Consider the following 230,686-nt stretch of genomic DNA (forward strand, 5'->3'; position numbering starts at 1 on the left):
ATTTCAAGAGAAGAAAAAACATTTAGCAATTGTTGTTGATGAGTATGGAGGAACTAGTGGTATTGTTACACTTGAAGATGTAATTGAAGAAATAGTTGGTGATATTAATGATGAGTTTGATGATGAAGATTTATCATATTCTAAGTTAGATGAAAACAATTATATTTTTGATGGAAAAATAACAATTAGAGATTTTTGTAAAGTTTTAGGAGATGATGACGAAGAAAAATTTGAGGAAGAAAAAGGTGAGAGTGAAACTTTAGCTGGATTTATTTTAGAAGTTTCAGGAAAGTTTCCAAAAAAAGGAGAGAAAATAAACTTTAGTAATTATACGTTTACTATTGAAGCGTTAGATAAAAAACGTATAAAACAAGTTAAAGCAACACGAAATGCGTAAAACAATTTTGCTTTTAGTAGCAATTATAATGATAAGTTGTGGAGAAGAAACTACACCAAAACCTAAAGCATATTTAAGTTTAGAATATCCAGAGTTGGGGTATAATAAGTTGAACATGGGCAAGCCTTATTATTTTGATGTAGCTAAAAGCGCAACAATAAAAGATTTACCTAAAAATTGGTTAAAAATTCAGTATCCAAAACTTAAAGCATCTGTTGATATAACCTATAGACCAATAGATAATAATTTAAAAGAGTTGTTAGTAGAGGCTGAAAAGTTAGTGCTAGAACATACAGTGAAAGCTGATCATATTTCATGGAGAGATTTTTCTAATAAAGAGAATAAAGTATATGGGAAAATGTGTGAAATAGCAGGGAATGCTGCATCACAAATTCAGTTTCATGTAACTGATAGCACCAAGCATTTTATGAAAGGGTCTTTGTTTTTCTATATAAAACCCAATTATGATTCTATTTTACCAGCTGTAGAACATATTAAAAAAGATATGGTTCGTATGATGGAAAGTCTTCAGTGGGAGAATTAAATAGAAGATTATTTCAATGAAAAAATATATACTTATTATTTTACTAGCTCTTTTTTATAATTGTAAGAACAAACTATGTTATGAAGAGAGATCTATTAATGAAATGAAAGAATTGTTTTTAAAAGATAATTTGAATTATGGTTTTTATCAATCATTAATAGAATATAAGTTATCTAATGAAGAATTAGAGATGTCAATTAAGTTGATTAAAAAAGCATTTAGAGAGTATAATAATAACTTAAAGATAAAAGGATATAAGCGAGAGGCGTTACCGAATTTTAAAAAATACAGTTATATTCTTTCTTCGTGTCTTGATGAAAAAAGGAATAAGCTAGTCTTTATTAATGGTTATTTGACAAATGGAAGTTGCCCAGATTTGGGTTCATTAAAGGAATGGTATGAAGTCTTTGATGGTGGGAATTCAATGATTCAATTTAGAATGAATTTATCTGAAAAAAGCGTATCGTATATTATGCCCAATGGAGAAGCTTAATTGTTAAATTCACTGTCTACTTTGCAACCATAAATAAAATTGTAAACCAAATAAAATTGCTCCAGCTAATAGGTGAGTTGCTTGTGTTCCTAAAGGAAATTCAGCATAATACATTAAAATACCTGTAATGGTTTCTAAAAAGATTAGAAAAACAATCCAGTTCACTAAATTATAACCTAAGTTTTTAATTTGGTTTAGATAAAACATTCCTAAGTTAACTAATACAATAGCTATAGTGAAAGATCTGTGAAAGTAAAATTTGAAATTAGGCTCCATTAAACTATACTCTTTATTGTCAAATCCAAATAACTTTACTTGTTCATCGATAAACTGTCTTACTTGTGTTCCCATAGCAATTTGTATCAATGAAAAAACTACTGAAGCTATTAAAAGTTTATTAAATAAGGAGTTGTATTTTGGAGTATCTTCTGAATTTACTTTTGCTTGGTTTTTCCCTGAAACTATAAATAAGAGCCATAATAATAAAGCAACAATAATTAACCCGGCAACCATATGAATAGTAATAACTGTTGGTTTTAAATTTGTGTCAACCACAGTTTTTCCTAGCCAAGCTTCAAATAACATTAAAAAGAAAGCTCCAAAGGCTACTAAAGGAATTGTTTTATTTTCTCTCCAGAATTTACTTGCTCCAACTATTAAAAATAAAAAGACAAAGCCAGATAAAACTGATGCTAATCGGTTTATGTATTCTGTCCAGGTATGATATTTATTAAATTTAGCATACGAGTGTTTGGTGTATTTTTCCCAATTATTAGTATTAAATTCATTAGTAGTTTTTATATTGTTTTCGGCAACAAATAGCATATCATCTTTAACAATAATCATCCCTTTGTTATAATCTGTATTAGGTTGCCAGGTAATTTGTTCTTCAGAAGTTGGTGGAATGTAATATCCAAAACATTTTGGCCAATCAGGGCATCCCATTCCAGATCCAGTCATACGAACAACAGAACCAGCTAAAAAAATTAAATAAACAGAAATTAATGAAATTTTTACTATAAGAGGAAAATGTTTTTTCATCCAAAAAAGTTTTTACAAAGATACAAAAAAGCATAAAAAAAGCTCTCAATTGAGAGCTTTAGAATTTATGGTTGAAATTGTAATTATAGCTTTTTAGTTAAACTATTTTACTTTTAAAGAGTATTTGATTGTTTCGTGAAAAAACGTTTGTCTTACTTTTTAAATTTTAAAGCTTCAGAACGTCCTTTTTTGAAAATTTTGTTGCTAGCATGAGTTCCTTTACGCAACTCTTTTTGTTCTTCAAATGGTAGTTGAATTATTTCCTGGCACTTAGAAGAACATGTATTCTCCATTTTTTCAGCACAATCATCACATTGAATAAATAATAAATGACAACCTTCGTTGGCGCAATTAGTGTGTGTATCACAAGATTTTCCACATTGATGACAGTTTGAAATTACATCATCAGTAATTTTTTCTGCCCTTCTATGATCAAAAACAAAATTCTTTCCTAAAAACTTGTTTTCTATGCCTTCTGATTTTACTTGACGAGTGTATTCTATGATACCTCCTTCTAATTGAAAAACATTTTTAAATCCTTTGTGTTTATAGTAGGCAGATGCTTTTTCACAACGAATTCCACCTGTACAATACATTAAAAGATTTTTATCTTCTTTATGGTCTTTTAAGTCTTCTTCAATAATATCTAAAGAATCTCTAAAAGTATCAACATCAGGTGTTACAGCTCCTTCAAAATGACCAATTTCACTTTCATAATGATTACGCATATCTACACAAACGGTGTTAGGGTTTGCTAACATATCATTAAATTCTTTAGCGCTTAAATGAACACCTTTATTAGTAACATCAAATGTATTATCATTTAATCCGTCAGCAACAATCTTATTACGGACTTTAACTTTTAATTTTAAAAATGATTTATTGTCTTGTTCCACAGCTACGTTTAAACGTATATCTTTTAGAAAAGAAATGGCATCTAATTGATTTTTTAATTCAATCATTCTGTCAGAAGAAACAGAAATTTGAGCATTAATACCTTCGTTAGATACATAGGTTCTTCCTAGTACATCTAATTCATTCCATTCTAGGAATAATTTATCTCTAAATAATTGTGGGTTTTCTATCTTATGATATTGATAGAATGAAATAGTTAAACGGTCTTTTCCCGCTTCGTCAATTAGTGCAGCGCGTTCTATCGCACTTAACTTGTTGTACAGTTGCATGCTATACTTTTTAGTTAAACAAAATATATTGTGATTCTTTATAAAATCATGGCAAAGATACTGCTTTTTTGAACTTTGTTGTTTAAAATATGGCTTTTTGATCTTAATTTGATAATAATTAAACGTGGCTATAAAAAAACCTAAATTTAATATACAACTAATAGTTATTTTTTAAACCTTTGTAACTATTATATAAACAGTTATAACACACTATAAAATTAAAAAACAATGAGAGTAGCAGTTGTTGGAGCTACCGGAATGGTAGGTAATGTAATGTTACAAGTATTAGCAGAACGAAACTTTCCAGTAACAGAGTTGATTCCTGTTGCGTCTGAACGTTCAGTAGGTAAATTATTACCTTACAATGGAAAAGAGTATTCAGTAGTAAATTTAGCTACAGCTGTAGAAATGAAGCCAGATGTTGCTTTATTTTCAGCTGGGGGAGAAACCTCTTTAGAGTGGGCTCCAAAATTTGCTGAAGTTGGAACGACGGTTATCGATAATTCATCAGCATGGAGAATGGATCCGACTAAGAAATTAGTGGTGCCTGAAATTAATGGTGATGTATTAACGAAAGAAGATAAAATTATAGCAAACCCAAACTGTTCTACAATTCAATTGGTAATGGCATTAGGCCCATTGCATAAAGAGTATAGAATGAAGCGTGTTGTAATTTCAACGTATCAATCAGTTTCAGGAACAGGAGTAAAAGCTGTTCAGCAATTAGATAATGAAGAAGCTGGAGTTGAAGGAGAAATGGCTTATCCACACCCAATAGGAAGAAACGCTTTACCTCATTGTGATATTTTTTTAGAAAACGGATATACTAAAGAAGAGATGAAGTTGGTAAAGGAACCAAAAAAGATTTTACGTGATGATTCTTTTTCTATTACTGCTACAGCGGTTAGAATTCCTACAGCTGGGGGGCATTCAGAATCTGTAAATATTCAATTTGAAAATGATTTTGATTTGACTAAAGTACGTGAGATTTTGGCAGGAACTGAAGGAGTTATAGTTCAAGATAATGTAAAAGAAAATGTTTATCCAATGCCTATTAACGCTCATAATAAAGATGAAGTTTTTGTAGGTAGAATTAGAAGAGATGAATCTCAATCAAATACATTAAATATGTGGATAGTTTCTGATAATTTACGTAAAGGAGCTGCTACTAATACAATTCAAATAGCTGAGTATTTGGTTAAAAACAGCATATTAAAAAATAAAGTTTTGGCGTAAACTTTTATTTTTAACAAAAATGAAAACCTTAGGCATTAGCTTAGGGTTTTTTATTTGATGTATTTTTGTTTTATGGATAAAAAAGAAATTATAAATAGTACAATAACTTTTGTAAAAGAAACGCTTAAAGGAGCAGAAGGAGGACATGATTTTTTTCATGTTGAAAGGGTTTATAAAAATGCTTTACTAATTGCTGAAAAAGAAGATGTAGATGAATTTGTAGTAGCTTTAGGTGCTTTATTACATGATATAGCTGATAGTAAATTTCATGATGGAGATGAGACAGTAGGACCGAAAAAAGCACGATTCTTTTTAGAAACTAAAAAGGTTAATGATGATATTATAGTACATGTAGAAAATATAATTACCAATATTTCATATAAAGGAGGTAATTTTAAGCAACAATTTAAATCTGCTGAACTTGATGTTATTCAAGATGCTGATCGGTTAGATGCAATAGGTGCTATAGGAATTGCTCGTTGTTTTAATTATGGAGGGTTTAAGAATAGAGAGATTTATAATCCTAGTATACTTCCTAATTTATCTATGACTAAAGAAGAGTATAAGAACTCTAAAGCACCAACAATAAATCATTTTTATGAAAAGCTTTTATTGTTAAAAGATAAAATGAATACCAATACGGGAAGAAAAATAGCTCAAGAAAGGCATGATTTTATGGAAGTGTTTTTGAAACAGTTTTTTATTGAATGGGCATAAGTATTATTTATATCCAATGTAAATTATATGTTAATAAAAAATAAATTTTATGTTAATTGTGTGTTTTAAAAAAATAGTGTATGTTTGAAACATCGATCCCCGATAAAATTTTTTTCCCTTAAGTTAAGAAACAGCATTTAGATTTTTTTCAGATGCTGTTTTTTTTATATAGTAAATACTCATTAGCCTAAATATGCTGTTTATTTAAAGAACATCTCTAGTACTACATATTTTATTGCAGCTATTATTGCTGCAATAATAAAAACGTAAAGTTGATTTTTATTGTGTAATTGATTTTTGAACATTATCGAAAAATATTTTGTAAAACGATTAAAACAAAACTTACAGTTACCAATATTATTTTTGTTATTACTACTATCATAATTTTTTTATTTATTGAATAATCCCTTTTTTAATAATTACAGTTTTTGAGTTTTTACCATTTATGAAGTCGAATTCTAATAAATCAACTTGATTAAAGTTGTCAATTTTATTATTTAATATTTGTTGAATTCTTTCAACTTCTTTTTTTAAAGATAAAAACTCACAATCAATTAATTCATATTCTCCTTTCTCAGTACTTAAACCGTTTTTTCCATATTGAATACCTGTAGCATATAGAACTTGGTTTATTTCTTTACAATTACAATTTTCTTTTAATGCCTTAAGTATGCTTTTAGATTTATCAATTGAATGTAATGAAGAACTAACAGTGTAACCAAATAAACCTCCTAGTATTAAAAATATAAAAAGTATAAATATTGTTTTTGGTGTTTTTTTCATCATTATTAGAATTAATCTTGTGTTTAATTTCTTGTACAAAGATTTGATTTAAAAATGTGTATTACAAGTTAATGAAGCCTGTTTTTAGAAAAATAGGGAACATAGTATGGTTATAACTGATTGTTTTTCAGTGTATTGTGTTCTATTTGTGGAAATGTTTTTTAAGAAGATAACTAAACCCTAATTTTATAAATTTAGGGTGAAAACTCATAGTTTTTGTTTTTATAAAGTATTATTTTATGAAATGGAATTCAGTTTTTTAATATAAACTGAAGGAAGTAATCCTGTTCTTCTTTTAAAATATTTAGTAAAAGAATCTGTACTTTTATATCCAATTTCTTCTGAGATAGATTGAATAGAATAAGCTCTAAATTGTTTGTTTTCTTTTAACTTTAATACAGCATGATTAATTCTTAAATCATTAATGTATGTGTTGAAATTTTTTTGATAATGCGCGTTTATTACTTTAGATAAATATGAAGTATTAGTTTTTATTTTTTTAGCTACATTATATGAATTACAATCCTGTTTCAAAAAATAATTGTGTTCTTCTAGTTTTTTTAAGCCAGATAAAATTTCTTGATAAGTTTCAGGGTTTATATCTAAAGTATTTTTTTCTTCTATTGTTTTATCTTTAGTGTCAATAATCTTTTGCTGTTCTTCTAACTGTTGTATTTTATTTATTAGCTCATTAAAAGAAGCTGAGTCCTTTTTGTTTTTTTTAGAAGTTTTAAATAAAAATAAGAGTAATAAGGCAATTATTAATGCACCGCTTATTGCTAAATAAGAAATGTTTTTTTGTTGAACTTTTTTTTCTGATGCTAAATTTTCTATTTCTTTATTATGGAAAGAGGTAAGAATCTCCCTTCTTTCTTTGTCTAAAATAGATTGATTTAGTACATACTTTTCGTAGTAGTTATTTGATTTTTCTATATTCCCAGAAAGCTTGTATATTTTGGCTAAGGCTTTGTAGTCTTCAACCAAATTAAACTCTTTAGTTTTGGTTTTCATTATATCAATACCTTTATGCATAACAGCAATTGCTGAGTCGTATTGAAAAATCTTAGTGTATGCTTCAGATAAATCTTTGTAATAGTAGGTAATGCCTGAATTTATATCATATTCATCAGATATTTTCTTTAGTTTTAAAAACTGAGTAAGAGCTTCATTGTGCTTTTTTTCTTCTAAAAGTATACGCCCAATTTGCGATTGAAAGTTAATGCGAACCAGACCATTGATGGTATCTAAGCCTTTTTCAATACCCTTTTTTATAGAAAGCTTTGCAGAATCTAATTGGTTTAGTTTTAGATAAGTATTACTAATAGATATTAAAGTTAAAGAAGAATTAAATCGTTTGTTAGCAGTATCTATTTTAGTTGTTTCGTTCAGAAATTTGTACCCTCTTTTATATTCTTTTAAAGCATCTTTGTAGTTGTTAGCTTTAAATTTTACTCCACCAATAAGTATTGGTATGACGGCTTTGTAAAATTCTAAATTTTCTTTTTCTGCAATACTTTCACTTTTATAAAAATAATCTAAAGCTAATGTAGTGTTTCCTATTGCAGAATAATTATTTCCTAATTGTGCTAAAACTTCTATTGGAGCTATTTTAGCTTTATTTAGTAAGTCTTTTTCTTTAAAGTTTAAGTTGTTATTTTTTAAAAGAGCAAGTTCTTTTTTAAAGAAAACAATAGAAGAATGGTTTTCACTTATAAACTGACTTCTCCTTCCAATGGTGTGTAAAAATTGTATTATTCTAAAAGTATCTTTGTTTTTTTCTGCTAAAAACAGCATTTTTTTCATAAAAGAAATACTCTTCCTTATTTCAGTACTGTTTTGTAAAGAATCTGAAAGTTGTATAAGTTCTTTTTTATAAATGCTATCTTTAAATTCCTGTGCAGAAATTGTAACTGCACAGAAAAATAAAAAATATAATATTATTACCTTTAGGTACTTCATAAATTAAGCTCCTGGGAAATTAGGTTTTCTTTTTTCTAAAAAAGCAGTTGTTCCTTCTTTAAAATCTTCAGTACCAAAACAATTTCCAAATTCAGATATTTCTGATTCAAATCCATTAATTCCATCTTTAAAATTATCATTAACAGCTTTGATAGCTGCACTAATTGCTACTGATGAGTTTCTCATAATTTTACTAGCTAATTTTTCAGCTAGAGGAAGTAATTCTTCTGTGGTTGTTATGTGGTTTACAAGGCCACAATCTTTAGCTTCATTAGCATCAATCATTCCTGCTGTCATAATTAACTCCATAGCTTTACCTTTTCCAACTAACTGTGGTAAACGCTGTGTACCTCCATATCCTGGAATTACGCCTAAAGAAACTTCAGGAAGTCCCATTTTAGCATTGTCAGAAGCAATTCTGAAATGGCATGACATAGCTAATTCTAACCCACCACCTAGGGCAAAACCATTTACAGCAGCTATAACTGGAGTTGATAAGTTTTCAACAAAATCAAATAACATTTCTTGCCCTTTTTTTGCTAAACTCCCTCCTTCTTCAACTGAAAAATGAGCAAACTCAGAAATATCAGCACCAGCAACAAAAGCTTTTTCTCCACTACCAGTAATTATGATAACTTTAGTAGATGAATCGTCTTCTAATGTTTCAAAAGCGTCATGAAGTTCTTCAATTGTCTTTTTGTTTAAAGCATTTAATTTTTTAGGACGATTAATAGTTATAGTTGCTAGTCCGTTACTTTGTTCAATTAAAATATTTTCAAAATTCATGTTATAGTAAGTTATGTTATATAAAGCTTCTTTATTAGTTATCCATTAAGTTTTTGGTAAAATCACAGTAAAAACTGTTCCTATACCTTCAGTTGATGAAAAACTAATAGAGCCATCGTAAGTTTCAATAATTTTTTTAATCATAGGTAATCCTAGTCCCATCCCACTTGTTTTGGTAGTGAATTTTGGTTCAAAAATAAGATCTTTATTTTTTTCTATAATACCTTTACCGTTGTCTGAAACAGTGATTTTTACATTGTTGTTTTCTGATGCTACTTTTACTTCAATTTTAGGAGGTGTACCATCCTTTTTCATGGCTTGAGTAGCATTTTTAACTAAATTAGTTACAATACGTATTAATTGTGTTTTATCTAAGTTAGCCATTAAGTTTGATTCTTCAGCGATATAAATAATGTAGTTTTCGGTGAAAATATCTAATGCATGTTTTACAACATCAATAACATCTAATTTTTCTCGACGTTGTGTAGGCATTTTTGCAAAGTCAGAAAAAGCAGAAGCAATAGAGCTCATAACATCTATTTGTTGAATAAGTGTTTGACTGTATTCTGTAAGTTTTTCCTTTATATTTGGTGCCTCAGGATTGAATTTTCTTTCAAAACTTTGAACAGATAAGCGCATTGGAGTTAATGGGTTTTTAATTTCATGAGCAACCTGTTTTGCCATTTCTTTCCAGGCTTGTTCACGTTCACTTTGTGCTAGCTTTACTGCACTTTCTTCTAATTGATCAATCATATTGTTGTATGATTCAACAAGTGAATTTATTTCTGAACTAGCAGCTTCTAAAGTGATTTTTTCGTTACGTTTATTTAAACGAGTTTCTTTAATTTTTTGTGATATAGTTTGAATAGATCTAGTAATGTAACTTGAAAGAAAATAAGCTAATATTATGGCTAAAATAAACATGAATAAATACACGAATAAAAGCCTTGACATAAACTCACGCAATTCCTTTTTTTGATCTTCGTTATCTTGTGCAATTTGTAATTGAAGAATACCAATCCGTTTATATCTTGAATCGTTTATGTATGTATAAGATGATTGATAAGTTACTTCTTTTTCTTTTTTTCCCGGAGGCACAACCCTGTGTTCAGAATTTAAAGCAAGTTGCATTAATATCTCTTTTGAAAGGGCTATTTCTTTAGCTTTGTCAAAACTATATGGAATGGATGACTTTAATAGTTTTCCACTCATATCATACATTGAAATAGTAAGTTTGTGTATTGTTGCTATTTCATAAATTTTATTTTGAAAAATTTTTGAAAGATTATTTGTAGTAACTCCGTATGTGGTTGTATTTAGTTCTATTTCAATGTTTTGCTTGGTTGCTTCTTCTTTTCTTCCAAAACGTTGAGTGTTGTATTCTTTTGTTTGCTCGTCATATTGTAAAATAGTAACAGAAACAATTAATATTGATGCCAATAATATTAATAATATCATTGATAAAAATATTCGAATACGTAGTGATATGTTATTTAGAATTATCAATTTTTAAGAGCTATTTTTTTAGATTTCATATATAATATATCATCAGAATCACCGTCATTATCCCAATCGTAAATAACTTTTCCATCAAACCCTTCAGAGGTCTGTGTAATATGATACCAAGCTTTTACTTGTTTTCCTAAATAAGGATATTCAACATACAAACTATCATTTCTAGTTTTCCATATACCGCCAGTTTCACCAGTTTTTTTACCATCAGCAAGTTTAAACCATGCGGTAAAAGTTCCATCTTTTTTATAATTAGATTGAGCTTTACCAGAATTAGGTTTACTAAAATCATCTTCAAATACACTAGTGCTATCTGTTTTATTAACAGTTGGCATTTCAATTTTAATATATGAAGTTTCCCAATTACCAATCATATAAGTTGATAAAGATTTTTTTTTCTCTTTGCACGCTAAAGCTAATAGCATTATCATGATAAAGGAAATGACTATTTTAATTTTTTTCATTATGCTTTAATTTTTTCTTCTTTTGTATGTAAAAGGCGCGTTAGTTTAATGGATAAATCTAATAAAATTATTTTAGCATTTCCATTACGCTCAATATGATATTGAGCATCGCTTACTTCTTTTTCTATAGTTAAGATATTCCCACTATGAATGAAAGGTGAAAATTTAGATAAATCAAAACTAGGAGAGGTTGTTTCTAAGAAAACTAAATCAGGAGTACCATAGTTTAATAACAGTGCTTGTCTGAAAAATTGTAAGCAGTATTGTAAAAATTGTTTCTGGGTTTCTCTACCAGATCCTGCAATTGCTTCTGACCAACCAATTAAATCTTGTATTACAGCTGCATTTCCTTTAGCTCTAAAGGCACTACGAATCCAAGTAATAAACCATTCTTCGAAGATGGTATCGTTTGAGTTATTGTGTAATAAATGAACAGCCTTGTTATAGTTTCCTTCAGATTGATGTGCTAATTTTAAAGCTTCATTCTCTTGAATACCTTCTCTTTGAATTAAACTTTTTACAAGATCAGCATTACCTAAAATAGGAAAATGTAAAGCTTGACATCTTGATTTTATAGTGTTAATTATTTGGCCTTCATCTTCTGTTACTAATAGAAAAATAGTTTTATTTGGAGGTTCTTCAATTAACTTTAATAACTTATTTGATGCAGCAATATTCATTTTTTCTGCCATCCAAATTATCATTACTTTAAAACCTCCTTCATATGATTTTAATTGTAATTTTTTTACAACATCTTCAGCCTCATCAACACCGATTTGACCTTGCTTATTTTCTACACCAATATGTTGTAACCAATTAAATAAACTTCCATAAGGTTGTTCTTTAATAAAAGACCTCCATTCTTCTAAAAATAAATTACTTACTGGGTGCCTTTTTACAGAGTCAGTTGTAGTTACTGGAAAAGCAAAATGTAAGTCAGGGTGTTGAAGTTTATTACATTTTATTGTACATGCTTCTTTATTTTCAGAAAAACTACATAGTAAATGTTGTGCATAGGCAATAGCCATTGGCAAGGTGCCACAGCCTTCTTTGCCTATGAATAATTGAGCATGTGGTATTCTTCCATTTTCAGCAGATTTTTTTAAATGATTTTTTATGTGCTCTTGTCCAATAATTTCCTCGAAAGTCATATTACAAATATACTATTTCACCAAGAGTGAACAATAAGTATTTTGTAAATAGAATTAATACGATCAATAAGTAGTTTAGAATCGTTCTATTTAGTATATTTGCAAGCTAACACAAACTTTTTTTGAGCACAATAGCATCGTTAAAAATCGGGGAAAAAGGCATTATATCTGAAAGCTGTTTAGATAGAATACCTTTAAAATTATTAGAAATGGGATGTTTGCCTGGAACTGAGGTTGAATTATTACAAATTGCCCCGTTTAAAGACCCTATGTATATATGTGTTAATGGTAGTCATTTAGCGATACGTAAAGAAACCGCTTGTCAAATAGTAGTAACTAAAATTTAAGGATGAGCAATAAGATTAAAGTATCATTAATTGGAAATCCAAATACAGGAAAAACATCTTTATTTAATCAACTAACCGGGTTAAATCAAAAAGTAGGAAATTATCCTGGAGTAACAGTTGATAAAAAACAAGGAACGTGTAAGTTACCAGAAGGTAAAACAGCAGTTATAACTGATTTGCCAGGTACTTATAGTATAAATCCGACTTCAATAGATGAAAGTATTGTACTTAAAACATTAATGAGTACAAATGAAGAAGATATTCCTGATGTAATTGTTGTTGTTGCTGATGTAGAAAATTTAAAAAGAAATTTACTGCTTTTTTCCCAAATTCAAGACTTAGAAATTCCAACTGTATTGGCAATAAACATGGCCGATCAAATGGAAAAGAAAGGGATTTTAATTGATATTAAAGCTTTAGAAAAAGAATTACAAACAAAAGTAGTGTTGATTTCTGCTAGAAATAAGAAAGGAATCGATGTGCTTAAGAAAGAAATAATTAGTTCAAGTAAGTCAACTTATTCTTCAAACTTTGCTCAAATTTATTCTAAAATTGACATAGAATATTTTGAAAATTTTAAAAGAATAAGCAATCGTTTTTCAGTGTATGAATTATGGTTAATGCTTACAAAAAATCAAACTTCACTTTTAACGGCTGAAGAAAAAAAGGAGTTACTTTTTTTAAAGAATGATATTTCAAAAGAAAAAAAATATCAGCATAAAGAAACTATCTATCGTTACCAACTAATAAATGAAGTTTTAAAAAAAACATACAGCGTAGATAAATCAAAAGCTAAGGATTTAAGAAGTAAATTAGATGCCATTTTTACCCATAAAATCTTTGGGTACATTATTTTCTTTGGACTCCTATTATTAATATTTCAATCGATTTTTGATTGGGCTTCTACTCCAATGGATTTTATTGATGGTTTATTTGCTGATATCACTGATAAGGCAAAAGATATATTTCCGAAAGGAAAACTTACTGATTTGTTAACCGAAGGAATTATTCCCGGAATAGGAGGTGTAGTTATATTTATACCACAAATTGCTATTTTATTTTTGTTTATAGCTGTTTTAGAAGAAACAGGATACATGAGTAGGGTAGTGTTTTTAATGGATAAAATAATGCGTCGTTTTGGAATGAGCGGAAAGAGTGTTATTCCATTAATATCAGGAACAGCATGTGCTATACCAGCTATTATGGCTACTCGAACTATATCAAGTTGGAAAGAACGATTAATAACCATTTTAGTAACTCCTTTTACTACTTGCTCAGCTAGATTACCAGTATACGCTATTTTAATTGCTTTGGTAATTCCTGATACTAAAGTTTTTGGTTTTTTAAGTTTACAAGGATTAACCTTATTAAGTTTATATTTTTTAGGTTTTGTAGCTGCTATTATAGCAGCATACATACTGCATAAAAGTTTAAAAATAAAAAGTAATACGTTTTTTGTTGTTGAAATGCCTAACTATAAATTACCCTCTTTAAAAAATGTTTTTTTAGATGTTTTGGAGAAAACAAAGGCGTTTGTTTTTGGAGCAGGAAAAATAATCTTAGCTATTTCAATTGTTTTATGGTTCTTAGCATCACACGGTCCATCTTCTTATGAAAATGTTGAGAAAGTGATTACTGAAAAGAATGTAGAGATGAAGCTTTCAGATAAAGAGCTACATCAAAAAATAGCTTCAGCAAAATTAGAGAGTTCTTATATAGGTATTATGGGTAAAACTATTGAGCCAATAGTAAAACCTCTAGGGTATGACTGGAAAATAGGTATTGGTTTAATCGCTTCTTTTGCTGCACGAGAAGTGTTTATTGGTACGTTGGCTACTATTTATAGTGTAGAAAATAATGATGAAGATATTACAACTATTAAGCAAAAAATGGAATCTGAATTAAATCCAGACACAGGTAAAAAAAGGTTTGATTTTGCTACAGGTATGTCTTTACTTTTATTTTATGCGTTTGCTATGCAATGTATGGCTACACTGGCTATTGTTAAACGTGAAACAAAAAGTTGGAAATGGCCTATAATACAATTGGTTGGTATGGGAGTTTTGGCCTATGTAGTAGCATTAATATCTTATCAAACTTTAAGCTAATGCAAGAAATTATAACATATAGTATTGTTGTTTTAGCAGTTGTTTTTCTAGTTAGAAAATTCTTTTTTAAAACTAAAAAAGATACTAATTGTAACAAAGGGTGTAACTGCGGATAGTTTTTATTTTTTTTTTGAACTTTTCAAGTATTAAATTAAAAACAAAAAACTCAATTCTTGTTTGTTTTCAAAACTAATAATGAGTATTAATTATTAGCTACAATATTAAAAACATACATTGATACCTGTAAAATGTTGTGAGTTGGGAGTTTTAAAAAAAACTATGTAGTTTTCTACGAAAAAAATCAAAAAATATGGATAGAGTCATATTGTAATTAGTTGTAAGATAAATTACAGTAAATATAACTTTTGGTAAATGGGAGAAAAATAAATTTACAAAATGAGTAGAGGTACAGTCATTTTTAGAATATTATTAATTATTGGTATTATTTACAATGGAAGTAAGTTATATATGATTCAAGAGTCAATAAAGAATAATAAAAAAGTAAAAAAAAGGGTTCTTAAAAAATATTGTCACTCTAATAGAGGTAGTAAATTAATAATAAACCATAAAGGAGAAAATTATACTATCGAAGTGTCAAGTAAAAAATGTAGAGATATAACAATAGGTAGTGTTATCAATCTCTATTATATAAAGAGTTTCAATAGCTATTACGTTCCCTTTCGTAATGATGAATTGATTTTGGTGATATTATTTAGCTTGCTTCTTTTATTTTCGTTTTATAAATTATTTTTTGATTTTTTTCGTAGAAAATTTAACTTATGAAATATATTAAGGTTTTAATTTTAGGATTATTTTCTTTCACGTTGTTTGCTCAAGATTTACCTACTAATAAGAGAATTTTCGTTCAAAAGTTCATGAAAGACATGAAGCAAATGGAAAGTCTTAATAAGTACGTAAAAAATAGTTCTGATTATACAATAGACTTTTTTAATGTAAGTAAGTATAAAATAGTTTCTATAGTAAAAAACAAAGCGGTTGTAGATATTGATACTGGAAAAGGGAAGTATTGTATTCGAATATATTTGACGCTTATTGAAGACAAAAAATCAAAAATAATCCTCCTTAAAGGGTATAAAAATGAAGATATAGATTTTTTAGACCCATGGTATAAAATTGAAAGAATATGTCCTTAGAACACTGTCCTATCTCTCGCTAGTTTGTAACTAGTGGTGTATATGGTAAGCAGTGAGAGTAACAAAATATAAATTGCTGTTTTACCTTGTTGTTGCTACTTACTAGAACATTATAAATAATTTAAATGTCATTGCTATTGAGGAATGAAAGAAGCACTCTGTAAATCAATTATCAGATTACTTTATTTCACTAGGTTTCATTTGTAATGACGATTTTTTAAGAATTCTGCTTTTGTATATCATTTTCAAGTGTTAAATGATAAATCAAAAAACCTATCAAATTAATGATAGGCTTTTTAATATATATAGTAGAAAACTTACATTTTCATTAACCAAGAACGCACATCAACCTCTTGTTTAATAATGGCTCCTAGTTCTTCTATTTTAACACGTTTCTGTTCCATAGTATCTCTATGACGTATAGTAACCATATTATCTTCTAAAGTATCATGATCAACTGTAATACAGAAAGGTGTACCAGCAGCATCTTGACGACGGTAACGACGCCCAACAGCATCTTTTTCATCATAAGCTACATTGAAGTCCCATTTTAAATCTTCAACAATTTTACGAGCCACTTCTGGTAATCCATCTTTTTTAACTAAAGGCAAAATAGCAGCTTTTGTAGGAGCTAAAACTGCAGGTAATTTTAAAACAGTTCTTGTAGTTCCATTTTCTAATTCTTCTTCTTGTAAAGAATTTGAAAAAACAGCTAAAAACATTCTATCCAATCCAATAGAAGTTTCAACTACATATGGCACATAGTTTTTGTTTTCTTCAGGGTCAAAGTATTGTAATTTTTTACCAGAATGCTCTTCATGTGCTTTTAAATCAAAATCAGTACGTGAGTGAATACCTTCTAACTCTTTAAAACCAAAAGGGAATTTAAATTCAATATCAGCAGCAGCATCAGCATAATGAGCTAATTTTTCATGATCGTGAAAACGGTAGTTATCTTTGTTTATACCTAATGATAAGTGCCATTTTAAACGGTTTTCTTTCCATTGTTCATACCATTCTTTTTGAGTTCCAGGTTTTACAAAAAATTGCATTTCCATTTGCTCAAATTCACGCATTCTAAATATAAACTGACGAGCTACAATTTCATTACGAAAAGCTTTACCAGTTTGTGCTATTCCAAAAGGTATTTTCATACGTCCAGTTTTTTGAACATTTAAAAAGTTAACAAAAATACCTTGTGCTGTTTCAGGGCGTAAATATAAATTCATGGCACTTTCAGCAGAAGCACCTAATTTGGTTCCAAACATTAAATTAAATTGTTTAACATCTGTCCAATTTTTACTTCCTGTTAAAGGGTCAGCAATTTCTAACTCTTCAATTAAAGTTTTTACGTCGGCTAAATCTTCATTTTCTAATGATTTACCTAACCTACTTAAAATGGTATTAATTTTTTCTTGATATCCTAAAACGCGTCCGTTAGTTGTAACGAATTCTTCTTTATTAAAAGAGTCGCCAAATCGTTTTTCAGCTTTTTTAACCTCTTTTTCAATTTTGTTTTCAATTTTAGCACAATAGTCTTCAATTAAAACATCTGCTCTATAACGCTTTTTACTGTCTTTGTTATCAATTAAAGGGTCATTAAAAGCATCTACGTGGCCGGAAGCTTTCCATGTGGTTGGGTGCATTAATATAGAGGCATCTATACCAACAATATTTTCATGCATTTGTACCATTGCTTTCCACCAATAGTCGCGAATATTTTTCTTTAATTCTACTCCATTTTGGGCGTAGTCATACACAGCACTTAATCCGTCATAAATTTCAGATGATTGAAAAATATAACCATATTCTTTAGCGTGTGATATTACCTTTTTAAATTGATCTTCTTGTTTTGCCATACTGCAAAAATATAATAAGCTTTTAAACTATTGTTAATTACATAAAAAAAAGTGAAGATTTTTTAATCTTCACTTCATTTTTTCATTTTTAAAGATTTTTATCTAAGACTTACGACTGAGTTACCAGAATATTCACCATCAACAAAAGCGCTAATAGTATACTTCCCTTTATTAATATCATCTCTATTTACCAATACAAATGATACTAAGCTAAGTTTGTCATTGTTATAGTTAACAGTAACAGAATCACTATACATAATTCTTGCTCCATTGTTTAAACGTGCTTTACCTTTAGGTGTAATTACTTTTTTGTCTTTATCAATTATTTGAATATAAACCATCTTTTTACCTGATTTTGTAACTTCATTTTCAAGTAAATCAAAATTTATTCTAAAAGCATCAGTTCTACTAGACCTTGAAGTAGAAGTTAGTTTTCCACTACTTCTTTCTTTCATAGCAATGGCTTTTAAAGGACTTATGTCAATTTTTGAAGCAACTGCTACTTTTTCTTCTAGTTTTTTATATTTTTCAGTTAATTCAGTATTAATTGTTTCTTTTTGACTAAGAATTTCGTTTGTTATAACGTTTTCTTGTGCTAATACTTCATTTGCTGTATTAAGAGAATCGATTTTAATAAATAACCTTCTGTTTTCTCTTTCAAGGCTACTTATTTTACTTCTATAGCGTCTTATTAAGTTGTAGTTATCTCCTTTTAAGTTTGCTACAGAATCTCTTAAATCTTTCATTTTTTGTATTTCTACACGTAACCTTTTAGAAAGACTTTTTTTTCTGATAACCACATCAGTGTAATCTTTAATCATCTCATCTAAATTGTTTTTTAAATCAGCTTTTTCTTCTGTAAAAACATTTTGTAAATGTTTTAGATCACTAGATTTTTTGAAAGAATTTAGAGTTAAAAATAGAATTAAGATTAATAAAACGATTAAAGCGATATTTTTAATGGTTCTTGAATTCATGTTAAGGGGGATTTAAAAGTTTATTTTAGTTTAATAGTTGATTTTTTTATAAATATCTTATTTACATATATGTTTACTTTATAGATTCCTTTTTCTAATTTATCTTTATTAACTTTAATAAATGACATTACAGATAACTTTTTATTATAGTAATCAGCACTTATAAAGTCGCTAAAAATAATTCTTTTACCATTTTTTAGTTTTACTTTTCCTTTTATAGCAACTATTTCATTTTTAGGGTTAATTAATTGTATGTGAATTGGTTTAGATCCCTTGTCAATTATTTTATTTTCAAGTAAATCAAATTGTATTTTAAAACCACAAGCTTTCCACGATCTATAAGTAGTAGTCATTTTTCCACTACTTCTCTTTTTCATGGCATCAATAACTACTTTTTCAACTTCTAAAACTTCTGCTGAAGCTACTTTTTTTGTTAAAATTCTATTACTTCTAGAGAGTCTTGAATTTAAATGTTCTTTTTTTGTTAAAACACCTTTAACACTGTCATTTTCAGTGAATAGCTCCTTGTTTATAGAGTTTAAAGAGTCTAATTTACCTAATAGTTTTTTATTTTCCTCTTCTAAAGTAGTAATTCTTTTTCTGTAAAATCTTAATAAACTATAATTGGATGTTTTTAAGTTTTTAATAGTATCTTTAAGTAGTACTACTTTTAGTAATTCTTTATTAAGATTTAAAGTGTAGTTGTCATTTCTGTCAATAGCGCTTTGATAGTCTTTAATAACATTATCTAGTTCTCCCTCTAACTCTTGTTTTTCAGAGTCAAAGGCGCCTTTAAGTTGCGAGAAATCTCTAGCATTTTGATATGCTAAAAAACCTATTGCAATTATTAAAAAAAGCAAAAAGGCGATTAAACCTTTGTTTTTAAAATTTTTTACAGCCATCACTAAGGGGAAATTATGATGAACAATATAACGTGTTCTGCGCTAAAATACTATTTTTTAGCACATTTGTATACAAAAGCAGGAGGAAAATTTAAAGTTTCGAAACTTAAAGTAATGTTTTTTCCAAAAACATCTTTAAGTTTTTTGTAGTAAGAAAGGCTATATTGATATTGAATAAATAATCCGTTTTTATTTAAAGTAGTATAACTTTTTTGTAAAATAGTATTAGATATTTTTTTAGGAATAATTGTTAAGGGTAAGCTAGAAATGATATAACTAGCATCATTAAATCCTAATTTTTTAAGTAGTTCGTCAATTTTTTCGGCAGATTCTTTTAATACAATTAATTGTGGGTGATTTATTTTTTTTAATTCATTATAAAAAGCATCATTTATTTCAAAACAAATTAAAGTAGTATGAGGTTGTATTTTTTGTAATATATTTTTAGTAATTGCTCCATTACCAGAACCTAGTTCAACAATAACATCTGCTTTTTCAAAATTTATTGTAGTTGTCATTCTGTTTGCTAAATATTTAGAACTTGGAACTACAGTACCAGAAGTTTTATAATTTTTTACGGCCTCTTTAAAAAACTTGAATTTTCTCCCCAAAATAAAGTGTTATAATTTTTTGTATCTTTCTCTTAAAAACTTGCCAGTAAAGATGCAATTTTTAAAAGATATATTCTATTTATTTTTTCCTAATTTATGTATAAATTGTTCAACAAACTTATTAAAAACAGAATTGTTTTTATGTACAAGTTGTAAACATAGCTTACCAATTATAAATAATAACGAGGTAACACAACAAATGTTACAAGCTATTTTTTATGGTAGAGTTCCTATAAACAGCATACACTCTTTTTTATATTATAATAAAGAGGGTATTACACAAAAAATAATACATGAACTAAAATATAAAAATCAAGAAAACATTGGCGTTTTTTTAGGAAGTTGGTTTGCCTATGAATTAAAAAAGAAAAACATTTTTTCTAATGTTGATTATATAATTCCTGTGCCTTTACATATTTCAAAAGAAAAGCAAAGAGGGTATAACCAAGTTACAAAATTTGCTAAAACGTTAAGTACTGATTTAGAAATTACTTATATTCCAAACAAACTTTTACGTACATCAAAAGCTAAAACACAAACATTACATCAGCGGTTTGAGCGTTTTTCTAAAAATAATACTAAATTTCAATTGAACGACCTTGAGATTTTTAAAAATAAACATGTATTATTAGTAGATGATGTTGTTACTACTGGTGCTACACTGGAAGCATGTTGTAATGAATTGTTAAAAACAGCGCATATAAGTATTAGTATTTGTACCATTGCATATACTGAAAAAGGATAAACATTCGTTTATGTTATTTTACTACTTTTGATGTTGAATTAAAAACTTATTTTGTGAAGCAAATAATTAAAGTTTACATTCTTTTACTAGTTATTTTCATAACAAGTTGTGCCCGTAAAGGAAGGCCTGAAGGAGGCCCTAAAGATGAAGATGCACCAATAATGGTTACTGCTAATCCACCCTATGAAAGTATAGAGTTTAAGGAAGATAACATACGTATTTACTTTGATGAGTATATTGTTTTAAAAGAATTAACAAAACAATTAGTGGTTTCACCACCTTTAAAAAATCCTCCATTAATAACTCCTCAGGGTACTCCAAGTAAATATATAAATATTAAAATTTTAGATACTTTAAAAGCTAATACTACGTATACATTTAATTTTGGTAATGCAGTTCAAGATAATAATGAGAATAATAAACTAGAAAGTTTTAAATATGTTTTGTCTACTGGAAAATATATCGATTCATTAAAAATTAAAGGAAATATATCAGATGCTTTTAAGAAGAAAACAGCAAATAGTATAGGTGTTTTATTATATAAAATTGATAGTAGCTTTAACGATTCAATTATTTACAAGAGAAAACCCGACTATGTTACTAGTACCCTAGATTCTACTAATTTTAACTTTTCAAATATTAAAAAAGGGAAATATTTGTTATTGGCTTTAAAAGAACCAAATAATGATTATATTTTTAATGCTAAGACTGATAAAATTGGTTTTTTGAAAGATACAATCATGTTACCTAGAGATAGTATTATTAAAAAAGATATCAGGATTTTTAAAGAAAAACAACCTTTTAAATTTAAAAGAGGAAAAGAGCTTTTTAAAGGAAAAATTCAATTTGGTTTTAATGGTAAAAGAAAAAACCTAAAAGTATCATTACTATCAAAAGTGCCAGCTAATTTTAAGTCTTATTTTCAATATGAAAAGGAGAAAGATACGCTGTTATATTGGCATACTCCATTAAAAAAAGACTCTTTAAATTTTATTGTTAGTAATAAAGATTTTGTTGATACAATTACTGTTCGTTTAAGAAAAAAGAAAATTGATTCGTTACTAATTAATTCGAATGTAAGTGGAATTTTACATTTAAACGATACATTATTTTTAGAAGGGAATAATCCTATTGTAGCTATTGATACATCAAAAGTTTCTTTTGTAGATAAAGACACTATTAATGTACCTTATCAGTTAAAAAGAATGGACATTAATAAATTAGCTTTAATATTTAAGAAAAAACCTAAAATGGATTACGATTTTAGTGTTTTACCTGCTGGGTTTAAAGATATATATGAAACAAAAAATGATTCATTAAATTATCAATTTAGTACAAAAGAAGTAGAGGACTATGGTAGTATAATTTTAGATATTCAAAATAAGACTAAGAAGAACGTTATTATTCAATTGTTGATAAAGAATAAGGTTATAAAAACGCGATATATTAAAGATTCTAAAAAATTAACTTTTAACTTATTAGAGCCTAAAAAATATACTGTAAAAGCAATTATTGATGATAACAATAATAATAAATGGGATACTGGTAACTTCTTAAAAAGAATTCACCCTGAACGTATTATTTATTTTCCTAAGGAATTTAAGTTAAGAGCCAATTGGATACAGAATGAAAGTTTTGTAATAGAATAAAAAAAACACGCTAAATAAAGCGTGTTTTTTATTTTATTAAAAATGTGTAATTCTTATTTTTTATTTGTTTTTGCCCAATTATCACGTAATCCAACAATTTTATTGAACACTAAATTTTCAGGTGTAGAATCATCATCTACATTAAAATACCCTAGGCGTTGAAATTGAAAACGATCTCCAATTTTTGAAGTTTGTAAACTAGGTTCAACAAAAGCGGTTATTTTTTCTAAAGAATTTGGATTGATAAACTCCATAAAATCTTTGTCTTTGTGAGAGTCTGGTGCTTCATCAGAGAATAATCTATCATATGCTCTAACTTCAGCTTTTACAGCATGTTTTATAGAAACCCAATGCAATGTTCCTTTCACTTTACGTTTGCTCTCTTCAGTACCACTACCAGATTTTGTTAACGGATCATAGGTACAGTGAATAACTGTAATATTTCCGTTTTCATCTTTTTCACAACTAGTAGCTGTAATAAAATAAGCATTTTTTAAGCGTACTTCTTTACCAAGCTTTAATCTGAAAAACTTCTTGTTAGCCTCTTCTCTAAAGTCTTCACGTTCTATATAAATTTCTCTAGAAAAAGGAACTATTCTTGTTCCTGAGTTTTCATCTTCAGGATTGTTTTCTGCAATTAGAATTTCTTCTTTATCCTCAGGGTAGTTATCAATTATTACTTTTACAGGATCTAAAACCCCCATCACTCTATTGGCAGTTTTGTTTAAATCTTCACGTATTTTAAATTCAAGTAAAGCAACATCAATAATGTTTTCACGTTTAGATACTCCAACAGTTTCAATAAAATTACGAATAGCAGCTGGCGTGTATCCTCTTCGGCGTAAACCAGAAATAGTAGGCATACGAGGGTCATCCCATCCGTTTACTACACCTTCTTCAACTAGTTTTAATAACTTTCGCTTACTCATAATAGTATAGCTTAAGTTTAAACGAGAAAACTCTCTTTGTTTAGGAGGGTTTGGGTATGCTGATTTACTATATTCATACACATTATCACGAAACCAATTATATAATTCTCTATGAGGTTTAAATTCTAAAGAACATAATGAATGTGAAACTTGTTCTATATAGTCACTTTCTCCATGTGTCCAATCGTACATAGGATAAATAACCCAATCATTTCCTGTTCTGTGATGCGCTTTCTTTAGAATACGATACATTAATGGATCTCTCATTAACATATTAGGAGAAGTCATATCAATTTTTGCACGTAAAACATGTGTGCCTTCTTCAAACTCTCCATTTTTCATTCGGTTGAATAAATCTAAATTCTCTTCAACACTTCTATTTCTATATGGGCTAGCAACTCCATGCTCTGTAGGAGTTCCTTTTTGTGTACGCATTTCTTCAGAAGATTGAGAATCTATATATGCTTTTCCATCTTTAATTAATTGAACAGCCCAATCATATAATTGTTGAAAATAGTCAGATGAGTATAATTCATTTTCCCATTGATATCCTAGCCAAGTTACATCCTTTTTTATGGCATCAACATACTCTTGTTCTTCTTTTGCTGGATTTGTATCATCAAAACGAAGATTCACAGGAGCATCATATTTTTCACCTAAACCAAAGCTAATTCCAATAGCTTTTGTATGTCCAATATGTAAATATCCATTTGGTTCTGGAGGAAAACGAAAACGTAAATTTTCTTTAGGCATTCCATTAGCCAAATCTTCTTCAATTATTTGTTCAATAAAGTTTAATGATTTCTTTTCTTCTGACATTTTCTCTAAAATTGAAGTGCAAAATTACGTAAAAATGTTGAGGTGATTTATATTTCATTAAAAACCTTAATTTAATGCACTTTACCTTTTATAAGTACCATCAGGTAGAACTGTTGGAAATTTGTAAACTGGATTTGTTAATAAGGTATAAATAGTATTGTCAGTAGTTTTTACTTTTTCTTTTGTGTTTAATTTCCATTCATGTTGAATAGCATTTAATCTGTTTTTTTGCGCTCCTAAAATTGATGTCATCGCCCAATAAATGTATTCGGTAGATTGACAATCGTAAGTACATGTAGTATCGTCATAGGTATACCAAGCATTCGTAGGATAATTATTTGGAATACTATTAAATTTGCCTCCTCTAGCTATATCCATAGCATTACTTAATGATGTTCCTGAGTTTTCTCCAAAAATTGTAGGATACGCTTTAGCATAGCCAGCATGAGTTATAATATGCCAAACCTCTTCGATTGAAGCATCAAACCTTCCTGTATACCCGTTGGTGTGCCATTCAGGAATTGTTTCGTCATTACCTAAATCTTGACCAAGCCTTCCATTTGGTTGGTTTGAAGGCATGTCATTTTGAGTTTTCCATAAAAAAAGAAACGCTTTATTTTCTTTCATTTTATCTACTACAAGTTTGTTGTCAATTATACCATCTTCATTATTATCTAAATATTGTGCCATTAAATTTGCTGCATGTAATAGTTTTTTATCTTCAACTTTCGGAGCTGCATAAATATCGATGCCAAATACAACTACTTTTCTATTGAAACTAGCAAGTTCTGAATCATCATTTTTAATGATTTTAAAATTAGGGTCATTTCCTGCCGAAATTTTGGTATTTAATGTTGAGTTTATGTTATTTCTTGAGCAAGCTATAACACTGATTAAAGTTATTATGTATAGTGCGTTTTTCATTATTTAAAGTTTTTTTATTTTATTCTTTTGCCTAATATATGTTTATAAGATGCAGATAATTTCATGGGAACATTTTTTTTAACCATAAAATTTAATGCTTTTTTTTGGTGTGCATTTAATTTGCTACTATGACCTGCAAAGTTGATTGCCCAAATTTGATGGATATATTCATTTACTGCCGTTACTTTATCATAATTACCATTTTCAGCAGCATTTTGTTCTGAAATATCATATGTTTTTGCTAAAATATCATCATCCATATATTTTCTTAAAGTACCTCCTTCGGTAAATTTAAACTCGCTGTCTGTTCTACTAAAAGCTTCAGTAATTGTATGGAATGTTTCTTCCCAAAGAGCATTAAAAATTTCAGGTCGCCAAGTGGAAGAGTTTAGTTTAGTAAACTCCCAGCCTTTACCGTTATAGTTTTTAACATATGGCCAGTTGTCTGTCTGCATACTCATTCCGTATAACCCTTTCCCTTCAACTAGGTTTGCTGCTGATATTTTATCAACCATAGTTAAAGGACCAGATATGAAAACTAGTTTTTGAGCTAACCATTTGTTTAATTCCTTTTTATCATCATCAACTAAACCGTCATTATTTTGATCTAAGAAATTACTAAATAAACGAACGCTATGCTCAAAAATATCTTTACCAGTTGTTCCTGGTGTTGTTTCGTTTGATGTTGGTTTAACTGCACTAGCTACTATGAAAAAACCATTAATATTATGTACATAATCTGCATTAGCTTTTAAATATGATTCTAACGAAGTTGAATTGCTATTAACCTGATTGTTATCTGAGCAAGAGATACAAAAGAATAGTAGTGAAAAAGTAATAATTTTATTAACTGTGATAATCATAACTTCTAATTTTATATGTTTTTTGGTTTAACTACAAAACTATCACCAAAAGTGTATTAGAAGTATTAGTATGAGTCCGAATAACTCTTATTCGGACATTTTTACATTGTTTTGGTATTGTTTTGGGGTTATTCCTTCTAGGTTTTTAAAAGCAGAATAAAAAGTTGATTTAGAGGAGAAACCAGCTTCTTCTGCTAAACCCAAAATTGAAAGTTGTTTAGCTTTAGGTGATAAAAGAAGCTTTTTAAATTCATTCACTCTAAATTGATTTATAAAATTGTAAAAGTTTTTATTTGTGTGGGTATTAATAAGTTTTGATAATTCTTTTTCTCTAATATCTAATTTTTCAGACAATGTTTTTAATGTGAGATTAGAAGTTAAAAAAAGCTTATCCATTTCAATTTTATCATAGATTATACTAAAAGATTCTTTTGAATATGTTTTTTCTAAAGAGGCTTTGTCATTAATAAATAGAGAGAACTTAAATAAATCAGATTGAGTAAAACCATTATAGCCTATCCAGTAAATCATAATAAAGGTTAAAATGGTTGATAAAAAAGCAAAGTATTGGGTAAGTTTTATACTTTTTAACTCGATAATATCTTCTAAAACCCAAAGAACATGAAAGGTGAAAAATATGTATACTATGGCTTTAAGCCATACAAATGTTTTATTTTCTATGTTAGAGTAAAAATCACCAATTCTATTTTGATTTTTCTTAAGAATTATTGTAATATTAATTAAGAGCAGAATATTAAATAAATATTCAAAATATTTTGTGGCTATATTTTCTACAGGAACAAAGTTTAAAATAAATCCGGGGATGAATAATAAATAGCAATAAGGTTTAATCTTCTCATTTAAGGTTTGTATAGTATATAATAGTAAAAAAGGGATTGTAAATAATGATGATTGAATGTTATTGTAATTTTCAAGTTCATTAACTGATTGACTAAAAGAACCAAATATTTCAATAGTTAATGACCAGAGAAATAAACCTAAAAAAATATTGGCTTTTTTATTGTTTGATTTTGAAGTTATAAAAAGTAAACCAAGCATAAAAGCTGTAGATATTGAAAGAATATCTAAAATACTGTAGAATGAAAAGTCTATTGTTATTTGATTCATATGTATAAAAATACATTCAAATAATTAAAAAAGTCAAAAACTTATGCAAGTTTTTGACTTTAAAAAACATCACTCTTTAATAAAGAGGGATAAGGGAGTTTTTATTGCTGGTTCATTTCTATATTAATAGTAACAGTAACATCTTTACCAATTGGAGACATTCCTTTACCTAAATTAAACTCTTCTCTTTTAATAGTTGAGGTTAATTTTAATCCAGCTTTGTTTTTTCCACTTCGTGCTTTAATAATACCATTTAATTTTCCTTTAAAAGTAATTTCTTTAGCAATTCCATTAATAGTAATGGTACCACTAGTTTCGAAGTTTCCATTATTTAAATCCTTAAAAGAACTACTATTAAATGTAATTGTAGGATTTTTTTTAACATTAAAAAAATCAGGAGATTTTAAATGGTTATCTCTACCTTCTTGATTTGTATTTATGCTGGCAGCGTTTATTGATACTTTAAAAACTGGTTTTTCAAATTTTTCATTTGTTTCAGCATCGATGTCAAAACTATTAAAATTACCAGTAACTTCAGAAATCATAAAATGAGATACTGAAAAAGTTATTGAAGAGTGTGCTTTGTCAACTTTCCATGTGTTTTGTGCGCTAACTACATTTATAGAAAATATTAGAATAAGTGTAATAAATATTTTTTTCATCATAATTACTATTAAATTTATACTTTTAGCAAAAGTAACTTGGTGCTAGTGGCACTGAGTTATGAAAAAAAGCGTTTTTCTTATTAATTTAACCCCCTTTTTTTAATGAAGCTAAACAATCAAATACCTCTTCATAATATTAAAGATGAGTTCACTATAAATATTGAACCTATTTCACATAAAAACACCTATGATTATAATGTTGTTCATAGGCATAATTATTATGAAATTATGTTTTTTGTTAAAGGAGGAGGCTACCAATTGATTGATTTTGATAAAGTTCCAATAGTAGATAATAGTTGTTATTTAATTAAACCAAGGCAAGTACATTTAGTAAAAAGAGAAGAGGAGGCTGATGGTTTTTTAATTCAGTTTTTTAATACCTCTATTTTTTCAGAAGAAGTTAGTTCATTATTAACACTTCAATACCATTCAGATATTAAAGTGATCTTTGAAAACGATAAGTTATTAATAAATAAAGGTATTTCCTTTTTAAATCTTATAAGGAATATTACAAAAGAAGAAAGTGTTTTTCTGAAACAAAAATCTATTCACTTATTATCTACGTTACTTTATGAATTAGAAGAATGCACAATTAAAAAAGGAAAGTTTAAAAATACAAATGATCGTTCTTTAATTAAGTTTACTGAATTGGTAAATCTAAATTTGAATACCAAAACGGTTAATGAATATGCTGAGAAATTAAATATTACGTCTAAAAAATTAACTGATATTGTGAAAAATAAATATGGTATTACACCTTTAAAGTTTATTCATAATGCAGTTCTTTTAGAAATAAAAAGAGATTTAATGTTTAAAGACACTAACCTTAAAGAGATTTCTTATAATTATAATTTTGATAGTCCTTCAAATTTTAGCTTGTTTGTTAAAAAGAACACAGGGTTATCTCCAACTGATCTTCAAAAGGAATTATTAAAAGAATAAAAAAGACGAAGAAATTGAATATTCTTCGCCTTTTTTATTCTTTTTTAATTTCAAAAGTTATTTAGTTTGAAATACGTTGTTTTCTTGATTTATATCAGCCATTAACTTTGATGGATCAATTTCAACTGATTTAATATTTTTTGATGTAGAAAAACTGTAAGTTGGGTGAGCAAATGTCCAGTCTTCAAGAGTTTTTGCCGAAGTTGGTTTTTTACCTCTCATCATACGTAATGGAATATTGAATGATTCTTTAGTTCCATCTGTATAAGTAACGGTAACATCAATAGGCATCGGCATTTGTCCAATACGTTCTAAAGTAATTTCTTTACCAGTAACAGATTTAATTCCATAATCTATAGTGTGAGTAGTTTGTGTCCATTCATTCAAATACCAATCTAATTGAATTCCAGATACTTTTTCGGCAGTTCTTTTAATATCATTTGGTGTTGGATGTTTAAAAGAAAAATCAGTAAAATACTTTTTTAAAGTTTTAGCCACATTTTCTTCTCCAATAATGTATTGAAGTTGTGTTAAAAAGATATTTCCTTTAGAATAGCTTCCCATGCTATAAGCCATGTTGGTATGGTATCTGTCAGCATGAGTTGATAAAGGTTCTTCTGCATTGTTGTTTACAACATAGTTATAATGCCTGTATGAACCTGATTGAGGATTTTCTCTTCCTTGTTCTAAAATTTCATTGGTAGCTTTGTTTGAAATGTGAGTTGTAAATCCTTCGTCCATCCATGGGTGCTTACTTTCATTGGTTGCTAGTAAAAATTGAAACCAAGTATGTGCTAATTCATGGGCTGTAACACCAAATAAACTACCCCATTTACGTTTACCAGTAATTAAAGTACACATAGCATATTCCATTCCGCCATCACCACCTTGAATTACTGAGTACTGTTTGTATGGATATGCTCCTATATGTTTGCTAAAGTAATTCATTAGTTCAGCAGTTTTAGGTTGTAATTTTTTCCAGTTTTCTTGATAAAAAGCGGATAAGTTTTTTTTGTATAAGAAATGTAAATCAATACCATTTTTCATAGTATACGTATCATGAATATACTCAGGGTCAGCAGCCCAAGTAAAATCGTGTACATTAGGAGCTTTAAATTTCCAAGTTAATTTTTTTCCTGAAGGAATGTTTAGTTCTTCTTTTTTGTTTTCGTAACCATGACCTACTTCTTGAGGGTTTTGAATATAACCAGTACCTCCAACAACATAATTTTTGTCAATATGAAGAGTTACATCAAAGTCACCCCATACACCATGGAATTCACGACCTAAATATGGAGGCGTATGCCATCCTTCAAAATCATATTCAGCCATTTTAGGATACCATTGTGTCATTGATAAAGCAACCCCTTCTTTGTTACCTCTTCCAGTACGACGAATTTGTTTAGGAACTTGAGCGTTAAAAACCATATCAAAAGTTACACTTTCACCTGGTTGAATAGGTTGGTTTAAGGTAACCTCTAAAATAGTACCCACAGTTTCATGTTTTACTGCAGATCCATTTTGTTTTAATGTATTAACTTTAATATACCCAATTTCAGAAGGAGACAATTTGCTAATTCTGTCGTTAACTCTTTTATCTGGATCTTTAATGTTTCTAGAACGAACATCCATTTGAGAATTTGGCTGGAATGCATTAAAGTATAAATGATAAAATACTTTGTTTAATACATCAGGAGAGTTATTGGTGTATACTAATTTTTGTATTCCTTTGTATTGATATGTTTTAACATTCATATCAATATCCATTGTGTAGTTTACACGTTGTTGCCAATATGTGCTACTGCTTGTTTTAGTTGTTTGAGGAGTTGAAATTGTTTGTTGTTGGTTGGTTGATGCGCAAGCTAACATCGATATTAATGAAACCCCTAAAAATAATTTTTTCATTCTATTTAATTATTTATAAAAAAAGAGCATTTTTTAAAATGCTCTTTTCAAATATACTTATTTTCTGGTAATTATTTTCTTCCATTTACCATTCTGTCTGCCATTCTTAAAGCATTATATGCATTAACTACACGACCTGATACAGATAAGCTTGAAAAAGGAACTAATTCTCCTTTTGGATTTGTTCTAGATTTTGAACCTGGTTTTGTAACCGTTAAGTCAATTTTAGTACCTGAGTTCATTAAAATATGTTTTACCTGACTAGCAGATAATTGCGGGTAGTATGAACGAACTAAAGCAGCTACTCCAGCCGCACAAGGAGCAGCCATTGAGGTTCCGCTTATTTTTTGATATGTATTATCTGGGAAAGTAGAGTGTATGTTATAACCTGGAGCAAAAATATCTACATTTATTTTACCATAGTTAGAAAAACTAGCTGGTAAGTTTTCATCATAATTTGCTGTCATAGCCCCAATAGTTAATACATTGTCGGAAATTTCATTTACTAAATCTGGAGCATCATTAGGGAATGTTTTTTTGATGTCAATGTTTGCCCCATCATTACCAGCAGCGTTTACGATTAACACATCTTTTTTGGCAGCATATTTTAAAGCATCATATACCCATTCTTTATTTGGAGAAAACGCTTTACCAAAACTAGTGTTAATTACTTTAGCACCATTATCAACAGCATAACGAATACCTAAAGCAACATCTTTATCATACTCATCACCATCCGATACTGAACGTACTGCCATAATTTTAACATTATTAGCAACACCATTCATACCTTTACCATTGTTTCTAGTAGCTCCTATAATTCCAGACACATGTGAACCATGTGCTTCATCTTTTTTAGAATGACCTGTGTTTCCATCACCCGAACCTGGTTTGTCGTTAATGTCATATGCATTATCACCAACAACAGTTCTGTAGTCTGTTTTTAAATTATCTCCGTTGATTGTCTTTTTACCACTTTCTATACTTTTAATGAAGTACTCAACACCTCTTTTTAATTCGTCTTTAGCAGTTTTTAAATTAGGTAAACCAAAACCAAATACTTGTTTTGAAATCTCTACATATTGTTTTAAATTATTATCATTTAAAGCGAAAATTTCCTCTTTACTGTAGTTGTCTCTCCCAAAATGCTTTTTAAATGCTTCGTCAGCATTTTTTACACCTTGTAATAATTGTTCATATCTAGTTTTATTTTGGATTAATTTTTCTTGTGCTTTTTTAGCTTCATTAACTTTGTTTTCTTGATATGCTTTTACTTCTGCTAATGTTGCTGCATCTGCAACTGAAGGTTTCATTAAAATACGTTCATATTCTAAATGTTCTTTATATGATTTTCCTAAGAAATTCCATCCATTAATATCATCTACATATCCATTTTTGTCATCATCAATTCCGTTACCCGCAATTTCTTTTTTATTCACCCATGCTACATCTTTTAAATCTTCATGTTTTAAATCTGTACCACTGTCAACAACACCAACAATAACTTCAATACTTTTTTTTCCTTGTAAAAATGTATACGCTTTGTCAACACTCATTCCAGGAATACTATCAGTAGCTAAATCTAAATGTTGCCAATTGTCTTTTTGGAAATCTGTTAAAGGGGCCTTTTTAGCAGGAATGTTAATAACTGTATTAATTCCTGTTGGCACAGCCATTTTGCTTACCGATGAACAACCTACTAAGGTTGTAATTGCCATTGCCGAATAAAGAATAGGCTTTAAAACTCTCATAATATTTATTTCTTATTTAAAGAAAGTAAATTTATGGTTTAAATATGATTTTATACTTTTATATTTTATGAATTTGCATAAAATTAACACTTTTTGTTTTTTATTATTATTACATTTAACCGAAGAAAATATATTAAATATGGAAAATTTTAAAAAATTTGCTCTTAATATGAGTCAATTAAAAGTTGTTAACGGGGGAGAAGTTCCTAGTAATTATGAGTTAAAATCTGGTAATTATGGTTATGAAAGCGATTTAGAACATAAACTTAATACTTCAAGAATTGTCTGGAGTAGAATTTGTAAATGTAACCACTAATTATTACGAAATTCATAAAAAGAAGGGGAGTTTTGACTCCTCCTTTTTATAAACCAAAAATGTCTATAAATTTATAAGTTTCTTTTAAACGAACTCCTTTTTCTGTATGTTGTACAGTACAAAGTTCATTATGAGCATCATGCTCTAAAAACAAATAAAAATCTTTATCTGCTGCTTCGTTTAAAAACACTTGTTTTTCTTTTATTGTAAGTAATGGTCTAGTATCATAACCCATTACATAAGGAAGTGGTATATGTCCAACTGTAGGAAGTAAATCAGCCATAAAAACAATGGTTTTTCCTTGATACATTATTTTAGGAAGCATTTGTTTTTCTGTATGTCCATCAACAAAAACAACATCAAATCCTACTTGATCTTTCGTGTTTCTATGAACAAAATTTAACTGTCCGTTTTTTTCAATTGGCAATATATTTTCTTTTAAGAAGGAAGCTTTTTCTCTTGGGTTGGGCTCAGTAGCCCATTGCCAATGACGATCATTACTCCAAACTTTAGCATTTTTAAAAGCAGGCATATATCCTGTTCTGTCTTTGTTCCATTGAATAACACCACCACAATGATCAAAATGTAAGTGCGTTAAAAAAACATCCGTAATATCATCTCTATGAAATCCATATTTAGCTAATGAAGAGTCTAAAGAGAAGTCTCCAAATAGATAATAGTAACCAAAAAATTTATCTGATTGTTTGTTTCCAAGTCCAGTGTCAATAAGTGTAAGTCTATCTCCATCCTCAATAAGCATACAACGCAAACTCATATCAATCATGTTTTTGCTGTCAGCAGGATTGGTTTTTTGCCAAATGGATTTAGGAACAACACCAAACATGGCTCCACCATCTAGTTTAAAATTTCCTGTTTCTATAGGATATATTCGCATAACTACAAAGATGCAGAATTTTAACTATATTTTTTGTTAATAAAAACAAAAAAAACTTAGTTGCATTTAATGTTTTGAATTAGAAAGAGAAGTCGTTGTAAATATGTTTTAATTTTGATTATTCTCTTTTTATGAATTCGTAAAATGAAAAAAGGTAGCAATTTAATATTGCTACCTTTAGTATATTTATATGTAACTTTTAAAAGTTGTTACAATATTGAGATTTAATTATTGATTGTCCAAGAAATGTAATATAATTTACCAATTCTCCCAGATCCTGGTGCAACTAAATATTCTTTTCCAAAGATATTAGTACCACCAATTTTAAATTTAGATTTTAACGAAGGAATTCTATAGTTTAATTGAGCGTCAAGAACAGTTCTAGCTTCTACATCTCCTTTAGCAAAAGGTGAAACCCATTTATGACTATCTAACCATCTACCGTTAATGTTAAATCCAAAGTTTTTGAAAAGTTTATCATTACCTAACTGAACTTTTACTGTATGTTTTGGAGTATTGAAATTAGGTTCAAATGAACCAAAATCAGCATCTTCGAAAGAGTAATCAATAAAGTTATAGTTTACTCCGAAGTCATAATTTCTAAAGAACTTAGTATGCATTCCTAATCCGAAACCGTATGATTTTACTTGTGATTTACTATTTGTAATTAAGTAAAACTCACGAACGTGTCCTTGGTTTAAAGCTAAATTAGCATCAGCATCTAATTGACCAGTTGCAATCACTGTTCCATAGTTTGGAACAACTACATCTTGAAAAAACACAAAATCATCATGTTGACTATAGAAACCATTAACATCAATATCTAAATTAGTGTTGTTATTTAAACGTAGTATGCTTCTATATCCAAGTTCAAAAGTTTTAACAACTTCAGCTTGAATTTCTTTATAATCAGATTTAATTAAGCTTCCGTTCGCATTTATAAAGTTTGTGTCATAAACAGATCTTGTTAATAAAGCATTGTTTATAATATCACTACCAGTTGTTTCAGTAATAACAGTACCAAAACCAGGGAAGAAATTCTCATTTCTATATTGAATTCTTCTTAAGTTGTCAGCTGTAGAACCAACATTAGTTTTAACACCTGTGTTTAAAAATAAATATTGTTCTTGTATCGTAGGATTACGGAAACCAGTTTGAAATGATGCTCTTAAGATATGATCTTTATCTTGACCTAAAGAGTAATTCACTGCAAAACGAGGAGAAACATTTCCTTTAAAATTTTCTGATTTATCATAACGAAGAGAAGCAGTTAATTTTAACCTTTCATCCATTAATTTCTTTTGAACTTGGGTGTATACACCATATTCTTGAACGCTTATTGCTTCATCTTTATCATTAAAAATAGTTCCTTTAGATTCAGGGTTGTATTCTCTAAATGATCCACCAACTTGAACATCAGCCCAATCGTTTAATAAACTTCTAAAGTTATAGTTACCTTCTAAATGTTGATAAGAACTTTTGTCATATATAGCACTACCACCTTCTTCAGTTATTAAAGTAGTTGTTATTTTATTAAAAGCACTATTAAAAGCAGTCGTGCCAGGCTGTAATCTGTTTCTGTCAGCATAATTTCTTGAAGCTTCAACAGTTTGATTATTAAGGTATCTTTGAATGAAATAATCATTGATATATGATCCAAATGGAGTAGATGCTTCAGTAAGGTATATACCTGTTCTGGTTAAATCATAACTATTTCCTGCATCATTTCTTGTGTAATATCCTCTTACATAAAAATTATCTCCTTTAACTTCTAATTTTGATTGTCCTATATAGTAATTACGTTGTGCAAATCTACTAGTTCCTTGGAAAAGATTGTCTCCCATACCTAGTCTAGTTGCTAACTGAATTTCTAATGATTCATCTTTAAAAGGTCTGTAGTGTAAAGAACCTGAAAATTTTAAATTTTTAGATTTATAGCTATTTAATAAATCTTTTTCAGCATACCCAGTTCTTCTAAGAAGAAGATCTGCTGGTATCGTTGGACTTCCAGGTCTAACAGATTGTAAAAATGCATTAAAATTAGATAAACCATAAAATAATTCATCACCATAAGTATTAACTCCATCATAGTTTGGAGTTGAGTTAAGTGATCCATCAATTAGTTTGTTTGTATCTACTTCTCTATTTCTAGTGTCATTAGCATGCCATTCTTCAGCTTCAAAATATGAGAAGTTAACTTTTGCTGCAAACGCTTCGCTAAACTTGTAACCCATTCTTACTGCAACATCATAAAATGTATTGTTTCCTGCAGCTTCTTGACTCATTACCCCGCTTTTAAGAAGTATGTTGATACCTGTAAAATCAAAAGGGCTTTTAGTATTTAAAAGCATAATACCATTATATGCATTTGCTCCATATAAAGCAGAAGCCGCACCAGGTAAAATTTCAACGCTTTTTATATCTAATTCAGATACACCAGATAAGTTACCCGCACTAAAATTTAATGCAGGAGCAGCTGTATCCATTCCATCTACTAATTGAACAAAACGAGAGTTGCTAAAATCAGCAAAACCTCTTGTGTTAATAGATTTAAAACCGTAACTACCTTCTCTTGAGCTAATTCCTTTTAAGTTTGTTAAACCATCATAAAAAGAATTTGAAGTGTTCTTTCTTATATCATTAAGACCAAATCTTTCAATAGTTACTGGTGATTCTATAATTCTTTCCGGAACTCTAGAAGCAGAAATAACTACTTGATCTAATAATAAATTTTCTTTAAGAATTACGTTTACCTCTTGATCTAATGAAGTAATTTCTATTGTTTCAGTTCTGTAGCCAAAAGAAGAAACAATTATCGTTTGAGGTAATTTGTTACTAATAGTAATAGAAAACTCTCCATCTTCATTAGATAATGCATAGTTTTTACCATTTGTAATTTTAGCATTGTAAAACGGCTCTAAATACTCATCGTAAACGACTCCATTAATTTTTACTTGCGCATAGCTAACCATAACGCATAAAGTAAAAACAATCATTGCTAACTGTTTTTTAAACATTTTTTTTAATTTTAATTATAATATAAAAGTGATTGGGAATTATTCTTCTAAAGAAAAGTTAATAGGGAAGCCGTATTTAACAGATACCTTTTCTCCTTCTCTTCTTGCAGGTTTAAAACGTGAAAGTTTGGTTACAACTCTTTTAGCTTCTTCATTTAGGATTTCTCCATTTTTAGGCCCTAGAGTTTTTATATTTCTTACATATCCATTTTTGTCAATAATAAAACGAACCCAAACTTCACCTTGAATTTGATCTCTTACAGCCTCACTAGGATATCTAAAATACTTTTGAATATGTTTAATCATTTCTGTGTTAAAACAATTCATTCTATCTTCTTTTTTTACACTATTACAAGTGTCAAAAGAAGGTATTTTATCAACAGCAGTAAATCTTGAAGCTTTCCTAACTTCTTCTTTAGATAACTTTTCTTTTAAGCTTTCGATATTGTTTTTTAAACTAACTGATTTAGTTTTTATTTTTTCATTTTGAATACTAGGAGTAGTTTCAATTTTACTAACACCAGCTGTGTTTAATGTTCCAAGACTAGAAGCTGCACGCTTTTTTATAGGTTCTCTTTTCTTTAGAAAACGTCTTCTTGCTGAAACTTTAACTGTAATTTGTCTAGTTTTTTTGTCTTTCGAATTTTTAGATGGCTTAATAGTACATTTTGTGATACTATTTAAATCTAATGATTCATCTTCTGGAGATGCGCAGACCTCTTGAGCTGTAGTACTAAAAACTGAAATCATTACTAATACTACGAGTAAAAGTGTTTTTTTCATAAAAGGGGAGTTCAAAAATTAATAACCTTAAAATTGTAATATACTTGTTAGTAGCTTGTTAGTTAGTTAGCTGTTTTTAGCGGGTGCAAATTTATGAAAAAAAATTAAATCAAGTTATTTTTTTAACTTTATTTCACTATTTGTATAAAGTCTAAATAGATAAAGTGTTGTTTATGTTGGTTTTACAATAGGGTGTTATAGGTTTTATTATGAGTTTTTATTCTCTTGTTCACTAATTAAACAGAAAAGAGTCTAGTTTTTTTAATTAAAAAAACTAGACTCTTTTCTGTTTAATATTATATTATATTCAATAACTTTAATCTAGTGAATTATCAAGGTTAAAGCTTATAGGAAATGTATATGTAACATTGATATCTTTATTATTTTGTTTACCAGGAATAAATTTAGGTAATAATGAAACTACTCTAATGGCTTCTTTTTCTAAAGAGTCGCTGTCTTTAGGTCCAGTAGTAATAATATTCTTTATTGTTCCTTTGTTTGTAATTACAAAGCTTATCCAAATATCACCAGTAATTTTTTTTCTAATTGCGTCTTCTGGGTACACAATGTTTTGAACTAAGTGTTTTTGCATTTCATGATTAAAACAATCAACAATACTTAAAGAACTATCTGAACAAGATTGGAATTGTGGTATTTGATCAACAGTGTCAAAAGATATTTTTCTACGTGAATTTTCCTCTTCTATTGCATTGTTTATTTTAGCTATTCTACTTTTTAAGTCATTTATTTTTAATTGATTGTTGCTGTTTTCTGCTTTGATGTTGATATTAGCTGCGCGTAATTGGTTGGCAGTATGAACTTCTTTATTTTCAAATAGACGTCTTTTATGTCTACTTCTATTAGATACAACAATAACTTTAGATGCTTTTTTTGAACCATCTATTTTGTTAGTGCCAGTAACTATGCACTTTGTTATATTAGAAATTTCATTAATGGATTCTACATCAGATTTTGAAGTACACACTTCTTGAGAAAATGCTACTTGAAAACCGAGTAGGGCTAGTAATAATAGGGTTAGTTTTCTCATACGTTTATAATTAAATCCTATAAATTTTGCTTACTAAAAAAATAGATTTAGTGTATAGTCACTAATTCTAAAAGGGGGTATTTTAGTTTGCTAATTATTAGTTAGGAAGTTTTTTAATAATTATATGTTTGTATTTGAAAAACTAAAAAATTACTTTTTTGATGTTCTTTTTTTTGTGAAGGTGTTAAATTTATGAGCGTTTTCATTTTTAGGGGGCTTAAAATGTTAATATTATATTAAAATAATAATTTAAAGATATAGAAAAATAATTAAAAAAACTAATTTCAGGTGTTTTATGTTAATAATATGATGTTGAGTTAAAAGAAAAAAACTACTCTAAGTATAAGAAATCGTTATACGGAAAGCGTTCAATATGAATCTTTTTAACTTCATTATATGTTTTCTCTTTAAATTCTTCTAAATTACTTTTATTGAGTGCTGAAATAAAAATACTTTCTTTCTGTAAATCATTCATCCAAGTTTTTTTCCAATCCTCAAGAGTATAATGCGCTTTAGTTTTTTCTGTAATTAAATCATCATCATCTATTGTTTCATGTGTATAAGCATCAATTTTATTAAAAACCATAACAGCAGGTTTGTCTGCGCTGTCAATTTCATCTAAAATTTGATTAACAGAAGAAATATGATCTTCAAAATTTGGATGTGATATATCAACAACATGTAATAATAAATCAGCTTCTCTAACTTCGTCAAGAGTAGATTTAAACGACTCTACTAATTGCGTAGGTAACTTTCTTATAAAACCAACGGTGTCAGTCATTAAAAAAGGAATGTTTTTTATTACTACTTTTCTAACAGTTGTATCAAGTGTTGCAAATAATTTATTTTCAGCAAAAACATCGCTTTTACTGATAACATTCATTAAAGTTGATTTTCCAACGTTGGTATAACCAACTAGAGCTACACGAACCATTTTACCTCTGTTTTTTCGTTGAACGGCCATTTGTTTATCAATGGTGGTCAATTTCTTTTTTAAAAGGGTAATTTTATCTCTAATTATACGACGATCTGTTTCTATTTCAGTTTCACCAGGACCGCGCATTCCAATACCACCTTTTTGTTTGTCAAGGTGAGTCCACATTTTTGTTAGCCTAGGTAAAAGGTATTGATATTGAGCTAGTTCTACTTGAGTTTTTGCGGAGCTGGTTTGTGCCCTGTTTGCAAAGATGTCTAAAATTAAATTTGTTCTATCCAATATTTTACAATCAAGAATCTTTTCTATATTTCTTAATTGCGCAGGAGAAAGTTCATCATCAAAAATAGCAGTACCAATATTATGAGTTTCTATGTATGCTTTTACATCATCTAATTTTCCAGTACCTAAAAATGTTTTAGGATTTGGTTTTTCTAGTTTTTGAACAAAACGTTTTACTGTAACACCACCAGCAGTAGATGTTAAAAATTCTAATTCATCTAAATATTCTTCAGATTGTTTATCATTTTGCTGTTGGGTTATAATACCAATTAAAACCGCTTTTTCAGATATGGCCTTACGTGTTTCTATCATAGAGTGCAAAAGTACGAATTTCTTATCTTTACACGATGTTTGCTTTAGTTGATTGTAATAATTTTTATGCTTCTTGTGAGCGGGTGTTTAATCCGAATTTACTTCAGAAGCCTGTGGTTGTGTTAAGTAACAATGACGGGTGCGTTATTTCACGCAGTGATGAGGCTAAAAAGTTTATTCCTATGGGAGCACCGGCTTTTAAATTTAAAAGGGAATTTAAAAGTTATAATGTTACTGTTTTGTCTTCAAATTATCCTTTGTATGGAGATATGAGTGAACGTGTAATGAATATTTTATCCAATTTTACGCCAGATATTGAGGTATATTCAATTGATGAAGCTTTTTTAGAGTTTAAAGGTTTTGATAAAGTTAATTTTAATGATTATGGGACAAAAATAAAACAACGAATTTCAATGTGGACAGGAATCCCTACCTGTGTTGGTATTGCTCCTACTAAAGCTTTGAGTAAAGTGGCTAATAAAATAGCAAGAAGTTTTCCAGAAGAAACAGAAGGTGTTTATGTTATAGATTCTGAAGAGAAAAGGATGAAGGCTTTAAAATGGATGCCTATAGAAAAAGTTTGGGGAATAGGTTATCGTCTTCAAAAAAGGCTAAAAGAGAAAGGTTGTTTTAAGGCATTAGATTTTGCAGAATTAGATAGTGAATGGGTGCGAAAAAATTTTTCTATAACTGAGTGGAAGTTACAACAAGATTTAAGAGGTAAATCTGTTTTGAAATTAGAGGATGTGTTAAATAAAAAGGCTATTGCTACTACAAGAAGTTTTGAATATACCTTTTCTGATTTGGCCAATATAAAAGAGCGTATTGCTACTTTTGCAATGTCTTGTTCTGAAAAATTACGAAAGCAAAATTCATGTTGTCATATGGTTATTGTATCTTTAAGTAGTAATAAACATGAAAAAGAAAATGAAAGATATCGGGCTAGTAAGTCAATTGTTTTTTCGCATCCAACAAATTCATCTTTAATAATTAGCAAAGAGGCTGTTAACGCTGTTGAGACAATTTTTAAAAAAGGTGTAAATTATAAAAGAGCTGGCGTTATAGTTACAGGTCTAGTACCAGATGAAAATTTTCAATTAAACTTTTTTGAAATGGAGAACCCAAAACATAAACCTTTAATGAAGGTAATAGATACTGTAAATAGAAAGTTTAAATCAGATGCAATAAAATTAGCTAGTCAAGATTTAAAACGTACTTGGAAAATGCGTCAAGAACATTTGTCTCCAAAGTTTACAACGAATATTAATCAAATTATTAAAGTAAAATAATATGAAAGCATCTAAAGCATTAACTTTTTTTTCTATTAAAGACTTGAAAAATGAGGGTTCAGTGTACATAGATATAGGGATTTCTGCAGGATTTCCTTCGCCCGCTGATGATTTTAAAGAGACTCGTATTTCTTTAGATGAAGAATTAATTAAGAACAAAGAAGCAACTTTTTTTGCGAGAGTTAGTGGTCAATCTATGATAGGGGCAGGATTAGATGATAATGACTTATTGGTTATTGATAGAAGTATTGAACCAACAAATAACAAAATAGCAGTATGTTTTTTAGATGGTGAATTTACTGTTAAACGATTAAGAGTTGAGGGAGTCAATGTATGGCTACAACCAGAGAACCCTGACTATCCTGTTATTAAAATAACAAAGGAAAATAATTTTGTTATATGGGGTGTGGTAACTAGCGTTATAAAAAAAGTATAAAAAAACCTCGACTTTGCGAGGTTTTAATTATACACAACTTTCATTAATTAACTTCTAACGATCTTTAAAGGCATTTTATATATTTGTACTGATTTTTTTATGTTTTTATACACTCTTTTGTAATTTAGTTTACTTTTAATGTAAGCACAAACTTCTGGACTAGCACAATCTACGTCTAAAATAACTACTTCACCTTTTTTGTTTACTAAGAAATCTATAGTAGTTTTAACATCTTTCTCAATAGTAAAATCTACTTTTCCTAATAATTTTACAATGTTGGTTCTGATTTCTTCTTTTACTGGATTTTCATTAATTGCAAATGCTGAGACATTCATCAAAGCAACAAATACTAATAAAACAAATTTTCTCATCTTTCTTGGTTTTTATAAATAGAGGGTTAAATATTCTGTTTATTTTATGTTGTAAAAATACTGTGTATTAGTTGTTTATAGTTTGTTTTTTGTGTTATGTAAAAATGTTTTTTATGTTATTTAATACTCTTTATAGTGTTGCGTAACAATTACTTAACATTGAGTTATGCTTGTTTTTTATTTACATTTATAGTTAATAATTAAATTGTTGTTGTATAGTTTTATTGATTTGATATTTTTTTAAAAAAAATTAATAAAAATTTTTCAATACTTTGTGTTATCACAATGTTTAATTGTAATATTTACTTTGTAAATTAGATGAAATTTTTTTGATTAAATGTCTAGAAATAAACGAAAAAACACTCTTACAGTTGCTTTTTATAATGTTGAAAATTTATTTGATACCATTGATAATCCATTAACAATGGATAATGACTTTACTCCAAAAGGAAAGAAGAAATGGAATAAAAATAGATATAGACATAAAATAAAAAAAATTAGCTCAATATTACCTCTTTTAGGTGCTCAAGAATCAAAGTATGCTCCAGCTATAATTGGTTTAGTAGAAGTTGAAAATGCTAAAGTGTTGAAAGATTTAATAAGGCATAAAAATCTTATAAATCATAATTATAGTTATATACATTACAATTCACCTGATGAAAGAGGTATTGATGTTGCAATGCTATATAAGAATGACTTATTTACTGTTTTATCATCAAAAACGCATCCATTACATTTAAGCGGTACTGATGGGAATCATGATTACACCAGGGATTTACTAGTGGTTAAAGGAGTTTTAAACGGTGATTTAGTGCATGTTTTAGTTAATCATTGGCCGTCAAGGAGAGATGGAGAGGATAAAACTCAACATAAAAGAATTAAGGCAGCAAAGTTAGTTCATGAAGTTATAGAAGAAATAAAGAGTGAAGAAAAAGTTGAATCTAAGTTTATTATTATGGGAGATTTTAATGATGATCCATCAAGTGAGAGTGTTAAAAAACATCTTGTAACTAATGAATTTTACAACCCTATGTATACTATGCATAAAAAAAATAATGGAACTTCAACTTTTTATAACGAATGGCACTTATTTGATCAGATAATTATATCAAATAATTTTGATAATGATGAAAGTAGCTTAATTTTTTCGAAGGCTAAAATTTTCAAGAAACCTTGGATGAGAATTTATAAAGGTAAATTTAAAGGTAGTCCCTTTAGAACATATATTGGCCCATGGTATGAAGGTGGTTTTTCAGATCATTTTCCTGTGTATTTAACTTTCAATAAAAAAAGTCTCAGAAAATAGAATTCTGAGACTTTTAATTATTTTTTTAATGAAAGTGAACTACTCTACAGTAACCGACTTTGCTAAATTTCTAGGTTGATCTACATTCTTATCTAACATTACTGCTATGTGATAAGACAGTAATTGAAATGGAATAGTGGTTAGTAAAGGAGTAAATGCTTCTTCAGTATCTGGAATCTCGATAACATGATCAGCAATCTCTTTAACTGTTACATCACCTTCAGTGACAATAGCTACAATTTTACCGCTTCTAGATTTTATTTCTTGAATATTACTAACTACTTTTTCGTAGTGTCCTTTACTTGTTGCTATAACAAAAACAGGCATATTTTCATCAATTAAAGCAATAGGTCCATGTTTCATCTCAGCAGCAGGGTAACCTTCAGCATGAATGTAAGAAATCTCTTTTAACTTTAAAGCACCTTCTAAAGCAACAGGGAAATTAAACCCTCTACCTAGGTATAAACAGTTTTTAGCATCTTTATATACAGACGCAATTTCTTTGACAACAGGATCAATTTCTAAAAGTTTTTCAACTTGAGATGGGATTTGTTGTAGTGTTTGTAAGTAATTGTTAACAGCAGAAGTAGATAATGTTCCTTTTGCTTTTGCTAATTTTAATGAAATTAAAGAAAGCACAGTGATTTGAGTAGTGAATGCTTTTGTTGAAGCAACACCTATTTCTGGCCCTGCGTGTGTATACGCACCAGCATGAGTTTCTCTAGCAATTGATGAACCTACAACATTACATACACCAAAAACAAAAGCACCTTTTGCTTTTGCTAATTTTATAGCGGCTAAAGTGTCAGCAGTTTCTCCTGATTGTGAAATTGCAATAACCACATCTTTTGGAGTAATTATAGGGTTTCTGTATCTAAATTCTGAAGCATATTCAACTTCTACAGGTATTCTAGCCATATCTTCAAAAAGATATTCACCTACTAATCCAGCATGCCATGAAGTACCACAAGCTATAATAATAATTCTATCAGCGTTTAAGAACTTAGAAATATTATCATCAATACCAGCCATACGAATTACACCTTCATTCGCTAACATTCTACCTCTATAAGTATCTGTTATTGCTTTTGGTTGCTCGTAAATTTCTTTAAGCATGAAGTGGTCATAGCCACCTTTTTCTATTTGCTCTAAGTTTAATTGAAGTTCTTGTATATCGGTATCAACTTCTTTATCGTTGTCAATTTTACGAACTTTAATACCTTTATCTTTTTTGATAATAGCTAATTCACCATCTTCTAGGTAAATAGCGTTTTTGGTGTATTCAATAAATGGAGAAGCATCAGAAGCAACAAAAAACTCTTCATTATCTTTCCCAACACCAATCGCTATTGGGCTTCCTAGTCTTGCAACAATTAATTCGTTTGGTTTTGTTTTATCGAAAACAGCAATAGCATAAGCTCCAATAACACTTGTTAATGCTACTTGAACCGCTTTTCCTAATTTACAACCTTCATTTTTTTTAACTTCTTCAATTAAGTTAACTAAAACTTCAGTATCAGTATCGCTTTGAAAGCTATATCCACGAGAGATTAATTCTTTTTTAATAGTATCATAGTTTTCAATAATACCATTATGAACGATAACTAAATTTCCAGATTGAGAAAAATGAGGGTGAGAATTTGTATTATTAGGAACTCCGTGAGTTGCCCAACGAGTGTGTCCAATTCCTATTTTTCCTTCTTTTTTAGAGTCATCATTATTGGTAATTACTTCTAAGTCTGAAACTTTACCTTTGGTTTTTGATAAATGCATTTTCTCTCCATCATACATCATAATTCCAGCACTATCATACCCTCTGTATTCTAGTCTTTTTAAACCATTAATTACTATCGGATAAGCATCTCTATAGCCTATGTAACCTGTTATACCACACATATCAATTCTTTATTTTTTTTCTGAATATGAAATTTTTAAAACTGCTCTTTTTGTTCCGTTAGCAGCTTCGTTTTCATCTAAAATGGTAACCCCTCTAGGGTTCCAATTGTAAGACTCAACATTAAGATCTATCGCTCTATTTTTAAGAGAAGCATCAGTGGGGTTGTTGTAAACTTTTAAAACAAGAGGTGCGAAATCAGTAGAAGTTTTGTCAAATAAACTAGCTACATAATCGGTAATTCTAAAAGTGTATCTTTCTGGTTTATCATCAGATAAAATTAAGTTACCACCATAGGTGTTAGACTCTTTATATGTATCTGAAATTTGTGTTGGAGTTATGCCTCCACTTCCATTATCTTTATTAAGATAAAGGTGTAGTTTTTGAGGTAAAATATTTTTATCAGTATTAACAGTTTGGTTTATATAAAAAGATAAAACAGCATCGTTAACTAATAAGCCATATTGATCATTAGCAAGGTCTTTAATGTTTGATAATTCTTCTAAATCTAAATAACCATCACCATTATTGTCTTTTGCTTCATGTTTCAAAATTGTATTGTTAGGGTCATTAAGTTTTAATTTACCTAAATTAACGCCTAAAACTTTAACATTAGCCATAGAACCAGTAGTTCCTTGAATAACAAAATTATTAGAAGGAATGCTATTAGTTGCAGCAGACATTTTGTATTTAGAATTACGAACACCAGCTAAAGGAAAAGAAAATTTGGTTGGAACAGTGTCTTTGTATACAGAATTTGTTATTCCTTCTTTCTTTTCAAAACGAGTAATTGTGTAATAAAATTCTAAACTTGCTGACTCACTAGTTCCTAATAAACTTAATGGAACCATTGACCCGTTACTACCTTCTACTTTTGCATAGATGCCTCTAAAGTATTCGTTTAAAGCTTGTGATGAAGAAAACTCACTATCGTTAAATTTGTCCCAAAAAAGTTCTTTCATTCTGTTCATTTTTAAAGGAACTGTTATGAAAGGAGCTTTGTTACTTAATTTTATAGTGTCTTTAAATGTAACACCAGTACTAGTAGATCGTGTAAATACATACATAGTATCTCTAGTATTTGGTTTAAAACTAAAATTAGGGTCTTCATTTAGGACTTCATCTTCTATATAGGTATGATTAGATAAAAAAGAATTGTTTTTTGACGGGTTTGTTGGATCAAATGTATTTAAAAATGTACCATTTTTGATAATTTTTAAGCTTGTAGCTATAGTTGGATCTCCAAGAACAGAATCTAAATGAAATTTAGGCTTTCCGTCACTTTCTTTCCCTTTACTTGTAGCTCTATATGGTAACTTTAATATTACTTTGTCTAAAATAAAAACTGAATCTATATCACCATCTTTTGCTACAGGATTAGTATCTAGTGTTTTAAGGTCGGTTACAAAACCTAACTGACTAATGAATGATGATTCTACAGTTTTATAATCTTTACTGTTATAAACCCCTAGCCAATACTCAGAAACAGCTGTATTAATGTTGTCTGCTCTAATAGCAGATGGATTACCATTTGAATCAACTTCTAAATCTACTGGAGTAATTTCTAACTCCAGGTCAATTTGATTTGTATTAAATTTTGTGTTTTTAACAATACCAGTACCAATATCATTAAGATCTTTTTCGCACGAGATAATAGAAGCTAAACAAAGTAAGCTTACACCTAAAATACCAATTTTTCTAACCATTCTTATTCGCTTAATTCTAAAACGTTTTCTTTATAAAATTCTAAATATGCTTCTGTTAAATTTTCTTCAGATTGAAATTCTAAAACTTTTGTATCATTGTTTCCAATAAAGTCTTCAATTTCACTAGGTAATGTTTCACTACCTTTTACTATTGCATCTGAATTTTCAATAGCACTTTTTAGTATGTTAATATGGTTAGGTGTTTCAAATACGGTTGTTTTGTCTTTATTAATTTTGTCAAAACAAACTTTTTTTGCAAGTTCGTTATTTAGTTCACCTTTAAAACCATTATTATAAAGCGAAGTTACAATCTTACTTTCAGTAAATAATGGTTCTTCTTTATAAAATTCTCTTAAATATAATGGTAGTAAGGAAGCCATCCATCCATGAACATGAATAATGTCTGGTGCCCAATTTAATTTTTTTACAGTTTCAATAACGCCTTTGGCGAAAAAGATCATACGCTCATCATTATCATTGAATAATTGATCATCTTCATCAGAGTAAACGGCTTTACGCTTGAAGTATTCATCATTATCAATAAAGTAAACTTGCATTCGTTCTTTAGGAATAGAAGCCACTTTTATAATTAATGGCATATCCATGTCGTTAATGATTAAGTTCATACCAGATAAACGAATAACTTCATGTAATTGATGTCTTCGTTCATTGATTACCCCAAAACGAGGCATAAAAATACGTGTTTGAACCCCCTTAGAATGTGCTTGTTTTGCAACGTTAAATGCAGTTGACGATAATTCTGTTTCTGGTAAATATGGTATCACCTCAGATGAAACATATAATATTCTCTTATCCTTCATTAAATCGAACTCTTTGTATGAGGATGCAAAAATACGAATTTTTATGCTAAAATGATGTTAAATTGCTAATTTTGCATGCATTTCAATGAATAGGCAATGAATATATTTAACACAAAATTAGAATTAAAAGCGTTTTTAGCTGAACAAAAAGAAAGGGCTAAGTCAATTGGATTTGTGCCTACAATGGGTGCTTTACACCAAGGACATTTATCACTTGTTAAAAGAGCGAAAGAAAAAAACGACATAGCTGTGGTAAGTATTTTTGTAAATCCAACTCAGTTTGATAGCAATGAAGATTTAAAAAAATACCCACAAACATTAGAGAACGACAAGGAATTACTTGAGAGTGTAGCCTGTGATGTTTTATTTGTGCCTTCAGTGGAAGAGATTTATGATAACAATATAAGCTCTGAGAAATTCAATTTTGACGGTTTGGAACATGAAATGGAAGGTAAATTTCGAGAAGGTCATTTTGACGGTGTGGGAACCATAGTAAAAGCTCTTCTTGAAATAGTAATGCCAAATACAGCTTATTTTGGAAAAAAAGATTTTCAACAACTACAAATAGTTAAAAAACTTGCAGAAAAATATGATCTTCCTGTAAAGATAAAAGGAAGACCTATTTATAGAGAAGATGATGGTTTAGCCATGAGTTCTAGAAACGCAAGGTTAACTAAAGAACATCGAGAAATAGCTCCCTTTATATACAAGACTTTAAAGAAAGCAAAGAAAAAATTTGGAGCAAAAAATATTGAAGAGTTAACAAAGTGGGTGAAAAAGCAATTTAAAAAAGAGCCTTTATTAGAGTTAGAATATTTCGCTATTGCTGACGAAAATACGTTGCAAACTCCGAAAAATATCGAAGCGAAAAAGAAATACAGAGCGTTTATAGCTGTTTTTGCTGGAGATATTCGTTTGATTGATAATGTTGGACTAAAATAAATTCATTAGAAAACAAATCGTTAATCATTAAAAACAACTATTTTTGTAGTATGTTAGTACAAGTAGTAAAATCTAAAATCCACCGTGTAAAAGTTACAGGTGCTGATTTAAATTATATAGGAAGCATAACCATTGATGAAGATTTAATGGATGCTGCAGGTATTATAGAAGGAGAACGTGTTCAGATTGTTAATAATAATAATGGTGAACGTTTGGAAACTTATGCAATACCAGGGCCAAGAAAAAGTGGTGAAATTACTCTAAATGGTGCAGCTGCAAGAAAAGTTGCTAAAGGAGATGTGTTAATTTTAATTGTGTATGGTTTTTTAGAGTTAGAAGAAGCTAAAAAATTCAAACCACAATTAGTTTTTCCAAATGAAGAAACTAATTTACTTAATTAGAAGTGGGTTTAAAAAAGATATTAAAAGTTATAATACCTCTCATTTTGGGAGGTTTTTTAGTTTGGTATTCATTATCTAAAGTATCTATAGATACTTTATTGGAGTATTTTAAAAGTGCAAATTATTGGTGGATAGCTTTAGGGTTGTTTTTTGGAATACTAAGCCATTTATCTAGAGCGTATAGGTGGAAGTTTTTGCTAGAGCCAATGGGGTATAAACCTGATTTTGGTAATAGTACCATGGCGGTTTTGGTTGCTTATTTAGTGAATTACGCAGTGCCAAGAGCAGGAGAAGTTTCTAGAGCTGCAGTGATGGCAAACTATGAAAAAATACCATTTGAGAAAGGTTTTGGAACTATTGTAGCTGAGAGGATAGCTGATCTAATAATGATGTTATTAATTATTTGCATTACTTTGTTTGTTCAGTTTGATTTTATTTATGAATTACTCACAAAGAATTTTTCACCAGTAAAAATTGTAATACTACTTAGTGTTTTAATAATAGGTTTTCTAATTTTTTCACAGTTTGTTAAAAAAGCAAATTCAGGAATTGGTTTAAAAATCAAGAATTTTGTTACTGGTTTGGTTGAAGGGGCTACTAGTATTTTTAAAATGAAAAATAAGTGGGCATTTATTTTTCATACTGTTTTTATTTGGGCAATGTATGTGGCTATGTTTTGGGCTACGATTCCTGCAATAGAAAGTTTAAATGTTCCGTTTGGAGCTATACTGATTGGTTTTATAGCAGGAGGATTTAGTATTGCTGCTACCAATGGAGGTGTAGGTTTATATCCTATAGCTGTAGCAGGTGCTTTTGCTTTATTTGGTATTCCTGAAGAGCCAGCAAATGCTTTTGGTTGGATTATGTGGACTGCTCAAACTGCTATGATTATTGTTTTTGGTGGATTGGCATTTTTACTATTGCCGATTTATAATAAAAACAAATAGTTTTCTTTTCTTTGTAGGTAAATCTTACAACTAGAATGGCCAAAACCAAAACTACTTTTTTCTGTCAAAATTGTGGAACCCAACATGCTCAATGGGTGGGACAATGCAATACTTGTAAACAATGGAATACAATTGTAGAAGAAGTACTGCAAAAAGAAGAGAAAAGAAGTTGGAAGACAACTGATAACACTCAAAGAAGGGTGTCAAAGCCATTACGAGTTGAAGAAATACAGTTGAATCCTGAAGAGCGCTTTGGTACTAAAAATAAAGAGCTAGATACAGTTTTAGGTGGTGGATTGGTAAAAGGTGCAGTTGTGTTATTAGGAGGTGAACCAGGAATTGGTAAATCTACTTTGTTATTACAAATTGCGTTACAAATCCCACAGAAAGTTTTGTATGTATCTGGTGAAGAAAGTCAATCGCAAATAAAAATGCGAGCAGAACGATTAGATATGAAAAACTCTAACTGTTTAATTCTTACAGAAACCAAAACTCAACAGATTTTTAAAAATATCGAAGAAGTACAACCCGATGTTTTGGTAATAGATTCTATTCAAACATTACATACAAATTCTATTGAAGCTTCTCCAGGAAGTATTTCACAAATACGAGAAACATCAGCAGAGTTAATTAAATTTGCTAAAGAAACTGCTACTCCAGTTTTATTGATTGGTCATATAAATAAAGAAGGGCATATAGCTGGGCCAAAGATTCTTGAACATATGGTAGATGTGGTATTGCAATTTGAAGGTGATAGGAATCATACTTATAGGATTTTACGTTCGCAAAAAAACCGTTTCGGGTCTACAGCTGAATTAGGAATTTATGAAATGTTATCTACTGGGTTGAGAGAAGTTTCAAATCCTTCAGAAATATTAATTTCAAAAAAAGATGCTGATTTAAGTGGAACAGCAATAGCTTCTACATTAGAAGGTGTTCGTCCACTTATGATAGAAATTCAAGCATTGGTGAGTACGGCTGTTTATGGAACGCCACAACGTTCTACAACAGGATATAATTTAAAGCGCTTAAATATGATTTTGGCAGTATTAGAAAAACGAGCTGGCTTTAAATTGGGAGCTAAAGATGTGTTTTTAAATATAACTGGTGGAATTCAAGTAGATGACCCGGCAATTGATTTGGCAGTAGTTGCGGCAATTTTATCATCAAATCAAGATTTAGCTATTAATCCGAACGTTTGTTTTGCGGCTGAAGTTGGTTTGGCTGGAGAAATTAGACCAGTATCTAAAATTGATCAACGTATTATAGAGGCAGAAAAATTAGGATATAAAACTTTTGTTGCTTCAAAATATAATAAAATCACTTTAAAAAATCATAATATTAAGCTTGTTTTAGTAGGGAAGATTGAAGAGGCTTTTGCAACATTGTTTGCTTAGTTATTTTCTATTAAACAGTAAGTTCAATTAATTTAGTTCTGTACGCAGATAGTAGTTTAGATTTAGAAATAAAACCAATATATTTTTTGTTTTTGATAACGGGTAAATTCCATGCGCCGCTTTCTTTAAATTTCTGCATTACTTTTTCAATACTATCATCATGAAAAATAATAGCTGGAGCACTTTTCATAAGTACTTGAATTGTTAGCGTGTCATACATTTCTTGTTCAAACATTAACGGACGAATATCGTCTAATAAAACAATACCTAAAAAACGATGTTCATTGTCTAAAACAGGAAAAATGTTTCTTGATGATTTTGCAACGGCTTCTTTTAGCATTTTCCCTAGTGTCATTTCTGGGTGAATTATTTTAAAATTTTTTTCAATTAATTTATCAATACGCATCATCATCATCACATTCTTATCTTTATTATGCGTAATAAGTTCCCCTCTTTTTGCTAGTTCTATTGTGTATATTGAGTTTGAAACGAAGTATTTTGTTAAGGCGAAAGATATAGCAACTACAAGCATTAAAGGGACAAAAAGATCGTAACCACCAGTAATTTCTGCAATTAAAAAAATAGCAGTTAAAGGAGCATGTAGTACGCCTGCCATTAGGCCGCTCATTCCAATTAATGTAAAGTTACTTTCAGAAACTTGACCACCTAACTCATTTATAATTTTAGCAAATACATTACCTAGTGCACTCCCCATTACTAAGGTAGGTATAAAAATTCCTCCTACTCCACCAGCAGCAAAAGTAGTGGTCATTGCAATAGCTTTAAAGACTGTTATTAAAAGTAAAAAAAGAACAACTATCCAAACGTTGTTAAAATCAATCTCATAAGGAAGGTCGTTAAGTGCTTCTTGAGCATTGTGTTCTAATAAGCTATTAATTATATTATAACCTTCACCGTACAAAGGTGGTATTAAATATAACATAAAACCAATAGCAAAAGCACCAATAATCAATTTGTGAAAATCACTTTTGAAGTGGTTAAAAAAACGAGTGATTTTAAAATAAATTTTAGAAAAATATACAGATGCGATACCAGTTCCTAAGCCTAATAAAATGTAGAAAAATAGATCGTTAATTAAAAAGTCGTCTTGAAGTTTAAAACCGAGTAAAACATCTTTTCCTAAGAAAAAATAAGAAACAATAACTCCAGAAACTGAAGCTAATAAAAGAGGGATGAGAGATGCAAAAGCTAAATCTAAACTAAAAATTTCAACAGCAAAAATAATAGCAGCAACTGGGGCTTTAAACATAGATGATACTGCTCCAGCTGTTGCACATCCAATTAGTAACATTCTAGTTTTGGTGTTCATATGAAACAGCTGTGCTATTCCAGATCCTAGCGCTGCTCCAGTGCTTACAGAAGGGCCTTGCAAACCAACAGATCCACCGAAGCCAACAGTTATTGGTGCTGTAATAAGTGAAGCGTATATTTTATATTGTTCAATAATTCCGCTACGTTTGGAAATAGCATGCAAAGTTGTTGAGATACCATGACCAATTTCCTTTTTAATAATTTTATTTTTAATATAGTAAACTAAGAATAATCCTATAATTGGAAAGATAAAATACAAAGAATAATGAATATCTTTTATAAACTTTCCTTCTAAAATATATTGGAAAAAGTAGGTTAAGTTTTTTAGAATTAGTGTGCCAATTCCAGCCAAAAAACCAACTAAAATACTTAAAACATAAATAAACTGACGTTCAGAAATGTTTTTGTACCTCCAAATAAGTATTTTTTTAAATAACGTTTTAGTATTAGGCATAGTTAATTTAAATCGAGTTGCTTTTTTCTAAAATATCACTTCCTAAATACTTGTTGTTTTTATTGTAATACCAAGCTCTATTTTTAGGCATTTTAATATCGTTAATAATCTCTTCTTCTGACAATAATATATACTCACCACTATCTTTAGTGTTTTTAAAAAACTGATAAACTTCCATGGAATACGTTGTAGGATTAAAATAGAAATACCAAGTATCTTTGCCAACGTCTTTTTCATAAGTAACCTTTAAAACGATATAGTCTTGTCCTTTAAAATTTTTTCGCGTTGTTTTATTGTGAATTATAGTTCCTTTATCTTTTAGTTTCATAGGAAGACCATATAAGTAGGTGTAATAATTTTTATAAAGATTAGCTCGTTTACAGCTTAGATTGTGTTCTTTTTTTGTTTTTTCTGAGAGGTTGATTTTCTTGTTAAATTCGATTTTACAAATACCTTTGTTGATAGAATACTCTGTAGTATTTTTATTTTTAAAAGCTTTTAAATAAAAATAATCAGACGGTAGGTCAATTGTAATTTCACTATTTCGAATTGGAGAATTAGGAGTAACCATATTCACCCATAATGTGCCCTTAAATGTTTTCCATTTATTATTTGGATCATGATATTGAATAGATTTCTCTAGTAATTCGAGTCCAGTTAATTCTTGGGAGAAAGATAAAATTGATAAAAGTAAAGCAAGAAGTGTGATTGCGTTTTTCATAGATTAAAAGTAACAAATATTCCCTAATTTTTTTATAAGTATATTGCTGAATCATTTTTTTTAACCTTAATAGAGCTATAAAACACAAGTAAATTACTTCAAATGACTGTACAAGATATTATAAACTTACTTAGTAATAAATCTAATATAATTATTAATTACTACGTTACATTACTTATTATTTCTTTATGTGGATTGCTGTTTGTTAAGGCACAGGATTTTAAAGCTCCGATCAATTATTTATACACAATTTTAATATATGCAGCTGTAATACCAGGATTGTTATCGATAATTTTAGTGGTTTATAATTTTTTCTTCTTAGGCCAAAACTTGATAACTCTTCAAGTGGTAACTTATTATTTGCCAATTATAGCTATGATTGTATTGTTATTAATCATAAAAAAAACAATCCCGTTACAACGAATACCTGGTTTTAGTAGATTGTCAGGGTTATTTATTATGATTTTCATAGCATTTATTGTTACCTATTTTATTCAACGAATTTTTATAGGTATCTTTTTTATTGGGAGCTTTATACACTTGATAGGTATTTTTATAGTGCTTCTTATTGTGTTAAAAATAGGTTGGAGTAGGTTTGTTAAGTAATAACAATGCCTTTGTATACCTTATAATTCGTTATTTTTTTTAAATTTGTTAAAATTTGATTATTTATGCTAAAAAATTTAAAATCACTATTTATAGTAGATGATTCATCAGATGAAAAGAAAGAGCCTGAAAATAAAGAAGGAAAAGAGACTGTTGTAAAAAAGACAGAACAACCTGCAAAAAATAAAACTACTGTAAATGTACCTCCTACAAGTAAGGGAGCCGTTGATAATGCTATTATTGATAAGTTACTACAAGCTATAGAGAAAAATAATTTAGAAGGATTTGACTATTTGGAGTTTAAAAAAGCATTAAAGGCTTTAGAAAAAATCCCAATGGATGAAGCAACAAAATACAGATCAACTTATGCAACTGCATCAACAATGGGAGTTACATTAAGTAAGTTAATCGATTCAACAAAACATTATATTAGTGTTTTAGATAATGAAAACAACTCTTTTACAAAAGCTTTTGAAGGACAGTTAACCACTAAGGTTGGAGACAAAGAAAAAGAGATTGTTCAATTTGATGCTATAATTAAAGAAAAATCACAAAAAATAAAACAACTTACTGAAGAAATAACAAAACATCAGGCACAAATTTCTGAATTAAGAAAGGTTGTTGATGAGAGTAAAGCGAAAATAGATAAGACTAAAAATGATTTTAAGCTTTCTTATCACCATCTAAGAACACAATTAGAGCAAGATGTAGAAAAAATGAAACAATATTTAAAGTAATATGGAAAATTTAAAACCAAAATCTTTTTGGGAAAGACCTGAAGGAAAAACAGGAATGTTATTTACAGGTTTATTAGGAGCAGGAGCTTTATACGGGTTGTATAAAGTACTTCCATATTTAATAACTATTGTTGAAAATACTTTGTATTTAGGAGTTTTATTAGCTGTTTTGGGAGCTGTTATTTACATGATCTTAGATCCTAAAATGAGAAACTTGATTTTCTATATGTATAAATCATTTATGCGTTGGATAACTGGTATATTTATTCAGATTGATCCAATTGGTATTTTAAAAAGTTATGTAGACGATTTAAAAAGCAATTTGAAAAAAATGAATAAACAAATTGCTGTTTTAAAAGGACAGATGAGACGTTTACAACAAATTATTAACGAAAATAAGAAAAGTATAAATAGTAATTTAAAACTTGCAAACGCAGCTAAGCAGAAAGACAAGAAAGGAATAATGATTTTGAAGTCTAGAAAAGCAGGTCGTTTAAAAGAATCTAATTTACGATTGGATGAACTCTATAGAAAATTAGAAATTTTATATAGAGTATTAACCAAAATGTATGAAAATTCTGAAATTTTAGTAGAAGATATTGAAGATCAGGTAACTGTTAAGGAACAAGAAAGAAAAGCAATACGAGCAAGCCATTCAGCTATGAAATCAGCTATGGATATTATTGCTGGAAATTCTGATAAAAAAGAAATGTTCGATAGAGCTTTGGAAGCAATTGCAGATGATGTAAGTATGAAAATTGGTGAAATGGAGCGTTTTATGGAAATGTCAAATAATTTCATGGATTCTATTGATTTACAGAACGGTATTTTTGAAGAAGAAGGACTGGAATTATTAGAAAAATGGGAAAAAGAAGGAGTTTCTTTAATATTAGGAAACCAAAAAGATATATTGGTAAATGATAGTCATAGTGTAGATTTAGATGCACCAATATTAAAAAATAATAGAGGAAATCAAGATAATCAATATTCAGATTTATTCAACTTTTAACAACAAATCAAATTATAAATTATGGCAGGAAAAAGACTAACTCCATTTTCAAAAATACTTATTGTTTTAGCAATAATTGGAGGGGTGTATTACCTATTAAATAAATTACGTGACCCTAAAGTAAAGCAAAAAATAAATGAAGTTACTTCAACATCTAGTTCTAAATCAAAAGATGGATACAAAGATGTTATTAATGTAGGTGTAGTAACTTGGGGTGGTTATGCAGGTGGACAATATTTTAATGAAGGATTTGAAGCAAATACGAACTCTAGATTTTACAAGGACTATGGCTTTAAAGTAAACTTTAAGGTAATTGATGATTTTGATGCTTCAAGAGATGCATTTAAAAATGGAGATATTGATTTAATGTGGGCAACAATTGATGCTTTTCCTACTGAAGTTGAAGGATTATCACAATACCAACCACAAGTAGTTTTTCAAGCAGACTGGAGTCGTGGTGGTGATGCAATTGTTGCAAGAAGAGGAATTAGTAAGGTTAGTGATTTAAAAGGTAAGAAAATTGCAGTAGCACCTATGACGCCTTCTCATTCGTTTTTAATTTGGTTATTAGAAGCTGGAGATATTAAAACAAGTCAGGTGAAAATTGTAGAGGTACCAAGTGCTATTGATGCTGCAGACGCTTTTAAAAGTGGAACAGTTGATGCAGCAGTAGTTTGGAGTCCAGATGATGCTGATTGTGTTAGTAAAGTTGCTGGAGCACGTGTGTTAGAAAGTACTAAAAATGCAACACATATTATTGCTGATGTATTTGTTTCTAAGAAAAATTTTATTGAAAAAAATAAAGAACAACTTCGTGATTTATATGAAGGTTGGATGATTGGAGCTTCTGAACTTAATAATTCAGATGCGAATAAAAGAAAAGCAGCGAAAATTTTAGCTGAAGGTTTATCACAACCTGAAGATTTTTGTTATGATGCAATTAATAATGTGCGTTTAGCAACTCATGGAGATAATGAAAACTTTTTTGGTATGAATCAAAATTATAATGGTGTTACTGGAGAAGATTTATACAACAAAATGAAAGTGAAGTATAATAACTTAGGATATAATACTTCAGGAGCAAAAAGCTGGAGGTTGTTATCTACAAGAGATTTAGTGTCTAAAACAAAATCATTAACAGGAGCCAATCATACTTCTGAAAAACAAAAAGAGTTTACTGCGGCAAGTGAAACCGTAGCTAAAAAAGAATCACTTTCTTCTAAAAAAGTAAGTATCACTTTTAGAACTGGAGAATATCAGTTAAGTGATAATGCAAAGCAATTAATAGATGTTCAATTTACCCCAATTGCAAGAGCGTTTGCCAATGCTCGTATTAGAATTGAAGGGAATACTGATAATGTAGGAGGAAGGTCTTCTAATATTGCGCTTTCTAAAAGAAGAGCTAATTCTGTTGCTCAGTATTTAATAAGTGAGCATAACATGCCTAAAAACAGATTTATTATTGTTGGTAACGGACCTGATAAGCCTATTGCTGGATGTGAAAGGAATCAAAACGCAAATTGTAAGGCAAAGAATAGAAGAACGGACTTTGAATTAGTAGTAGACTAATGAGTACTGATTTTAAAAAATTATTTGAGTTACGTGGAGAACTAGACTCAAAACAAAAAATTACGCTTACCATTTTGGGAAGCGTAATTCTTGTTTTAATATGGTTCTTAATGGCAGAAGTTTTATCAAATTCTGTTATCACACAAAATGGATCCATAAACGTTTCAACGTTAAAGCAAGAAAATAAACTGTATTATGAAAATGATTCTATATTAGTTGCTAGTTATGATAAATTAGAACTTTTAAATAAAGAAGAATTAGAGCAATATGGATTGATAAAAAATAAGGTATACCCATTGTTACCTTCTCCTATAAAAGTAATTAAAGCATTTCCTGAATTAAATAGAGATGATGATGTAATTGGAAATACATTCTTTTCTATAAAATTAAATATTTTTGGTTATTTATTAGCAATAGTTGTAGCTATTCCTATTGGTTTTTTATTAGGGTTAGTACCTTTGTTTAGAGGCTTATTTAGTAAAATTATAGACTCGTATCGTTTTATTCCATTAACAGCTGTAACCGGTATTTTTATTATGTGGTTAGGTTTAGGAAGTCAGATGAAAGTGTCGTTTTTAGCCTTTGGTATAGTTGTATATTTAATTCCGGTAGTTGTTCAACGAATAGATGAGGTTCAAAAAGTATATTTAAATACGGTGTTTACTTTAGGAGCTTCGCCTTGGCAAACAATAAAAACGGTTTACATTCCTTATGTACTTTCTAAATTAATTGATGATATTAGAGTGTTAACGGCTATTTCTTGGACCTACATTACTATTGTTGAAATGTTAAATAAAGGTGGTGGAATTGGTGAGTTAATATGGACAGCGAAAAGACAAAGTAGAATAGATAAAGCTTTTGCTATTCTAATAATTATTGTAGTTATTGGAGTATTACAAGATAAGATTTTTGTAATGATTGATAAAGTATTATTTCCGTTTAAGCATGTAAATAAAGGTAACAAACATTAGCTATGGCATTAGAATTTATAGATAATCCTACTACAGGAAATATTATTGAGTTACGCAACATACATCAATCGTATAATAATGGAAAAACTCAAATAATTGAAAATTTAGATTTATTAATTGAAGACAAACCCATGCAGGGGCAATTTGGTGTAATTTTAGGAATGTCAGGTTGTGGAAAATCTACATTGCTTAGGTATATAGCCGGTTTGCAAGAGCCTACTTCTGGTTCTGTATTAGTAAAAGGAAAACCTGTAAGTAAAGAAAATAGGGTAAGTATGGTGTTTCAACAATACTCTTCTTTACCATGGATGACGGTGCTAGACAATGTGGGTTTAGGATTGCAGTTTCAAGGAGTTTCTAAAAAAGAAAGAGATGAACGTGCAATGGAAATGATTCAACTAGTAGGTTTAGATGGGCATCAAAAAAAGTATGCTCAGTATCCAAACTTATCTGGCGGACAATTACAACGTGTAGCAATTGCTAGAAGTTTAATGTCGAATCCAGAAATTTTACTAATGGATGAACCTTTTGGGGCATTAGATGTGAAAACACGTTTACAAATGCAAGATTTATTAATTGGTATTTGGGAGAAATTTAGTCCAACTATTTTGTTTGTAACACATGATATTCAAGAAGCAGTGTATTTAGCAGATGATATTTATATAATGAAGCATGCGCCTTCAAATTTTGTAAAACATATAAATGTTGATCTACCTTTTAATAGAACTAGAGAAACGAAAAGATTAGCACATTTTGATGAGTTAGTACATCAGGTTGAAGATGCTATGATGCAAATTGATGCAGGAAATTAGAAAAACAAATAATTGGTAAATGCTATGTACAATACAAAACACTATAAAATAGTTGATCGTTTTTTTTTACAATTAAATGAAATTGTTCAACCGTTTTTTTTTAAAGGAAAAACAGTAAATCCAATTAAAATAGTAAGTTTATCGAATGTTTTTTCTTCATTAAAATTAAAAGAAGAAGATTTATTGTTGTTATACTCTACAAAAAAAGATCAAAGTCAGCTAGATTTTATTGTAACATCAAAAAAAATACATACTAAAAACTTGGTGTTGCCATTAACAATAAACTCTTTAGATCATACTGCATTTAGTTTTTTTCCTAAAGAGCATATAGCCTATTTAAAAAAGTTAATAGAAAATCTTCATTTACAACAAAAAGAAGAAAAAAAGAATTTAGAGTATTTTACAAATAAGTTTAAAGATTTTGTAAATCAAAAAGAGAATGGAGATAAAGATTATGCAATTGAGCATGATTTTTTAGAAATCTTAAAAGAAGAAGGAGAGAAAATTCAGGAATTAGCTGAAGATTTAAATAGAAATAAACATTTTTCTAATGTAATCAATACCATTGTAAATAAAACAGATGATGCTATAGAGTTTAAAGCTGAACATGTAATTTTACAAGACATTATAAAAGTATATAATAAAACATATGGATTACATGATGCTACCAATGAGGAAGCAACCTTAAAAGTGAAATTCTTACTAGCTTTTCTGTTTGAAAAACTTCAGGGAAATGATATTATTAGTAGTTTAACAATTGAACGAATTAATAAATTTGTAACGTCTAATAGTTTTGATAAAAATATTGAGATTATTCAAAAAGCTTCATTGTTTGATTTAGGAGAAGCATATAAAAATGAGTTTCTATTACCTTCAATATTAAAGAAACTAGATAATAAGCACTTTACAAATACAGGAGCCTTTTTATACCGTATAGCAACATTAATTTCAAAAGCTGATGGAACTATTTCTGAAGAAGAAGAAAAAGCATTGAAAGAAATTAATAATAGCGTATCACACCCTAAGCAAAAATTACAAGGAGTAACACAAACTGAAGTAGATGAAAATGAAACGTTGCAAGATGTATTAGATGAATTGAATGAATTGATAGGGTTAGATACTATTAAAACTGCTGTTCAAGAATTAGCAAACTTTTTAAAAGTACAAAAGTTACGAGAGAAAGAAGGATTAAAATCAGTAAATAATTCATTGCACTCTGTTTTTATGGGGCCTCCAGGAACTGGGAAAACTACAGTTGCTCGTTTGGTTTCTAAAATATATAAACACCTTGAATATCTTGATAAAGGGCATTTAATAGAAACGGATAGAAGTGGTATGGTTGCTGGGTATGTTGGTCAAACTGCTTTGAAGGTTGAAGAGATTGTGAATACCTCTTTAAACGGTGTGTTATTTATTGATGAAGCGTATGCATTATCAAAAGATAATAAACAAGATTTTGGGAATGAAGCTATAGAGGTGTTATTAAAAAAGATGGAAGATCACCGAAAAGAGTTGGTGGTAATTGTTGCAGGATACCCAGATGAAATGAAAAATTTCATTACATCAAATCCTGGGCTACAATCGCGTTTTAATAGATACTTTACGTTTGATCATTACAAGCCAAGTGAGTTAATTGGTATTTTTGAGTTGTTCTGTAGAAAGAATGATTTTGTATTAACAGAGGATGCGAAAGAGAAATTGCATTTTATTTTTGATAAGTTTTACGAAAAGAAAGATAAAAATTTTGGAAATGCACGTGTGGCAAGAAATTTATTCGAAAAAATAATAGAATACCAAGCTAATAGAATAGTAAGTATTGCTCCAATAACAGTTGAGATTTTAAAAACAATTGCTGAAGAAGATATTCCGCCGGTAAATAAAACAGTAGAAGAGTATTTACAATTTCAAGAAGAGGAAAATTAGAGGAGAACATGATGCATATTGAAAAGGTAATTTCATATTATCAAAATTGCTACAAACAAGAATTTAGAGAGAATGATGTATTAAGTTTTTTTGGAAGTGCTGTTGATAAACGATTATTCTTTCAAAATATAAATCATCTTTTTAGAGAAGAAGAAAGTACATTACTTGATTTTGATTTAGGAGAAGAGTTGTATAGGTATCTTGAAATTCACAAAAAAAATAAAACACTTATTACTAATAGTTTTTTTATTACTGGAAAACTTAATTTCTTAGGTAAAAAAAGAACTATTTGTGCACCATTAATTGTTACCCCTGTAGAGCTGAAAATTAATAGTGATGGAGTTTATTTTTTTGATTATAAATTTGAAGAAAATAGGTTAAATGAAGCTTTAGTTAATGTTTTAAAACAAAACTTTAGTATCGATGAAGCTTTTATTTTAATGCTAAAATCATTGGTAACTAAGCATAGTTTAGATAAAAAAAATAGTATTGATTTAGCTAATAAGTTAAAAGAGATTATTCCTATAAATACTGATGAACTAAATAAGCTTCCTGTACTTACTACTGATGTTTCTTTAAAAAAAGCACAAAAAGTTGCATCATTAGAAATACATAATTCAGTAGCCTTAGGAATTGTAGATAAAACAAAATCAAGCAGAGATGTTTTGTTTGAAATTGATAGAATAAAAGAGGATCATTTATATAATGATGCTTTAGAAGCCTTATTTTCTAGAAATAGAAATTCAGTTTATGATGTTCCTAAAAAGAATAAAAAAGAAACAATTTATGTGCCTTCTAATTTGAGTGTAGCTCAAAAAGAAATTGTTCATGAAGTAAAGTCTGGATCTCCATTTACAGTTGTCGTAGGCCCTCCTGGGACTGGGAAATCGTATACTATAGCTTCGTTGGCTATAGATATGGTTTACAATAATAAGAGTGTGTTAATTTGTGCTAAATCTGATCAAGCTGTAGATGTTGTAAATGAGAAAATTGTAAACGATTTAGGAATTAAAGGTTTAACAGTAAGAATTGGTAAAGGTAGAGGCTATAATTCTAGGTTAAGAAAAAAATTAGAATCAATTTTAAATTTTTCTACTCGTCAAAATATTAATGAAAAAACTATTTCTTTTTATGAAAAAGAACTGGTAGTAGTAGAAGAAAAAATTAAAGAAATTGAAGAAGAAATTACAAGAAGAGAAATAAAAGAAATAGAAAATGCGCAACTATTTTTGGACTATAATCCTTCATTTTTTAAAAGAATAAAGAAAACCTACGTTTCTAAAAAAATATTAAAAGAAGTTCCATTTTGGCAACTTGTTGAGCTTTTAAATAATTACATACAGAAAAAAAATAGTACAATAAAAAAGATTGTAACCTATTCTATGTCTTATAAAAATCAACAATCTATTAATTATAATAGACAAATGTTTAAAGACTTGTTGCAATTAACAAAATCTACTGATCCAGAAGTTAAAGAACAACTATTTGAATCTATCAGTTTTAAATACCTATTAGAATGTTTGCCAATTTGGATTTCTAAAAGTACAGATATTAGTAATACCCTACCTTTAGAAAACGATATTTTCGATGTTGTAATTATTGATGAGGCTTCTCAAAGTGATATTGCTACTATGATTCCTGTTATTGCTAGGGCAAAAAAAGTAGTGGTAGTTGGAGATCCAAAACAATTAAAACATGTTTCTTTTCTGTCATCATCATCAATGGAAAATGTAGCACTTGATTTAGGTTTAGTTCATGATATTGATGTGTTTAATTATAGAAAAAATAGCTTTCTTGATTATGTTATTCAACGTGTAAATACACAGGCTAATATTCATTTTTTAGATGAACATTATAGAAGTGTACCTAGTATTATAGATTATAGCAATGACAAATTTTATGATGGGAAACTAAAAGTGATGTCTGATATAAAAATACATCAGACTAAAACGGCTGTACATTGGCATTATGTAAAAGGTATAAAAGATAAAAAAGGATTTAATATTGAAGAAGCTTCACAACTATTAAAAGATATAGAGATAATTATAGAAGAAGAAAGAGAACTTCAAAGTACCATTTGTACTAGTATAGGAATCCTATCACCTTTTAGAGATCAGGTAAATTATTTAAAAAAGAAATTAGAAGAGTTTGACATAAGTACAATTAAAAAACATAAAATAAGTGTAGGAACTCCATTTGATTTTCAAGGAGAAGAAAGAGATGTTATGTTTATTTCTTTTGCAATAGATGATAACACAAGTAATATGGTTTTTCAATACTTAAATAGAGAAGATGTATTTAATGTAAGTATCACTAGAGCAAAATCAAAGCAAAATTTATACTATTCTTTTTCACCTAAAAGCTTTAGTAATACTAATTTATTAATTGATTATTATTCAAGGTCAAATCAAAATGTATCTACTAGAAATGAAGATTTTTTTATAGATGATTTTGCTGAAGAAGTATTTAAAGAGTTAATGCATATAGGAATTAGTAAAAAAGAGGTATTATTTCATCATGCTGTTGCTGGGTACTTTTTTGATATTGTTCTACCGTATAATAATAAAACAGTTTGTGTAGATTTAATAGGTTACCCTGGAGAAATGGAAAGATCTTTTTCAATAGAACAGTATAAAACATTGTTTAGAATTCGTACGCAAATAATAACAATACCATATGCTTATTGGTTGTTAAATAAAAAAGCATGTGTTGATTATATATTAAAGAAACTAGGAAATGGTTACCGAAAAAAACATATCGACAGAAATTAATAGAGAAATTAAATCTCCTATTCGCATAGGAAGTTTAACAGAGTTACAAATTAATAGAGAAGCGTTTCTAAGCTATTTTCAGCCGTTGTTTGAAAACTTAGAAAACGATGAGCATTTGGTGAAAGAAAATCAAATAACGTTTCTAAAAAACAACTTTTCTGAAGACATTAATTCTATAAGTAGTATTCATAAACTTTATTTTGAAAAACAAGTTGGTGTAGAGGTTTTAGATTCTTGGGTTTCTAGATTAACTATTAAACAAAAAGAACAATTTTTACAAATTTCTACAGTAACAAGACAGCGAAACATTTCAACGTTTACTATTGAAAAAATTAAAGAGGAATATCAAATTCAACGAATTCTGGCAGATAGCTTTGAACAAAAGGTAAATGATTTTAGAAGTTGGAAGCGAGAGTTTAAACAAGCAACAGAACAAGCTGTTGAAAATGAATTGTTTTATCAGTTACTTCAAAAGGCGTTTGAATTAGTAGCTAGTATCCACCCTGAAATTTATAAGCTAAAAATTACCAGTCATTTTATGAGAACCCTAACAAAAGGAGAAGTGAAAGGCGAGAATTCTCCAGAAGGGATGCATGAAGATGGAGCGCAATATATTATTTCAGCATTGGTTGTAAATAGAAAAAATATACTTGGAGGAGAAACTCAAATATTTGAGAAAAAAGATGAGGTAAGAGAACTGATTTTTAATAAAGAATTAGAATTGGGAGAATTTGCTTTTCAGGCTGACACTGGTGAAGAAAAAACTTTTGGTAATGATTTGTGGCATTATGTAACACCTATTCAGCCAGTAGACATGACTGAACAAGGTATTAGAGATATTATTGGATTTGATATTGAAATTATAAAATGATGGGTTGTTTTTTAATACGTTCATTAAACTAAAAAAACACAAATTTTCTAATAATCATTATTGCGCTTTTTTTTCTTTTAAAAAGCTTCCCCTTGTTTTATTCCCTTTTTGAAGTACAATATCTGAATGTAAAAAGGACGCGGCGGCGGCAGAACCTTTTACTTTTGAAGCGCTACGTGTTAACATTTCAAGTTCAAAGGCAGTTAATACACTTTTTCGTATTCCAATTTCTTTCCATTTAGATAAAGGACCACAATTTTTAAATATTTTTCGAGCTAACGATAACGCATCTAATAATGCTTGATTTGCTCCCTGACCTTTAAACGGACTCATAGGGTGTGCCGCGTCTCCAATAAGTGTTATTTGTTTTCCTTTTTCTAATAAATCAGGAGTAAGTAATTCTCTATCGTAAACAGGATAACCAGAAATTTTTGATTCGTGAGTTGTTGCTAAAATTTGAGGAATTGGGTGATGCCATTGCGTTCTACGACATGCTTCTTCTTTAAGAGCCTGCCTACCTTCTTTACTTAATTTTATAGCATCTTTTTCAGTCATAGGAAAACTAAGTTGCCACATTATAGTGTCTTTATCATAAGGCATCATATAAATTCGTTCAATACCATTTGCTGTTTGAAATACGGTAGATGAATCTAATAATGGGCTATTAAGGTTTTCTATATCTTTTAAAGGACAAATGCCTAATATTACAATACAGCCTAAGTAACGTAAAGGTGTTGTCTTTTCGCCAATTAATATTTTTCGCATTGTACTGCGAATACCATCAGCTCCTACTACAAGGTCAGTTGTTACATTTTTTACTTCACCATTTACGTTAAAATTAAGTTGAATACCATTGTTTTCAGATTCTTTAAAATCTATTAATTGATGGTTCCAGTGTACGGCATTATAGCTATTAAGTTGTTCAAGTAACTCTAAACGTAAAGATTGTCGAGATATATGTACGTTTGTACGTTTAGTGTTCTTTTTTGTGTCGGTTGCTAACCATTTTTTAGCACCCCATTCTCCAATAATTTCTCCATTTGTTTTGTGTACAACATGTTTTGTAGAAACAAGTCCCTTTTTTAGTGAAGTAATACCAAAACCTTGAATAGCTTTACTGGCTTGTTGCAATGTTAATCCATAACCTTGCGACCTTGTATCAAAACTACTATCTCTCTCATAAAGCGTAAAAGGTATTTTACGATGTAAACAAGCAACAGCTAAGGCAACACCACCTATTCCACCACCAATAATAGCAATGTGTGGATAACTTTCTGTATCAGCAATAGGACGATTAGCAGCAGAGGTTAATCCAGAACCTGTACAATTGGCACATAAAGAAATCCCATTTCTAGGAGGAGAAGGAGCTGTTGTTTCTTCTTTTGATTTTTCGTGTTTTTCTAGAGCTTTTTGGTAACGTAGTTTAGTTTTTTCACTGATTTTTAGTTTTTTTCTACCTTCACCTTTGCATTCTTTACAAACAGACCAATAAGTCTTTTTACTTTCCATTCTTCAGTTAAATTAAAGATATACTTTTCTCAGTGTTTTCATTTGGGTATAAAACAAATTTGATATAGGATTGCAAAATGTTTTCGCTAACGTATTTGTGTATGGTTAGTTGCATAATTTTAGCGTAAAAATACTTGAAGTTAATTGTCTGCGAGATTTTTCCGAAGGAATAAATCCTTAAGTTATGAATTATACACGTTGTTGTAAAATGTTACCATTTAATTAATGATTCAACAATTTTATTTTGATTTATTAATTTTTCATTATTTAAAAAAATCAATCCTGGATTCCACATATTTGAGATTCCTAAAACTCCATTTTTTTTATTAAATAATATTAGATTATTATGACTTTTTGTTTCTTTTTCAGTGTATAAATCAAAGGCTGTTTTAGATATTTTTTCATTCAGGTACTTTTCTTTTTTTATAATTATAAACTCTTCAGAAAACCATTTAAGAGTGTTAGACTTTGGGAAATATTTAATTGAGAAATCTTTTTCCGAATTATTCAGATTTTTATAAGTATAAATTATAGAATCACTATTTTTCTCAATTTTATAATTATAATTTTCAACTCGTTTCAAACTATCAATTCCTCTTATGTATAATTTTGTTTCTCCAGTTAAAACAGTTTCTTTTTTAGAACAGCTAAAAACTAGAAGTAAAGAAATTAATATTCCAAATAAGCTTTTCTTCATAATATTTTACAACTTTATGATATGTCGAGTTTTAATTCGTTATATCAGGAGTTAGCGAAGTTATTAGAAAACAATTTAAGAATCAAGTTAAATTTGTTCAAGAAAAACCCTCACAAAATGCGAGGGTTTATTACTTTTTTAAATTTTATTCTTAACAACATCCACCACCATCGTAATGGTAAGTTGATTCTGAGAAAAATATATCATCTCTGCCTAAAGCTTTTAAAGCCGCAGCAGTTTTATCGCAAATAGCTAATGGTTGATTTTTTAATAAAGTGTGCCCTAAGCCATCATCAAAGAAATCTTCATCACCAAAATAGATCGCAGCTTTACCTGTAAAAACACAAGGCCCATCTTCTGGCATTGGATCTTTAATAGCAGCAACTTCAATAGATTCTATGTAAATTAGTTCGTCTGTTGGATAGTTTTTAGGATCTAGAATTCTATACGGTTTTCTGGCTCTAATTTCTATAGTGCCAAAACCAGCATCTGTCAATGCTTTTACATAATCAGCAATTGATAAACTTCCGCTTAAACATAAAGCACGTAAACGCTCGTCATTTCGTAATTCGTCATTCATAGGCTGTTCACAAGTAGGATCACTCATTACTAAACGTCCATGAGGCTTTAATACTCTATGCATTTCAGCAATAGCCTTTTTTAAATCGTCTGATTTAAAAATATTAAACAAGCAGTTTTGTGCAGCTACATCTATAGAATTATCTTCAACAGGAAGGTTCATCGCATCCCCTTTTCGTAAATCAACAAAATCACTTTTAAACCAAGGATTCATTTCTTCAGCTTCTACAAAATTTTTACGAGAAGCTTCTAACATTTCATCTACAACATCTAGTCCTATAACTCCACCTTTTGAACGATTGAAATAAGCAAATTGTAATAATTCCATACCTCCACCAACACCAACATATAGCATTTTAGGGTTGTTAGTTAAGTCACGAGCATGAACAGTAGAACCACAACCGTAGTTCATTTCTTGCATGATTCGTGGAATTTTTAATCCAGGTAATTCCCAGATAGGATTAGTAGTACAACATAAACCAACATCAGGTGTTAGCGCTGCTTCTTTATATACATTATGTGTGGTTTCTAAATAACTCATCTTTGTTTTTTTGATTTGTAATTGATGTAATAATTATCAATTGAAAATATATCTAAATTCTTGGGTAATAGTAATAAACTTATTAATAAAATAGCTCTATACATTACATGTGATAAATCCCAAATAGGATTTTTTAGACCATGACCAATAGTAACAATAACTAAAACTGATGCTAAAACATATAAAGTATAATCTCTTTTAAAACCGATAATTAATAAAAAACCTCCAATTAATTCTACTAAAGATGTATAATAAGAAGTAAATAATAATAAAAAATCAGGTAATAATTCTGAATAACTTGCTTGAAAGAAGTTTTTGTAAACGTTATCTAAACCAAACGTAAAGACTTTTCCAAAACCTTGAAAAAAAAGAATAAATCCTAATAACAATCGAATTGTTAAGACCGCTATTTGTTGATTTCTAATCATTATAATTGTTGTATCAATTCTTTAAATAATGTTATCATTTTTGGCTCTGCTTTTCCTGCTACTTCAATAATTTCTTGAATATTAACAGGTTGAAGGTTTTTTGGGTCGCATTCATCAGTTAAAACAGAGATAGCTATACAAGGCAATTGTAAGTGTTTGGCTACTATTACTTCGGGTACGGTACTCATACCTACAGCATCAACTTCTAAAATTTGTAACATTCTATATTCTGCTCTAGTTTCTAATTGCGGACCAACAACACTAGCATACACACCTTCTTTCAAATCTATGTCGTTTGTTTTGGCAATAGCTTTCATTTTGGTGTTTAATTTTTTTGAATATGGCTCAAGCATATCAGCAAATAAATCACCAAATTCTCCTGCACCTTTAAATGCTAAAGGTGAACCTCCTTGTAAATTTAAATGATCATCAATAAGCATTAAATCACCTTTTTTGAAGTTTAAGTTGATAGCTCCTGCAGCATTTGAAACTAATAAGGTTTTGATTCCTAATTGTTGCATGGTACGTATTCCGTAGGTAACTTCCCAAAGATTATAACCTTCATATAGATGAAAACGACCAGACATAACGACTACTTTTTTCTCAGATAGTACTCCGTAAATAAGTTTTCCAGAATGAAATTCAACAGTTGCCTGAGGAAAATGAGGAATTTCAGAATATGGAATTTCTTGTTCAATGGCTATTTCATCTACTAGTTTACCTAAACCAGTTCCTAAAACAATTCCTATTTCTGGGTTTGTAATTCCTTTATTTTGAAGATACTCTTTAGTCTCTTTAAGTTGTTGTTGTTTCGTCATTTTTAGTTAGCTTTTGAATATGGATATTGTTCTTGTAAAAATCAGATTTTAATAAATCTTCAATAGTATCAATATCGTTTAATTCCTGTAAAAAGGAAATTTTTTCTTGGGTTGTTTTTAATTCCTGTAAAGTTACTTTTAATAAGTTAGATTGGCTCCATGGTTTATTATCAAAAATAGTATTAATCATTTTTGATAAGCCTAATAAATAGTACCCGCCATCTTCGGCCGGACCAAAAACAATCTCATTTTTTTGTAAGTTTTCATATCCCTTGGTAATTACTTCTGATGAAATATCAGGTAAATCTGATCCAATTAAAATGATGTTTTCATAGCCTTCTTCAAAGCCTTCAAGAAAAGCATTCTTCATTCGTTCGCCTAAATCAATACCTTTTTGAATTTTTTTAGTATGATTTTGCCATTTCGAATCAATAATAGTATCAGAAAAGTAAATACGTTTATCAATGGTCAGTTTTTCTGTTACATCTTCAGTAATTTTTACAAGCTCTTTATATATTTCAAAGGCATTTTCATTACCAATAGTTTTTGCTAGTCTAGTTTTGACCTTTCCTAGCTTAATGTTCTTTACAAAAATTATTAAAAGATTTTTACTCATATTCAGTTTTTAATCGATTTTTTCTTTGAATACTTACAAGGAAAAAGAAGTGTTTATTTTTTTAACGGGTATAATTCTTGGCTAATAAAATCTTTAGGAAATGTATCATCACCTTCAAAGCCAATTTCAATATCTCTTCCGTTATGAGGTATGTAGTTAGTTTTAAATAAGTAGTCCCATATGCTTAAGGTAATTCCAAAATTAACTCCTTTTTTTCTTTCTTTAGGAAGTTCTTTAGCATGATGCCATATGTGCATTTTAGGATTATTTAGTATATACTTTAAAAAACCATAATCCCAATTAATGTTAGCATGATTTAAATGACCTATAGTAATGTTAAAAAAATGAATGATAGCTACATCTTTAGCGGTAAACCCTCCCATTATAGCAAGTGGGATGTACTTCATAGAGTTATAAACAACAGGTTCCATCCAGTGATAGCGTAAGTGCGCCGCAAACCCCATTTCTTTTACAGAATGATGTACTTTATGGAAGTTCCATAAAAATTCATACTTATGTAATAAGGTGTGCGTAAACCATTGGATGAAATCAATAATTATAAAGAATATAAAAAGCCTTAATATGTAGTGGAGACTATTAATTTCAAATAACTGAAAACTAGATACAGATAGATTAAATATGCTTAAAAAATCATTTAGTAATTGCTCAGAGGTGTTGGATAGAGCAATTAAAACAATCAAGTTTAATATGAAAAAATTAAAAAACATGTAAAAAATATCTAGCCAAAAATCTTTTCTGAATATGGGTTGTTTTTTTCTCCAAGGAAATATTAGTTCCAGTCCCCAAACAACAAATGATATTAGAATCAACCCATAAAAATAATTCTCCCAATTTAATTCAAAGAGTACAGATTGTTTTAAGTAATTCCAATATCCTGTATAAGAATTTTTGATAATTTCCAGGTATTTATTCATAAATAGTATTTACATTATTTCAAAAATAACTAATTGTTTCAATTAAATTTGTATCAGAAGTTACATTAATAATTCTAATGTTTTAAAAACAATTGCGCTCATAATTGCAGCTATAGGAAGGGTAAGTACCCAAGATAATATTATTTTTCCAATTGTTTTATAGTTAGCTTTTTTAGTTACTATACCGATACCAAATAGAGAGCCAACAGAAACATGGGTGGTTGATACGGGTAATCCATGTATACTGGCAGTTGTAACTAATAAACCAGTAATCATATTTGCAGTAAAACCTTGACCAGAATTCATTTTTGTAATTTTTTCACTCATTGTTTCACCAACTTTTTTAGCATTTATTAAACCACCCAAAGCCATAATTACAGCAATAAAAATCATACTCCATTTGATGTCTATTGTTTTAATGATAATTAATAAACCAACTATTTTAGGAGTATCATTCAATCCTCTAGAAAAACTTACAATTCCAGAACTTAAATAATGTAATCCGTCTAAAATCTTAGGAGAAGATACACCAATTAGAGTTGGTTTTTTTGTGTTTAAACTTGGAATTTGTTTTCTTATATACTTAAATACTAAGTAAGCGATTAAACTTAAAGTTGTAGCAACTAATGGGCTTACTATAAGTGGCATTAAAAAGGTATTGCCTAGCTTCCCAAAATTAAATTGTGAACCAACTGCCATCACTCCGGTTCCAAAAAGAGCACCCACTAAACTATGTGTAGTAGAAATTGGCATTCCTATTTTTGTAGCTGTAAAAACTGTAATTGCAGCTCCTAATGCAATTGAAATAGCAAAAGTAGGAGATTGTATTAGTTCATTAGGAACTAACCCTTTTCCTGAAAAGTTTTTAACTAATTCTTTGGCTAGAAAAATAGCAGTAACTGAACCGGCAAAGGTTGTTAAAGTTGCCCAATTAATAGCTTTTTTATAATCAGTTATGCCAGCTCCAAATAATGTGGCAACACCTTTAAAATTATCATTTGCACCATTTGTATATGCTAAAAAACAAGCAGAAATAAAAAGAAGAATTAGTATCATAAAAATATTTTGTGTTACAATTCTGACGAAGTATTTATGTGAAACTTACGAACAAGAAAAACCCCATCAAAATTAATTCTGATGGGGTTTAAATATTTTAAAATAAAAAATTACTTTTTATTTACTTCTTTAATATATTTATCTAAAGCCATTGTCATTGATGGAGTTTCTGGAGTTGGTGCAGAAATATCTACACGCAAACCTCTTTTTTCGACAGCTTTAATAGTTGAATTTCCAAACACAGCAATTCGAGTATCGTTTTGTTTAAAGTTTGGGAAATTTTTAAATAAGCTATCAATACCAGAAGGGCTAAAGAATACTAATACATCATAAAAAACATTTTCCAAATCCGTTAAATCACTTACTACTGTTCTGTATAAATCAGCGCGTTTCCAATCAACTCCTAACTTATCTAATTCAGCTGGAATTAATGCTTTTAACTTATCAGAAGAAGGTAATAAAAACTTTTCATCTTTATGCTTCTTAATTAATTTTGTTAACTCAGGAAAAGTTCTGTTACCAACATAAATTTTACGTTTTCTGTAAACTACATATTTTTGTAGGTAATAAGCAACAGCTTCTGATTGACAGAAATATTTCATATCATCAGGAACCGTAAAACGCATCTCTTCTGCTATTCTGAAGAAATTATCAACAGCATTTCTGCTTGTTAAAATAATAGCGGTATAGTTATTTAAATCTATTTTTTGAGCCCTTACCTCTTTTACCGGAATACCTTCAACATGAATAAACGAGCGAAAGTCAATTTTGACTTTTTGTTTTTCTGCCAAATCAAAGTATGGAGAAGTTTCAGTTTTTGGTGCTGGTTGAGATACTAAAATAGTTTTCACTTTCATAAATTTTCTCTTTACGTAGTTGTTGTTTTATAAAGAATCAATAGCGGTGCTATTTCAAGGGTGCAAAAATACAAAATAAAATAAAACAACTTACCTATAACTATGTTTTTATTGTTGGTTATTATTAAAAAGGCTCTGAAAATAAGTAATGTAATTAGTCCAGTAAGTAAAAAATAGCTACTGTGTAAACTATATTTATAGAGTATAATTAAAGGTAAAATCCATAAACCTACAGTAAATAAATAACCATATTTAACATGCAAAAAATAATTAATGTTGCCTTTTATAGCCAAGATGCTAGCAATCATGTTTTCTATAAAATACTTAATAAGTAAATAACAAAATACAGAAGCCAATATAATTAGAAATGTTATGAAATTATTTTTGTTAGTTGTTGATGGTTGTATTATTAAGTAAAAAACTAAAGAAATAGAAATTGAACTATAGCAAAACAAAATAAATTTAAAAGGCGAGAAAAGATACATATTCTCTTCAGCTTTTTTCTGAAAGAAACCAGGTGTAAAAAAAGCCAATGTATACCCCAACAAATAATTTGGTTTTATAAGTTTAAGTATAGCAAGTAATACGATAGTAAAAAGAATTACTAAGGTAAACCAACTATCAGAGTTATTAATAAGTTCTATTGCTTGCAAAATTGGTGTTTTGAGCTCTTAATTAACACAAAATTAGTGATAAATTAGTGTATATTTGCCCTTATTTAGATGAAAATTATGAGGTCAGACACCATAGTCATTATTCCTACATACAATGAAAAAGAAAATATTGAAGCAATTATAAGAGCTACATTTGATCAAGAAAAGGCTTTTGATGTTTTAGTAGTTGATGATAATTCTCCTGATGGAACAGCTTCAATTGTTGAAGAATTACAAAAAGAATTTGTTGATAGATTATATATAGAAAACAGAAAAGAAAAGAATGGCTTAGGAACTGCTTATATTCATGGATTTAAGTGGTCTTTAAATAAAGGGTATGACTATATTATTGAAATGGACGCTGATTTTTCTCATAATCCTAAAGATTTAATAAGGTTGTATAATGCATGTGCAATTGAGGGAGGAGACGTTTCAGTAGGGTCAAGATATTCTGTAGGAGTTAATGTTGTTAATTGGCCAATGAATAGGGTATTATTGTCATACTTTGCTTCTAAATATGTTCGTTTTATAACGGGAATACCAGTACACGATACTACTGCAGGATTTGTTTGTTGGCAGCGAAATGTTTTAGAAACAATACAATTAGATAAAGTTAAATTTGTTGGATATGCTTTTCAAATAGAAATGAAATATAAAGCATGGAAGCATAAATTTAAAATAAAAGAAGTATCAGTAATTTTTACTGATAGAACTCGAGGAGAATCCAAAATGAGTGGAGGTATAGTATACGAAGCGCTTTTTGGAGTTATAAAAATGAGACTAAACGGATTACCAAAATAATATGCAATCATATTTAATAAAAAATGCCAAAATCGTTAACGAAAACAAGGTTTTTACAGGCGATGTTTTAATTGAAGATAGATATATAAAACAAATAGCAACTAATATTGAAGCAACCACAGCAACAATTATTAATGCTGAAGGAAAGTATTTAATTCCAGGTATGATTGATGATCAGGTTCATTTTAGAGAACCAGGATTAACTCATAAAGCTAATATTGCAACAGAAAGTAAAGCAGCAATTGCTGGAGGAATTACGTCATTTATTGAAATGCCTAATACTGTTCCACAAGCAACAACTCAAGAATTACTGGAAGAGAAGTTTGAAGTAGCAAGAAAAACATCATATGCTAACTACTCTTTTATGTTTGGTGGAACTAATGATAATTTAGAAGAACTATTAAAAACTGATTCTAAAAATGTTGCAGGAATTAAGTTGTTTTTAGGTTCTTCAACAGGAAATATGTTAGTTGATAATGAAGATGTTTTAGAAAAAATATTTTCATCTACGAAGCTTTTAATTTCTGTTCATTGTGAAGATGAGGCAACTATAAGAAAAAATACAGAAGAGTATAAAGCAAAGTATGGTGATGATATTCCAGTTAAATATCATCCAATTATTCGAAGTGAAGAAGCATGTTATTTATCTTCATCAAAAGCAATAGAGTTAGCAAAGAAAACAGGAGCTCGATTACATATATTTCATTTGTCTACTGAAAAGGAAACTCATTTATTTAGAAATGATATTCCGTTAGAAGAAAAGCAAATTACAGCGGAAGTATGTGTGCACCATTTATGGTTTACAGATGCTGATTATGATGTCAAAGGAACTCATATTAAATGGAATCCAGCGGTTAAAACTCAAAAGGATAAAGATGGGTTATGGAAGGCTTTATTAGACGATAGAATAGATGTTATTGCTACAGATCATGCTCCTCATACTCTTGAAGAAAAAAATAATGTGTACACCAAAGCTCCAAGTGGAGGTCCTTTAGTACAACATGCAGTAACTGCTGTTTTAGAAAAAGTTAAAGAAGGAGTATTACCTATTGAGAAAGCAGTAGAGAAAATGTGTCATAATCCTGCTAAATTGTTTAGTGTTGAAAAAAGAGGATTTATAAAAGAAGGTTTTTTTGCTGATCTTGTTTTAGTTGATCCTGCTCAAAATTGGGAAGTTTCTAAAGAAAATATTTTATATAAATGTGGATGGTCTCCTTTTGAAGGTCAACAATTTTCAAACAAAATTACGCATACTTTTGTTAATGGAAATTTGATGTATAATGAAGGAGAATTTAATGAAGAGATTAAAGGTGAACGTCTAGTTTTTAATAGGTAATGAATAAAGTTTTATATTTTTTTATATTAATGTTTTTGGTTTCTTGTACTAGTAATACTATTTACAAGAAACCAAAAGATTTGATACCTAAAGATTCTATGGTTAATTTGCTAACCGATATGTATTTGGCATCGTCGGCAAAGAATATTAAGAATAAAAACTTGAAAAAGCTATCGAATTATATGGTAGTTGTATATGAAAAATATAAAATAGATACTGTTAGGTTTGATACAAGTAATAAATATTATACTTCAAGAATAGATGAGTATTCTGAAATGTTAAACTTAGTAAAGAAAAATATTGATAGCTTGTATGATATTTATATTATTAAACAACGAATTCAAGATTCATTAGACAGACCAAATGTTCTTAATTTAAAAGGGAAAGAAACTTCTAAAGAAATAGAAGAGGGGAAAAAATTACAAGAAAAGTTATATGAATTAGATAAAGGAAATCATAGGTAATCTTTACAAACTCCTTTAGTAACTTTAGGAATAGGTTCAAGATCAAAAGTTAAAGCGTCTTTTATTTTTTGTGATGAATAGTACGATTTATTATGAGATGATTTAGCAGAGTTCTTTGTTAGTAATGGTTCTTTTCCAGTAAGTTTCGTTACTAGCCAATCAATACGCCAAAATATTTTTGTAGCAAGCTTATTCACCTTTATTGTAGGTCCTTTTTTATCAAACCCTTTGGCTATTAAAGAGAGAACTTCTTTAAATGATTTATTTTCAGAAACTAGAATAAAACGTTCATTTTTAATATTAGATTCTGCAAGCATAATCATGATCTTAACAACATCTTTAACACCAACAAAACCAGTAATCCCTTCAGTGTAAAATTTAAACCCATTGAATACTTGAGTAAACAATTTTCCTGAGCCTTCTTTCCAAAAACCACTACCTAAAATAACACCTGGGTTTACAACAACTACCTCTACTCCTTCTTGACTTGCGCGCCAAATTTCCATTTCAGCCCCATATTTTGTGATAGCATAACCATGGTTATTACTACTATCTTGCCACTCATTTTCTTCAGTTATAATTTTATCGTTAATACTATCACCTACGGTGGCAATTGAACTAACAAAGCATATTTTTTTTATGGTGTTATCAATACAAAAATTAACAATATTTGCAGTCCCGTCAATATTAACTCTACGCATTTTTTTATAATCTTTAGGGTTAAATGATACTAATGCTGCGCAATGATACACTTGAGTTATAAGATTAGAAAAAACAATTTTTAAAGAAGGAATGTCAGTTATATCTCCCTGGATCCAATGAATCTTTTTTAATAAAGAATTAGTGTCATTTGTATAATAAGAAAATACTTTTTCTACATTCTTTATTCGTTCCTCAGTTCTATAAATAGCTAAAACCGTATCATTTTTTAGAGTTAAATGATATAGTAAGTGCGATCCTACTAAGCCTGTTCCTCCTGTAACTAAAATCATATATGATAAAATATAAACTATCAAATATAAAAAAAGCAACCTTGTTAAATAAGCTCAAAAGGGTTTTTTATATAAAATGATTTCATGTTCCTTGTTTGGTAAATATTAATTCTATGGTTAAAATTAAATTGACATAATGTGGATGATGTTAAAAAATTTCGAAACACTATATTTGTAAACCAAAAAAGATTATAATAATGACCAAGAATTTAGTTGAAGAATTACAATGGAGAGGTATGATACATGATATGATGCCTGGAACCGAAGAGCAATTGCAAAAAGAAATGACAACGGCTTATATAGGTTTTGATCCAACGTCAGACTCATTACATATTGGTAGTTTGGTTCCAATTATTTTATTGGTTCATATTGAAAAAGCTGGGCATAAACCTGTTGCTTTAGTTGGAGGCGCTACTGGAATGATTGGTGATCCATCTGGGAAATCTGATGAGCGTAATTTATTAAATGAAGAAGCACTTGCTAAAAACGTAGAGGGAATTAAAAGAACCTTAGGGCGTTTTTTAAATTTTGATAATGGCAGTGAAAACTCACCTATTTTAGTAAACAACTACGATTGGATGAAGAGTTTTTCTTTTATTGAATTTGCTAGAGATGTAGGTAAGCGTATTACTGTTAACTATATGATGGCAAAAGATTCTGTAAAGAAGCGTATCTCTGGAGAAGGTAGTGGAGGAATGAGTTTTACTGAATTTACATACCAATTAATTCAAGGGTACGATTTTTACCATTTATATAAAACCTACAACTGTAAATTACAAATGGGAGGTTCTGATCAATGGGGAAATATAACTACAGGTACTGAATTAGTACGTAGAATGAATGTTGGTGAAGATGCAAAAGCATATGCAGCTACATGTCCATTAATAACTAAAGCTGACGGATCTAAATTTGGAAAGTCTGAAGGAGGAAATGTTTGGTTAGATGCTGATAAAACTTCAGTGTATAAATTCTACCAATTTTGGTTAAACACTTCTGATGAAGATGCAGAAAAGTACATCAAAATTTTCACATTTTTAGATAAAGAAACTATTAGCTCTTTAATAGAAGAACATAAAGAAGCACCACATCAGAGAGTATTACAGAAAAAATTAGCGGAAGAGGTTACTGTTTTTGTACACTCTAAAGAAGAATTAGATAAAGCAATAGCGGCTTCAAATATATTGTTTGGAAAATCAACAGCGGAAGATTTAAAAAGTTTAGATGAGCAAACCTTCTTAGATGTATTTGATGGGGTTCCTCAAGCTTCAGTTAGTACTTCTGATATCAATGAGGGGTTAGATATGATAGGAGCTTTAGCAGCTAAAACAAATTTTTTAAAGTCAAATGGAGATGCTAGAAGAGCTTTAAAAGAAAATTCAATTTCTGTAAATAAAGAAAAAGTAAAAGAAGATTTTACAATTACAGAAAAAGATTTAATAGCTGATAAATACGTGTTATTACAAAGAGGTAAGAAAAACTATTTCTTATTAAAAGTTGAATAATTAGTTTAAGATACAGCTTTTAAATCAAAAGTTAAAGGGCATCGCTTACAGTTGATGCCTTTTTTTAGGTACTTATTGCAACATTTACCTTTTGGTTTTATGCAGTTTGATGAGCAAATAGAGTCACAGATAGTTTTCTCATTATTTAGAGATACTATAGGCGTAACTTTTTTATTATCAACGTAAAAAACAATCATATTCTTTTAATATAAAGTGCAAATATAGTAATTTATTTAGAATAAATTAAAATAGCAGTTACAAAGCATTCTTTTTCTAATAATTAGAGAATCTCATTCTTGTGAAAATCATTAATTGTTAAAAGGTTCAGGTTCTTAATAGATAAAGAAATATGTTAAATATCATATTCTTTTTAAAAAACTAAAATTATCTTTGCGCCGAATATAATCAAGGTTTGTTAAAAAAAATAAACATATACATTTTTGTTATTTTATATATGGTGGCAATGTTAAGACCAATTGCTCCATTTGTAGAGTATGTAATTAATTATGATTACATATCAAAAATATTATGTATAAATAAAGATAAACCTGAGATGAGCTGTAAAGGAAAATGTCAGCTTATGAAAAAACTTGAACAGCAGCAAGAAGATGATTTTAACTCTTTACGAATATCTATGGAAGAATATCCTATAGGATTTGTTAGTATTTTAAAGGTTAAAAGTGAAAGAGAAGGTTTCTATAAAAAAACACAACAATTTTCCTATAAAAAAGGGTACTACTACTTATTTAATAAAGAAATTTTTCATCCACCTACAGTTTAATTTTTACATACTTTTTTAACTAACTGGCTTACTTTTTTTAATAGTAGGTTAGGGTAGTTATTCACATAATTTAAACTTATTTAATACAATTCTTACAGTAAGAAGCCTCTTCTATGATCAAAGCTATTATGGAAGAGTATAACAATATGTATGTTAAAATTTGCTGTAAAAAAATATAAAAGATGAAAAAAATAATAACTTTCATAGCGCTAGCTATGGCTTTTGTTTCGTGTAGTGATGACGAAATAGGAAATGAAAAATTAGAAGGAAAAAATGAAGTAGCAATTGAATTTGATAACGGATTTTCAAATGATAAATTATTATTAGGAACTTCAACATATACTAATGGAAACGGTGAAATATTAACTATTAATTCTTTTGATTATATCGTTAGTAATTTTGTACTTATAACTGAAGAAGGCAAAGAAGTAATTTACCCGAAAGATAATAGCTATTTTATAATAAGTGAAGGAGGAAATAATAAAACTAAAAAAGTTCAAATTTCACTTAAAGATATACCTGCCGGGAGATATACCAAAATTAAGTTTGGAATAGGTGTAGATCAAGAGCGTTTTAAGCAAGGTCAAGCTGTGCAACAAGGTTTTTGGACTTTAGCTGAAGGTTATAATTTAACTTGGAGTTGGCAAGCTGGGTATAAATTTCTTGTTTTAGAAGGGAACTATAAAGAAAACACTCAAGCTACAACGTCTCCTTTTATGCTACATATAGCAAGTAGAGGAACTACGGTAGACTTATACAAGGAGGTAAGCCTACCTATGGATATTGCTATTGTAAGCAAAGAAACGTCTCCTCAATTGCATATTAAAGTTGATGCTAACAAAATGCTAGACGGAAAAACAAAGATTAAATTATCTGAGGGCTCAACTATTATGGGAGGTGATAAAGCTTCAAATATATCTGAAAATTATACAGATATGTTCATGGTGCATCATGTTCATAATGCAACTCATCATTAACATTACGTAATTCAAAAGAATGGTATTTAACACCATTCTTTTGAATTGTTATACTAATTGATATTGATTAAGCTTAATCAATTGTAAAAATAATACGTAATGAAAAAAATATTGATAGTATTATTGGTATGTACTTTTCTTAGTTGTAAAAAAGATGAGGTATATACTAATGTAGAGCTTGTATTTGAAAAGCCCAGTAATTTTCCTGAGCCACATTATGATTTGAAATCAAATCCTATTACTGAGAAAGGGTTTGAGTTAGGGAAGAAATTGTATCATGATGGGAAATTGTCTAGTGATGGTGTGGTTTCTTGTGCTTTTTGTCATCAACAAAAATTTGCTTTTACCCATCATGGTCATCAGTTTAGTCATGGTGTTGAAGATAGAAAGGGTAAAAGAAATACTCAGCCTATTCAAAATGTAGCTTTTCAAAAACAATTTTCATGGGATGGAGCAGCTTTTCATTTAGATCTCTTTCCGATAATACCAATTACTAATCCAGATGAAATGGATGAAACTGTAACGAATGTTATTGGGAAGTTACAAAAGGATAAAGTATATAAACAGTTGTTTAGTGAAGCTTTTAAAGATGGTAAAATAAATGCAGACAATACATTTAAAGCATTGTCACAATTTATGTTGATGATGGTTTCATCGAATTCTAAATACGATAAATATGTTAGAAAGGAAAAGGGTGGAGATTTTTCAAATGAAGAAAAAAAAGGATTAGCGCTTTTTAAGGAAAAATGCGCTTCATGTCATACTTCAGATTTATTTACCAATGATGCTTTTAGGAATAATGGACTACCTATTAATCCAGATTTGAATGACTTAGGAAGAATGACAGTTACTTTATTAGAAGAAGATAAATACAAGTTTAAAGTTCCCAGTCTTAGAAATATTGAGCTAACTGCTCCTTATATGCATGATGGAAGGTTTGGTTCATTAGTTTCAGTACTTAATTTTTATTCTAATGGAATTCAAGAAACACAAAATTTAGATCCTATTCTTAAAAGCACAAAAGGCATCGTTGGAATTCAATTAAAACAAGAGGAGAAGACAGCAATAATTGTTTTTTTAAAAACATTAACAGATGAAGAATTTATTACAGATAAGAGGTTTACAGAATAAAATAATAGTAGCGCTTTTAATGTGTCTTTTATCAGTGAAATTAGAAGCAAACAATCCTTTTCCTAAATATTATACTTCATTTTTAGATGATTGTGATGCCTGTGGGTGTAGTAACAATGGAGGAAGTTTAGGGCTGGGAGGAATCATTGATAATAATTTCATAGGGGTAAGATACCTACATCAAAAGTACCAATCTAAAGATGGTATTTTTAATAATTCACCAATAATAAATGAATTTTTTAATACAATACAGGTGTGGTCTAGAATTCCAATAATCAAAGGGTGTTTAGAGACTCAAATTTTTGTTCCTTTTCATTTTCACTCAAGAGATTATGTGAAAAAAACAACAAGAATTGAAGGGTTGGGAGATCTCTCTTTTTTAATTAATTACACTGTTTTAAATAAAAAAAAGAGTAGTTATAATGAAAAAAAAGATGCGATTTCAACATCTAATCACTTACTAAAAGTAGGAGGAGGTATAAAGCTTCCTACTGGAAATTATGACGAAACAGTTAATAATTCAATTAACCCAAGTTTTCAGTTAGGTACTGGTAGTATTGATGTAATTACCAACGTACAATATGTATATAAACATAATAACTGGGGAGTAACAAACTATCTTAATTATTATTTAAAAACTGCTAATAGCAAAGAGTACCAATTTGGTAACCAGTTTAACTTTAGTAGTACTTTTTTTTATATGTTCAAAGATGTCGGCAAAAATAATTTTGTTCCATCTGTGGGAGTATCAGGAGAGTTTTATGATAGTAATAAAGTTTTTAATGTACCAATTAAAAATACAAAAGGGCATGCTTTATTTACAAGTTTTGGAGCTGAGTATAATACAAATAAGCTAACAATAGGAGCATTAGCAATGTATCCAGTACAACAAAAATTAGCGCAAGGAACTATTAAAATAAAATATAGATCAAGCATCTATTTAAATTACAATTTTTAAAAAGAATGAAGAAAACATATTTAATGGTATGTATTACAATACTATTTGTTGTAATAAATACTTCAGCTCAAACTATTTTTAAAGGAAAAGTAGTTACAAAGCAAAAAGAATCTATTGTACAAGCTACAATTATATCACAAGAGAATAGAAAGAAAGGAACAATTACCGATTTCGATGGTAACTTTTCTATAAAGTTAAAAAATGAAAGTGTACAAGTATCAGCTATAGGTTATAAAACAAAACAAGTAATTTTAAAAGAGGGTTACAATACTATTGTTTTAGACGAGGACATTGAAAACTTAGAGGAAGTAATAATCTCGGCAAGTAGAGAAACACAAAAAAGACAAGAGGTTTCGGCTTCTATTGGATTATTAACAGCGAACCAAATAAAGGAAACGAAAGCATTTGGAATAGAGCAGCTGGTAAATCAAGTTCCAGGAGTTTTTATGAGTACTTCAAAAGCATCAAGTAATGAGCAACATTTTATGGCTACTCGATCTCCAATATCAACAAAATCATTGTTTTTATATGTTGAAGATGGTTTGCCAATACGTCCAGTAGCAGTGTTTAATCATAATGCTTTGTTAGAAATGAATAATACGACCTTTAATAGAGTTGAGGTATTGAAAGGGCCAGCTTCTAGTATTTATGGAAGTGAAGCTATTGGAGGGAGCTTTAATTTTATTACTAAAAACCCTAGTAAAGAGTTTGGTGGTTCCATAGGTTTTCAAATTAATGATTTAGGGTTAACAAGATATGAGCTTGAAGCTTCAACAACACTAAAAGAAAAGCATGGTTTTTATATTGGAGGGCATCATGTACGAAGAGATAATGGTATTGTAGGGCATTCTGATTATGAAAAAACGGCTGTTTCATTTAAAAATACAAATGAGTTTTCTGAGAGCTTACAATGGACAAATAGTTTAACATATATAAACTATCGCTCTGATATGTCAGGATCAATTTCTGAGAAAAATTATACAGATGGAAATTATAAAAGCAATCAAACATTTACTGAGCGTAAGGCAAAAGCTTATAGGTTTCGTTCTACGTTAGATAAATTTTGGAATGATCGAAATAAAACTTCTTTTAATTTTATATACAGAAATAATGAAATGAACCAATTACCATCTTATAGAATTAAACAAAACAGAGTTGGGGGAGTTTTAGATGGTACAGGAAAAGGAGAAATTAACGTTAATAAATTTAAAAGTTATGTTGGTTTAATTCAGCATAAAATAGATTTTAATTTTGCTAATTCAAGTTTAATAGTTGGTGCTACAACTGATTTTTCACCACAAACTTATCAAGCAGAAAATATTGATGTAACTGTTGATGTTGCATCTGCTAAAAATATATATTATTCTATTAAAAAAGGAGATTATATTTTAAAGTACGAAGCAGATATTTTTAATTATGCAGGGTATGCACAGTTTGAAATATCACCTTTACAAAATGTTAAGTTAACTGGTGCAATTCGTTATGATGGTTTTAAATATAAGTATGATAACAAAGATGAAGGGAATTCAGGAGTACAAGATACAAATGTAACCTATACTAATTTTTCACCGAAGTTAGGTGTTAACTTGAATTTAAGTAAAAATGCGGGAATATATTCTAATTACTCTAAAGGATTTACGCCACCACAAGTTGGAACTTTGTTTAGAAATGGAAAAAATACAACTGGAAATGCATTTTCTTTACAACCTGCTAAATTTCATAATTATGAAATTGGAGGGTACTTTATGATTCCTTCAAAATTAAAAGTAGATGTGGCTATTTATCAATTAGATGGAATTGATAGGTTGATTTCTATTAGAAATGATAACGGAGATTTTGTTCAAAAGAATGCTGGAAAAACACGTTCAAAAGGTGTTGAGTTAGGAGTTAAATATAATTTTATTCATAATTTATGGGTGAATTATAGTGGTAGTTATGCAACTCATAAGTATCGTTCTTTTTTTGATAATAATGTAGATTATTCTAATACTGATATGCAAACTGCACCTAAATATATAGCAACAACTTCTTTGAATTATAAACCTATTAATAATTTATTAGTAACACTTGAACATGAACAAATAGGAAAATATAATACTAGTTTTGAAGGGCAAGCCGTTGTTGGTAAAGATGGATTAGGGAATTCAGTTTTTGGAACTTCTACTTATGGTGGTCATCAAGTTTTTAATTTTAGAGCAAATTATACGTACAAACAGTTTGAAATTTGGGGGCAAGCCTTAAATGTTTTTGATAAGCTGTATGCAGTAAGAGCTTCTTATAGTAAATGGGGTAAACAAAATACGTACAGTATTGGAAACCCAAGAGCATTTCATTTTGGAGTGAAGTATAATTTTTAATGAATGAAATGAATGGAGTTGATATAGTTTAACTCTGTTTGTTTTTTTGGAATCGAATAAAATGAAAAATAGAAATTTGAATCAATGGTTGTGGAAGTGGCATTTTATTGCTGGTTTAATATCATTACCTTTCGTATTAGTGCTTTCGGTGACGGGGGCTATTTATTTGTTTAATCCTAAAGTAGAAAAGGAGGTAAAAAAGAATATTCAACATGTAGTAGGAAAAGGTGAAGTAAAACACTCCTTTCAACAACAATGGGATGTTGCTATACAGCATATGAAAAAGAAACCAAGTGCAATGGTTTTACCTGTAAATAGTGAAGAAAGTACAGAGTTTGTTTCAGGTAGATTTAGTCATAAAAAATCACTATTTGTAAATCCATATACTAATGAAGTATCAGGAAAGTTTTCATCAAAAGACACATGGATGTATAGCGTTAGAAAACTGCATGGTGAATTATTAGGAGGTAAAGTAGGAACAAAAATTATTGAACTAATTGCAAGTTGGATGATTGTACTTATTATTACAGGTCTATATATTTGGTGGCCTTTTAAAAGAGGTGTTAAAGGTGTTTTTACAATTAGATACAAAGAAGGAAAAAGAATTCTTTTTAGAGATGTACATGCAGTGTTAGGGTTTTGGATTTCAGGTTTGTTATTACTAACCTTAGCAGGTGGTTTACCATGGACTGATGTTTTTGGAGGTAATTTTAAATGGGTGCAGAAAGTAACCAATACAGGATATCCAAAAACATGGAATGGAAGAGGGTTATCTTCAGCGATTGCTAATAAATCATTAACATTAGATAAAATGGTTTTTATAGCAAAACAGCAAAATTTAGAGGGTACAATAAGTATAGGACTACCAAAATCGTCCAAAAGCACATTTAGTGTATCTAATAAAACAAGTAACTTAAAAGCTCAAAAAATGTTACATTTTGATCAATATTCTGGTAAATTACTAAAGGCGCATAACTGGAGTGATGTAGGTATTTTAATGAGAGGAAGAATGTGGGTTATGGTATTTCATCAAGGACAGTTTGGAGTATGGAATTGGTGGCTAATGTTTGGGGTAGCCATTGCACTCACATTAATGAGTATTGGAGCTGTTTTTTCATATTTATTAAGAAGGCAAAAAGGAAACTGGGGAATACCTAAAGTAAAAAAAGATTTTAAAGTGGGGGCAGTAGTTATATTATTTATAGTGTTCTTAGCAATTTTATTACCTCTTTTTGGACTAAGTGTATTGTTATTGTTTATATATGAGTTAATGAAGCAAAGAAGATTTTTAGTAGCTAAAAAGTAAAAATATTTTTTTAAAATTAATAAAAGTTTAACGTAAGGATATTTAGATTTGTAGACGAATACGAAATAATCACATATACACAGAATAATGAAAAAATCAATTTTATCAATTATTGTATTTACAATAGCGCTAGTGTTTTCAAATGAAATAAATGCGCAAGAATTTCCAGGATTAGATAAAAGTCCTATGGATGCAGCGTCATACCCTTCAAGCTATAGAGTTTCTAATAAGAAGGTAAAAGTAATATATAGTCGCCCTCAGTTAAAAGGAAGAGGTTTAGATAAATTAGCGCCAGCAGGTAAAGTATGGAGAACGGGAGCTAATGAAGCAGCAGAAATTACTTTTTATAAAAATGTGAATTTTGGTGGTAAAGAAGTAAAGGCAGGTACATACACTTTATTTACAATTCCAGGAGCAACTAAATGGACTGTAATTTTAAGTACAGCTAAAAATGTTTGGGGATCATATTTTTATAAAGAAAGTGAAGATGTAGTTCGTGTAACCGGAAAGGTTTCAACAGCAAAAGAAAAATTAGAAGTTTTTTCAATAGCTTTTAGTGGTGAAGGCGATAACTTTACCATGAATTTAGGTTGGGGAAAAACGATAGTTATAGTTCCTGTTAAAGGATAATTTTTGTAGAAAAATAAAAAGGGGTTAAAATTTATTTTAACCCCTTTTTTTTATGCGTTTATATTTTTCAGGATCTACTTCTTTCCAGTAGGGTTCATAAAAATCTCTTTTTTTCAGATTGTTTTTATTTATAAGACGTGAAAATAAATTAGCTAAGACTTTTTTTTCAGATGATGATTCAGATAGTAAATCTGTTTCGTTTTTATCTAATATTATAATCGAAGAGTAAGAATATTTAAACGCTTCATAACCATTAGTTATAATTGTATACTTTTTTCCATTTGAAAATAAGTCTATATTTTCCCATATTAAAATGGGGTGCTTTATATTATTTGAATATGTTTTTTTACTCCATTTTCCAAACTTATCATACATTACTTTATGAGTATCAAGTGGTGAACCTCCTGTAAAGCGTATTTCGTTATAAGAAGTTGTATCACTTTTATGGATAAAATTAAATTTTTCAAACACTATTTTATGAGTTGAAAAACAACTTAATAGAATAAAAAGTAAAAATGATAGATAAAAGTATTTCATAACAGTTTTTTTAGCTAATATAAAGCTTATAGATTATAAAAGTAAAAAATGTTAAAATATCATGATAATCAGTGACTTATTGTGTGGAAATGTGTCATAATAGTGTAAGTAGTAACAAATACATTTACTAGATAAATGAAACATAAAGTAAATCTCACCATATAAGAAAGAGGTCACTAAAAAGAAACATTTATAAGAACTACTTAACTTACAATTTTACCCCTTGATGCTCAATGGGAATCGCCATTGAGCATTAAACCTTTTAGTTTACTCCCTGTTACTATAATGTAAGAAAGAATAGATAAAATATTTCTATTCTATTACTTTCGTTTATGACTAAAAATAATACGCTTAAGGAATTTTGTGAAAAACAATTAATAATTAAATAGATATTTGATGAGCCAGTATAACTGGAAGGGGAAATATTTTATAGGTAATATTAAATTTAAACATAGTACTACCTTTTATGATTTATCAAAATCAACTAACTACTTTTATTTAAAATCGTCTAGAATTTACTTTTAGACGATTTTTTATAGTATTGAAAACTTAATTTAAAGTTTGTTTTTACTTAAATGTAATACAAATGTTGCATTAAAACCAAAATGGAAATTACCATCATGAAAGTTGAAATTATTTTGAGTTTGTGTAATAAAAGCATCCTCAGAAAAACTTCGAGCATTTGTAATTTGAAATTGTAAAAGTAAATGACTTAGCTCCCAGTTAACTCCAACCATAAAAGGGTTGTAAGTTTTTATAGGTGATTTTACAGGGTTGGTTACATGATAGTATTCAGAAACAATAGAAACATGTCCTCCTACTTTATACCTTGCTCCAAGCCCTAAAGCAAATTGGCTTTTGGGTTGACCTTCAAAAACACTATTAGTACGATTAATTAAAGTTGGCGTTAACTGCATAGAAAACTTTCTGTTAAATTTTCTGGCAATTAAAACTTGACTTGTAAAACTATAGATGTTTGAATCTAAAGTACTACTTCCGTATAATCCAGATGTAGAATTTTTATTCTTTCTAATAGAAGTTCCTTGAAAAAGGACAATGCTAAAAGGGGATTTGTTAGTGTTTCTTTTTTGTTTAATAATTTTATACTTTAGAAAACCATCAGTAACCTTATTAAAATTTGTATAGCCAGCACCAATTGTAAAATTATCAGTAATAGCATAGTCTAAACCAAAGCGTACACTAACTTCATCTGCTAAAAAACGTTGCGTGTTCCCCTCTTTATGATTCCAATATCTACTATAAAGAGAGATTTCTAAAGCTCCCTTTTTTCTAGTTTCAATAGAATGACCTAAACCAATTCTTGTAGTTTTAAAAGTGGCTATTTCGTTTACTGGCTTTGTTTGGTATTCTTTTTCTAGTTTAGTTAATAAACTTTGAGCATTCATGGAAAACAAACCTGCTATAAAAGAAAAAGAGAATAAATATTTAACGATTGATTTCTTCATAAGGAAGGTATTGGATTTTGATTTTAACTGAAACAATTTTGGCAATATTATTAGATAAAATTGGAGGTATTTTAATTTCGAAATCTTTAACAACTAAACTAAATTCACCATCTAGATAAAATCCTTTTGGAGTTTTACTAATTGATGTTTTTATAGAAATCTCTTTAGAGATACCACGAATGGTAATGGTACCTTTTATTAATTTAGTTTGAACTCCAGAAGCTAATGGATCAAAATCAATGATCTTTCCTTCAAAAGTTGCTTTAGGGAAAACATCCGATTCAATATAACTTTCATTAAAATGTTCATGCATCAAGTTTTTCTTAAAAACAAAAGCACGCATTAACATACTTACAGCTATTTCTTTTTTTTCAATATCTAAAATACTTAAAGCTTGATTGTTTTTAGCTTCTATATTTTCAACAGAAGCATAAGAGAAAAATGAAACTTGCCCCTGCCGAGCAATAAATTGATTTTGTGCACTTATTTGAGTAATAAAAAGAGCACTGAATAGGAAGAGTACAAGTAATTTATTCATTAATTTTAAAATCTATATAACAATCTAAAAGTATTACATCTTTTAAAAAACCTTTGCAAATTCCTTTTAAAGTTACTTTTTGATGTTTTTTTATGTTGGTTAGTTTTTTTGTTTGACTTTTATGAATGTCACAAATAATTCCAGAATTATTAGAGTTGTTACCTTCTAAAATGAGGGTAGTTTTATCGTTTAAAAAATTTATTTCTTTAATAACTCCAGTAACTTGTATTAGTTTATTGATGTATAAATCATCAGCTTTAGTTTCATTATGTATAAAAGCCTCTACTAATTTAGTTGACTGAATACTGATTTCAACTTTTGAAGTACTTGAATGCTTTTTATTAACAATCAAAAACTGATATGTAATTATTCCAATCAATAATAGGAATAAGAAAATAATAGCGAAAAAGAAAGTCTTTTTGGTAATCACATTTTCAAAAGTTAATTCTTTTTCAAAGAAAAAGAATTATTTCAAAATTACAGAACAAATCTACGTGAAAAGGTAATATTAAAAGTTGAAGAAGAAAAAATAAACACTAAAAAACCAATAATAGTAGTATATTTCGTTTTTTGAAAAGTAAAACATGAGAAAAGATAGATTGTATTTTTTAACGATTTTGTCAATAGCATTTGTCTTTTTAATAGTGGCAACTGTTGCCTCTAATTATTTTATAAAAGCTAGTGCTAATCAACTTATAGAGGTTCAAGTTGAATCTAGTAAAAGAGAAGCAAATGAAATAGCTAGGATGTTAGATTTTCAATTATCTAACAACTTAGATAAGAATAAAGCTATTAACAATCTTCAAGAAACAATTACTGAAACTAGCTCAGATAGTTGGTTTATTAGTGTGTTTAATTGGTCTGGACAAAAGGTATGTCATCCAGATATAACTAAAATCGGACAAAGTATTAACTCTAATTCAAACTTGTTATCATCTTTAAAAGGAAAGAATAATTCTGATGATTTGTATGAACTGCTTGTTACAAATTCATCAAATACAGCTCAATTAACTTCGGAAGTAATTCATATTGCACCAACTAAAACGTCCGATCTTATTGTAGCGGCAAATGTTAATGTGAATAGCATTAAAATTCAAATGAAAAAGCTAAGACGAAATTTTTACCTAATTTTTTTAATTATGGGTATTTTAGTTATTGTTTTATCTTCATTTGCAGTAAGGATAATTGGTAGTCGTTATGAAAAACAGTTAGAACTAAAAAACTCTAATTTGACTTCTGAAGTAATGAATTTATCAAAGCTAAATACTGATCTTGTATCTTATAAGGAAAAAGTAATAAAAGTAACTAAGCAAGATAAAACTGAAGGAAATTCAGAAAAAAATAAAAATAGAATTTTAACGTACATGAGAAATGAGTTAGTACCTGTGCTAATTAAAGACATTGCTTACGTTTATACAGAAAACACAATTACTTATGTAGTTTGTTTTGATGGAAAAAAATCTACATCTAATGCAAGTTTAGATGATATGTATACTAATTTTGATGAATCCTTGTTTTTTAGAGCGAATAGGCAGTTTATTATAAATATTGCTTCTATTGATAAAATAATTAAATATGGAAAGAGTCAATTAAAAATTGTTTTACAATCAGAAACTCCTGAAGCAATTATTATTAGTAAAAATAAAGCAGCTGAATTTAAACAATGGCTTAACATATAATAGTATTACTTTATTAGTAATTACTTAAAAGTTTAACTCTTTTTTTTCCTCTTTAATTCTTTTTTAACCCTCTTAGCTAAGTTTTAGGCTGTGAAACTTAATAAATAATACGTATTTCGAAGTGTCTTAAATCACTAATCCAAAATACTGAAATTATGAAAAGTTTATGTAATCTAATTGTTTTTATAGGAATTATAATACTCCTTGGGTTTTCAAGCTGTAGCTCTAATGAAGATGAATTACCTAAAGAACTAACAATAGAAGATAAAATTGAATTGTTAGAAAAAGGTGATTGGTTGTTGAAAGGGCTTGAGAAAAATGTTAAGCATACTTTTAAAAGTGGTAAACGATCAACATTTTATGGAATTGATGGAGTGTTTACAACTCCGATTCCAAGGACATTCGATTACTATAAAACAAATGAAAAATTAACAATCAATTATGGAGGTAGTAATATTAAGAGTTATGAGGTTGAGTTTAGTTGTGAAAATACGATTGTATCTTTTTTTATTAATAAAGAGGTTTTACAAGTATTATATAAGGAAGGGTCTAATTATAAAACATGTATAGAGTAAAAATAATTTTAAGGGAAAATATTTTTAATTCAATGTGATTGTCTTTCATGAGTAAGGTTGACAATAGTAGAGACGTCTACTTTTGTCAACCTTTTTAGGATAAAAAAGAAAATATAAATTTAATACTGTTATAAAATTCAGTACTTACTTAGAATTGAATATCATAAAACTTTTATAATCCTCAAATAAACGTAAATTTGCACCTTTAAATAAATATCGTAGTAATAGTAACGAGTTTGTTGTTAAAATCTAATTAATAGATTACTGCATTCTTTTGTTAATTATAACGATAGGAATAAATAAGAAGAATGCAATACAATCATCAAGAAATAGAAAAAAAATGGCAACAATTTTGGGCAAACAACCAAACTTTTAAAGCCAGTAACACTTCTGATAAACCAAAATATTACGTACTCGATATGTTTCCTTATCCTTCAGGAGCAGGACTTCATGTTGGACATCCTTTAGGGTATATTGCAAGTGATATTTATGCACGTTATAAACGTCATAAAGGATTTAATGTATTGCATCCACAAGGATATGATTCATTTGGGTTACCAGCTGAGCAGTATGCAATTCAAACAGGACAACACCCTGCAATTACTACAGAAACAAACATAAAAACATACCGTCGTCAATTAGATAATATCGGTTTTTCTTTTGATTGGTCTCGTGAAGTGCGTACCTCTAGTCCAGAGTATTATAAATGGACTCAGTGGATTTTTACTCAATTATTTAATTCTTGGTATAATAAAGATACCGATAAAGCAGAAGATGTTTCAACCTTAATTTTAAAATTTGAAGCAGAAGGAAATGCAAATATTAATGCAGTTTCAGATGAAGATATTGATGTTTTTTCTGCGGATGAATGGAAAAGTTTCTCATCAGAAAAACAACAAGAAATACTATTACAATATCGTTTAACCTTTTTATCTGATACCGAGGTAAACTGGTGTCCTGCTTTAGGAACTGTTTTGGCAAATGATGAAATTGTAAATGGAGTTTCAGAACGTGGAGGACATGAAGTGATTCGTAAAAAAATGACGCAATGGTCTATGCGAATTTCTGCATATGCGCAACGTTTATTAGATGGACTTCAAAATATAGATTGGCCACAACCTTTAAAAGATAGCCAAACAAATTGGATTGGTAGAAGTCAAGGTGCAATGGTTTCTTTTGATGTAGATGGGTACGATGCTAAAATTGATGTATTTACAACACGACCTGATACAATCTTTGGAGTGTCTTTTATGACATTGGCTCCTGAACATGATTTAGTAGCAAAAATTACAACAGCTGAACAAAAAAAGGCAGTTGATACTTATATAGAAGCAACAGCTAAACGTTCTGAACGTGATCGTATGGCAGATGTTAAAACAATATCTGGGGTATTTACTGGTGCATATGCTTTGCATCCATTTACTGGTAAACAAGTGCCTATTTGGATTGGTGATTATGTATTGGCAAGTTATGGAACTGGTGCTGTTATGGCTGTTCCATGTGGTGATCAGCGTGATTATGATTTTGCAAATCATTTTGGATTACAAATTCCAAATATTTTTGCAAATGTTGATATTTCTGAAAAAGCAAATGATGCTAAAGACGGAATTAAATTAGCGAATTCTGATTTCTTAGATGGCTTAAATTATAAAAAAGGAATGAAAACCGTAATCTATGAATTAGAGAAACGTGGTTTTGGGTATGGAAAAATAAATTACCGTTTACGTGATGCTGTATTTAGCCGTCAACGTTATTGGGGTGAACCATTTCCAGTATATTATAAAAATGGAATGCCTCAAATGATTGACGCAAAACATTTGCCAATTGTTTTACCAGAAGTTGAAAAATATTTACCTACAGAAGATGGAAAACCACCTCTAGGAAATGCTGAGGTTTGGGCATGGGACTGCGAAAACGCAAAGGTTGTTAGTAATGATTTAATTAATAACGAAACTGTGTTTCCACTTGAGTTAAATACAATGCCAGGTTGGGCAGGAAGTTCTTGGTATTTTAACCGTTATATGGATTCTACGAATGATGGAGAATTTGTAAGCAAAGAAGCGGTTGATTACTGGAAAGAGGTTGATTTATATATTGGTGGTTCTGAACATGCCACAGGGCATTTGTTATACGCACGTTTTTGGCAAAAATTCTTGTTTGATAAAGGACTTCTACCTGTTGATGAGTTTGCAAAAAAACTAATTAATCAAGGAATGATCTTGGGAACGAGTGCTTTTTTATATAGAATTACTCCTAGTTCATTTATTTATAAAGGAGCTAGCACATCTCTTCCTGAGTGTGTTAGAGAGAAAAGCTTTATTGTGTCTTATGATAAATTCAAAGAATTTGAATTATTTGACGACGGTATATTTCCTAGTGTCAAAAATGATAAGTTAATGAAAATAATAACTCATTTTGTTAAAGAAAGTTTAACTCAAGAAGATTTAAACCTTTATAAAAAGTTATTTGATTTAGATGAAATAGATGTTAATTTAGTTGAAATATCTGATTATTTACCATACAACAAGTTAAATGTAGATATAAAACATATAGATGAAAAAACTAATGTATTAAATAATGAATCATTTCTATCTGATTATAAGTATTCGGATTATATAAATGCTATTTGGATTAATGAAGATGATAATACCTTTAAAGTTTCACGAGAAGTTGAGAAAATGTCGAAATCGAAATACAATGTTGTAAACCCGGATGACATTTGCGAAGAATACGGAGCTGATGCATTGCGTTTATTCGAAATGTTTTTAGGCCCTTTAGAGCAAACAAAACCTTGGAAAACTTCGGGTATTTCAGGAGTATATTCTTTCTTAAAAAAATTATGGAAATTATATGTTGGTGAAAATGGAATTACTATTTCTGATGATGAACCAACAAAAGATGAGTTAAAAACGTTACATAAAACAATTAAAAAAGTAGAAGAAGATATTGAGAATTTCTCATTTAATACTTCAGTTTCTACCTTTATGATTGCTGTGAATGAATTAACTGCATTAAAATGTAATAAACGTGCTATTTTAGAGCCGTTGCTAACATTAATTTCTCCGTATGCACCTCATATTTCAGAAGAATTATGGAGTAAATTAGGACATGCTGAATCTATTTCAACAGTTAACTTTCCAAAATTTGAAGCTTCTCATTTAGTTGAGAGTTCTAAAAATTACCCAGTTTCATTTAATGGAAAAATGCGTTTTACGTTAGAGTTACCTTTAGATATGTCTAAAGAAGAGATAGAGAAAACTGTAATGGCGTATGAAAAAACGCAAGCTCAATTGCAAGGACGTACTCCTAAGAAAGTAATTATTGTGCCTGGAAAAATTATTAATATAGTAGGATAGTAAAACACTGAACTACAAAGTAGTAAAACACCTTGGTTTATTTAATTAAACTAAGGTGTTTTTTTGTGATTAAAACTAAAAATATTCTCAAATTTGCACAAAAAATATTCTATGAAAAAGTTGTCTTATAAAAGCTCTTGGCTGTTTTTATTAATACCTTTAGGTATTGTTTTTTTTGTACTTGTACCTGAGTTTGAAGGTAAATATAAAAAGTATGCAGAAAAACAATTAACACTTCAAAAAGATATTTATAAGTTAGACTCTTTAAGGCAGTTGCAACATCCTACTTCTAAAGATAAACATCTGCTAAAAAAGCTAGAAATTACGGTTCCAATACACACAAAAGTATATGGGAAAGAAAAGTTTCTCTATTTTAAAACTGGTGGAATGTTACTTGTTTTAGCATTTATGGGTATTGGGATGGTTACAACAAGTTATATTTCTAATAGAAATAAAACTTCCTCTAAAAACAAGCAAGTAAACTTTACTTTTGATGATTATACAAATGATGTTATAGGCGAGCAAATTTCATGGGAAGCTGTAGAAAGTTCTGGTAGTAATTTTGCAAGTGAAACATTTAAGAAAACTCCAAAAGGGTATAAAATAACGTCTAGTTCATTTACAAAGATATTTGCATGGAGTTTTTTATTAATAGGTTTAAATTATGTAGTTTTTTCTTTTTATGAATATTATCAGTTTAATACTAGTCCACTTACCTTTATGAAGGGTGGTAAGCTCTTTTTTATTTCTGGAGGGCCATTTTTATTGATAGGCTGTTTTTTAGCATTACTTTTTTCACCTAAAGTGCATATTCATACGCGTAAAAGAAAAATTATTGTAGGTGGCGAAATTCTGTCTTTCCAGCAAGTGTATGCCTTGCAAGTGCTGCAGAAATTCACAGAAGGCAGCAGTTCTTCAGGAAGTTACTTTTCTTATGAGTTAAATTTAGTAACGAATAAAGGAGATAGGTTTAATTTGTTAAATCATGGGGATAAACAATACTTATTGAGTGATATGATTAAAATAAGTAAATTGTTAAATGTTCCTGTTTGGAATGCAGGAGTTGTATAATACATTAAAGATGGTATATATGCTAAACTTTTAGTATTTTACACTCAAATTATAAAATATTAGTGAACATTTTATCTTGTAATAATAATGCCCCTAATGCTCGTTATTTTTCATCAATAAATAAAATTCCTGATGAAATTTATAAAGAGCTACAGTGCTTAGATAACCTATATTTTAATCCCAAATATTTAGAAGCTTTAGAGAAAAGCAATACACAAATTCAGTTTTTTTATATTGTTTTATTGGATGATGATAAAAAAGCAATAGGGTTTTCTACCATACAAATTATAGATTTTTATTTAGATAGTGTTCAAAATGAAATGCAGTCAATTGTTGAGTGGGTAAAATGTATGGGTAGAAAATTAAAAGTTTTATCTTCTGAAAAACTATTTAAAATACTTACTTGTGGAAATACATTTGTAACTGGAGAGCATGGTATTTTTATTCACCCAAATCAAAATAAAAAGGATGTTTTACAACAGTTTGTGAAAGCATTATTACATTTTGTAAACCAAAACACATCATTAAAAAATGATATTGACGCTTTTATGATAAAAGATTTCATTAAAGAGTCACTTGTTATTACTGATGATTTACATAATGAAGGCTATTATTCTTTTAAAGTAGAACCCAATATGGTATTGGAACTAGATAAAGATTGGGTGCTTTTTGAAGACTATTTAGCTTCAATGAGAACAAAGTTTAGGGTTAAGGCGAAGAAAGCATTAAAGCAAAGTAATGCTTTAAAAGTGAAAGATATTTCTGAAAGTAATATAGATAGCTTACTACCTGAGATGACGAAATTATATAAAAAAGTGTCAAGTAGTGCTAGTTTTAATTTGGGAGATTTTAATTTAAATACATATAAAGTTCTCAAAGAAAATTTAGGAGATAATTACATTTTAAAAGGATATTGGTTAGAAAATAAATTAGTTGGATTTTTATCAGGAATTGTTAATCAAAATTCATTAGATGCTCATTTTGTGGGTATAGATTATAGTTTGAATAGACAATATGCTGTTTATCAAAGAATGTTGTATGATTATGTTTCTATGGCAATTACTAAAAAACTAACTACTTTAAACTTTGGTAGAACTGCAAGTGAAATTAAAAGTTCAGTAGGTGCCGTTCCTCAAGAAATGACAATTTATTTGCGTCATAAAAAAACAATACCTAATAAAATATTAAGTTTGTTTTTAAATAAAATAAAACCAACAGAATTTAAACAAAAGTACCCGTTCAAAGATAAAACGTTGATAGAAAAGTAGAATAAAAAGATGAAAGATACTCAGGAGTTATTAAATATATTAATATTAGAAGATGTAGGAGAAGGAAACTTTAATGGAATAAGTAAAGATATTGGAAGTCCTAATGTTTTTGGAGGGCAAGTATTAGCTCAGGCATTAAATGCAGCTTATAGAACTACTCCTAAAGAACGTATTTTACATTCGTTACATTCTTATTTTTTGGAAGCGGGAAATTTAGAAGTTCCAATTACCTATAATGTACAAACAATTCGTGATGGAGGAAGTTTTTCTACTAGGCGTGTGACAGCTCATCAAAATGATAAAACTATTTTTATATTGGCCTGTTCTTTTCATAAGGTAGAAGAAGGTCATGAGCATCAAATGCCAATTAAAAAAGACATAAAACAACCAGAAGAATTGTTAAGTTGGAATGATATGTTAGATCAGTTTGGAGCGTTCTTGCCTAAGAAAATGAAATCTTTTTTAAGTATTGAACGTCCTATAGACTTTAAGCCTGTACAAATTGTAAATCCGTTAGATCAAAAAGATTTACCTCCTATTGTTGATGTTTGGTTTAAGCTAAAAGGAGAGGTCGAAGATTTAGAATTAGCAGTAAAGCAACAAATTTTAACCTATATCTCAGATTATAATATTTTAACAGCTTGTTTGTATCCAAATGCGAGTAAAGCTCATTTTGGAAATACACAAATGGCTAGTTTAGATCATTCAATGTGGTTTTATCGTGATTTTGATTTTAGCGATTGGATGCTGTTTTCTGTTGAAAGCCCAAATTCTTTTGGAGCTCGTGGTTTTGCCTGTGGTAATATTTACACAAGAGATGGTGTTTTGGTTGCTTCTGTGGCTCAAGAAGGGTTAATGAGGCCTATGAGAAAATAAAGGATTGTTTATTAATATTGGCTATTTTTTTAATTTATTAACAATCATAGATTCACAAATAAGGTAACGAGCTATGTAATAAATTATCGTATAAATTAGTACATAAGCCATGTTATAATCTAAAAACTTATTAAAAGCCATTAATATATCTCCTGTAATTATTAAGAACAACCCAAAAAGAAAGAGTTTGTTTTGGGTATTCATTTTATTTAAGTAGTTAAGAAAAGCGAATAATATCATAATAGCTGATGTTATTCCTAGTGATATAAATATGTATGAAATTTCTTGTAAATAAGGTTTTAAAACAACATAAATAACTACAAAAACAAGTAAGCAAACCGTAAAGTAAAAAACAAGTGTTTTTAGGTTAGTTCTAAATAGAGCCCTTCTTGATATAATGATATATAAAACTCTATTTGCTATTAAAAGTCCAGTGCCAAGCATTAATAAATCACTGTCAAATATTAAAGAAGCATCTGAAGCTATTGAACAAAGAAGCACTAATACATACCAATAGTTTATTTCTCTAGAAGTGCTTAAGTATAAAAAAGATAAGAAAATCAAAGAAAGTAGTTTTAAAACTAATTCTATCATAGCATCATTATCAATAAAAAATAGGGATAATAGCGAAGCTATGAAATAAAGTATTGAATATTTGTTAGTTATAGATTTCATAAGAAATGTAAATATAGAATTTTTATAATATGAAATGTTAAAATATTCTATTTGTGTTCTATAAGAAGCTTTAAATCAAATGAAATTACACAAAAAATCTTCGAAAGCTATAGCTTTCGAAGATTAATGCAAACATTGTTTTTACTATATTTTATTTTTTTATGAGAACAATTTTTTCGTTTTGTTTCGAAACAAGTTGCTTATAAAAATCTTTTAAAATTGAATAGTATTGTGGAGAGATTATATTTGAATTAATCTGCAAAACTGACATTACTTTAATCTTGTTGCCTTTATGCATTACTTGAAATTTGAAAACACCTAAGTTTTCAGGTAAACCTATAGCTAAAGGTTCTGGAATAGATTGCATAATATATCCTTCAGGAATATTTATAGATACTGTATGTTTGTCTTGCCAAGGCAATCCAAAATCAACTGGGAAATTACGTTCATTTGATTTAAATGGGTTTTCTTTTTGGGTTAAGAAAAATAATGGAGTAATGTATATTTTTTCATTTATACCTTCTACAAAATCATCTCCTTCAAATTTAAAAGATTGAACAATATTTTTTGAAAGAGCAGTTTTATTAAGACTCTTAAAATCTTCAATTTCAATAGTGTGTTTGTCTTCAAGGGCTGTAATTACATCTTCTTCTTTCTTAATGTTGTTTTTATCTCGATACAACATCGCAACATGATCTGTGTAAACAGTTCTTAACATTCCATTAATAGAGAAATCGTCATTTATTTTTATATGCAACGTATTTGTTTCTTTTGCATGCTTTTTTGGAATTAAACTAACCCAGTTTGAGGTTCCGTTTTTATGTATTTCCCTTCCATTCCAATTTAGGCATCTTATAGGTAATGTGTTTGGGGTTGAGTATTTTTCAGAAGCGTCTAGTAGTATATATGATTGATCAGGGAAATTTATTTTGCTAATTACATAGTTAAAGCCCTTAAAAGTAGGAAATAAAGGAGTTCCGTTAAACCTAGTACTTACTAAAACTGGGTTTGCATCAAAACCAATTGATCGTAGCATTCCAGTTAGCATTAAATTAATTTCAGCAACATTTCCTGTACCGTCTTTATATGCTTTTTTAACGCCTTTTTCTGTATACTTTCCGTAATAATCATTCCATTTTACCTTGTTTTTAACGTGGTTGAAAATTAAAGTTATTTTATCAGTGTCGTTTTTAGCATCTTTTAAAATCATAGTTAAGTCATCTCTGAAATATCGATCTTTTTCTATTTGATCACCAAAACTTGTTGATTTGTAAATTCTTTTTGATACATCTTCCCAACTTGTAGAGAAATTTTTATAACGAGAGTTTGGAAACCTTGTTCCAGACAATTCAAATTCCATACCTCCACGGTAATTTTCAATATTATTTACATAGGGTTCATTATCTTTTATTGCAGGAATGTCAGTTTTAGTAAATGTGTAAATGCTAGATCTATAATCTACTCTATTCGTTGAAAAATTTGAACTAGTGGTACCTGTACTTCTAACCTCTCTTTTGTTTGTAAGTCTAATAGATTTAGAAGCAAATGTTTCTTTAAAAGGAATAGCATAATATCCTTTGTTTCTTTTATTGTAAATATAGTACTCAGGAATTTCTACCTTACAATATAATTGTTTAACAGGTATGTTATATTGGAAGTTTAATGTTTTAATAGAACGTGAAGGTGAAATTATTTTGTACTTAAGATCAATAATAGAACCTTCCTTTATCTTTGGGAATGTTATTTTTTTTTGACTTCTATATTTACTTAACTTTTCATCAAAGATGTTTTTTCTTGAGACCTTTTGTTTTACTATTTTACCATCTTCAATATTAAATGTGTATGCTTTTAGATTGGTTACTTTTTCTTGATCTCCAGAATCAGGTTTGTAATAATTTATTTTTTTAACAGCATATTTAAAACCTTCTTTAGTGTAAACTTTAATTCTGTCATGAATTTCAGTCACAATAATAAATCCATTATTAGAATCGTATTCAAAAAAGGTTCTTCTTTTTTTATATAAATATGCAGCTTCAGCTGTTGAATCAATAGGGTGTGTTTTCTCTGTTAATTCTTCTTTTGATACTTTACCAAATTTTATTTCTTGAGAGTTTATAACGATACTTAGAAATAAAAAAGGGATAATGATTAACTTTTTCATAATTAGTTTTTACTGTTTGATTAGTTCAATTCTTAGGTTGTCGTATTTAGCAATTGATTTTATAAATTTTCTATAAGGTTTATAGTCTTCTTTTGGGTAAACACCTTCTTGTAAAGAAAACTCTCTTTTGTAAATAATAGACCTATCATTTATTTTTTCAATAGTTACTTTATAGATCCCAAATTTAGTTTTGATTTCTTTTTTATTAGGTAGGGTACTTATGTTATAACCAGTTGGTAATTTTATGGTGTATTCATCTTTATCTATAAAACTACGATGAATTTTTAAAGGTCTTTTCCTTTTTCTATAACGCTTAGGAATATGTGTTGTTCTGTTTAATAAATTTACTCTAAATAAATAATTAGTATTATTAACAGTAGCAAACTCATTTATAGATAACTCTATTTTTTCAGTAAACTCTAGGTCATCTTTATTATTGGTTATTGATGTTTTATTAAGTTCTAAGTTATTGTTATAATCCCATACATAAGATTTGTAGTGTTTATCTAGTTCTTTAGGAGTGTAATTTTCAATATGAAACTTATTGTCATACTGAATACCGTATGATTTTCTTGATAAAGAAGCATTCAGTGATCCATCTACTTTTAGGTCAATATTAGCATCAATTAGTTGTAGGCTTTTTTCTTTAAAACTAGGAGTTCTTTTAATAATTCCACCGTCAGGGGTAACAACTAGTACATCTCTATCATCTGTAAAGTCACCTAAAAAACCAAAAGGATTTGTTTGGCTTGTACATTCTAACCAGATATCATTTCCATTATTAGGGATGTTTAAAATCATGTGATTTCCTTGCATCGATGTGAAATCTTTATCTATATCTCTTTTGCCTTGAGCAAACACAATTACATGATGTGATTTAATTCCAATTGCATCTAAAAGAGCTTTTGTATAGTTGGTTAATCCTTTGCAATCTCCATAACCAACAGCATCAACTTTGTTAGCAGCAATTGGTTCCCATCCACCTATGTCAACTTGTACACTGATATACCGAGTCTTATTTTGAACAAACTCATAAATTTTTTTTATTTTTTCTTCTTGTGTTTCTATTCCTTTAACTAAATCATTAGCTTTTGCTTTAGTTGAAGGAGATAACTCATTTCTGTTACGAAGTAGGCTATTGTACATCCATTTACCAAATTCATTCCAATCTTTTGCTGCTCCTTTAACACCTTTTAAAGCAAATAAATTTAAAGCAATTGATAAGTTAGGGGTAAATTCGTTAAAACGTATGGTATTACTTTCGTATTTAATTGCTGGTTGATTTGTTAACTTATAAATCAAACCTGAGTTAATTGTAGATTGTTCAATTAAATACCCTTCAAAATTTAGTTCCCTTTTTCTATACTCAATGTTTAAAGGGTTAATTAATGTATAGGTGCTTTTTTCAACAGATACATTATAGCCTTCCATAGGGAACCATTTTGGAATAAAAGCAGTATTATTGTTCTTGTATTCAGATTCAAAAACAACTGTATATGGGTATGAGGTCGGAGTATGTTCAAGGTATACTAACCTAGCATCAGAATATAATGTTCCACCATCAACAGCACTTACATCTTCAAAATCACTTTTAGTATATTTCTTTGTTTTTTTACCAAAAACATCAAAAATAGTAGCAGTTAATTTGGTGATTCGAGTGTCATTATCGTAATGTTGATATGCTTTAATGTGTTTTTTTCCTAACTCATTAAAAACAGTAACTATTCTTTTTTCTTTTACAATGAGTTTATCAACGTTTTTAATTTCAATTGTTTTTTCACTTAGCCTCACAATAGCATTAGCATTCTCCTTCAACTCTTTAGAAATTAGAAGAGAAGAGAAATCTGTTAATTCTTGTGAAAAAGTACTTAGTGAAAAAAAAAGTGCAACTATAGCAAATGTGCGACTTAAATTTTTCATGCAATTTTTAAATTTAAATAGACTGCAAATCTATAAAAAAATGGCTTATAAAAATATAAGTATTAGATATTAGTGAGTAAATTTATAATATTTTTTGTTGATTTTTATAAAAAGTGTCTGCTTGAAGCTTTAATAAGTCACGAGCTATTTTTTGTTTGTATTTATATAATTCTTCTTCGTCTTTTATATCTGAATACACCTTGTCGTTTAAATCTGTGTCAGTTTTTAGAAGAATATTTCTTTGATGTGTTTGTTGTTGTATCCATGTTTTAACAATAGATTCTTGGTTTTCAAACTTGTAATCATATTCTCCTTTAGAACTAATTAACTTTGAGAAAATTGGAGAGGTTTCTATAGCTAAAAATAATAGAAAAATAAAAAATGAAGGAAGCCAAGGTAATTTATTCAGTGCATTTATTCTTGCCATTAAACCGTCAACATTATTAATTATGGGTTGAGTTGATGTTTCAATGTTCTTTTGTTGGTTTAAAAGAGTGTTTATTGCTTCTTCTTTTTGAGTTATTTTTTTTGAGTTTTCTTCTTTAAGTAAGCCTAAATCAGCAAGTGCTTTATCGTGTTTCTCTCTTTTTTCTTTATATACAGGGCCTTTACCTACACGTTTAGTACCTTTTCGTCCTTCTGCTTCAGCTATATAAGTATTATATAGGTTGTTTACTTCATTCTCTTTAGTATTAATTTCTTCTTTTAATTTATTAATTTCTGATTGAGTTTTTTCTATTTCAGGAGTAAATTGTTGAGCTATTTGTTGTTTATTGTTAAGTGTCATTTGATTTTTTTCTTCTAATATCACTTGGTTGATTTCCTTTTCAAAAATTTTTAATTCTAAGGGTTTTGAGATAACAATAGCAATAATCATAGCTAAAATTAAGCGAGGTAAGGCTTGTAAAAATTCAGAACTAAACTTTTCTTTTTTTCTGATGGTCGAAACAATAAACCTGTCTAGGTTAAAAATTAACAATCCCCATACACAACCAAAAAAGATAGCGGTAAATATATTATCAAAAACAGTGAAAAGTGCATAGCTAGAAGCTATGGTTGCCATAAGTGCTGTAAAAAAAACTGTTGCACCAATGCCTACATATTTATTTTGTTCTCCATTAGAACAATTATCTATTAAATGTAAGTCTACACCAGAGCAAATGAGGAAAAATTGCTTTAACATATTAGTAAAACGATTTTTTTTATAAAATGTTACAAAAAAAAGCCTCATTTATGAGGCTTTTAACAGAAAAAATAAATTATTTTTTATTTACTGGTAATGTATATTGAGTTTGAACCATCTTTATTTTTCTTTACATATATTGTTTTGACATTTTCTTGGTTAATTTTATCAAATTTATTTTTGGTTATGACTTTACCATCCAAATAATAGGTGGCCTTTACATCTTTGTTTTTAGATAGCTTAATTATTTGCTCATTAGTTAATGAACTGATTTTATCAATTGTAATTGGCTCTTGTGAAATTTTAATCACGTGTTTTCCATCAATCTTTCTAGCATCAATGTTTAATGATTGATTTTTCTTCAGTAATTTAATAGCCTTTCTATAGTTAATTTTTTTATTATTATAAAAGTAACTTACATTTTTTCCTTTATGTTTTTTTATAAATTCTAAAGGAGACATTGGTGGTGGAGGTGGTGGAATGTTTGATAAATTAGTGTTTTGAAATTCAACAACAACTTTATCATCTTTATAAACCTTGCTAATATTTTGTCCTTTTATGACGTTATTAGATTTTGTTCTCTCACCATTAATTATTTTCCCATCTTTATTGACTCTTTGCCCCCATCGATTGTAATAGTTTGTTTTGGTTTTGTATTTAACAAAATAGTAAGTTTTTCCTTTAATGTTAATCCATCCAGTTTTTGGTTTTTCTTCGTTTTTTTGTGCTACTCTTTCAATGTTAGAAATCTCTTCTATGATTTCGATTTCTCCTGGAGCAGAATGAATATTAGGAGTTTCTTCAATTACTTCTATTAAAGCGTTATTGCTAGATTCGTGAACTGTTTCAATTTCTCTAATTGTTTCAATTTCATTATCTTCTTCAATTATAACATTTTCAGCCATTGTTTTTTTAGGTGGAGGAGGTGGAATAACCGATTTTTCACCTTTTTTAATAACTTTACTAGTTGGAGGAGGTGGTGGTAACATATTTTTACCTTTCTTCCATTTGTTAAACCTAGCTATTTTCTTTTTTTGTAAATAATCAAAATATTCACGTGTGTTTAAAGTAGCTTGGTACTTTTGAGGGAATCGTTTGCTTCTTGTATTTTTGTGAACTAAGCTTACAAAGAAGTTTGAAAAGTCAGAGTTTTTGTAATTATTGAGAACTTTATTGTTTACAACCTTTCCATCAATCCAAAGTGCATATTTTTTTGAATTCTTTAAGTCTTCAATCAGTTTTTTTGAAGGAACTTTTTTTCTAGCCGCCATTGGAGGAGGAGGTGGTGGTAAAAATTTTTGTTTTTCTTCACGTGTTAATTCTGAAAACTTTTTTGTTATTTTCTTTCCATTTTCGTTGGTGTAGGTAAGTTTAGCATTCTGATAGGTGAAATCTCGATATTGTTCGCCATCATTTTTTGTAATAGTTACAGTCGAATTTTTTTTAGGATCATTTTCTTGTGCTTCAATTCTTTCTGCAAAGAGAAGAACGAATCCTGTTATTAGCGGAATTACCGCCAGTTTTTTTAACAAGATTTTTGTGTACGAACTTTTTGTTGTCATCATTTTTAATCTTTTTTTTGTAAGTGAGTAATTCAAATTACTGGCCAAGTAATATTCGTTTCTCCATGCAGCTTTATTTAGTAATAAATGCTGGTATTGGAATGTGTTTTTATGTTGATTAATAACCTTTTCATCAGCTAAAAATTCATGGTTTAATTGTATTGCTTTTTTTAAGAAAATAAATAATGGGTTTACCCAAAATAAAATTTGTAGTAGTTCAATTATAATAACATCAAGTGTGTGTCTTTGTGTTACATGTGTTAGTTCATGAGTAAATAGTTCTTCTTCAATTTTACCATTTAAATATTCTTTTTTGTTGATGAATATATAGTTCCAAAAAGTATGAGGAAGAATTTCATCATTTACTAAAACTAATATTGCTTTTTGATATTTTATTTTATTATTAGAGCTTATTTTTTGAGTAATCTTGTATAAGTTTATACAAAACCTAAACAGAAATAGAGTTGATATAATGAGGTATACTACAACAAGTAATTGAGTATAGCTAAAGCTGTTTTCAACTAATATTGGTGTATTATTTTGTGCTATTGTTAATTGATGAAAATTCTGTGTAGCTTCTATAATTTTTGCTGTGTTAGCTACAGTTATCGTTGTTAGTGGAACAAGAAAAGAAAATAAGATACTTCCTAACAGGTAAAAACGATTGAAATTATGCATTTTCTCTCTTTCTAATATAATATGATAAAAGAGAAGTGATAAAGCTAAACAGCTTGTAGATTTTAGTAAATAGCTTATCATTTTTTCTGCTCTTTAATTTGGTTGTCTATCAGTTTTTTTAAATTTTCTAATTCAGAAACAGAAAGATTTGTTTCGGAAGTAAAAAATGAAGCAAATTGACTTGCAGAGTTGTTAAAAAAGTTTTTGATTAGCCCATTTACATGTTTCGAGAAATAATCTGATTTTTTAACTAAAGGAAAATATTCTCTCGATTTCCCATGTAATTTGTAATTAACAAAACCTTTATCATACATTCTTTTCAATAGTGTTGCAACTGTTGTATTGGCTGGTTTAGGTTCTGGAAATTCAGCTAATATATCTTTCATAAAAGCTTTTTCTAACTTCCATAAATATTGCATTACTTGTTCTTCGGTTTTTGATAATTGCATAATCTTTTAATTATAATTAACTCTACAAATGTAGAGGTATTTTTTTGACTCTACAAGTGTAGAAGTGTTTTTTTTGTGTTTTAAACTAAAAAAACGCTCATAACGAGCGTTTTTTTTAGAAGTTAGATAGATCAAATTCTTTTGGAGGGATTTCTTTTCGTAAATGAGTTACAAAATAATCCCACCTTTTTCGAGTCATATACTTCGTCATATTTCCGTAACCATGTCTTTTGTTTGGAAATATAATCATATCAAAGTCTTTATTAGCCTTAATTAAGGCTTCAACAACTAACATTGTGTTTGAAGGAGAAACATTATTATCCATGCTTCCATGAGTTATTAATAGTTTACCTTTTAAATTATGAGCAATTAATTGATTTGCTTGGCTGTCATAATTTGTAGTTCCATCTCCCTTTTCTTCTATTTTTCCTTTCTTTAAAAGGCCTTGCCATTTTTCACCCCAATCAGCTTCATAATTCCTATTGTCATGGTTTCCAGCACCTGAAACTGCTACATCATAAAAATCAGGATAAGCAAATACAGCACGAGTTGAGGCAAATCCACCTCCAGAATGACCCCAAATACCTACGCGCTCAATATCCATACCTTTATATTTTTTAGCTAACTGTTTAATAGCTGCAATATTATCTGGTAAACCATTATCTCCCATGTTTCCGTAATAGGCATCATGAAAAGATTTAGATCTCATTGGTGTTCCCATTGCATCAACAGCAACCACTACGAAACCTAATTCTGCTACTGCTTGAAAATCTCTCCAAACAGGCCTGAATTTATAATTACCAATACTTCCAGATTGAGGTCCAGGATATATGTAGTTTAATACAGGGTATTTTTTATGTTCATCATAATGGCTTGGTGTGCACATGATTCCGTAAATATCAGTTTTCCCGTCACGAGCTTTTACTGAAAATTCAATAGGCTCTTGCCAATTTTTTTCTTTTAAAGCAGTAATGTCTGCAGTTTCTAATTCTAATATACTTTCTCCTTTATTATTTCTTAAAACAGAAACAGGCGGAGATGTGGTTGTTGAATATGTGTCTACTAAATATGAGTAATCACTTGAGAAGGTAGCTGAATGAGTTCCTTTACTAGGAGTTAAGTTTTTTAGGTTTGATCCATCAAAATTAATACTATAATAATAATTGTGATACGGGTTTCCTGTTTCTTTTCCTCCAGCAGTAAAATAAACCTTCTTATTAATTTCATCTACCTTTTTTACTTGTTTTACAATCCAGTTTCCTGAAGTGATTTGACTTTTTAATTGTTTTGTAGATAAATCATATAAGTAAATATGTCCCCAGTTTGTTTTTTCAGAGTACCATATAAACTCGTTTGAATCAAATAAAACTTTCCAGTTTTCAACATTTACACCAGATTCATAATAGGTGTCAACTTCTTCTTTATAAATAGATTTTACTTCACCAGTATTCGTGTCAGCAATTTGTAAATGAGCTATTTTATGGTCTCTAGAGCCTGAAACAAAAGCAAATTGAGATCCATCCTTTTTCCACTGCGCATCTAGTAGTTCATTGTTCCGGTCAGCTATGTGATCGGTAGTAGTCCCTCTTTGATAATCCTTATCCATTTTTAGACGAACAGTTTTAGGTTTTGTTCCTAGATGAATAATTACACGTTCAATTGTAAAAATGGTTTTGTCTCCAGGTAATGGGTGTTTCCAAGCTTCAAGTTTAGGATGTCCAACATTAGTTGAGGTTAAGTACATCATTCCTACTTCACGTGAGTCTTGTTGAAAAGTAGCAATTTTATCAGAATTAGGAGACCATTTTAAAACAGCTCCATTGTTTTTAGTCCAACCAGCATTGTTTGTTGCGTATCCATAGTTTTTTTTACCATCAAATGTAAGTTGTGTTTTTTTGTTAGTAATTAAATCTCTTACCCAAAGGTTATGATTATCTATGTAAGCCGCTAATTTTCTATTTGGAGAAACATGTTCGTTTCTAGTAACTTCTGCATTTTGTGAAGTAACTTTAGAAATAGAATAGTTTTCTAAATTGCAAGAATATCTTTGTTTATTTATAATAAATTGAACAGTTTTTAAATCATCAGATAGAGAGACTTTAGAAATAGGCAAGTTGTTTTGTTCTATTTCTCGACCAAGTTCTTTTGCTAAACTTTTAGCAAGTTTAATATGATTAAAAGCTTCTTTTTTAGTTTTAGTAGTTATGTCAACTAAAATAAATTTTTTACCATTTTTAGTTTTAGTAGCGTATACTAAATAGTCTTGATTAACAAAAGTGCTTCCAAAAACTTGATTATAAACTAAATTAGACAAACCTCTATTCATAAGTTTAGAGGCTTGTTTATATTCTTCAGCGGTTCGTTGTTTTGGTTTTTGGTTTTTTGAACAACTAATAAACAGTATTATTATGGCCAAAGCTATTTTACTTGAATATGCTTGCATGGTTTATCTTATTTTGATAATTCAGTAAAATATTTGTAAAAAAATGGTATAGTTTCAATACCTTTTAAATAATTCCATACACCAAAATGTTCGTTTGGTGAATGAATAGCATCGCTATCTAACCCAAATCCCATTAAAATAGTTTTACTTTTCAGTTCTTCCTCAAACAAAGCTACAATAGGTATACTTCCTCCACTTCGTTGAGGTATTGGAGTAACACCAAATGTTTCTTGATATGCTTTGCTTGCTGCTTGGTATCCAATATTATCAATAGGTGTAACATATCCTTGTCCACCATGATGAGGTGTAACTTTTACTTGAACTCCTTTAGGAGCAATGCTTTCGAAATGTTTTTTAAATAATTCAGTAATTTCTCTCCATTCTTGGTTTGGTACCAGTCGCATTGATATCTTAGCATAAGCTTTACTTGCGATCACTGTTTTAGCACCTTCTCCAGTATATCCTCCCCAAATACCATTTACATCTAAAGTTGGACGAATAGAGTTTCGTTCGTTAGTAGTGTATCCTTTTTCACCGTAAATAGCATCGATTTCTAGAGATTTTTTATAATTTTCTAAAGAAAACGGAGCCTTTGCCATTTCATCACGTTCTTCTCTAGAAAGGTTTTCTACCTTATCATAAAAACCTGGAATGGTTATATGATTGTTTTCATCATGTAAAGAAGCAATCATTTTTGTTAATACATTAATAGGATTTGCAACAGCTCCACCATACAAACCAGAATGTAAATCTCTGTTTGGTCCAGTTACTTCAACTTCTACATAGCTCAATCCTCTAAGTCCCGTTGTTATAGAAGGAATAGAGTTAGCTATCATACCAGTATCAGAAATTAAAATAACATCATTAGCTAATTTTTCTTTGTTTCTAGGTACAAACCAGGCTAAACTTTCTGAGCCAACTTCTTCTTCACCTTCTATCATGAATTTTACATTACAAGGTAAATTACCAGTGTTAGTCATGTATTCTAATGCTTTTACGTGCATATACATTTGACCTTTATCGTCACAAGCACCCCGAGCAAAAATAGCTCCTTCTGGATGAGTCTCTGTTTTTTTAATAATTGGTTCAAATGGTGGAGAATCCCATAAATCAATTGGGTCAGCTGGTTGCACATCGTAGTGTCCATATACTAAAACTGTAGGTAATTTTGGGTCAATGATCTTTTCACCATAAACAATTGGATACCCAGGAGTTTCACAAATTTCTATTTTATCACACCCAGCTTTTACTAGCTGTAGTTTTACCATGTCAGCTGTATTTAATACATCTTGATTGTATGCTGGATCAGCGCTAACTGATGGTATTTTTAATAAATCAATAAGTTCATTTAAAAAACGCTCTTTGTGTTGAGCTATATATTCTTGAATAGTTTGCATTGAAAAATAATTAAGTACGCTAAGTTAACTATTTTTCGTAAAATTTATTTTTTTTAACACAAACTAAGAGTGTTGTTAAGTATTATTGATTGTTTGTTAATTAACCTTAATAAGAATATGTTTTTTTATAATGGGTAAATTATGTTTTTTAATTGTTTAGATTCATCTATGAAATAACGGTTTCTGTTTAAAATCAAACAGTTGTTTATTTTTAATAATAATTAATAATTTATTAACTTAAAAATTGGTAAAAAATGTTGATTTTTGCCGCTCATTTGTGTTCTATTTAGAATTTTTAGAAGGGTTTTAACATAGGATGATTAATTGTGAGCTCTCTTCGGAGAGCTCTTAATCTATATAGTAATATTTTTTCATAAATTTTAAATGATAAATTTAGTTAATTAAAAAAATGAAAAAATAAAAATTTGAGCTTGTATATTGAATACTTTGTGTATATTTGCAGGCACAAATTAAAAATAAGCGGGCGTGGTGGAATTGGTAGACACGCTAGACTTAGGATCTAGTGCCGCGAGGTGTGAGAGTTCGAGTCTCTCCGCCCGTACAAAAAGCGTAACATTTAAGTTGCGCTTTTGTTTTTTTATACTTTAAAAGTTAAGACAGGTTTTAATACATTCTTAGATAGGTTTAAAGAAACACTACCGTTAAAAAACCTGGAAAGTCCACTTCTTCCGTGAGTTGCTAAAGAGATTAAATCTACGTCCTTTTCGTCTGAAAAATTTAAAATTCCTTCTTCAACAGAATTGTCGTTGTATATGTGAATTGAATAATTGTCGAGATTGTATTTTTCTATGAATGTTTCAACTTTTTTCTTAGAGCTAGAAGTGTTTTCGAACTTTTGAGGAGTGTTTATTTTAAGTAAGTGTATTTTGGCTTTAAAATTAGTGGAGAAATCAAGGAACCCTTCAAAAGCTCTAGCTTCATCTTTCTCAAAAGTTGATGCGAAAACTAATTTTTTAAATTTAAAATTATCACTTTCCTTTTTGGTTATTAAAACAGGTATATCAAGGCTTCTAACTGTTTTTTCCGTGTTAGATCCAATCAAAATCTCTTCTAAAGCAGTGTGTCCCTTTGAACCCATGATAACTAAATCGGCATCTATTTTTTTTGAATAATCTCTAATCCCTTCATAAGGATTTTGAAATCTTATAGCGTGGTGAACATTTGGTATTTTTGAAAAGAAAGCACTTTTTAGATTCATTAATTTGTCTTTAACTTTTCTAATATAAAGCATGCTTTCAGGAATACTGAAATTATTACCAGCTCCCATGTCAACTATACCTGAGGGGAGTTCGACCATGTGAAGTAAGTGAACTTCGCTATTAGATTTTTTTGCTATTTTAGAAGCAAGTACACATGCGTATTCTGAGTGTTTAGAGAAATCAATGGGTATTAATATTTTTTTCATAATTTTCTTGGGGATTTAAGAGAAACAAATACTCTTTAAATATACCAATTTTTTTAGATAAAAGCTACTTGTGTATTAACTAATAAGTTAGTATATTTGCAGGGAATTTAAAAGAGTTAAGTGATGTAGGGGACGTTTGTCCCCTCTTTTTATACCTAGAATGAATAAAGAGAGAGTTAAAGAATTATTACAGGAAGCATTAAGTGAGAATGAATCGCTATTTTTAATAGAGTTAGAGTTTCTTGCTAATAGTAAAATAAAAGTAATAGTTGATGGAGATGAAGGAGTGCCGTTGAGTGAATGTGTTCGTATTAGTAGAAATATTGAGCATAACCTTGATAGAGAAGAAGAAGATTTTTCTTTAGAAGTAACAACACCAGATATAGCACACCCTTTATTGGTTAAAAGACAGTATAAGAAAAATATTAATAGAATATTAAAAGTAAAAACTGAAACCGAAGAGTTTGAAGGTACATTAACAAATGTAACAGATGAAGAGATAACGTTACATTGGAAAGTTAGAGAGCCAAAACCTATAGGTAAAGGTAAGCATACAGTAGAAAAGGTAAAAACTCTACTTTATGAAGATATTAAAAGTGCAAAAGTGAAGATTATATTTTAATTAAGATAATGAGATGGAAAATATTGCGTTAATTGAGTCGTTTTCAGAATTTAAAGATAATAAAAGTATTGACAGAGTAACACTAATGTCTATTTTAGAAGAAGTTTTTAGAGCTGCTTTAAAACGTAGATTTGGGTCTGATGAAAACTTTGATATTATTATAAACCCTGATAAAGGTGATTTAGAAATTTGGAGAAACAGAGTTGTTGTTGCAGATGAAATGTCGGAAGATGATAATGAAGAGATTGAATTAACTGAAGCAAGAAAAATAGAACCTGATTTTGAGATAGGAGAAGATGTATCTGAAGAAGTTAAATTAGTTGACCTAGGAAGAAGAGCTATTTTAGCTTTACGTCAAAATTTAATATCTAAAATCCATGAGCATGATAGTACTAATATCTTTAAACAATTTAAAGAGTTAGAAGGAGATATTTATAGTGCTGAAGTGCACCATATTCGTCATAATGCGGTAATTTTGCTTGATGATGAAGGTAATGAAATTGTATTACCTAAAAGTGAACAAATACGTTCTGATTTTTTTAGAAAAGGAGATACTGTTAGAGGAGTAATTAAAACGGTTGAATTAAGAGGAAATAAACCAGTAATTATTTTGTCAAGAACTGCACCTCAATTCTTAGTTAAATTATTCGAACAAGAAATACCTGAGGTTTTTGATGGTTTAATTACTATTGAAAGAGTTGCAAGAATACCTGGTGATAAGGCAAAAATCGCTGTAGATTCTTACGATGATCGTATTGATCCTGTAGGAGCTTGTGTTGGTGTTAAAGGATCACGTATTCACGGTATTGTTCGTGAATTAGGTAATGAAAATATTGACGTTATTAATTATACTAAAAATGAGCAATTATTCATTTCTAGAGCGCTAAGTCCTGCGAAAGTTCTTTCTGTTACTATAGAAGCTTATGAAGAAGAAAAAGGAGGTAAAAAAGGTCGAGTAAATGTATTATTAAAACCAGAGGAAGTGTCAAAAGCAATTGGACGATCTGGTGTAAATATTCGTTTAGCTAGTGAATTAACTGGTTATGAAATAGATGTTCAAAGAGAAGGTATTGAAGAAGAAGATGTTGAGTTAACAGAGTTCTCTGATGAAATAGAAGCATGGGTAATAGCTGAATTCAAGAAAATTGGTTTAGATACTGCTAAGAGTGTTCTTGAGAAAGATGTTTCAATGTTAGTTCAAAGAACAGACCTTGAAGAAGAAACAATTTTAGATGTTCAACGAGTTTTAAGAGAAGAATTCGAAGAGTAAAATATTATAAGGATGTTAGTTACCTTACTTTTAAGTTTAAAACTAGCAAAATTAAGAAAGAGAGCGTAACTATTGCAATATTATAAAGTGTGTTCTTTAATAAAAAGTATAAAATAATTTATGGCTGAAGGCAACAAATTAAGACTAAACAAGGTTTTAAGGGAATTAAACATTTCTTTAGATAGAGCTGTAGAACACTTAGCTAAAAAAGGTTATGAGGTTGAGGGGCGTCCTACGACAAAGATTTCTGATGCAGAGTATCAAATATTACTTGATGGTTTTCAAACAGATAAATCTAAAAAGGTTGCTTCTAAAGAGGTAAGCGAAGAAAAGAGAAAAGAAAAGGAAGCAATTCGTCAACAAGTAGAAGTAGAGCAAGAGAAGAAACGTATAGAAGACGAAGCTAAAAAACAAGAAGTTTTAAAAGCCAAGGCAGCAAAATTAGAACTTAAAACTGTTGGTAAAATAAATATTGAAACTGGTAAAAGTTTAGAACCTAAAGTTCAAAAAGAAGAACCAAAGCCAGTTGCTGAATCAACAGAGAATAAAGTTGAAGAAGTTATTGAAACTCCAAAAAAAGAAGTTGTTCAACCTAAAGAAATAAAAGTTGAAGAGCCTAAAAAAGAAGAGAAGCCTGTTGTAGAGAAAAAGGTAGAAGAACCTGTTAAGGTTGCACAACCTGTTAAGAAAGTAGAAGAACCTAAAAGTACAACTACTTTTACTAAAAAAGGTATTGATAAAGCTGTTGAGCAAATTAAAACAGACCGAGCAAGAAAAGCAGATAAACCAAAATCAACTGAACAACCAGTAGAGGTTAATACTGAAAATGCTGAAAAAATTAAAACTCAGTATAAAAAACTTGATGGTCCTAAAATAACTGGTCAAAAAATTGATTTAAAACAATTTGAAAGACCTAAAAAGAAAAAACCAGATCCTAAAGCTAAAGATGGAGATAAGAAAAAGCGTAAGAGGATAAGTAAACCTAACGCTGGAGGTACTGGAACTGGAAATACTAGAACGCAAGGACAAGGAAACAACCGTGGAGGAGGTCCTAACAGACCAGGAACACCAAATAGAACTGGAGGTCCTAATAGAGGTGGAGCAAGAACTGGAGGTCCTAACAGAGGAGGCCAAAGAGGAAGACGCCCTGTTGTTCAAAAAGAAGAACTTACTGAAGCTCAAATTCAAAAACAAGTTAGAGAAACTCTTGAAAAACTTCAAGGTAAATCTAAAAAAGGAAAAGGAGCTAAATATCGTAGAGATAAAAGAGATGCTCACCGTCAACAAAGTGAAGCAGAGTTAGAAGCTGCACAAGCAGATAGTAAAATACTAAAAGTAACAGAGTTTGTTACAGTTAGTGAAGTAGCTACAATGATGGATGTTCCAGTAACAAACATTATATCATCTTGTATGATGCTTGGTATGATGGTTACAATGAATCAACGTTTAGATGCAGAAACACTATCTATAGTAGCAGAAGAATTTAATTATACAGTTGAGTTTGTTGGAGCTGAGGTAGAAGAATCAATTGAAGAAATTGAAGATAAACCAGAAGATTTAATAACGCGTGCACCAATCATTACTGTTATGGGTCACGTAGATCATGGTAAAACTTCATTATTAGATTATATTCGTAAAGCGAATGTTATTGATGGAGAATCTGGAGGAATTACACAACATATTGGTGCTTATTCAGTAAATGTTGGAGATCAAAAAATAGCATTTTTAGATACACCTGGTCACGAGGCTTTTACAGCGATGCGTGCTCGTGGGGCTCAAGTTACCGATTTAGTTATTATTGTTGTAGCAGCTGATGATGATGTAATGCCGCAAACAAAAGAAGCAATCTCGCATGCGCAAGCAGCTGGAGTACCTATCATTTTTGCAATAAATAAAATAGATAAACAGAACGCTAATCCTGATAATATTAAAACGCAATTATCTGCGATGAATTTATTAGTTGAGGATTGGGGTGGTAATATTCAATCACAAGAAATTTCTGCAAAAACTGGTCAAGGAGTTGATGAGTTATTAGAAAAGGTATTGTTAGAAGCTGAAGTATTAGAGTTAAAAGCTAACCCTGATAAAAATGCAAACGGTGCTGTAGTAGAAGCTCTATTAGATAAAGGTAGAGGATATGTATCTACTATTTTAGTACAAGCAGGAACACTTAAAATTGGAGATTATTTATTAGCAGGTAAGCATAGTGGTAAAGTAAGAGCTATGTTTGATGATAAAGGAAATAAAGTTAAAGTAGCTGGACCATCTACACCAATATCAATATTAGGTCTTGATGGTGCACCACAAGCTGGTGATAAGTTTAATGTATTTGATGATGAACGTGAAGCAAAACAAATTGCTGCTAAGAGATCTCAATTACAACGTGAGCAATCTGTAAGAACTCAAAAAACATTAACGTTAGCTGAGATTGGACGTCGTATTGCATTAGGTGACTTTAAAGAGTTAAATATAATCTTAAAAGGTGATGTTGATGGTTCTGTTGAAGCCTTAACAGATTCATTCCAAAAATTATCAACTGAAGAAATTCAAGTTAATATTTTACATAAAGGAGTAGGTGCAATTACTGAATCTGATGTATTATTAGCAACTGCTTCAGATGCAATTATTGTTGGGTTTAATGTACGTCCTCAAGGTAATGCTCGTTTAGTTGCTGATAGAGAAGAGGTAGATATTAGAACTTATTCTATCATCTATGATGCTATTAATGACTTGAAAGACGCAATGGAAGGAATGTTATCTCCGGAAATGAAAGAAGAAGTTCTTGGTAATATTGAAATAAGAGAGGTTTATAAAATTTCTAAAGTTGGAAATATTGCTGGATGTATGGTGATGTCTGGTAAAATAACTAGAGATGCTAAAATACGTATCATTAGAGAAGGAATAGTTGTTCATGATGGTTTACTAACTTCATTAAAACGTTTTAAAGACGATGTGAAAGAAGTTAAGAAAGGTTATGACTGTGGTCTTCAAATTAAAGGATATAATGATATCAAAGAAGGTGACACTATTGAAGCATATACTGAAATAGCAGTTAAAAAGAAACTTAAATAATTTTAAGTTAACATAAATTAAAAGAGCGACTTCTGTAAAATATACTGAAGTCGCTTTTTCTTTGAAAGAAAGTCATTCTTTACTAATAATTAGTTTAAAATAAAATTCGAATGGTTTTTATTTGAAAAACCATTCGAATTTAAAATCTCTATAAAAAGAAATATGTATTTATTGTTTAAAGCATAGTAACAGCTCCTGTTTTTAAAGAGTATACTCCACCAACAATTGCAATTTCACCATTATCTTCCATTTCTTGTAAAATCTTACTTTTTTCACGGATTCTTTCAATGGTTAATTTTACATTATTTTCTACAGTTTTTGCTACAAATTCATCATTTGATGAGTTAGTAACACCTTCAACTTGATCCGAAGCCATTTTAGCAGCTGGAGCAATATTATCAAGCATTGCAGTAATATTTCCAAGTTCTACTCCATCACAAGCAGCTTTAACAGCTCCACAGCTTTCATGACCTAATACTAAAACTAACTTGCTTCCAGCAACAGCGCATGAGTATTCCATACTACCTAAAATATCAGTATTTTCAAAATTACCTGCAACACGAGCAACAAAAACGTCACCTATAGTTTGATCAAAAGCCATCTCTACTGGCACTCTTGAATCGATGCATGATAAAATAACTGCTTTAGGAAATTGTCCACCTGTTGTTTGCTTAACTAATTCAGTTACATTAGATGCTGTTAAGTTATTTTCAGTATATCTTTTATTTCCTTCTAATAAATCTTGTAATACTCCATTTGGAGTTAACGTATCTTGTTTGCTTTTTGTAATAGCTGTATTTCTCATTTTTAAATATTTTTTAAAATTTATCTTTTACGTTTTGTTTTACCCATGTTAAACAATCTTCAAATGTTGTAAATATTGATTCTTCTGATATTAAATCAGGAATAATATCAATACGTTCCATCATATAGCGGGGTTGATCAAGTAGATCAACTAAAAGTACATTTTTCTCATCTTTTTTCAAATCAACCAAAATATCTTCAAGTGCGTAAAGTCCAGATTGATCTATATACTGCATTTTTTCCATCCTTATAATAATGGTAGATGCTGTATTAGGAATTTGCTTAACTAATTGTTGAAAATCACTAGTTGACCCAAAAAATAAAGGACCTTTTATATGTTTAATAAATACTTCTTCAGATAAGTTTTTTGGAAAATCTTTTTCATCTGCCCACGATTCTTCTTTTAAAGGTTTAACATCAGAATATTTACCCGTTAAATCTCCTATTTTTTTCATAAACATTAAAGAAGCAATTACTAAACCAATACCAACGGCATAAACTAAATTCCAAAAGGTAGATAAAAGTAATACTACGATCATAATAATTACTTCCGAGCTCACCTTAAAAGGACCAATTTTAGCATCTTTAGGAAGGTTTGGAATTGCTTTCAATCCTTTATAATCCATAACTCCAATACCTACTGTTATTAAAATACCGGCTAAAACAGCAGCTGGTATTTTTGAAGCAATAGGCCCTAAGCCTAATAAAATTACAAGAAGCATTATACCTGCTATCATACCAGATAGTTTGGTTTTACCACCTGAGTTAATATTAACAACGGTACGAATAGTTGCACCAGCCCCAGGAATTCCTCCAAAAACAGCAGCAATTGTATTACCAATTCCTTGACCGATTAATTCTTTATTTGGTTTATGTTTAGTTTTGGTCATATTATCAGCTACAACTGATGTTAACAAAGAATCAATTGCACCTAATAAAGAAAGTGTTAATGCCGTAAATATATATGGAGTTATGCTACCTAAACTAAAGTTAGTAAATATTTCTAGATTTGGTAAAGGAAATCCTCCAGGTATTTCTTCAATAGGCCTGTAGTTTAAACTAAAACCTAAAGCTATAGAGGTCATAACTACTAATGCAACTAACGTACTAGGAACTGCAGTTGTAATTCGTTTAAAACCATAAATAATGAAAATAGTACCTAAAGCTAAAATTAATTCTAACCAATTAATATTTTTTAAGGCTCTTGGTAATACTTTTAAGGTTCCTAAAACGCCAGAAGCCTCTTTACCTGCTAATGTTTTACTTTCTTTTAAAATGTCAGCTTGTGTAGTTTTCTGAGCTCTATTTATTGTTTCTTTAAAATTTTCTAACACTAATACTCCTTCACCTGCTTCATCTTTTAAAATATTTTCTAATATTATTTCTTCAGCTAAAGGTTTAAATTTTTCAACAAATTGAGTATCTTCTTTTGCATAATACCCTACAGAAGGTAATACTTGTGTTACTAAAATGATAACTCCAATTGCAGTCATAAAACCAGACACAACGGGATAAGGAATATAGCGGATGTATTTACCCAAACCTAATATTCCTAAACCAATTTGGAAGAAACCTGCAAGTAGAAAAACAATCAAGATAGTTGGTAAAGCTTTATTTATATCACCATCATTTGATGCAAGAATACTAGCAATAACAACCATACTTACAGCTGTCATAGGAGCAGTTGGTCCAGATATTTGTGTGTCTGTTCCTCCAAACAGAGCTGCAAAAAAGGAAATAAAAATAGCTCCATATAAACCAGCACTTGGTCCTAGTCCTGAAGAAACACCAAAAGCTAAGGCTAGTGGTAATGCTACAATTCCTGCTGTAATCCCTCCAAAGAGATCTCCTTTAAGATTTGAAAATAGTTTTTTCATATTTCTCGAGTTGAGTAGGAATAAATATACTAAAAAAACTGTAATTTATTAATACTCGTGTTCAAAACCGATTTATTAATTTGGGTTATTTTGAAATTAACATTTTTAATTAGCCACTACTAAAGAAATGTCTATTTTTCTAAGTAGTTTATTAAATGATTTTGTAGATTTAGGTTTTACATTTTCTCTATCTACTAGTAATAAGTTAATGTCTTTTGTTTCTAAAGATTTAATGTCTTTTTTATCTACTTTAAGGTTTTTTAAAGGTTTATTAGAATTTTCAATGATTTCAGTAATAAAATCATTGCTTCTTTGTTCTAACTCATTATAAATACCTAAAGAAATTTCATTTTCAGGTGTAAGATTATTTTCTGAAGAGGCTATAATAATTGTTTTGCCTTTTTTCTTTAATAGATGTCTACTAATCTTATCACCTAAAGCAACTATACTTTTATTTCTACGTTTTCCAATTACAATAATGTTTGGATTCGAGTTTTCTAAAAAAGTATCAATTTCATTTTTAATATTACCAAAAGTAAAGGAAGAAGTGATATCGATATTATACTTTTTTGAATAAGTAGAAACTAACTCATTTATATCCTTGTTAATTTTAGTAAAGTTAGTGTTAATAGCTCTGTTTGCTGATAATTGATTATCAGTACTTACTATATCACTAGGTTTTTTTACGTGAAATAAATGAATGCTAGCATTAGTTTTCTTTGCTAAGCTAATAGCTGTATTCAAAGATGTAGCCGTACTATCTTTTAAATTAGATAGTACGACAATCTTATGTTTTGATGTATTCATACTTATGAGGCTTTTGGTCTTAACTTAAAAAATTCAATAAAACTTGAAGGATTTTCAACAACACCTCGTTCAGAAATTAATTTAATATCAATATTTTTCTCTTTAGCTTTAAAAGCAAAGTCTTCTAAAATTTCAATAATATCATTATCTAAATACCTTGTTTTTCTTACATCTAATTCTAAATAAGTGTCTTCTGGCAAGCTATCTAATTCTTTTAATATTGCACCTTTATTAAAGAAAGTAACTTCTTCAGCAAATGACATTTTTATTTTATGTAAACCATTACTTTTATCTTCAATATGTAAGAAATGAGAGTTTTGGTAACTTTTATATAAAATAACAACAATACCAACCGATAAACCTAATCCAATTCCAATAAGTAAATCAGCAAAAACAATACCTAAAACCGTTACAATAAAAGGTAAAAATTGTTTTAGTCCTTGTTTGTAGATTTTAAAGAATAACGCTGGTTTTGCTAATTTAAAACCAACAATTAATAAAACTGCAGCTAAAACTGATAATGGTATTTTATTTAAAAGAGTAGGGATTAATATTACTGAAATAAGTAAAAGGAAACCATGAATAATGGCAGATAATTTACTTTTACCTCCAGATTGAATATTAGCAGAACTTCTAACAATTACTTGAGTAATTGGTAAACCTCCAATTAAACCAGAAATGATATTTCCAGTACCTTGTGCAAGTAATTCTCTATTAGTAGGAGTAACATTTTTATCTGGATCTAATTTATCAGTTGCCTCAACACATAATAAGGTTTCTAAACTTGCAACCAAAGCAATGGTAAATGCTATAACCCAAACATCTTTATTTGTAATTGCATCAAAATTAGGAAAACTAAATTGACCTAAAAAAGTATCAAAACTATCAGGTACAGGTACACTTACTAATTGAGCAGCATTGATACCAATTTGATCATTACCTTGAGTGATTACGTAAAAAATAATACCTACAACAACAGCAACTAGAGGTCCTTGAATTATTTGAAATATTTTTCCTTTTTTTGATAATACTTTATCCCAAAGTAATAATATAGCTAAACCTAGAACACCAATTAATGTAGATCCTAAATTGATAGCATCTAGAGATATGCTTTCTGCAGATTTATCATACCCAAAAAAGAAAGGTATTTGTTTTATTATAATTATAATTCCTATACCAGTTAGCATTCCTTTAATAACTGAAGAAGGAAAATAATAACCAATTACCCCAGCTTTAAGAACACCTAGTAAAACTTGTATTACACCTCCTAATACTACGGCTACAAGAAAGTTTTCGTAACCACCTAATGTACCAATGGCAGATAATACAATAGCAGCCAATCCTGCAGCAGGACCACTTACCCCAATTTTAGACCCACTTAAGCCTCCTACAATAGTACCTCCAATTATTCCTGCTATAAGACCAGCAAATAAAGGAGCTCCACTAGCTAATGCTATACCTAAACATAAAGGTAAAGCGACAAAAAACACCACTACACTAGCGGGCAAATCATTTTTAATTGTTTTGAACATGAAATATTTTTTTAGTCAACTCTTTTTATATTTTAAGAATTGACGAATTATAAATTATTTAAGATAAATTAATTCAATCAAAAGATTTTTACTCAGTTTTATTCATTAGCATTTCCTAGCTAAAACCAAGAATAAGTCACTTTAAATGAGTGTTTAGTTTTTTTTGATTGATTTTTTTAGTATGTTATCCTAAAAGTTCAGGTGGTGGAGATTCAAGTTTTCTACTTATTGAAGTATATGTTTTAGAAAGATATAATACCTTTCTAACTATTTCTGTAACTTGATAAGAAGCAAGTATGTCGTTGCTATAATATAGTTTTATTTTAAACTCTTCAATGTTTTCATCATTATCAGAGGTGTCATTAACTAAAGAGCTCTCACATTTTTTTTCAGACAACGTTATATATGTGGGAACTACCACAGAAGTAATTAAACTAATTGTTAGAAAATAAATTAATAATTGTTTGCTCATAATTTTAACAACTAACAAAGATAGTATTTATAACTATGTGTTTTTGTTAATAAAATTAAAAAATAGTTATTATTTTAATATCTTTTGATAATAACCAGCCAATTTTTCCATCAATTAACTTAATTTTTTTCCAATCATCAACAGTGTCTAAAACTTTAATTTTGGTTCCTTCATGTAAAGTGAAAATTTCTTCTGAATCTTGTGTAGGAGAATTTTTTATAGAAACTTCTTTAGTAAAAACAATTGCTTCTATAGTCTTTTTAGCTGTATCATATTGTTGGTATGTTATTATTAAAGAACTTAACAATAATAAAAAAGAAAGAATACTTGTTACAAAATAAAAACGTTTTTTTACTGAATTTGTTGAGAAGTAAAATAATAAAAAAAGAACACTAGCGATTATTGAAAATACTATTACAACTAATGCCCATGAGTTATAATGTAGTTTTTGAAGATAGTTTATATTTAGTTTTTGAAATAAAGATTTAGGTAATTCTTCAATTCTATCTAGCGTTAATCTTTTTGCTATGATTAAATTATTTTTTGCATCTTCATTGGAAGGGTTTATTAATAATGCTCTTTCATAATTATAGATACTAGGCGCAACTTGATTTAATTTATAATAACAGTTCCCTATATTGAAGTATAGTTCTGAAGAGGTTTCTTCTGAGGCTTCAATTTTTTTATAAACCTCAATTGCTTTTTGGTATTTCCCTATTTTGTATAAAGTATTAGCATTAGAAAATAAAGCATCAGCATTTTGTGCAGATACAATGTTTGTAATGAATACTAATAGTATAATAATATTCTTCATTATAACTGTTTATCTAATTGAGTAATTACTTGTTTTGCTTTTTCATACTCTTGATTCATTTGCGTATTATCTATTGGTGTATAGCGTGCAAAATCACAATCATTCAATACTTCAATGAATTCTTTTATTGAAGTTGAGTTAACATTTTTACCTTCTAGCAATTGTGTTATTTTTTCTCTACTTATATCTGAAGTTTCTACTTTTAATTTTGCTTTCAAATAATTATGTAAAGCTCTTTCTAAGGCTTCATAAAACGCTTCTTTATTTCCTAATTGCTTAGATGCTTCAGATAAATATTTTTTTGCTAATCTATCAGCTTTTCGTTGTTTGTTACCTAGCACATCACCATCTCTTTCCTCTTTCTTTTTGTAAATTAAAATAATTAAAGGAATTGCTATAGCTGGAAATATTAACAGAATATAAAACAAAATGGATTTGAAAAAATCTGATTGTTGTTTTGAATGAAAACTTGATGAAGTTTGAATGTATCTAAAGCTAGTATCAGTCATTTTCACATCTTGTTTTTCAACATTATTTCTATTGTCTGAATTTGTTACTAACTCTTTTCCTTCTAAAACATCTACATATAAATCTTCAGAGGTAATTGTTTGGTAAACTTTTTCTTTAGGGTTGAAATAAGAGAAGCTAGTTGAAGGAATTTTATACTTACCTTTATATTGTGGTACAACAGTATAGCTGTCTGAAACATTTCCTCTTAATCCACTTGAAGCAACACTTACTTTTTCTTTTCTTTCAGGTTGGTATACTTCTAATTCTTTTGGAGTTTCGATTTTTGGAAGTTCAAAGAGTTTTAAGTTTCCTTTTCCTTTAACAGATATTTTTATTTGTGATGATTCATTGGCTTTTAAAATTTCTTTGCTTAATGATACATCAAAAGAAAATTCCCCAACAGCACCAGTAAAGTTTTCTGGTTTATTTAAAGTAGGTAATGCTTTTGTTTGAATTGTTTTTTTAGCAGAAGAAAATTCTTTTCGTACCTGACGTGTAATTACATTACCAAAAAAGTCAGCACGCCCTGTAGGAACAGCAACTATAATATCCATTTTCATGGGGTCAATAGTTAGCTTTCCAGCTTTAGTTGGAATTAATAAAGCTTTATGTAAAACGGCATACCTATATTTTTCACCATTATATGTACCTTCTTTTACAGGAGTTCCATTTCTTTTGATTTCTTGGTTCCAAAAGCCATTATATTGAGGAGATTGTGTTATTGCATTGTCATAAATACCAACATTTTCACTAAAATATAAACGATATTCTACATAAATACCTTCACCTACATAGGGTTTTGATTTAGATATTTCAGCGACTAAATGAATGTTTTGAGAAGCTATATAATCAGGGTCATTTGGGTTTTTAGGAATGTCAACAGCAGCTAAAACTATAATTTTTGCAGTCTCGGATTTAATAGTTTTATCGTCGATTTCTATTGAAGCTGGAGGTAAGTCAAATTCTCCTTTTCTTTTTGGTTGTAAGATATAGGTATAAGATTGAGAAAAGGATCTCTTACCATTTATGTATGATTGGCTAACAGATTGACTAGGGCCTCCAACTATTTTAAAATTTCGGAAGTTTGGAGCTTTAAAGTTATCAGCTCCTTGCTTATTTATTATATACTGGACTCTAAATCGTTGATTTACGCCTAGTTTATTTTTACTGACACTTACCTTTAAAACACTATCTTGAGCGTTAATAGTAAGTGAAAAAACACTTATAAGTATTAATATGTAAAATTTCAAATCCCTGTTCATTTTTAATGTGCGTAAAAATAATATTTTAACTATTTAATACAAAAAATCTTATCATTTGATTACCAGTCCTTTTCTTGCTTAACCTTTCTTCCTTTTGATTTTTTTACATTCATTTTTTTCTGTGTCTTCTTCTCCTCATTGTTTAAACTTTCTAGCAATTGTTTCATTTGCTGAGGAGTCATTTTACCTTGTTGGGGTTTTTGCTTTTGCTTATCTTTTTTATCTTTATTTTTTTTGTTTTGCTGATCTTTATTTTGATCCTTTTTAGGATCTTTTTTGTCATCTTTTTTATCCTTATCGTCTCCTTCTTTCTTGTCTTTGTTTTTATCCTTCTTGTTTTTGTCCTTCTTGTCCTTCTTGTCCTTTTTATTTTTTTTATTCTTATCCTTATCGTTCTTTTTATTTTGTTGCTCTTTTTTTAATTTTTTTTGAGCAACAGCTAAATTATAACGTGTTTCATCATCGTTAGGGTTATTTCTTAAAGAATTTTTGTAAGCATCTACTGCTTGTTGATATTGCTTTTGTTCCATCATAGAGTTACCAATGTTATGGTAAGCCTCTGCTTTTGAAATTTTATCTTTTGTAGTTTTTGCAGTTAACTCAAATTGTGAAGCTGCCTCTTTATATTTTTTACTTTGATATAAAGTATTGCCAAAGTTATAGCTAGCTTTATCGTACTTACTGTTTTTGCTTAAAGATTTTCTATAGGCAATTGAAGCCTCGTCAAATTTTTGTTTGTTATAAAGTTTGTTTCCTTGACGAACTAAAGAACGAGCTTCTCTTTGAAGTTGTAAAGTGTCTTGTTGTGCATTAACTATTGTTGAAATAGTTATAAAAAACAAGCTGAATAGTATTTTTATTAAATTGTTCACCTTTTTATTTTTTAACTTCTTCATTAAATAAATCTATTTTCTTTAACCATTTTGTCTTTCTATCAAATAAAAAGATGTCAAGAATTAAAAATAATAAACCAATACCTAAAAACCATTGAAATTGATCTTTGTAATCAGAAAACTGTTTAGTTTCAAATTCACTTTTTTGTGCATTTGCAATAATGTCTGCAATAGAATTTACAGGTTTATCGGTTTTGTTACCATCAATATAACTTCCATTAGCTATATCAGCAATTTCTTGTAATATCGTTGCTTTTCTTTGTGTAATAACGGTTTCCCCTTTTCTATCCTTCTTATAACCAATAAGAGAACCATTTAATTTTATTGGAATTGGTCCACCTTTTTCAGTACCAACACCAACGGTGTAAACTTTTACACCTTCATTGGCTATATTCTGAGCTATTTGCTTAGTTTCTTCCTGATGATCTTCACCATCAGAAATAATAATTAAAAAACGATTAGTTTGCTCGTCGTTATTATAGTATGTTTTGGCTAGGTTCAAGGCTTCATTAATTGCTGTTCCTTGGCTTGAAACCATATCTGGGTTTGCGTTTTGTAAAAACATTTTACCAGCAGCATGATCAGTAGTGATGGGTAAAAGAGGGTAAGAATTTCCCGCATAAATTATTATACCCACTCTATCACTTCCTAACTTATCTATTATTTTTGATATTATTTGTTTTGATTTTTCTAGTCGATTAGGAGCTATATCTTCAGCAAGCATACTTTTAGAAACATCTAATGCAAATACCACATCAACTCCTTCTCTCTTAACTGTTTTAAGTTTAGTACCCATTTTTGGGTTTGTTAAAGAGATAATTAATAAAGAAATACCTATTAAAAAAAATATTAGTTTTAATATAGATTTAAAACGTGAAGAGTTTGGAGCAAGCTTTGCAAGTAATTCAGGAGAAGAAAATTTTTTTTGCGTTCTTTTTTTCCACCATAAAACCAGTAGAAAAAAGACAATTATTATTGGAATAATTGCAAAAAAGTAAAAATATATAGGTTCTTCTATTTTATACATAATTATAGGGTAATTATATAAAGCTTTTAAAAATTGTGTTTTTTAATAGAAATTCGAATACTAGTAATAATCCTCCTAAGAATACCCAAAAGCGATATTTCTCAGTGTAATTATAGTATTTAAATTCTTCTATTTTTGTCTTTTCAAGTTTATCTATTTCATCATAGATTGCTTTTAATTTTGTGTTGTTAGTTGCTCTAAAGTATTTCCCTTCTGTTTCTTTGGCTATGTGCTTTAGTAGTGTTTCGTCAATTTCTACTTGCTGATTTTTAAAAGTTATTTGACCAGTTCTTGGGTCTTTAGCCCAAGGAAAAGCAGCCATTCCATTAGTTCCAATACCTATGGTGTATACTTTAATATTATTTCCTTTCGCTAGTTCTGTAGCAGTTTTTGGATCTACAAAGCCAGCATTATTTACTCCGTCGGTCAGTAAAATAATAACTTTACTTTTAGCTTTACTTTCTTTTAACCTATTCACGGCTGATCCAAGTCCCATTCCAATAGCAGTTCCTCCTTCTAGTTGTCCCCATTTAATTTCTGAAATAGTTCTTTTAACTATTGATTTATCACTTGTTATTGGAGTTTGAGTGAAACTTTCACCTGCATAAACAACAATTCCTATTCGATCATTTGGTCTTCTGTTTACAAAATCAGTAGCAACTCTTTTTAAAGCTTCCAAACGGTTTGGCTTTAAATCCTTGGCTAGCATACTAGCAGAAACATCAATCGCCATAACAATATCAATACCTCTATTTGATTTTGTTTTCTTACTTATGGAAACATTTCTGGGTCTAGCTAAAGCTATAATAATAGATGCTAATGCAAAAAGTCTTAATGCATATACTATTGGTTTTAATTTAGGTAAGAAAGAACTTTTTACATTAAACCCTTTTATACTTGCTATTTTTAATTTAGCACTGTCTTTTTTTCTTGTAAAAAAATTCCATAGAGCTAATAATGGAATTAACAACAGTAGCCATAAAAATTCTGGACTATGAAATTCAAAATTATTGAACATTTTCTACTGGTTGTTTTATAGAGTTAGACAATGAGATTGCTTTATAAATTCCAAATGAAATTAATGTAACAATAAGAAGTGTTATTGTAATTAATAATAGTTTGGTAATTGTGTTAGGATTCTTGATTTCGGGTTTTTGAACAATAACTACAGGTTTGCTATAACTAGTTTCTGTGTTTTCTTCTGTAGTAGAAGGTTTCAGATTGTTAATAATATGTGTAGTTGTGTTTCTGTCGGCTTCAATTTCATGAGCCATTGGTTTCGACTTTGCAAATTTTACAAGGTCTGATTGTTGTAAAAGATTCTTTAACTTTTTTATAGTTTCTTTATCTGTTACAATAGATTTTGAGTTACTGAAATCTATTAAGCTATCTACCAGTTCATTTGTTGTTTGTTCTAATGCAGGTACATTTAATTCTCTCTCAATATAGTTTCTAACAATATCAGTTAACTCACTATAATAAGCTTTTGTTTTGTTGTTTTGCCATAGTAACTTTTCATCAAGTAGTTTTAAGTTTCTTAGGGCTTCCTGATAAGGTGCTAGTTTAGGAATGAATGTTTTTGATGTACTATTGTCTGATCTTTTTAAAGCAAAATATAAAGTTGAAATAGCTATTAATAATATAGCTAAAGCCCAATAAACATAAATTTTAAAATCATCAAATTGATAAGGTTCTCCTTTAATACCTTTTATAGGAAACTTTTTAATTTTTGTAGTATCAATAGCTACTGTAGTAACATTTATTAATAAACTATCTGTTAAATAAGCCTGGTTTTTGATAAATATTTGTTGTCTTGGAATGTAAAATGCACCACTATCAAAACCAGTTAACTTATATTTTTTAATAAGTTTACTATTAATCGTATCTATCTTTAAGGAGTCAATTACCTCTAGGCCTTTTAAATTTCCTAGCTTAGGAATAATAACATTTTCTGTTTCACTAATAGTTATTTTATATTCAAATTGTTCTCCAATTCGTATGTTAGTAGTATCTGCTTCAATTTTAACCATTGAAGATTGAGCATAACTAATAGATAGCGTAAGTAAGAAAAATATGTAAAATAATTTATGCTTCATTGTTCAGTGTCATTTTTTGACAATTATCCCTTTTGTTTAAAATAGGCTAATAGTTTTTTAACATAGCTTTCATCAGCTCTAATATTTATAATACCTGCGCCACTTTTTCTAAATGTAGTTTTAAAATAATCAGCTAATCGTAATGCATTAGCTTTGTATTGAGACCTAACTGATGAAGAACTTGTATTAACAAGGTGTATGTTGCCAGTTTCAGCATCCATCATTGGTACCATTCCAAGATTTGGAATTTCTTGATCATGTTTGTCATATACTTTAATACCAGTAACATCGTGTTTATTACCAGCTATTTTAAGAGTACGTTCGTACCCTTCATCTAAAAAGTCAGAAAGCATAAAAACAATAGCTTTTTTCTTCATAATGTTCGATAAGAACTTTAATGCCTCGTCAATACTAGTTTCTTTGCTTTTGGGTTCAAACTCTATTAGTTCTCTAATGATTCGTAATACATGAGTTTTTCCTTTTTTAGGAGGAATAAATAATTCTACTTGATCAGAAAATAAAATTAAGCCTACTTTATCATTATTTTGAATAGCTGAGAAAGCAAGAGTCGCTGCTATCTCAGTAATTGTATCTTTTTTAAATTGTTGGTTAGTACCAAAAAATTCAGAACCAGAAATATCAACCATTAACATCATGGTTAATTCTCGTTCTTCTTCAAATACTTTAATATAAGGTTCGTTGTACCTTGCAGTAACATTCCAATCAATAGCACGAATATCATCACCATATTGGTATTGTCTAACTTCAGAGAAGGTCATACCACGCCCCTTAAAGGTTGAGTGGTATTCTCCTCCAAAAATATGATTAGACAATCTACGTGTCTTAATTTCTATTTTACGAACTTTTTTAAGTAACTCTTTTGTATCCATTAATTAGTTTAACCAATTTTCAGGTAAAGGAGGCAATTCTACTTCTTTAAATTCAAATGATTTTTCAATTGAAAATAATGGAGCCTCTTTTATTGATAAATCTACATTGTTCTTTTTGGCAATTTCTTTAACTACCTCACCAATGGTTCTTTTCTGACAAAGTACCAAACTGTTCATTATAACATTTGATTCAGTTTGTAAATCAAAACAGTCTATATGAAAAGCAGGTTTGTTGTCTTTGTAAACAATGGCTTCAGTTCTTTTTCTCTTTTTTAATTCTAAAATTTCTTTTGTTCCTGTTAATGTTTTGTACGTTGTTAATTTGTAAGTCATTTCTAGCTATAATTTAAGGGGGTTAATATTTTTTCTTACTAGAGTATGGTTAGCTAAAATATAATTGGGAAATTATGGAACTTGAATTTCGTTAATAATTGTGTTAATAATATCTATAGATGAAACGTTTTCAGCTTCAGCTTCGTATGTTATTCCTATTCTATGTCTTAACACATCATAAGCAATAGCTCTAACGTCTTCAGGTATAACATAACCTCTTCTTTTTATAAAAGCATAACATTTGGCAGCTTTTGCTAGTGCAATACTACCTCTAGGGGAAGAACCAAAATTAATTAATGGTTGTATTTTTTCTAAATTGTATTTTTCTGGGTATCTAGTTGCAAAAATGATATCTAAAATATATTTTTCAATTTTTTCATCCATATAAACCTCGTTAACTACTTTACGAGCTTTAATTATTTGATCAATTGATACAACTGGATTTACTTTTTCGTAATTACCGCTTAAGTTTTGACGTAAAATTAATTGTTCGTCTTGTAATTTCGGATAATCAATTACAGTTTTAAGCATAAAACGGTCAACTTGAGCTTCAGGTAAAGGATATGTTCCTTCTTGCTCAACTGGATTTTGCGTTGCCATAACTAAGAAAGGTTCGTCAAGTTTAAAGGTTTCATCACCAATTGTAATTTGACGTTCTTGCATTGCTTCAAGTAATGCAGACTGCACCTTTGCAGGAGCACGGTTAATTTCATCTGCTAATACAAAGTTGGCGAAAATTGGTCCTTTCTTTATAGAGAAATCATTTTCTTTTACATTGTATATCATAGTTCCTACAACATCAGCAGGAAGCAAGTCAGGAGTAAACTGAACACGACTAAAACTACCTTGAACAGCTTTAGAAAGAGTGTTAATAGCAAGTGTTTTAGCTAAACCAGGAACACCTTCTAATAAAATATGTCCATTACCTAAAAGACCAATAAGTAATCGTTCAATCATGTCTTTTTGACCAACAATTACTTTATTCATTTCTGTAGTTAATAAATCTACAAAAGCACTCTCTTGCTCTATTTTTTCATTAATTACTCGTACATCTACATCCATATGTGTTTGAATTATATTAGCTTTTCTGTGAAACAAAACTACAATATTATGAATTTAACAATTGTTAAAGTATGGTTAAACCTAAAAAAGTGATAAAAATTGTAAAAAAATAAAATTTTATGATTTTTAGAGAGTATATAATTAAAATTTAAGTCTTTTGTTAATGAGTGGTTAATTTTGTTAAAAAATTATCTTAAAAATATTATTACTTAATAACTGTTGATTATGAGACAAATAACTAAGCTGATTACTATTTTTACATTATTGTGCTTTTCTTCTATGATTGCACAAACTGTAAAAGGTAAGGTAACAGATGAAACTGGACAAGGTATTCCTTTTATAGATGTTATAGAAAAAGGTACTACAAATGGAGTTAGTACTAATGATAATGGTGAATTCACTATTCAATTAAATAAAGTACCTTCAGTACTTGTGTTTTCTTCATTGGGATATGCTACTATTGAGAAAAATGTAAATGGAGCTGCTAATCTTTCTATAGTAATGAAAGAAGATAGTGGTGTGTTAGACGAGGTAGTTTTAACAGGTAATAGAGCAAAGCCTAGAACAATTCTAGATTCTGCTGTGCCAATTGATAATATTTCTGTAGGGGAATTACAAGCTACTGGTCAAACAAATATCGATCAAATGTTAACCTATACTGTACCATCATACAACTCAACTAACCAAACAATTTCAGATGCAACTGCGCATTTTGACCCTGCAGATTTAAGAGGATTAGGGCCAAGTAGAACGTTAGTTTTGGTTAATGGTAAGCGAAAAAATCAAAGTGCCTTAGTATATGTAAATGATACACCAGGAAAAGGTGAGGTTGGAACAGATATGAAAAGTATTCCAACTGCAGCTATTGAAAGAGTTGAAATTTTACGTGATGGAGCCTCTGCTCAGTATGGTTCAGATGCGGTTGCGGGTGTTGTAAATATAATATTAAAGAAAAATGTAGATTTTACACAAGTAAATATTAATTCAGGAGTTACTTCAAGAGGTGATGGATTTAACATGGATGCTGATGTTAATCATACACTTACATTTGGTAATGGAGGTTTTTTAAATGCAACTCTTGGTTTTGGTTATCAAGATTATACTAATAGAGCAGGACAACCTGGAAAAGATGATTTATTTGGTGTAAATAATCAATGGACTAAAGATAATCCTGGTTTAGGAATGATTGTTGGACAACCAGAGATGAAAAAAGGAGATTTATATATAAATGCAGAGTATCCGTTAAATGATGATACAGTTATATATGCTTTTGGTGGTGGTAATTTAAGAAAAGGAAAAAGTTTTGCTTTGTACAGACCACCTTATTGGATTACTGATGATTTTGGGTTGTTAACACCTTCAGGTCAAACTTATAATGGTTTTCAGCCTACTTTTGAAACTAATATAAAAGATATCTTATTTACTGCAGGTAGTAGATTTAAACTTGGTGGTTTTAATGCAGATTTGAGTGCTACCTATGGAGGTAATTCTGTTGATTATACAATAGGGAACACAATAAACCCTAGTTTAGGAGGAAATAGTCCTACTAGCTTTGATGCTGGTGCTTATGCATTTAGTAATATAATTGGTAATTTTGATGTAAATAGATCTTTTGGAGAAGTAAGTATTGGTTTAGGGGTTGAAGGTCGTCAAGAACGCTTTGAAGTTACTGCTGGACAACAAGAATCATATGTAAATGGAGGAGCACAGTCTTTTCCAGGGTTACAGCCAGGGAATGCTTTGAATGAAACAAGAGTAAATGTAGGTGCTTATGCTACGCTTGATTGGGATGTTAACGATAATTTTTTAATTGGTGGAGCAGCACGTTATGAAAACTATTCTGATTTTGGAGGAAATACCTCTTGGAAAATAAACTCAAGATACAAAATAGGTGAGGCTGGAGTTTTAAGAGCGTCTTATAGTACAGGTTTTAGGGCACCGTCTTTACACCAAGTGTATTTGAGTAATGTTCAAACTTTAGTTTCTGGAGGTACTATTTCTAATCAAGGTACATTTAACAATGTGAGTCCAGTAATTAAAGATTTAGGAGTTGCTTCATTATTTGCAGAAACTTCAAAAAATATATCTGCAGGTTTAACAGTTAAAGCATCAAGAGATTTTACCATATCATTTGATTATTATAATGTTAGAGTTGATGATAGAGTATTATTTACTGGTGAAATTAACGGTACAGACGATAATGGAAATCCAAATGCTGATGTTCAGCAAATATTAACTGCGAATAATGTAACAAGTATTAAGTTCTTTATTAATGCAGCTAGTACAATAACTCAAGGGTATGACTTTACATTGCGCCATAAAAATATAAATTTTGCTTCTGGTAAATTAGGATTAAATGCAGGTTTAAATGTAAATAAAACTAATTTAGAAGGAGAAGTAAAAACACCAACTAAACTGAATAACTATAAAAATAAAATTTTCAATAGAAAAGAGCAGTCTAGAATTACAAGTGCTAGACCAAATATGAAATTTTTATTTGGAGCAGATTATAAAATTGGAGATTTTACAGCAAATTTAAATAATACATATTTTGGAGAAGTTACTTGGAGGCATGCTTCTGATTCTTTTAAAGATCAGACGTTTGGTGGTAAGGTAGTTACTGATTTATCAGTAGCATATGACTTTACTGATAAGATTTCTTTCAGAGCACAAGTAAATAATTTATTTGATGTTTTTCCAGATGAAATTGATCCGAAAGGGGATCCAGTTACCGATTTAGGAGGAAGATTTAGATATCCATGGGAAGTTAACCAGTTTGGTTTTAACGGTACCTCTTTTAAAGCGGGACTAACATTTAAGTTTTAATATTTTTTTTTGAATTAAACTATGAAAAGGCTGTCAGAAATGGCAGTTTTTTTTGTTTAATACTTTTTAAGAGTGAGTTTGTCTTTTTCAAAAGAACCATAGGTGTAATATTGTATCCAATCACCAAGATTAATATATTTACTGTTTTCTTGTAGTTGTATGTCAAGTGGAAGATGACGATGTCCAAAAACAAAATAATCGTAGTGAGCAGTTTCTAATTTTCTTTTACAATATTGAACTAACCATTCATTTTCTTCTCCTAAAAATTTAGCATCTTCATCACCAGAAATAAGTTTGTTTTTTACAGACATATATTGGCCTAATCGAACTCCTAAATCAGGGTGTAACCATTTAAACATCCATTTAAACAAAGGAAAAGTAAATACTTTCTTCATTCTTTTATATCCCTTGTCATGCGGGCCTAAACCATCTCCATGACCAATTAAAAGAGTCTTATTATTTAATATAAACTTTTGAGGAGAGTGATATACAGGAATATTTAATTCTTTTTCAAAATAATCATGCATCCATAAGTCATGGTTTCCTACAAAAAAATAAATAGGAATTCCGCTATCTCGTATTTCTGCAAGTTTACCTAAAACACGAACAAACCCTTTAGGTACTACAGTTTTGTATTCAAACCAAAAGTCAAATAAATCACCTAATAAGAAAATAGCTTCAGCATCATCTTTAATTTGATTTAACCAGTTAACAAATTTCTGTTCACGAGGAAAACTTGCCTCTTGTGTTGGGGCTCCTAAATGTTGATCAGAAGCAAAGTAAACTTTTTTATTTTCAGGAATATGAATAGATATCAAACTTAAGAATTTTCACAAAAATAAGTAATTTGAATAGAGCTAGCTCATTTAATTTTTGGTTACTTTTGTTTAATACTGTTTTAAAACTGCTGTAATGAATCCGTTTGATGATGTTTATTTTATGAGAAAAGCCTTACAGGAGGCAGAATTTGCTTTTGATAAAGGAGAAGTGCCAGTTGGTGCGGTTGTGGTATTTAAAGAGCAAATAATAGCTAGAGGTCATAATTTAACAGAAACATTAAACGATGTTACTGCTCATGCAGAAATGCAAGCTTTTACTGCTGCTGCAGATTTTTTAGGTGGTAAGTATTTAAAAGATTGTGTATTGTATGTTACGTTAGAACCTTGTCAAATGTGTGCGGGAGCTAGTTATTGGACGCAAATAGGGAAAATAGTTTATGGAGCTAATGAACCTAAACTAGGTTTTAGTGTTTTAGGTACTAAAATACATCCAAAAACAAAAGTAATATCAGGAGTATTAGAGGAAGAATGTAGTTTTTTATTAAAGAAATTTTTTATAGAAAAGCGTAATTTAAATTAATTTTTTTGTTAGGTAGTTTTAAAAAAGAGTTTGTTGCTTGCAACCACTTTCGTGTTCTAATAACCATTTTTTTCGCCATACACCACCAGCATATCCTGTTAAAGAACCGTCAGAACCTATAACTCTATGGCAGGGAATAATAATCCAAATGGGGTTTTTCCCATTTGCTGAAGCTACCGCTCTAATAGCTTTTACATCTCCAATTTGTTTTGTTTGTTGTAGGTAAGATCTAGTTTTTCCAAAAGGAATTTCTAATAACTCTTTCCAAACTTTTTGTTGAAATATTGTTCCTTGTGGGTTTAGTTTTAAGTCAAATTTAGTGCGTTCTCCTTTAAAAAATTCATCTAATTGAATAGCACAATTTTGTAGAGTTTTCGATGTATTAGAGCTAAAAGCAATTAGTGAAGTTAATAAGTCGTCGTTTATTACAGAAACTGACTGTATGCCATCTTCATTTCCAATAATTTCTGCAATTCCTATAGGAGTTTTATAATGTATTGTTTCTAAATTCAAAATAGTCACTTGTTTAAAGTAAGCCAAGACAAACTTTTAATCGAATAATCTTTTTTATAGATTGATATACTTGTTGTTTGAAATCTTTATTAATTTGCATTTCTTTTAATATCTGATTTCTGGTTGAAGTTTCATTAATGGGCATTAAAATCATATCACATCCAGCTTTAGCAGCTTGTAAAGGAGCATCTTTTATAATGGTTACCGCTTTCATTATATTCATGGCATCGGTTACAATCAAGCCTTTAAAGTTTAATTCCTTTTTCAGTAAATCAGTAACAATATTCCTAGAGCAACTAGCGGGTAAACCATTCGTTGTGTATTTGGTATTGTTTTTTACTGTAATGTGAGCTACCATTATTGATAAAACACCAGCGTTTATAAGTGGTTTGTATATGTCTAATTCTTTTAATTCTCCATCAATATAAACTGATTGTTTGTGAGTGTCTCCTTTCACTAATCCATGCCCTGGAAAATGTTTAGCAGTGGCAATTATTTGTTCTTTTTGTGAGGTTTCAATAAAAGTTTTACTCAATTGAATAACTTTATTTTTATCGTTTCCAAAACTTCTACTTTTTATTGCTTCGTTGTTAGGGCTAATATCTACAACAGGAGCAAAATTTTGACGAACTCCAATATTAAGTAATTCTTTGTTAATAATTTTTACAACACTATCACATTGTTTTGGGTTTTTAATTTTGATAGCATTTGGAAGTTTTTGTGATCCTTTAATTCTACCTTTCAATAAGCCAGGTTCAGCATCCATACTATGTAAAAGAGGGAGTTGCTTATTTTTAATAGCTATTTGATTTAGTTCAGAGATTAATTTTTTATGATTCTTTTTCGTTCCTTTTAGGTAAATAACACCACCAACTTTATTTTGTTTTACTAGCTTTTTAACAACCTTGTTAGAGTTGCCAAGTTCTCCTGCTGATGTTACAATCATTTGAACGACTCTTTCAGAATCGGTTAGAGATTTAAATATAGCATTTACTTTATTATCTAAAGCAATATTATAAGTGTGAAAATCTTGTAAACTAAATTGTTTTTGTTGCCCAAAACTTAATAGTATGGTTAGTGAAAAGAAATAAAAAAGGAATGTTTTCTTCATAAAAGAATAAATTAAATGCTAAAAATATCTTTAGAATTCTGAGTTGTAATTTCGGAAATTTCGTTGAAAGTTAGTCCGTAAATATCAACTAATTTATCAATTACCTGTGTTATGAATGAACTTTCATTTCTTTTACCTCTATATGGAGTTGGGGCTAAGTATGGAGAATCAGTTTCTAATACTATATGTTTTATGTCTATTTGATTTAAAAACTTATCAATTTTTCCATTTTTAAAAGTAGCAACTCCTCCAATACCTAATTTCATATTGTAAGAAATAGCTTTTTTTGCTTGCTCTAGATTTCCTGTAAAGCAATGAAAAATTCCAAATAATCCTTCTCCTTTCTCGCTTTCTAATACTTCGAAAATTTCATCGAAAGCTTCTCTACAGTGTATTACAATAGGAAGTTTTTTTTCTTTAGCCCATTGTATTTGTGTTTTAAAAGACTTTTGTTGCTCTTTTAAAAATGTTTTGTCCCAATATAAATCAATACCTATTTCACCAATTGCACAAAAATCTCGAGTGTCAATCCATTCTTTTACATGTGCTAATTCGTCTTTGTAGTTTTCTTTAACAGATGTAGGATGTAATCCCATCATTAAAAAAACATCTTCAGAATATTTTTTTTCTAAATCAAGCATTCTTTCAGTGTAAGTGCTATCAATTGCTGGGATGAAAAAACGAGAAACTCCTGCTTCTTTTGCTCGTAATATCATTTCGTCTCTATCTTCATCAAATTGATCAGAATATAAATGGGTGTGAGTATCAGTAATCATTGTAGTTGTTTTCTTTAGTTGTACTCAAGTAGCATGAAAAAATCAATATTTTAAATGAGATTATTACATTTACTTGTAATGACGTATTTTTGTATTCGTAGGCAAAAGTACAAGAAATGGCAAGTTTGAAAAAAGTATTAAAGAAAAAGAAATATATTAAAATAAAGCTTAAGAAGATGGTTACGAATCATTTGGAGTTAAAGGCTTCGATTAATGGAGTTAAAGGGCGTTTTATTTTAGATACTGGTGCGTCAAACTCATGTGTTGGACTTGATTTAATTAGTTTTTTTAAATTGATTTCTGAAGAAAGTGAAATTAAAGCAGCCGGTGCGGGTGCTACTGATATGGAGACTCAAAAATCAGAAAATAATTTACTTAAAATTGGTGATTGGAAAACTAAAAAGTGTGATCTAGTACTTTTTGATTTGTCACATGTAAACGCAGCTTTAACTCAGCATGATGCTGAAGAGGTGCATGGTATTATAGGAGCTGATATTTTAGAAAGTGGAAAGGCTTTTATAGATTATGATAAAAAATATTTATATTTAAAAAAGCCAAAAAAGAAAAAGGTAATAAAGCTTCCTTTTTAAAAATTATAAAGCAATAGCAATGGTGTTTTTAACTTCTCCTATTGTAAAAACACTATGAGTACTCCCTATGTGTTTTAAGCCAGTTACTTTGTTTACCATAAATTCTCTGTAAGAGTCCATGTTTTTAATGTAAATTTTTAAAAGGTAGTCATACTCTCCACTTAAATGAAAGCATTCTGTTACTTCTTGTAATTTATTGATTTCTTTTTCGAATTCGGCAATATATTCTTTAGTGTGTTTTTCAAGTTTTATATGACAAAATACTAATAAAGATTTGTCTATTTTATTTTTGTCAACAATAGCTACATACTGTGTAATAACGTCTTCTCGTTCAAGTTTTTTTATTCGTTCATAAACAGCAGTAACTGATAGCCCAAGTTGTAATGATAAGCTTTTGTTAGTTTGTTTGCTGTCTTTTTGTAGTAGGGCTAAAAGTTTTTTGTCAATAATATCTAATTTCATCTGAAAAAAAATCTAAATTTTAATATTAAAAGAGGTGTTTTTTTAATCTGGTATTTAAAAATAAACATTAAAACAGAAAAAAAATCTATATAACTACTAAAGTATTGATTTTTTATCAAAAAAACTGGTATTTAGCTTGGTAATAAAACAACTAAATACAATTATACATGAATTTTAAACCAGCAAATAATATACAAGACCTACAATATTTTGGAGAATTCGGAGGCGTGAACCCTTCTATTTCTGATTCTTCTACGTATACTTTTTTAGAAGCAAAAACAATGTTTGATACTTTTGAAGGTAATACCGATGGATGTTATTTATATTCACGACATACTTCACCTTCAAATTTATATTTAGGAGAGGCTTTAGCAGCTATGGAGGGAACAGAAACTGCAAATGTAGCAGGTTCAGGAATGGGAGCAATTACGGCGACAATATTACAGATTTGTGGCGCTGGTGATCATGTAGTATCTAGTAGAACTATTTATGGAGGTACGTATGCTTTTTTAAAGAATTTCACCCCTCGAATGAATATTTCAACATCTTTTGTTGATATCACTAAGTTAGATGTTGTTGAAGCATCTATAAATGATAAAACCAAGGTGATTTATTGTGAAACAGTAAGTAACCCATTATTGGAGGTGGCTGACCTTAAAGCACTGTCAGCATTAGCTAAAAAATATAATTTAAAATTGGTGGTGGATAATACTTTTTCACCATTGTCTATTTCACCTGTTCAATTAGGGGCTGATGTAGTAATTCATAGTTTAACAAAATTTATTAATGGTTCTTCAGATACTATGGGTGGTGTTGTTTGTGGTACTTCTGATTTTGTAAACTCGCAAAAAAGTGTAATAGATGGAGCAAGTATGTTATTAGGAGCTTCAATGGACTCTTTGCGCTCTGCTTCTATTTTAAAAAATATGAGGACGTTACATATTCGTATGAAACAGCATAGTAAAAATGCTAGTTTTTTAGCTGGTAGATTTGAAGCTGATGGAGTAAAAACTGTTTATCCAGGATTAAAATCTCATCCTTCTCATGAGGTTTTTAAGTCAATGATGAATGAAGAGTATGGTTTTGGTGGAATGTTAACTATTGATGCAGGATCATTAGAAAAAGCAAATGCTTTAATGGAATTAATGCAAGAGCGTAATTTAGGATATTTAGCAGTGAGTTTAGGTTTTTATAAAACATTGTTTTCTGCTCCAGGAACATCAACATCATCAGAAATACCGGAAGAAGAACAAGAAGAAATGGGATTGACTGATGGTTTAATTCGTTTTTCTATTGGGTTAGATAACGATATTGAGCGTACTTATAAAATGATGAAAGCATGTATGTTAGAGGTTGGAGTATTGGAAGAAAACAATATGGTTTCTGTATAAGGAAAAACATGTTTTATAATAAGAAGTATACGTTTTATATTCGTTTATTCTGTTTTATAATTGGTTACGAGTATATGATAAAGTCAATAAAATAAAAAGTCATAACATATTACTTTATTGTTATGACTTTTTTGCTATAAAACTATCTTATAGATTAATTTTTCAGAAAAAAATCTGATGGTGCTAGAATGTTTGAGTAATGCTACTGCTAGTTTTTATAACTAGTAGCGGATATGAGTAAGTAGTTAGAAATTAAAGTGTGGTTTTATAACTTAATTGTAAGTAATAATAGTAAGAAGGTGATAAGGTCAAAAGAAAACATAAAAAAGGTCAGAAGAAATTCTGACCTTTTTGTTTTTATGATGGAATCATCCATTTAAAATTGAATTTAGTATCTGGCACTACAATACGTTCCGTGATTCTATACATTCTGTCTGGTAACTTCATTAAATAATCTCTTGCTTTTTCTGCTTCAGGAGTTAGGTTGGTTATTTTATCAATTTCCCACGTAGTGTTTAACTTCTTTAAAATATCAACATAGTCAAAACCTGTGTATACTCCTACACGTTGAGCTACTGTTGAGAAATCATCAAATAAACTACCTTTTGTACCAAATGATTCACGTAAATGCATGGCAGGCATTACTATTTTATGTTTCATCATTTGTTGAAATGCTAACATCATTTCACTAGGGTCTATTTTGAAAATTTCTTTTACAAATTCAGAATAGGCTAAGTGATGACGCATTTCATCACCAGCAATAATTTTTGACATTTTAGCTAAAGCTTTATGGCCTTTTTTCTTAGCTATTTTAGCTACATTTAAATGAGAAATGTAGGTAGCTAATTCTTGAAAACTTGTATACACAAAGTTTTTATAAGGATCAGTAGCTGTACCAATATCAAATCCGTCAGAAATTAGGTGCTGTGTCGTGATTTCAACTTCACGCATATTTACACGTCCTGATAAATATAGGTATTTATTAAGTACATCTCCATGGCGATTTTCTTCAGCTGTCCATGCACGTATCCATTTAGCCCATCCATTGTCAGGTTGTTGCGTTATACCATCTAAATCAAGTAACCAAGATTCATAAGTAGGTAAAGCTTCTTCTGTAATAGTATCTCCTACTAATACAACCCAAAAATCATCATCTAATTCTTTTGAAATCTCTTGAATTTCTTTAACCTCATCAATAAAAGTATCTTTTTGTGAATTAGGTAAAAAATCGGTTGGCTGCCAAATCTTTTCTATAGGTACTAAAAATTTGTCTACAAAACTGTCAATGTTTTTTTCCAGCGTTTGCATTACTTCTTTTCGTATGTTTTGTATTGACATTATATTTATTTTATTGTTGTTTGTTCTTATTGAATTGATGCTTTAATAGTCGTTTCTACACTTTCTAATAATTCATCAAACGGAAGGCTACTTACTTTTATTGGTTTGTGAGTGGTTATTTTAATAGGACTTCCAATTCCTAAAGGGAATTTCCCATATTTAAAAACCTTCCACGAGTTGTTAATTGTTAAAGGTACAACGTACGACTCTTTGTTGTATTTAGTAAGCATTTTTAGCCCGTTAGGCGCAAAGCTTTTTGGTTTCCCGGTTTTACTTCTTGTACCTTCTGGAAATATTACTGCCGACCATTTGTTTTTATTTATTTGTTTTGCAAATTTAGCTAATTCTACAATAGCCTGTTTTCCGTCTTTTCTGTCAATCAATGCCGCACCTCCATGCTTTAAGTTAAAAGAGATACTTGGTATTCCTTTTCCAAGTTCTTTTTTTGCAACAAATTTAGGCCAATGCTTTCTAAAATGCCATATAATTGGAGGTATGTCAAAAGTACTTTGATGATTCGCTACAAAAATTAAACTTGTGTTTTCAGGTAGTTCATGTTTGTTTTCAACTTTAGTTCTGATTCCTAGTAATAAAAGTGATTTTATTAAAAACCAATTCATAATATCAACTACTTTTTGGTGACCGTTTTGACCAAAAAGTTTAAGCCCTAACCATTGTAAAGGATGAAATATTAATAATAAAGAAAAGAATACTAGCCCAAAAATAGATGATAGTATGTAGCTTAAAAATTTCATTGTTTTATTTTTATAAAGTGCAAAAATAAAAAATCCCGCGAAAGCGGGACTATTTATTTGTTTTAAAACCAATTACTCCATGGAATTCTTGATAATATAAGTAAAAGTGCGATACCATAAAAGATAGCAAAGCTTTTAAATTTAGCTTCACTTTTAACGCGTTTCTTATGTTTTGACCATCCCATTGTAATTAAAACAATAGCGATAATCATAGTAAGTGGATGTTCAATTGCTAATAATCTTGCTCCAGAATCTTTCATAACTTCTCCTCCGTTAGATTTTAATGCTTTAAACCAAGGTGACATAAAATACCAGCCTAATCCTATAATTAATTGGATATGAGTTGTTATTAATGTGAATAAACCTAAACGGAATTCTTTGTGTGTAAATTCTTTTTTCTGGATTATTCCTATAATAGCGTTTACTACTGTATAAATTAATACTGCTAATACAATATATGCCCAATAAGAATGAATAGTTTTCATCATGATGTATGAATTTAATAAAGCTATAGTAAAATTACAGCTTGTTTTGTTAGTTTTTGTACCTACAAATTTACTGATTTTTATGAATAGTAGACCTAAAAAAAGGAAGCTAACTTTTATGAATTTTATTATGAAAAAGGTTTTACTTTTCAGTATTCCTTTTTATCTTTTCACAGCAATTTTAATAAATTATAATAGTGAATTCAAAACTTGTTATTGCGCATAGAGGAGCCTCAGGGTATTTGCCAGAGCATACCATGGAAGCTAAGGCTATGGCTTATGCTATGAAGCCTGATTTTATTGAGCAAGATTTAGTACTTAGTAAAGATGATGTTCCAATTGTAATTCATGATATTTATTTAGACGATGTTACTAATGTAGCCTCTGTTTATTCAAATAGAAAACGGGAAGATGGCAGATATTATGTTGTTGATTTTACTTTTGATGAGCTTCAATGTTTAAAAGTAACAGAACGTTTTAATCCAAAAAGTGGAAAGCAGTTTTACCCGAAACGTTTTCCAAAAGGGAAAAGTAATTTTAAACTTCATTCTTTTCAACAAGAAATAGAATTAATTCAAGGGTTGAATTACAGTACAGGAAATAGTATTGGGATTTATCCTGAAATTAAAAACCCTGAATTTCACTATGAAAATCAAAAAGATATAGCTAAAATAGTTATAGATATTCTTTTTGACTATGGGTATAAAACTAAGGAAGATAAGTGCATTCTTCAATGTTTTGACGCTAGAGAACTTGAGCGTATTAGAATAGACTTGCAGTCTAATTTGTTTTTAGTACAACTTATAGAAAATGATGAGGAGGTAGAAAAACTATATTCTTATGCAAAGTATGCAGATGGAATTGGGCCATGGTATAAACAGATCTTAGATGTAAAAGAAAATGAAAAATGGAAATTTACATCATTGGTTAATGATGCACATGAGTTTGGGTTAAAAGTACATCCTTATACTTTTAGAGCCGATCAATTAAGTGAATTCTCTTCTTTTGAAGAAATGATGCAATTATTGTTTTATGAAGCAAATATTGATGGTGCTTTTACCGATTTTCCTGATAAAATGGTTGCTTTTTTAAAAATGAGTTAAGCATTTTGAAAAAATACGAGTTATAAAAATACTCCGCTATTGATATTTTGTATTTTTGTTTTATGAAAATTCAATTACTTAGTTTTGGTATAGCTAGAGATTTATTGGGCAGTTCTTCTATAGAGATAGAAATTCCTAACGAAATTTCTATTGAAAGCTTTAAAAAAATAATATTAAAGCAGTTTCCTAAAATCGCTAGTGTAAGTTCTTATGCAATAGCTGTTAATGAAGAATACGCAAATGATTCTCTTGTTTTAAAAGAGAATGATGTGGTAGCTATTATTCCTCCAGTAAGTGGAGGATAATTAGTTTTTCAAATATTTACCAACAAAAAAAGTTCCAAAAGGAAGTAAAGAAAGTAAGCAAACAATACCAAAAGTTACTCCGCTCCATTTTAATTTGTACTTCAATAATATAGCTAAAATTATATATGCTATAAACAATACTCCATGTGGCATACCAAACATTTTAACATACGTTGGGTCGTCTAAAAAATATTTATAATACATTCCTAGTCCTAGTAATAATATGTAAGATATTCCTTCTAAAAAACTAACTATTTTAAATATGTTTATCATTTTTAATTTATAAGTTTAATTGTAATGCTATTGAAAGGTTTCTTCCAGGAGAAGAAACACCAGATGCGAATTCTTTATAATGTTCATCAAACAAGTTGCTAATGCTTGCTTGTATAGATGCAATTGAATTTAATGTGTATTTACCATATAAGCCAATAGTCATCCAGCTTGGTGTACCATAATATTTATCAATATCTTCTTGAGCGCTTGCATTTATTATAGGTGTTTGATTATGGTTATCAATACCTTCATTAATGTTATAATCTTTAATGTCTTTTTTAGCATTGAATCGTAAGTTAGCACCACCTTCAAACTTCTTATTGGTGTAGTTTATTTCGAAATTACCAAAAAGAGGAGGTATTGAAGACATAGGCTCGTTTAAGTCGTAGCTTTCTCCTTTTGTATACGTTATAAATCCAGAAGTTTTCCAGTTGTTGTGAAGTTTTCCCTGATAGCTTACAGTAAATCCAGTTATATAAGCATTGCCTTTATTTACATTGGCTACAATATCACCGTCTTCTCCATCAAACTGAATTGTTGATTTTCCATTTAGTTGGAAAGCCTCTCTGTATATATAGTTACGTAATAAGGTATAATACACATTTGCCCCTATTCTAAATTTACGATTGTTAAAATACTTTTGAACACCAATTTCTGCATTATAAGCGTGTTCAGGTTTCAAGTTAATATTAGGAACAGTTATTTTTCCGCTTTTTTCTCTTACTTTTCCTACATCATCAATGTTTGGTGAACGAAAACCAGAAGATATTACAGTGTTTAATTGCCATGTTTTGCTAGGTTTATATACATAACCTATGGTAGCAGTTAAAGCTGTATTATTTACACTAATATCATTATTAGGTAATTTGATAAATTGTTCGTCTACCCATTTTGCAGTTAAATTAGTGTTTGTTAAACGAATTCCTGTGTTTAAGGTAGATTTACTTGTAACATCTTGTCGGTAATCAATATATAAAGCTGAACTTAAATAGCTACTTCCTCCATCAGCGTAGCGAGATTGTACACCAAAATCACCGTTGAAGCCATTAATTTCTCCATTTACTATATTTAAAGTTTTACCATAAGAGTTAGATCCAACATCGTTATAGGCAACTTCAAACCCATATCCTAAATTGCGTTGTTTTGCCAAAGGAACAGTAAAGTCTCCATTAAAACTATAAACATTTACAGTTTCTTCTCTATAAGATCTGTCAAGACTTCCAAATTTTCGTTGGATTCTACTTTCTTTTATATTTTGATAAGCAAGAGTAAAAACTCCTTTGTTAAGCCATTTTTTATTTGGGTTAATCTCTAGTTGAGGAGAAATTAATAAACGTTGTTGAGGTCCATAATACCATTCAGCAAATTTTAAGTTTCCAGATTTTAATTCCATTAACTTATCAAAGCGAGGTACATCAGATGAGGTAGAATATTGTAAGTTTAATTTTAAATCAGTTTTTTTTGATAACGGAACATAAAATTTTTGAAGGATATCTGTTTGATTATATCCTGTATTTTTTTGTAAGTTTTGATTAGTGTTTGCAATTGGATTCTCATTGTAATTTCCATTTAAGTTATCAGAATAAAATGGAACTTTCCCCCAGTCTTCAAATCCGTGAGAACGATTTTGCCCCATGGTCAAATCATCAAAATTACTATGTGAAACACTAGTAAAAGATGCCCAATTTTTGAATTGTAATTCAGTAGATATAGTATTCGTTGTTTCGTGATTTACTGTGCTGTAACGTGAAAACAAAGAGTTTTTAATTTGGTTTTTGTCTGATAGTTTAGGTGTTTTGGTATAGTAATGAATAACTCCACCTAAGGCATCAGAACCGTAAATTACTGATGAAGGTCCAAAAACAACTTCGGTTCTGTCTAATAAATTAGGAGAAACAGTAATAGCGTTTTGTAAATGTCCTTTTCTATAAATTGCATTATTCATTCGTACTCCATCTACAACTAATAATACACGATTACTCTCCATTCCTCTTAATACTGGGCTACCACCACCGAATTGAGATTTTTGCACTTTTATACCAGGAACATTGGCTAATAAATCAGCTGATGTTTGAGGAGAAACTTTAGCTATATCTTTAGAGGTTATAACTGCTATTTGCTCAGCAATTCTATTTGTTTTTTCACTGTTTTTAAAAACGGATAAAACAACTTCATCTAACTGTTCAGATTCTTTAGATAGATATACTTGATAGTTGTTTAATTTTAAAGTAGCTTTTTTTACCTGGTATTCAGCATAGGCTACGTGTGAAAAAACAAGTATTTCATTTTTTGAAAAATTTGAAATATTTAGAACACCGTCTTCATTACTAATTGACGATTTAGTTTTTTCTTTATTAAAAACAGCAACAGCGTCGATTGGTTTACCAGTTTCGGCATCAATAACGGTTAATGTTTGTGAAAATATTGGGGTGATTATTATTAAGAAAAGTACTACTATTACTTGCTTCATGATCAACTAAACACAGTTTCTAAAATATCTAATGATTTTGGTTTTCTAAATCCTTCCAAATGTAGTTCAAAATATTGAATTATAATTCGAAGGATAGCTTGTCTTTCGTTTTTATTGAAAGATATACTATTAATTGCATCAAAATTTATGCCTAATAGTTTTTTAAAGAGTGTTAATTCTTTGCCAGTAAGTGTTAATTTTTCATAAGTACTATCTGTAAAACTACCTTCAGTTAAGCTAAAGGCCTCTTTATTAGATTGAGATGTTTCTGGGTAAAATCCTAAAAATTTAGATAAGTTAAGTAAAAAAAGTAAATGGAAATTAGCTACATCAGTATGTGTATCAAGCCAAATTATAGCAGTTTCTATATAGGTATATAAAGCGTCGTTTTTTTCTTCTTCTTGTACGATATTTGATAATACTTCTGATAAGAATAAAATGATAGATTGTTTTATGATAGAAGTATGTATAGTATTATATGGAAACACAACTTGTGCTTCTTTAATTGAGTTGAGGGTGTTTTTATTATTGTGATTGGCTACTATTTGTAATTGGGTTAATGGCTGGAAATAGGCAGTTTTTAATTTTCCTTTTTTAGATTTTAGAACCCCTTTAATCATATAAGATTTGACTCCTTCTTCAAGGGTAAAACATTTAACAATTAAACTGGTATCTCCATATTTAATAGTATTGAAAACTATTGCTCTTGTGGATATAACTGACATTAGTTTATAATTGCAATTTTTGTAGAAGACGTTTCTGAATTATCATCTGTAGATAGTAATACAATATATACTCCAGAGGCTACTCTAACTCCAGCTAAATTTCGTTTATTCCAGGTTACTTTACCTCCTTTTAATTGTTGTCCTTCTACCACATTTGTTTCATATACTAAATTTCCAGCAACATCTAAGATTTTTACATTAGTACCTTTAGGTAAATGAGATCCGTTACGGCCATCAATGGTTACGATGTCATGGTTTTTTAATACAGGATTAGGATAGGCATATACTTCTCCTAATTCTTCACCAAAAGGAGATACCTTACTGTTATAAGCAACCATACCTTTGTTTGTAGCAAAATATACTTTCCCTGTAGTGTTATCTACACTAATTTTTATAATTTTATTTGAAGGTAAAGGAGAGTTGTCTTTATTAAATTTGGCTAAAGTTTTTTGTCCACTAGGGTTTGTGTATAAAACACCTCCAGCTTCAGTTCCAAACCATTTATTATCTGCTCCATCAACTTTAATAGAATTAATGGTTTGATCACCTAGTAATTTTTTAGGAATACCTTCATCTAAAATAATGATTGGAGCTGCATCATTTATAGTGCTATCAAAAATTCCAGAAGCATTTGTGAATACAACTAAGCCTGTTAAAGTTCCTAGCCAAATTCTGTTATTTCTATCTACAGCAACTGTACGTACATTTAAATTTGGTAAACTTCCTTTAGTAGCTTCAGTAGTTAGCGCTTTTTTTCTATCTCCAGTTTCATTAAAAGTATAAACACCATTTCTACGCGTACCTATCCAAACGGTATTGGTTTTATCAATAACAACTTCATTCATTCCTAACTTATTATTTAGGGTAACTATAGATTGAATATCAAAATTAGTCCATTGCCCAGTTTGGGATAGTTTTTTTAATCTTTTTGAAGCTCCTAGGTTAGTAACCCATAAATTTCCTTGATTGTCAAATGCTGTTCCACCAATTCTTATGGTAACTCTATTTGGTAAACTTTTTTCTATGTCTTCTAAAGGGCTATTTAGTTGATTGAAGAAAGTTTTTATATTGTCATCCTCAACATGTAGCAAACCTCCAGTTAAAGGAGTGTTTATTTGAGTTCCTGATATATCACCATAAGAGCTAATAAATACTGAGTTATCTTTTGTTTTGTCAATGCTTATAGATGTTAAATCACCTAAAGGAAAACTAGGGTTGAAAGGCGTATTTAGCCAGTCTTTACCATTAAAATGAGAAAAACCATTTCTTTTTTGTAATGGAGTATAGGCAGCATCATACCCTCCATATACAACCCATAAATTGTTGTTGTGGGCTTCAATTGAAAAAATATCATTTAATAATGGTCCATTAGGATGTATTTCTTCTAGGGTAGTTGTCGAGGTAGTAGTTGTTTTTAAAATTCCATATTTATTAGTTGCCAAATAAATATCATTATTTTCTTCTAACGCTTCATGTAAATTAAAACTGAAACTACTAGTTTGGTTTACTTGTGTAATTTGAGTTAATCTTTTGTCTAAAATTACTGCACTTGTTTTTAGAGCTACTGATAAACTACTTGTTGAGCTTTTTAAACCTTGAATTTCTTCACTAAAAGTTCTCAGGGTAGAAATAGTTGGTCCTTGTACTAATATCAATTCATTATTTCTAGATGCCAATAGCTGGTTGTTAAATACAGTAATATTGGTATAATTGCCAGGAAATCTTAATGTCCAATTGTTAAAGTCAATTAAATTAGGGTTATTGGCATTAGCAATGTAAATTCCACTTGAAGTGGCAGCGTAAATTCTATTGTCAAAAACGGCTATTTGATTTATTTTTTCATCAGATGACCCAGCTCCAATAAAGTAAGTGTCTCCAAATTCTAAGTTTTCAATATCGTATACAACAATAGCAAATGAAGTAGAGAGGTATAGTTTGTTGTTGTATTCGTATATGTGATTTATTCGTTTTTCTCCTGTTTGATTAAAATTTGTTATTTCTGGAGATGTTGTGATTTTCCCTTTTTCGTCAATTATTTGTAGTAAACCATCTTCATAACCTACTACTAATCTTTTAAAGGTTTCATTATAATATATTGTAGAGGTAGTTCCTCCTGATAATCCTTGAACTGAAGATATTTTATTAATTTCTTTCGTTTGAGTATTATATACAAATACAGCATTGTCAGTTACTGCATAAATTAATATTCCAGATTTTATAAAATCTTTTACATTAGTGTATGAAAATAAATCCTCCCATTGATTACTGTAATCAGTTTGAGAAATTAGCTTAACGCTTATAAATAATAGAAAAAACAGTGTTATTTTCTTCATAATAGAACTCAAAGATATTTATTATTAACGATAAAAAAAGGTACATTCGTACAAATTTGATTTCAATTTTTATGGTTTTAGAAATAGAGCGTAAGTTTTTGGTTGCTTCTGATGATTATAAATTTATAGCACGTAAGAAGAATTATATAAAACAAGGATTTTTAAATTCTGATAAACACCGGGTGGTTAGAGTTAGGATAAAAGATGATCTTGGGTTTTTAACAATAAAAGGACCTTCAAATAAAAGTGGCACTACTCGTTTTGAATGGGAGAAAGAAATAACTAAAAGTGAAGCTGAAAACTTATTGAGTTTGTGTGAAGAAGGAATTATTGAAAAGTATCGATTTTTAGTTGATATAGATGCGCATACTTATGAGATAGATGAGTTTTTAGGTGATAATTTAGGACTTATTGTTGCTGAAATTGAGTTAAAAAGTGAAGATGAAAACTTTAAAAAGCCTAATTGGCTGGGTAAAGAAGTAACAGGAATAGTTAAGTACTATAATTCTAATATAAGTAAATTACCTTTTAATAAGTGGTAAAAAACCTGCTTGAATGCCAAGCAGGTTTTGAAATAAAAAGAAACTATCCCCGTTATTCTTTTATTACACTTATCGTTTTTGAATGTTTATTAGAAAAAATCTTTAATAAATACATTCCTTTATCTTTAATTACAGTATCATCAATAATAATTGAATTAGAAGATGATGGAATTGCTTTCCCGTAAATAAATCTTCCTAGTAAATCATAAACCTCTAATTTTATTTCACCTTGATTTTTGAAGTTTGATATGTTAATTTTAGCTTCTGTTTTAAATGGGTTTGGTACGACAGATGTTATGCTAGAATCAAAACTGTTTTCATTGTAGTTTGGCCCAACACTACCTCTTGTTTCTGTAGTGATATTTCCATTAGCAGTTTTGTTATATGCATAATCTGTTATTGAATATGATTTTCCATCATTAGCTACATTTATATGAAACCATCCATAATGAGTGTTTCCATTTATTTTAAATGTAAAACCTATAAATCCAGTTTTTCCATTAGAAGTCGAATAATCATTAGAGCTTACCACGTAACTATTAGATTCTGCTACAAAATTACTAGAAGAGCCAACGGTTACACCTTCTGCTAAAAGAGATACGTTTTTGGTATTCCCTTCGCAAACAATGTCTTTATTGTAAGTAACAAGTCTAACTGAATTACTACTGTACCATGCTCCATATCCAGTATCATCTCCAGTTTCTATTCTGAAAAATTTCCATGTATTACTTGAATTGACAGTTAAATCTGGAATATCAACATATACAATATCGTTATTTGTGCTACAAGGTGCACAACTACCTCCACAATCAATACCAGTTTCATCACCATTTTGGATTCCATCACTACAACTTGGAGCTACATCACCATTAATAATTATTTTATAATCTTCAACTTCACCATAACTAAAAGATTCACATGATGTTGGAGTACCATTGTATTTCATAGAAACTCTCATTCTTGTGTTTCCTAGTTTAGCAGATGTAGGTATTGTGAATTGACCTGTAACTGAAGTGTCTTTTGAAGCAGCTTTACTCCAAACTTGTTCGCCACTATCAGTAAAATCACCATTTTGATTGTAATCTATCCAAACACTATACCCCTCTGAGTATACTGTACTTCTCCAGCTTGGAGTTATGGTAATTGAATAGTTACCTTCTTTGGATAGAGAGGTTGATATACTTCCAGTATAATCTTCATATCCGTTATTTGACCCTGATGAACTATTATTAATTGTATTTAATTCAACTTTACTGATAAATTCATCATTTACACTTTTACCATTAGAGTTACAATAGTTTATTACAACTGCACAAGGTTCACATGAACCACCACAATCTATGCCGGTTTCGTCTCCATTTTGAATACCGTCTGAACAAGTTGCTCCAGTGGTTCCATCCCACACCTTGCTTCCAGCTTTAATAGCGCCAAAAGGTTCTGTACTATATGCATAATCTAACAAACTATAAGAGGTTCCGTTGTTGTTAACTCTAACTCTGAACCAGCCATAATTAGTTTTTCCAGGATAAAGTTCTAATTGAAAACCTATATAAGCAGTTTGATTGTCCCAGGTAGTATGGTTTGCGTCTCTAATAACATGCAAGTCAGGATAAGCACCTCCATCTACCCATGAGCTTTGTTGGTCAATTACTGCGTTTGACTGAATAGGAGTTACATTTCTAGTTCCAGATTGGCAAACTAAAGCTTTTTGATAGGTTTCTAGTTTAAGTGAATTGTTTTCAAAAAAGGTCCCAAATCTATTATTAGAAGCTCCTTCAATTCTAAAAAATGTCCATGTTTTACCTGAGTTTGCAGTGTAGTCTTGATTGTCTGTGTACACAACTTTATATGGGTCGTAGAAAGAAAAATTAAATGTTACTTTGTCGGAATTTAAAGATGAGGTTCCACCTGAAATAGCAGCATTTTTAAATGTAATTGCTCCGCTAGTATTGTTGGCTACTGAATGTGATGAAGCCTGCCCAGTAAAACTAACACTTAGAGTATTGTTATTGGTAACTGTTATTTGCGCTGAGATCCCTTGAGGTAAGTTTGTGTCAAAATGAGTTCCTAAGTTTAAGTTTCCAGAACTTTGAGTAAAAGTACCTCCTTGTAGTGTAATAGTTCTTGATTCATTCGCTATTGAACCATTATTTGCTAAAGCTTCTTCAACAGTTGCTGTATCTACAACTAAAGTGTTTCCGTTTAAATTTACTCCAGTTGCTGTTAAATTTGCAGGCTGCCATAAAGGTTTTCTAGCTGGGTGTTCTAATGCTGCAAGCATTCTATTTACTTGTCCTTGAGTATACATTTTTCCGCATCCAGCAGCAGCGTCATATCCCATATAGTTTTCGTAGTTTATTAAATTTCCACAATCACTTGCACCAACTACACAGCCATCATCACCTGATTGTTCATCTTCTTTAGGAGTATCACTTACATAATCTCCATTAGGGTCATTACATCCACCTTCAAATGTGTGAATTAAGTTTAACCAATGCCCAAATTCATGAGTAAAAACCGAAGCAAATTCTTTATTAGTATTTCCATGAATATATTGGCCATTGTAAACAACTCTAGCTGTGTTGTTGTCTGACATTGTTGTATTAGGATACCATGCAACTCCAGAGTTAGTTGTTTTACCATCAGCGTAAAGGTCGCCCATTATATATACATTCATATATTTATAGTTGTCCCATGCGTCAGCGGCTATTTGCTCATCATATCCTCCTCCGTTTCCGTATCCAGATTTTTCTGTATGAAAAACAACCCCGTTAGTACTACCTCCATTAGGGTCTATTTTAGCTAATGCAAAACGAATACTTAAAGTTGATTTTCTTCCGTTAAAAATTGGGTCAATTGAATTAAAGTCATCGTTTAATCCATTAAAGTCGTCATTTAGTTTATCTAATGCTACTTTAACCTTATCATAGGTCACTGTTTTTCCATTTTGTACAGCTCCATATACATGAACAACTACTGGTATGGTATATGTTTCGCCAGCTCTGTTGTGTTTGTGGTGTTTTTTTTCTTTAACCATTTTTTGAGTTAAAACGTTAAAGTTGTCGTATTCTATTTTAGATTTTGGGTATTTTAAGAATACTTTTTGATTTTCTCGGGTTACCTTACAATCTTGTGCAGATAGCTTTGTTGTGTAAAAAAATAATAAGCATAAGAAGGGTAAAAAAATAGTTTTTTGTTTCATAATGTGTTGTTGTTTAATTGATTACTCAAAATTACACTTATGAAATATTTTAAATTAATACAATACTAACCAAAATAGGTAATAAATTATCAATTAGTAATAAATTAACTTTAATATTACGTTTAATTTATTTTTTTAACAAAAAAAGACCAAGATAACTTGGTCTTTTCATGAATAAATTGTGAGCCCCCCTTAAAAATTCACAATCCCTTTCTTTTCATACTTCTAATTTACAAAAGTATATAGTGTTATTTTGCGTTATTAAACAACTGGAAGAAAAACGTAAATAAAACATGTGTATTTAACAATAACTGGTAAATTGATTGGTTTTATAAGTCAGTTTTAGGAAAAGTTAAGCTAACTTTAGTTCCGTTTTTTCCTTCATCTAAAAGATCTTTAATTTGAATTTGAATTTTGTTTCCATACATTAATTCCATTCTTTCTTTCACAATGTTTATTCCGTAAGATTCTTTAATGTGCATCTGTTTGTTTTTTATGCTCTTACTTTTCTTAATTCCTATGCCATTATCAGTAATTAATACTTTTATATGGTTTTTTACAGCTGTTATTTCAAGTGATATTTTTTTTTCTTTCTCTTCTAATTGTAAGCCATGCCAAATGGCGTTTTCAATAAAAGGTTGTAAGAATAAAGGAACTACTTTTAGCTTTGAGCTATCTATATTTTTATTAATTAAAACATTAAATTCAAATCCTTTTTTTAATCTCATTTGTTCTAGTTTCACATATATTGATAGAATCTCAAGTTCTTTAGTTAGGCTTATAGCGTTTTCGTTTGTAACATCAAGAACTTTTCTTATTAAAAAAGAAAACTTGGTTATAAAATTTGAGGCTTCATCTATTTTATTTTGAATAACAAAGTTGTTTATTGAGTTTAAAGAGTTGAATAAAAAATGAGGGTTCATTTGGTTTTTTAATGCAATTATTTTTAATTGAGATATTTGATTACTTTGTTTAAGAAGATTTATTTCAACTTCTCTTTTCTTTTCTAAGATTTTTCTAAAATGTGTTCCTATTAAAATAGCAAAAAATGTGCTTTGAATAATTGCTCCAACAAAATAATAGAACATTCTATGAACAGGGAGATTTATTAAGTACTGATCACCTTTTATCATCTTTAAAGAACTAATATTAGCAAAGACTAAAAACAAAATAGAACCTAAGAGTAAGTATAAAACTTGAGCTGTTTTAATTTTTGATAGTAAATAAAACACATAAAATGCAAATAGCGTGGCTATGGGTAACGAATAAGCAACTGCCATTTTTTGAGCTTCATATCCGTAGAAAAATTCAATTATAATTAGTACGATAGAAAACAGTATAAGTGTTCTGGATAGTAATAAAGCCCCATAATCTAGTTTAGGAAATCTTTTTTTGCTTTTTGTTAACTCTCTACAGAAATAAATAAAAAAGACATAGCCTATGTATTGAATTGAAAAACTTATGTATTGGTAGCAGTATTGAACAGATTCATGTTCAAAAATATCTCTTAAAAGATAAACTGTTAAGCAAAAGAGATATCCACTATAAAACTTATGGATTTTATCCTTGTTTTGTGCATAGAATATTATATGATATACAAAAAGAACAATTAAGCCACCTCGTATCCATTGATAAAATGTAGAAGAAATATCTAACAGCATTATTTGTCTAGCCTCAACTTATCGATTAAAAGATTTTTTTTTCTTCTGCTAACACTAACAACTACTCCATTACTTAAAGTTATTTCATTTCCCCCTTTGTTATACTCTGTTACATAATTAAGATTTATTACATAAGAATTATGAACTCTGTAAAAGTCAGGGTAGTCGAACTTTTTTTGTACTTCTTTTAATGTTTTTGTTACGATAATTTTTTTTCCTGTATTTAGAAAAATTGTTGTGTAGCTTTTATCGGATTTTAAATAGATAACATTTTCTTTAGCTATTAAATACACTTTTCTGTCAGCAGAAACATTAATTCTATTGATGAGGTTGTTCCCATTCGCTTTTTCATGCAATTGTTTACTAACTTTAATAAAAGTAAGTTGTAATTCATCAATGTCTATAGGTTTTAGAAGATAGTCAATTGCATTTGCCTTTACTGCCTTAATGCCATATTCATCATGAGCAGTTGTAAATACAACTCTAAAGTTTCTTTCAGGAAATTTTTCAAGGAAAGTAAAACCATCCATTTCTGGCATATGAATATCTAAAAAAACTAAATCAGGGTTTAATTCTTTAACTAGGTTTACGCCAATAATAGGAGAACTACATTTTACAATATTTAAATCGTCATTTACTATACATTTTTTAATTTTCCACTCCAATGCTTCTAATGCATCTTTTTCATCATCAATTAAAATAATTTTCATCATAATGCCCTTCTTATATCAATTTCTGAATGGGGGAAGAAATTGATGTATAGTTAATTAATTATTTGTTTAGTCGTTAAAAACTAAACAAATCAACTTGTCTAATAAGGTGTTTATGAAAAGAAAGTTCTTAAATATAATAAAATATTGTTACAAAATGACTGATGCTACCAAAAAGAACGAAAACATGAAATATTGCGTGATTGTATTTTATTTTTTTTATAGAATACAGTATGGCACCTATTGTATAAAAAGCACCACCTAAAATTAAAAAGAGTAATCCATTTTCTGGTAAGCTTGCAGCCAGAGGTTTTATGAAAAAAATTACTTGCCAGCCCATTAATAAATATAGTGCAGTAGATAATTTATCATATTTACCAGTGAAAAAAAGTTTTAAAATAACTCCAGTAAGAGCAAATAGCCAAACAAAACCAAACATATACCAACCTAATTCTTTTGGAAGAGTAATTAAGCAAAAAGGAGAATAACTTCCTGCTATTAGTATATATATGGCAGCATGATCAAAAATATTTAACCTTCTTCTCTTTTTAGGATCTTTGGCAGCATGGTAAAAGGTAGAAGCGCTATATAAAACGATTAAACTAACTCCATAAATGATGAAACTTATTAATTCCCAAAAATTAGTATAATTTAATGATTTAGTAATTAAAATAGGAAATGCTATTATGCTTAATAATAATCCTAAACCATGAGTAGCTATATTTAACCACTCTTCTTTTTTACTATAACGGTAATTTAATTTTTCACTCATTATTTAATTTGTTAGTGTCTTTCATATATAACTTATCATTTTTTAATTCATTATAAGTCAGAGTAAATACTTTTTGTTTTAGCTTTTTTCTTTCTTCAATTTTTAATCCTTTTGTTTCAATGAAGTTACATTGTTTAACTCTAAAAGTACCGGGTCTTCCTTTAAAAATATTCCAAGAGAAAAAACGTTTACAGTCATAGTAAACTTGAGGAACTATAGGTATTTGATGTTCAATTGCTAAGCTAAAAGCACCGTTTTTAAAAGGTGCTAATATTATATCTTCTTCGGGTACTAAACCTTCGGGAAAAATACCAACACTAGTTCCGTTTTTAAGTCTTTTTTTAGCCATTTCATAAACTCTTTTTCTACTTTTTTCTGAGCCTCTATCAACCATGATAACTACTTTTCTATAAAAGAAACCAAAAACAGGTATTTTAACAAGTTCTTTTTTTCCTACAAAAACAATTGGATTTTTGCTTAAAGCGATCATAACCCATGGGTCTAATAATGATGCATGATTAGCTATAAACATATAGCTTTTGTTTTTTTCTATCTTTTGTTCTTTCTTTATTTTTAGGCGAAAGCCCATACCATAAATTAAAAGAAAAGACCAAGCTCTGACCATTTTCCAAAAAGTAGGGTAGTATTTTTCATCAGAAGTTAACACTAATAAAAATGGCAGCATTATAATTATTGTACTAAACATTAAAATGTAAAACCAAATTCTCCAAACTAGTAAGAAAGGTAATTTAAAATACTTCATGGTTGCTAATGTAGTAATTTCTTTTGTTTGATAAATTTTAACCTTATTTTTGCTCATATTAGTTAAGCTTTGGTGGCTTATCAAACAATCATAATTATTTACAAAACTACAGATGTCAAGAATTTTAACAGGAGTACAAAGTACAGGAACTCCACATTTAGGTAATTTATTAGGAGCTATTATGCCAGCAATAGAGATGGCAAATAATCCTGAAAATGAATCATTTTTGTTTATTGCCGATATGCACTCTTTAACTCAAATTAAAGAAGGAGAGCAATTACGTGAAAATACTTATAGTACTGCTGCAACTTGGCTTGCTTGTGGAATTGATATTAACAAAACTGTATTTTACCGTCAAAGTGATATTCCTGAAGTAACTGAATTGTCTTGGTACTTAAGCTGTTATTTTCCATATCAGCGTTTAACATTAGCTCATAGTTTTAAAGATAAAGCTGATAGGTTAGCCGATGTAAATAGTGGTTTGTTTACGTATCCTATGCTAATGGCTGCTGATATTTTATTATATGATGCAGAAATTATTCCTGTAGGTAAAGATCAGTTACAGCATTTAGAAATGACACGTGATGTGGCTAATAGATTTAATAACATTGTTGGAGATACATTAGTACCGCCAAGGGCAGAAATTAGTGAAAACACACAGTTGATTCCTGGTACTGATGGAGAAAAAATGAGTAAATCTAGGAATAATATTATCAATATTTTTTTACCAGATAAAAAGTTACGTAAACAAATAATGGGTATTCAAACGGATAGTACTCCTTTAGAGGAGCCTAAAGATCCGGATACTGATAATGTTTTTGCTATTTATAAATTATTAGGATCTGAAGAGCAAATTAATGAAATGCGAGCTAATTATGAAGGTGGTAATTATGGTTATGGACATGCAAAACAAGCGTTGTATGAGTTAATTGTTGAAAAGTTTGCTGATGTACGTGCTAAGTATAATCACTATATGGAAAATCGTCATGAAATTGATGAGGCTTTAGCTGTGGGTGCTGATAAGGCAAAAGCAGTTGCTAAAAGTGTTTTAGAGAGAGTTCGTGAAAAAATAGGATATTAACCTAAACAATAAAATTATGAGATATTTATTTATTTTAAGTAGTATGTTTTTTTTTCTTTCTTGTTCAACAAAACAAAAAAAAGAAATAATTGCTGAAGCTTCTTGTGGGCAATGTAAATTTGAATTGAAAAGTCAAAATGGTTGTGATTTAGCTATAAAAATAGATGATAATGCTTATTTTGTTGAAGGAGCAAATATTGATGATTTTGGTGATGCTCATGACGAAAAAATAGGTTTTTGTAATGTAGTTAGAAAAGTAAAAGCAACTGGGATACTTGAGAATGATAAATTTATAGCATCTTCTTTCGAGATAGTTAAGTAAGCTTAAAATTATATACATGTAAAAACAAAAAGACTGAGATTAATCTCAGTCTTTTTGTTTTATTGAAGTGTTATTGTTTATAACATATTTCTTATACTTACCATCTTTGTATCGATGGTATATAAATATTGGCATTAAAATAAAAGACATATAAAAAATACCTAAGCCCATTACAATGTGTGCTTTTTCATGATTGGTGTTTAGTAAGTATACCCCTGTAGCCATCCACACTAAAAAAATAATAAATAAAATTTTAATTATTGTTTTCATTTATCAAATATGATTTTGCTACAAAAATAGTTTATAAATTAATAGGATAAGAAACTTGTAATAGATTTTATTTTCCATAAAAGCGATTTAAAAACTCTTTTAAATCTTCTCTTGATGGAGGTTTTCCTGAAAAAGGTACCATATTCCAACGATCTCGATCTTTTTTTAATTCAAACCTAAACATTGATGTTTGAGCATTTTTAGGGTTTAATAAAGGGTACCGTAAGTCTAAGTATTGAACATTAGCAGAAGAATCCATAGGAACTAAATTGTAGTACTCATTACTAAACCAAGTTAACGTTTTAATATCTGGATGAGAGATGTTAAGTAAATGCCTGTTTTTAGGAATGGTTAAAATGGTGTCAACTTTAGATGTAGAATCAAATAAAGAGTAAAAACCAACTTTATAGCTAGTTTCTGTTTCAGCAATACCATACCATAAAATATTATTAAAAATAGTTGGTTGAACAGAATATCTGCTATAGTTAATGCTTGAGTTGTCAAATGAGTTTTTAAAAACAGTATTAACGTATAATTTGTTTACAATTGTGAAAAGCATGTAGGCAGAACTAATATAAATTCCAGCTTTTACCCACCAATTTCTTCGTGTTCTTTTTCTGTTATAAAACATAGCTGTTACTAAACAGAAGAGGAAGGGTAGGGTATATAAAGGATCTACAACTGAAATATTATTAAAAGCAACTCTATAGTTAGAAAAAGGTAAAAATAGTTGAGTTCCATAGGGTGTAAAGCTATCTAAAATAGGATGAGTAAAAATAGATAAGAAATAGAGCCAAATCCAGTTTTTTAAAGTTGTAGTTCCGAGTCGTTTTTCTTTGTTGTATAATTTGTATGTAATCCATCCAAAGACAAAAGAACCGATAAGTGCAAATACTATTGAATGCATAAAGCCACGGTGAAAAGCCATAGCATCTATTTCATTTCCATATAACCACCTACCAATAAAAACGTCTAAATCAGGAATAGTTCCACCAATAGCTCCGAACAGCATAGCCTTATTTCCAATTTTTTTCCCTAAGACAACTTCGCCACAAGCGGCACCTAAAACAATTTGTGTTAATGAATCCATAAGAGGCAAAAGTACTAAACTGATTCTACTTGTATAATTCTTTACAAAATCGTAACATTACACATCCAAAAAATACTACGTAATGCAAGATGATAAAAACTTATCTGAAATAGAAATTGAAGATCAAAAGATTATAGAAAATAAAGAATTAAGTATATGGGAAGCATTGGTGCCTGTGCTTGCTTTAATAGGTATGTTGGCATATAATGTTTTTGTATATGGAGATGATGCTTTAAGTGGAAGTAATCAATTTATTTTATTACTAGGAGGGGCAGTCGCTGCTATTGTAGGGTTCAGGAATAAAGTTTCTTATGAGAGAATGATGGAAGAAGTAGCTGAAAATATAAAATCAACTGCTGGTGCAATTTTAATATTGTTAATGGTTGGAGCATTGGCGGGAACTTGGTTAATAAGTGGTGTTATTCCTTCGATGATATATTATGGTTTACAATTACTAAATCCTACAATATTTTTGGTAGCCTGTTTAGTTATTTGTGCAGTTATTTCTATAGCTACTGGGAGTTCTTGGACTACAGCAGCCACAGTTGGTATCGCATTAATAGGTATAGGTGAAGCTCTAGGGATTTCTTTAGGTATGACAGCTGGAGCAGTTTTGTCTGGAGCTTATTTTGGGGATAAAATGTCACCAATGTCAGATACAACTAATTTAGCGCCAGCAATGGCTGGAACTGATTTGTTCACACATATAAAATATATGGCTTATACAACTGTTCCTACTTTTGTTGTGACGATTGTATTTTTTATAATTTTAGGGTTTACTCAAACAGCAACAGGAGAAGCTGATACACAAAGTATGTTAGTGGATATTGATAAGGCATTTAATATTAGCCCTTGGTTGTTTTTAGTACCGGTATTAGTAATAATTTTAATAGTAAAAAAGACACCTCCTTTAATAGCTTTATTAGCAGGAACAATTTTAGGTGGAGTTTTTGCCTTGATTTTTCAGCCTCAGGTAGTTGCTCAAGTAGCAGGCGTTAAGAGTTTGGATTTTAATTCAGCGTATAAAGGAGTGATGCAAGCTATTACAGTTGAAACTTCTGTGGCAACAGATAATGAAGTTTTGAAAGATTTGTTTACAGCAGGAGGAATGAAGAAAATGCTTGGGACAGTTTGGTTAATTTTATTAGCTATGGTTTTTGGTGGTATTATGGATGCTATTGGGGCTTTAGCTAGAATTAGTAGTTTCATGTTAGGTTTATTTGATTCTGTGTTTGGTTTATTTGCAAGTACTGTAGCAACATGTATAGGGTTAAACTTTACTGCATCTGATCAGTATTTGGCTATAGTTGTTCCAGGTAAAATGTATTCTAAAGCGTATGCAGATAAAGGGCTGGCTCCAGAAAATTTAAGTAGAACTTTAGAAGACTCAGGTACTGTTACCTCAGTGTTAATTCCTTGGAATACTTGTGGAGCTTATCATTCAGGTGTTTTAGGTGTGCCAGTTGTAGATTACGCATTTTATGCAATGTTTAACTGGTTGAGTCCGTTTATGACATTATTATTCGCTGCTTTTAGAATAAAAATAAGACAAATAGTAAAAAAATAATTAATAGCCTCACTTTTAGTGGGGCTTCTTTTTTATGATACAGGAAGCAAAAATAGAAGAATCAGCATTGTTAACCGAAATAGCTTTGATTTCTAAAGCTTATTGGGGGTATTCTAAGGAACAAGTTGAAAGCTGGAGAAAAGATTTAACTATTAGTGTTAAAATGATTGAAGAAATGATGATTTATACATTTGTTCAAGAAACAAATGTAGTTGGTTTTTATGCTCTAAATCCTCCAGTTGAACAATCTATTGAGTTAGAAATGTTGTTTGTGTTACCAAATTATATAGGGAAATCGATAGGGAAACAGTTGTTATTACATTCTTTTAATGAAGCAAAAAAATTTGACGTTGATGAAATGACGTTATTGGCAGACCCGAATGCTGTTTCTTTTTATAAAAAACAGGGTTTTGAAATTATCGCAAAAAAAGAAAGCTCAATACCTAATAGGTATTTACCAATAATGAGAAAAAAATTATCAAGAAGGTAAAAAAACTCATGTATTTTTGTTGAATGAATTTTCCAGAAAAACTTCAGAAAAAACTTCAGAAAAGAATACATAATAATTCTTTGAGGTCTCTTGGTGAAAATAGAAATTTAATTGATTTTTCATCTAATGATTATTTAGGGTTTTCAAAGTCTGAAGAGATATTTAAAAAAGCACATCAGTTTTTGGTAACTAATAAAAGTATTCAAAATGGAGCAACAGGTTCCCGTTTGTTATCAGGTAATTATGATTTGTACTCGTTAGTTGAAAAAGAACTGTCTGTTTTTCATAATATAGAAGGAGCATTGTTGTTTAATTCAGGCTATAATGCAAATCTTGGTGTTTTCTCTTCAATTCCTCAGCGTGGTGACTATATCTTATATGATGAGTTAATTCATGCCTCAATTAGAGATGGAATTCAATTATCTAATGCTAAACAATATAAGTTTAACCATAATGATATAAAGCATTTAGAAGATCGAATTATATCAATAAAAAAAGAATTTAAAAATAATGATTCAGCTATATATGTTGTAACAGAATCTGTTTTTTCAATGGATGGTGATATTCCTGATTTAAAAAAAATGGTTGAAATATGTGAGAGTCATCAGGTGTTTTTTATTGTTGACGAAGCACATTCTGTTGGAGTTTTTGGAATGAATGGGCGTGGCTTGATACAAGAATTAGGTTTAGAAAATAAAATTTTTGCAAGAATAATAACTTTTGGAAAAGCGCTTGGGAGCCATGGAGCTGTAGTTTTAGGAAGTCAAAAACTGAAAGAATACTTAGTGAATTTTTCAAGAAGTTTTATTTACACCACAGGATTACCACCTCATGCTATTGCAACTATAAAACAAGTATATCAATTACTTGAAAGTATTAATGGGGTTAAAAGCATACAACAACTTCATGAAAATATACATCACTTTCAAACAGAAATAGAAAGATTACAGCTTAATTTTATAAAAAGTAAGTCAGCAATACACTGTTGTGTTGTTTCTGGAAACGAGCAAACAAAGCGGATAGCTAAAAGAATGCAGGATAATGGCTTTGATGTTAAACCTATTTTATCTCCTACTGTAGCTGAAGGGCAAGAAAGACTTCGTTTTTGTTTACATAGTTACAACACTAAAAAAGAAATAACACAAGTTTTAGAGAACCTTAGTACCTTTGTAATGTAAAATAAATAGCATGAGAGATGATTATACAATTTTAACTGTATTTGAATATTCAACAGAAGCACAACTTATAAAATCTAAATTAGATTCAGAAGGTATTAGAACTATGTTAATGGATGAAAAAACTGTTGATTCTGATCCTTTAATAAGTCAGGCAATAGGAGGTGTAAAATTATTAGTACACAATGAAGATTTAGAAAGAGGGTTGAGTATTTATAATGAAATTAGAGATTATGAAAAAGATAAAGATGGAAAAGAAATTCATTGTACTAAATGTAATTTTTCTAGAATTTTAGTAGCACCAGCTCAAAGAAAAAGTATATTTTATATGTTGTTTCCTTTTTTTGAAAAGAGAAAATTAATATGTAATGAATGTAAAACAATTTTTTAATGCAACATAAATATTTTGTCACAGGTATCTCAACAGAAGTAGGTAAAACGGTTATTTCTGCAATTATTACAGAAGCGCTCGAAGCCGATTACTGGAAACCTGTTCAAGCAGGAGAATTAGATAATTCTGATACTTTAAAGGTAGAAAAACTGATATCTAATAAAATTTCTAAGTTTCATCCAAATTCATACGCTTTACATACGCCTATGAGCCCGCATGCAGCAGCTGAAATTGATGGTGTTGCTATTGATGTTAATGAAATTAAAGAACCAATAACAAAAAATAATTTAGTAATAGAAGGTGCAGGCGGTGTTTTAGTCCCTTTAAATGATTCAGAAACAATTTTAGATATTATAAAACCAACTTATAAAGTAGTTGTTGTTTCTCGACACTATTTAGGAAGTATTAATCATACCTTATTAACGGTTGGTTTGTTAAAAGATAAAGGGTTTGATGTGTCAATTGTTTTTTCAGGTTCTGAGCATAAAACTACGGAGAGTATTATTAAAAAAATGACGGGAGTACCTATAATAGGAAGAGTTGATGAAGAGCCATATTTTGATGAAAATGTAATTAAAGAATACGCTGCAAAATTTAAAAATAAATTATGAGCTTAACAGAAAGAGATAAAAAATATATTTGGCATCCCTTAAAACAGCATCAAACTCATCCAGATAGTTTAGGTATTGTAAAAGCCAAAGGATGTATATTAACTGATGAAAATGGAAATGAATATATTGATGCTATTTCATCATGGTATACCTGTATGTTTGGTCATTGTAATGATTATATTATAAACAAAGTGCATCATCAAATGCAGCAGTTAGATCAAATAATGTTTAGTGATTTTACACATCCTCCTGCTGTTGAGTTATCAGAGAAGTTGATAAACATTTTACCTGAAAATCAAGCAAAGATTTTTTTTAATGATAATGGGTCAACCAGTGTTGAGGCTGCAATAAAAATGGTTTTACAATACTATTTTAATAGGGGAGATAAACGAACTGTATTTGTTGCTTTTGAAAACGGTTTTCATGGAGATACTTTCGGAGCTATGTCAACATCAGGACTTTCGGTTTACAATGGGCCTTTTGAAGAGTTTTTAATGGATGTAAAACGTATTCCTACTCCAAATGGAGTTAATCATACTGACATTTTACAGCAATTAGAAAAAATTACTGCAGAAAATAAAGTAGCAGCATTTATATATGAGCCTTTAGTTCAAGGAGCAGCAGGAATGAAAATCCATAGTGTTGAAGGGTTGAATGAAATTTTAAGTTTTTGTAAATCAAAATCAATTATCACTATTGCAGATGAGGTAATGACAGGGTTTGGAAAAACAGGAAGAAATTTTGCTTCAGACTATATGGTTACAAAACCAGATATTATATGCTTAAGTAAGGCGTTGACAGGAGGAATGGTTCCAATGGGGATTACTTCATGCACACAAGACATTTATGAAGCTTTTTTAAGTAGTGATATTTCTAAAGGTTTTTTTCATTGTCATACTTATGCCGCTAATCCAATAGCATGTGCAGCTTCCATTGCTAGTATTGAATTGTTAGAGTCGAAGGAAATTCAGCAAAACATTAAAAAAATTAGTGATGCACACGAATTATTTAGTGAAAGAATAAAAAAACATTCTAAAGTAAATTCAACACGACAAATAGGCGTTATTTTAGCTATAGATATTGATACAAATATGGAGCGTTATGGAGCTTTAAGAGATATTTTATTAAAATCGTTTATGAAAGAAGGAGTATTTTTAAGACCACTTGGAAATACAATTTATATTCAAGTTCCTTATGTTATTGATATGATATTACTTGAAAAGGTATATAATACAATAGAAAAAGTTTTAGATACCCTCTAAAGCTTTTTCTAATAAGTTAATCTTTTCTTGTGTGCTTTTTATACGAACGTATAATTCTTCATAAGTCCATTCACCATTTGTTTTAATACCTTTTATAATTAAAAAGCCTTCCTCTTTTGATCCTTTTATTGGAACAGAAAAGTCAACGGTACCATCATCATTAGTTAAAGAAATATTTCCGTTAGGAATCCCTGTTTTTTCAATGGGTTCACCTAATAAGTTAATCACTTTTTTATTTTCTGTAGCTTTTTCAATTCCATATTCTATAGGAGCAACGTTATTAAGTAGATTAGATACCCCAAAAAAAGCAGCGCCAATACCAACTATGAATAATAAAATGATGCCTAAACAACCGCTCACAGGTATAAACCATAACCAGTTTCTACTAAACCAACTTTTCTGTTCTTGATGTGCCATGCTTAATTTTTAATAATAAGACTAAAATATGTTTAATTTGTTACAAAAACTAAAAACTCTAATAGTATATAGGGCTTAAAGCTATAAGAAGTTTTATTTTTGTTGAAATTTTTAAGGTTTGAGAAATAGTATATCAATTACCTCTATAGCATCGGTATCGGCATTAGGAAGTTTGTTAGAGGATATTTGGACTAATTATAAAAATGATAAGCATCATTTAAGTATTAAAGAGTTTGATAACTTTAATGCATGGGTAGCTAAACTTCAAGAGAAAGATAAGCTGCAAATAGAAAAGTTAAGAAAATCAGATGCTAAATACAAAGATTTAGACGAATCTGTTTTGTATGCTTTATATGTTTCTAGAAAAGCTATAAAAGAAGCAGGATGGAGTGCTAATGATGATTTTGGAATAAATATTGGCTCTTCTAGAGGAGCGACTATTTTATTTGAAAAGTACCATAAAGAATTTCTACAAATGGGTAAGTCTTCTACTTTGAGTTCGCCAACAACAACACTAGGTAATATATCATCTTGGATAGCCCATGATTTACAAACAAGCGGACCAGAAATTTCACATTCAATAACTTGTTCAACAGGCTTACATTCATTATTAAATGGGGTGGCTTGGATACAATCTGGAATGGCAAGTAAATTTTTAATTGGGGCAAGTGAGGCTTCGTTAACTGATTTTACTATTGCTCAAATGCAAGCACTTAAAGTGTATGCTAAAAATGAGGATGAGTATCCATGTAAAACATTAGATTTAGAAAAAAATAACAACACCATGGTTATTGGTGAAGGTGCTTCAGTAATATGCTTGGAGGAAGGAATTAAAGAAAATGCAATTGCATATGTTGAGGGTGTTGGATATGCAACTGAAATATTAAAACATAATATTTCAATATCTTCAGACGCTCAATGTTTTCAGAAATCTATGAAAATGGCATTAGGAGATGTTTCACCAAAAGATATTGACGCAATAGTAATGCATGCGCCAGGTACTATAAAAGGAGATTTATCAGAGCTAAAAGCAATTGAAAAAATATTTGGAGAACATAAGCCTTTTTTAACTTCTAACAAATGGAAATTAGGACATACGTTTGCAACTTCTGGATTGTTAAGCTTAGAATTAGGTATTTTAATGCTGCAACATCAAGAAGGTATTTCTGTTCCTTTTATTGAGAAACAAAAGTGTCCTGCAAAAATTAATAAAATACTAGTTAATTCTGTAGGGTTTGGAGGAAATGCCGTTTCTATATTAATAACAAAATAAATGTTTCTACACTTGAATATGTAGAAAACTATAAATCTTTTTAAGCTAGAAGTAACATTTGTAGTGTTTGAAAAAAGTGGGCGTAACCCGTATCTTGAAGAATCACAAAAATTTTATAAGCTTTTCAATGAGTTTATAAAAATAAAATAAGTTATTTTTGGTCATTCAAACAACTATCAATAAACCTAAGTTTATGAGCGAAGTAAGACATAATTGGACGAAAGAAGAAATCTTAGCTATATATAATAAACCATTAATGGAGCTGTTGTATGAAGCAGCAACTATTCATAGAGTACATCATGATCCAAATGTAGTACAAGTATCTACATTACTATCAATAAAAACAGGAGGGTGTTCAGAAGATTGTGGGTATTGCCCTCAAGCTGCTAGGTACCATACAAATGTTGATGGAAATGATTTAATGACAGTAAATCAAGTAAAGGCGCAAGCACTTAGAGCAAAATCTGGAGGTAGTTCAAGAGTTTGTATGGGAGCTGCATGGAGAAATGTAAAAGATGGCCCTGAGTTTGATCAAGTATTGGAGATGGTTCGTACAATTAATAAGTTAGATATGGAAGTTTGCTGTACTTTAGGTATGGTAACTGAAAATCAGGCGAAAAGATTGGCTGAAGCGGGATTATATGCTTATAATCATAATTTAGATTCTTCAGAAGAATATTATAAAGAGGTAATTTCAACACGTGGTTATGAAGATCGTTTAGAAACGATAGATAACGTTCGTAAAACAAATGTAACAGTTTGTTCAGGAGGAATTATTGGTATGGGAGAATCTGTTGAAGATAGAGCTGGTATGTTAGTAGCACTATCTACATTAGATCCTCAGCCAGAATCAACACCAATTAATGCTTTGGTAGCTGTAGAAGGTACACCATTAGAAGATGAAAAACCAGTTGAAATATGGGAGATGATTCGTATGGTTGCAGCAACTCGTATTGTATTACCAGAAACACAAGTGCGTTTAAGTGCTGGTAGAACTCAAATGAGTAGAGAAGGTCAGGCAATGTGCTTTTTTGCAGGTGCAAATTCAATTTTTGCAGGAGATAAGTTGTTAACGACACCTAACCCTGATGTAAGTGAAGACATGAAAATGTTTGAAATGTTAGGTTTAAATCCTCAAAAACCATTTACTAAAAAAGTACAGCCTCAAACGGTAGAAGCTGATAATTCTGAATATAAAGGATTAGGAGAGAAGCCAAAATGGACAAGACCAGAGCATAAAATTGAGAGAAACGAGTCAAAAAAGAAAGAGGCTTTAGAGTTACGTAAGCAGTAACAAATAATTAACTCAAAAATATACAAGCACTTGTCTTATAGATGAGTGCTTTTTTTTAACAAAATCATTTAGAAAAAAGTTAATAACTATTTATTAACTTTGCTTTGCAAAAAAAGTGGATGCATGGGATTACAGTTGCAGCAAATAGATAGAGTTGAGACTATAACAAAAGAAGACTTTATTAAAAATTATTTTAAACCACAAAAACCTGTGGTAATTGAACGTTTTATTGAAGATTGGCCAGCATATTCTAAGTGGTCGTTAGAGTATATGAAAGAAATAGCTGGTGATAAAACAGTACCTTTATATGATGATAGGCCTGTAAATTATAAAGATGGGTTTAACGAGCCTCATGCTACAATGAAGATGAGGGAGTATGTTGATTTGTTAAAAAAAGAGCCTACTAAGTTTAGGATATTTCTATGGAATGTTTTAAAAGAAGTACCTCAATTACAAAAAGATTTTAGATTTCCTGATTTTGGTCTTAAGTTAATGAAGGGATTGCCAATGCTTTTTTTTGGAGGAAGAGATTCTTATACTTTTATGCATTACGATATTGATTTAGCTAATATTTTTCATTTTCATTTTGAAGGTAAAAAGAAATGTATTTTGTTTGATCAAAAGCAAAATAAGTATTTATATAAAATACCGAACTCTTTAATTACAAGAGAAGATATAGATTTTAATGATCCAGATTTTGAAAAATGGCCTGCTTTAAAGAAAGCTAAAGGGCATGTGGCTGAACTTGAGCACGGTAATGTTTTATATATGCCTGAAGGTTATTGGCATTATATGCGATATATAACACCTGGATTCTCCATGAGTTTAAGAGCGATAGCTCGTAATCCTAAAAATTTAGGAAAAGCTGTGTATAATGTATTTATAATGCGTACAGTAGATAATATAATGAGGAGGTTACGTGGTCAAAAATGGATTGATTGGAAAAACGAAAGAGCAATTGTAAAAACCAACAACGTACGTTAATTAATTCGTTGTTTTAATAAAATAAAAAAGCACCTGAATATTCAGGTGCTTTTTTATTTTATTAAAGAAGTAAAACTATTTAGCTTCAGCATATCTTCTTTCAACTTCATTCCAGTTGATTACTTTAAAGAAAGCATCGATATAATCAGGACGACGGTTTTGGTAGTTTAAGTAGTATGCGTGTTCCCATACATCTAATCCTAAAATAGGAGTTCCTCCACAAGTAACACCTGGCATTAATGGGTTGTCTTGGTTTGGAGTAGAGCATACTTCAATTTTACCACCTTTATGTACACATAACCATGCCCATCCAGATCCAAATTGAGTAGCAGCAGCTTTAGAAAAAGCATCAATAAAAGCTTCTTTTGAACCAAATTCAGCTTCAATAGCATCTTTTAATTCTCCTGATAAATACCCACGATCTTCAGGGTTCATTACTGTCCAGAATAATGAGTGGTTGTAAAATCCACCTCCGTTATTACGAACTCCCATGTTATTCATGTCTAAATTTGCTAAAATATCTTCAATAGATTTTCCTTCTAAATCAGTTCCTGCAATAGCTGCATTTAATTTAGTAGTATATCCATTATGATGTTTACTATGGTGTATTTCCATAGTTCTAGCATCTATATTTGGTTCTAAAGCATCGTAAGCATATCCTAATTCTGGTAATTCAAAAGCCATAGTTATTTATTTTTAAAAGGTTAATTATATATTTTTCCGACGGTAAATTTAACGCAAAAAAATAAGGCAAACAATGGTTTGCCCTATTCAAAATTTATTTTAGTATAAATAATAACTATTATTTAATAAGTTGGTTTGTCATTTTTAGAAAACTCAGTCATGAATTCTTCCGCTTTTTCTACCATTTTTTTGCTACCACAGTAAAAAGGAACACGTTGGTGTAATTCTGAAGGATTAATGTCTAAAATTCTTGTAAATCCATCTGAAGCTTTACCGCCTGCTTGTTCACAAATAAAAGCCATAGGATTACACTCGTACAATAAACGTAGTTTTCCATTTGGGTCAATAGCAGTAGCTGGATAAATATAAATACCACCTTTAATCATGTTTCTATGAAAGTCAGAAACTAATGATCCAATGTAGCGAGCTGTATAAGGTCTGTTATCTTCTTTGTTTAATTCTTTACAGTAAATTAAAAAACGTTTCATCCCTTCTTGAAAATGAGTGAAATACCCTTCGCTAACTGAGTAAATTCTTCCCATTTCAGAATATTGCATATTTGGATGAGATAAATAAAATGTACCGATTGCTGGGTTTAATGTAAATCCATTAACGCCATTACCTGTAGTGAAAACTAACATTGTAGAAGTACCATAAGCTACATAACCAGCAGCAACTTGTTCGCTTCCTTTTTGTAAAAAATCTTCTTTAGTAACAGGAGTTCCATCTGGAGAAACTCTTCTGTAAATAGAAAAAATGGTTCCAACTGAAACATTTACATCAATGTTTGATGAACCGTCTAAAGGATCCATTAATAACACATACTTATTGTTGTTTTCTTTATTATTACCTTCAACAACAACAAAATCATCTTCTTCTTCACTTGCTATTCCACAAACTATCTCACGATTTATTAATGTTTGTTTAAATAAATCATTCGCTAGAACATCTAATTTTTGTTGAGTTTCACCTTGAACATTTATATCACCAGATGCACCAGTTATATCAACTAAACCAGCTTTTCTAATTTCATGATTAACTACTTTGGCAGCTAAGCGAATAGAATTAATTAAACGAGACAATTCTCCTGATGAATATTTAAAGTGATTTTGGTTACTGATAATAAACTCACCGAGAGTCATGTGATTGTTATTCATGTTAAATGTTGTAATTGTGTTTTACAAAGATGCCACTTTTTTACGTTTTTACAACGATTTCGTATTTTAAAATTTTCAACAAAAAAAATTGATATGTTTTAATTTTTAGGTTTATTTTAAAGCATAACTTTTCAAAGTATCTTTACAAAAAATACTAATTATGAGTTTTATTATTAGAAAAGGAGAAGCAAAAGATGTAAAGGCAATTCTTGAGTTGATTATTGAATTAGCTGTTTTTGAGAAATTACCAAATGAAGTTGAGGTAACTGAAGAAGAGTTATTAAATGATGGTTTTTCAAGTAATCCTAAGTTTAAAACATTTGTGGCTGAAGAAAAAGATGGTAGTATTATAGGAATGGCACTTTTTTATGAACGCTATTCAACATGGAAAGGGAAAACAATACATTTAGAAGATTTAATGGTAACTCAATGTAAAAGAGGAGTTGGTGCAGGAAAAGCTTTGTATACTGAAGTTTTAAGATTTGCACATGATTCTGGATATAAAAGAGTTGCATGGGAAGTGTTAGACTGGAATAAGAATGCAATTAACTTTTACGAAAGCACTGGGGCCAAAATATTAGATGGTTGGCAAGTTGTACAGATGAAAGAAAACAAATTAAGAGAGTTTATATATAATAGTAATGAGAGTATTTAAATTTGGAGGAGCATCGGTTAAAGATGCAGATGCTGTAAAAAATGTAGCAAGAGTTTTACAGCATGAAGGTACAAAAAATACATTGGTAGTAATATCAGCAATGGGCAAAATGACTAATGCTTTTGAGGCTCTAATTAATGCTTATTATTATAAACAAGATAATTTAAATGAGGAATTTATATTTGTAAGAGACTTTCATGATAACATGTTACAAGGGTTGTTTTCTAATAAGCAAGCAAATGTTTATAGTAAAGTAATCAATTTGTTTGGTGAATTGAGCGGTTTCATGGCACAAAATAACTCAGCAAACTATAATTATGTTTACGATCAAATGGTTGGCTATGGTGAATTATTATCAACAACTATTGTAAGCGAATATTTAAAAAGCATAGGGGTTCTTAATAAATGGATTGATGTTAGAAGCCTTATTAAAACAGATTCTAATTATAGAGATGCTAAAGTTAATTGGGAAAATACAGAAGACATAATTCAAAAAAATATAGACACTAATACATTAAATATTACTCAAGGTTTTTTAGGAGGTTGTAATAATGAAACTACAACTTTAGGAAGAGAAGGATCAGATTATACTGCGGGTATTTTTGCGTATTGCTTAAACGCTAAAAGTGTAACTATATGGAAGGATGTAGATGGGGTTTTGAATGCTGATCCAAGAGTATTTAATGAAACAAGATTGTTAGAAGAGATATCTTATACCGAAGCTATAGAAATGGCTTTTTATGGTGCATCAGTTATTCATCCTAAAACGATTCAACCTTTAGAGAAAAAAAATATTCCTCTTTATGTACGGTCTTTTGACGATTTAAATAAAAAAGGAACCAAAGTAAGTAAAGGAGTTTTACTAAACCCTTTAACTTCTTGCTTTATAGTTAAAAAGGATCAAATTCTGATTTCAGTTTCTGCTAAAGATTTTTCTTTTATGGTAGAAGAAAATATTAGCTATATTTTTAAAAAATTACATGAACATAAACTGAAAGTAAACTTAATTCAGAATTCAGCTCTAAGCTTTTCTGTATGTGTAGATGATAAATATAATAACTTTGAGAAGTTCTACAACGAGCTTCAAGAAATGTATTTAATAAAACCATATAAGAATGTAACATTATATACGATTAGGCATTTTAATGATGAAGCAATCAATTCTATTAGAGAAAAAGGAGAAGCAATAATTCGTCAAATAAATACAGAAACTGCTCAGTTGGTTATAAGATAGCTGAAAATTGTGTTCTATTTTTTCGTACCTTTGCATTTATGCCAAATAGAAATTAATGGGATTAGTTACATCTAAAGAAATTGCTAAAATTGTAGGAGTTGAGAAGCTTGGTGTTGTAGGAACTTTTATAGGTTGGTTATTAATCAGGATCTTACGAATTTCAGCAATCAACAAAATATATAATAATAATAAGGATAAATCCGATTTAAGCTTTTTAAATGGGGTATTAGACGATTGTAAAATAGAGTTTGAGATACCAGAAGAAGATTTAAAAAGGATACCTAAAGATGGTTCTTTTATTACAATATCTAATCATCCATTAGGAGGTATAGATGGTGTTTTATTATTAAAACTATTAATTGAAAAGAGAGCTGATTACAAAATAATAGCTAATTTTTTATTACACAGAATTGAGCCATTAAAACCGTATGTAATGCCAGTAAATCCTTTTGAAAATCATAAGGATGCTAAGTCAAGTGTAGCTGGTATAAAAAGTGCGTTACTTCATTTAAAAGAAGGGAAACCTTTAGGGATTTTTCCTGCAGGAGAGGTTTCTACATATAAAGATGGTAAATTAATGGTTGATAAACCATGGGAAGATGGAGCTGTACGTTTAATAAAAAAGGCAAAAGTTCCTGTGATTCCTATTTATTTTCATGCCAAAAATAGTAGATTCTTTTACATTCTATCTAAAATTAGTGGAACTTTACGAAGTGCAAAGCTTCCTTCAGAGGTGATTTCACAAAAAAATAGAGTTATAAAAGTACGTATAGGAAAGCCTATTTCTGTAAAAGACCAAGAACAATATAAGGATACACCTTCCTTTTATGAGTTTATAAGGAAAAAAACCTATATGCTTGCTAACCCTTTTGAAAAGGCTCCGCAAAAAATACTGTCAACACAAAATTTAAAAATACCTAAAAAAGCAAAAAAAATAACATCTCAAAGATCTTCTGATTTATTTGTAAAAGAAGTTGATAAGTTAAGAGATGAAGGTAAACGATTACTTTCGAGTAAGAATTATGAAGTATTTTTTGCAAATGCTAAAGAAATACCTAATATTTTACATGAGGTTGGAAGATTAAGAGAAATTACTTTTAGAGATGTAGGAGAAGGAACGAACAAACCGATTGATTTAGATAAGTTTGATAGGTATTATTATCACCTTTTCTTATGGGATAGTGAAAAAAATGAACTTGTAGGTGCCTACAGAATGGGGTTAGGTAAAGATATTTTTAAAAAATATGGGATTAATGGTTTTTATATTCAAACATTGTTTAGAATTGAACCAGAGCTTCATTCTATGATGCAAAGTACTATTGAATTAGGTAGAGCATTTATTTCAAAAAAATACCAACAAAAACCAATGCCTTTATTTTTATTATGGAAAGGGATTGTGCATGTAACTTTACGTTATCCTAAGTATAAATACTTAATGGGTGGAGTTAGTATTAGTAATCAATTTTCTGAATTCTCTAAATCTTTAATGATTGAATTTATGAAGTCGCATTACTACGATCCTTATGTGGCTCAATATATTCACCCCAAAAAAGAATTTAAGGTTAAGTTAAAAGATGCTGATAAAGATTTTGTATTTGATGCAACTGAAGCAGATATGCAAAAATTTGATAAAATTATAGATGAAATTGAACCAGGTGCACTTAGAATTCCTGTTTTGATAAAGAAATATGTGAAGCAAAATGCTCGTTTGGTAGCGTTTAATGTTGATCCTAAGTTTAACAACGCAATAGATGGGTTAATGTATATTAAAGTTGCTGATATTCCAGATAGTACTGTAAAGCCAGTAATGGAAGAATTTCAAGCTGAGTTAGAAAGAAGAGCCACTGAAAACGCTAATAAAATAGTTTAGTTATAGATATCAACTCTTATAATATTAGATAAAATAAAACCTCGAAAAATTAATTTTTCGAGGTTTTATTTTAAGTTAAAAAAGGTTAATTATGCTTTATCGCAACATTCTTTTTTACAATCAGTCATACAAGCTTTTTTTGCTGTCTCGTTTTTCTCAGTACAGTCTTTTTTACAATCTTTCTTGCAAGCTTCTTTAACTCCTGCTTCAGATGTTTTATAAGTATTACCATCAGCAATACCATCAATAAAAGCAATTAAGTCTTTTTTATTTGTTTTAGCAGCATCATACTTTACAACAGCGGTACTATCATTAAAAATAACTTCAGCGTTAATAACACCTTCTTTTTTTGATAACTTAGAGGCGATTGTTTTAGCGCAACCAATTTCACATGTCATACCAGAAATATTAAAACTAGCTTCCTCAACTTTTTTTGCTATTTCTTCTTTTTTATTAGAATTGTCTTTTTTTGCTTCATTTTTACAGCTAACAGCTAAAAAACTAATTAAAGCAAATACAAATATTATTTTTTGAATTTTCATTGTTTTTAATTATAGGATTATACTGCAAATTTATTAATAAATTCATTTTTATGCGTATAAAAGTCGATTTTTGTGTATAAATTGATTCAAAATGGGGAGCCAAAAACAAAAATGGTTGTATTTATTGTTACTTTCTCTTATATGGGGAAGTTCATTTATTTTAATGAAAAAAGCATTAATAGGGCTAACACCCATTCAATTGGGTGCTTTACGTATAGTAATCACGGCGTTTTTTTTGATTTTAATAGGGTTTAATACATTAAAAACTATTGAAAAGAACCAGTGGAAATGGGTTTTGCTAAGTGCTTTATTGGGTACTTTTTTTCCTTCGTTTTTGTATGCATATGCAATTTTTGGGATTGACAGTTCTATAGCATCGATTTTAAATTCAATAACACCATTTAATGCATTATGGGTTGGAGCAGTTTTTTTTAGTTTTTCGTTTAGGAAAAATCAATTATTAGGTATCCTAATTGGTCTTATAGGTACGGTTACTTTAATTGTAAAAGGAGCAACTTTAAATCCGGATCAAAACTATTGGTATGCTTTATTACCAGTTTTATCTTCATTTGGATATGCCTTTAATGTAAATATTATAAAAAAGTATTTACAAGATTTAGATGCTTTGGCAATAACTACTGGGAATTTTATTTTAATAATTATTCCAGCATTTTTAGTGCTCGTTTTTTCTGGTTTTTTTACATCGTTTGAACTAAATACTGAAACGAAACCCGCTTTAATGTATATTTTTATTTTAGCAATAGTTGGAACAGGTGTAGCTAAAATAATATTTAATAGACTTATTCAAATCTCATCTCCTATATTTTCAACATCTGTAACGTACTTAATACCAATAGTTGCAGTTGTTTGGGGTATTATTGATAATGAAGAGTTAAGTTTAATTCAGCTTTTAGCTGGTATTGTTATTTTATTTGGAGTGTATTTAGTGAATAAGAAAAAATAAAAGAGCCAAAGTATTGTATTACTTTGACTCTTTATGTTATTTTTATTTAAGTAATTTTATTTAAAATCAGCGTCAGAAACACCTTCATTTATTTTTACTTCTTTGGTAATGAATTCCATTTTCATAGGTCCCATGGTTTGAATCATTTTATGAGGGAATTTTATTCCATTTACCTCTTTATAATCTGAGTAAAGTACAGGGACTTTCATTTCCCCTTGAGGTCCTTTTACAGTTTTAACCTCTTTAAGTTTAAAACCAGTTTTCATATCATAAAATATTTCACTCTTACCAGATTTAATAACGTAAGCATTTTTCCCGTCAATAGGTTCAATTCTATCTAATTTCCCGTTTCTGTATGCTTCATCTGAAAAAGGAGCAGAGGTGTTTTTAACTTCGTCTAAGCTTTCACCTGATAACTCTTTTCTTTGTCCACGAGCTTCCTGGTATCCTTTCGTACCATCAAAAACAATTTTTTGCATAGTATTACCCATCATTGAAACTAATGTTAATGATTTATTAGGTGCTGCTGTTTTTTGAACTAAATTTAATTTCATCCCTTGAACTGTAGCATCTGAACTTAATTTTAAAGTTTTTACCGTTGCTATTTTATCTTTACCTCCAATTGCTTTATAATAATTATCTATTACTGTAGAAGTACTAACTCCACTAGGTATAGGTAAGCTCATTGCAGGTTTAGTTGTTGGGTTTCCATTTTTATCAAAATAGTTTATTTTGTAATCTCCTTTTTCAAGGTTCTTTAAAACATCTATCCCTTTACCTGTAATTACAATTCTAGCTTTATTTGCTTTAAAATATTTAATAGCAGCTTTTTGAACATCATCAAGAGTTACTGCATTTATGTTGGCTAAATAGTTTTTATAATAATCTTTAGATAAATTATTTTGTAAAATATTTAATGCATAGTTAGCAACTGTACTCGGTCTTTCAACAGCTTTTACAAAATTTCCTAAGTATTTAGCTTTTGCAATATCTAGTTCTTTTTGAGTAGCTTTTTGATAACGAATCTTATTGATTTCTTTCATAGTTTCAACAATAGCACTATCAGTAACCATATTTCTAACAGAAGCAGAAGCTTTAAATCTGCTAGCATATCTACTAGCTCCAATACGAGAGTATGCACCATAAGTGTACCCTTTGTCTTCTCTAAGATTCTTGTATAGTCTACCAGTACCACCACCACCAAGAATTTGGTTAGCTAATAAAGCAGCATAAAAATCTTTATCACCCATTTTTAAATCAACAGTATTAACTATTGCTACTTCTGATTGTACAGCGTTTGGCATGTTGATGAAATTAATTTCTGTAGTTTCTACGTTTTTAACTTCAGGTAAGCTTTTAAAAGCCATTTCTCCTTTTTTCCATTTACCAAATAACGAAGTAATTTGTTTTTTTATTGAACGAAAATCAACATCACCAATTACAACTAAATAAGCATTGTTTGGTTTAAATACTTTAGAATATAAACTTTTAACATCTTGTAATTTTATATTTTTAAGAGTTTCTTCTGAAGTAAATTCTCCATAAGGATGACTTTTACCATAAGTAAGTAATCTTTCAACTCTACCTGCTATTGCAGTAACACTCTTGTCATTAGATTTAATACCATCAAGAGATTGTTTCATTTGTTTATCAAACTCTTCTTGTGTAAAAACTGGGTTAAAAGCAGCATCAGCCATTAATTTTAAAACTTCAGGAAAATATTTTGATAAAGAACTAGCAAAAGCACTCTCCGAACCAAAAGAAATTCTAGCCCCTAAATAATCTACTTTTTTATCAAAATTTTCTTTTGACATATTAGTAGTACCAGTACCTAACATGCCACCAACAAAACCTTCAACACCAGCTTTGCTTCCATGAGCCATAGGTGGGTTGTCAATGTCTAATGTTACAGAAACTCTAGGTAGTTTATGATTCTCAACAACTAAAACCTGTAAGCCATTCTTTAAAGTGAATTTCTTTGGCTTACCTAAGTTTATCTTTGGAGCTGGTCCAGATTCTGGCATTTTTGTTCTATCAATTTGAGCAGAAATACTCATTGATAAGAATAAAAATGTGATAATTGAATATATCTTTGTCTTCATTTTTCTTATTTTAATTTGATTATTTCTTTTTAGATGTAGGTAAGTAGTCAATTACAACACGTCTGCTTTTTGCTAAATATTTTTTAGCTACTGCTCTAATTTCTTTTTTTGTAATAGAATTAATGATCTCTAATTCATTATTAATTCTATGCGTATCTCCCATTAACATATAGTTGCTAGCTAAAGAAGAAGCAATACCTTGTACACTTGAATTAGATGATACAAAACGGTTTTCAAATTTGTTTCTTACTTTTTGTAAATCTTCATCAGAAATTAGTTCAGTTTGTAATTTTAAAATTTCTTCATCCATTTCCTTAATTAAATCATCTAAAGAATTTTTACCTAAAGGAATTGCACCAATTGTATAAACACTATAATCAACCATTGCTCTACCAAAAGAGAAAACGGCTAAAGCTTTCTTTTTGTTTTCTACCAATTTTTTCTGAAGCCTTGAGCTTTTACCATCACTTAAAATTGTTGAAATAACATCTAAAACTTTAGCTTCCCTATCTCTCATAGAAGGAGTTTTATGCATTAAAACAACAGCAGGTAATTGAATGTTAGAATCGTATTCAGTAACTCTTTTTTCTTTAGTTCTTTCTGGTTCAATTATTTTAACTCTTTTAGGTAGAGTTCTTGAAGGAATTGTTCCGAAATAACTTTTTATTAAAGATTTAGCTTCTTTCTTTTGAAAATCTCCAGCTAAAACTAAAACAGCATTGTTTGGCATATACCATTTGTCATAAAAAGCTTTAAACTCTTCTAATTTAGCATTGTCTAGATCTTTAATAAAACCAATTAAAGGTCTACCATAGTTATGTTTGTCAAACAAATGCTTATACACCATTCCGTATTGAATTTTACCATACGGAGCATTGTCCATTCGTTGTCTTTTTTCTTCTTTTACCACTTCATTTTGTGTATCTACAGCTTTTTGATCTACAATAGGATGTAATAACCTTTCTGATTCCATCCATAAAGCCAGTTTTAACTCGTTAGAAGGAAACGTTTCATAATAGTTTGTTCTATCCCAGTTGGTTGTTGCATTTCCACTACCTCCTCTTGAAGATTGAATTTCACTCCATTTTCCTCGAGGAATATTTTGAGTTCCTGTAAATAATAAGTGCTCATAGAAATGTGCCATTCCTGTTTTTCCATCAACTTCATCCTTTGAACCAACGTTATACAAAACTTCTAAAGCTATTACTGGAGCTGAATTGTCTTGATGTAAAATAACATGTAATCCGTTGCTTAAATCGTACTCTTCAAATTCAACCTTTTGTGCATTAGCTGATAAGCCAACAAACAAAACAGTTACAAGAGTTATAATATTTTTCCTCATTGATAAATTGTTTAATTTTTAATTGATTTGCCCTATGTGACGTGAAAGTATTTGTTTTGTTACATTAAAAGTTGAAAAATAATACATTTTTAATTAAATTAGAATTAATTTTCTGAGTTGTAGATTGTTTGTTGTTATAAAAACTGTATATTTGCACCCGCATTTTCGTTAAGAAAGTGCTATAATGTATAAACGCAAAACAAAAAGTATGTACGCAATCGTAGAGATAGCAGGGCAACAATTTAAAGTAGCAAAAGACCAAAAAGTTTACGTTCACCGTTTACAAGAAGCAGAAGGATCAAAAGTAACTTTTGATAAAGTAATGCTTGTTGAAGACAAAGGAAATGTAACTATTGGCGCCCCAGCTATAGAAGGTGCAGGAGTAACTGCAAAAATTCTAGGTCACTTAAAAGGTGATAAAGTAATCGTTTTCAAGAAAAAAAGAAGAAAAGGTTACAAGAAGAAAAATGGACACAGACAGTATTTAACTGAAATTCAAATTGAAGGGATTTCTGCTTCTGGTGTTAAGAAGGCAGCTGCTAAAAAAGAAGCTCCTAAGGTAGAAGTTAAGGAAGAATCAAATGATTTAAGTTCTAAAACTGTAGCAGAATTAAAAGCTTTAGCTAAAGATAAAGGTATTACAGGATATACTTCTTTAAAGAAAGCTGAATTAATTGAAGCATTAAGTAAATAATAACTTTAAAAACTTACAAAGATGGCTCATAAAAAAGGTGTCGGTAGTTCGAAGAATGGTCGTGAATCAGAATCGAAACGATTAGGAGTAAAGATTTTTGGAGGACAAGCTGCTATAGCAGGTAACATTATTGTTCGTCAAAGAGGAACTCAACACAATCCAGGTGAAAATGTATATATGGGAAAAGACCATACATTACATGCTAGAGTAGATGGAGTTGTGAAATTTCAAAAGAAAAGAGATAATAGATCTTATGTTTCTATAGAGCCTTTTGAGGCATAGACATATAGATTTTATATGATTTTTAAAAACTGTCTGAAAAGGCAGTTTTTTTTATGCTTTAACATTTTTTTAACACTAAAACCATTCTTCTATCTTATATTTGCAACTATGTTGCATTTATTTGTTGTTTATGCAATTGATTTAAATAAAGAATTATTAAAAATAGGCTGATTACCTATAGATTAACTAGCCTCGGGTTTGGGGTTAATCAAATTTTTTATTGTTTAGAAAGTAGGTGTCAATTTTTGACACCTTTTTCTATTAAACAATTTTTGAATTCATTCTACAATTGAGTTTTTTAAAAGAGCGATAGATTTGTTATTTTTGTTTGATTATTATTGGTAGTTTTAACAAATTAATTTATTCAAATGAGAAATACCGTTTCCTTGCAAGCAATTAAATCCTATGTTATTGATAAAAATGGAGCAGTAAGTGCTGTGGAATTGGTAGAGTATTTTAAAAATAGATTTAATAAAACTACAATTTATAGAGTATTAGCTAGGCTAGAAGAACAAGGTGAAGTACATTCTGTTATAGGAAAAGATGCGAATACTTATTATGCAACTTGTCACTCTACTTGTTCTAAAGAAAGTCATAATGATAATCATGTACACAGGCAATGCAAAAAATGTGGAGAATTGTCATGCGTTGAAATAGAAATGAGAGCACCGACTTCTAATGATTTTATAATAGAAGAAACTAAAATTCTTTTAATAGGTGTTTGTAAAAATTGTCAATAAATATACTTGAAACACAAAAATATACCGATTGGTTTATTTTTTGTATCTTTACCTTATAAATTTTCAATTGAGTGTCTAAATCAGAAAAAACCAAAGCATTTATTATAGAAACTGTAGCTCCTATTTTCAATAAAAATGGATATTCAGCAATGAGTTTATCTAAAATAACTGAAGCTACAGGATTAACTAAGGGAGCTATTTATGGGCATTTTCAAAATAAAGAAGAGCTGGCAATTGATGCCTTTCGTTATTCTGTAAGGAGAGTTTTGAAAGATTTAAACAAAGAGGTTTCTTTAGGTAAAAGACCTATAGATAAACTATTACGGATTGCATCTTTTTACGAAACATATTATCAATATAATAAAGAATTTGGTGGATGTCCAATTTTAAATATAGGTGTAGACTCTAATAACCAAAATACTGGTATTGCTGATTTAGTGCGTTTTTATAATCATAAAATTTTAAATCAATTTTCTCTTTTAATAGATACAGCAAAGCACGCAAATGAGATAAAAAAATCTATTAATAGTTTAGTATTAGCAAAACGTTTTTTTTATATGATTGAAGGTGCAGTATATATGTCGCATATAATGAAAGATGAGAGTTACCTTATTGATGTGTCAGAAACTATGAAATTAATTATAAACCAAGATTTAAAGCTATAACTATTTTTTTAACCAAAAATATACCGATTGGTATATTTAAAAATAAACATTATGAATTTAACTAAAGTATTAGAAAGTAAAACGAAAATTAGATTTCAAGATTGTGATCCATTCAATCATTTAAATAATGGTGCTTATTTTAATTATCTTATTAATGCTAGAGAAGATCAATTAATAGCTAACTATAATTTAGATATTTATAAACATGGAAAAGAAACTGGTAAAAGTTGGGTTGTTGGATCTCATCAAATAGCTTATTTAAAACCAGCTACTTTAATGGAAACTGTCACAATTGATTCACAATTAATTAAATATGGGAATAAAAATTTATTGGTTGAGATAAGAATGTGGAATGAAACCAAAACTGAGTTAAAAGCAATACTATGGAGTTCGTTTGTGTACTTTAATTTGTTAAAACTTTCGTCTGAAAAACATTCAGATGATTTATTAGCGCTTTTTGAAAATGTTGTTTTACCTGTTGATCAATTTAACTTTGAAGAAAGAGTACAAAGTTTTCGATTTCAAAAAGTGTAGCAAAAACTCCATATTATAAACAGGAATGATTAAAAAGTCGCCTAAAAATAATTCTTAGGCGATATTTTATTCTAAAAAATGCTATTCTTTAACCATTTCTAAAATCACGTCTTGCGATTTTATAATATGATTGAAGAACTCTTTCAAAGCATGGTATTCTTGGCTAGTATATACACTTTTGTTTATGCTAATTTTACAAAATAAAGTCATAGATGTGTTATAAACCTTAGTTGTAATTAAGTATTTACCACCATTATTGGGGAGTATTACTGTTTTATTATTTAATTCTTTTTTCAACTTATATCCTTCTGGAATTTGCATTGAAAAAATATAAGTATTTTCACTTGGGTAACCAAAATCTACTGGATAATCACGTTTTTTTAATTTAAATGGATTTCTAGTATGTTGAGTTATTAAAAAAGGATTAATGTAAAAAACACCATCTCTATATACGTCTTCTAAAGTAACAGTGTACGTTTCATTTAAGTTTTTAGCAACTTGATTTAAATTTTCAACTTTAAACGTATCTACTTCTAAAAATGGATAGTTTGACTCAAATGATTCAATATATTCATCTTCACTTTTTGATTGTATACGCGCTCTCTTATTTACAGCATAATAACTTTTAGTACTTATTTTTATGCTTGCAGTAGTCTCTTCTTCACTAAGGTTTAGTTTTACTTTAATTGTTTTAAAAGCTTTGTTATTAAGCTTTATTGGTTCCCAAACACTCCCTTTTTTGAAGTTTAAAAGCCTTCCGTCACCGTTTAAAGCTTGAAACTGAACTAAACCAAAAGGCAATTGTTTTTTTGAAGCATCTAAATAATACTCTTTGTTATCAATTACAATTTTCACCAATAAATAATTAAACTCATTTATAACAGGATGCAATTTCGTTGGCATTGCTCTATCCCTTGTAGAAGTTAGAATTAAATAAGTTTCTATTTCAGCGGCTTTTAAAGAATTATATAAAGACAAGTTAATGTCAAAAATATTACCAAATTTATTCGTAAAAGCTTTTTTGATTCTCACTTTAGCTGAAGGCCAATAATCACCATTCCATGTGTAATGATTTTTAATAAAACTAAAAATAGCTTTTGCCTTATTTAACTCTGAAGTACTATTAAAAATAGTAGATGGTAATTGTTTTTTAAAATAATTTTTCTTCGAAGTTTGTTTGTCTAAAAAATTATTTTTTAATCTTTTGTCTGCATCTCTCCATGTTTTGGTGTATTTTTCTATTCCTTGACTTGGATGCCTGTATGATTCTAAATCAAAAACTAATCTAGATTTAAAATTTTTTGCACTTAGCATATGTTTTTCTTCTTTAAAGGCAGGAATATTTTCTATTCCATATGCTAATAAGGCACAAGCTCCTTTACCCATACCAGGAATGTATACGCAGTTTTTATCAACATTAAATTGATTTGTAGTTAATGGTAAAAAACCTATTACTCTAATATTATATTTCCAGTTACCTAAAATAGAAGCTGTAAAATCACTTTTTACTTTAGGAATATCTGATTGAAATAACCAATCATCCATTTGTGAGTATGGAGTGGTTACGGAGTACACATATTCAATAATACTTCCTACTTTTAAAGCAGGCATTGTAAAGGTTATTTCCTTCCACTTTTCGTTGAGTTTTTTTGTGAAAATATTTTTACTAATTAAATGTGTTTTCTTAATTCTATCACCTTGATTTAAATTGTAAGTTATTCCTTTAATATGATGTACTTTTTCTTTACCATAACTTGGAATTCTTATGGTTGCTTTATTAAAACCAGCTTTTTTTAATATTTTAATTCTAAAATAATAATCAGTAGTTCTATTATAATCTCTTTTTTCATCTAGGTAATGGTTAGCATGTTCATATAAAACAACTGCATTAGCTGTTGAATCATTCTCATAACGTACCATTTTAAGTTCTTCAATAGAAGCGTTTCCTATTTTTGATGATTTCTTTTTTTGTGAAAAACAAATTAAAAAACTAAATAGTGAAATAATAATTAAGACTTTCTTTTTCATAATGTTTTCTTTTTTACAAAAAAACCTTGAGATTTTAGCCTCAAGGTTTTTATATTGGTAAATGTAAATATTTTATATTTAATTAACGCTCTTTGTACTTACATAAAACTCTTCATAAGTTTGTAATAAGCTCATAAGTCCAGAAACTAAATCTTGCGTCTCAATTAGAATACTAAAGTATAAAGTTGTATTCTTAGGACTTGTTTCATCTGTTCTAATGCGATCTACTTGTTTTTCAATTGAAGCCGATACTTCTTTTAATAACTCTCTTTTTTCATTAATTATATGCTCTAAATTATCAAAGCTCCTATTCTGAAATGTTGAACTAATATCCTCCAATAATCCAGATAATGTATTATCTATTGTTTTTAAATCTTTTAATTGACCTTTCTTAAGGTTTTTATGATTGTTATTTACGTGTTTATAAGTAGCTCTAGATATATAGCTAATAGATTGAGCAACATCCTGTAAATATCCTAAAATTAAAATATAAAACTTACTAGCTTGTACAGAGGTGTCATCTAATGATTTAATGAAATAAAACACTCCATCTTTTAAACTATCAATTTCATCATTTAATTTCGTAACATGTTTATCTGTTTTACGTAATTTAATTAAATCATGATTAGCAAGGTCGTTAACAACACTTGAATATAGTTTATTAATTCTATTAGCAACTCCAGCAATGTGGTCAGAACTTTCTTCAATTACTCCATTAATAGTAATTAATTCAGCACGTTCCATATGTACTTGTTTTTTCTCTTCTTTTGCTTTCTTTCTGTGAGACATAGTATTTCTTCCTATTAAAAGTGCTACGACTAATAATAAAACAGGAATCATAACTAAATCCCAACTAATTAAATAAGCAACTAATGCAGCGGCAACAAATGCAGTTATGGCAGTTAAAAACCAACCTCCAACAACATTAATTACACCAGCAACTCTATATACAGCACTTTCACGTCCCCAAGCTCTATCTGCTAAAGAAGTACCCATAGCTACCATAAAAGTTACATATGTTGTTGATAAAGGTAATTTCATAGAAGTAGCAATTGATATTAAAATTCCAGCTACTATCAAGTTAACAGATGCTCTTACTAAATCAAAAGCAGGCATTTCATACGTTTTATCTTTTGGAAGTTCTATTACAGGTTTTTGAAATTTAGTATCTACATAAGTCAACGTTTTTTTAGGAACAACAGCGCTAATACCAGCATTGATTCCCATAGCAATTCTTACAACTATTCTAGACATTGGATTAGGTTGGAATTTTTCATGACCTTCACCTTGTCTTGATAAGTCAATTCCTGTTTTAATTACATTTTGAGCTTTACTTGAAGTCCATAAAGTAACTACCATAATTCCTCCAGCTAATAATAATAACCATACATTAGAAGGCACTTTTTTAGCTAAAACTCCCATTGAAAAGGCATCAGGAGCAAGTCCTGAAATTTGCCATTCTTGATAAGAATTCCATGCGGCAATTGGTACTCCAACAAAGTTTACTAAATCATTTCCTGAAAAAGCCATTGCTAAAGAAAAGGTACCTACTCCAATAATTAATTTTAAAACATTTATTTTAAAGAAGCTAATTAAAGCTTGAGAAATTAAACTCCAAACTAAAAAACTTCCTGTAATAATTAAAAAAGTGTTTCCTTCAATTAGATGTTTAATGTCTTTATAAAAAGGAGTTCCTTTCATTCCTTTTATAATAATAAAATAAGTAATAGCAGTAATAGCAAAACCTCCAAATAAAGCATTTATATAGTTTGCTCTTTTTTCAAAGTTGAAGGAATAAATTAGTCTAGAGAAAAACTGGACAATTGCTCCGACTGAAAAAGCTACGACGACGGATAGTAATATCCCTTTAATAATTTCAATCGCTTTTTTATGATTAATATAATTCCAAATGTCTGAAATTGATTGTGAGTCATTTGCAGATATTTTAATTAAAGAAATACAAACTGCAGCTCCTAATAATTCAAATACAATAGAAACTGTAGTAGAGGTTGGCATTCCAAGCGAATTAAAGATATCTAATAAAAGTATATCCGTAATCATCACAGCCATAAAAATAATCATGATATCTTGAAACATGAACATACTAGGATTGAATATCCCTTTACGTGCTACTTCCATCATACCACTAGAAGTTATGGCTCCAAAAAAGACACCTATACTAGCAATTATCATTATATTTCTAACTTTAATTGCCTTTGAACCAATTGCAGAGTTTAAGAAGTTAACAGCATCGTTACTAACTCCAACTATTAAATCTACAACAGCTAAAACCGCTAAAGCGACCAACATTAAAATATATGGATCCCCCATTTTTTCATTTTTATTTAAGATTTGCAAATCTACAAACACTAAGAGGTGTTTGTGTTAGGTTTATGTTATTTTTTTAAAAGTGAATATCTAATTGTAATCTATACATTAATTCATTTGTTTTTCCAATAACATCTAAATAGCTAATATCAGTTTGTACTTTTAATTTATGACCTGCAATATATTTAGAAAGTCCAAGTGTATACTGGTTTTCTTGGGTTATTTGTGTTATCTTTTCATCTAAATTTATGGTTGTAAACCGTCCAGAAATTTCCCAGTTTTTAGAAAATAAATAACTTCCATGTAAATTCAGTCCACTACCTATTTGTACTTTATCACCTGTTAATGTTCCGTCAGAATTTTTTGCGAGAGGATTTTTTGCATCTCTAAAAGCATATTCTCCCATAAAAGAAATTCCTTTATATTTAAACATAGCATCTATAAAAATTGTAGAAATATTTGTTTTATAAAACCCGATATCATTTTTCATATAAGCACCCAAATTACTTTGAGTTTTTACAGCATCATTATTAAAATCATAGGTAGCACCTAAAACTAATTTAGGAGTTTTCTCTTTTATTAAATCTCTTCCTTTATCATCTTCTAAACTAGTAAATAAACCAAAAGGGAGTAGTTCTATTCTACTAGTATATTGATAACCGCCTAAATTACCTGTTGTAATGTTTCTACCTTCTCCCTGAGAAATTGATAAAACTTCTTTTATAATAAAGCTGTCAGATAATTTAAAACGATGTCTTAATTGAAACCCCATATCCCTATCAATATTAAACCTTACATTCAATAAAGACCTGTCTACTAACTGTAAATTTGCTGATGAAATTACACGCTCTATGTTTCCTGGAAGTTTTGTTTGACCAATCCATAATTCGAAATTTTTATAGAAATTCCATTTTACGACGGCGTCAAGAATATATCTAGGAGCGTTATTTGTATGTTCAGAGGCACCACCAATATCATTATTAGTAAGTCCTAGTTCCATTTTATATTTTAATTTAGGAGAAAAAGCAAAGCCATTAAATTTTAAACGAGCTCGTCTTACTAAAAAAGAAGAAGATGGTTTAGATAATCCGTTTGATGAAGAATTCCATTTAGCAATGGTTAAGAATTGCATTCGAGCTCCAACTTTCATACTCCAAGTACTATCTTGTCCAACAAGGTTAAAAAGACCATTTCCGAATTTTGGGGAGTTTTTTTCTTGAGCTTCTATACTTAATAATGTAAGAGCACTAAAAAAGGTAAATAATAATTTAACGTTCATTAACTTTTATATTGTTTAGCAACATTGGTCGTTATAAGTAATCAATACTAATGTAAATATAATGTTAAATCTGTGTTAAATGATTTTTCTTTAAAAAGTTTTTACAAATGTTTACTTAACATTTCTGGACCTTCTAAAACAGTTTTATTTATTTGCATTATACCATCGTTATTAGTTTGAACATGCCATTTTATAAGAGTAATTAAGTTGTTTTCAATTTCTAAACCAGTAATACATCTAGGATGAACACAGCTACCATCGTTAAAGTGAGGCAATTCATTAATAGAAGGGAATCTTGGACGGTGGGTATGACCAGTAATAATCATTTGATTGTCATTTTTTTTAATCCATTTTTCTAACCTTTTTTCTACTTTTATAAGTTCTCTGTGATTTTGGGCTGGACTAGTAGGGTCTTTTACTCCAATGACTTGTAGAGGCCTCCATAAAAAACGCACTAAAAAACGACTTAATTTCCAAAAACTATAGTTAAACCAATCAGCTTGATGCCCATGAAGAAGAAATATAGATCGGTTATTTTCTGATTCAAGCCTAATTGCTTCAGAGAATGAAGCTCCAATCATGAGTTCTTTTTCTTTATCATCTGTTGTATCATAGTAATAATGTAAATTCTTTACTATATTTCTAGGATTTCTGTATTCCATATCATGGTTCCCCCAGATAAAATGTAGTCTTTTATCTTCATGAAAACGCTTTAATAATAAGTAAACATCTTTATTAGCATTAAAAATAGCATCAAATTTATTTTCCCATAACTCATCTCCATCACCCAACTCAATGTAAGTAAAGTTTTCTTTTAAGTAATGAGATAATGCGTAATGATAAATTTTTCTGTTATGAGAAAAATCATCTGCAAAACTATTATCACCTCTATGACAATCAGAAAATAATATGTATTTAGATTGCTCAGATAATTTTAATTTCTTGGCATTTTTAAATGCCTTAGTTATTCTAGTATTAGAAAACATAAACTATTTTTTACATGATAAATATCTATAAAAAACTTCAAGTTTTAAAACTTAAGGTTGTGTAATATATAAAATGAATAGTTATCTCTTTCCTATCGATGTAAAGTCATCCTTATCCTTTACCTCCCATTCAGAATTTAAAGTGTTAGTTCCAGCACTTGAATCCCAATTAGTATTTCCTTTTGTTATTGTTGTTTTTCTAATTAAAGTATGGTCTTTTGTACCTTTAGTAACTCCTGCAACACTCCAAGCAATGCCGGGATTATTATCTGGATCACCAATAAGGTCGATAATTTTAAATATACCCTTGTCGTTTCTTTTAGCTAAAGCAATAGCATCATTTCCATTATGATGAACAGGGCTTTCATAGGGAAGTGATAAATCTGAATTATCAGTGATTTCAGAAGTAGATTTATTTGTTGAAATAACATAAACTTTACCAGTCATTAAATTTCCTGACAATTGAAGTTGCCTGGCAGTTTTCCATCCTCCACCATTAGAAGAACCCCAAATTTGGTAATTTGACAAATTGATGGTATTACCAGTACCATTGTATATTTCTATATATTTATTATTACTTGATCCTTCTACATATTCGGAAAAAAATAAATCGTTATCAGTACTACTCGTTCCACAATCATAGTTTTCAGTGAAATTTATATCAGTAACTTTTCTAAGGTGAATCCGAGGGCCATTGAAATTTGACATTATACCAATGATTTTTCCCTTTTTAGTACTTACATAATTAGTGGCAAATGTAGCTTCGGTGTTAACGTATGATGGTAAACTATTAATACAATTAGAAGTTAGAGTGTTTAATCCTACATATGTCTTTGTGATGTTTTTAAACTGGATTTTATGAATTTCTACAAGTTTACTTTCGTAATTACCAGTTAATGCCTGTTCAATAGTGATTTTTTCTGGTGTAGAGATTACTCCTTTTTTGATACTAATTATATTTGAAGATTTTAGGTTTAATTGCAATAAACCTTCATGCTTATTAAGCTTTAATCCTCCAACTGCAATCTCAATTTCATCTCCTAAATTTAAATCATAAGTAGTATTGAAGTTTAATGCTATACCAGCTGTTAAATCTTGAGCAAAAGCTTTTTTATTAGTGATGTTCTTATGAATAAAATCAGAAGTAATAACTACTTTTATTTTTGAGTTTTCAGAAATTCTTGTTTCGTTCCCTGTAAATAAGGATCTAATATCAATTAGATTTTTTTTTATAAGAGTACTATTGCAACCATACTCTTCAGTTAAATGAACATCTTTTGTATCTCTTATAGATAATGTATAATCGTTTTCAAGTTTGTTTAGAACAGCTGTAATTGAGCCATTTTTATTAGGAATTGATACTGTTTTAAAGTTTGCAAAACCACTAGTTTTCATAATAATAGTTTCAAAGGTTTCACAGTTATTAAAGTATCTGTTTTCGGTATCAGTACTAGTAGGGTTGCCATAGGTTTGGTCTTTTATTTCTGGTTGTAACTTGTTAATTTTTATAAGAGTGTTTATATGATTATCAGTTAGGTTATCAATAGTTACTATTGTAGGTGTTAGTTCTGCTATTTCCGATGATCTATCAATAAAATTAGAGTATTCATGTAGACCTATTCTATTTATGCTATTTCTACCTTTAATACCAATTTGAAAAGTAGTTAGGTGTTTTCCCAAAGCTAATCCATTGAGTTTAATGTAAACTTTTCTACCTAAGTTGTATTTTGTGTTTAGGTTGGTATCATCAATTCTAACTTCAACTCCAATCGTTGGGTTTTCGGGTTCATCTTGTATAATAATTTTTTTAAAGAAATTACCTTCTCTATCATTCGAAATTACATAGCCATATGTTGTAATATCGTTGTCAAACTTTATAGCAACTCCCTTAAATAATTTTGAAATTTCATTCAAAGATTTTAGGTTTGAATACTCTTTATCAACTCCTGTTATGGGGGTTGAAAAATCTTCATTCTGTTCACAGGAAAAGAAAATACTACTAAAAAGTAATATTGTTTGGGTTAATATCTTTTTCATTTTTTTAAAATCTATAATTTATATTTAAGAAATAAGTAGTTCCTCTACCGTACCAATATTTATTACCAAAGTTAGGAGTACTATTAACTTGATCATTTTTTACTAATTGGTAACTAGAAGTTCTACCTTGTTCGTATCCACCAGTTTTATATACTTGGTTTAGTATATTACTGATACTAGCAAAAAATCCAATGTATTTTTTTTTACTAATCCTCCATGTTTTTCCTCCTATAGCGTTCAGTGTGAAATAGGCATCTAATTTTTGTTGTTTAAGTAATTTTTCTGCTTCAGTGGGGTCAAATTCTGGAAAAAGTTTTCCATTGTCAAATGCAAAGGATTCGGTTCTTTTTATGTTTGAAATATTAATAAATGAATTATCCAAATAATTTCCAGTTACACTAATAAACCAATACTCTGGATCTCTATATTCAAACCCAAAGGAATATGCACTTTGTGGGCCTGACGGAATTCTATAGTTTTTGAGAGTAGTTTTTCCATAATTTTTAAACCCTCTCTTGTCAAATCCTGCCTGTTTAGAATCAGAACTTATTTCTGATGTTAGTACAATATTTGGATTGTTGTTATAGGTGTAATGTCCAATATTAGCTGCAGTTTTTAATTTAAAAGAAGAGGATAATTCAACGTCAATAGCTAATTCTGCTCCTAGATGTTTTTTATTGATTCCAGTTGTGATTTCTTGAATAAAAAGATTCGTGCTTCCAGCATAATAGAAGGCAATATTGCTGTCGTCTTTTATGCCAGTGTAGTATCCTGATATTTTTGAGGTTATAAAAGGAACTCTTGCTGTATAATTTATATCCAAAGACATTATCTTTTTATTATTTAAAGTGCTAATGTCAGATACAGTTAAGTTGTTAGATCTTGAATTGACAAAAGAGTTTTGAATGGTAGGTGTCTTGGTAATGTATCCAGCATTTAAGTTTAATAAATGGCGTCCAGATATTTTATAAGTTATGCCTCCTTTGATTCCGTAGTTAAAGAACGATAGTTTTTTAGATTTTCCTAAAGAATTAGGGATGTTTGGGTCAGGTAAATTTCCAGGATAGATTCCGTTTTTGTATAATCCTTCTCTTTGATAAGTTGTATTGTTAAAAGAAGCTGCAATATGGTAATTACTCTTTTTATAATTGAGTTGTAGTTGAGCAAGACCATCAAAGGTCTCAGAGTTTAGCAGATAATTATATTTAAATCGATCACCTACTTTTGCAATTCTATTTGGAGTTAATAAATTGTTTTGATATTCATCCTTTGAAGGATCTCCAAACTTATTAATATCTAAATATCCTGTAGCTCCAAATAAATCTTTAATGTATGCAAAATTTTCAGATTTTAATTTCTTGTATTCTAGCTTTCCAGTTAAAATTATATTTTCTGTTAATTCAGTATTTAAAATTGTATTAAAAGTAAACTGTTTATTATCGTTTCGGTCTTCATATAAAGCAAACCTACCATTATCGCCACTCTTTTCATTTGCTACGTAAAGGTGTGTCCAGTTTAGTTGACCGTCATTTTGGAAGTTAGTGAGGGCTTTGTATGCATTTTTGTAATCTATCCAGATAGGATTGCTTAAAAACCAATTTGGTAATTTTCTATAATATGTAGGGTCAGGGTCATTACCTCCGTTAAAATCAATTCGACTATTACCAATTTCACCAAATTGATATGCAATTCCAGTATTTAAGGTTGAGCGATTAGTTAGAGTCCAATAGTGATTTAACATTATAATTGGTTCATTAATTCTTTTTATTCTAGAATTTCTGATTTTCCCATTTTGATACCCCCAGTATGGATTGTATTTTAAGCCTTTGATGTTGTATACTTGTTCTGTGTTTGCTGCTGATTTCCCTCTGCTATTTTGTGCATAAATAGCTGATAAATTCAAGCTATGTTTTTCGTTAATTAATTTTTCAATTGAAGTAAATACTGAATACGCATTGTAGGATGTTCCATTAATATATCCTTCGTTTGAATATCTTTTACTAGCAGAAACTGTAATAGCCCAGCCTTTTTTAGATAAAGGAATGGAGTAGGTAGCCATTATTCTATGTGAATAACTTCTATTTGAAGAGGCGTATGAAATACTTGTTCCTTTTTTATATTCTGAAGCTCTTGTGTTAATATTGGTAGAGCCAAGTACTCCTCCAAAGGTGTAATTAGAAGGGGTAAGCCCTATGCTAAATTCTTGGTTGCGTAAAACATCATTTAACCCTCCCCAATTACTCCATTGTGGCCTTCCATTAAAAAGTTTATTCATTTCAAAACCATTAATTAAAACCTTGTTATTTTCAGACCCTAAACCACGTATTTTAAAAAATGAAGAAGACCATTCAAAAGCAGCAGTTCGTAAATAAGAATCTTTTGAAAATTGTAATAATCCTGAAATATTATCAACATAATTGGTATCATCATTTAATTCATCATCTGTAATTGTAATAGTACTAAAACCTATGTTTTCTGATATATCTTCATACATCATAATTATGCCTAGGTTTATTGTTTTACCTGATAGTTGAATTGGAAAATTTTGAGATTCATATCCTTTTAAAGAAATTGTAAGGAAGTGTTTTCCATTGGCTATGTTGTGAATTTTAAAATTTCCGTTTATATCAGTAAGTGTATTTACACCTATCTGCTTTATACTAATAAAAACGTTTTGAAGTGGTTTTTCTGTGTCTCCATTAATAATAGTACCTTTTAAAATATTTTGTGCACCCATATTAATGCAAAGCAACATCACCATATAAATGGTGGCTTTATTCTTTTTCATACAATTTTAACAATTTAATTAATTCTTTTCAGCAATAAAAAGTGAAGTGAAAGTACAAAAAAAATATTACTTGGGTTTGTAAGGTGTTGTTTTTGAATTGTTTTGCTAGATTTGTTGAAAAAAAGATGAAAAAAAAAGCTTTAGCTTTTGTGCTAATATTCACTTTAGTACATTGTTTTTCACAGAAAAGACATAGAGAGTTTAAAATACGAACAGTGGGGTTTTATAATTTAGAAAACCTGTTCGATACAATAAATGATGTAGAAAAAAATGATGAGGCTAGTCCTATTATGGAACTTAGAGGTAATCGTGAAAAAGTGTATTGGGATAAAATAGATAAGTTAGGAAAAGTTATTAGTCAAATAGGAAAAGAAAAAACAAATACAAGTCCTGTAATTCTAGGTGTTTCCGAGGTTGAAAACAGAAAAGTTTTAGAAGATTTAGTTAATGGGAAGTCGCTTAAAAAGAGGAAATATAGTATTATACATTTTGATTCACCAGATAAAAGAGGGATAGATGTGGCATTGTTATACCAACAACGTTTTTTTAAACCAATTCATTTTGAGGTTTTCAACCCTAATATATATGTAAATAATAGGAAGGTTTATACTAGAGATATTTTATTAGTTTCTGGTTATTTAGATGATGAATTAATTCATCTAATAGTTAATCATTGGCCTTCAAGAAGAGGAGGTGAAGCGAAAAGTAGTGTTAAGAGGGAAAAAGCAGCGTATAAAGTATCACAAATTATTAATAAAATTAAAGAAACTGAGAAAAACCCTAAAATTTTGATAATGGGAGATTTTAATGATGATCCTATAAATTCTAGTTTTAAGAATGTTTTAAAAACGAAGTCAAGAAAGTCAAATGTTTCTGAAGGGGAAATTTATAATCCTTTTGAAGAAATGTTTCGAAGAGGCTTTAGTACGCTAGGTTATAGAGATAATATTAATTTATTTGACCAAATTATGATAACATTTCCCTTATTAAATAAGGATAGTAATGACTATTCTTCATACAAAATGTTTAAATCAGCAATCTTTAATAAACGTTTTTTAACAGAGAAAAAAGGAAGGTATAAAGGGTATCCTTTTAGAAGTTTTTCTTATGGAAAATATACAGGAGGATATAGTGACCATTATCCTGTTTATCTATATTTAATTAAAGAAAACAAATAACCTGTTTTATTGAAGTTGTTTTAGTTTTTACAAAGATTTTTCAAATAATTATCCATTTGTATTTGAAATAAAGTGCCTCTTAATAAATCTTCAATTTCGGCAAGTTCTAATAATGATACAGCCATGCTTACTTTGTCTGATGGTGTTTGTAGTAAAAGAGATTTGCATCCACCTGCCATTTCGCAATTTTCGCAAGTACCTTGCATTTTTGCTTCACATAATTTATCTAAAAAAAACTCAATTTCTTTCGTAGTTAAATGAAAACCGGTATCTCTGAAAATTATTTGAGTAAGATTTGATTTTACATTCTTCCATCTAAAAGAGATACCTATTTTATTATCATATATTCTATAAATGCTTTCCATAATCAAATTTATATGAAGCAAATATATGTAATTTAGAACTATTCTAAATAAATTATTTTAAATCTTTTAAAACTAATTGAATTGAAGTATTACCATTCCAAGTATTTTCATCTAAATTATAGACGATATCGAAGTTATTTTTCACTTTTTCTATCTTATTGCCAAGACCAAAACCAATAGCCCCATATGTTTTCTTGTCTGCTCCGTATATGATATTAAGTTTTAAATGACTTTTATCCGCTCCAACTTGTTTACCATAACCATTGTCTCTAACACTAGGTGATAAGAATACAGGTTTCATGTTTTGTGGCCCGAAAGGTCCCATTTGTTTTAAAACGCGATAAAACTTCGTTGTAATTTCTGATAATTCCAATTCAGCATCAATACTAATTTCAGGAGTTAATAATTCTTTTTGTATCGTTCTAGAAACTACATCTTCAAATTTATTTTTAAAATTCTCATATTGTTCAGGAAGTAAAGTTAATCCGGCAGCATACTTATGTCCCCCAAACTGTTCAATAAATTCTGAACATTCTTCTAAAGCATTATAAACGTCAAAACCTTTTACAGATCTTGCAGAGGCGGCTAGTTTATTTCCACTTTTTGTAAAAACCAAAGTTGGTCTATAATAAGTTTCAATTAGCCTTGAAGCAACAATACCTATAACACCTTTATGCCATGTTTCGTTATAAACAACTGATGTGAATTTATCTTGTTCGTTATTTTCTTCAATTTGTAAAAGAGCTTCTTGAGTTATTTTAGCATCTAATTCTTTTCTGTCAGCATTAAATTTTTCAATAGTAGAAGCTACTTTAATTGCAGAATCAAAATCAAATTGGGTTAATAAATCTACAGCAAAATTACCATGTTTCATTCTGCCAGCAGCATTAATTCTTGGCGCTATTGTAAAAACAACATCTGTTATGGTGAGTTCCTTTTTATTCGTTTGATGAATAATAGCTTTAATTCCATTTCTTGGACTCGTATTAATTACTTCTAATCCAAAATAAGTAAGTATTCTATTCTCACCAGTAATAGGAACTATGTCGGCGGCTATGGCAGTAGCTACCAAATCTAAATAAGGAATAAAATCTTCTATAGTTTTGTTATTTTTTTCTCCAAGCGCTTGAATTAACTTGAAGCCAACTCCACATCCACATAGTTCTTTATAAGGATATTTACAGTCTTCTCTTTTTGGGTTAAGAATTGCAGTAGCCTTAGGAATTTCTTTTCCCGGTTTGTGATGGTCACAGATAATAAAATCAATTTCTTTGGTTGAAGCATAAGCTACTTTATCTATGGCCTTGATACCACAATCTAATGCAATAATTAAAGAAAACCCGTTATCGTGTGCAAAATCAATTCCTTGAAATGAAACACCATAACCTTCTTTGTATCTATCCGGAATATAGGTTGCTACATTTTCATATTCTTCTTTTAAATATGATGACATGAGTGAAACTGCTGTTGTACCATCAACATCATAATCTCCATAAACCAAAATATTCTCATTATTTTCAATAGCTTTCTTTATCCTTGCAACTGCTAAATCCATATCCTTCATAAGATATGGATTGTGTAAATTATTTAACGAAGGCCTAAAAAAACACTTAGCTTCATCAAAAGTAGTAACACCTCGTTGAACTAATAATTCAGATAAAACTTTATCAATACCCAGATCTAAGGATAGTTTATGGGTAACTTCAATATTTGGTTTTGACTTTAAAGTCCAACGCATTTGTTTTATTTTTTATGAAAATGAATAGATATATTAATTTTAGCGAATTTTCTAAACATTTCCATTACCCCGCAATATTTTTCAACAGATAAATTAACCGCTTTAGTAATTTTATCTTCATCTAAGTTAGTACCAGTAAAATGATAGTTTAATGTAACAGTATGGTAATATTTTGGGTGTTCCTCAGTAAGTTCTCCAGTAGCATCCATTTTAAAATCATCAACAATTATTCTCATCTTTTTTAATAAAGAAACCACATCTAAACCTGAACATCCAGCAAGTGAAGATAGCATCATTGCTTTAGGAGCTAAACCAGAATTGTTACCTCCGTTATCTTTAGATGTATCAATTAAAACCTTATGTCCACTAGGGTTGTCGGTTTCAAACTGCATGTTTTCTTTCCAAATGGTGGTTACTGTGTGTTGTGCCATAATTTATCTATTTTTGTTACTTAAGTAAGTTTGTGATCAATTTTTTGATTCCTAAAACAAACTTACACCAAAAAAAGATTAATAAAAATTAAAACAATCAACAATGCCATTAGTAACACCTTTATCTGCAAATCATGATGCAGACACAAAAAAACTAGCTGAATTTTTTAATGAAACATTAGGTTTTTGCCCTAATTCAGTTTTAACAATGCAACATAGACCAGCTATTTCAAAAGCTTTTATTAATTTAAATAAAGCAGTAATGGCTAACGAAGGAAGAGTTACATCAGCACTTAAAAGAATGATAGCTTGGGTTTCAAGTAATGCAACTGGTTGTAGATATTGTCAAGCACATGCAATAAGAGCAGCTGAGCGTTATGGAGCTGAACAAGAGCAATTAGATAATATTTGGGAATACAAAACGCACCCTGCATTTAATGAAGGAGAAAGAGCAGCTTTAGATTTTTCATTAGCAGCTAGTTTAGTGCCAAATATGGTTGATGAGAAAATAAAAGAGAATCTATATAAATATTGGAATGAAGGAGAAATTGTAGAAATGCTAGGAGTTATCTCTTTATTTGGATACTTAAATAGGTGGAATGACTCTATGGGAACAAGTATTGAAGATGGAGCTGTTGAAAGTGGAGAACAGTATTTAGGTAAGCATGGCTGGAATAAAGGCAAGCATTTATAATTTTTTTTATATATTGTAATAAATAAAAGTCTTCCCTATGAAAAATAGAGAAGACTTTGTTTTAATGTAGAAAATAGATGTCCCCCCACGGTTCATCTAACTTATAGTCCCAAAACAAAGAAAGTAAGTTTTAAGGAAAGTATAGTTGTGGAAAATACAAAATGTCATTTTGTTTTTTGCACTTTTTGAGTTGAATGCGTCTTATTTGGTGAACATTATGAGTATAGAAAAAAACAAACTTTTTAGTATTATAAGAAAGAAATTACCTCAAAATGTATTGTTTACTGAGGAAATTGCAGATGTTTTAGATATAAGTTACGATGCGTCTTATAGAAGAATTAAGGGGAGAACATCTTTAACTCTTGAAGAAACTGTTGCGTTAGCAAAACATTATAAAATATCTTTGAATGAACTTTATAATTTACAATCTGATAATTCTTTGTTTATAGATAAAAGAAGTTATGATAATACTTTTGAAAGTTTAATTAAATTTTATAAAGAATATTCTTGTTACACTCAGTCTTTTACTAAAAATCATGATACTACTATAATTTATTCTGCGAAAGATATTCCTTTATATCATTTTAAAACTAATAATTTATATTGGAAATTTAGAATTTACGTTCATTTGAACTTTTTATATAGCGATGCTAATAATAAAACAGAGTTTAAAAATTTTAAACCAAGTTCTTTAATTATAGAAGAAGTTAATAAGTTTAGAAGCAATTTTGAAAAAGCAAACATAACAGATATATGGGAGGACACAACAATTAATAGTTCTTTGTATCAAATATTTTATTTTTTTAAAATAAAACTAATAGAAAAAGACGAGGCGTTACTTTTGTGTGATGAAATAACTCTTATGATAAAAGGAATAGAGAAAGCCGCCGCACAAGGTTTTTTAAATTCCAATAAAGAAAAAAAGTTTAATTTATATTATAGCAAACTTTTGAATTTAAATCATACTATTTTTTTTAAAACAGAAGGTAGAAAGAGTGTATTGGTACCTTATAGCTCACTTTCACATATGAAAATTGAAAATGAAAGTATTTGTAATGAAATAGATATACATCTAAAAAAACAAATGCAGTTTGCAAAGAAAATTTCAGGTGATTCAGAAGAAGTTGATAGGAGAGTTTTTGTGACAACGATGTATGAAAAAATAGATCAGCTAAAAGCTGAAATAGAATCAAGAATGTTAATGTCTTTTATGTAAAAAAAACCTTGAGAAACTCTCAAGGTTTTTTTTAATTATTTTTTTAGTAAATCTCTAATCTCTACTAATAATTCTTCTTGGGTAGGTCCTTTAGGAGCTTCTGGTGCAGGCTCTTCTTTTTTCTTCATTGCATTGATAGCTTTTACTACCATAAACATTACAAAGGCCACAATAATAAAGTCAATTACATGGGTTAAAAACTCACCATACATAATGGCAGTTTCACCAGTAACTTTACCTGTAGCATCGGCAACTCCCTCTTTAAGAACATATTTTAAGTCTTTAAAATCTGCGTTAAAAATTAAACCGATTAAAGGAGATACTATACCTCCTGTAAAAGAAGTTACTACTTGTTTAAAAGCAGCACCCATAACAAAACCTACTGCAATATCGACTAAATTGCCTTTCATTGCAAAGTCCTTGAACTCTTTGATCATTCCCATTGTTTTTTGATTTTAATAGTTAAATTGACCTCTAAAATAGAATAAAAATTACTTTTTAACTAATCTTTTAACCCTTTGAGATATAGCAGTTAATATTTCATAAGGTATAGTTTCACATTTGTGAGCCATGTAATCTATGTGTTGTTGATGGTTAAATAGAATTACTTCATCACCTTCTTTACAGTCAATTTTAGTAACATCAACCATAATCATATCCATAGAAACATTCCCAATCATCGGTGCGGGCTGATTATTGATTATTACAAAGCCATTCTTATTACCAAGTTTTCTTGATATACCATCAGCATGGCCTATAGGGATTGTTGCGCTTCTTGTAGGTTGATTTGCTACAAACGCTCTATTATATCCTACAGTTTCTCCTGGTTGAATTATATGTATTTGAGATATAATTGATTTTAATGTATGTGTGTTTTTTAATTGTTTTGTTTCTTCAGGATTATTTCCAAAACCATATAAACCAATTCCTAAGCGTACCATGTCGAATTGAGCTTTAGGGTAATTGATAATCCCAGAGGTATTTAAAATATGAATCATAGGTTCATATCCTAAATGATCATAAAGTTGCTTTACGATGTATGCAAAATTATTTATTTGTCCTACAGTAAACTCTTGCTCATTAATATCTTCACTTGCAGCTAAGTGAGAAAAAAATGATTGAATTTTAATATTGTTAGATTTTTTTAACTCACTAATTATAGTAGGAACATCTGTATGCCAAAACCCTAATCTGTTCAATCCAGTATTAAACTTAATGTGTACCGGATAATTCATAAGAGGCTTCTTGTCAGCTAAACTTAGAAAAGCATCGAAAATTTTAAAGTTATAAAGACTTGGTTCTAGGTTATATTTAACTACTAACTCTAAGTTTTGTATTTGAGGATGTAATACTAAAATAGGTTTTTTAATTCCGCTTTCTCTTAAAGTTATTCCTTCATTTGTGTATGCTACAGCAAAATAATCTACCTTATCTTCTACAATTTTTGCAATTTCAACAGACTCACTTCCGTAACCAAAAGCTTTAACAACTACTAAAACTTTTGTTTCTGGCTTAAGCTTTTGTTTAAAATAAGTTAGGTTATGCAAAACTGCATTTGCATCTATTTCTAAAATGGTTACATGAGTATTATTCATCTGTAATTTCTTTTTCTTTATTAGAGTTTTGTATAGCTCTATAATATGCAGCTCTACTTAAAGGTTCATATTCTTGGGTTTCACCAAGTAAAACTAAATCTTCATTTTGAGTTTTTCTATAGCTGTAATGGGCTAAGTTACCAGTACGCGTACAAACAGCATGCACCTTTGTAACATACTCTGCAGTTGCCATAAGCGCTGGCATCGGACCAAAAGGATTTCCTTTAAAATCCATATCTAATCCTGCAACAATAACTCTAACACCTCTATTAGCTAAATCATTGCATACGGCTACTATTTCATCATCAAAAAATTGAGCTTCATCAATGCCAACTACATCAACATTATTTGCTAAAAGTCGTATGTTAGATGATGCCGGTACTGGTGTAGATCTAATTCTGTTTTCATTGTGAGAAACTACTTCCTCATCATCATAACGTGTATCTACTGATGGTTTAAATATCTCTACACGTTGTTTGGCAAATTGAGCTCGTTTTAAACGTCTTATCAATTCTTCTGTTTTTCCTGAAAACATTGATCCGCAAATAACCTCGATCCACCCAAATTGTTCTGTATGATTTACTGTATTTTCAAGAAACATTTTGTAATTTTAAGCCCTGTTTATTAATATTTGTGTTACTTTCGAACAAAGGAACAAATTTATTAAAATTTAAGAGCAAAACTTAAAAACCCATAACAACTTATGCACAAAAAATTAGCATCAGATTTAACCAGTTTAGCACACAGCATTTTACAAATGAAAAATAAAGAAGATGTGTTACTGTTAAAGGAAAAAGCATACGAAGTTTATGAAAAACTTTCAGTTTTAGCATATGTAGATGAATATATTAATACAACTCCAAATGCAGAAGAAACAAAAGATGATTTATTAGCAAAAATTGAAGGAGTTGAGAACAAAAGAAAAGAATTAAGTAGTAATAAGAAAGCTAGTTTTATAGAGGAAGAAAAACTAGAAGTTGAAAATGAAATTATAGAAGATAACCTGGAGTCTTCAAATGATAAGAAAGAAGATGCTGTTGTAAACTTAATAGATGAGGAAAAAAAGGTAATTGTAGCTAATGATGAGGTTAAAACTCCAGAAATTATTGAGGATGTAACTCAAAACAAGGAAAATATTGTAAGTGTTGAAGTTAAAGAAAATCAATTAGTTCCTGATATTAAAGAGGCAGAAGAAAATAAAATAGAAGCGGTAAAGAATATAGAAGAAACAATTGTAAAAGCTGAAACTACAGAAAAAGAAGTTGTTGAAGAAATTATTGAACAACCTTTTGATGAGATAGAAAACCTATTGTTTAATGATATAGATACTACTAAAAAAGATGTTAAAGATGTTGGAGAACGAAAAACCCCAACTTTAGAGGAAGAATTACAAGATACATTACCTGTAGATGTAATGGCTAATTTATTTGAAAAAGTAGATCCCAAAAAATCGTTGAATGATCATTTACAAAATACGATTCAAATAGGATTGAATGATAGAATTGCTTTTGTTAAACATCTTTTTGAAGGGAATCAAAATGATTTTAATAGAGTTATTTCTCAATTAAATACTTGTAAAACAGAAAAAGAAGCTAAGAAGTTTATAAATAAATTAGTGAAGCCTGACTATAATTGGTCTGATAAAGAAGAATATGAAACCAGGTTATTAGAAATTATTGAAAGACGTTTTGCTTAAAAGAAACAAGGCTTTTAATATAGTTTCTATTTATAATTATATAGTACCTTTGATCTTTTAAAAAGTTACAATAAATATGTTTACAGCTAAAGCAAATAAAATTTTTCAAGAAGTAATAAATGATTATCATATTAAAGATGATGTTTACCAAGATTTTGTAAATAAATATGATAAAGAAGAAGATTTAATTGCTCATTTACTTTATAGAAAATGTTGGATTGATACTGTTCAGTGGCATTATGAAGACATTATTAGAGATCCAAATATTAATCCTGTAGACGCTTTGGTGCTAAAAAGAAAAATTGATGCATCAAACCAGGATAGAACAGATATGGTTGAGTATATTGATGCTTATTTTTTAGAAGAATTTAAGAATGTTACATCTAAAAAAAATGCAACAATAAATACTGAAAGCCCTGCTTGGGGTATTGATAGATTGTCAATTTTAGCATTGAAAGTTTACCATATGAATGAGGAAGCTACAAGAGAGAATGCTTCTGAGAACCATCAAAAAAATTGTCAGAAAAAGTTAGATGTTTTATTAGAACAACGAGTTGATTTATCATTGGCTATCGATACTTTACTTAATGATATTAAAGAAGGAGACAAGTATATGAAAGTATACAAGCAAATGAAAATGTATAATGATGATGAGTTAAACCCTGTTTTACGTTCGCAAAAGTAAAATTTAATTGAGTTTAAAAAATAAGCATATTTTAATTATACGTCTCTCTGCTATGGGAGATGTTGCTATGACTGTACCAGTTATACGAAATTTGATTAAACAGAATAAAGGAGTAAAAATAACGATTCTAACTCGTGCTTTTTTTACTCCTTTTTTTACAGAGTTTGATAATGTAACCGTTTATACTCCTGAATTAAAAGGGAAGCATAAAGGTATTATAGGGTTGTTTAAGCTTTTTAAAGAGTTAATAAAGTTAAATATTGACGTAGTTGCCGATTTACATAATGTGATTAGATCAAATATTTTAGTTTCTTTTTTTAGGTTAAGAGGTATAAAATGTGTGCAATTAAAAAAAGGGAGAAAAGATAAAAAAAAGCTAACAGAGTTAAATGAAAACAAAATTTTGTTCTCATTAAAAACAATGCATGAAAGGTATGCAGATGTTTTTAAAAAGTTAGGTTTTTCAATAAATTTGAGTAGTACTTACAATCTAGTTAAAAAAGAAATTCCTTATCATTTTCAAAAAGAATTTAATGATTCAAAACTTATAGGAATTGCTCCTTTTGCAGCTTATAAAGGAAAAGCATTTCCGATTAAAAAAATTAAATCGTTAGTTAAAGAACTTAGTGATAAAAATCATTGTAAAGTTTTGCTATTTGGCGGAGGCGATGTTGAAAAAAAACTTTTAGAAGATTTAGCTAAAGATTATGCTACTGTTTTTTCAATGGTGAAAAAAGGAACTTTTGAAGAAGAATTAAATATTATATCAAATTTAGATGTAATGATTTCCATGGATTCTGGGAATGGGCATATTGCTGCTATGTATAATATACCTGTAATTACAATTTGGGGAGTTACCCACCCTTGTTTAGGGTTTACACCATTTAATCAATCCATAAAGAATCAAATACTTCCTGATTTGAAAGAATATCCTTTAATACCTACTTCAACTTATGGGAAAGAGTATCCTAAAGAATATTTAAATTGTTTTGAAACAATTTTAATTTCAGACATTATAAAGGTTGTGAATACTTACACTAAATAAAAACATAAAACCTTCATCTTAATATGAAGGTTTTATGTTTTGTAAGTGCTTACTTTCCAAATAAACGTTGAAAAAAACTTTTCGTTTTTTTAGTAGCTTCCTTAATTTCTTCTTCAGCCTCTTCAGCAAAATCCGCTATGTGTTCACTTGCTTCACCAACTATTTCTGAAGCCTTTTCAGATACATCTTCAAATGCTTGTTTAGCATCTTCAGCAAATTCACTAGCTTTTTCTTTTACTTTTTGAGCTTGTTCACCTTCTAATATTTCAGTGATTTTCTCTTTAGCCTCTTCAGCAAAATCAACTATTTTTTCACTTGCTTCACCTGCAATTTCTGAAGCTTTTCCTGATACGTTTTCGAATGTTTCTTTTGCTTCTTCTGCAAATTCATTAGCTTTATCTTTTACATTTTTAACACTTTCACTTTCTAGGAATTCAGAAACTTTTTCCTCTGCTTTTTTAACAAATTCATTTGCTTTCTCGGAAGCATCATTTATAGTTTCTTTAAAAGAGTCATTTTTTTCATTTAAATTTTCACTTGGCTTTTTGTTTTCTTCTGACATTTTGTATTGATTTATTTTATTAGCATAGGTTAAATAATAACATTAAAACCACTCTTTTCGGTTTTGCTGATATATTTCAAAGAACTCTTCATCTGATTTGGTTAAATAAATAATTCCTTCTATAAATGTAATTAACCACATTACACCTGAAAAAATACCACAGGATATTATTGTTAAAACTATAGTAAGAAATAAGGTAGTTATTCCTTCTTTAGTATAACCTAATATAAATTTATGTACTCCAAATCCACCTAGTATAATGGCAAGTATACCAGCTAAAACTCTTTTGTTTTCTTTTTGATGTTGAGGTATAGGGTTTCCGTTTTGATCAACTATTTCCATCTTGTAATTAATGTTTTATTAAATTTATAAAAAAGCTTCGTCTATTGGCTCCCAGAGTTCAATTTTGTTTCCATCTAAATCAATAATCCAACCGAACTTACCATAGTCATATTCCTCAACTTTGTCAATAACTGTAACACCATCTTGTTTTAATTCTTCTAATAATTCTACTAAATTTTCAACACGATAGTTAAACATAAAATCTTTTTTTGATGGAGAAAAATAATCAGTTTTCTTATCAAAAGGACTCCATTGTGTTGAAGCCTTATTTCCATCTTTATCTTTCCACCAAAAAGTACAACCCCAATCATCAGTATTAAAACTTAAATGTTTTTTATACCAATCTTTGGTTTCTTTAGGGTTTTCTGTTTTAAAAAAAACGCCTCCAATACCTGTTACTTTACCTTTTTTCATTTTTTACGTTTTTTATATTTTGTTCGTAAATAGCAATCCATTCGTCAACTGAAATTTTTTGAACTAATTCGGTAATTAAATCATAGGGTATTTCTTCAATTTTTTTAAATCTAATACAACTTTTCCCCATGTCTAGTTTACGTTTACAATGTTTAGGATACTCGTTAATAAACCATTTGTGTAGTTCAGGAATAGCATATATACCGCTATGATAAAGATTTATTGAGTTCTTTTGAGAAGCAAAACTCATAAAGGGTAATGGTTCACTAGAAGAACAGTGGTATCCATTAGGGTATGTTGATAGTGGCACAAAATAACCTATCATACCATATTGCATACCTTCTTCAAATCCTTTTGGAAGATTTCTGGAGATTATATTTCGTAGTTTTTTTAAAGCTTCTTGCCTATCTTCAGGAGTTTGAGATATATAGTCGTCAGGAGATGTAGCTTCGTATTTCATATTTTATGAATTTGAAGCTACAAGTTACTAAAATTTTTCTTTGATTTTATTTACGATGGTTTGTGCTAATTTCTCTTTACTCTCAATAGTCCATCCAGCCACATGGGGTGATAAAATAACCTGATTTGATTTTATTAAATACTGAAAAGCATCAGGCATAAGAGAATCGGTAAATAAATTTTCAAATGATTTTTTTTCATATTCTAAAACGTCTAAACCTGCACCTAGAATTTTTCCAGATTTCAATGAATCAACCAAGTCGGAGGTAACTACAGATTTCCCTCTGGCAGTATTTATCAACCAAAAGTTTTTTTTAAATTGGTTAATAAATTCTGTATTAATCATATTAATAGTAAGGTCAGTTTGTGGAGTGTGCAAACTTAATACATCAACTTCTTCTTGTAGTTTTTGTAAAGATACTTGTTTGCAGTTTCCATCACCAACATTATCTTTAATGTCATAACACAGAACCTTTACATCAAATCCACGAAGTTTTTTTGCAAAAGCTTTTCCCATGTTTCCATAACCAATAAGACCTACTGTTTTACCATCTAATTCAATTCCTCTATTATCTTCACGAAGCCATTTTCCTTTTCTAACTTCTTTATCAGCTTTATTTAGTTTATTGAATAAGGAAAGAAGCATTCCTAAAGAATGTTCACCAACAGCATTTCTATTACCTTCAGGAGCTGATATTAAATGAACTCCTTTAGTTAAAGCATATTCACAGTCAATATTTTCTAATCCAGCACCAACTCGCCCAATAAATTTTAAGTTAGAAGCCTTGTCTAAAAATTGTTTATCTATACTAAATCTACTTCGAATAATAATCCCATCATATGTTGAGATTTTAGACTCTATTTCATGCTTCGAAGAATCATAATCTTCATCATTAATAAAACCAAAGTTATTTAATTGATTTATTAAAAGTGGGTGATTAGTGTCTAAATGTAATATTTTCATGAATTATTTAAACTAATATTGTTCTTTGTCACTAGGAAAATCTTGTGATTTTACATCAGTAATATATTGTTGAAATGCATCTGTCATTTCAGCATATAAATCTAGGTATCTACGTAGAAATCTTGGGCTAAACTCGTGAGTCATTCCAATCATATCATGTGTAACTAATACTTGACCGTCTACACCACCTCCAGCTCCTATTCCTATTACAGGAATTGTTAAGCTTTTTGCAACTTCTTCTGCTAATTTAGCAGGTACTTTTTCTAAAACTAAAGCAAAACAACCTAGTTGTTCTAGAAGTTTAGCATCTTCTTTTAATTTTCTAGCTTCTTCTTCTTCTTTAGCTCTTACAGTGTAAGTACCAAATTTATATATTGATTGAGGGGTTAAACCTAAGTGCCCCATAACTGGTATTCCAGCAGTTAAAATTCGTGATATAGATTCAGAAATTTCACTTCCTCCTTCAAGTTTCACTGCATGCCCACCTGATTCTTTCATAATTCTAATTGCAGAATCTAAAGCATTTTTTGAATTTCCTTGGTACGTTCCAAAAGGTAAATCTACGATGACTAAACATCTTTCAATTGCTCGTATTACAGAACTTGCATGATAAATCATTTGATCAAGTGTAATAGGTAAAGTAGTTTCATGACCAGCCATAACATTGGATGCAGAATCACCAACTAAAATGACATCAATTCCAGCACCATCTACAATTTTAGCCATTGTATAGTCGTAAGCAGTTAACATGGATATTTTTTCGTTGTTTGCTTTCATTTCAATCAACGATTTTACGGTAACTCTTTTATATTGTTTTTTTGCTGTAGACATTGTTTTTATGTTTAGTCTGGTAAAAATAGGCATTTTTCAATAGATTACTATCTCGTTAATCTTCTGTTAATTATATTTTTCTATGCTTAATTTTTAATAGTTTTAAACTTTCAAACAGGTTTTATATGCATAAAATAATTACTATTCTTGTTTTTTTTGTAGTTACTACGGTAGTATATGGTCAAACTTCATTGGAAGAAAAAGAAATAAAAGAAACTATTAACACCTTTTTTAAAGGTTTACACAACGGTGATAGCACAGTTATAAAATCAACATTACATACTTCCATAAAAATTCAAACAACTTCAGTTAATAAAGAAGGAAAAAAAATACTAAAAACAGAAACTAAAAATCAACTCTTAAGAACTATAGCAAGTAAAAAAGTTTCTGATATTTATTTTGAAAAATTATTATCATATACTATTAAAGTGGATGGTAACTTAGCATCTGTTTGGACACCTTATGAGTTTTATTACAACGGTAAGTTTAGTCATTGTGGAGCAAATTCTTTTCAGCTTTTTAATAACAATGGAAAATGGGAAATTATTTATTTAGTTGATATGAGAAGGAGAAGTAATTGTAAAGCTTTAAAAAAATAAGAATGAAAAAATTGATCTTATTTTTTCTGTTAACCCATAATTGTTTTTCACAAGAAGTTAATCTTTTCTCTCCAGAAATTTTTAAAAGCTTGCCAAATGTCCGTGATTTTTCAATGAGTAGAGATAAAAACGAGATTTATTTTAGCATTGAAAGTTATCGAAAGGAATATTCTTTTATTGCTTATATTAAAAGGTTAGGTAATACATGGAGCAAGCCGAAAGTAGTTAGTTTTTCTGGTGTGTTTAAAGATCTAGAGCCTTTTCTATCTCCTGACGGACTCAAGTTGTTTTTTGCTTCTAATAGAAATGTTACTTCAACTGATGTTAAAAATGATATTGATATATGGTACGTGAAAAGAAGTACATTAAATGACGAATGGTCTGACCCAATTAATGTAGGGTTAACAATTAATACTAATAAAAATGAATTTTATCCATCTGTAACTAATAACGGAGATTTGTTTTTTACAGCAGAATATTCAGACTCAAAAGGAAAAGAAGATATTTATGTAAGTAGATTCATAAATAATAAATATACTAAGCCTGTAGCGTTGAGTTCAGCAATTAATACTGAAAAATATGAGTTTAATGCTTATGTTTCTCCTGATGAAAAGTTTATTGTTTTTACTTCTTACGGAAGAAAAGACGATTTGGGTAGAGGTGATTTGTATTTAAGCTATAAAGATGGAAAAGGTAATTGGTTGCCTGCTAAAAATCTTGGAGGCAGAATAAATTCAAAAGACTTAGATTATTGCCCATTCATAGATGTTGATACTAATATTTTATACTTTACATCAAGTAGGAGTAGTGTTCCTAAGAAAATGAAGAGTAAAAAAAGTTTGAAAGAAATTATAGATAATATTAATAGTTTACCAAATGGTTTAAGTAGAATTTATAGTACTTCTTTAAATAAAAAATAATGTATATTTGACCTAATGAACCCGAAGGAAAACAACAATACATTATCCCCTGATAAATGGGTTGATGCGTATGCAGATTATTTATATAATTTTGCAGTAGTTCGTGTCAACAATGAAGCAATAGCAAAAGATTTAGTTCAAGAAACTTTTTTTGCTGGTTTAAAATCAGCAAAGAATTTTGAAGGTAAATCTACAGAAAGAACTTGGCTTGTTTCTATTTTGAAACGAAAAGTCATTGATTATTATCGAAAAATCAACTCAAAAAAAGGGAAGGCAGAGGTAAGAATGAATTTTTATGAGGGAGGAGAAAATGAAGGTAGTTGGATTGAAGAACGTGTTCCCCAGTCATGGAGAAATGAAGCAGATCATACAATTGAAAATAATGAGCTTAAAACTCAAATAGATAAATGTATTGATAGTTTGCCTGAAAAATATGCGATGGTTTTTAGAATGAAAACAATTCAAGAATTTGAAACTGAAGAAATTTGTAAGGAACTAGATATTACGCCGTCGAATCTATGGGTTATTATTCATAGAGCACGAACCCAACTAAGAAATTGTATGGAAAAGAACTGGTTTAATAATTAATTTTATGTTTAAAAAGTTTAAAATAACTTGTGATGAGGCTACTGCTATCTGTGATAAGGCACAATACGGTGAAGCTTCTTTATTTGAAAAGATTCAGCTTAACCTACATGTTTTGATATGTAAAATTTGTAAGCTTTACTCTAAACAAAATAATATTTTGACAAGAGTATATAAGAGAAATGCTGCTGAATGTAAAGCGAAAAAATTCTCTTTATCTGATGAAGCAAAGGTTGCTTTAAAACAAAAGATAAAAGAGATAAGTTAATTTTTTTTGGTTTTTTATAAAAACCAATTTTTGATTTTTTGTTAGATTGAAACGGAATTTGTTGTAAAGATAAATTCCGTTTTTTTAATTTTGTCATTCTAAGCACAATAAATATGAATTTTTTACCTGATTTAATTGACGATTATGCTGTTAAGCATTCTCAAAATGAACCTGAATTGTTAAAAGAATTAAATAGAGAAACATGGCAAAAGGTTTTGAATCCTAGAATGTTAAGTGGTGCTTTTCAAGGTAGAGTTTTGTCAATGATTTCAAAATTAATCAAACCAAAGTCAATTTTAGAAATAGGAACTTATACTGGGTATTCAGCTTTATGTTTAGCTGAAGGGTTAAGTGAAGATGGAGTTCTACATACTATTGATAAGAATGAGGAGTTAGAAGAATTACAGTTTAAATATTTTCAAAAATCTGGTTTTCAAAACCAAATTAAGCAATATATAGGAAATGCTATAGAAATTATTCCATCTATAAATTCAACATTTGATTTAGTATTTATTGATGCAGATAAGTCAAATTATTTAAATTATTTTGAATTGATAATAGGTAAGATGAATAAAGGAGGCGTTATATTATCAGATAATGTATTATGGAGTGGTAAGGTTGTAGAACCTTTAAACCCGAAGGATATTGATACAAAAATACTTTTAGAGTATAATAAGTTATTAAAAGAAGATACACGTTTAGAAACGGTTCTTTTACCAATAAGAGATGGGTTAACAATAACTCGAGTTAAGTAGAAGTTGTTATAGCTTACGTTTTATTGGTCCAGTGAAATCATCGATGTTATCTTTAACATCATTAACTTCTTTGTTTATATCACGAACAAAATCAGTGTCTATACCTTGATTTTTAGCGCTATCATTAATTTCTTTTTTAATATCATTAGTAGCATCTTTTATTTGACGCATACCTTTTCCTAACCCTCTAGCTATTTCAGGGATTTTATCAGCTCCAAAAAGCATTACAACTATTAAAAGTATAATAAAAATCTCAGGACCACCAATAAATAAGAAAGTTGTATTCATGGTTACAAAGATAAATAAAATCGAGGTAATTACTATAAATAAAAAAAGCCAAACTCAATTTGAGTTTGGCTTTTTTTATTATTTAAAAATAATTAATCTGCAAGGATAATTACTTTATTATCTTTCATTTCTAACGTACCAGACTTGATATTTAAAGTTAAAACTTTATTATCGGCAGGTAATCTCTCAATGCTACCATGTAAATCATCAAAAGATAAATTACTTTGCGTATGAACATGGATCTTAACACTCCCTCTATCTAAAATAGATACTATAGGAGCATGGTTATTTAGCATTTGAAATTCACCATCTATACCAGGTACTGTAACAGAATCTACTTTCGATGAAAATAAAATAGCTTCTGGAGTTACGATTTCTAAAAACATAATTTTAAAGTTTTTAGCTTTTAGTTTTAGTCTTTAGTTATCACATAACTCAAAACTTAAAACTTAAAACTGGTTTACGCTTCTGCTAACATTTTTTCTCCAGCATCAATTGCTTCTTGAATAGAACCTCTTAAGTTAAAAGCTGCTTCTGGATACTTGTCTAATTCACCATCCATAATCATATTAAATCCTTTAATAGTGTCTTTAATATCAACTAAACAACCAGGTATACCTGTAAATTGCTCAGCTACGTGAAATGGTTGAGATAAGAAACGTTGTACACGACGTGCTCTGTGAACTACTAATTTATCTTCTTCAGATAATTCTTCCATACCTAAGATGGCAATAATATCTTGTAATTCTTTATATCGTTGTAAAATTTCTTTTACTCTTTGAGCAGTATTATAATGTTCATCTCCTAATATATCAGCTGTTAAAATTCTTGAAGTAGAATCTAACGGGTCAACCGCAGGATAAATACCTAATTCAGCAATTTTACGAGATAATACAGTAGTAGCATCTAAGTGAGCAAATGTTGTAGCAGGTGCTGGATCTGTTAAATCATCTGCAGGTACATAAACTGCTTGTACAGATGTAATAGATCCTTTTTTAGTAGAAGTAATACGTTCTTGCATAGCTCCCATTTCTGTAGCTAAGGTTGGTTGGTAACCTACGGCAGAAGGCATACGTCCTAGTAAGGCTGATACTTCAGATCCTGCTTGAGTAAAACGGAATATGTTATCTACGAAAAATAATACATCTTTACCTTGAGCTTCACCAGCTCCATCACGGAAATACTCAGCGATTGTTAATCCTGATAATGCAACACGTGCACGTGCACCAGGTGGCTCATTCATTTGTCCAAAAACAAACGTTGCTTTAGAGTCTCTCATTCCAGGTTTGTCAACTTTAGACAAATCCCATCCACCTTCTTCCATAGAGTGCATAAAATCATCACCATATTTGATAATTCCAGATTCTAACATCTCTCTTAATAAATCATTTCCTTCACGAGTTCTTTCACCAACACCAGCAAATACAGATAAACCTCCGTGTCCTTTTGCTATATTGTTAATTAACTCTTGAATTAATACAGTTTTACCAACTCCAGCACCACCAAATAATCCAATTTTCCCTCCTTTAGCGTAAGGCTCAATTAAATCAATTACTTTAATACCTGTAAATAATACTTCAGTAGAAGTAGATAGTTCATCAAATTTAGGAGCTAAACGGTGTATTGGTAAACCAGTTTCACCTGTTTTAGGTAAGTTACCTAAACCATCAATAGCATCACCTGTTACATTAAATAAACGACCATAAATGTCATTACCTATTGGCATTTGAATAGGGTTACCAGTAGCTACAACTTCTGCACCTCTACTTAAACCATCAGTTGCATCCATAGAAATAGTACGAACTGTATCTTCACCAATATGTTGTTGAACTTCTAAAACCAAAGTTGAACCATCAGTTTTTTTAATTTCTAATGAATCATAAATTTTTGGTAATTCAGCATTTTCTGTATTAAACTCAACATCGATAACTGGACCAATTATTTGAGAAACTTTACCTGTTATTGTAGACATTACTTATATGTAATTAAAGTTATTTATTTTGTTAAGTGAGAATTAACTCATTTTTTCAAGGTGCAAAGGTAAATTTTTAATAGCGAATTTAAAAATGTTTGAAGATATTTTTACGCATTTTTTCTACATAAAAAAAAGGCCTCACTTATAGTGAGGCCTTTTTATATTATGTATGAGTTTAAATTATTTTACTAATTTAATTTCTACACGTCTGTTTTGAGCTCTACCAGCTCTTGTTTTGTTATCAGCAATTGGGTAATCTTCTCCAAAACCAGCAGAAGTTAATCTGTTAGCAGGGATTCCAGCTTTGTTGATTAAGTAATCTAAAACAGCCTTAGCTCTTCTTTCAGATAACTTTAAGTTATTAGCAGCTCTACCTTGACTATCAGTATGACCTTGAATACTAAAGTTAGCTTTAGGGTATTCTTTCATTATACCAGCAATTAAATCTAATTTTCCGCTTACTCCAGCTCTAAATGTAGTTCTTCCTGAGTTAAAGTAAATAGCTCTTGCGAAATCATTTAATCTCTTAACAGCTTCTTCTTTAATGATTACTTCAGGACATCCATTGTTAGATGCTACACCTTTTACATTAGGACATTTATCATCTTTGTCTAATACACCGTCTCCGTCAGTATCAGGCCAAGGACAACCACCGTTTGCAGCAGGACCAGCTTGATTTGGACATTTATCTGTGTTGTCAGCAACACCGTCACCGTCAGCATCAGGACATCCATTCATAGCTTTAGTTCCAGCTTTAGTAGGACATGCATCATCTTTATCAGCAATACCATCACCATCAGCATCAGGACAACCGTTTAAAGCAGCTAAACCAGCAACTTCAGGACATGCATCGTCAGAATCTTTGATTCCATCGCCATCAGCATCAGGACATCCGTTGAATTCTTTTAAACCAGCAACTTCAGGACATGCATCATCTTTGTCATAAACACCATCACCGTCAGTGTCTTTTCCTCCAAATTTGAAAACTAATCCTATAGAGTGTTGGAAGTGATCCTGAACTTTGTCAGAAAATTCTTTTTTACCACCAGATTGGAAGTTTAAACCTAAGTTTTCGTTAAACCAAGTGTTAAAACCTACACCTGCATTTAAAGTTCCTTCTCCTAAGTCTCCTAAGTTAGCATAACCACCACCTAAGTATACATAAGGGTCGAACCATGAAGTATCACCAAACAAATTGTTTAAGTCATATTTTACGCTTGCATCGATAGCCCAATAAAGCTCATCCATATCGTTTTCACGACTAAATGTTTCAATTTTGTTTAAAGAACCAGCTAATTGTAATGTGAATCCATCGTTTAAGTATCTGTCAACAGAAATTCTTGAAACTGAAGGTAAGATATTCCAGTCACTAGTACCGATGTAATCTTTAGCATAATCGCTAAATTCTGAAGGTATTCTAAAGTCAACAGCGTTAACTCCGAATCCAACTACCCATGGATTGTCTGAATCCTGTGCGCTTGCCGTTCCAATTGTTGCGAACGTAAACAAAGCCATCACAGCTAATTTTAAGTGTTTCATTATTAAAAATTTAAATTAAAAGTTCGTTTATATACAACGCAAATGTAAGTTGTTAAAACTTATTTACAAAAACAAATCTACAAAAACTTACAAGAAAAGCAAGTTTTTTTAGAGTATTATCTATATTACCTTTAGTTCTTTACCAATTTTGATAAACGCGTTTATTGCTTTGTCTAAGTGTTTTTTATCATGAGCAGCAGAAAGCTGAACTCTTATGCGTGCCTGTTCTTTTGGTACTACTGGATAAAAGAATCCGATAACATATATACCTTCCTCTAATAGTTTTTCAGACATTACTTGAGAAAGCTTTGCATCATAAAGCATTACTGGTACAATAGCAGCGTCTGCACCTACTAAATCAAAACCAGCCTTTTCCATTTCGCTTCTGAAATAATTAGTGTTCCATTCTAACTTATCTCGTAAGGAAGTATCTTTAGATAATAAATCAAATACTTTTAAAGAAGCTCCTACAATTGCAGGGGCTAAAGAGTTTGAAAATAGGTATGGACGAGAGCGTTGACGTAAAACTTCTATTACTTCTTTTTTTGCTGTAGTGTATCCACCCATTGCTCCACCAAGTGCTTTACCTAATGTACCAGTTACAATATCAACTCTACCTAAAACATTTTTTAATTCTAAGGTACCACGCCCTGTTTTACCAATAAAACCAGCAGCATGACATTCATCTACCATAACTAATGCGTCGTATTTGTCAGCCAAATCACATATTTCATCTAATTTTGCAACAATTCCATCCATAGAAAACACACCATCTGTAACTATGATTTTAAATCTGTGGTTTTGCTTGTTAGCCTCTATAAGTTGTTCTTCTAAAGAAACCATATCATTATTATTATAACGATAGCGAGCAGCTTTACATAAACGAACACCGTCTATAATTGAAGCATGATTTAAACTATCAGAAATAATTGCATCTTCTTTAGTTAGTAAAGGTTCAAAAACACCACCATTTGCATCAAAAGCGGCTGCGTATAATATAGTATCTTCAGTTTGGTAGAATTCTGCTATTTTTTGTTCTAATTGTTTGTGTATATCTTGAGTACCACAAATAAATCGTACTGAAGACATTCCAAAGCCATGAGTGTCCATAATATCTTTTGCAGCTTGTATAACTTCAGGATTGTTTGATAAACCTAAATAATTGTTAGCACAGAAGTTTATAACTTCTTCTCCAGTTGAAACTTTAATTACTGCGTCTTGTGATGATGTAATAATACGTTCTGATTTATATAATCCAGCATCTTTAATATCTTGGATTTCTTTTTGTAAATGTTCTTTTATATTTCCGTACATGTTGTTTGTATTTAAAGTTTGTAAAGTTACAAAGTTTAAGTTTTTCGATTAAACTTCTTCAACCGAAATTTCTTCATTAATATATATGAGTAGTTTTTTTAAAATAGTAAAGTTCATTGATGTTAATACTTGTGAATATTTTAATAATTGTTGATGGTGTTTTTTTGAGGGAATACCTGTTTTGTAATCTATAATTGTTACTTGGTTGTTCTTGAAAACTAATCTGTCAGGAATTATGATTTGATTATCAATTGTTACTATTTCTCTTTCATTGTATATAATAGTATCCTCTGAAAAAAATTCTGATAGTTGAGGATGCTGAACAATTTTTTTTATGATACTTTCTATTTTCGGAATAGCATCTTTGTGTATTAATCCTTGATTATTATATGAGTCAATAACAGATTGAATATCTCTTTCATGATAAATTTCTGACATCATTTGATGAATAAGGTTTCCGTATTCAATAGCTTTTTGTTGTTTTGTATTCCAAAGTTTTGATGCACTTGCCAACATATATATATTATGGTCTTGCCATGGTGATGATATGAATTTTTCTTGAGTTTTTGATGTTGTTTTTTCTATGTTTCCTTTTTTACTAGCCCTTACTTTGGCGCCAAAAGTAAAAGTAGGTTCTTCATTATTCCAAACACCTATTTTTTTTAGGTAGTTGATGAAAAGACCAGAATAGTAATTAGTGTTTTCTCCCGTTTTGGTAATTCTTTTTTCTGTAATAATATGTAGTTGTTCTACTGATCTTGTCAGTGCGACGTAAAGTAGGTTTAAGTTGTCAAGTTCTAGCTCTTCTCTTTGTTGTTGGTATGTTTGTGTTCCTTTTTTACTAATAAAGTTTAAATCTTTATTAAATGGAATTAATAGTTCTTTAAATCCATTAAAATTATTAGGGAGTTCGTTTAACCAAGTCTTTGGATTTATTTGGTTGTAAATATCTAAATCACAAGGAAATATTACAATTGGAAATTCTAGCCCTTTGGATTTGTGAATAGTCATTATTTGAACAGCATCAGAACTATCTGGTGCTACAATGCTTAAATTGTCTTTTTTGCGGTTCCAGAAATCTAAAAAATTTTGAATGTCTGTGCCTTTTCTTTGTTGTTCTAGAACAACATCTAGAAAAAATTGGATATAGGCGTCAGAAGTTTTGGTTAAGTTAAACCCTCTTATAATTTCTTCTATTTTTTCATAAAAAGGTAGTTGATTAAAATACATACTATTGAAGTTCGTATTGTAATTTTTTAATTCTTCGAATAAAGAAAATGTAGATAGTTTTATGTGTTTAGCAATAAAAGTATGTTTGTCTTCATTGATGATTAAGTGATGATGTAAAAAATATAAAACTTCTAAAAAAGACTCTTTGTCTGATGGGTGTTGTATTACTTGAAGTATATCAATAATAAAGTTTACTTTATTGTTATTTTTGAGTAATAAAGTTTCAGAAGAAACGATTGAGACATTGTTTTCAGATAGATAATTTGCAACAGCAATTCCATCACTTTTTTTACGAACAAGTACACATATTTCATGTAAAGAAAATTCAGTTCGTAGTTGTTTAATAGTTTCTAAAACTTTTTTAGGGTATTTTATATCGTTGTTATCTTTGTCTTCTAGTTTTTCTAGAAAAGAAATACTTATGTGTCCGCCTTTTTTTGAATTCTCTAATTGTTTGTTTCCTTCAATATATAATTGTTTGTATTTCTCATTTTGTAAAAAATTAGCTATATGCTGAAAAAAATCATTGTTAAAATTGATAATTTCGGAATAACTCCTGTAGTTAGTGTCTAAGGTCTTTATTATCTTTTTTATATGAAATGGATTTTTTGAATTTTCATTATCTGTTCCAAGATTAATGAATTGTTCAGCTTTTCCTCCTCTCCATCTATATATTGCTTGTTTTCCATCTCCAACTAAAAGTAGATTGCTTTTTTCTTGGGCTAATGCATTATTTATTAAGGGGATTAAGTTTTTCCATTGTAAAACAGATGTGTCTTGCATTTCGTCAATGAAATAATGCATAAACCGTTGACCAATTCGTTCGTATATAAATGGAGTAGGTTGATCTTTTATATTGGTTGATATTAGTTGATTAAATTCAGCGTTTAGTCGAATGTTATTGTCTTCTTTTATTTGATTTAACTCTGTGTTTATGTTATTCAGAACCGCTAAAGGAATGATGCTTTTTAATGCTAATTGAGAAAGTATAAGTTCTCCATAAATAGTTTTACTTTGGTAGTATAAATCAACCAATTTTGGAAGTATGCTCTCAATTGAATTAACAATTTCACTAGTTGCTGTTTTTGTGTAAAAGTTGTTTTGTTCAATAGCTTTTTCTATTGTTTCACTTCGTTTTTTATAATCAAACTTAGAGTTGAACTCACTTAAGTCTTTTAAAAATTTAGGAAAAGTAGCGCGTGTAAAGTTTTTGGGTTCTAAACCTTCACGGTCAATAATACTTAATGCATCTTCTCCAGTTTTTTTTATTTTTACTAATAATTCTTTTTTACTTGTTGATAATGTGTTTTTTAGGTTGTTGAAGTCTTCAAGTGTTTTTGTAGATAGTTCTTTAAAGTGTTTTGCGTCGTCTTCGTTTAGTAGGATTTTTGAGATATCATTAAGCTCTCTAGAGATATCCCAAGACTTATCATCATCCGTTTTGTCAAGAGAAAATTGAATAAGGAGTTTGGTAATATCTTTGTCTGTTCCAATTTTTGAAATAAGAACATCTACTGCTTCACTTAATAAAGAAATGGCGTCCATTTCTACTTCGAAATTTAATGATAGTCCTAAATCAAAAGCAAAACTTTTAATTATTTTGTGAGTAAAGCTGTCAATTGTTGTTATTGAGAAGGCTGCATAATTTTGTAAAATAGTATCTATTATTTTTTTACTATGCTTTTTAATGATTTTTTTATCGACAGAGGTTTCTTTTAATATGGCTTTTAATAAATCATTTTCTGCTCCTTCAGAAAAAACTTGTAAATTTTCTAATACACGTTCTTTCATTTCTCCAGCTGCTTTATTGGTAAAAGTGATGGCTAGTATTTTTTGGAAATGAAAAATGTCTTCTGATTGTAAAAGTACTTTAAGGTATTCTTTAACTAATGTAAAAGTTTTTCCACTTCCAGCTGAAGCATTATATATCTCAAAGCTTGAAGGTGTTTGCACGAGGTTTCTAATTTAATGCAAAGTAGTTTTTTTTATGCCAAGTGACAAGTAAAAAAGTTGGTAGAATGTTCAAAAAATTATTAGCCTCTAAATAGAAAGAAATCATTTTTCATTGATTCTATTTCGGTGTCATCATTAGTTATAATATAATTAATTGCTTTTTCTGTAAATAGCTTTCCTTTTGGAGTAAGTGAAATAATTTTTTTATTAATAGTAATCATGTTGTTTTTCTCCGCCAACTCTACAATTAATTTTGATTTAAGTTTGTGCCAGTTAATGTGTTCATTTAAATGATTTATGTGCCTTTCCTTTTTATCGGAGTGATTGTTTAGGTGTAATAAAAAAGTAAGGAGTTGAACTTCCTTTTGTTGTTGTTTATTTCTGTACAATACGGAGATTAGTCCCTTATTTGGGGCGAATAAATAAACAATTAAAAATACTAAACCTAACATTGTTGTCATAGAGCCAGAAATAGAAGCGTCTAACAAGTGTGCTACCCAGTACCCTGATATGGCTGAAAAAACTCCAAATGTTATAGAAAGAGTTAGCATTTTTTTTAAATCGTTTGTAAGTAAATATGCAGTTGCTGCTGGAGCTATCATTAAAGCTACTACTAAAATAGCACCAACAGCATCAAATGCTCCTACCGTAGTTATTGAGGCTATACTCATTAATCCATAGTGAATAACAGCAGGGGAGAAACCAAGGGCAGTTGCTAGTCCAGTGTCAAAAGTGCTAATTTTTAACTCTTTAAAAAAGGTAATTACAAGTGTGGTTGTTATTAGCAAGATGGTTCCAATTACCCATATTGATTTAGGACCTAAATCTGTACCGTTAATTAGAAGTCGATCGAAAGGAGCAAATGCCAATTCTCCAAGTAAAACTGCATCAACATCTAAATGTACGTCATTAGCATTTTTAGCAATTAGAATTACTCCAATACTAAATAAGGCAGGGAAAACGAGTCCGATTGCAGTGTCTTCTTTAACTAATTTGGTTCTTTGAATGTACTCTACTAGAACAACTGTTAAAATACCAGATAAAGCACCCATTAGAATTAGTAGAGGAGAATTTAAATCGTGTGTTATAAAAAAACCTATAACTAAACCAGGAAGTATAGAGTGGCTGATGGCATCACTAATTAATGCCATTTTTCGTAATACTAAAAAAGTACCTGGAATTGCACAGGCTATAGCTACTATACTTGCTATTAATTGTATTTCTATTTGAGCACTACTCATTTTTTAAGTTTTGATTGTATAGGTTACCAGCAAATTGAAATCCTTTTTCTGTCATGGACCACATTTTTCCGTTTACATTAATGTAATCTCTTTCTTCTAGTTTTTTTAAGGTATTTCTAGTGTACCCTTGAAAATTATTTAAAATTTTTACTGCATGTGGATGTGATTTATCTTCGTGAGTTTTAACAATGTCAAACATAAAAGATAATGTTTTGTGCAGTTTTAGATCACGTCTGTTCTTTAAAAGTCGAATTTGACGAAAAAGAAGCCCTCGTGAAGGTGAAAAGATAAAAGAAAAAACAACAAAAATAGCAGCGACAAGTACTATAACAGGTCCGGTTGATAAATTTGATTGACTAGCGCTAATTCCTGTTCCTATAACACCAGAAAAAGCACCAAATATGGCAGCAAGAACAACCATGATACTTAGTTTGTTGGTCCATTGTCGAGCAGCAGCAGCTGGAGCTAATAACATAGCGCTCATTAAAACAACTCCTACGGTTTGAAGACCTAAAACAATTGCTAATACTATAAAGGTTGTGATTAGCATATCTATAGCTTTTATGTTAAAACCTAATGTTTTGGCATAATCAGCATCAAATAATAAGATTTTAAACTCTTTCCAAAAAAGAAATAATATAATTAAGCAAACTCCAGTTGCTATTGCCATAAACCATACATCGTTAATTAGTAAGGTAGCGGCTTGTCCGAATAGGAATTTATCTAAACCTGATTGGTTTGCATTTGGTTGTTTTTGGATAAATGTTAAAAGTAACATACCGAAACCGAAAAAAACGGAGAGTATTAAGCCCAATGCAGTATCGGTTTTTAAGTGAGTGTTTTTAACTATGCCTCGAATCCAGAAAGCACCAATAAGTCCACTAATTAATGCTCCTAATAATAATATGTAAGTATCTTTAGTGCCAGTAATTAAAAAAGCAATAGCGATACCAGGTAGAGAGGCATGAGATATGGCATCACCTAATAAACTTTGTTTTCTTAATACAGCAAAACTTCCTAACATCCCACATATTGCACCAAGAATTGCAGTTCCAATTGTAATAGTACGGAGCGTGTAGTCTGAAAAGATAAGTTTAAAATATTCTTGTAAATCCATTATTGTTGTACACTTACTTTGTAGTTTATGCCGTATGTTTTGGTTAGGTTATTATCGTTAAAAATTTCTTTAACTGGCCCAGTTGCTATTTTTTTTACATTTAAAAAAGTAACCCAGTCAAAATATTCAGGAACTGTTTGAAGGTCATGATGAACTACAATTACAGTTTTACCAGCTTTTCTTAATTCTTTTAAAATGTTAATTATAGCTATTTCAGTGGTAGCGTCTACACCTTGAAAAGGCTCATCCATAAAATATATTGATGCATTTTGAGCTAAGGCACGAGCCAAAAACACACGTTGTTGTTGCCCTCCTGAAAGTTGAGAAATCTGTCTGTTTTTAAAAGCTAACATCCCTACTTTTTCTAGAGCTTCTAGGGCTGTTTTTTTTTGTTTTTTACCAGGGCGTTTTATCCATCCTAGAGTGCCATATGTGCCCATCATAACTACATCTAGAGCAGTTGTAGGGAAATCCCAGTCAACACTTCCTTTTTGAGGAACGTAGGCAACTAGTTTTCGTTGTTTATTATAAGGTTTTCCATAAATTGTAACGCTACCAGCAATAGGATTTATAATTCCTAAAATTGATTTTATTAATGTTGATTTACCAGCTCCGTTGGGACCTACAATAGCCATTAAAACTCCTTCTGGAATAGCTAAATCAATATCCCATAAAACAGGTTTGTAGTTGTAGGCTACAGTTAAATCATCTATAGTTACTGCGTATTTTGTTTTCATTTTATTTTAGTGCGTCAACAATGATGTTAACATTATGGTTGTACATACCTGTATAAGTTCCTTCAATAGTTCCTTTGTTACCTAATGCATCAGAATATAGGGTTCCACCAATTAAAACTTGATGACCTTGTGCATTTACTGCTTCTTGTAGGGCTTCAATAGTTCTTTTAGGAACAGAGCTTTCTACAAAAATTGCTTTTATTTTATTGTTAATGATGAATTTTGCTAGTTTTTGAACATCTTGAACACCAGCCTCAGTAGCTGTTGATAAACCCTGTAAGCCAACGACATTAAATTTATGTTGTTTTCCAAAATAATTAAAAGCATCATGAGCAGTTACTAGTACTCTTTTGTTTTCAGGTAATTCGTTGATTTTTGAATTGATTTGAGTGTTTAATTTTTTTAGTTCTATTAAATACTGTTGTGTGTTTTTCTTATAAATAAGCTCATTTTTAGGGTCTAAATTGATTAGTTTTTTAGATATGTAAGAAGTGATTTTAGACCAATTATTAATATCAAACCAAATGTGAGGGTCGTAATTTGAAGCAAAATTTTCAGATTCAATTAAGTTTTTTTTACTTATGGTGTCTGAAGCAACTATAATTTTTTTGTTTTGATGTTTCATTTTTTCAAAAACTTCTTCAAGTTTTCCTTCTAAATGTAGTCCATTATAAATTATTATATCAGCATTGAATAATTTTGATACATCTCCTTCACTTGCTTTGTATAAATGAGGATCAACACCAGAGCCCATAAGGCCATTAATATTTACCTGATTACCACCTATGTTTTTTACCAGGTCAGTAATCATTGTTGTGGTAGTAACAATATTTAATTTACCGTTTTCTTTTGTTGTTTTTTTATTACAACTTATCATTATTACAATAATAAGTAGGATTGTAATTTTTTTCATTTTAATGTTTTTGAATATATATATTATTAGCAACCTTGTTAGATATTGTAATTGCTTGACCATTTATTTTTATTTGTAAAGATTCATCAAATGGTTCTTTTTCTATAATTTCTATTTCTTTACCTAGGGCAATTCCTTGTTTGTCTAAAAATTTTAAAAACTTAGAAGAGCTATCATCTACACCAACACAAATACCAATTTCTCCTTTTTGTAAGGTTGATAATAAACTCTTTTCAATGGTTTGTAAATTACCATCTTTATCAGGTATTGGGTCACCATGAGGATCTCTTTTTGGGTAATCAAGAAGAGCATCTAATTCGTTTATTAGTTTTGGAGATTTAATATGTTCTAATTGTTCAGCTACTTCATGTACTTCATCCCAGGAGAAGTTTAATTTCTCTACCAAGAATACTTCCCACAAACGGTGTTTACGTATAATGTTAGCGGCAGTTTTTTTGCCAAAGTCAGTTAACGTTACTCCTTGGTATTTTTTATAGATAACAACTTTTTTTTCAGAAAGTTTTTTTATCATGTCTGTTACTGAAGAAGCTTTTGTTTCTAGTTTTTTTGCAATAGCATTAGTACTGATCCCTTTTGAGGAGATGCTGTCTAGGTGATAAATTGCTTTGATATAATTTTCTTCGGTTTGACTAAACATAAATCTATTGTATTCAGGTACAAATATACAATTTTTGTTTTATGTAAACATATTTTTAGGTTAATCTAAAAATTATTTTAACTTTGCAAAAAAAAATGTCGCAGAGGTATATCACTATTGCTACTTAGTTGCAGTAGTGATATATTTGCAAAAACATTACTTTATAATGAGAAAAAAAATAATTCTTTCAGTATTTTTATTTTTACAAATAACGTACTCAATTTTTAGTCAGACGGTATCGGGGAAAATAACATTCGAAAATAAACCTGTTCCATTTGCTTTTGTATATGTAAAAGGAGGAACTTATGGAGTAACTGCCAATGAAAAAGGGTATTATAAGTTAAATCTTCCAGCGGGTAAAATCACGATCCAAGTGAGTTCGCAAGGATTCAGAAAAGTATCCAAAGAAATAATAACTAAAAACAATGAAAAATTAAATTTAAACTTTGAATTATTTGAAGATGTTTTAGGTTTAGACGAAGTGGTTATTAGTGCTACAAGAAACAGAGTAGAACGTAAAGAAACTCCTGTTGTTGTTTCAACAATAAAACCTCGTTTACTAACTGCAACTCAATCTGCTTCAATGGCAGACGGTTTAAATTATGCACCTGGTGTTCGAGTTGAAACTAACTGTCAAAACTGTGGTTTTACACAGGTTCGTTTAAATGGGTTAGATGGTGGCTACACACAAGTTTTATTGAATAGTAGACCTGTTTTTACATCACTAATAGGTGTATATGGTTTAGAGCAAATACCAACTAATATTATTGAACGAATTGAAGTTGTTAGAAGTGGAGGTTCTGCTTTATACGGTTCTAGTGCTATAGCGGGAACGGTAAACGTTATTACTAAAGATCCTGTTTTAAACACCTGGGAAATTGGATCTAATTTTGCCTTCATTGATGGTAAAGCACTCGATAGAACATTAACATTTAATACTTCTGTAGTTGCTGACGATTTGAATAGTGGTATCTCATTATTTGGAATGAATAGAAATCGTGAAAGTTTTGATGTAAACGGTGATGGTTTTACAGAAATAGTAAAGTTGAAAAATACAACTGTAGGTGCTAAAGCCTTTGTAAAACCAACTGAAAAAAGTAGAATTTCTATGAATTTGAATTCTATTAAAGAATACAGACGTGGTGGGAATAAGTTAAATCTTACTCCTCAATTTACAGATATTACTGAAGAATTAGATCATGATACTTTTATTGGTGGTATAGATTATGAAGTGTATACTAAAGATAATTCTGGTAAATTTCAAATTTACACTTCTATGTCTAACACTGATAGAGGCAGTTATTATGGCGGTCTTGGTGGTGGAATAACTAAACAAGACAGTATTTTAGCAAACAATGCTTTTGGAACTACCAAAGATTTAGCTTGGGTTAATGGTTTACAATTTACAAAATCACTTAAAAGTAAAGATGTTTTAACTGTAGGGGCAGAATACAATTTTACCTCTACCAAAGATGAAATAGTAGGTTACAATCGCTTGGTAGATCAATCTGTAAAATCGTTTGGTGTTTATGGGCAATATGAGTGGAAAGCGTCGGAAAAATTTACAGCTCTGATTGGTGCTCGTTTGGATAATGTAAATATAGATGGAAATTATACCATTGGTACAATTGCAAGAAATATTGATGTGAGTCAAACAACTTTTTCACCAAGATTAACCATTTCATATCAATTTACTGATGCGCTAAAATTTAGAGGTGGTTACGCAAGAGGTTTTAGAGCGCCACAAGCATTTAATGAAGATGTTCATATCTCTAGTGTAGGTGGGGAGCCTCAATTTGTAATTCTTTCTGATGATTTAAAAACTGAGTTTTCCAATGCTTATACTGGTTCTTTAAATTTTTCTAAAAATATTAATCTATTACAATTGGATTTCTTGTTAGAAGGTTTTTATACAACATTAAAAAATCCTTTTACATTGGTAAGTACTGGTTCTACATTACCAAATGGTTCTATAGTAGAAGAAGTAAGAAATGGTTCAGGAGCTAAAGTTTATGGAGTCAATTTTGAATTTGGAATTTCTCCAAATCCTAAGTGGCAATTTCAGCTAGGAGGAACTTTACAAGAATCTAAATATGACGACCCTCAGGTTTTATTTGAAACTAATGGAGTTTCAGGAGAGCCTGATATTACCGTTAATGAGTTTGTAAGAAACCCAAATTTTTATGGATACTTAAACACCGCATGGATTCCAAGCGAAAAATTTAATGTCGACCTTACAGGAACATATACTGGTGGGATGACAGTTCCAAGGGTGATTAGTGATACGGGATTCTTACAATTAAACGAAGTAACAGATTTCTTTGATTTGAATTTAAAGTTAGAATCTCATATTGATTTCAATGATAATTTTATGACCACCATTTCTGCGGGTGTAAAAAACATGTTTAATGCTTATCAGGATGATTTTGATACTGGAGCAACAAGAGATTCGGATTATATTTACGGTCCGAGTGCGCCAAGAACATTTTTTATTGGTATAAAATTTGGTAAATTTCATTAGATGAAACTTTTTAAAAAGAACATATTATTTCCTTTTTTCTTTGGATGTTTTGCTTTTACAGCTATCGCGCAGCAAAAGCAGAATATTAATTGGATTTCTTTTGAACAGTTAGATGATTCTTTGGCAGTTAAACCCAAAAAAGTATTCATTTCATTTTATACAAATTGGTGTGCCTACTGTAAAAAAATGAACAAAGTTGCTTTTAAAAACCCAGAAGTAATTGCTCTTTTAAATTCAGAATATTATGCTGTTAAAATGGATGCTGAATCCAAAAAAAATATAACGTTTGAAAGAGCAGAGTATATTAATGAAGAGGTAGGAAAGAATAGGCAGCCAATACATCAAATCCCGTTATTACTGGCATCTAGAAAAAACAAAACTTTTTCATTACCAGCAACAGTAATTTTAAATAAAACATTTAAAATTACAAAACGACATTTTGAATATTTATCTACCAAGAAAATGTTGAAATTTTTAAAAAATTAAATACACCTCAAGTTCTACACTAAATAAGTATTTCAAAATGCTTAAAGTCATTTATAAAATAAGAAAATTGTAAAAAAAGAAAGCTCATTTTTAAAGCTTTCTTTTTTCGTGATATAAAATTAATGCATTCGTAACATTACACTGTGGTGTTAACATTAAATAAACATTCTAATAATACAACAATAATTTACAGGTAACATTAGCTTTACAAGATTGCTCCACTTTTGCAGGATAAATAAACAGAATTTAAAGTTAGAATGAAAAAATTATTGTTTGTAGCTTTTTTAAGCTTATGTAATTTAGCCTTTTCACAAAGCAAAGGAACTGTATCAGGAACCGTTACAGATAAAGAAATGAACGGTGAGCCTTTACCTTTTGCTAGTGTATATATTAAAGGTACATCAATTGGGGGGACAACAGATATTGATGGGAAGTATTCTATTAGCGTACCAGCAGGAAATAAAATTCTTGTTTTTAGTTTTGTAGGATATGAAACTGTAGAAAAAGCAATTGTTGTTAAGGCTAATCAAACTATTGTAGTTAATCAAGAACTTGGTCCAAACGAAGGAGTTGCTTTAGATAATGTAATTATAAATGCAACAGTTAGTAAAGAGAAAGAAAGTGCTTTACTTTTAAAACAAAAGAAAGCTACAGTAATTAAAGAAAGTATTGGAGCATTAGAATTAGCTAAAAGAGGAGTTTCTGATGCAGCTACAGCTACTACTAAAATTTCAGGGGTAACTAAAAGTGAGGGAACAGGTAATATATATATTCGTGGTTTAGGAGATAGGTATTTATCTACTACAATGAATGGTTTACCAGTTCCATCTGATGATATTGCTAATAAGAATATTGATTTAGGATTATTTTCAACTAATGTAATTAGTAATGTTGAAATTAGTAAAACATACAATACATCAAGTTATACAGATCAAGCTTCAGGTAATGTAAATGTTGTTACTAAAGAATTTTCTAAAAATGGATTTTCATTAAGTTTAAGCGGTGGAGCAAATACAAATGCTTTAGATGTTGATAATTTTAGAAGAACTGTTATTAGTGATGATGTTACTTTTGGATTTCACAAAAAGAAATACGCTTTATTAAATCAATTAACTTTACAAGGATGGGATACTAAAGAGGCTAGTACACCTATTAACTATAGTTTTTCTTTGTCAGGAGCTAAGAAGTTTGAGTTATTTGGAAAGAAATGGAGAGTTTTAGCTTCAGCTTCTCATTCTAAATCAAATGAATATAGAAGTGGTTTGTTTAGAAGTTTTAGAGCAAATGTTTTAAATACATCTTTTTCTGAAAGTGGAGGTGATGTAGAAAACTTTATGGCAAGAACAAACAGTACTGGGTATATTAGAGTTGCTGTAAAATTAAACGATAATAATAAATTAAAGTATAATACTCTTTTTGTAAACAAAGGGGTAGATAACTTATATGAGCAAGGTAGAAGTGGAAAAGGATATGTTTTTGATCAAGATCCACAAGAAAATGGAGCTTTTGTTAGAGATCAAAACTTTAAACAAACTACTATGTTTGTTAACCAATTAATGGGTGAGCATAAGTGGAATGAAAACAATACTTTAAACTGGGCAACTGGTTATAATTTTGTATTAGCTGAAGAGCCAAACAGAATTAGAAATGAAGTAAATATTTTAGATGTTGATAACAGTTCTTTAATAGAGTTTGCTAGTGTTGGAGATTATCAACAAAGAAAAACAAGTCAAAAAATTGAAGATAAAGAGTATAATGCTTTTATTGAAAACAAGTGGGCTTTAGGTTTTGCAAAAGAAGACGAAGCAAAGCCGTATAAGTTAA

Annotated in this window: 211 protein-coding genes and 1 tRNA gene (2 of these 212 cut by a window edge); 90 read left to right on the forward strand and 122 right to left on the reverse strand. The window is 29.5% G+C overall.

Annotated elements, in window-relative coordinates:
• The 3 genes in view from gldE to DS884_RS07825 are tightly spaced (at most 16 nt apart) and all read left to right on the forward strand, a layout consistent with a single transcriptional unit that may run on beyond the window.
• Positions 1–397 carry the end of a gliding motility-associated protein GldE gene (gene gldE / locus DS884_RS07815; protein WP_113786369.1) on the forward strand. 905 nt of this gene lie to the left of the window's left edge, so only the last 397 of its 1,302 coding nucleotides appear in the window; the start codon falls outside the window, past its left edge; its stop codon occupies positions 395–397.
• Positions 390–941: a gliding motility lipoprotein GldD gene (gene gldD, locus DS884_RS07820; RefSeq protein ID WP_113786370.1), complete on the forward strand. Its 552-nt coding sequence runs from the start codon at positions 390–392 to the stop codon at positions 939–941. Before gldE ends, gldD begins: the two co-directional genes overlap by 8 nt.
• A gap of 16 nt (positions 942–957) precedes the next feature.
• Positions 958–1,434 carry a hypothetical protein gene (locus DS884_RS07825; protein ID WP_113786371.1) on the forward strand — a complete coding sequence of 159 codons (477 nt, stop codon included), beginning with the start codon at positions 958–960 and terminating at the stop codon, positions 1,432–1,434.
• Between the two features lie 9 nt (positions 1,435–1,443).
• Here the strand turns inward: DS884_RS07825 and DS884_RS07830 are convergent, their stop codons facing one another.
• Positions 1,444–2,475, reverse strand: a complete 1,032-nt coding sequence (locus DS884_RS07830) for a COX15/CtaA family protein (RefSeq protein WP_113786372.1) — start codon at positions 2,473–2,475, stop codon at positions 1,444–1,446.
• 152 nt (positions 2,476–2,627) lie between these two features.
• Complete coding sequence (locus DS884_RS07835) at positions 2,628–3,659, reverse strand: rhodanese-related sulfurtransferase (RefSeq protein WP_093869425.1); 1,032 nt, start codon at positions 3,657–3,659, stop codon at positions 2,628–2,630.
• A 228-nt stretch (positions 3,660–3,887) separates the two neighbouring features.
• Here DS884_RS07835 and DS884_RS07840 point away from each other — a divergent pair, with 228 nt between their 5' ends.
• Together DS884_RS07840 and DS884_RS07845 are read left to right on the forward strand one after the other, a co-directional pair.
• A complete protein-coding gene (locus tag DS884_RS07840; protein WP_093869424.1) occupies positions 3,888–4,895 on the forward strand; it encodes an aspartate-semialdehyde dehydrogenase in 1,008 nt (335 codons plus the stop codon).
• A gap of 72 nt (positions 4,896–4,967) precedes the next feature.
• Entirely contained in the window at positions 4,968–5,612 is a 645-nt protein-coding gene (locus tag DS884_RS07845) for an HD domain-containing protein (RefSeq protein ID WP_113786373.1), read from the forward strand.
• Positions 5,613–6,005: 393 nt separating this feature from the next.
• Here DS884_RS07845 and DS884_RS07850 read toward each other — a convergent pair whose 3' ends face one another.
• The 6 genes from DS884_RS07850 to DS884_RS07875 form a co-directional block, all read right to left on the reverse strand.
• Positions 6,006–6,398, reverse strand: coding sequence for a hypothetical protein (locus DS884_RS07850; RefSeq protein ID WP_113786374.1), 393 nt, complete (start codon positions 6,396–6,398; stop codon positions 6,006–6,008).
• Positions 6,399–6,632: 234 nt separating this feature from the next.
• Positions 6,633–8,354 carry a helix-turn-helix domain-containing protein gene (locus DS884_RS07855; RefSeq protein WP_113786375.1) on the reverse strand — a complete coding sequence of 574 codons (1,722 nt, stop codon included), beginning with the start codon at positions 8,352–8,354 and terminating at the stop codon, positions 6,633–6,635.
• A 3-nt stretch (positions 8,355–8,357) separates the two neighbouring features.
• A complete protein-coding gene (locus DS884_RS07860) occupies positions 8,358–9,140 on the reverse strand; it encodes an enoyl-CoA hydratase/isomerase family protein (protein ID WP_113786376.1) in 783 nt (260 codons plus the stop codon).
• Between the two features lie 45 nt (positions 9,141–9,185).
• On the reverse strand, positions 9,186–10,598 hold the full coding sequence (locus DS884_RS07865; protein WP_093869419.1) for a sensor histidine kinase: 1,413 nt from the start codon (positions 10,596–10,598) through the stop codon (positions 9,186–9,188).
• A gap of 44 nt (positions 10,599–10,642) precedes the next feature.
• Positions 10,643–11,116, reverse strand: coding sequence for a hypothetical protein (locus tag DS884_RS07870; protein ID WP_113786377.1), 474 nt, complete (start codon positions 11,114–11,116; stop codon positions 10,643–10,645).
• A complete protein-coding gene (locus DS884_RS07875; RefSeq protein WP_113786378.1) occupies positions 11,116–12,267 on the reverse strand; it encodes an ATP-binding protein in 1,152 nt (383 codons plus the stop codon). The genes DS884_RS07870 and DS884_RS07875 overlap by 1 nt, the downstream gene beginning before the upstream one ends.
• Before the next feature lie 122 nt (positions 12,268–12,389).
• Here DS884_RS07875 and DS884_RS07880 point away from each other — a divergent pair, with 122 nt between their 5' ends.
• The 3 genes from DS884_RS07880 to DS884_RS07900 all read left to right on the forward strand — a co-directional run bounded on the left by DS884_RS07880 (position 12,390) and on the right by DS884_RS07900 (position 15,876).
• A complete protein-coding gene (locus DS884_RS07880) occupies positions 12,390–12,614 on the forward strand; it encodes a ferrous iron transport protein A (protein WP_093869416.1) in 225 nt (74 codons plus the stop codon).
• Between the two features lie 2 nt (positions 12,615–12,616).
• Entirely contained in the window at positions 12,617–14,722 is a 2,106-nt protein-coding gene (gene feoB / locus DS884_RS07885; protein WP_113786379.1) for a ferrous iron transport protein B, read from the forward strand.
• A 779-nt stretch (positions 14,723–15,501) separates the two neighbouring features.
• Positions 15,502–15,876, forward strand: a complete 375-nt coding sequence (locus tag DS884_RS07900) for a hypothetical protein (RefSeq protein WP_113786381.1) — start codon at positions 15,502–15,504, stop codon at positions 15,874–15,876.
• Between the two features lie 317 nt (positions 15,877–16,193).
• On the opposite strand, the gene DS884_RS07905 is transcribed toward DS884_RS07900, so the two are convergent.
• The 4 genes from DS884_RS07905 to DS884_RS07920 all read right to left on the reverse strand — a co-directional run bounded on the left by DS884_RS07905 (position 16,194) and on the right by DS884_RS07920 (position 20,225).
• Entirely contained in the window at positions 16,194–17,735 is a 1,542-nt protein-coding gene (locus DS884_RS07905; RefSeq protein WP_113786382.1) for a glycine--tRNA ligase, read from the reverse strand.
• A gap of 98 nt (positions 17,736–17,833) precedes the next feature.
• Complete coding sequence (locus DS884_RS07910; protein ID WP_093869410.1) at positions 17,834–18,712, reverse strand: hypothetical protein; 879 nt, start codon at positions 18,710–18,712, stop codon at positions 17,834–17,836.
• 20 nt (positions 18,713–18,732) lie between these two features.
• A complete protein-coding gene (locus DS884_RS07915; protein ID WP_093869409.1) occupies positions 18,733–19,614 on the reverse strand; it encodes a hypothetical protein in 882 nt (293 codons plus the stop codon).
• Positions 19,615–19,664: 50 nt separating this feature from the next.
• A complete protein-coding gene (locus tag DS884_RS07920) occupies positions 19,665–20,225 on the reverse strand; it encodes a class I SAM-dependent methyltransferase (RefSeq protein ID WP_113786383.1) in 561 nt (186 codons plus the stop codon).
• 52 nt (positions 20,226–20,277) lie between these two features.
• On the opposite strand from DS884_RS07920, the gene DS884_RS07925 reads away from it, so the two are divergent.
• Both DS884_RS07925 and DS884_RS07930 read left to right on the forward strand, forming a co-directional pair.
• On the forward strand, positions 20,278–20,970 hold the full coding sequence (locus tag DS884_RS07925; protein ID WP_113786384.1) for a ComF family protein: 693 nt from the start codon (positions 20,278–20,280) through the stop codon (positions 20,968–20,970).
• A 53-nt stretch (positions 20,971–21,023) separates the two neighbouring features.
• Positions 21,024–22,619, forward strand: a complete 1,596-nt coding sequence (locus DS884_RS07930) for an Ig-like domain-containing protein (protein WP_113786385.1) — start codon at positions 21,024–21,026, stop codon at positions 22,617–22,619.
• Positions 22,620–22,672: 53 nt separating this feature from the next.
• Here the strand turns inward: DS884_RS07930 and DS884_RS07935 are convergent, their stop codons facing one another.
• The 5 genes from DS884_RS07935 to DS884_RS07955 all read right to left on the reverse strand — a co-directional run bounded on the left by DS884_RS07935 (position 22,673) and on the right by DS884_RS07955 (position 27,947).
• Positions 22,673–24,367: a glutamine--tRNA ligase/YqeY domain fusion protein gene (locus DS884_RS07935; protein ID WP_113786386.1), complete on the reverse strand. Its 1,695-nt coding sequence runs from the start codon at positions 24,365–24,367 to the stop codon at positions 22,673–22,675.
• 81 nt (positions 24,368–24,448) lie between these two features.
• A complete protein-coding gene (locus DS884_RS07940) occupies positions 24,449–25,291 on the reverse strand; it encodes a hypothetical protein (protein WP_113786387.1) in 843 nt (280 codons plus the stop codon).
• Positions 25,292–25,305: 14 nt separating this feature from the next.
• Entirely contained in the window at positions 25,306–26,154 is an 849-nt protein-coding gene (locus DS884_RS07945; protein ID WP_113786388.1) for a hypothetical protein, read from the reverse strand.
• A gap of 87 nt (positions 26,155–26,241) precedes the next feature.
• Complete coding sequence (locus DS884_RS07950) at positions 26,242–27,282, reverse strand: helix-turn-helix domain-containing protein (protein WP_113786389.1); 1,041 nt, start codon at positions 27,280–27,282, stop codon at positions 26,242–26,244.
• A 101-nt stretch (positions 27,283–27,383) separates the two neighbouring features.
• A complete protein-coding gene (locus DS884_RS07955) occupies positions 27,384–27,947 on the reverse strand; it encodes a YceI family protein (protein WP_093869401.1) in 564 nt (187 codons plus the stop codon).
• A gap of 102 nt (positions 27,948–28,049) precedes the next feature.
• Between DS884_RS07955 and DS884_RS07960 the strand changes: the two genes are divergently transcribed.
• Positions 28,050–28,889, forward strand: coding sequence for an AraC family transcriptional regulator (locus tag DS884_RS07960; RefSeq protein ID WP_113786390.1), 840 nt, complete (start codon positions 28,050–28,052; stop codon positions 28,887–28,889).
• Between the two features lie 57 nt (positions 28,890–28,946).
• Here the strand turns inward: DS884_RS07960 and DS884_RS07965 are convergent, their stop codons facing one another.
• Together DS884_RS07965 and DS884_RS07970 are read right to left on the reverse strand one after the other, a co-directional pair.
• Positions 28,947–30,794 carry a M1 family metallopeptidase gene (locus tag DS884_RS07965; protein ID WP_113786391.1) on the reverse strand — a complete coding sequence of 616 codons (1,848 nt, stop codon included), beginning with the start codon at positions 30,792–30,794 and terminating at the stop codon, positions 28,947–28,949.
• A 71-nt stretch (positions 30,795–30,865) separates the two neighbouring features.
• Entirely contained in the window at positions 30,866–32,545 is a 1,680-nt protein-coding gene (locus DS884_RS07970) for a S8 family serine peptidase (RefSeq protein WP_113786392.1), read from the reverse strand.
• A gap of 139 nt (positions 32,546–32,684) precedes the next feature.
• On the opposite strand from DS884_RS07970, the gene DS884_RS18435 reads away from it, so the two are divergent.
• Positions 32,685–32,861 (forward strand): hypothetical protein, encoded by a 177-nt coding sequence (locus DS884_RS18435; protein WP_158530828.1) that lies wholly within the window; start codon positions 32,685–32,687, stop codon positions 32,859–32,861.
• 46 nt (positions 32,862–32,907) lie between these two features.
• Here DS884_RS18435 and DS884_RS07980 read toward each other — a convergent pair whose 3' ends face one another.
• The 5 genes from DS884_RS07980 to hflX all read right to left on the reverse strand — a co-directional run bounded on the left by DS884_RS07980 (position 32,908) and on the right by hflX (position 40,132).
• Entirely contained in the window at positions 32,908–33,756 is an 849-nt protein-coding gene (locus DS884_RS07980; protein ID WP_113786394.1) for an MBL fold metallo-hydrolase, read from the reverse strand.
• Positions 33,757–33,980: 224 nt separating this feature from the next.
• Positions 33,981–36,773 (reverse strand): TonB-dependent receptor, encoded by a 2,793-nt coding sequence (locus DS884_RS07985; RefSeq protein ID WP_113786395.1) that lies wholly within the window; start codon positions 36,771–36,773, stop codon positions 33,981–33,983.
• Between the two features lie 39 nt (positions 36,774–36,812).
• Positions 36,813–37,556: an energy transducer TonB gene (locus tag DS884_RS07990; protein WP_113786396.1), complete on the reverse strand. Its 744-nt coding sequence runs from the start codon at positions 37,554–37,556 to the stop codon at positions 36,813–36,815.
• Positions 37,557–37,872: 316 nt separating this feature from the next.
• The gene (locus DS884_RS07995; RefSeq protein WP_113786397.1) at positions 37,873–38,604 is read right to left on the reverse strand and encodes an energy transducer TonB; all 732 of its coding nucleotides are present in this window, start codon (positions 38,602–38,604) and stop codon (positions 37,873–37,875) included.
• Between the two features lie 331 nt (positions 38,605–38,935).
• Complete coding sequence (hflX, locus tag DS884_RS08000) at positions 38,936–40,132, reverse strand: GTPase HflX (RefSeq protein ID WP_093869393.1); 1,197 nt, start codon at positions 40,130–40,132, stop codon at positions 38,936–38,938.
• A 35-nt stretch (positions 40,133–40,167) separates the two neighbouring features.
• Between hflX and DS884_RS08005 the strand changes: the two genes are divergently transcribed.
• Positions 40,168–41,421 (forward strand): Y-family DNA polymerase, encoded by a 1,254-nt coding sequence (locus DS884_RS08005; protein WP_113786398.1) that lies wholly within the window; start codon positions 40,168–40,170, stop codon positions 41,419–41,421.
• Position 41,422: 1 nt separating this feature from the next.
• On the forward strand, positions 41,423–41,857 hold the full coding sequence (locus DS884_RS08010; RefSeq protein ID WP_093869391.1) for a LexA family protein: 435 nt from the start codon (positions 41,423–41,425) through the stop codon (positions 41,855–41,857).
• 47 nt (positions 41,858–41,904) lie between these two features.
• Here DS884_RS08010 and DS884_RS08015 read toward each other — a convergent pair whose 3' ends face one another.
• The gene (locus DS884_RS08015; RefSeq protein WP_093869390.1) at positions 41,905–42,228 is read right to left on the reverse strand and encodes a hypothetical protein; all 324 of its coding nucleotides are present in this window, start codon (positions 42,226–42,228) and stop codon (positions 41,905–41,907) included.
• Between the two features lie 337 nt (positions 42,229–42,565).
• Here DS884_RS08015 and DS884_RS08020 point away from each other — a divergent pair, with 337 nt between their 5' ends.
• Positions 42,566–43,534 (forward strand): endonuclease/exonuclease/phosphatase family protein, encoded by a 969-nt coding sequence (locus DS884_RS08020; RefSeq protein ID WP_113786399.1) that lies wholly within the window; start codon positions 42,566–42,568, stop codon positions 43,532–43,534.
• A gap of 39 nt (positions 43,535–43,573) precedes the next feature.
• Here DS884_RS08020 and glmS read toward each other — a convergent pair whose 3' ends face one another.
• From glmS to DS884_RS08035, 3 genes are read right to left on the reverse strand one after another with little or no spacing between them, the layout of a single operon-like run.
• Positions 43,574–45,430: a glutamine--fructose-6-phosphate transaminase (isomerizing) gene (glmS, locus tag DS884_RS08025; RefSeq protein ID WP_113786400.1), complete on the reverse strand. Its 1,857-nt coding sequence runs from the start codon at positions 45,428–45,430 to the stop codon at positions 43,574–43,576.
• Between the two features lie 9 nt (positions 45,431–45,439).
• The gene (locus DS884_RS08030) at positions 45,440–47,134 is read right to left on the reverse strand and encodes a DUF4270 family protein (protein ID WP_113786401.1); all 1,695 of its coding nucleotides are present in this window, start codon (positions 47,132–47,134) and stop codon (positions 45,440–45,442) included.
• Between the two features lie 2 nt (positions 47,135–47,136).
• Complete coding sequence (locus DS884_RS08035; RefSeq protein ID WP_113786402.1) at positions 47,137–47,955, reverse strand: glycogen/starch synthase; 819 nt, start codon at positions 47,953–47,955, stop codon at positions 47,137–47,139.
• A gap of 96 nt (positions 47,956–48,051) precedes the next feature.
• On the opposite strand from DS884_RS08035, the gene panC reads away from it, so the two are divergent.
• The 4 genes from panC to radA are packed head-to-tail and all read left to right on the forward strand — an operon-like array spanning position 48,052 to position 51,642.
• Entirely contained in the window at positions 48,052–48,897 is an 846-nt protein-coding gene (gene panC, locus DS884_RS08040) for a pantoate--beta-alanine ligase (RefSeq protein ID WP_113786403.1), read from the forward strand.
• 50 nt (positions 48,898–48,947) lie between these two features.
• Positions 48,948–49,298: an aspartate 1-decarboxylase gene (gene panD / locus DS884_RS08045; protein WP_028888691.1), complete on the forward strand. Its 351-nt coding sequence runs from the start codon at positions 48,948–48,950 to the stop codon at positions 49,296–49,298.
• 44 nt (positions 49,299–49,342) lie between these two features.
• A complete protein-coding gene (locus DS884_RS08050; protein ID WP_233487128.1) occupies positions 49,343–50,245 on the forward strand; it encodes a lysylphosphatidylglycerol synthase transmembrane domain-containing protein in 903 nt (300 codons plus the stop codon).
• A gap of 35 nt (positions 50,246–50,280) precedes the next feature.
• Positions 50,281–51,642, forward strand: coding sequence for a DNA repair protein RadA (gene radA, locus DS884_RS08055; protein WP_093869383.1), 1,362 nt, complete (start codon positions 50,281–50,283; stop codon positions 51,640–51,642).
• A gap of 10 nt (positions 51,643–51,652) precedes the next feature.
• Here radA and DS884_RS08060 read toward each other — a convergent pair whose 3' ends face one another.
• Both DS884_RS08060 and DS884_RS08065 read right to left on the reverse strand, forming a co-directional pair.
• A complete protein-coding gene (locus DS884_RS08060; protein WP_093869382.1) occupies positions 51,653–53,428 on the reverse strand; it encodes a chloride channel protein in 1,776 nt (591 codons plus the stop codon).
• Between the two features lie 7 nt (positions 53,429–53,435).
• On the reverse strand, positions 53,436–54,149 hold the full coding sequence (locus DS884_RS08065) for a DUF6503 family protein (protein WP_093869381.1): 714 nt from the start codon (positions 54,147–54,149) through the stop codon (positions 53,436–53,438).
• Between the two features lie 102 nt (positions 54,150–54,251).
• On the opposite strand from DS884_RS08065, the gene DS884_RS08070 reads away from it, so the two are divergent.
• The 9 genes from DS884_RS08070 (at position 54,252) to DS884_RS08110 (ending at position 65,418) form a co-directional block, all read left to right on the forward strand.
• Complete coding sequence (locus DS884_RS08070; protein ID WP_113786405.1) at positions 54,252–54,755, forward strand: hypothetical protein; 504 nt, start codon at positions 54,252–54,254, stop codon at positions 54,753–54,755.
• A gap of 65 nt (positions 54,756–54,820) precedes the next feature.
• Positions 54,821–55,492: a hypothetical protein gene (locus tag DS884_RS08075; protein ID WP_093869379.1), complete on the forward strand. Its 672-nt coding sequence runs from the start codon at positions 54,821–54,823 to the stop codon at positions 55,490–55,492.
• A gap of 1 nt (position 55,493) precedes the next feature.
• On the forward strand, positions 55,494–56,501 hold the full coding sequence (locus DS884_RS08080; protein ID WP_093869378.1) for a PspA/IM30 family protein: 1,008 nt from the start codon (positions 55,494–55,496) through the stop codon (positions 56,499–56,501).
• 21 nt (positions 56,502–56,522) lie between these two features.
• On the forward strand, positions 56,523–58,070 hold the full coding sequence (locus tag DS884_RS08085) for a phosphate ABC transporter substrate-binding/OmpA family protein (protein ID WP_113786406.1): 1,548 nt from the start codon (positions 56,523–56,525) through the stop codon (positions 58,068–58,070).
• Entirely contained in the window at positions 58,070–59,041 is a 972-nt protein-coding gene (locus DS884_RS08090) for an ABC transporter permease (RefSeq protein WP_113786407.1), read from the forward strand. Before DS884_RS08085 ends, DS884_RS08090 begins: the two co-directional genes overlap by 1 nt.
• Positions 59,042–59,043: 2 nt before the next feature.
• A complete protein-coding gene (locus DS884_RS08095) occupies positions 59,044–59,853 on the forward strand; it encodes an ABC transporter ATP-binding protein (protein ID WP_113786408.1) in 810 nt (269 codons plus the stop codon).
• 24 nt (positions 59,854–59,877) lie between these two features.
• Positions 59,878–61,776, forward strand: a complete 1,899-nt coding sequence (locus DS884_RS08100; RefSeq protein WP_113786409.1) for an AAA family ATPase — start codon at positions 59,878–59,880, stop codon at positions 61,774–61,776.
• 8 nt (positions 61,777–61,784) lie between these two features.
• Positions 61,785–64,547: a DEAD/DEAH box helicase gene (locus DS884_RS08105; RefSeq protein WP_113786410.1), complete on the forward strand. Its 2,763-nt coding sequence runs from the start codon at positions 61,785–61,787 to the stop codon at positions 64,545–64,547.
• Positions 64,513–65,418: a 2OG-Fe dioxygenase family protein gene (locus tag DS884_RS08110; protein ID WP_113786411.1), complete on the forward strand. Its 906-nt coding sequence runs from the start codon at positions 64,513–64,515 to the stop codon at positions 65,416–65,418. Before DS884_RS08105 ends, DS884_RS08110 begins: the two co-directional genes overlap by 35 nt.
• Positions 65,419–65,475: 57 nt before the next feature.
• On the opposite strand, the gene DS884_RS08115 is transcribed toward DS884_RS08110, so the two are convergent.
• The 10 genes from DS884_RS08115 to DS884_RS18795 form a co-directional block, all read right to left on the reverse strand.
• Positions 65,476–66,927 (reverse strand): FAD-dependent oxidoreductase, encoded by a 1,452-nt coding sequence (locus DS884_RS08115; protein ID WP_113786412.1) that lies wholly within the window; start codon positions 66,925–66,927, stop codon positions 65,476–65,478.
• Between the two features lie 211 nt (positions 66,928–67,138).
• Positions 67,139–67,624, reverse strand: coding sequence for a hypothetical protein (locus tag DS884_RS08120; RefSeq protein WP_113786413.1), 486 nt, complete (start codon positions 67,622–67,624; stop codon positions 67,139–67,141).
• A 151-nt stretch (positions 67,625–67,775) separates the two neighbouring features.
• On the reverse strand, positions 67,776–68,744 hold the full coding sequence (gene arsM, locus DS884_RS08125; protein WP_113786414.1) for an arsenosugar biosynthesis arsenite methyltransferase ArsM: 969 nt from the start codon (positions 68,742–68,744) through the stop codon (positions 67,776–67,778).
• The gene (locus tag DS884_RS08130; RefSeq protein ID WP_093869366.1) at positions 68,741–69,172 is read right to left on the reverse strand and encodes a DoxX family protein; all 432 of its coding nucleotides are present in this window, start codon (positions 69,170–69,172) and stop codon (positions 68,741–68,743) included. Before DS884_RS08130 ends, arsM begins: the two co-directional genes overlap by 4 nt.
• Complete coding sequence (locus DS884_RS08135; protein WP_093869365.1) at positions 69,172–69,990, reverse strand: purine-nucleoside phosphorylase; 819 nt, start codon at positions 69,988–69,990, stop codon at positions 69,172–69,174. The genes DS884_RS08130 and DS884_RS08135 overlap by 1 nt, the downstream gene beginning before the upstream one ends.
• A complete protein-coding gene (locus DS884_RS08140) occupies positions 69,968–70,606 on the reverse strand; it encodes a TIGR04282 family arsenosugar biosynthesis glycosyltransferase (protein ID WP_093869364.1) in 639 nt (212 codons plus the stop codon). The genes DS884_RS08135 and DS884_RS08140 overlap by 23 nt, the downstream gene beginning before the upstream one ends.
• 53 nt (positions 70,607–70,659) lie before the next feature.
• Positions 70,660–71,541 (reverse strand): sterol desaturase family protein, encoded by an 882-nt coding sequence (locus DS884_RS08145; protein ID WP_113786415.1) that lies wholly within the window; start codon positions 71,539–71,541, stop codon positions 70,660–70,662.
• 60 nt (positions 71,542–71,601) lie between these two features.
• Positions 71,602–72,597: an inorganic phosphate transporter gene (locus tag DS884_RS08150; protein ID WP_113786416.1), complete on the reverse strand. Its 996-nt coding sequence runs from the start codon at positions 72,595–72,597 to the stop codon at positions 71,602–71,604.
• A gap of 110 nt (positions 72,598–72,707) precedes the next feature.
• Entirely contained in the window at positions 72,708–73,454 is a 747-nt protein-coding gene (locus DS884_RS08155) for a uroporphyrinogen-III synthase (RefSeq protein WP_093869361.1), read from the reverse strand.
• 11 nt (positions 73,455–73,465) lie between these two features.
• Complete coding sequence (locus tag DS884_RS18795; RefSeq protein ID WP_158530829.1) at positions 73,466–74,107, reverse strand: DUF4271 domain-containing protein; 642 nt, start codon at positions 74,105–74,107, stop codon at positions 73,466–73,468.
• A gap of 78 nt (positions 74,108–74,185) precedes the next feature.
• Here DS884_RS18795 and DS884_RS08165 point away from each other — a divergent pair, with 78 nt between their 5' ends.
• Genes DS884_RS08165 through DS884_RS08175 form a run of 3 tightly spaced genes read left to right on the forward strand, consistent with a single transcriptional unit; the run spans position 74,186 to position 76,708 of the window.
• Entirely contained in the window at positions 74,186–74,908 is a 723-nt protein-coding gene (locus DS884_RS08165) for a polyprenol monophosphomannose synthase (RefSeq protein ID WP_113786418.1), read from the forward strand.
• A 1-nt stretch (position 74,909) separates the two neighbouring features.
• Positions 74,910–76,244 carry a dihydroorotase gene (locus DS884_RS08170; protein WP_113786419.1) on the forward strand — a complete coding sequence of 445 codons (1,335 nt, stop codon included), beginning with the start codon at positions 74,910–74,912 and terminating at the stop codon, positions 76,242–76,244.
• Entirely contained in the window at positions 76,244–76,708 is a 465-nt protein-coding gene (locus tag DS884_RS08175; RefSeq protein WP_113786420.1) for a DUF4296 domain-containing protein, read from the forward strand. Before DS884_RS08170 ends, DS884_RS08175 begins: the two co-directional genes overlap by 1 nt.
• Here the strand turns inward: DS884_RS08175 and DS884_RS08180 are convergent.
• Positions 76,699–77,700: an SDR family oxidoreductase gene (locus tag DS884_RS08180; RefSeq protein WP_113786421.1), complete on the reverse strand. Its 1,002-nt coding sequence runs from the start codon at positions 77,698–77,700 to the stop codon at positions 76,699–76,701. The genes DS884_RS08175 and DS884_RS08180 overlap by 10 nt on opposite strands.
• Before the next feature lie 197 nt (positions 77,701–77,897).
• Between DS884_RS08180 and tyrS the strand changes: the two genes are divergently transcribed.
• The 8 genes from tyrS to DS884_RS08220 all read left to right on the forward strand — a co-directional run bounded on the left by tyrS (position 77,898) and on the right by DS884_RS08220 (position 87,342).
• Positions 77,898–79,202, forward strand: a complete 1,305-nt coding sequence (gene tyrS / locus DS884_RS08185) for a tyrosine--tRNA ligase (protein ID WP_113786422.1) — start codon at positions 77,898–77,900, stop codon at positions 79,200–79,202.
• Between the two features lie 463 nt (positions 79,203–79,665).
• Entirely contained in the window at positions 79,666–79,983 is a 318-nt protein-coding gene (locus tag DS884_RS08190; protein ID WP_143032754.1) for a hypothetical protein, read from the forward strand.
• Between the two features lie 182 nt (positions 79,984–80,165).
• The gene (locus tag DS884_RS08195; RefSeq protein ID WP_113786423.1) at positions 80,166–80,960 is read left to right on the forward strand and encodes an MbnP family protein; all 795 of its coding nucleotides are present in this window, start codon (positions 80,166–80,168) and stop codon (positions 80,958–80,960) included.
• A 99-nt stretch (positions 80,961–81,059) separates the two neighbouring features.
• A complete protein-coding gene (locus tag DS884_RS08200; protein ID WP_113786424.1) occupies positions 81,060–82,091 on the forward strand; it encodes a cytochrome-c peroxidase in 1,032 nt (343 codons plus the stop codon).
• On the forward strand, positions 82,054–83,049 hold the full coding sequence (locus DS884_RS08205; RefSeq protein WP_113786425.1) for a transporter: 996 nt from the start codon (positions 82,054–82,056) through the stop codon (positions 83,047–83,049). Before DS884_RS08200 ends, DS884_RS08205 begins: the two co-directional genes overlap by 38 nt.
• A 5-nt stretch (positions 83,050–83,054) precedes the next feature.
• Positions 83,055–85,406: a TonB-dependent receptor gene (locus DS884_RS08210; protein WP_113786426.1), complete on the forward strand. Its 2,352-nt coding sequence runs from the start codon at positions 83,055–83,057 to the stop codon at positions 85,404–85,406.
• Positions 85,407–85,467: 61 nt separating this feature from the next.
• Positions 85,468–86,712, forward strand: coding sequence for a PepSY-associated TM helix domain-containing protein (locus tag DS884_RS08215; protein WP_113786427.1), 1,245 nt, complete (start codon positions 85,468–85,470; stop codon positions 86,710–86,712).
• Between the two features lie 87 nt (positions 86,713–86,799).
• Entirely contained in the window at positions 86,800–87,342 is a 543-nt protein-coding gene (locus DS884_RS08220) for a DUF2911 domain-containing protein (RefSeq protein WP_113786428.1), read from the forward strand.
• 36 nt (positions 87,343–87,378) lie between these two features.
• Here the strand turns inward: DS884_RS08220 and DS884_RS08225 are convergent, their stop codons facing one another.
• The 4 genes from DS884_RS08225 to DS884_RS08240 form a co-directional block, all read right to left on the reverse strand.
• Positions 87,379–87,879: a hypothetical protein gene (locus tag DS884_RS08225; protein ID WP_113786429.1), complete on the reverse strand. Its 501-nt coding sequence runs from the start codon at positions 87,877–87,879 to the stop codon at positions 87,379–87,381.
• A gap of 554 nt (positions 87,880–88,433) precedes the next feature.
• Positions 88,434–89,345, reverse strand: a complete 912-nt coding sequence (locus DS884_RS08230) for a DUF5777 family beta-barrel protein (protein ID WP_113786430.1) — start codon at positions 89,343–89,345, stop codon at positions 88,434–88,436.
• The gene (locus DS884_RS08235; RefSeq protein ID WP_113786431.1) at positions 89,326–89,883 is read right to left on the reverse strand and encodes a YceI family protein; all 558 of its coding nucleotides are present in this window, start codon (positions 89,881–89,883) and stop codon (positions 89,326–89,328) included. The genes DS884_RS08230 and DS884_RS08235 overlap by 20 nt, the downstream gene beginning before the upstream one ends.
• Positions 89,876–90,313 carry an OB-fold protein gene (locus tag DS884_RS08240; RefSeq protein ID WP_113786432.1) on the reverse strand — a complete coding sequence of 146 codons (438 nt, stop codon included), beginning with the start codon at positions 90,311–90,313 and terminating at the stop codon, positions 89,876–89,878. The genes DS884_RS08235 and DS884_RS08240 overlap by 8 nt, the downstream gene beginning before the upstream one ends.
• 154 nt (positions 90,314–90,467) lie before the next feature.
• Here DS884_RS08240 and DS884_RS08245 point away from each other — a divergent pair, with 154 nt between their 5' ends.
• The 6 genes from DS884_RS08245 (at position 90,468) to DS884_RS08270 (ending at position 98,708) form a co-directional block, all read left to right on the forward strand.
• Complete coding sequence (locus tag DS884_RS08245) at positions 90,468–91,562, forward strand: LytR/AlgR family response regulator transcription factor (protein ID WP_113786433.1); 1,095 nt, start codon at positions 90,468–90,470, stop codon at positions 91,560–91,562.
• A 155-nt stretch (positions 91,563–91,717) separates the two neighbouring features.
• A complete protein-coding gene (locus DS884_RS08250; RefSeq protein ID WP_093869342.1) occupies positions 91,718–92,137 on the forward strand; it encodes a hypothetical protein in 420 nt (139 codons plus the stop codon).
• A gap of 308 nt (positions 92,138–92,445) precedes the next feature.
• Positions 92,446–95,493 (forward strand): leucine--tRNA ligase, encoded by a 3,048-nt coding sequence (locus tag DS884_RS08255; RefSeq protein ID WP_113786434.1) that lies wholly within the window; start codon positions 92,446–92,448, stop codon positions 95,491–95,493.
• A gap of 111 nt (positions 95,494–95,604) precedes the next feature.
• The gene (locus DS884_RS08260; RefSeq protein WP_113786435.1) at positions 95,605–96,564 is read left to right on the forward strand and encodes a hypothetical protein; all 960 of its coding nucleotides are present in this window, start codon (positions 95,605–95,607) and stop codon (positions 96,562–96,564) included.
• Positions 96,565–96,626: 62 nt separating this feature from the next.
• Positions 96,627–97,832, forward strand: coding sequence for a GNAT family N-acetyltransferase (locus DS884_RS08265; RefSeq protein WP_233487129.1), 1,206 nt, complete (start codon positions 96,627–96,629; stop codon positions 97,830–97,832).
• A 9-nt stretch (positions 97,833–97,841) separates the two neighbouring features.
• The gene (locus tag DS884_RS08270; RefSeq protein WP_093869339.1) at positions 97,842–98,708 is read left to right on the forward strand and encodes an acyl-CoA thioesterase; all 867 of its coding nucleotides are present in this window, start codon (positions 97,842–97,844) and stop codon (positions 98,706–98,708) included.
• 21 nt (positions 98,709–98,729) lie between these two features.
• On the opposite strand, the gene DS884_RS08275 is transcribed toward DS884_RS08270, so the two are convergent.
• The 8 genes from DS884_RS08275 to DS884_RS08310 form a co-directional block, all read right to left on the reverse strand.
• Positions 98,730–99,383: a lysoplasmalogenase family protein gene (locus tag DS884_RS08275; RefSeq protein WP_093869338.1), complete on the reverse strand. Its 654-nt coding sequence runs from the start codon at positions 99,381–99,383 to the stop codon at positions 98,730–98,732.
• Positions 99,384–99,534: 151 nt separating this feature from the next.
• Positions 99,535–101,544, reverse strand: a complete 2,010-nt coding sequence (locus tag DS884_RS08280) for a DUF3857 domain-containing protein (protein ID WP_113786436.1) — start codon at positions 101,542–101,544, stop codon at positions 99,535–99,537.
• Between the two features lie 9 nt (positions 101,545–101,553).
• A complete protein-coding gene (locus DS884_RS08285; RefSeq protein WP_113786437.1) occupies positions 101,554–103,464 on the reverse strand; it encodes a DUF3857 domain-containing protein in 1,911 nt (636 codons plus the stop codon).
• 82 nt (positions 103,465–103,546) lie between these two features.
• Positions 103,547–104,647, reverse strand: a complete 1,101-nt coding sequence (locus DS884_RS08290; RefSeq protein WP_113786537.1) for a DUF4407 domain-containing protein — start codon at positions 104,645–104,647, stop codon at positions 103,547–103,549.
• Positions 104,648–104,730: 83 nt separating this feature from the next.
• Positions 104,731–106,968 carry a M56 family metallopeptidase gene (locus tag DS884_RS08295; RefSeq protein ID WP_113786438.1) on the reverse strand — a complete coding sequence of 746 codons (2,238 nt, stop codon included), beginning with the start codon at positions 106,966–106,968 and terminating at the stop codon, positions 104,731–104,733.
• Entirely contained in the window at positions 106,965–107,336 is a 372-nt protein-coding gene (locus DS884_RS08300; protein ID WP_176974349.1) for a BlaI/MecI/CopY family transcriptional regulator, read from the reverse strand. Before DS884_RS08300 ends, DS884_RS08295 begins: the two co-directional genes overlap by 4 nt.
• 115 nt (positions 107,337–107,451) lie before the next feature.
• Positions 107,452–109,779: a S9 family peptidase gene (locus DS884_RS08305; RefSeq protein WP_113786439.1), complete on the reverse strand. Its 2,328-nt coding sequence runs from the start codon at positions 109,777–109,779 to the stop codon at positions 107,452–107,454.
• 8 nt (positions 109,780–109,787) lie between these two features.
• Positions 109,788–111,176 (reverse strand): dipeptidase, encoded by a 1,389-nt coding sequence (locus DS884_RS08310; RefSeq protein WP_113786440.1) that lies wholly within the window; start codon positions 111,174–111,176, stop codon positions 109,788–109,790.
• A 480-nt stretch (positions 111,177–111,656) separates the two neighbouring features.
• On the opposite strand from DS884_RS08310, the gene DS884_RS08315 reads away from it, so the two are divergent.
• Positions 111,657–111,738: transfer RNA gene (locus DS884_RS08315), tRNA-Leu, on the forward strand.
• Between the two features lie 36 nt (positions 111,739–111,774).
• Here DS884_RS08315 and DS884_RS08320 read toward each other — a convergent pair.
• The gene (locus DS884_RS08320; RefSeq protein WP_093869330.1) at positions 111,775–112,602 is read right to left on the reverse strand and encodes a universal stress protein; all 828 of its coding nucleotides are present in this window, start codon (positions 112,600–112,602) and stop codon (positions 111,775–111,777) included.
• A 160-nt stretch (positions 112,603–112,762) separates the two neighbouring features.
• On the opposite strand from DS884_RS08320, the gene rimP reads away from it, so the two are divergent.
• The 3 genes from rimP (at position 112,763) to infB (ending at position 117,566) form a co-directional block, all read left to right on the forward strand.
• Positions 112,763–113,224 (forward strand): ribosome assembly cofactor RimP, encoded by a 462-nt coding sequence (gene rimP / locus DS884_RS08325; RefSeq protein WP_093869329.1) that lies wholly within the window; start codon positions 112,763–112,765, stop codon positions 113,222–113,224.
• Positions 113,225–113,237: 13 nt separating this feature from the next.
• Positions 113,238–114,494, forward strand: a complete 1,257-nt coding sequence (gene nusA, locus DS884_RS08330; RefSeq protein ID WP_113786441.1) for a transcription termination factor NusA — start codon at positions 113,238–113,240, stop codon at positions 114,492–114,494.
• Between the two features lie 120 nt (positions 114,495–114,614).
• Entirely contained in the window at positions 114,615–117,566 is a 2,952-nt protein-coding gene (gene infB / locus DS884_RS08335) for a translation initiation factor IF-2 (RefSeq protein ID WP_093869327.1), read from the forward strand.
• 175 nt (positions 117,567–117,741) lie between these two features.
• On the opposite strand, the gene DS884_RS08340 is transcribed toward infB, so the two are convergent.
• From DS884_RS08340 to DS884_RS08405, 14 genes are all read right to left on the reverse strand, one after another.
• Positions 117,742–118,371 (reverse strand): carbonic anhydrase family protein, encoded by a 630-nt coding sequence (locus DS884_RS08340; protein ID WP_093869326.1) that lies wholly within the window; start codon positions 118,369–118,371, stop codon positions 117,742–117,744.
• A 13-nt stretch (positions 118,372–118,384) separates the two neighbouring features.
• Entirely contained in the window at positions 118,385–120,247 is a 1,863-nt protein-coding gene (locus DS884_RS08345) for a SulP family inorganic anion transporter (protein WP_093869325.1), read from the reverse strand.
• Positions 120,248–120,352: 105 nt separating this feature from the next.
• A complete protein-coding gene (locus DS884_RS08350) occupies positions 120,353–121,054 on the reverse strand; it encodes a universal stress protein (RefSeq protein WP_093869324.1) in 702 nt (233 codons plus the stop codon).
• A gap of 2 nt (positions 121,055–121,056) precedes the next feature.
• The gene (locus DS884_RS08355) at positions 121,057–122,586 is read right to left on the reverse strand and encodes a SulP family inorganic anion transporter (protein WP_093869323.1); all 1,530 of its coding nucleotides are present in this window, start codon (positions 122,584–122,586) and stop codon (positions 121,057–121,059) included.
• Between the two features lie 184 nt (positions 122,587–122,770).
• Positions 122,771–123,058, reverse strand: coding sequence for a hypothetical protein (locus tag DS884_RS08360; RefSeq protein ID WP_093869322.1), 288 nt, complete (start codon positions 123,056–123,058; stop codon positions 122,771–122,773).
• Between the two features lie 55 nt (positions 123,059–123,113).
• On the reverse strand, positions 123,114–123,872 hold the full coding sequence (locus DS884_RS08365) for a tetratricopeptide repeat protein (protein ID WP_113786442.1): 759 nt from the start codon (positions 123,870–123,872) through the stop codon (positions 123,114–123,116).
• Complete coding sequence (locus DS884_RS08370) at positions 123,872–125,632, reverse strand: BatD family protein (protein WP_233487130.1); 1,761 nt, start codon at positions 125,630–125,632, stop codon at positions 123,872–123,874. The genes DS884_RS08365 and DS884_RS08370 overlap by 1 nt, the downstream gene beginning before the upstream one ends.
• A 71-nt stretch (positions 125,633–125,703) precedes the next feature.
• Positions 125,704–126,540 (reverse strand): tetratricopeptide repeat protein, encoded by an 837-nt coding sequence (locus tag DS884_RS08375; RefSeq protein WP_113786444.1) that lies wholly within the window; start codon positions 126,538–126,540, stop codon positions 125,704–125,706.
• Positions 126,521–127,564 carry a VWA domain-containing protein gene (locus tag DS884_RS08380; RefSeq protein ID WP_113786445.1) on the reverse strand — a complete coding sequence of 348 codons (1,044 nt, stop codon included), beginning with the start codon at positions 127,562–127,564 and terminating at the stop codon, positions 126,521–126,523. Before DS884_RS08380 ends, DS884_RS08375 begins: the two co-directional genes overlap by 20 nt.
• 13 nt (positions 127,565–127,577) lie before the next feature.
• On the reverse strand, positions 127,578–128,582 hold the full coding sequence (locus DS884_RS08385; protein WP_093869318.1) for a vWA domain-containing protein: 1,005 nt from the start codon (positions 128,580–128,582) through the stop codon (positions 127,578–127,580).
• Positions 128,572–129,660 (reverse strand): hypothetical protein, encoded by a 1,089-nt coding sequence (locus DS884_RS08390; RefSeq protein ID WP_199488195.1) that lies wholly within the window; start codon positions 129,658–129,660, stop codon positions 128,572–128,574. The genes DS884_RS08385 and DS884_RS08390 overlap by 11 nt, the downstream gene beginning before the upstream one ends.
• 23 nt (positions 129,661–129,683) lie before the next feature.
• Complete coding sequence (locus DS884_RS08395; RefSeq protein ID WP_113786446.1) at positions 129,684–130,550, reverse strand: DUF58 domain-containing protein; 867 nt, start codon at positions 130,548–130,550, stop codon at positions 129,684–129,686.
• 3 nt (positions 130,551–130,553) lie between these two features.
• Entirely contained in the window at positions 130,554–130,883 is a 330-nt protein-coding gene (locus DS884_RS08400) for a hypothetical protein (RefSeq protein WP_093869316.1), read from the reverse strand.
• 72 nt (positions 130,884–130,955) lie between these two features.
• Positions 130,956–131,945: an AAA family ATPase gene (locus DS884_RS08405; protein ID WP_113786447.1), complete on the reverse strand. Its 990-nt coding sequence runs from the start codon at positions 131,943–131,945 to the stop codon at positions 130,956–130,958.
• 225 nt (positions 131,946–132,170) lie between these two features.
• On the opposite strand from DS884_RS08405, the gene DS884_RS08410 reads away from it, so the two are divergent.
• Entirely contained in the window at positions 132,171–134,771 is a 2,601-nt protein-coding gene (locus DS884_RS08410) for a TonB-dependent receptor (RefSeq protein ID WP_093869314.1), read from the forward strand.
• 56 nt (positions 134,772–134,827) lie between these two features.
• Here DS884_RS08410 and DS884_RS08415 read toward each other — a convergent pair whose 3' ends face one another.
• Positions 134,828–135,580 carry a UDP-2,3-diacylglucosamine diphosphatase gene (locus DS884_RS08415; protein ID WP_093871955.1) on the reverse strand — a complete coding sequence of 251 codons (753 nt, stop codon included), beginning with the start codon at positions 135,578–135,580 and terminating at the stop codon, positions 134,828–134,830.
• 103 nt (positions 135,581–135,683) lie between these two features.
• Between DS884_RS08415 and DS884_RS08420 the strand changes: the two genes are divergently transcribed.
• Positions 135,684–136,130 carry a nucleoside deaminase gene (locus DS884_RS08420; RefSeq protein WP_093869313.1) on the forward strand — a complete coding sequence of 149 codons (447 nt, stop codon included), beginning with the start codon at positions 135,684–135,686 and terminating at the stop codon, positions 136,128–136,130.
• Positions 136,131–136,148: 18 nt separating this feature from the next.
• Here the strand turns inward: DS884_RS08420 and DS884_RS08425 are convergent, their stop codons facing one another.
• The 3 genes from DS884_RS08425 to DS884_RS08435 are packed head-to-tail and all read right to left on the reverse strand — an operon-like array spanning position 136,149 to position 138,530.
• On the reverse strand, positions 136,149–136,643 hold the full coding sequence (locus DS884_RS08425) for a methylated-DNA--[protein]-cysteine S-methyltransferase (protein ID WP_113786538.1): 495 nt from the start codon (positions 136,641–136,643) through the stop codon (positions 136,149–136,151).
• Between the two features lie 13 nt (positions 136,644–136,656).
• Positions 136,657–137,754, reverse strand: a complete 1,098-nt coding sequence (locus DS884_RS08430) for a glycoside hydrolase family 3 N-terminal domain-containing protein (protein ID WP_093869312.1) — start codon at positions 137,752–137,754, stop codon at positions 136,657–136,659.
• Between the two features lie 11 nt (positions 137,755–137,765).
• Positions 137,766–138,530: a TatD family hydrolase gene (locus DS884_RS08435; protein WP_113786448.1), complete on the reverse strand. Its 765-nt coding sequence runs from the start codon at positions 138,528–138,530 to the stop codon at positions 137,766–137,768.
• Positions 138,531–138,646: 116 nt separating this feature from the next.
• On the opposite strand from DS884_RS08435, the gene DS884_RS08440 reads away from it, so the two are divergent.
• Positions 138,647–139,120, forward strand: coding sequence for a retropepsin-like aspartic protease (locus tag DS884_RS08440; RefSeq protein ID WP_093869310.1), 474 nt, complete (start codon positions 138,647–138,649; stop codon positions 139,118–139,120).
• 3 nt (positions 139,121–139,123) lie between these two features.
• On the opposite strand, the gene DS884_RS08445 is transcribed toward DS884_RS08440, so the two are convergent.
• Complete coding sequence (locus tag DS884_RS08445; RefSeq protein WP_093869309.1) at positions 139,124–139,582, reverse strand: Lrp/AsnC family transcriptional regulator; 459 nt, start codon at positions 139,580–139,582, stop codon at positions 139,124–139,126.
• A 167-nt stretch (positions 139,583–139,749) separates the two neighbouring features.
• On the opposite strand from DS884_RS08445, the gene DS884_RS08450 reads away from it, so the two are divergent.
• Positions 139,750–140,973, forward strand: coding sequence for an aminotransferase class I/II-fold pyridoxal phosphate-dependent enzyme (locus DS884_RS08450; RefSeq protein WP_113786449.1), 1,224 nt, complete (start codon positions 139,750–139,752; stop codon positions 140,971–140,973).
• 357 nt (positions 140,974–141,330) lie between these two features.
• On the opposite strand, the gene DS884_RS08455 is transcribed toward DS884_RS08450, so the two are convergent.
• From DS884_RS08455 to DS884_RS08465, 3 genes are all read right to left on the reverse strand, one after another.
• Positions 141,331–142,311 (reverse strand): acyl-ACP desaturase, encoded by a 981-nt coding sequence (locus tag DS884_RS08455; RefSeq protein WP_093869307.1) that lies wholly within the window; start codon positions 142,309–142,311, stop codon positions 141,331–141,333.
• Between the two features lie 26 nt (positions 142,312–142,337).
• Entirely contained in the window at positions 142,338–143,066 is a 729-nt protein-coding gene (locus tag DS884_RS08460) for a lysophospholipid acyltransferase family protein (protein ID WP_093871953.1), read from the reverse strand.
• A 62-nt stretch (positions 143,067–143,128) separates the two neighbouring features.
• Entirely contained in the window at positions 143,129–143,551 is a 423-nt protein-coding gene (locus DS884_RS08465) for a hypothetical protein (protein ID WP_093871952.1), read from the reverse strand.
• Positions 143,552–143,748: 197 nt separating this feature from the next.
• Between DS884_RS08465 and glpQ the strand changes: the two genes are divergently transcribed.
• Positions 143,749–144,654 (forward strand): glycerophosphodiester phosphodiesterase, encoded by a 906-nt coding sequence (glpQ, locus tag DS884_RS08475; protein ID WP_233487131.1) that lies wholly within the window; start codon positions 143,749–143,751, stop codon positions 144,652–144,654.
• Positions 144,655–144,716: 62 nt separating this feature from the next.
• Positions 144,717–144,959 carry a MoaD/ThiS family protein gene (locus DS884_RS08480; protein WP_113786452.1) on the forward strand — a complete coding sequence of 81 codons (243 nt, stop codon included), beginning with the start codon at positions 144,717–144,719 and terminating at the stop codon, positions 144,957–144,959.
• Here the strand turns inward: DS884_RS08480 and DS884_RS08485 are convergent, their stop codons facing one another.
• Genes DS884_RS08485 through DS884_RS08500 form a run of 4 tightly spaced genes read right to left on the reverse strand, consistent with a single transcriptional unit; the run spans position 144,960 to position 150,760 of the window.
• Positions 144,960–145,232, reverse strand: a complete 273-nt coding sequence (locus DS884_RS08485; protein ID WP_093869299.1) for a DUF3817 domain-containing protein — start codon at positions 145,230–145,232, stop codon at positions 144,960–144,962. It lies immediately after the preceding gene.
• Between the two features lie 7 nt (positions 145,233–145,239).
• Entirely contained in the window at positions 145,240–147,702 is a 2,463-nt protein-coding gene (locus DS884_RS08490; protein WP_113786453.1) for a TonB-dependent receptor domain-containing protein, read from the reverse strand.
• Between the two features lie 2 nt (positions 147,703–147,704).
• Complete coding sequence (recO, locus tag DS884_RS08495; RefSeq protein ID WP_113786454.1) at positions 147,705–148,427, reverse strand: DNA repair protein RecO; 723 nt, start codon at positions 148,425–148,427, stop codon at positions 147,705–147,707.
• Positions 148,427–150,760 (reverse strand): two-component regulator propeller domain-containing protein, encoded by a 2,334-nt coding sequence (locus DS884_RS08500; RefSeq protein WP_113786455.1) that lies wholly within the window; start codon positions 150,758–150,760, stop codon positions 148,427–148,429. The genes recO and DS884_RS08500 overlap by 1 nt, the downstream gene beginning before the upstream one ends.
• Positions 150,761–150,831: 71 nt before the next feature.
• Here DS884_RS08500 and DS884_RS08505 point away from each other — a divergent pair, with 71 nt between their 5' ends.
• On the forward strand, positions 150,832–151,302 hold the full coding sequence (locus DS884_RS08505; RefSeq protein ID WP_093869295.1) for a CYTH domain-containing protein: 471 nt from the start codon (positions 150,832–150,834) through the stop codon (positions 151,300–151,302).
• Between the two features lie 52 nt (positions 151,303–151,354).
• Here the strand turns inward: DS884_RS08505 and DS884_RS08510 are convergent, their stop codons facing one another.
• From DS884_RS08510 to DS884_RS08530, 5 genes are all read right to left on the reverse strand, one after another.
• Positions 151,355–154,504 (reverse strand): M43 family zinc metalloprotease, encoded by a 3,150-nt coding sequence (locus DS884_RS08510; RefSeq protein ID WP_113786456.1) that lies wholly within the window; start codon positions 154,502–154,504, stop codon positions 151,355–151,357.
• Positions 154,505–154,833: 329 nt separating this feature from the next.
• A complete protein-coding gene (locus tag DS884_RS08515) occupies positions 154,834–156,165 on the reverse strand; it encodes a sensor histidine kinase (RefSeq protein ID WP_113786457.1) in 1,332 nt (443 codons plus the stop codon).
• Complete coding sequence (locus DS884_RS08520) at positions 156,165–156,878, reverse strand: LytR/AlgR family response regulator transcription factor (protein ID WP_113786458.1); 714 nt, start codon at positions 156,876–156,878, stop codon at positions 156,165–156,167. Before DS884_RS08520 ends, DS884_RS08515 begins: the two co-directional genes overlap by 1 nt.
• Positions 156,879–157,005: 127 nt before the next feature.
• The gene (gene trhA / locus DS884_RS08525) at positions 157,006–157,647 is read right to left on the reverse strand and encodes a PAQR family membrane homeostasis protein TrhA (RefSeq protein WP_113786459.1); all 642 of its coding nucleotides are present in this window, start codon (positions 157,645–157,647) and stop codon (positions 157,006–157,008) included.
• Positions 157,640–158,467 (reverse strand): lysophospholipid acyltransferase family protein, encoded by an 828-nt coding sequence (locus DS884_RS08530; RefSeq protein WP_233487132.1) that lies wholly within the window; start codon positions 158,465–158,467, stop codon positions 157,640–157,642. Before DS884_RS08530 ends, trhA begins: the two co-directional genes overlap by 8 nt.
• A 55-nt stretch (positions 158,468–158,522) precedes the next feature.
• Here DS884_RS08530 and trpS point away from each other — a divergent pair, with 55 nt between their 5' ends.
• A complete protein-coding gene (gene trpS / locus DS884_RS08535; RefSeq protein ID WP_113786460.1) occupies positions 158,523–159,491 on the forward strand; it encodes a tryptophan--tRNA ligase in 969 nt (322 codons plus the stop codon).
• A 16-nt stretch (positions 159,492–159,507) separates the two neighbouring features.
• Positions 159,508–159,813 (forward strand): DUF6370 family protein, encoded by a 306-nt coding sequence (locus DS884_RS08540; RefSeq protein ID WP_113786461.1) that lies wholly within the window; start codon positions 159,508–159,510, stop codon positions 159,811–159,813.
• Positions 159,814–159,858: 45 nt separating this feature from the next.
• Here the strand turns inward: DS884_RS08540 and DS884_RS08545 are convergent, their stop codons facing one another.
• Both DS884_RS08545 and DS884_RS08550 read right to left on the reverse strand, forming a co-directional pair.
• Positions 159,859–160,083 (reverse strand): hypothetical protein, encoded by a 225-nt coding sequence (locus DS884_RS08545; protein WP_093869288.1) that lies wholly within the window; start codon positions 160,081–160,083, stop codon positions 159,859–159,861.
• 67 nt (positions 160,084–160,150) lie between these two features.
• Positions 160,151–161,173 (reverse strand): metal-dependent hydrolase, encoded by a 1,023-nt coding sequence (locus tag DS884_RS08550; protein ID WP_113786462.1) that lies wholly within the window; start codon positions 161,171–161,173, stop codon positions 160,151–160,153.
• Between the two features lie 82 nt (positions 161,174–161,255).
• On the opposite strand from DS884_RS08550, the gene nhaC reads away from it, so the two are divergent.
• The 6 genes from nhaC to bioA are packed head-to-tail and all read left to right on the forward strand — an operon-like array spanning position 161,256 to position 166,669.
• The gene (gene nhaC / locus DS884_RS08555; protein ID WP_113786463.1) at positions 161,256–162,740 is read left to right on the forward strand and encodes a Na+/H+ antiporter NhaC; all 1,485 of its coding nucleotides are present in this window, start codon (positions 161,256–161,258) and stop codon (positions 162,738–162,740) included.
• Positions 162,741–162,774: 34 nt separating this feature from the next.
• Entirely contained in the window at positions 162,775–163,230 is a 456-nt protein-coding gene (locus DS884_RS08560) for a GNAT family N-acetyltransferase (RefSeq protein ID WP_113786464.1), read from the forward strand.
• Between the two features lie 23 nt (positions 163,231–163,253).
• A complete protein-coding gene (locus tag DS884_RS08565; protein ID WP_113786465.1) occupies positions 163,254–164,408 on the forward strand; it encodes an aminotransferase class I/II-fold pyridoxal phosphate-dependent enzyme in 1,155 nt (384 codons plus the stop codon).
• Positions 164,409–164,418: 10 nt separating this feature from the next.
• Positions 164,419–164,796, forward strand: a complete 378-nt coding sequence (locus DS884_RS08570; RefSeq protein ID WP_113786466.1) for a DUF2007 domain-containing protein — start codon at positions 164,419–164,421, stop codon at positions 164,794–164,796.
• Positions 164,796–165,407, forward strand: a complete 612-nt coding sequence (bioD, locus tag DS884_RS08575) for a dethiobiotin synthase (RefSeq protein WP_093869282.1) — start codon at positions 164,796–164,798, stop codon at positions 165,405–165,407. Before DS884_RS08570 ends, bioD begins: the two co-directional genes overlap by 1 nt.
• On the forward strand, positions 165,404–166,669 hold the full coding sequence (gene bioA, locus DS884_RS08580) for an adenosylmethionine--8-amino-7-oxononanoate transaminase (RefSeq protein ID WP_113786467.1): 1,266 nt from the start codon (positions 165,404–165,406) through the stop codon (positions 166,667–166,669). Before bioD ends, bioA begins: the two co-directional genes overlap by 4 nt.
• Here the strand turns inward: bioA and DS884_RS08585 are convergent.
• Positions 166,655–167,086 (reverse strand): cytochrome c oxidase assembly factor Coa1 family protein, encoded by a 432-nt coding sequence (locus DS884_RS08585; RefSeq protein WP_093869280.1) that lies wholly within the window; start codon positions 167,084–167,086, stop codon positions 166,655–166,657. The genes bioA and DS884_RS08585 overlap by 15 nt on opposite strands.
• A 118-nt stretch (positions 167,087–167,204) precedes the next feature.
• Between DS884_RS08585 and DS884_RS08590 the strand changes: the two genes are divergently transcribed.
• From DS884_RS08590 to DS884_RS08600, 3 genes are all read left to right on the forward strand, one after another.
• Positions 167,205–168,359 carry a beta-ketoacyl synthase N-terminal-like domain-containing protein gene (locus DS884_RS08590; RefSeq protein ID WP_113786468.1) on the forward strand — a complete coding sequence of 385 codons (1,155 nt, stop codon included), beginning with the start codon at positions 167,205–167,207 and terminating at the stop codon, positions 168,357–168,359.
• 193 nt (positions 168,360–168,552) lie between these two features.
• Entirely contained in the window at positions 168,553–169,653 is a 1,101-nt protein-coding gene (bioB, locus tag DS884_RS08595; protein ID WP_093869278.1) for a biotin synthase BioB, read from the forward strand.
• Positions 169,654–169,776: 123 nt separating this feature from the next.
• A complete protein-coding gene (locus tag DS884_RS08600) occupies positions 169,777–170,637 on the forward strand; it encodes a cupin-like domain-containing protein (protein ID WP_093869277.1) in 861 nt (286 codons plus the stop codon).
• A gap of 75 nt (positions 170,638–170,712) precedes the next feature.
• On the opposite strand, the gene DS884_RS08605 is transcribed toward DS884_RS08600, so the two are convergent.
• Positions 170,713–171,321: a superoxide dismutase gene (locus DS884_RS08605; RefSeq protein ID WP_113786469.1), complete on the reverse strand. Its 609-nt coding sequence runs from the start codon at positions 171,319–171,321 to the stop codon at positions 170,713–170,715.
• 122 nt (positions 171,322–171,443) lie between these two features.
• Positions 171,444–172,478: a class 1 fructose-bisphosphatase gene (gene fbp / locus DS884_RS08610; protein WP_093869275.1), complete on the reverse strand. Its 1,035-nt coding sequence runs from the start codon at positions 172,476–172,478 to the stop codon at positions 171,444–171,446.
• A gap of 160 nt (positions 172,479–172,638) precedes the next feature.
• On the opposite strand from fbp, the gene DS884_RS08615 reads away from it, so the two are divergent.
• From DS884_RS08615 to DS884_RS08625, 3 genes are read left to right on the forward strand one after another with little or no spacing between them, the layout of a single operon-like run.
• Complete coding sequence (locus DS884_RS08615; protein ID WP_113786470.1) at positions 172,639–173,133, forward strand: GNAT family N-acetyltransferase; 495 nt, start codon at positions 172,639–172,641, stop codon at positions 173,131–173,133.
• A complete protein-coding gene (locus tag DS884_RS08620; protein WP_113786471.1) occupies positions 173,120–174,367 on the forward strand; it encodes an aspartate kinase in 1,248 nt (415 codons plus the stop codon). Before DS884_RS08615 ends, DS884_RS08620 begins: the two co-directional genes overlap by 14 nt.
• A 55-nt stretch (positions 174,368–174,422) precedes the next feature.
• On the forward strand, positions 174,423–176,237 hold the full coding sequence (locus tag DS884_RS08625) for a GNAT family N-acyltransferase (protein ID WP_113786472.1): 1,815 nt from the start codon (positions 174,423–174,425) through the stop codon (positions 176,235–176,237).
• A gap of 89 nt (positions 176,238–176,326) precedes the next feature.
• Here DS884_RS08625 and DS884_RS08630 read toward each other — a convergent pair whose 3' ends face one another.
• Entirely contained in the window at positions 176,327–176,779 is a 453-nt protein-coding gene (locus tag DS884_RS08630) for a cation transporter (protein ID WP_093869271.1), read from the reverse strand.
• A gap of 91 nt (positions 176,780–176,870) precedes the next feature.
• Between DS884_RS08630 and DS884_RS08635 the strand changes: the two genes are divergently transcribed.
• Complete coding sequence (locus tag DS884_RS08635) at positions 176,871–177,743, forward strand: DMT family transporter (protein ID WP_113786473.1); 873 nt, start codon at positions 176,871–176,873, stop codon at positions 177,741–177,743.
• 56 nt (positions 177,744–177,799) lie between these two features.
• Here DS884_RS08635 and DS884_RS08640 read toward each other — a convergent pair whose 3' ends face one another.
• Entirely contained in the window at positions 177,800–179,845 is a 2,046-nt protein-coding gene (locus DS884_RS08640) for an insulinase family protein (protein WP_113786540.1), read from the reverse strand.
• Positions 179,846–179,864: 19 nt separating this feature from the next.
• Positions 179,865–181,187, reverse strand: coding sequence for a M16 family metallopeptidase (locus DS884_RS08645; RefSeq protein ID WP_113786474.1), 1,323 nt, complete (start codon positions 181,185–181,187; stop codon positions 179,865–179,867).
• A gap of 208 nt (positions 181,188–181,395) precedes the next feature.
• On the opposite strand from DS884_RS08645, the gene rplU reads away from it, so the two are divergent.
• The 5 genes from rplU (at position 181,396) to DS884_RS08670 (ending at position 184,102) form a co-directional block, all read left to right on the forward strand.
• The gene (gene rplU / locus DS884_RS08650) at positions 181,396–181,881 is read left to right on the forward strand and encodes a 50S ribosomal protein L21 (protein ID WP_093871948.1); all 486 of its coding nucleotides are present in this window, start codon (positions 181,396–181,398) and stop codon (positions 181,879–181,881) included.
• A 21-nt stretch (positions 181,882–181,902) separates the two neighbouring features.
• Positions 181,903–182,163 carry a 50S ribosomal protein L27 gene (gene rpmA, locus DS884_RS08655; RefSeq protein WP_093869268.1) on the forward strand — a complete coding sequence of 87 codons (261 nt, stop codon included), beginning with the start codon at positions 181,903–181,905 and terminating at the stop codon, positions 182,161–182,163.
• 368 nt (positions 182,164–182,531) lie between these two features.
• Positions 182,532–182,903 carry a Fur family transcriptional regulator gene (locus DS884_RS08660; RefSeq protein ID WP_093869267.1) on the forward strand — a complete coding sequence of 124 codons (372 nt, stop codon included), beginning with the start codon at positions 182,532–182,534 and terminating at the stop codon, positions 182,901–182,903.
• A gap of 71 nt (positions 182,904–182,974) precedes the next feature.
• Positions 182,975–183,568: a TetR/AcrR family transcriptional regulator gene (locus DS884_RS08665; protein WP_233487133.1), complete on the forward strand. Its 594-nt coding sequence runs from the start codon at positions 182,975–182,977 to the stop codon at positions 183,566–183,568.
• Positions 183,569–183,619: 51 nt separating this feature from the next.
• Positions 183,620–184,102 carry an acyl-CoA thioesterase gene (locus DS884_RS08670; RefSeq protein WP_093869266.1) on the forward strand — a complete coding sequence of 161 codons (483 nt, stop codon included), beginning with the start codon at positions 183,620–183,622 and terminating at the stop codon, positions 184,100–184,102.
• Positions 184,103–184,183: 81 nt separating this feature from the next.
• Here the strand turns inward: DS884_RS08670 and DS884_RS08675 are convergent, their stop codons facing one another.
• The 6 genes from DS884_RS08675 to DS884_RS08700 form a co-directional block, all read right to left on the reverse strand.
• Complete coding sequence (locus DS884_RS08675) at positions 184,184–186,130, reverse strand: DUF3857 domain-containing protein (protein ID WP_113786475.1); 1,947 nt, start codon at positions 186,128–186,130, stop codon at positions 184,184–184,186.
• Positions 186,131–186,208: 78 nt separating this feature from the next.
• Positions 186,209–188,461 carry an inorganic phosphate transporter gene (locus tag DS884_RS08680; RefSeq protein ID WP_093869264.1) on the reverse strand — a complete coding sequence of 751 codons (2,253 nt, stop codon included), beginning with the start codon at positions 188,459–188,461 and terminating at the stop codon, positions 186,209–186,211.
• 73 nt (positions 188,462–188,534) lie between these two features.
• Complete coding sequence (locus DS884_RS08685; protein WP_113786476.1) at positions 188,535–189,737, reverse strand: porin; 1,203 nt, start codon at positions 189,735–189,737, stop codon at positions 188,535–188,537.
• Between the two features lie 101 nt (positions 189,738–189,838).
• A complete protein-coding gene (locus DS884_RS08690; protein ID WP_113786477.1) occupies positions 189,839–190,723 on the reverse strand; it encodes a metallophosphoesterase in 885 nt (294 codons plus the stop codon).
• An 81-nt stretch (positions 190,724–190,804) separates the two neighbouring features.
• Positions 190,805–192,760, reverse strand: a complete 1,956-nt coding sequence (locus DS884_RS08695; protein WP_113786478.1) for a DUF5689 domain-containing protein — start codon at positions 192,758–192,760, stop codon at positions 190,805–190,807.
• A gap of 4 nt (positions 192,761–192,764) precedes the next feature.
• Positions 192,765–195,548 (reverse strand): TonB-dependent receptor, encoded by a 2,784-nt coding sequence (locus tag DS884_RS08700; protein ID WP_233487134.1) that lies wholly within the window; start codon positions 195,546–195,548, stop codon positions 192,765–192,767.
• A gap of 125 nt (positions 195,549–195,673) precedes the next feature.
• Between DS884_RS08700 and DS884_RS08705 the strand changes: the two genes are divergently transcribed.
• Positions 195,674–196,726: an endonuclease gene (locus DS884_RS08705; protein ID WP_093869259.1), complete on the forward strand. Its 1,053-nt coding sequence runs from the start codon at positions 195,674–195,676 to the stop codon at positions 196,724–196,726.
• A gap of 20 nt (positions 196,727–196,746) precedes the next feature.
• On the opposite strand, the gene DS884_RS08710 is transcribed toward DS884_RS08705, so the two are convergent.
• The 3 genes from DS884_RS08710 to DS884_RS08720 are packed head-to-tail and all read right to left on the reverse strand — an operon-like array spanning position 196,747 to position 199,260.
• Positions 196,747–197,091: a hypothetical protein gene (locus DS884_RS08710; RefSeq protein WP_113786480.1), complete on the reverse strand. Its 345-nt coding sequence runs from the start codon at positions 197,089–197,091 to the stop codon at positions 196,747–196,749.
• 52 nt (positions 197,092–197,143) lie between these two features.
• On the reverse strand, positions 197,144–198,829 hold the full coding sequence (gene recJ, locus DS884_RS08715) for a single-stranded-DNA-specific exonuclease RecJ (protein ID WP_113786481.1): 1,686 nt from the start codon (positions 198,827–198,829) through the stop codon (positions 197,144–197,146).
• 5 nt (positions 198,830–198,834) lie between these two features.
• Positions 198,835–199,260 (reverse strand): OsmC family protein, encoded by a 426-nt coding sequence (locus DS884_RS08720; protein ID WP_093869256.1) that lies wholly within the window; start codon positions 199,258–199,260, stop codon positions 198,835–198,837.
• A 103-nt stretch (positions 199,261–199,363) separates the two neighbouring features.
• Between DS884_RS08720 and DS884_RS08725 the strand changes: the two genes are divergently transcribed.
• Complete coding sequence (locus DS884_RS08725) at positions 199,364–199,954, forward strand: carboxymuconolactone decarboxylase family protein (protein WP_093869255.1); 591 nt, start codon at positions 199,364–199,366, stop codon at positions 199,952–199,954.
• A gap of 217 nt (positions 199,955–200,171) precedes the next feature.
• The gene (locus tag DS884_RS08730; RefSeq protein WP_113786482.1) at positions 200,172–201,170 is read left to right on the forward strand and encodes a hypothetical protein; all 999 of its coding nucleotides are present in this window, start codon (positions 200,172–200,174) and stop codon (positions 201,168–201,170) included.
• A gap of 35 nt (positions 201,171–201,205) precedes the next feature.
• Here DS884_RS08730 and mscL read toward each other — a convergent pair whose 3' ends face one another.
• Genes mscL through DS884_RS08745 form a run of 3 tightly spaced genes read right to left on the reverse strand, consistent with a single transcriptional unit; the run spans position 201,206 to position 203,366 of the window.
• A complete protein-coding gene (mscL, locus tag DS884_RS08735; RefSeq protein WP_199488197.1) occupies positions 201,206–201,607 on the reverse strand; it encodes a large-conductance mechanosensitive channel protein MscL in 402 nt (133 codons plus the stop codon).
• Positions 201,608–201,661: 54 nt separating this feature from the next.
• Positions 201,662–202,765 (reverse strand): alanine racemase, encoded by a 1,104-nt coding sequence (gene alr / locus DS884_RS08740; RefSeq protein WP_093869251.1) that lies wholly within the window; start codon positions 202,763–202,765, stop codon positions 201,662–201,664.
• Positions 202,758–203,366 carry a thymidine kinase gene (locus DS884_RS08745; protein ID WP_113786483.1) on the reverse strand — a complete coding sequence of 203 codons (609 nt, stop codon included), beginning with the start codon at positions 203,364–203,366 and terminating at the stop codon, positions 202,758–202,760. The genes alr and DS884_RS08745 overlap by 8 nt, the downstream gene beginning before the upstream one ends.
• Positions 203,367–203,468: 102 nt before the next feature.
• Between DS884_RS08745 and DS884_RS08750 the strand changes: the two genes are divergently transcribed.
• From DS884_RS08750 to DS884_RS08760, 3 genes are all read left to right on the forward strand, one after another.
• Entirely contained in the window at positions 203,469–204,461 is a 993-nt protein-coding gene (locus DS884_RS08750) for a hypothetical protein (RefSeq protein ID WP_113786484.1), read from the forward strand.
• Positions 204,462–204,537: 76 nt separating this feature from the next.
• Positions 204,538–205,146, forward strand: coding sequence for a DUF4254 domain-containing protein (locus DS884_RS08755; protein WP_093869248.1), 609 nt, complete (start codon positions 204,538–204,540; stop codon positions 205,144–205,146).
• 7 nt (positions 205,147–205,153) lie between these two features.
• On the forward strand, positions 205,154–206,191 hold the full coding sequence (locus DS884_RS08760) for a glycosyltransferase family 9 protein (RefSeq protein ID WP_233487135.1): 1,038 nt from the start codon (positions 205,154–205,156) through the stop codon (positions 206,189–206,191).
• A 49-nt stretch (positions 206,192–206,240) separates the two neighbouring features.
• Here the strand turns inward: DS884_RS08760 and DS884_RS08765 are convergent, their stop codons facing one another.
• From DS884_RS08765 to panB, 6 genes are read right to left on the reverse strand one after another with little or no spacing between them, the layout of a single operon-like run.
• Positions 206,241–206,753, reverse strand: coding sequence for a hypothetical protein (locus tag DS884_RS08765; RefSeq protein ID WP_113786485.1), 513 nt, complete (start codon positions 206,751–206,753; stop codon positions 206,241–206,243).
• A 42-nt stretch (positions 206,754–206,795) separates the two neighbouring features.
• Positions 206,796–207,095, reverse strand: a complete 300-nt coding sequence (locus tag DS884_RS08770) for a TM2 domain-containing protein (protein WP_093869245.1) — start codon at positions 207,093–207,095, stop codon at positions 206,796–206,798.
• A gap of 24 nt (positions 207,096–207,119) precedes the next feature.
• A complete protein-coding gene (locus DS884_RS08775; RefSeq protein ID WP_093869244.1) occupies positions 207,120–207,509 on the reverse strand; it encodes a VOC family protein in 390 nt (129 codons plus the stop codon).
• On the reverse strand, positions 207,496–207,969 hold the full coding sequence (locus tag DS884_RS08780) for a DUF1801 domain-containing protein (RefSeq protein WP_113786486.1): 474 nt from the start codon (positions 207,967–207,969) through the stop codon (positions 207,496–207,498). The genes DS884_RS08775 and DS884_RS08780 overlap by 14 nt, the downstream gene beginning before the upstream one ends.
• A gap of 27 nt (positions 207,970–207,996) precedes the next feature.
• On the reverse strand, positions 207,997–208,932 hold the full coding sequence (locus DS884_RS08785; protein WP_113786487.1) for a 2-hydroxyacid dehydrogenase: 936 nt from the start codon (positions 208,930–208,932) through the stop codon (positions 207,997–207,999).
• A gap of 12 nt (positions 208,933–208,944) precedes the next feature.
• Positions 208,945–209,763: a 3-methyl-2-oxobutanoate hydroxymethyltransferase gene (gene panB, locus DS884_RS08790; protein ID WP_093869241.1), complete on the reverse strand. Its 819-nt coding sequence runs from the start codon at positions 209,761–209,763 to the stop codon at positions 208,945–208,947.
• A gap of 125 nt (positions 209,764–209,888) precedes the next feature.
• Here panB and DS884_RS08795 point away from each other — a divergent pair, with 125 nt between their 5' ends.
• The 5 genes from DS884_RS08795 to DS884_RS08815 all read left to right on the forward strand — a co-directional run bounded on the left by DS884_RS08795 (position 209,889) and on the right by DS884_RS08815 (position 212,890).
• Positions 209,889–210,362: a nuclear transport factor 2 family protein gene (locus DS884_RS08795; protein ID WP_113786488.1), complete on the forward strand. Its 474-nt coding sequence runs from the start codon at positions 209,889–209,891 to the stop codon at positions 210,360–210,362.
• 2 nt (positions 210,363–210,364) lie between these two features.
• Positions 210,365–211,282 carry a TolB family protein gene (locus DS884_RS08800; protein WP_093869239.1) on the forward strand — a complete coding sequence of 306 codons (918 nt, stop codon included), beginning with the start codon at positions 210,365–210,367 and terminating at the stop codon, positions 211,280–211,282.
• Between the two features lie 15 nt (positions 211,283–211,297).
• Positions 211,298–211,870: a sigma-70 family RNA polymerase sigma factor gene (locus DS884_RS08805; protein WP_093869238.1), complete on the forward strand. Its 573-nt coding sequence runs from the start codon at positions 211,298–211,300 to the stop codon at positions 211,868–211,870.
• A gap of 4 nt (positions 211,871–211,874) precedes the next feature.
• Positions 211,875–212,135, forward strand: coding sequence for a hypothetical protein (locus DS884_RS08810; RefSeq protein ID WP_093869237.1), 261 nt, complete (start codon positions 211,875–211,877; stop codon positions 212,133–212,135).
• A 113-nt stretch (positions 212,136–212,248) separates the two neighbouring features.
• The gene (locus DS884_RS08815; RefSeq protein ID WP_113786489.1) at positions 212,249–212,890 is read left to right on the forward strand and encodes an O-methyltransferase; all 642 of its coding nucleotides are present in this window, start codon (positions 212,249–212,251) and stop codon (positions 212,888–212,890) included.
• 6 nt (positions 212,891–212,896) lie between these two features.
• Here DS884_RS08815 and DS884_RS08820 read toward each other — a convergent pair whose 3' ends face one another.
• The 11 genes from DS884_RS08820 to DS884_RS08870 all read right to left on the reverse strand — a co-directional run bounded on the left by DS884_RS08820 (position 212,897) and on the right by DS884_RS08870 (position 225,855).
• A complete protein-coding gene (locus DS884_RS08820; protein WP_093869235.1) occupies positions 212,897–213,178 on the reverse strand; it encodes a twin-arginine translocase TatA/TatE family subunit in 282 nt (93 codons plus the stop codon).
• 92 nt (positions 213,179–213,270) lie between these two features.
• On the reverse strand, positions 213,271–213,564 hold the full coding sequence (locus tag DS884_RS08825; protein WP_113786490.1) for a FoF1 ATP synthase subunit delta/epsilon: 294 nt from the start codon (positions 213,562–213,564) through the stop codon (positions 213,271–213,273).
• A 74-nt stretch (positions 213,565–213,638) separates the two neighbouring features.
• A complete protein-coding gene (gene atpD, locus DS884_RS08830) occupies positions 213,639–215,150 on the reverse strand; it encodes a F0F1 ATP synthase subunit beta (protein WP_113786491.1) in 1,512 nt (503 codons plus the stop codon).
• A gap of 183 nt (positions 215,151–215,333) precedes the next feature.
• Positions 215,334–216,692: an OmpA family protein gene (locus DS884_RS08835; RefSeq protein WP_113786492.1), complete on the reverse strand. Its 1,359-nt coding sequence runs from the start codon at positions 216,690–216,692 to the stop codon at positions 215,334–215,336.
• 120 nt (positions 216,693–216,812) lie between these two features.
• Positions 216,813–218,006, reverse strand: coding sequence for a glycine C-acetyltransferase (gene kbl / locus DS884_RS08840; RefSeq protein ID WP_113786493.1), 1,194 nt, complete (start codon positions 218,004–218,006; stop codon positions 216,813–216,815).
• A 48-nt stretch (positions 218,007–218,054) separates the two neighbouring features.
• A complete protein-coding gene (locus DS884_RS08845; RefSeq protein ID WP_113786494.1) occupies positions 218,055–221,189 on the reverse strand; it encodes a UvrD-helicase domain-containing protein in 3,135 nt (1,044 codons plus the stop codon).
• Positions 221,190–221,269: 80 nt separating this feature from the next.
• On the reverse strand, positions 221,270–222,430 hold the full coding sequence (locus tag DS884_RS08850) for a metal ABC transporter permease (RefSeq protein WP_113786495.1): 1,161 nt from the start codon (positions 222,428–222,430) through the stop codon (positions 221,270–221,272).
• Positions 222,423–223,547, reverse strand: coding sequence for a metal ABC transporter permease (locus tag DS884_RS08855; RefSeq protein ID WP_113786496.1), 1,125 nt, complete (start codon positions 223,545–223,547; stop codon positions 222,423–222,425). The genes DS884_RS08850 and DS884_RS08855 overlap by 8 nt, the downstream gene beginning before the upstream one ends.
• Positions 223,547–224,284 carry a metal ABC transporter ATP-binding protein gene (locus DS884_RS08860; RefSeq protein WP_093868612.1) on the reverse strand — a complete coding sequence of 246 codons (738 nt, stop codon included), beginning with the start codon at positions 224,282–224,284 and terminating at the stop codon, positions 223,547–223,549. Before DS884_RS08860 ends, DS884_RS08855 begins: the two co-directional genes overlap by 1 nt.
• Position 224,285: 1 nt before the next feature.
• Positions 224,286–225,197 (reverse strand): metal ABC transporter solute-binding protein, Zn/Mn family, encoded by a 912-nt coding sequence (locus DS884_RS08865; protein ID WP_113786497.1) that lies wholly within the window; start codon positions 225,195–225,197, stop codon positions 224,286–224,288.
• 1 nt (position 225,198) lies between these two features.
• Positions 225,199–225,855 (reverse strand): metal-dependent transcriptional regulator, encoded by a 657-nt coding sequence (locus tag DS884_RS08870; RefSeq protein WP_093868610.1) that lies wholly within the window; start codon positions 225,853–225,855, stop codon positions 225,199–225,201.
• Positions 225,856–226,021: 166 nt separating this feature from the next.
• Here DS884_RS08870 and DS884_RS08875 point away from each other — a divergent pair, with 166 nt between their 5' ends.
• The 3 genes from DS884_RS08875 to DS884_RS08885 all read left to right on the forward strand — a co-directional run.
• Positions 226,022–228,376, forward strand: a complete 2,355-nt coding sequence (locus DS884_RS08875; RefSeq protein ID WP_113786498.1) for a TonB-dependent receptor — start codon at positions 226,022–226,024, stop codon at positions 228,374–228,376.
• Entirely contained in the window at positions 228,377–228,862 is a 486-nt protein-coding gene (locus DS884_RS08880) for a thioredoxin family protein (protein WP_113786499.1), read from the forward strand.
• 257 nt (positions 228,863–229,119) lie between these two features.
• On the forward strand, positions 229,120–230,686 hold the 5' portion of the coding sequence (locus tag DS884_RS08885; protein ID WP_093868607.1) for a TonB-dependent receptor. The gene runs 1,205 nt beyond the window's last position; 1,567 of the gene's 2,772 nt are visible here — the first part of the coding sequence; it begins with the start codon at positions 229,120–229,122; its stop codon lies beyond the right edge, outside the window.

It is taken from the genome of Tenacibaculum sp. E3R01 (genome assembly GCF_003318185.1).
In the GTDB taxonomy this organism is placed as follows: Bacteria; Bacteroidota; Bacteroidia; order Flavobacteriales; family Flavobacteriaceae; genus Polaribacter; species Polaribacter halocynthiae.

What these genes read in the sequence shown, in the direction of transcription:
- DS884_RS07915 (WP_093869409.1), bottom strand. Translation starts at nt 19,614, where the DNA reads ATGGCTGTAAAAAATTTTAAAAACAAAGGTTTAATCGCCTTTTTGCTT.
- DS884_RS08105 (WP_113786410.1), top strand. Translation starts at nt 61,785, where the DNA reads ATGATGCATATTGAAAAGGTAATTTCATATTATCAAAATTGCTACAAA.
- DS884_RS08030 (WP_113786401.1), bottom strand. Translation starts at nt 47,134, where the DNA reads ATGGTTAGAAAAATTGGTATTTTAGGTGTAAGCTTACTTTGTTTAGCT.
- DS884_RS08230 (WP_113786430.1), bottom strand. Translation starts at nt 89,345, where the DNA reads ATGAAGAAATCAATCGTTAAATATTTATTCTCTTTTTCTTTTATAGCA.
- DS884_RS08220 (WP_113786428.1), top strand. Translation starts at nt 86,800, where the DNA reads ATGAAAAAATCAATTTTATCAATTATTGTATTTACAATAGCGCTAGTG.
- tyrS (WP_113786422.1), top strand. Translation starts at nt 77,898, where the DNA reads ATGACCAAGAATTTAGTTGAAGAATTACAATGGAGAGGTATGATACAT.
- DS884_RS08695 (WP_113786478.1), bottom strand. Translation starts at nt 192,760, where the DNA reads ATGAAAAAGATATTAACCCAAACAATATTACTTTTTAGTAGTATTTTC.
- arsM (WP_113786414.1), bottom strand. Translation starts at nt 68,744, where the DNA reads ATGAGTTATTTAGAAACCACACATAATGTATATAAAGAAGCAGCGCTA.
- DS884_RS08645 (WP_113786474.1), bottom strand. Translation starts at nt 181,187, where the DNA reads ATGAGGAAAAATATTATAACTCTTGTAACTGTTTTGTTTGTTGGCTTA.
- DS884_RS08390 (WP_199488195.1), bottom strand. Translation starts at nt 129,660, where the DNA reads ATGAAGCATAAATTATTTTACATATTTTTCTTACTTACGCTATCTATT.
- DS884_RS08550 (WP_113786462.1), bottom strand. Translation starts at nt 161,173, where the DNA reads ATGGATTCATTAACACAAATTGTTTTAGGTGCCGCTTGTGGCGAAGTT.
- mscL (WP_199488197.1), bottom strand. Translation starts at nt 201,607, where the DNA reads ATGATCAAAGAGTTCAAGGACTTTGCAATGAAAGGCAATTTAGTCGAT.
- DS884_RS08320 (WP_093869330.1), bottom strand. Translation starts at nt 112,602, where the DNA reads ATGAAAAAAATATTAATACCCATTGATTTCTCTAAACACTCAGAATAC.
- DS884_RS08300 (WP_176974349.1), bottom strand. Translation starts at nt 107,336, where the DNA reads ATGCAATTATCAAAAACCGAAGAACAAGTAATGCAATATTTATGGAAG.
- DS884_RS08770 (WP_093869245.1), bottom strand. Translation starts at nt 207,095, where the DNA reads ATGGAAATAGTTGATCAAAACGGAAACCCTATACCTCAACATCAAAAA.
- DS884_RS07905 (WP_113786382.1), bottom strand. Translation starts at nt 17,735, where the DNA reads ATGGCAAAACAAGAAGATCAATTTAAAAAGGTAATATCACACGCTAAA.
- DS884_RS07925 (WP_113786384.1), top strand. Translation starts at nt 20,278, where the DNA reads ATGCAATTTTTAAAAGATATATTCTATTTATTTTTTCCTAATTTATGT.
- bioA (WP_113786467.1), top strand. Translation starts at nt 165,404, where the DNA reads ATGAGCTTAACAGAAAGAGATAAAAAATATATTTGGCATCCCTTAAAA.
- DS884_RS08090 (WP_113786407.1), top strand. Translation starts at nt 58,070, where the DNA reads ATGAGTACTGATTTTAAAAAATTATTTGAGTTACGTGGAGAACTAGAC.
- alr (WP_093869251.1), bottom strand. Translation starts at nt 202,765, where the DNA reads ATGAATAATACTCATGTAACCATTTTAGAAATAGATGCAAATGCAGTT.
- DS884_RS08795 (WP_113786488.1), top strand. Translation starts at nt 209,889, where the DNA reads ATGCATAAAATAATTACTATTCTTGTTTTTTTTGTAGTTACTACGGTA.
- hflX (WP_093869393.1), bottom strand. Translation starts at nt 40,132, where the DNA reads ATGATAGAAACACGTAAGGCCATATCTGAAAAAGCGGTTTTAATTGGT.
- DS884_RS08785 (WP_113786487.1), bottom strand. Translation starts at nt 208,932, where the DNA reads ATGAAAATATTACATTTAGACACTAATCACCCACTTTTAATAAATCAA.
- DS884_RS08850 (WP_113786495.1), bottom strand. Translation starts at nt 222,430, where the DNA reads ATGAGTAGTGCTCAAATAGAAATACAATTAATAGCAAGTATAGTAGCT.
- DS884_RS07860 (WP_113786376.1), bottom strand. Translation starts at nt 9,140, where the DNA reads ATGAATTTTGAAAATATTTTAATTGAACAAAGTAACGGACTAGCAACT.
- DS884_RS08835 (WP_113786492.1), bottom strand. Translation starts at nt 216,692, where the DNA reads ATGAAACACTTAAAATTAGCTGTGATGGCTTTGTTTACGTTCGCAACA.
- DS884_RS08775 (WP_093869244.1), bottom strand. Translation starts at nt 207,509, where the DNA reads ATGAAAAAAGGTAAAGTAACAGGTATTGGAGGCGTTTTTTTTAAAACA.
- DS884_RS08675 (WP_113786475.1), bottom strand. Translation starts at nt 186,130, where the DNA reads ATGAAAAAGAAAGTCTTAATTATTATTTCACTATTTAGTTTTTTAATT.
- bioB (WP_093869278.1), top strand. Translation starts at nt 168,553, where the DNA reads ATGAGCGAAGTAAGACATAATTGGACGAAAGAAGAAATCTTAGCTATA.
- DS884_RS07865 (WP_093869419.1), bottom strand. Translation starts at nt 10,598, where the DNA reads ATGATATTATTAATATTATTGGCATCAATATTAATTGTTTCTGTTACT.
- DS884_RS08510 (WP_113786456.1), bottom strand. Translation starts at nt 154,504, where the DNA reads ATGAAACAAAAAACTATTTTTTTACCCTTCTTATGCTTATTATTTTTT.
- panC (WP_113786403.1), top strand. Translation starts at nt 48,052, where the DNA reads ATGAATATATTTAACACAAAATTAGAATTAAAAGCGTTTTTAGCTGAA.
- DS884_RS08245 (WP_113786433.1), top strand. Translation starts at nt 90,468, where the DNA reads ATGAGAAAAGATAGATTGTATTTTTTAACGATTTTGTCAATAGCATTT.
- panD (WP_028888691.1), top strand. Translation starts at nt 48,948, where the DNA reads ATGTTAGTACAAGTAGTAAAATCTAAAATCCACCGTGTAAAAGTTACA.
- DS884_RS18435 (WP_158530828.1), top strand. Translation starts at nt 32,685, where the DNA reads ATGGAAAATTTTAAAAAATTTGCTCTTAATATGAGTCAATTAAAAGTT.
- DS884_RS08490 (WP_113786453.1), bottom strand. Translation starts at nt 147,702, where the DNA reads ATGAAGCAAGTAATAGTAGTACTTTTCTTAATAATAATCACCCCAATA.
- DS884_RS08745 (WP_113786483.1), bottom strand. Translation starts at nt 203,366, where the DNA reads ATGTTTCTTGAAAATACAGTAAATCATACAGAACAATTTGGGTGGATC.
- bioD (WP_093869282.1), top strand. Translation starts at nt 164,796, where the DNA reads ATGCAACATAAATATTTTGTCACAGGTATCTCAACAGAAGTAGGTAAA.
- DS884_RS08605 (WP_113786469.1), bottom strand. Translation starts at nt 171,321, where the DNA reads ATGGCTTTTGAATTACCAGAATTAGGATATGCTTACGATGCTTTAGAA.
- DS884_RS08600 (WP_093869277.1), top strand. Translation starts at nt 169,777, where the DNA reads ATGGGATTACAGTTGCAGCAAATAGATAGAGTTGAGACTATAACAAAA.
- DS884_RS08135 (WP_093869365.1), bottom strand. Translation starts at nt 69,990, where the DNA reads ATGACGAAACAACAACAACTTAAAGAGACTAAAGAGTATCTTCAAAAT.
- DS884_RS07845 (WP_113786373.1), top strand. Translation starts at nt 4,968, where the DNA reads ATGGATAAAAAAGAAATTATAAATAGTACAATAACTTTTGTAAAAGAA.
- DS884_RS07990 (WP_113786396.1), bottom strand. Translation starts at nt 37,556, where the DNA reads ATGAAAAAAACACTTTTACTCGTAGTATTAGTAATGATTTCAGTTTTT.
- gldD (WP_113786370.1), top strand. Translation starts at nt 390, where the DNA reads ATGCGTAAAACAATTTTGCTTTTAGTAGCAATTATAATGATAAGTTGT.
- DS884_RS08290 (WP_113786537.1), bottom strand. Translation starts at nt 104,647, where the DNA reads ATGTTAAAGCAATTTTTCCTCATTTGCTCTGGTGTAGACTTACATTTA.
- DS884_RS08275 (WP_093869338.1), bottom strand. Translation starts at nt 99,383, where the DNA reads ATGAAATCTATAACTAACAAATATTCAATACTTTATTTCATAGCTTCG.
- DS884_RS08545 (WP_093869288.1), bottom strand. Translation starts at nt 160,083, where the DNA reads ATGAAAACAATAATTAAAATTTTATTTATTATTTTTTTAGTGTGGATG.
- DS884_RS07825 (WP_113786371.1), top strand. Translation starts at nt 958, where the DNA reads ATGAAAAAATATATACTTATTATTTTACTAGCTCTTTTTTATAATTGT.
- DS884_RS08880 (WP_113786499.1), top strand. Translation starts at nt 228,377, where the DNA reads ATGAAACTTTTTAAAAAGAACATATTATTTCCTTTTTTCTTTGGATGT.
- DS884_RS07945 (WP_113786388.1), bottom strand. Translation starts at nt 26,154, where the DNA reads ATGATTATCACAGTTAATAAAATTATTACTTTTTCACTACTATTCTTT.
- DS884_RS08205 (WP_113786425.1), top strand. Translation starts at nt 82,054, where the DNA reads ATGAAGAATTTATTACAGATAAGAGGTTTACAGAATAAAATAATAGTA.
- DS884_RS08705 (WP_093869259.1), top strand. Translation starts at nt 195,674, where the DNA reads ATGAAAAAAAAAGCTTTAGCTTTTGTGCTAATATTCACTTTAGTACAT.
- DS884_RS08215 (WP_113786427.1), top strand. Translation starts at nt 85,468, where the DNA reads ATGAAAAATAGAAATTTGAATCAATGGTTGTGGAAGTGGCATTTTATT.
- DS884_RS08875 (WP_113786498.1), top strand. Translation starts at nt 226,022, where the DNA reads ATGAGAAAAAAAATAATTCTTTCAGTATTTTTATTTTTACAAATAACG.
- DS884_RS08010 (WP_093869391.1), top strand. Translation starts at nt 41,423, where the DNA reads ATGAAAGCATCTAAAGCATTAACTTTTTTTTCTATTAAAGACTTGAAA.
- DS884_RS07950 (WP_113786389.1), bottom strand. Translation starts at nt 27,282, where the DNA reads ATGAATCAAATAACAATAGACTTTTCATTCTACAGTATTTTAGATATT.
- rpmA (WP_093869268.1), top strand. Translation starts at nt 181,903, where the DNA reads ATGGCTCATAAAAAAGGTGTCGGTAGTTCGAAGAATGGTCGTGAATCA.
- DS884_RS07960 (WP_113786390.1), top strand. Translation starts at nt 28,050, where the DNA reads ATGAAGCTAAACAATCAAATACCTCTTCATAATATTAAAGATGAGTTC.
- DS884_RS08720 (WP_093869256.1), bottom strand. Translation starts at nt 199,260, where the DNA reads ATGGCACAACACACAGTAACCACCATTTGGAAAGAAAACATGCAGTTT.
- DS884_RS08855 (WP_113786496.1), bottom strand. Translation starts at nt 223,547, where the DNA reads ATGGATTTACAAGAATATTTTAAACTTATCTTTTCAGACTACACGCTC.
- recJ (WP_113786481.1), bottom strand. Translation starts at nt 198,829, where the DNA reads ATGCGTTGGACTTTAAAGTCAAAACCAAATATTGAAGTTACCCATAAA.
- DS884_RS08420 (WP_093869313.1), top strand. Translation starts at nt 135,684, where the DNA reads ATGAATCCGTTTGATGATGTTTATTTTATGAGAAAAGCCTTACAGGAG.
- DS884_RS07985 (WP_113786395.1), bottom strand. Translation starts at nt 36,773, where the DNA reads ATGTTTAAAAAACAGTTAGCAATGATTGTTTTTACTTTATGCGTTATG.
- DS884_RS08360 (WP_093869322.1), bottom strand. Translation starts at nt 123,058, where the DNA reads ATGAGCAAACAATTATTAATTTATTTTCTAACAATTAGTTTAATTACT.
- DS884_RS08020 (WP_113786399.1), top strand. Translation starts at nt 42,566, where the DNA reads ATGTCTAGAAATAAACGAAAAAACACTCTTACAGTTGCTTTTTATAAT.
- DS884_RS08725 (WP_093869255.1), top strand. Translation starts at nt 199,364, where the DNA reads ATGCCATTAGTAACACCTTTATCTGCAAATCATGATGCAGACACAAAA.
- DS884_RS08780 (WP_113786486.1), bottom strand. Translation starts at nt 207,969, where the DNA reads ATGAAATACGAAGCTACATCTCCTGACGACTATATATCTCAAACTCCT.
- DS884_RS08520 (WP_113786458.1), bottom strand. Translation starts at nt 156,878, where the DNA reads ATGATGAAAATTATTTTAATTGATGATGAAAAAGATGCATTAGAAGCA.
- DS884_RS08210 (WP_113786426.1), top strand. Translation starts at nt 83,055, where the DNA reads ATGAAGAAAACATATTTAATGGTATGTATTACAATACTATTTGTTGTA.
- DS884_RS07940 (WP_113786387.1), bottom strand. Translation starts at nt 25,291, where the DNA reads ATGAAAAACGCACTATACATAATAACTTTAATCAGTGTTATAGCTTGC.
- rimP (WP_093869329.1), top strand. Translation starts at nt 112,763, where the DNA reads ATGAATAAAGAGAGAGTTAAAGAATTATTACAGGAAGCATTAAGTGAG.
- DS884_RS07910 (WP_093869410.1), bottom strand. Translation starts at nt 18,712, where the DNA reads ATGAATTCAAGAACCATTAAAAATATCGCTTTAATCGTTTTATTAATC.
- DS884_RS08085 (WP_113786406.1), top strand. Translation starts at nt 56,523, where the DNA reads ATGGCAGGAAAAAGACTAACTCCATTTTCAAAAATACTTATTGTTTTA.
- DS884_RS07995 (WP_113786397.1), bottom strand. Translation starts at nt 38,604, where the DNA reads ATGAGAAAACTAACCCTATTATTACTAGCCCTACTCGGTTTTCAAGTA.
- DS884_RS08255 (WP_113786434.1), top strand. Translation starts at nt 92,446, where the DNA reads ATGCAATACAATCATCAAGAAATAGAAAAAAAATGGCAACAATTTTGG.
- DS884_RS08765 (WP_113786485.1), bottom strand. Translation starts at nt 206,753, where the DNA reads ATGTCAGAAGAAAACAAAAAGCCAAGTGAAAATTTAAATGAAAAAAAT.
- DS884_RS08460 (WP_093871953.1), bottom strand. Translation starts at nt 143,066, where the DNA reads ATGAAATTTTTAAGCTACATACTATCATCTATTTTTGGGCTAGTATTC.
- DS884_RS08070 (WP_113786405.1), top strand. Translation starts at nt 54,252, where the DNA reads ATGACTGTACAAGATATTATAAACTTACTTAGTAATAAATCTAATATA.
- DS884_RS08035 (WP_113786402.1), bottom strand. Translation starts at nt 47,955, where the DNA reads ATGAAGGATAAGAGAATATTATATGTTTCATCTGAGGTGATACCATAT.
- DS884_RS08385 (WP_093869318.1), bottom strand. Translation starts at nt 128,582, where the DNA reads ATGTTCAATAATTTTGAATTTCATAGTCCAGAATTTTTATGGCTACTG.
- DS884_RS08585 (WP_093869280.1), bottom strand. Translation starts at nt 167,086, where the DNA reads ATGGCACATCAAGAACAGAAAAGTTGGTTTAGTAGAAACTGGTTATGG.
- DS884_RS07900 (WP_113786381.1), top strand. Translation starts at nt 15,502, where the DNA reads ATGAAATATATTAAGGTTTTAATTTTAGGATTATTTTCTTTCACGTTG.
- DS884_RS08400 (WP_093869316.1), bottom strand. Translation starts at nt 130,883, where the DNA reads ATGACTTACAAATTAACAACGTACAAAACATTAACAGGAACAAAAGAA.
- DS884_RS08640 (WP_113786540.1), bottom strand. Translation starts at nt 179,845, where the DNA reads ATGAAGACAAAGATATATTCAATTATCACATTTTTATTCTTATCAATG.
- DS884_RS08200 (WP_113786424.1), top strand. Translation starts at nt 81,060, where the DNA reads ATGAAAAAAATATTGATAGTATTATTGGTATGTACTTTTCTTAGTTGT.
- DS884_RS08345 (WP_093869325.1), bottom strand. Translation starts at nt 120,247, where the DNA reads ATGAAAAAACTATTTTCAAATCTTAAAGGAGATCTCTTTGGAGGGATT.
- DS884_RS07875 (WP_113786378.1), bottom strand. Translation starts at nt 12,267, where the DNA reads ATGACTTTCGAGGAAATTATTGGACAAGAGCACATAAAAAATCATTTA.
- DS884_RS08005 (WP_113786398.1), top strand. Translation starts at nt 40,168, where the DNA reads ATGTTTGCTTTAGTTGATTGTAATAATTTTTATGCTTCTTGTGAGCGG.
- DS884_RS08865 (WP_113786497.1), bottom strand. Translation starts at nt 225,197, where the DNA reads ATGAAAAAAATTACAATCCTACTTATTATTGTAATAATGATAAGTTGT.
- DS884_RS08115 (WP_113786412.1), bottom strand. Translation starts at nt 66,927, where the DNA reads ATGGAAAGTAAAAAGACTTATTGGTCTGTTTGTAAAGAATGCAAAGGT.
- DS884_RS08540 (WP_113786461.1), top strand. Translation starts at nt 159,508, where the DNA reads ATGAGATATTTATTTATTTTAAGTAGTATGTTTTTTTTTCTTTCTTGT.
- DS884_RS08305 (WP_113786439.1), bottom strand. Translation starts at nt 109,779, where the DNA reads ATGCAAGCATATTCAAGTAAAATAGCTTTGGCCATAATAATACTGTTT.
- DS884_RS08100 (WP_113786409.1), top strand. Translation starts at nt 59,878, where the DNA reads ATGTACAATACAAAACACTATAAAATAGTTGATCGTTTTTTTTTACAA.
- feoB (WP_113786379.1), top strand. Translation starts at nt 12,617, where the DNA reads ATGAGCAATAAGATTAAAGTATCATTAATTGGAAATCCAAATACAGGA.
- DS884_RS08870 (WP_093868610.1), bottom strand. Translation starts at nt 225,855, where the DNA reads ATGTTTAGTCAAACCGAAGAAAATTATATCAAAGCAATTTATCACCTA.
- DS884_RS08155 (WP_093869361.1), bottom strand. Translation starts at nt 73,454, where the DNA reads ATGAAAGTGAAAACTATTTTAGTATCTCAACCAGCACCAAAAACTGAA.
- fbp (WP_093869275.1), bottom strand. Translation starts at nt 172,478, where the DNA reads ATGAATAACAATCACATGACTCTCGGTGAGTTTATTATCAGTAACCAA.
- DS884_RS08280 (WP_113786436.1), bottom strand. Translation starts at nt 101,544, where the DNA reads ATGAAAAAGTTAATCATTATCCCTTTTTTATTTCTAAGTATCGTTATA.
- DS884_RS08365 (WP_113786442.1), bottom strand. Translation starts at nt 123,872, where the DNA reads ATGAAGAATATTATTATACTATTAGTATTCATTACAAACATTGTATCT.
- DS884_RS08295 (WP_113786438.1), bottom strand. Translation starts at nt 106,968, where the DNA reads ATGATAAGCTATTTACTAAAATCTACAAGCTGTTTAGCTTTATCACTT.
- DS884_RS08690 (WP_113786477.1), bottom strand. Translation starts at nt 190,723, where the DNA reads ATGTTTTCTAATACTAGAATAACTAAGGCATTTAAAAATGCCAAGAAA.
- DS884_RS07830 (WP_113786372.1), bottom strand. Translation starts at nt 2,475, where the DNA reads ATGAAAAAACATTTTCCTCTTATAGTAAAAATTTCATTAATTTCTGTT.
- DS884_RS08505 (WP_093869295.1), top strand. Translation starts at nt 150,832, where the DNA reads ATGGTTTTAGAAATAGAGCGTAAGTTTTTGGTTGCTTCTGATGATTAT.
- kbl (WP_113786493.1), bottom strand. Translation starts at nt 218,006, where the DNA reads ATGTACGGAAATATAAAAGAACATTTACAAAAAGAAATCCAAGATATT.
- trhA (WP_113786459.1), bottom strand. Translation starts at nt 157,647, where the DNA reads ATGAGTGAAAAATTAAATTACCGTTATAGTAAAAAAGAAGAGTGGTTA.
- DS884_RS07850 (WP_113786374.1), bottom strand. Translation starts at nt 6,398, where the DNA reads ATGATGAAAAAAACACCAAAAACAATATTTATACTTTTTATATTTTTA.
- nhaC (WP_113786463.1), top strand. Translation starts at nt 161,256, where the DNA reads ATGCAAGATGATAAAAACTTATCTGAAATAGAAATTGAAGATCAAAAG.
- DS884_RS08810 (WP_093869237.1), top strand. Translation starts at nt 211,875, where the DNA reads ATGTTTAAAAAGTTTAAAATAACTTGTGATGAGGCTACTGCTATCTGT.
- DS884_RS08815 (WP_113786489.1), top strand. Translation starts at nt 212,249, where the DNA reads ATGAATTTTTTACCTGATTTAATTGACGATTATGCTGTTAAGCATTCT.
- DS884_RS08685 (WP_113786476.1), bottom strand. Translation starts at nt 189,737, where the DNA reads ATGAACGTTAAATTATTATTTACCTTTTTTAGTGCTCTTACATTATTA.
- DS884_RS07980 (WP_113786394.1), bottom strand. Translation starts at nt 33,756, where the DNA reads ATGCGAATATATCCTATAGAAACAGGAAATTTTAAACTAGATGGTGGA.
- DS884_RS08310 (WP_113786440.1), bottom strand. Translation starts at nt 111,176, where the DNA reads ATGCAAACTATTCAAGAATATATAGCTCAACACAAAGAGCGTTTTTTA.
- DS884_RS08165 (WP_113786418.1), top strand. Translation starts at nt 74,186, where the DNA reads ATGAGGTCAGACACCATAGTCATTATTCCTACATACAATGAAAAAGAA.
- DS884_RS08450 (WP_113786449.1), top strand. Translation starts at nt 139,750, where the DNA reads ATGAATTTTAAACCAGCAAATAATATACAAGACCTACAATATTTTGGA.
- DS884_RS08270 (WP_093869339.1), top strand. Translation starts at nt 97,842, where the DNA reads ATGAAAGATACTCAGGAGTTATTAAATATATTAATATTAGAAGATGTA.
- DS884_RS08095 (WP_113786408.1), top strand. Translation starts at nt 59,044, where the DNA reads ATGGCATTAGAATTTATAGATAATCCTACTACAGGAAATATTATTGAG.
- DS884_RS08570 (WP_113786466.1), top strand. Translation starts at nt 164,419, where the DNA reads ATGAGAGATGATTATACAATTTTAACTGTATTTGAATATTCAACAGAA.
- DS884_RS08120 (WP_113786413.1), bottom strand. Translation starts at nt 67,624, where the DNA reads ATGAAGAAAAGCTTATTTGGAATATTAATTTCTTTACTTCTAGTTTTT.
- DS884_RS08860 (WP_093868612.1), bottom strand. Translation starts at nt 224,284, where the DNA reads ATGAAAACAAAATACGCAGTAACTATAGATGATTTAACTGTAGCCTAC.
- DS884_RS08080 (WP_093869378.1), top strand. Translation starts at nt 55,494, where the DNA reads ATGGAAAATTTAAAACCAAAATCTTTTTGGGAAAGACCTGAAGGAAAA.
- DS884_RS08405 (WP_113786447.1), bottom strand. Translation starts at nt 131,945, where the DNA reads ATGGATGTAGATGTACGAGTAATTAATGAAAAAATAGAGCAAGAGAGT.
- DS884_RS08065 (WP_093869381.1), bottom strand. Translation starts at nt 54,149, where the DNA reads ATGAAAAACGCAATCACACTTCTTGCTTTACTTTTATCAATTTTATCT.
- nusA (WP_113786441.1), top strand. Translation starts at nt 113,238, where the DNA reads ATGGAAAATATTGCGTTAATTGAGTCGTTTTCAGAATTTAAAGATAAT.
- DS884_RS08560 (WP_113786464.1), top strand. Translation starts at nt 162,775, where the DNA reads ATGATACAGGAAGCAAAAATAGAAGAATCAGCATTGTTAACCGAAATA.
- DS884_RS08480 (WP_113786452.1), top strand. Translation starts at nt 144,717, where the DNA reads ATGAAAATTCAATTACTTAGTTTTGGTATAGCTAGAGATTTATTGGGC.
- DS884_RS08175 (WP_113786420.1), top strand. Translation starts at nt 76,244, where the DNA reads ATGAATAAAGTTTTATATTTTTTTATATTAATGTTTTTGGTTTCTTGT.
- rplU (WP_093871948.1), top strand. Translation starts at nt 181,396, where the DNA reads ATGTACGCAATCGTAGAGATAGCAGGGCAACAATTTAAAGTAGCAAAA.
- DS884_RS08435 (WP_113786448.1), bottom strand. Translation starts at nt 138,530, where the DNA reads ATGATTACTGATACTCACACCCATTTATATTCTGATCAATTTGATGAA.
- DS884_RS08190 (WP_143032754.1), top strand. Translation starts at nt 79,666, where the DNA reads ATGTTAAGACCAATTGCTCCATTTGTAGAGTATGTAATTAATTATGAT.
- DS884_RS08615 (WP_113786470.1), top strand. Translation starts at nt 172,639, where the DNA reads ATGAGTTTTATTATTAGAAAAGGAGAAGCAAAAGATGTAAAGGCAATT.
- DS884_RS08515 (WP_113786457.1), bottom strand. Translation starts at nt 156,165, where the DNA reads ATGCTGTTAGATATTTCTTCTACATTTTATCAATGGATACGAGGTGGC.
- DS884_RS08225 (WP_113786429.1), bottom strand. Translation starts at nt 87,879, where the DNA reads ATGAAATACTTTTATCTATCATTTTTACTTTTTATTCTATTAAGTTGT.
- recO (WP_113786454.1), bottom strand. Translation starts at nt 148,427, where the DNA reads ATGTCAGTTATATCCACAAGAGCAATAGTTTTCAATACTATTAAATAT.
- panB (WP_093869241.1), bottom strand. Translation starts at nt 209,763, where the DNA reads ATGTCTACAGCAAAAAAACAATATAAAAGAGTTACCGTAAAATCGTTG.
- DS884_RS07965 (WP_113786391.1), bottom strand. Translation starts at nt 30,794, where the DNA reads ATGAAAAAATTATTTTTAGGGGTTTCATTAATATCGATGTTAGCTTGC.
- DS884_RS08145 (WP_113786415.1), bottom strand. Translation starts at nt 71,541, where the DNA reads ATGAATAAATACCTGGAAATTATCAAAAATTCTTATACAGGATATTGG.
- DS884_RS08395 (WP_113786446.1), bottom strand. Translation starts at nt 130,550, where the DNA reads ATGGATACAAAAGAGTTACTTAAAAAAGTTCGTAAAATAGAAATTAAG.
- DS884_RS08380 (WP_113786445.1), bottom strand. Translation starts at nt 127,564, where the DNA reads ATGTATAAAATAGAAGAACCTATATATTTTTACTTTTTTGCAATTATT.
- DS884_RS08410 (WP_093869314.1), top strand. Translation starts at nt 132,171, where the DNA reads ATGAGACAAATAACTAAGCTGATTACTATTTTTACATTATTGTGCTTT.
- DS884_RS08800 (WP_093869239.1), top strand. Translation starts at nt 210,365, where the DNA reads ATGAAAAAATTGATCTTATTTTTTCTGTTAACCCATAATTGTTTTTCA.
- DS884_RS08170 (WP_113786419.1), top strand. Translation starts at nt 74,910, where the DNA reads ATGCAATCATATTTAATAAAAAATGCCAAAATCGTTAACGAAAACAAG.
- DS884_RS08750 (WP_113786484.1), top strand. Translation starts at nt 203,469, where the DNA reads ATGCACAAAAAATTAGCATCAGATTTAACCAGTTTAGCACACAGCATT.
- DS884_RS07870 (WP_113786377.1), bottom strand. Translation starts at nt 11,116, where the DNA reads ATGAAAAAAATTAAAATAGTCATTTCCTTTATCATGATAATGCTATTA.
- DS884_RS08500 (WP_113786455.1), bottom strand. Translation starts at nt 150,760, where the DNA reads ATGAAGAAAATAACACTGTTTTTTCTATTATTTATAAGCGTTAAGCTA.
- DS884_RS08620 (WP_113786471.1), top strand. Translation starts at nt 173,120, where the DNA reads ATGAGAGTATTTAAATTTGGAGGAGCATCGGTTAAAGATGCAGATGCT.
- DS884_RS08375 (WP_113786444.1), bottom strand. Translation starts at nt 126,540, where the DNA reads ATGAAGAAGTTAAAAAATAAAAAGGTGAACAATTTAATAAAAATACTA.
- DS884_RS08455 (WP_093869307.1), bottom strand. Translation starts at nt 142,311, where the DNA reads ATGTCAATACAAAACATACGAAAAGAAGTAATGCAAACGCTGGAAAAA.
- DS884_RS08250 (WP_093869342.1), top strand. Translation starts at nt 91,718, where the DNA reads ATGAAAAGTTTATGTAATCTAATTGTTTTTATAGGAATTATAATACTC.
- DS884_RS08445 (WP_093869309.1), bottom strand. Translation starts at nt 139,582, where the DNA reads ATGAAATTAGATATTATTGACAAAAAACTTTTAGCCCTACTACAAAAA.
- DS884_RS07835 (WP_093869425.1), bottom strand. Translation starts at nt 3,659, where the DNA reads ATGCAACTGTACAACAAGTTAAGTGCGATAGAACGCGCTGCACTAATT.
- DS884_RS08235 (WP_113786431.1), bottom strand. Translation starts at nt 89,883, where the DNA reads ATGAATAAATTACTTGTACTCTTCCTATTCAGTGCTCTTTTTATTACT.
- DS884_RS08130 (WP_093869366.1), bottom strand. Translation starts at nt 69,172, where the DNA reads ATGATTAGAAATCAACAAATAGCGGTCTTAACAATTCGATTGTTATTA.
- DS884_RS08755 (WP_093869248.1), top strand. Translation starts at nt 204,538, where the DNA reads ATGTTTACAGCTAAAGCAAATAAAATTTTTCAAGAAGTAATAAATGAT.
- DS884_RS08700 (WP_233487134.1), bottom strand. Translation starts at nt 195,548, where the DNA reads ATGAAAAAGAATAAAGCCACCATTTATATGGTGATGTTGCTTTGCATT.
- DS884_RS07840 (WP_093869424.1), top strand. Translation starts at nt 3,888, where the DNA reads ATGAGAGTAGCAGTTGTTGGAGCTACCGGAATGGTAGGTAATGTAATG.
- DS884_RS08110 (WP_113786411.1), top strand. Translation starts at nt 64,513, where the DNA reads ATGGTTACCGAAAAAAACATATCGACAGAAATTAATAGAGAAATTAAA.
- DS884_RS08075 (WP_093869379.1), top strand. Translation starts at nt 54,821, where the DNA reads ATGCTAAAAAATTTAAAATCACTATTTATAGTAGATGATTCATCAGAT.
- DS884_RS07935 (WP_113786386.1), bottom strand. Translation starts at nt 24,367, where the DNA reads ATGTCAGAAGAAAAGAAATCATTAAACTTTATTGAACAAATAATTGAA.
- DS884_RS08805 (WP_093869238.1), top strand. Translation starts at nt 211,298, where the DNA reads ATGAACCCGAAGGAAAACAACAATACATTATCCCCTGATAAATGGGTT.
- DS884_RS08635 (WP_113786473.1), top strand. Translation starts at nt 176,871, where the DNA reads ATGGGGAGCCAAAAACAAAAATGGTTGTATTTATTGTTACTTTCTCTT.
- DS884_RS08140 (WP_093869364.1), bottom strand. Translation starts at nt 70,606, where the DNA reads ATGAGTAAAAATCTTTTAATAATTTTTGTAAAGAACATTAAGCTAGGA.
- DS884_RS07970 (WP_113786392.1), bottom strand. Translation starts at nt 32,545, where the DNA reads ATGAGAGTTTTAAAGCCTATTCTTTATTCGGCAATGGCAATTACAACC.
- DS884_RS08565 (WP_113786465.1), top strand. Translation starts at nt 163,254, where the DNA reads ATGAATTTTCCAGAAAAACTTCAGAAAAAACTTCAGAAAAGAATACAT.
- DS884_RS08260 (WP_113786435.1), top strand. Translation starts at nt 95,605, where the DNA reads ATGAAAAAGTTGTCTTATAAAAGCTCTTGGCTGTTTTTATTAATACCT.
- DS884_RS08530 (WP_233487132.1), bottom strand. Translation starts at nt 158,467, where the DNA reads ATGAGCAAAAATAAGGTTAAAATTTATCAAACAAAAGAAATTACTACA.
- glmS (WP_113786400.1), bottom strand. Translation starts at nt 45,430, where the DNA reads ATGTGTGGTATAACAGGTTACATAGGCTATAGAGATGCTTATCCGATA.
- DS884_RS08485 (WP_093869299.1), bottom strand. Translation starts at nt 145,232, where the DNA reads ATGATAAACATATTTAAAATAGTTAGTTTTTTAGAAGGAATATCTTAC.
- DS884_RS08630 (WP_093869271.1), bottom strand. Translation starts at nt 176,779, where the DNA reads ATGAAAATTCAAAAAATAATATTTGTATTTGCTTTAATTAGTTTTTTA.
- DS884_RS08730 (WP_113786482.1), top strand. Translation starts at nt 200,172, where the DNA reads ATGAGTATAGAAAAAAACAAACTTTTTAGTATTATAAGAAAGAAATTA.
- DS884_RS08060 (WP_093869382.1), bottom strand. Translation starts at nt 53,428, where the DNA reads ATGCCTAATACTAAAACGTTATTTAAAAAAATACTTATTTGGAGGTAC.
- DS884_RS08440 (WP_093869310.1), top strand. Translation starts at nt 138,647, where the DNA reads ATGGCAAGTTTGAAAAAAGTATTAAAGAAAAAGAAATATATTAAAATA.
- DS884_RS08350 (WP_093869324.1), bottom strand. Translation starts at nt 121,054, where the DNA reads ATGAATACATCAAAACATAAGATTGTCGTACTATCTAATTTAAAAGAT.
- DS884_RS08825 (WP_113786490.1), bottom strand. Translation starts at nt 213,564, where the DNA reads ATGTTTTTAGAAATCGTAACTCCAGAAGCTATTTTATTTTCATCGAAA.
- DS884_RS07955 (WP_093869401.1), bottom strand. Translation starts at nt 27,947, where the DNA reads ATGATGAAAAAAATATTTATTACACTTATTCTAATATTTTCTATAAAT.
- DS884_RS07855 (WP_113786375.1), bottom strand. Translation starts at nt 8,354, where the DNA reads ATGAAGTACCTAAAGGTAATAATATTATATTTTTTATTTTTCTGTGCA.
- DS884_RS08015 (WP_093869390.1), bottom strand. Translation starts at nt 42,228, where the DNA reads ATGAGAAAATTTGTTTTATTAGTATTTGTTGCTTTGATGAATGTCTCA.
- DS884_RS08195 (WP_113786423.1), top strand. Translation starts at nt 80,166, where the DNA reads ATGAAAAAAATAATAACTTTCATAGCGCTAGCTATGGCTTTTGTTTCG.
- trpS (WP_113786460.1), top strand. Translation starts at nt 158,523, where the DNA reads ATGTCAAGAATTTTAACAGGAGTACAAAGTACAGGAACTCCACATTTA.
- DS884_RS08340 (WP_093869326.1), bottom strand. Translation starts at nt 118,371, where the DNA reads ATGAGAAATACAGCTATTACAAAAAGCAAACAAGATACGTTAACTCCA.
- DS884_RS08660 (WP_093869267.1), top strand. Translation starts at nt 182,532, where the DNA reads ATGAGAAATACCGTTTCCTTGCAAGCAATTAAATCCTATGTTATTGAT.
- radA (WP_093869383.1), top strand. Translation starts at nt 50,281, where the DNA reads ATGGCCAAAACCAAAACTACTTTTTTCTGTCAAAATTGTGGAACCCAA.
- DS884_RS08180 (WP_113786421.1), bottom strand. Translation starts at nt 77,700, where the DNA reads ATGATTTTAGTTACAGGAGGAACAGGCTTAGTAGGATCGCACTTACTA.
- DS884_RS08355 (WP_093869323.1), bottom strand. Translation starts at nt 122,586, where the DNA reads ATGTTCAAAACAATTAAAAATGATTTGCCCGCTAGTGTAGTGGTGTTT.
- DS884_RS08670 (WP_093869266.1), top strand. Translation starts at nt 183,620, where the DNA reads ATGAATTTAACTAAAGTATTAGAAAGTAAAACGAAAATTAGATTTCAA.
- DS884_RS08820 (WP_093869235.1), bottom strand. Translation starts at nt 213,178, where the DNA reads ATGAATACAACTTTCTTATTTATTGGTGGTCCTGAGATTTTTATTATA.
- DS884_RS08680 (WP_093869264.1), bottom strand. Translation starts at nt 188,461, where the DNA reads ATGGGGGATCCATATATTTTAATGTTGGTCGCTTTAGCGGTTTTAGCT.
- DS884_RS08430 (WP_093869312.1), bottom strand. Translation starts at nt 137,754, where the DNA reads ATGAAGAAAACATTCCTTTTTTATTTCTTTTCACTAACCATACTATTA.
- infB (WP_093869327.1), top strand. Translation starts at nt 114,615, where the DNA reads ATGGCTGAAGGCAACAAATTAAGACTAAACAAGGTTTTAAGGGAATTA.
- DS884_RS08710 (WP_113786480.1), bottom strand. Translation starts at nt 197,091, where the DNA reads ATGGAAAGCATTTATAGAATATATGATAATAAAATAGGTATCTCTTTT.
- atpD (WP_113786491.1), bottom strand. Translation starts at nt 215,150, where the DNA reads ATGTCTACAATAACAGGTAAAGTTTCTCAAATAATTGGTCCAGTTATC.
- DS884_RS08465 (WP_093871952.1), bottom strand. Translation starts at nt 143,551, where the DNA reads ATGAAAACTATTCATTCTTATTGGGCATATATTGTATTAGCAGTATTA.
- DS884_RS08625 (WP_113786472.1), top strand. Translation starts at nt 174,423, where the DNA reads ATGGGATTAGTTACATCTAAAGAAATTGCTAAAATTGTAGGAGTTGAG.
- DS884_RS08285 (WP_113786437.1), bottom strand. Translation starts at nt 103,464, where the DNA reads ATGAAAAATTTAAGTCGCACATTTGCTATAGTTGCACTTTTTTTTTCA.
- DS884_RS08150 (WP_113786416.1), bottom strand. Translation starts at nt 72,597, where the DNA reads ATGATACTAATTCTTCTTTTTATTTCTGCTTGTTTTTTAGCATATACA.